This is a genomic window from Dongia sp., from assembly GCF_041918875.1.
In the GTDB taxonomy this organism is placed as follows: domain Bacteria; phylum Pseudomonadota; class Alphaproteobacteria; order Dongiales; family Dongiaceae; genus Dongia.
This window is the reverse complement of the sequence record NZ_JAYRUV010000003.1, coordinates 1-225384: the sequence shown is the minus strand read 5'-3', so window position 1 is coordinate 225384 and position 225384 is coordinate 1. Positions and strand designations below refer to the sequence as shown.

The following is a 225384-nucleotide window of genomic DNA, read 5'->3' as shown; positions in this document are numbered from 1 at the left end:
ATGGTCCCCAGCTTGGCATGATAGGTGATCGTGTCGAGCTGCGGCGTGCGCTCGGCCAAGGTCACCTTCAAATCCTGATCCCAGAAGAACTTGGCATCCGACAGGCGCGCGCGCAGGACACGCTCATTGCCATGGACGATGGCCTTGCCGCCGTCGCTGGCCTCGATATTGGCGGTGACCAGGAAACGCGGCGCCAGCTTGCCTGACTTATCCAGCAGCGCGAAATACTTCTGATTGACGCGCATCGACGTGGTCAGCACCTCATGCGGCACCGACATGAATTCGTCATCGATCTTGCCCATCAGCACGGTCGGCCATTCGACGAGGCCGGTCACTTCATCGAGCAGGCCGTCATCCGGCTTAACCGTGAGGCCTTCCTTGGCGGCAACAGCTTCCGCCTGGGTCTTGATCGAGGCACGACGCTCGGCTTGGTCGAGGATGACCTTGGCGGCGCGGAGTTTCGCTTGGTAGTCAGCGAAGGACGAGACTGTGAGGGGAGAGGGAGTTTCCACCGAGTTCGCCGCACTAGCCCCTCTCCCCTCGCGGGAGAGGGGTTGGGGTGAGGGGGTGGCAGCCGACAGAAACCGATGGCCGCGCGTCTCGGCGCCAAATGCGACCTTGTCGGGGCTAAGATCGAAGGCACCCGACAGAACCTTTCCATCTAACAACGCCACGATACTGTGCAGCGGGCGCACCCAACGCTGCGTGTTACCCGCCCAGCGCATGGATTTCGGCCAGGGCAGATCCGCTATCGCGGCAAGAATGATCTCCGGCAGGATCTCCGCCGTAGCGATACCCTTCTTCTCGACAACAGCAAAATAAAACTCGCCTTTGCCCGTATCGCGCTTCTCGCACTGATCAAGCGAGGTGAGGCCGGCTGATTTCAGGAACCCTTCCACCGCCTGTTGTGGCGAGCCGACGCGCGGGCCTTTCTTTTCTTCCTTCACATCTGGCTGTGCCAGTGGGAGTCCTTGGACGACGAGCGCCAGTCGGCGCGGCGTGACGAAGGACTTCGCGGAGCTGAAAGTGAGACCCGCCGCCTTCAGTTTGTCGCTAACAAGTCGCTGCAAATCTTCGGCTGAACGCGCCTGCATGCGGGCGGGGATTTCTTCGGAGAAGAGTTCGAGGAGGAGTTCGGCCATGACTTCAGCCCTCCCCTCTCTGCGTGGCTTCCCAGGCTTCGCAGCAGGCCTTGGCAAGGGTCCGCACACGGCCGATATAGGCCTGGCGCTCGGTCACCGAGATGACGCCGCGGGCATCAAGCAGGTTGAAGAGATGGCTGGCTTTCAAAGCCTGATCGTAAGCGGGTAGCGGCAATGCTTTGATACCGCCCAGCAAGGCCGCGCATTCCTTCTCGGCATCGACGAAATGCTGCAGCAAGGCGTCGGTATTGGCGCGCTCGAAGTTGAAGGCCGAGTATTCCTGTTCCGATTGCAGGAACACGTCGCCGTAAGTCATACCGTGCCCATTGTAATCGAGATCGTAGATGCTCTCGACGCCCTGCACATACATGGCGAGGCGTTCGAGGCCGTAGGTGAGTTCCGTCGAGACCGGATTGCATTCCAGCCCGCCCACCTGCTGGAAGTAGGTGAACTGGCTGACTTCCATGCCGTCGCACCACACTTCCCAGCCAAGACCCCAGGCACCCAGTGTCGGGCTTTCCCAATCGTCCTCGACGAAGCGGATGTCGTGTTGCAGCGGATCAATGCCGATGGCGCGCAGCGAACCCAGATAGAGATCCTGGCTGTCGTCGGGCGACGGCTTCAGGATCACTTGGAACTGATAATAGTGCTGCAAGCGGTTGGGATTCTCGCCATAGCGCCCGTCCTTGGGGCGGCGCGAGGCCTGCACATAGGCGGCGCGCCAGGGCTTGGGGCCGAGTGCCCGCAAGGTCGTTGCCCAGTGGAACGTACCGGCGCCGACTTCCATGTCGTAGGGCTGCAGGATCACGCAGCCCTGCTCAGCCCAATAGCGCTGCAGCTTCAGAATGAGCGCCTGGAAACAGGTCTCGGGGTTGGGCTTCCGGCGCGCGGCGTTCGCCTCGGCGGGCATAATCGGTGAATCCCCCTACGATGTTCATGCGAGCTTGGCCGTAACCGGCTTCTTGGTGCGCCGCAACATACTCAGCGCGGTGAGGTTAATCAAGCCAAGCCTGGGCCAACCGCACGCAAAAACGCCAGCGATTCCGCCAAATTCGTGTGACTTAATGAGCTAATTCTAAAGCGAAAGCGATTAGTTGGCTGAGTGGCCGCAGGAACAGCCGGATTTAGCCGGAAAATAGGCGCCGCAGGACTTGCACTGAACCATGTCCTCGACCGGCTTTTGTGCCGGCCCTTTGGCGGTGCCGGCGCGGTTCTGCTGGCTGTCGCCCTGATCGGTCCCCGCCACCTTGGCCCGGCGCATGAAGTACCATACCACCGCGATAATGGCGGCGATGACCAGCAATTTTGGGAAACTGGGGAGGCTGAACATCCGCGAGATTTAGGACCTTGCACCGGATCGGTCAAGCCGGAGCCCGCAGCGGCAGCGCCGCCGCATCGCGCAGGATCGCCTGGGTCGCGGCGGTGAAAGTCCCATCGGCCTCATGGAGCGGCCAGGGCGCGCATTCCTGAAATCCGGCCGGCGCCCCTTTGATCCCCTGCAGGAGGATGCGCTTTGCGGCGGCATCGGCACGCGGCAGGAGCGGGAGCAGATGGAGGCTGCCGAGGCCCAGCATCATGCAGGCTCGCAGTTCGGGCGCGCGGTCGGCCCGGTGAATGAAGGTGACGCTGCCGCCATCCTTGGCCGCGGCGATCGCGCAGGCCACCCAGTCCGTGAGCTTCGCGTCGCCTTCGACATTGGCCATTGCCTTGATCGGGTTGGGCGAAATGGATGCGGTCGCGCGCGCAAGATAGGGCGGATTGGCTAGCACATGATCGAAAGCGCGATCCTTGAAGCCCAGCAGGTCGCCGCTCTCGAAACTTGCGCGGTCGGCCAGGCCGTTCGCTGCGGCATTGCGCACCGCCAGCGCGACAAGTGCAGGCTGCAAATCGATTCCATGCACCGCGACCCCAGCTACGCGCCCGGCCAGGCACAGGGCCGCCGTGCCCACGCCGCATCCCAGGTCCAGCACGCGTTCGCCGGACTTGGCGGGCACGGCGGCCGCCAGCAGCACGGGATCGATCGCGGCACGGTATCCATCCCTCGGCTGCATCAGCTGCAGGCGGTTGCCGAGCACGCGGTCGGTGCTGGTCTCCATCACGGCAGCAGGTCCGGCGCGAGTTCCGCCGCCTCGATGAGAACGGCGCGGGCACGCGCATGATCGTCGTCGGCCACCATCAGGCGTTGCGGCAGGATGTCGAGGCTGCCCTGCATGATGCTGGCATGCGTATCGAGGATCAGGGAATCGATGCCCGCATCTGCCAGCAAGGCCGTCAGGAAGGACAGCCTAACCGGGTCACCGGACCGGATCAGTTCGCGCAAAGGTCAATTCCCTTCGGATTGCCCCGCGCCGATATGTCGCGGGCCCTGCCCCGGCTCGGCTTGACCGAATGGGGAGAGCGGCTATGCTCGCGCGAGATAAGACATTTCTCAAGAAATTACGTAGGGATTTCAGCGTGGCCGTCGTCGTCAATCTCGAAACCGGACGCAAGGATGCCAAGCCTGACGCACTGGACCGGCTGACCGATCTGGTCGGGGCCGAGCTTGCCCGCGTCAACCAGCTCATCATCCAGCATATGCAGAGCGACGTGCAGCTCATCCCGCAATTGGCCGGCCATATCATCGCCGCCGGGGGCAAGCGCCTGCGCCCGCTGCTCACCCTGGCTGCCGCGCGCATGTGCGGCTATCACGGCGAGCGCGCGGCGGGCCTCGCTGCCTGCGTCGAGTTCATCCACACGGCCACCCTGCTCCATGACGATGTGGTCGACGAAAGCGCATTGCGGCGCGGCGAGGCTTCGGCCAACGCGGTCTGGGGCAACAAGCCTTCCGTCCTGGTCGGCGATTTCCTCTTCAGCCGCGCCTTCCAGTTGATGGTGGCCGACGGCTCGCTGCGCGTGCTCGAGATTCTCTCGACCGCATCGGCAGTTATTGCCGAGGGCGAAGTGCTGCAGCTGATGACCAGCAACGACACCGCGACAACGGAACAGGCCTATCTCGAAGTCATCAAGGGCAAGACGGCGGCCCTCTTCGCTGCCGCCTGCGAAGTCGGCGCCGTGGTGGGCGGAAGGCCCAAGGTCGAAGAAGACGCGCTGCAGAGCTTCGGGCTCAATCTCGGCATCACCTTCCAGCTCATCGACGACGCGCTCGATTATTCGGCCAAGCAGGAAACGCTGGGCAAGACGGTGGGCGACGATTTCCGGGAGGGCAAGATCACCCTCCCCGTCATTCTCGCCTATCTGCGCGGCGATGCCGGGGAGCGCGCTTTCTGGCAGCGCACCCTGGAAAAGGTCGAGCAGCAGGAGGGGGATCTGCGCCACGCCATCCAGCTGATGGAACGCCACTGCGCCCTGAAGGACACAGTCGCCCGTGCCGCCCATTACGGCGCCATCGCCCGCGACGCCCTGGGCATCTTCCCCGAAGGCCCCGAAAAGCGCGCCCTCATCGATGTGATCGATTTCTGCATCGATCGGGGCTTCTGATGAAAAAAGGCGCTGTCCGCTCAATAGCTTGAGATAAGCCGATAAAGTTTGGCGCCCAGGCCAAGGCAGGCTTGCGCCGGCCCGGCGCAGCGGCTATAAGGCACCGCGTTTCGCCGCCCGGCACTTCCAGGATCCGGGCGCTTCGGGTCGGAGTGTAGCTCAGCCTGGTAGAGCACTACGTTCGGGACGTAGGGGCCGGAGGTTCGAATCCTCTCACTCCGACCAATTCATCTTAACATTCGCGCAGCCAGACCTATTGCCGCATCGCAGCAATTTCATTTGCCGCGCCCGCCGTCGCACCCCATTCTCCAATCCTGGACGATCTGGCCTGGACGATCTGGCCCGGACAATCAGGAGCATCGAATGAAAGCGGCAGCCCTGGCCAAGCGTGGCTCCCCCGGAAAAGGTGCAAGATCGCGCGCCCGCGCCTCGCGGCCCGCCCTGCCGGCCGTTCGCCCTGCGCCCGGGGCGGCAGCGATGCAAGGCCTCCCCGGCAGCGACCTTCCCGAGCACGATCTCCTCTGGGGTACGGTCAGTGGCGATACGATCGACCGGCAGGTTCACGCCGCCCTCGCCCGCCTCACTTTCGGCATCTCGCCCGCCTCGCTTCACGAAGCCTATTCCGATTGGGCCGTCCATCTCGCCATGTCACCTGGCAAGCAGGCGCATCTGGTGCAGAAGGCCCTGCGCAAGATCCTGCGCTTTGCCAATTTTGCCCAAGGCTGCGCGCGCCAGGGCCTGGCCGCCCCCAATTGCATCGAACCGCTGGCTCACGACAAGCGCTTCAGTGCGCCGGCTTGGCAGCAATTCCCTTTCAATCTGCTGCAGCAATCTTTCCTGCTGACCCAGCAATGGTGGTACAATGCAACGACCGAGGTGCCGGGCGTATCGCAGCATCATGAGGACATGGTGTCGTTCGCCGCGCGCCAGCTGCTGGACGTGCTCTCACCCGCCAATTTCGTCGCCACCAACCCGGAAGTCCTGCAGGCCACGTTGCAGGAAGGTGGTGCCAATCTGCAGCGCGGTGCCGAACAGTTGCTGGCCGATTGGGAAAGGTTGATCGCCGGCAAGCCGCCTGTCGGCGCCGAGCGTTTCGTTCCCGGCGAAAGTGTCGCCGTCACGCCGGGCGAGGTGGTCTATCGCAACGAACTCATCGAACTTATCCAGTACAGGCCGCAAACAGCGAAAGTATTCGCCGATCCGGTGCTGATCGTGCCGGCCTGGATCATGAAGTACTACATTCTCGACCTGTCGCCCGAAAACTCGCTGGTGCGCTACCTGGTCGAGCGCGGTCACACGGTCTTCATGATTTCATGGAAAAACCCGGAATCGAGCGACCGCGACCGATCCTATGACGATTACCGGCGCCTTGGCGTGATGGCGGCACTCGATTGCATCTCTGCCGCCCTGCCGAACCGGAAGATCAATGCTGCCGGCTATTGCCTTGGCGGCACCCTGCTGGCGACGGCAGCAGCAGCCATGGCGCGCGACAACGACACGCGCCTCAAATCCATCACGCTGCTGGCGGCACAGGTCGATTTCACTGAAGCCGGCGAACTCACCCTCTTCATCGACGACAGCCAGGTCTGCTTCCTAGAGGATATGATGTGGGAGCAAGGCTATCTCGACACCAAGCAGATGGCCGGCGCCTTCCAACTGCTGCGGTCGAACGACCTCATCTGGTCGCAGATACTGCGCCTCTACCTCCTGGGGCAGAAGCCGGCGATGAGCGACCTCATGGCGTGGAATGCGGATTCGACGCGCATGCCCTATCGCATGCATTCCGAATATCTGCGCGGCATGTTCCTCAACAACGATCTGGCGCGCGGCCAGCACATGGTCGAAGGCCGCCCCATCAATCTCGCCGATATCCGCGTGCCGATCTTTGCCATCGGCACCGAGCGCGATCATGTGGCGCCCTGGACCTCAGTGCACAAGATCACCTTCCATCCGGCAACCGATGTCACCTTCCTGCTGGCCAGCGGTGGCCACAACGCCGGCATCGTCAGCCCGCCCGGCAAGGATGGGCGCCATTACCGCGTCTCGACCAAGGCGGCCGGCGATCGCTATCAGGATCCGGAAAGCTGGTTCACGGCAACGCCCGAACATGAAGGCTCGTGGTGGCCGGAATGGCAGCATTGGCTGGCTGGGAAGTCGGGCACCAAAGTAACCGCACCGGGAGTGAGCGGGTCGCTGGCTGCGGCGCCCGGCCGTTACGTCCTCCAGCGTTAGGCGGGCTCACTCGAGCGGGATGCCTTCGTCCTTGGCGACAGCGCGGTAGATTTCGCAGGCCTTGTCGGGATTGCCGGCGGCAAGCGCTTCGCCGCCCTCGTTCATCCTGCCGTTGGCGGCGACGACACGCTGGCTGTCTTCTTCGGTCTTGGCCGCCGCGGCCTTTTCCCCCAGTGCGGTCGAAAGCTTGACCATAAGGTCGACGGCTTCCTGCTGGTCGCAGGCAAGTGCGGGTGTGATGGACAATGCAAGCCAGACGGCCGCGGTGACAGCGATCTTGTTCATGCGGCGAGCTGCTTCAGTTTTTTCATGAGGTATTCGAGATTGTCGTTGCCGATATCCTCGAACTGTGTGAGCACGCGTTCGATGACGCGAATGGAGAAGCGCGCGCGATCGTTGGCGCCGCCATCGTATTCCATCTCGCGCGCCACATCGAAGGCGACGCGGAAGGCCGGGAACAGATTGGCCGGCAGCGGCGTGCGCTGGTAGATCGACTGCAGCCCGAGCTTACCTTCGTCATGGATCAGCACGCGGGCGCTGACGATCGGCATATTGGCCAGTACCGCCAGGCTCGCCTCGAAGAATGTGAGGTCGCCGGTGCAAAGGGTCCGCAGGATAAGCGACGGCGTCAGCCGCCGGTTGTCGCGCAGCTGCTGGACCAGATCGACCACGTCGGCGGATTTGGAGCCCGCCGGCAACAGGCCGGCGGTGGCACGCTCGCGTGCCTGCAGCACCAGATCGGCTGCCATTTCGGCGGATATTTCCTTGTGCGACAACAGATGCTCGCGCAGGGATTCCGAGACCCGGGCGACGATCTTTTCAGAAATGCGCAACGGCAGGTTGGCGCGCGCGACCAGGGAATTGTTCACCGCCGGATGTGCGCCGAATTTGGCAAAGGCCTTTTCGAGTTCCGCGTCCTTGAGCATGGCGCCCGGATTGTTGACCAGCGTCGCCACCACTTCGCCCGTTTTGCCATGATCGATGAGAGCGTTGGCAACGTCGCCCGACACGCTGGCACGACGTGCCACGGCGGTCTGCTTCTCGGCGCCCGACATGCGGATGATCTCGATCAGGTCGGTATCCGACAGCACGGTCGAGAATTCCAGCACCGGCAGCGCCACGAGTTCGACATCGCGCGCCAAGGTGAGTGCGACGTCCTTGGGCAATTCGGGACTGGCCTTCAGATTGATCGACAGCGCCTCGCGCACGCGAACTTCGGCATCGCGCACCATGATGCGGAAAATTTCCTCGGCAAGCTGCCGCTCGGCGGCCGACAATTCGGTTTCGTAGAAAGCCTTCGCGACCTTGGTAGCCGTCTCGACCCGTGAATCGGCCGACGGGTCGGTCATCAGCTTGCGGACATCGGCTTCGGTCAGCATGGCTGCCATCGAGGCTTACTCCAATGTTGTGGGCGGCGGCTGCCCTGTCATGGTGCTACTGAAACACCTAATCCACAATTCGTTAAAGTAGTGACAACGAGATTTCACGTCGATACTTAAAATTTCGCACAATCACATACTTAGCGCTTAACCGACCGCCTGCTTGAGTGCGCGTTCCATCTTGTCGACGATCTCGTCGAGCTGCCCGTCGGCAAGGTTGAAAGGGGGCGCGAGCAGGATGTGATCGCCGCTCTTCCCATCGATGCAGCCGCCAGCCGGATAGGTAATCAATCCTTCAGCCATGCTGGCCTGCCTGTATTTCAGCCATTTTTTCTCCGCAGGATCAAAGGCTTGTTTCGTCTCGCGATCGGCGACCAATTCGAGGCCGATGAACAGGCCGCGACCGCGTATGTCGCCAATATGCGGGTGCTGGCCAAAGCTGTCGGCGAGGCGCGCCCGCAATTTGCCGCTGAGGTCGCGCACGCGCGCCAGCAGATTTTCTTCCTCGATCGCTTGCTGCACCGCAAGGGCAGCAGCGCAGGCCATGGTGTGGCCGGCATAGGTATGGCCGTGCTTGAGCTGCCCCGAACCCTTCTCCAGTGCCGCCACGATCCTGTCATGGGCGAGGAAGGCGCCGATCGGCTGGTAGCCGGCGCCGAGTCCCTTGGCCATGGTCAGGATATCCGGCGTCACGCCATCCTCGGCGCAGGCATAGAGATGTCCGGTCCGGCCCATGCCGCACATCACCTCGTCGAACACCAGCAGCACGCCATAGCGGTCGCAGATCTGCCGCAGGCGCGCCAGATAGCCCGGCACCGGTTCGGCGCAGCCCAGGGAAGAGCCGGCGATCGGTTCGGCAAAGAAGGCGGCGACCGTATCCGGCCCTTGGCGCAGGATGGCTGCTTCCAGTTCATCGGCGATGCGGATGCCATATTGCTCGGCGCTCTCGTCCGCGCGCCGCTCCCGGTATTCATAGCAGGGCGAGATATGCGTAACCGGCAGCAGCAGCGGTTCATAGGTCAGGCGCCGGTTAACGTCATGCCCCAGGGACAGCGCGCCCAATGTGTTGCCGTGATAGCTGCGCCGGCGGGCGATGAAATGGCGGCGCTTCGGCTCGCCGATTTCCAGGAAATATTGTCGCGCCAGCTTCATCGCCGCTTCGATCGCTTCTGAACCGCCGGAGACGAAGAAAGCATGGCCGAGACCTGCCGGCGCCTGCGCCACCAGCTTGTCCGCCAGCGCTTCCATCGCCGGATGGGTGAAGAAGGCGGAATAGGCAAAGGCGATTTCGCCGGCCTGGCGGCGTACCGCCTCGATCACCTTCGGATGGCTGTGGCCCAGGCAGGAAACCGCTGGTCCCCCCGAGGCATCCAGATAGCGTTTGCCGGTGCTGTCGATGACATAGGCGCCCTCGCCCTTGACGGCGGCAGGCAACGGATTGCGAAGATCGCGATGGAGAACGTGGCTCATGATATGGGAGTCTTCTTGGCTGGAGAACGATCAGGATTGCGGTGCGGCCAAGACGCCGGCGATGAGCTGATTGAAGACATCGCCCAGTGCCGTTTCGAATGCCGCGACGATGCCGGACAGGCCGCCGCCGGCAGACGGCTGGCGCGCCTCGGCGGAAATGGATTTGACGATCTTGCGCTCCGGCATCTTCACCAGCTTGGCGGTGATGCGGATGGCGGCCTCGCCGCTGTTGCCGGAATAGGCCGCCTGAAAATCGCGCAATTCCGATTGCAGGATGTAATCCGGCTTCAAGCCGGCGGAATCGCGCCCGACCGCAAGCTGCGGAACGACGTCCTCGAACGCCTCGATCAGCTTGGATTGCACCAGGGCGGGCGCCGCATCCGACCAGACGCCTTCGGCGAAATATTCGATGCGGTTGGCGGCGCGCGTCAACGCGATCCGGTTGGTGGCGAGATCGGCACCGGCCTTGGGTTCGGCCACCACCAGCTGCCAGTCGAGCGCCGGCGGATTGGCGACCGGCGCCACCTTGGGCGAGACGGAATAGAGATTGAGCGGCTTGTCGACCTCCGGGACGATGCCGCAGCCGGCCATCAGCCCGCCCGCACCGAGCAGCAGGCCGCGCCGGCTGATCGACCGGATCGATTGGCCACCGGTGTTACGAGCAGAAAAATCGATCATGGAGCAGGCACACCTTTGTTGCGGTCTGAGAGGAAGAAGCGCGCCGGATCGCGCTCCAATTCCTGCGAAATCCGGGCCATCGAGGCAGCCAGCTCACGCAGCTGCGCGATGAGGTCGGTCGCTTCGTAAAGGGCGGTGCCGGAGAATTGCTTCAGCGGTTCGCGGTTCTCGGCCACCAGCGCATTCATCTGGTCGGAGGTCTGCTCGAAGGATTTCGCCATCTTCTCGAATGAATCGACGGCCTTCTGCGCTTCCCGCGCGGCCGGCCCCAGGGTCTTCTGCAGATCGGCGGCCAGCTTGCTGAACTTGTCCCCCGCCTCGCTCACGCGGTTCACGGCAGCATCGCTGTCGGCGATGAGCGCGTCGATCTCCGGCGCCCGCTCTTTCAACCCCTGCGACAGGTCGCGCAGATTGGCGAGCGTGTCGGTCAGCGCCTGTTGGTTCTCGCGCGACAGCATCGCATTGAGATTGTTGGCGATGCGGTCGATCTTGGCGATAAGGTCGGGCGCTTGGCGCGTCAATCGCTCAAGCGTCGATGCCGCCGCCGTCACTTCGCTACCCGGCGGCAACAAAGGCTGCGAGGAGGTGCCGCGGCTCAAGGACATGCCGACACCGCCGGCGATGCTCTGCAGTTCCAGCGTCGCCTGAGAATCGACACGCAGCGGCGTTCCGGTGCGGACTTCGAAATCGACCCGCGCCAGCCCGCTATCCTCGGGGTCGATGCGCACATCCGTCACGCGCCCGACCGGAATGCCGCCGAAATTCACCGTACTGTCGACGCGCAGCTGCGAGACCGATCCGGTGAAGCGGGCGTAATAGGCGTTGTAGGCGACCTGGCCCTGGAACTTCGCGACCCACAGCACGAAGACGAAGGCTCCCGCCAGGAGCAGCAGCACGAAGCTGCCAACCGCCAGATGCCGAGCCCTTGTTTCCATGATCCTGTCTGTCCTTCGTCGAAATCAGGCGCCGATGCCGGCGGCCCTAGCGCGCGGGCCGTGGAAATATTCCCTGATCCAGGGATGCTCGTCCTTCAGATGCTCCTGAAGTGTGCCCACCCGGATCTTCCGGTCGATGAGGATACCGATTCGGTCGCAGATCGCCACCAGAGAGTCGAGGTCGTGGGTGATCATGACCACCGTAAGCCCCAGACTTTGTTGCAGATTGCGAATGAGCTGGTCGAATTCGGCCGCCCCGATCGGATCGAGGCCCGCCGTCGGTTCGTCGAGAAAGAGGATGTCCGGGTCCAGCGCCAGCGCGCGCGCGAGGCCCGCACGTTTCTTCATGCCGCCCGAAAGCTGCGAAGGATATTTGGCACCCGCCTCCGCCGGCAGGCCGGAGAGGCGGATCTTGAGGGCCGCCAGTTCGTCCATCAGCTGCGGGCTGAGATCGGTGTGCTCGCGCATCGGCGCCTGCACATTTTCAGCCACGGTCAGCGAGCTGAAGAGGGCGCCGTTCTGAAAGAGAACACCCCAGCGCGCCTCTATCCTGGTACGCGCGGCATCGCTGATCTGATCCATGCGCTGGCCCAGGACCGAAATGGTGCCCGAAGCCTGCCGATTGAGGCCGATAACGGTCCGCATCAGCACCGATTTGCCGGTGCCGGATCCCCCGACGATACCCATCACCTCGCCCCGGCGCACATCGAGATCGAGACCGTCATGCAGCACTTGGGCGCCGAACCGGTTGACGATGCCGCGCAGGGAAATGACCAGATCCTGTTTCTGCGCCATCCCTCACACCCCCAGATAGGAAAAGAGGATGGAGAACAGCGCATCGACGATGATGACCAGGAAGATGCCCTCGACCACCGACCGGGTGGTGAGGCGGCCGACGCTTTCGGCGCTGCCGGAAACGCGCAGCCCCTCGAAACACCCGATAAGGGCGATAAGGGCTGCAAAGAACGGCGCCTTGACGATGCCGACCCAAAAGTGGCTGACCGTAATCGCCTGGTTGAGCAGGCTGAGATACTGGCCGAAGCCGATATCGAGCAGCGCCACGCACATGAGGCCGCCGCCGATCAGCCCCATCATATCGGCAAAAAAAGTGAGGAGCGGCAGCGCCACCATGAGCGCCAGCACGCGCGGCACCACCAGCACATCCATCGGGTCGAGGCCGATGGTGCGCAAGGCATCCACTTCCTCATTCACCTGCATCGTGCCGATCTGCGCGGTGAAGGCCGAGCCGGAGCGGCCCGCTACCACAATCGCCGTCAGCAATACCGCCATCTCACGCAGCACCGAGATGCCCAGCATGTTGATGGTGAAGGTCTGCGCCCCGAAACGGGCCAGCTGGTCGGCGCCCTGGAAGGCCAGCACGACACCGACCAGCAGGTTGATCATGCCGACGATGGGCAGCGCATTGAGCCCGGTCTGTTCGAGATGCGAAAAGATCGCGTTCCAGCGCAGTTTCCACGGTGTCAGCGCCAGACGCGCCAAGGCGCTCATCAGCCCGCCGAAAAAGGCGACGAGGTCGCGGCTTTCGAGGAGGATGGCTTCGACCGAAGCGCCGACTTCCGCCACCTTGTCGCCCAGGTTGCGCCGCGGCGGCTCCGCCGGCAGCACGTCCTGCGTCTCGACCACGCGCTTCAGCAGGACGGCGAGGTCCGGATCGCCCTCCTTCGTCTCCACCTCGAAGCCGGCGGCCACCAGGGCCTTGCCATGGCGGCGGATGAGCCAGGCACCGGACGTGTCGAGCTGGTCGATGGCGGAAAGGTCGATGAGCGCCGCCTTTCCCTTCGCCACCGCCGGGATGGCGAGATCGCGGGACAGGCGCGTCGCGTGGTCGATGGTCCAGGCCCCGCCGCATGACCAGATGGCCACGCCGCCGCTGGTGCTGAATTTGACCCAGCCGGGGTCGCTCATGAATGCCTCGAATGCAAAACGGGCTGCAGTCTAGCAGCCCGCCTTGGCACAGCAATGAGGGAAGCAAGCGGCCTTAAATGAAATAGGCCTTCAACGGATCGAAGCCATTGAAATTGATGGCGGAATAGGTGGTGGTGTAGGCGCCGGTCGAATGCAGCCGCACGCGGTCGCCGGCCTTGAGGTCGAGCGGCAGACGATAATTGGCCTTGTCGTAGAGAATATCGGCTGAGTCGCAGGTGGGACCCGCCAGGATCACCGGACCGGTCGCGGTCGCCACCGTATCCAGCGCCTCGACCCGGTAGCGGATCGCCTCGCCCTCCGTCTCGGCGAGGCCCCCGAAGCGGCCGATATCGAGATAGACCCAGCGCCGCTCCTCCGTCGCCGATTTCCGCGAGACCAACAAAACCTCGGCCTCGATGACACCGGCATCGGCCACCATGTAGCGGCCCGGCTCGATGATGAGGCGCGGCCAGACGGCGCCGAAGTTACGGTTGAGGGCGTGGGCGATGGCGGCGCCATAGGCGTCGATACCGGCGACACCGGGAGCGTATTCGGCCGGGAAGCCACCGCCGAGATCGATCAGGCCCAGCATCACACCGGCTTCGGCGCAGCCGTCGAACACGGCCTTGGCGCTGGCGATGGCGCGGTCCCACTGGTTGGGATCGAGCTGCTGGGAGCCCACATGGAACGAGACACCGGCCGGCTTCAGCCCCAGGGCCCGTGCCTCGATCAGGAGTTCCGTCGCCATGTCCGGGACGCAGCCGAATTTGCGGTTGAGCGGCCACAGGGCGCCTTCCGCCTCGACCAGGATGCGGCAATAGACCTGCGAGCCCGGCGCATGGGCGGCGATCTTGCGCAGCTCTTCGATGGCGTCGAAGGCAAAGAGCGTCACGCCGATGCTGTGGGCCCAGGCGATATCGGCCGGCTTCTTGATGGTGTTGCCGAAGGAGATGCGGTCCGGCGTAGCACCCGTGGCGAGGGCCGCACGGATTTCACCCGCCGAAGCGGTGTCGAATCTGGAACCGGCGGCGGCCAGCCGGTCCAGAATCTGCGGCGCCGGGTTGGCCTTCACGGCGTAGAAAATCTCGGCCTGCGGCAGGGCGGTGCCGAGGGCGGCATATTTCCTCTCGACGACGTCAAGATCGACCACCAGGCAGGGGGTCGCCGGTTTTTCATCGTTCAGGAACTGCAGCGCGCGCTCGGGCCGAGGGCCGGCATCGTTGGCGATCACCGCCCGCGGCGCCAGTTGAGCCCGCAAGGATGTCGCCGCGAGATCGCGGGCACTGACTTCCTGGGTAGCCGTCTTCGACTTCGCCAGCTTCGACTTCACCCGCGCCGTCGCAATCTTGTTCATCTGCCTGTTCTTCCTTCACCCGGCTGATGGGGGCCTCTCGGTCCCGGAAAATGAAATCGCCGCGTTGGAAACCCCTATTGAAAGGGTGAATCCCACGCGGCGAGAGCCATCATGGCGAAGAAATAGATAAGAATTCTTTAGCAGGATTTGTCGTTTTTGATGGGCCGCCCGGCAGAATATCTGCGCAAGTTGGAGCCCCTCGCCCGAAGATTTTGCTGCTTTCGCCCTATTCGGGCTTCAGCGCGCCCGGATCGATCAGCTCCTTGAGCGGATAGCCGGCAAATTTCTTGGTCTCCGACATGATGACGTTGGTGGTCACGGAGGCGATGTTCGGATCCTGCTCGATGAGGGCGTTGTGGATCTCGACATATTCGCCCACCGACCGGCAGACGAAGTGGACGATATAGTCGAAATTGCCGGAGATCTGATAGCAGGCAATGGCCTGGGGCGTGTCGTTGATGAGGGTTTCGAACGCCCCCTGCTGGGCGCGGCCATGTTTGTGGAGGGTAACAAAACTCAATATCTCGACATGATCGGCGACCTTGGCGAGGTCGATATCGGCGCGGTAGCCGCGGATGATCTTCTGCTTCTCCAGCTGCCGCAGCCGCGTGTGGCAGGGGCTGGCCGAAAGACCGACCTTGGCCGCCAGTTCCAGATTGCTGACCCGCCCCGCCGCCTGGAGGGCGGTCAGAATCTTGACGTCCACCTTGTCGATCCGCTGCGACTTGCGCATGCCCGCCCGCCCTTTCCGCTTTGGTCTTTCCCCGTCTGGGTCAATGGCTTATACAGCCAGACCAGCGCTGGACGCCACCTCCCCCCAACCGTTTCAGGTCAAGATGGATCTCAAGCAGCATATCCGCCACGTCCCGGATTTTCCCAAACCGGGCATACTCTTCTATGACATCTCGACCCTTCTGGCCCATGCGGGCGCATGGCATGAGGCCCTCAATCGCCTGACCGGCATTCTGGGTGCCTATAAGCCGGACGTTCTTGTCGGGATCGAATCCCGCGGCTTCCTGGTGGCCGCCCCCTTGGCCGATCGGCTGGGAACGGGCTTCATCATGGTGAGGAAGCGCGGCAAGCTGCCCGGCGAAACCATCCGCCATGCCTATGATCTGGAATACGGCCAGGATGTCATCGAAATCCAGGCCGAGGCGATCAAGCCGGGCCAGCGCGTGATCGTGCTCGACGATCTGCTGGCGACGGGCGGCACCATGGCCGCCGCCGTGACGTTGCTGCAGAAGGTCGGCGCCGATGTCGTGGCGATCGGCTGCCTGATCGAGCTTACCTTCCTAGGCGGGCGCAAGCGCTTCGATATCCCCGTCCATTCGCTGCTTTCCTACGACAGCTAGAGGCAGACCTCCGGCGCCAGCCTCGCCGCCAGGGCCAGCAGGGCCCGGTCGCGACCGTGGCGGGCGATAAGCGACAGGCCTACCGGCGCTCCTTGCACGAGGCCTGCCGGCAGGGTCACCTGCGGCAGGCGCGCGAGGCCGGCGATGCAGGTGAGGCTCAGCGTTCGGTCGCGGAAACCTGCGGAATCGGCGGCGCTCATCGACTTCAGCGGCGCGATATCGGCTGCGGTCGGGACGATCAGGATGCCGTCCGCCGAGAGCATGTCGTCGAGGCGCCGCGTGATCGTCCGGCGGAGTTCCGCCTCGCCGCTATCCGTCCTGGCCGCAGCCTCCTTCGACATGGCGAAACGTTCCGCGATCTCGGGGCCGAAACGGGGTTTCTCGCACTCGATCCAGGCGCCGTGCTCGGCCCAGATCTCGCGCATCTGCAGGAAACGGAAAGCCGTCCGCCAAGCGGACAGGCCCCCACAATCGGCGGCGAGCGTCATGTCGATGGCCGGGCCGATGGCGGAAATGGCCTTTTCCCTTGCCGGCGCTAGCGCCGCCGCCACGGCCGGATCGGCCAGCGCCCAGGCATCGCGCGCCAGATAGACTTCGCCAAAGGGTGCATCTTCGCCGCCGTCGGGCGGCAGCAGCACGCCACCCACCCTGGCCAGCAGATCGGCGCTGCGGGCGAACCAGCCTACCGTGTCGTGGCTTCGGGCAAGTGCCATTACGCCCCGATCGTCGACCGTGCCATGGCTGGGGCGGATGCCGAAAATGCCATTCAGTGCGGCCGGAATGCGCACTGAGCCGCCAGTATCGGTGCCCAGCGCGAAATCGCAGGCACCACCCGCGACGGCCGCCGCCGAGCCCGATGACGACCCGCCCGGAATGCGGTCGGGCGCCGCCGAATTACGCGGCGTTCCATAGTGAAAATTCTGGCCGTTGAGGCTGAAGGCCAGTTCGTCCGTGACGGTCTTGCCGATGGCACGGGCGCCGGCGGCCAACAGCCGTGTCACGCTGGCCGCATGCACCTTCGCCGGCTGATGGGTGCGCAACCAGTCCGGATTACCCCCGCCCGTCACGCGCCCCGCGATATCGTAAAGGTCCTTGACCGCGAATGTGAGCCCATTGAGCGGACCGGCACCTGTCGGTTCCAAGGCAAAATCTCCGCCAGGCGCGAGCGCGCCGAGATCGCGGAGGCGCTTCCAGGGTTCAGGTATCGGTGCCGTCGCTTGGTTCATCGTCCTCTTTCCGGGGCTTCCGGGGCGGTTCATCTTCCGGATGCAGGCGGCGAATGATGATATCGCCATTGGGCCGCACCTCGGGAGCCGCATATTGCGGGATGGTCTTCATGAGCAGGTCGAGCGCCTGCAGGATCTTGGCCAGCCCCTGTTCGGCCAGCCGCTCCGCATCCTCCGTATCCTGGGCAGTGGCCGGCGCGGATAGTGAGAAAGCCAGCAAACTGACAATGGCAAACCTGCGCATGTCTCGCCCCTTCATATTCATCGATCCATATTGTCATGGCCCGCGCAGGGGGACCATCCACGAATTCGTGCATGCGGGTGAGAAGCTAAGGGTGGGAAATCACAGTAACGATCGTCAAGGACCAGGGCTACACGCTCACCGTCTCTGCAGATAGACGTTGAGAGCGCCGAGGAAGCGGTCGATCTCACCCGGCGTATTGTAATGGGTGGGGCCGACGCGCACGACGCCGCCTTTGTCGATGAGGCCGAGGCGCGTCACCGGTTCGACGCCGTAATTGTGGCCGTCCCAGACATAGATGCCCTGGCTTGCCATGAATTTGGCAATCTCGGTCGGGTCGCAGCCCTCCATCGCGAACGACACGGTCGGCACGCGCCGACTGAATGCGGCGCGATCGGCGATGCCCATGATCCGCACGTTCTTCACCTGTTTGAGGCCGACGATCAGCCGGTCCGCCAATGCATGATCGTGGCGCAGCATGGCTTCGACGCCGGCGACGATGCGCTGGCGCCGGGTCAGCGTCGGCATGATGGCGCCGCCGAAATTCCTGCCGAGCCATTCGTAATACTCGATCGCGCCCATGATGCCGGCCAGTTCCTCGCGATTGGTCGTGCCGGTAACGAATTTCGAGGGCAGTTCCTCGGTCGCGGCCCGCACTTTGTAGGCGGTAAGACGCTCCAGATGCTCTTGGCGGCCCCACAGCAGCCCGTAATGGGGGCCGTAGAATTTATAAGCCGAGCAGACCAGGAAATCGCAGCCGATATCCTGAACGTCGATGACGCCGTGCGGCGCGAACTGCACGGCATCGACATAGACCAGCGCCTTGCCATTGCTGGCAGCTTTCGCGGCGGCGGCGATCGCCTTCACATTGTTGATCGTCCCGGTGACGTTGCTGGCATAGCCCACCGCGACGAGGCGCGTGCGATCGGTAACGATATTGCCGACCTGGGCAATATCGAACTCGAAGGTCTCGGGGCTGAAGTCCAGCCATTTCAGCGTGAGGCCACGTTCTTCGGCCATGATCATCCACGGCGTCACGTTGCCGTCATGGTCCATGCGCGAAACGACGATCTCGTCGCCCGCTTTCAGTTCGCGTCCCAGAACGCGCGACATCATGAAAGTCAGGGTCGTCATGTTCTGGCCGAACACGATTTCTTCGACGCTGCGCGCGTTGATGAAATCCTTGGCAGCTTCATGGGCGTCATCGACCAGCTTGCCGGCCAGGATCGACGTTTCGAACTGGCCACCCAGATTGGCATTCACCTCGGTCATCGCCCAGACCATGCGGTCGATGGCCTGCTGCGCCATCTGCGTTCCGGCCGGATTGTCGAAGAAGACGGCGGGCTCGCCGTTCTGCATCCGCTTCAGGCCCGGGAACTGGGCGCGAATGGCGGCGACGTCGTAGATCATGATGTTCTGCTCCTGGAAGACTGGGAATCAACGGCCGCGCCGGCGGCGCGCCTCGAAGATGAAGCCGAGGAAGTTCATTAGCAACTGCGCCGCGAGAAAACCAGTGATGCCGGTGGGATCGTAAGGCGGCGCCACCTCGACCAGATCCATGCCGACCACGTCGCCCTGCCGAGTCAAGCCCTGCAGGATTTCCAGCACCTCGTAATAGAGAAAGCCACCATGGCTGGGGGTTCCGGTACCGGGTGCGATCGAAGGGTCGAAACCGTCAATGTCGATGGTCACATAGTAGCGGGCACCTTTCGGGATGAGGTCGAGCACGCCTTGCGTCCCTAGCTTGCGCACATGGCGCACGGACAGGATCTTCGAGCCGAAATTCCGCGCCGCCTCATAGTCCGACCGGTTGGAGGAAGAGACGTTGCGGATACCGAGCTGCGTCATGCCGGTGACATGGCCGGTTTCCGAGGCGCGGCGCAGCGGATTGCCGTGGCCATAGCGCACGCCATGACGCTCGTCGACGAAGTCCAGATGCGCATCGAAATGCACGATATGAACCGGCTCCTGGCCCGCGAAGGCTTCGATCACCGGCGCGTGCACGGCATGATCGCCGCCCAGCACCAGCGGCATCGCACCGCTTTGCAGAATCTTGCGCACGGCAAAGCGCGTGTTCTCGTGGCTCTTCACGGTATCGGTATGGACGATATCGGCGTCGCCCATATCGACGATGCGCACCTTGTCGGTCGGCAGGTAGACGACATCGTCCTCGAAATCGTAGGCGCCGCCATGGCCGAAGGAGAAGAGCGTCGAGGCTTCGCGGATGGCGCGCGGGCCGAAACGCGCGCCGGACCGGTATTGCGTGCCCATATCGTAGGGGACGCCGAGGACCGCCACATCGGCCTGGATATTGTCCCAATCGGTGCAGATCGGCTGCTTGGCAAAGGTGCAATGTCCGACGAAGGGCAGGTTCAAACGGCCGGTTTCATAGGCGTTCTGGCTCATGGGTGGGTTCTTCTTCTGGGGGTGGGTTCTACGTTCTGGCTCGACCGGCGTCAGGATGACATGGCTTTACATTGCGGATAAAGGGGAGATAATCGCCGATATATCGACTTTTCCGATGTAGTACATGCACCGTCTCAGCGATATCGACCTACGGCTGCTGCGCGTCTTCATCGCCATCGTCGAATCCGGCGGCCTGGCCCCCGCGCAGATAGCGCTCAATCTCAGTCAATCGACCATCTCGACGCAGCTGGCTGAGCTTGAAAAGCGGCTGGGCTTGCGCCTGTGCCAGCGCGGACGCGCCGGCTTCTCCCTGACGCGGGCGGGCGAGAAGCTTTATGCTGCCAGCGGCGACCTCTTTGCCGCGGTAGACCGCTTCCAGAAGGTGACGGCGGACGTCTCCGGCGAGATGAAGGGGGTGCTCAGGATCGGCACGGTCGACGCGATGCTGAGCAATCCGGCGTTCGACTTGCCGGCGCTCCTCGGCGCTTTCGCCGCGCGCGCCCCTTCGGTGGTCGTCGAACTGTCGACCGATTCACCTGATGCCATGGTGCGGGCCATCAGCGACGGCACCCGCGATCTGGCCATCGGCCCGTTCGTGAAGCCGGCGCGCGCCGCCACTTCCGAAATCGCCTTCATACCGCTCTTCAAGGAGCGCCAAGCCATGTTCTGCGCGGCGGGACATCCCCTGTTCGGCCGCCGCAGGCTCGGCCTTGCCGACATCCGGGCGTACTCCTTTGTCGCCCGGCGCTATCTCAACCGCTTCGACCTGGAGACCGTCGGCCATCTCAAGGCGGCGGCCGTGGTCGAGCAGATGGAGGCACAGGCGGCCCTCATTCTGTCCGGCCGCTTCATCGGCTTTCTGCCGGTGCATTATGCGATGCTGATCGGGCGTGAGACGCGCCTGCGAAAGCTGCCGCTGGGTGCCGAGGGCGAATATGAGTCACCCTTCTTCCTGCTGCACAAGAAAGGGGCTGAGGACAATGTGGTGCTGCGGAACTTCCTCAACCGGGTTAAGGAGCAGTGCAATACCGATCCCGGCCTTGCCGTTGCCGGCGGCATCCATTGCTGAAATTGCCAATCGCCGCGCGCGGGATTAGAAATCGACCATCATCAGCCGAGCAACGATCATGACCGCCGACCGCACCGCCGCCATCGCTCCGCATATCCGCGCAGCCCAGATCCTGCTGCCCTGCACCGACCTTGCCGCCGAACTCAAATTCTTCACGGGGCGATTGGGCTTCAAGGTCAATCTGATCATGCCGGCGGATTCGCCCACCCTTGCCGTCATCTCCGGACATGGCGTCACCCTGCGCCTGGAGAGTCGCGCTCGATCCGGCAATCAGACGCCGCTGCACTTGCGCCTGCTGTGCGATCTCGGCGCCCTGCCCGCCGGCACAGCGGATGAACTGACCGCGCCGGGCGGCACGCGCATCCAGCTCGTGGATGCGCAGATTCCTCTCATTGTTCCGGACGGGACCCAGGAATTCGTGCTGGCACGCGGCGGCGAGGATGCGTGGGGTGTCGGCCGTGCCGGCATGCAATATCGCGATCTCATCCCCAGCCGCCTGGGCGGGCGCTTCGTCGCTTCGCATATCCGCATCCCAACCGGCGGGCCAGTGCCGGACTATGTGCATTTCCATAAGGTCCGCTTCCAGATGATCTTCTGCAAGAGCGGCTGGGTGAAGCTGGTCTACGAAGATCAGGGCGACCCCTTCATCATGGAGGCGGGCGACTGCGTGCTGCAGCCGCCGGAGATTCGCCACCGGGTATTGGAGGCCTCGCCTGGGCTGGAGGTGATCGAGATCGGCTGCCCGGCCGTTCACGAGACCTATGCCGACCACAATATGGAGTTGCCGACGGGGCGCTTCATCCCCGGCCGCTATTACGGCGACCAGCGCTTCGTGCATCATGTGGCCGCCAAGGCGCATTGGACGGCCTGGCGCCAGCCCGGCTTCGAGGCGCGCGACATCGGCATCGGTGCCGCGACCGATGGCCTGGCCGGTGTCCGGGTCGTCCGCTCGCCGCAGGCCGCAAAAGCGGAGGTCGCGGCGCATGGCGGCGAGTTTCTGTTCTTCTTCGTGCTGCGGGGGGCGCTCGACCTCTCCGGCAAATCGATCGGCGCACATCTTCTATCTGCGGGCGACAGCGCGGCTATCCCGTCCGATGCCGCCTACGCCCTGGCGACCGCGCCCAGCGCCGAATTCCTGGAAGTGATCCTGCCCGATTTCGCCTAGCGGCTTAATGCAGTGTCTCGACGCGCGCAGCCGGCAGGATGAGCCGCGCCGTGGTGCCCAGGCCAGGCGCGCTGTCCAGTTCGACCTTGCCGCCATGCAGTTCGGCAAAGGCCGCCGCCAGCGGCAGGCCGAGGCCGGTATCCTGCTTGCAGCCATTGATGCCCTGGGTCGGCGCCTCGAACGGCCGCATCGCCTTTTCCAGCTCGTCGGCGTTCATGCCGTCGCCATGATCGGCGACATTGATGGCGAGGCTGCCGTCGGGCAGCGCATGCACATCGAGGTCGACCTGCCTGTCGGGTCCCGCGAACTTGATCGCGTTGATGGTGAGGTTGAGCATGATCTGCAGCAGGGTGCGCCGGTCGCCGCGGATCATCATGTTGACGGGGGCCGGCTTGAAGGCAAGGCGCACATTCTCGCGCGTGGCGCGTTCGCCGGCCAGGCGCTGCAGCGACTCAAGGAGGTCCCGCACGGCCACCACATCCTCCGTGATATGCCATTTGCCGGCTTCGACCTTGGACAGATCCAGGATGTTGTTGATGACCGACAGCAGATGCTGCGCGCTGTAGTGGATGTCGTCGGCATATTCCTGATATTTCGGCTGGCCCACCGGACCGAAGCTCGCCGATTTGATGACTTCCGAGAAGCCGATGATGGCATTGAGCGGCGTGCGCAGTTCATGGCTCATCTGCGAGATGAAATCCGATTTCCGCCGGCTGATTTCGTCGGCCCGGCTGCGCGCTGCGGCATCGACCCGGCTGCGCGATTCGAGGGCCGCCATGGCAACGGCCTGTGCCGTGTGGCGGCGCAGGGCGACGGTGCCGCCGATGAGAAGCGCGATGAGCGCGCCGGTCAAGGCGATGCCGACATCGCGCTTGCTTTCCCACGGCGCCAGGAACGTCCGGCGATCGAGGCCGACATCGATCTCGAGCGGCAGGCGCCGTAGCTGCGCGGAGGCGACGAATTGCCCAGTGCCTGGCATTTGCCGCGCATTCTCCTGGCGCGGGAAAACCGTGGTCCCGACGCCGTCGGCCCAGCGCAGGGCGATCCGGTCGGCGCCCAGTTCGGCGAAGAACCGATCGAAATAATGCGGATCGAGATCGCCGACGATGATGCCGGCGAAGGAACCGTCGCGACGGCTGATGCGGCGCGAGATGACCAGCCCGGCGGATCGTTCGCGCGGATCGAGAAGGATATCGTCGCCCGGATGGTCGCGGTGATAGGCGAAGATGCGGTCGCGTGCCGCATCCCGAAGTTCGGTCTCGGCCGCCGCCAGCTGATAGGCCGGCTGGCCGTCGGCGCGCCAGACCTGCAGATTGCCCAGGGCCGGCATGATCCGCATGACCCGCGCCAGCACCTGCCCCATCGTCGCGTCCGCCCCCGCGGCGCCGTCAAGGGCGGGCGGGGGCAGGTCCAGCACCTGCATGCCGACCTCGATCGCCGACAATGTCTGCTGCACATGGGCCGCGGCGATATTGGCCAGGGCGCCGGCGCGCTGATTGCCGGCGGCACTGACGGCGCGGTAATCCGCGACCAGGAGCGCCGCGGCAATTCCGGCCGCCGCGAGCGCGATGGCGGCGACGAGGCACCAGATCAGCGGCATTTGTCGAGCCGTGCGGATCGCCGGCCAGCCCGGGCGCGCGTCCTGCCTCATCTTTTCAGACTGTGCTGTCATATCGTCCAATGTCGTGTCGGAAACATGGGCCGCCGGCGCCTTTTTTCAGGCGCGCCTCGTCGGCGGACAAAGCGTCATGATCAGCCGCACCAGTTGCACCTGATGCTTGCATCGGGTCTTGAAGAGCAGGCCGTCGAGGCCCGCCAGAATGTCGGCGGGATCGCGCTTCTTCAGCGCCGCGATCTCCTCCACGGCGAGGCCGCGCACGATGAGGTCGGCGATCTCGACCTCGCTGGAATTTAGTCCGAACGCCTGGGCGAAGGCCCGCATGGCCGACCAATCGGACTGATCGCGGCTGGTGGCCAACTCCACGACGACAAGCTGCGACCCTTCGTCGCTCCTGCCGATGCTGCGGTTGAGCACGTCGCGGAAGAATCCCTGCGTGTTGCGGATCATCACGGAGAGGACGCCGTCGTCCGCCGGCTCGCGTTCGACCATGGCGGCATTCTCCAGGCCGCTCGCCAGCATCCGATCGAGGGTGACATAGAACTTGTCGGTGAGATGCGGCGAAATGAACGCCAGCCGCCCGGACGTGATCTGGATGGTGGAACGATCGGACAGCATCTGCAGGCAAGGCGTGTTGGCATAGGTCACTTGGCCGCTCCGCGCATCGATGAGCAGCGACGCCACGCGCCAGTCGGGACAGATCAAAGCCGCCACGTCCGCGCGCAATGCCGGCGTGTCGGCATCGCTCAGGCGGTCTGCGGCTTCCGTCATCGCGATCCCGATCGCAAAGTGGCGCGCGGCGCTGCTCCTTATCCGTGTCATCGGCGACTCCGTCTTTACCAATTCGTTTACTTTCGAGGACTAGTGTCGCTGCGGGGACGTGACGCGGCCGTGACTTGGGCCCGGCAGGCCCCCGCAAGGGCTTTTGCGCTTGCGAAGATTCGCAGTTCAGGACAGAATTCCAATGGGTTGGGGGATACACGCTAAGGCGTATGGGATTAGAATCCGATATTGAGATTCGCCTGCTCGGCATGCCGGAAGTGGCGCGGCCGGACGGTGGGGTCGTTTTCCCGGCCAAGGGTTTCCAACTCCTGGCGCTGCTCGCGCGCGCGCCCAGCAAGCGCCTGACGCGCAAGGAACTCGCGTCGCTGCTGTGGGACAACGACACCGATGCCGCCGCGCTGAGCAATCTGCGTCAATTGCTGGCCCGCATGCGCAAGGCCAATATCGGCCATGACGATCTTCTCGATGCCGATACCAGGAGCGTTTCCCTGGGCGGCGGCGGCGCGCTCATCGACCTCAATCTGTTCGAAATCGGCTACCGGTCGGGTTCTCCGGAACAGGCCCTGCGCGGCCTGCTGCTGTTCCGCGGCGAACTGCTCGAAGGCATCGCCGAGACGACGGACGCCTTCTCGCACTGGCTGACGCTGGAGCGCGCCGCGCTGCGCGAGCGGTTCTTCTCCGCCGCCTCCTCCGTTCTCATCGAACTCACTCGCTTCGGCCGGGCTTCGGAACAGGATCTGCGCGCCGTCGCCGACCGCATGCTGGCGCTCGATCCGGAGCGCGAGGCAAGCTATCGCAGCCTCATCGAAGCCTATGGCCGCAACGGCATGTATGAAGAGGCCGAGCGGATCTACCGCTCCCTCACCGCCATGCTCGAACGCGAACTTGGCGTCGCCCCGCAGCCCGAAACGGCCGCAGTGCTGCGTCGCATCCTGGCCGGACGCGGCTATCAGGCGCCGGATCCCTCGCCCACGAAACGCGAGACGGCCCAGCCGCGCGTCGCGTTCCTGGCGCCCACCTGGATCGTCCCGGCCGCCGACCCCTCGCAATCGGCCCTGCTGCACGCGCTGGTCGAGGATATCGCCAACGAACTGGCGCGCTATCGCAGCTTCGTGACGCTGGCGCCGCATTCCTCGTTCAAGCTGCAGCATGATTCCGGCATGCCGGCCGACAATTCGGTCCTGCGCGCGGATTACACGGTGAGCGGCTTCATCAAGCCCAGCGAGCGCGAGCAGCTGCTGGTCCTGCGCATGGCGGATTGCCACAATGGCGAGATTCTGTGGGCCGGCGAATTCTCCTTCCGGCCGGAAGATCTGGTGCGTTCCTTCCGCCTCCTCTCGCTGCAGGTCGCGTCCAGTGTCGCGGCCTCGGTCGAACGTCACCTGCTCGACGCCATGCGTCGCGACGGCAACAGCAACGCCTATCTGCACTATCTCGACGGCCAGAACCTGCTGAAGAATTGCGACCTGCCCAAGCTGCGCCGGGCGCGGCGTTCGTTCCAGCAGGCGGTCGACCTCAACAAGGGCATGGCCCTCGCCCATGCCCGCATCGCGCAGACTTTGTATCTGGAATGGATTTCGCTCGGCGGCGACGATCCGGAACTGCTGCGCCGCGCGCGGGAAATGACCGAGCAGGCCATGGGGATCGATCCGGGCACCGGATTCAGTCATTTAATGGCCGGTGTGGTCGCGCTCTATCAGCGCGACTTCGACTATTCGGCTGAGAAGTTTGCCGAAGCTGAAACGCTTAATCCAAACTCGGCGGATCTTCTAGTCCAGTACGCTGACGCTCTATCTTGCCTTGGCGAGGCGGAAGCTGGCTGGCTAAGATTTGAACGTGCGCTCGATCTAAATCCTCTGCCGCCCGACCACTACTGGTGGGCCGGCGCCAGTATCGCATTCCTCAAAGGTCGATACGAAGAGGCGATCGAACTATGTACACAAATGGGCTCTGACGAGTCAGTTGTCCGGCTGCTAACGGCGGCGCATGGGCACCTTGGCCACAAAGCTGAAGCCAGGGAATACTCTCGTAGGCTGAAAGAACTCTATCCCGATCAGGATGTTACAAAGTTCAGCAGTATAGCGCCGTTGAAATTCGACCATATGCGCAAGCGGTTCGAAGACGGGCTCCGATTGGCGGAAGCCTGATTTATCCAAGAAGGGGAAAGATATGGCAAAACTCTATGTCATCGGCGACCGCGATTCCGGTGTGTTGTTCATCAAGACTGAACCGCTGAAACTCACGCATATCAGTAGAGCGACGATGGAAGCATATGCAGCGCAAAAGAAGACCACCTACGATGAGGTGTTTTCACACGTCGCGACCGGTGCCAAAGCTATCATCAACAAGACTGAAGTGCCGCAATCGATCGCAGACCTCGATACGACTTACCAGGCAATCGGCCAATTAATCGGCAAGGGCGCAACGTTCTCCGACGCTGATTTCTGCTTCGTCGCGGACATTGACGACACCGACTGGTCAACAAATCGTTTGACCGTTCCGCCCCTCTCCAGCGCGCTGGCAGATCTAAATCCGTCGCTGCCGCCGGATGCCGAACTCAAGGAGGGTTCGCTGGTCTAAGACCAGTTCTTGTTCACCAACGCCTTCTTCGAGACAGGTATCGCCGACCCGCGTGACCTCCAGCGATTGGGGATCACGCGTGTCGGCGACATTACCGGCCTGGATACGATCGGCCTGCCGGTCTGGTTCGCCACCCGCCCTAATTCACGCGCCTTGTCCGTCTCGCAAGGCAAGGGCTTGACGGCGGCACAGGCGCGCGTCTCCGCCATCATGGAAGCTGCCGAAACAGCCATCGCCGAACGGCCGGAAGGTCTGGGTCTCGTCTTCGGCTGCTGTCATGAGATGGCGGCGCGCGGTGCCAGAACCATCCCGTTCGAGCGCATGATGCGCTGCAACGCGTCCCGCATCGGTCCCGCCCGCGAGCGTGCCTGGGTGCAAGGTCACGCGTTGCGCGCCGGCCACGATGTCTTCGCGCCCTTCGAACTCATCGGCCTCGATCTGCGCACCAGGGCTCCCTGGAATCACGATGCCTTCAAGATGTCCTCCATCGGTCTCGCCGCCGCCGGCGATGCGGCGCGCGCCGAACTTCATGCCCTGCTTGAAGCCATCGAGCATGACGCCACGGCCACACTCGATCTTCTCGGCCTTGGCGCCAATGTGGCACGGGGCGTTGCGCTTGAACCGGGCAGCCATGCGGAGCTGGACCATGCCATCGCGGCCGTCATGGCCGCTGGCTTTACCCCATGCTTTTTCGACCTTACCGGCCGCGTTGCGGTGCCGGTCGTCGCCTGCTTTCTGACGCGGCAGGTCCTCTCGAGCGAGGGAACCGGGGATAAGCTCACGGCCGGTTTCGCCTGCCGTCTCGACGCATCCCAAGCGGCCCTGGCCGCTCTGCTCGAATGCGTGCAGTCGCGCGCGACCGATATTGCCGGCGCGCGCGATGACATCGCCGATGAGGATTACCGGGCCAGTCGGGCCAAGCTGCCCGTGGCAAATGGGACGCGGCGCCTTGGCGATATACGCGGCCATTGCGCGGCATCCGCCGGCTGGCCAGCGGAAAAGTACCTCGAACGGGTGCGCGAGGCGGTCTTGGCGGAGGGGATGGACGATATTTTCACCTTCGAGCTTGCCCACGGCATACCGGGCCTTCACGTGATGCGCGTGCTGGTGCCGGATCTGGCTGCAACCGGCGGTGCCGGTGTCACCCAGGGAGGCGCATCGCTGCTCGACGCCTTGCTGCAAGGGCGCTGAACGATGAAGCGCGTTCTCTTCATCGGCCCCAGCCTCCACGGCAGCGCGGCCGCGCTGCCGCCGGAGATCGCATTGCGTCCGCCGGCAGCCAAGGGCGATATCCTGGCGGCGGCCCTCGACGGTGCCGACATCATCGGCCTTGTCGATGGCACGTTCGACCATGGCGCGGCGGTCTGGCACAAGGAAATCCTCTTTGCACTCGATCGCGGGGTGGCCGTTCTGGGTGCTGCCAGCATGGGTGCCCTGCGCGCGGCGGAGTGCGCTGCCTTCGGCATGATCGGCATCGGCGCCATCTATGACGATTATGTCGCCGGGCGGCGCGTTTCCGACGCCGATGTGGCGCTGGTGCATGGGCCGGCGGAGCTGGGCTTTCCGCCATTGACCGATGCGCTGGTCGATATCGAGGCGACGCTGGACCGGCTGTTGGCCGACGGCCATATCGGACACGGCGACAGGACTCGCCTTGGCGCGACCGCGGGCGCCCTTCACTTCAAGGAACGGCGCTGGGACCGGCTCTGCGCACCCGAAGAGCTTGCTCGCCTGCGACCCCATTTCGTCAATCGCAAGCAGCAGGACGCTCTTCTTCTCGTCAAGGCGATGATGCGGCCCCTGGACGCCCCCCGGCGGCCAATTCCGGGCGGCCTCTGCGACACCCAGTTCTTCGACATGCTGCGCCGGGAGGTGCGCAACCGCGCGCCCACGGCGCCATGAACGGGCTCGAACTCGTGCCGGATTGCGGCGGCCTGATCGACGAGATCGCCATGACCCTGCCGCCTTTCCTTTTCACCCCTGGCGAAGCCGACAAGCGCCGCGCCTTGCAGCATCTGGCGGAGGCCTTGCCGGCTGGCGTCACGCTGCTGTTGCTCGCCGAACGGAGCTGCGAGGGCGCGCTGACGGATTGGCTCTCCTCCCTGTCGCTGCGCTGCGCTGTCCGGCCGGTTCTGCAAGCTCCGCGCGGGACCATGCGGAATGCCGACATGTGGACCCAGGATCCGTTCCTGGCCGGCAGGCAAGCCGGCGCGCCGGTTCTGGTCCCGCTCCCTCTGACCGACCATGCGGGCGCGCATGCCCAATGGCTGAGTGCTGCGGGATATGGGCTGCTGCCGGCACCGGGACTGCATCTGGCTGGCGGCAATCATTTGACCGGACCGGACTTCCGCATCATCGGCACCGCCTCGCTTCAGCACGCGGCCGGTCTGGATGGCGATGCCGCGCTGGCGCGTCATGCCGCACTGGAATCGCGTCGCCTGCATGTTTTCGGTTTTCCCTTGGCGAAGCGGGGCCAGCCGGCCACGCTCGCCCAGCAGCCGCATCACATCGATCTCGTCCTGTCCGTGACCGGCCTGGCTGGCGCGGATGGCCGCCCGCTCCTGCTCCTTGCCGATCCGCGCTCAGGGACGGACCCCGATGGTCCGCGCGTGCCGGGCTGGGCCGAGCAGCTCGACGCCAGCGCGGCGCGCCTGGAAGCCGACGGCTTTGCGGTCCTGCGCAACCGGGTGCCCTATCTGGCGCATCCCCGCTTCAGCCCGAACCCCAGCTTGCGCGCCTACAACAATGTCATCTTTGAAAATGATACGCGTTACGGCGAAGGCAGGAGCCGGCCGCTCGCCTGGCTGCCGCAATTCGCCGACCTCGAACCCGACCTGGAAGCTTACGACCGGGCCAATCGGCGCGTCTGGGCCGATCTCGGCTTCGAGCCGGTCCCGGTCCATGGCTGGAGCGCGCTCGTGCGTGCCGGCGGCGCGCTGCGTTGCAGCAGCAAGGTGCTGAAGCGCGCAGAGGGCTGGCCAGCAGGTTCGTTCTCACCTAATTTTCCGGGATAGATTTTCCCCGACTCGGAACGAGGATGAGAAATGCCGCGCCAACGTAAATCCTCCGGCCGGATGGCCAGCAAGGGATTTCCCAATCCGATCGACGTGCATGTCGGCAGGAAGCTGCAGCTAAGGCGCACGCTTCTGGGCATGAGTCAGGAAAAGCTCGGCAATCTGATCGGCCTCACCTTCCAGCAGATCCAGAAATATGAATCCGGCGCCAACCGGGTCAGTTCGAGCCGCCTCTTCGACATCGCCCGCGTGCTCGATATCGGCATTCCCTATTTCTTCGAAGGGATGAGCGGCGAGGTCGAGAAGCAAAGTCCCGGCCATCTGCAGGGCGCCGTGCCCCTTGCCTCCGACGAGGAGAAGGACCCGATGGCGCGGCGCGAAACGCTGGAACTGGTGCGCGCCTATTACCAGATCAAATCGCCCAAGGTGCGCAAGCATCTGGTCGATCTCGCGCGTTCCCTGGGCAAGAAGTAGTGGGCCTCAGGCCGATTTGGCGAGCGGCGTCCAGCCGAGTTCGTGATCGATATAGTTGAGCAGGTTCAGCGTGGTCGGATAGGCCTGGCTGTCATGGGCAAGCTTTGCGGCGGTTTCGGCCAGCGAGCGCACTTCCTGCAACTGCACGCAGTCGCTGCACAGATAGGCGGCGTAATCCGGGCCGCCCTGCAGCGCCGTCCGCACCAGCTTCTGCCGCTCCGCGACCCAGCGCAAACGCCCGCCCAGGTCCGACATCCGGTCGATGTCCTTTTTCGAGCGGTCGATCTCATCGGCCAGCACCCGGGAGATGCGCCGATAGGCGGCGTTCAACGCTTCCAACGCCTTCATTTCCATATCGGCCTGATCCCGGCCGTTCCCTCCATTGGCCAGCGCGACATCGCGCGAGCGCTTGAGGTTCTGAACTTTGCTGCGCGAACGGTTTCCCTGTTTCATGGCGGCCACCAGACTCCTTGGTTGCGGACCTTGCTTGGATCGGACCCACCCCTGGGATCCCGGACCGAGAGCATTCGTCCCTGGACACAATCTGTAATCCTGGCGGCGTGACTTGGGCGTGAAACCCAAGCGGGCTCCCGGTCTCGCCCTGACGTTTTTCCTGGGATATCAATCGGCTGATTGACGGCAGCTAGCCTTCGGCCGCGAGCTGGCGCAAGGCGCGCTCGAACAGTTCGACGGGCTGCCCGCCGGAGATCAAATATTTTTCGTTGATAATGATGGCCGGCACCGCATTTATCCCTTGCTGCCGGTAATAATCTTCTTCGCTCCGAACCTCCGCCGCATAATCATCGCCGGCCAGAATGCGGCGCGCGGCATCCGCGTCGAGACCGACCGATCGGGCGACATCCACCAATGTCTCGGCATCCGACATCTTGGCGCCGTCGGTGAAGTAAGCCTTGAACAGCGCGTGTTTGAGCGCCGCCTGTTTGCCTTCGGGCCCCGCCCAATGCAGCAGCCGGTGCGCATCGAACGTGTTGTAGATGCGGCTCTGCTCATGCATGCGCATCTCGAAACCCAGTCCCTGGGCGCGCTCGCGGATCATGGCGCGGGTCTGGGCCGATTGCTCCGGGGTGGAGCCATACTTCTCGCCGATATGCTCGACGATGTTCTGTCCTTCCGGCCCCATCTGCGGATTGAGTTCGAACGGCTGGAAATGCAGCTCGACGGCGAGCTCGTCACCCAGATTGCGCACCGCCGCCTCAAGCGCCCGCAGCCCGATCACGCACCAGGGGCAGGATATGTCGGAAACGAAATCGATCTTCATGTGCCGGGTCATGTGTCACCTTTTCTGCCGCCGGGCGAGGCCGTCGCTAGGCGGCGTGCAGGATCATTTCGACGGGCGCGATCAGCCCTTGCTCCAATGCGGTCATGACGTTCCTCAGCCGCTCCTTGGCCTCGTGCCCCAGGATGACGTGGAGGCCCAGGGCCGGCGGACCCTCGCGCGCCGCCCGTTCGCGCATGGCCGTTGCCAATTGCAGCACGGCGGCGCGCCGATCCCGCTCGTCCTGCAGGCGGAAACCCGCCGTCGCCAGCAATGCGCGGTATTGCGCCGGCGTGGCGACGAAGGAGGTCCCCGGATTCTCCGCCCAGGGCATCGGATAGGGCAGCGCCGCCTCCGTCATCGCCATCACATCGTAGACGGCGAAACGGCCGCCACCTTTGAGCACGCGCCGCGCCTCGGCAAACAGCTTTGCCTTGTCGGCGATATTCATCCCGACATGGATGAGCATCGCCGCATCGAAGCTCGCCGCCGCGAACGGCATCGCGAGCGCGCTGCCCTGGTGAAAGCTGGCGCGCCCGCCAAGGCCGCAACGCTCGGTCAAGGTTCTTGCCAGGGCAACGAAGTCGGGCGTGAGATCGAGGCCCTGCACCGCGCAGCCGTGATGCGCCGCGCAGTAGCGCGCCGGGCCACCGATGCCGCAGCCGATATCGAGCAGCCTGTCGTCGGATCGCAAGCCGAGCCTGTCGGTCAAGCTTTCCGTCTGCGCACGCCAGCCGAGGTGAAACTCGTCCAGCGCAGAAAGATCGTCGATCGTTAACCGTTCGACATCCTTGCCCGCTGCCTGCAGGGCGGCAAGAACCCGCGCCTCCAGTTCCGGATGCGTGTAATGGCGCATGACCCGATCTTCGACATCCATGGGAAGACCTCCGGGCGCCAGCATATAGCGGCGGTGTCGCCGCGCATCCCGGAAATTTTTCGCGACCGATGGAACCGGCGGCGCAGCCAGCGCTTTCACAGCAGGACGTCCGGGTCGCCGACCGGCGCCAACCCGGAGAAAGCCACCATGCGCCGCGCCGTCACCTTGGCTTCGTTCCTGATGCTCGGCGTCGCGGCCGCGGCACAAGCCGATGACCAGCGCGACCGGTCTCCCCGTCCCCCGGATATTGCATCCACGGCAGGCATCCTGGCCAAGGCCGATTCCGGCGCGGCCGGCGGATTTTCCGCGGTGCAAGCCATCGCACTCATCCAGCAAGCCGGCTATGCCGACATCGGCGAGCTGGAACGGGTCAACGATTTCGTCTGGCGCGGCACGGCGTATAAAGATGGCCAAACCTACTCGGTCGCCGTCGACTATACCGGCACCGTCGTCGGCGCTGGCAACTGAGCCCCCGAAACGTCGCGAAATTGAACCGCCGGAAGCTCAATCCACCTCCCGAACGTTCATTATATTGAACGGGTGATTAAAATCTTGACCACACCCAAACCGCGCCTTATACCGGCGTGCAAAGCGCAACATCATCCATCTGGAGAGGGCGGCAATGCGGACGATCAATCATTTCATCGGTGGCAAGGAAGTGGCTGGAGCGTCCGGCCGGACGGCCGATGTGTTCAACCCGGCGACCGGCGAAGTGCAGGCCAAGGTTGCCCTGGCGACGGCGGGCGAAGTCGACGCCGCGGTGAAGAACGCACAAGCCGCATTCCCGGGCTGGGCCAATACGCCGCCCCTCACCCGCGCCCGCATCATGTTCAAGTTCAAGCAGCTGGCCGAAGAGAATGCCGACAAGATCGTCGCGATGATCACGGCCGAGCATGGCAAGGTTCTCTCCGACGCCAAGGGCGAGTTCACCCGCGGCCTTGAAGTGATCGAATTCGCCTGTGCCGCCCCGCAGCTCCTCAAGGGCGAGTTCTGCGAGAATGTCGGCACCAATGTCGATAGCTGGTCGGTGCGCCAGCCCTTGGGCGTCGTCGCCGGCATCACGCCGTTCAACTTCCCGGCCATGGTGCCGATGTGGATGTTCCCGATGGCCCTCGTCGCCGGCAACTGCTTCATCCTGAAGCCCTCCGAGCGCGACCCGTCGGTCTCCAACATGGTGGCCGAGCTCCTCAAGAAGGCGGGCCTGCCCGACGGCGTCTTCAACGTCGTCCATGGCGACAAGGTCGCGGTCGATGCGATCCTCACCCATCCCAACATCGAGGCGGTGAGCTTCGTGGGCTCAACGGCCATCGCCGAATATATCTATACCACCGGCACCGCGCACGGTAAGCGCGTGCAGGCCCTGGGCGGCGCCAAGAACCACATGATCGTCATGCCGGACGCCGATATGGACCAGGCGACGGACGCCCTCATGGGTGCTGGCTACGGCTCTGCCGGCGAGCGTTGCATGGCGATTTCGGTCGCCGTGGCTGTCGGCGACAAGGTCGGCGACACGCTCATCGAGAAGCTCAGCCCCCGCGTGCGCGGCATGAAAGTGGCCCCCGGCACCGATCCGGAGGCCGAAATGGGCCCGCTGGTGACCAAGCAGCATTACGAAAAGGTGAAGGGCTATGTCGATCAGGGCGTCGCGGAAGGCGCCAAGCTGGTGGTCGATGGCCGCACGCTGAAGCTGCAGGGCTATGAGAACGGCTATTTCCTCGGCGGCTGCCTGTTCGATCAGGTGAAGCCCGACATGAAGATCTACAAGGAAGAGATTTTCGGCCCGGTCCTCTCGGTCGTGCGCGTGCCCGATTACGCCAGCGCCGTGAAGCTGATCAACGACCACGAATATGGCAACGGCACGGCGATCTTCACCCGCGACGGCGATGCCGCGCGCGACTTCGCCTCGAAGATCAAGGTCGGCATGGTCGGCATCAATGTGCCGATCCCCGTGCCGATGGCTTTCAACAGCTTCGGTGGCTGGAAGCGCTCGCTGTTCGGCGATCATCACATGCACGGCATGGAAGGCATACGCTTCTTCACCAAGCTGAAGACCATCACCGGCCGCTGGCCGACCGGCATCCGCGCGGGCGCGGAATTCGTCATGCCGACGATGAAGTAAGCGGTTTCTAAGCGCATCTTTCTATCCGCGGCCGGATCGGTTAAACCCGATCCGGCCGTTTCTTTTTCCCGAACTCAGGTACAGCCTCCCGATGCCGATCTCGCCCTTCCTTGCCGATGCCTTCTCCCTCGCTGCCAGGCGGGGCTGGTCGCGCCGGCAGATGCTGGCGGCGCTGACCGGCGCGGGGGCAGCCACGGTGTTGCCGCGCGGCACCCGGGCCGCCGCCAGGGAACTGGTCTTTGCCAGCTGGGGTGGCGACGAGATCAAGAGCCTGACCCGGGCCTTCGGCAAGAGCTACGAGGCGGCGACCGGCACCTCCATCGTCTTCGACGGCACCGGCCCCACCGAAGGCGCCATTCGCACCATGGTGGATTCCGGCGACGTGACCTGGGACCTCTGCGATGCCGACGGCTTCACCGCCCTGCGCCTGGGGGCCACCGGCCATCTCAGCGCCATCGACTACAAGACGGTGGACGAAACCAGGATCATGGCGCCGTTCGCCTTCACCCACGGTGCCGGCGGCTACACCTATTCCTATGTGCTCGCCTTCGATACCGAACGCTTCGCCGGCCGCCCGCCGATGACCTGGAAGGATTTCTTCGACACCAGGCGCTTTCCCGGCGGCCGCGCCATCTATCGCTGGATGAACGGCGCCTTCGAGGCCGCCATGATGGCGGCCAGCGACAAGCCCACCAACCCCTATCCGATCGACATCAACACGGCCGTCAACCGCATCTACAAACTGAAACCCATCCTGCAGACCTGGGAAAACGGGGATCAGGTGCAGCAGATGTTCATCGACAAGACCATCTCCATGGCCTGCATCTGGCACACGCGCGCCGTGGCGCTGGCCAAGGAGACGGAAGGTCGGATCGCCTTCACCTGGGCCGGCGGCATTATCCAGCCGGGCGTCTGGGTCGTTCCGAAGGGCAACCCCGCCGGCATCGACGCCTTCAAGCTCATCGGCCACATGCAGGATGCGGGACGCCAGATCGAATTCACCAACCTGCAGCGCGTCGGGCCGGCCAATCCGGAAGCCACCGCCGCCATGCCCAAGGCCTTGCGCGATTACGACCCCACGCAGCCGGACAATCTGGCGCAACAGGTGATCGTCGACAGCAAATGGTGGGCGGAGAATTTCGACAAGGCCCGCGCCGAATTCGCGGACATGCTGCAGCGCTCCTAGCGGCGTTACAGCATCAGCCAGACGGCGATGGCGGCGACGCCGAGGAGAAAAGCCCCGATCCCCAGCGCGGCCGCGATCTGGCCTTCGCTTATTTTCGGCTTGGCCGGCGCCTCCCAGCTTTGCTGGGTCGGCATGCGCTTCTGCATGATGCCGAGCGCCTCGCGGATACTGGAGAGAGCGGTGTTCGGCGCCACCGACATGGTAGCATGCGCGATGCCGGCCTGCTGCGCGCTGATCCCGTGCTGTGCCGCGACAGCGGTCAAGCCCTGGGCTATGGCATTGCCGCTGCGCGACGGATCGTGCAGAAGATTGTAGAAGCCGGGCGACGGATTCGAGAGAATGCCGTCATGCGCATTGTCCGACAGCGTCTCGCCGACGCTGCGCTCGAAGGCGGCGATTTCCTCGTCGCCCAGGCCCGATAGCCGCTTGGTGTCGGCCAGGCCGCCGACCTCGATGGTGGTCAGGTCCAGCGAAGCCTGCGCCTGCGACGCGGCCAGTTCGACCAGGCGCAGGAACTGGCCTTCATCCGCCATGACAACCGGCAGGTCGAGATCGTCGAGCCCATCGGCGCCACTCGTATCCCTGCTGAACATCAGCCAGTTGTCGTTTGCCGTTCGGCCCGCCTGGGCTTCCATCGCATAGGAGCGCAGGCTGGCTGGCGTCTGCAGCGAAACGAGGGCCGCACGCTTGGCGCGTGGCCGGTTGAGCTGGCCGATAAAGCGGCGCAAATGCGACCGCTCGCCGGCGGCGACGAAGGAGAAGAACGAGCGGCCGATAACGCTCTGCAGACTAAGACCCAGATGCTCGGCACAGGCGCCGCGCCCTTCCAGTATGCGGCCATCTTTGTCGACCAGGAAGGATATCTCCCACGTGCCCCGCAAACTCATCGCCCCAACTTCCCCGACCGCCAGATACCCGGTGCTGCAGCGCAAGGCACGCACGGCATTGAATAACGAGGCTTAACCATGCAGGAATAGCGTTGATGTTTGGTTAACCGACATTCGAAGGGCGCGCGGCATGCAGGACGATCTCGCATTTATGACGGCGGTGGAACTGGTCGCTCTGTACCGGGCGCGCAAGGTGTCACCGGTCGAGGCGACGCAAGCTGCCCTGGCCGCTATCGACAAGCACAATGCAAACCTCAATTCTTTCTGCCACATCGATCGTGAGAATGCGCTGGCGCAGGCGCACCGGTCGGAAGCGCGCTGGCAGCGCAACGAGCCTTGCGGGCTCGTCGACGGTGTTCCGGTCTCGATCAAGGACCTGGTCCTCGCCAAGGGCATGCCGACCTTGCGCGGTTCGCGCCTGATCGAAGCCGGGCAAGCCTGGGACGAGGACGCACCGAGCAGCGCACGGCTGCGCGAGCATGGCGCCGTTATCCTCGGCAAGACGACAACCCCCGAATTCGGCTGGAAAGGCGTCACCGATTCGCCGCTCACGGGCATCACGCGCAATCCCTGGAACCCGGAAATGACCCCAGGCGGGTCGAGTGGCGGTGCCGCGGCCGCCGCCGCCGCCGGCATGGGGGCGCTGCATATCGGCACCGATGGCGGTGGGTCGATCCGCATCCCGGCGAGCTTTACGGGGATCGTCGGCTTCAAGGCGACCTTCGGCCGCGTGCCCGCCTTCCCGCTCTCGCCCTTCGGCAGCCTCGCCAATGTCGGGCCGATGGCGCGCTCGGTCGCCGATGCGGCGCTGATGTTCTCGGTCATCTCGCGGCCGGACCCGCGCGACTGCTACGCCCTGCCGCCGGAACCGGCCGACTTTCATGAAACGCTCAACGGCAATATCGCCGGCTGGCGGATCGCCTACACCCCGACGCTGTCGGGCGCCGATGTCGATCCGGAGGTCGCCGCCAGCGTCGCCCAGGCGGCAAAAGCGTTCGAGGGGCTGGGCGCCAAGGTCGAACTGGTCGACCATGTCCTTGATCCCAGCCTTGCCACCTTCCAGACTCACTGGTTCGGCGGCGCTGCTTTCCTGGTCGATCAGTTCCCCGCCGAGAAGCGGAAACTGCTCGATCCCGGCCTTGCCGAAGTGGTCGAGATGGGCCGGCGCATTTCGCTCATGGACCATCTTGCCGCTGTGAAGGCGCGCGAGGCCATGGGCACCCGGATGAACCGGTTCCACCAGCGCTTCGACCTGCTCCTGACGCCCACCATGCCGATCCCGGCATTCAAAGCCGGCCACGATTTCCCGCCGGAGCGGGCACACCGCCAATGGTCCGATTGGACGCCCTTCACCTATCCCTTCAATCTGACCCGCCAGCCGGCCATTTCCATCCCCTGCGGCAGGACATCGTCCGGCCTGCCCGTCGGCCTGCAGATCGTGGGACCCCTCTATGGCGACCGCGCCGTGCTCAACGCTGCCCGGGCATTCGAGCAAGGACACGCTTTTCAACGCCCAACCCTTTGAGATAGGCTCGATTTGTCTGCGGGTGACAATCAGCCGCATGGCGGCGGGGCGTGCTGCCAGTATGTTTCGCGGCTTGGTTTACCGATTTAGTAGGTTAAAGGATTTCCGGCCCATGACCTCCCTCGAAGCCTCTCCCAACTGGACCACGGCATTCTTCCGCGGCTGCCGGCGCAAATGCCCGCGCTGCGGGGAAAGCTCGATGTTCCGAGGCTATCTCTCGATCGCCGAGAAATGCGCCAGTTGCGCCTTGCCTTTCGAACCGCTGCGCGCCGACGACGCCCCGGCCTATTTCACCATTGCCATCGTCGGTCATATCGTGGTGAGTGGTCTGTTGATGCTGGAAAGCTACGCCCACCCGCCGACCTGGGTTCAGCTGGCGATCTGGCTGCCGGGCACCGCTATCATGTCGCTGGCCATGCTGCCCTTTCTCAAGGGTGCCGTGATGGCGGTGATCTACAGCTCGAACGCAGAGACCTAATAGCTATCGCCCAGTTCGAACCTGCCGGGTAGGGCGCGGTCCCTACAGCGCCTCACGGTGCCAGCCCTGCACCCAGCCTTCGATTTCCTCGCCCGGCATGGGGCGCGCGACGTGATAGCCTTGCATCTCGTCGCAGCCGAGATCGCTCAGCAGTTGCCAGTCTTCCTGCCCTTCGACACCTTCGGCAACCGTCTTCAGGCCAAGTTGCCTGGCAAGCTTCAGCGAATATTCGAGAACGCCGAAGAATTGCGGCTGGTCGAACACGCCGGTGACCAGCGCCTGATCGATCTTCACTTCGGTGAAGGGTGTGCGGGCCAATTGGTCCGGCGTTCCCATGCCGGTGCCGAAATCGTCGATCGACAGCCCGAATCCCTTGATGCGCAGCCGGGCCAGCGCTGCCAGCGAGGACGCGTTGTCCGTGATGGCGGAAGTCTCCGTCACTTCAAGGACGATGCGTTCATGCTTCACGTCGTGAAGCTGCGCCAGTTCCGCGATCCGCTCCGGCAGGCCGGGCTGATTGAGCGCATTCTCGGTCAGGTTGACCGACACGGCGATATCGATCCCGCAATCGCGCCAGATACGGGCCCAGGCGATGGACTTTTCCAGCACCACGTCCGTGATGCCGTCAATGAGGCCGGTGCGATCCGCCAAGGGGATGAAAGCGCCCGGCGGCACCAGGCCGCGATCCGGATGGCGCCAGCGGATGAGCGCCTCGGCGGCCGTCACGACGCCGTCTTCGCGGCGCACGCGCGGCTGGAAATGCGGCACGAATTGCTTGTCGCTGATGGCGTGGCGCAGATCCTCGACGGTGACATGGACCGAGCGGGGCCGCAGCAAAGGCGCCGCAGCGCGCCGCGCCACCAACCGCACGATGAGCGGACGCAGGCTTTCCGGGCTGATCGGTCGCTTCACATGGCCGGCGAATTCGATGCCGAAACCGCGCGCCATGGTCTCGACCGAACGAACGATGGCGTCGTCGAGCGCCGAGGCGATGACCAGATGCCCGACCAGTCGCCGCTCGGCGGCGCGGCGGACGAACTCCACGCCGTCCATCGCTCCGATACCCGCCGCCTTCACGTCGGTGATGACCAGATCGACGGGCCGATCCTGCGCTTCCAGTAGCGCCAGGGCGTGGAGCGCGCTTTCCGCTTCCAGCACCTCGCCGGCGCCGCTGTCGCGTACCATCTTCACCGCCATGCGGCGGGTGATATTCTGCTCGTCGATGACAAGGACGCGCAACCCGGTGCTGACTTCCGGCATGTCGGCCTCACTGCGCTGGGCGATGGGCTTGCGCCACCGTCAGGCCTTCGGCTCGAAGATGACATACCATTTCTTCACCGCCTCGATCGTTTCCCAGCTGCCGGTGAAGCCCTTTGGGATAATGAAGGCGTCGCCCTTTTGGAAGGTCTCGGCAACGCCTTCGGCATCGGTCAGCGTCGCCTTGCCGGCCAGAATGGCGCAGAATTCCTCTTCGCCGTAATTGACCTGCCACTTCCCGGGCGAGGATTCCCAGATGCCCGCAAAGAACTGGCCGGTCTTGTCGGTATAGTAATTCTGCAGCTTCGTGCTGGGATTGCCGCTGATGACATTTCCTGGCGCGCCGGCCTCGATGGCAGGCGGATTGCTGCCGAACCGGATCAATTTGACGCTCATGCGATTCCCCCGAATTGCGCTATCGATTTCTAACATCATCGCTCTCCAAGCGCCACCTTCGCGACCGCACATGGGTGTGACGCCCCCCGGGATGACACCCGCGATGTGACACCTGCCGCCTCCGGCACCGGACTCCGCTCGCCCGACAGCCCTGGCGCGAAAGCATGGCAGCCCAGCGCCGCCATGTTTTGACGGCGGCCATCTCCACCCTCTAAAGTCCCGCCCCCGATGCATGGAGCGCGCATGAGTTCGACGTCCGACGCCGCACCGCAAAGCACCTGGCGGGGCCTCTTCAGCCACGGCCTTGGCCTTTACGTGATCATGCTCAATCTCGGCATCGGCCTGCATGCGGTCGATGTCTTCGTCGTTTCGACCGTCATGCCCGATGTCGTGCGCGATTTGGGCGGTGCGCATTTCTACGCCTGGTCGACCATGCTCTATATGGTGGCCTCGATCATCGGCGCTGCCGCCACGGCACCCTTGCGGCTGCGCTTCGGCGGGCGTCGCGCCTATTGTGCCGGCGCCATCCTCTTTCTTATCGGCTCGATCGGCTGCGCTGCCGCGCCGGGCATGGAACTCTTCATCCTCGCCCGTTTCGTCCAGGGCTTCGGCGGCGGTATCGTTCTCTCGCGCTCCATGGCGATGGTGGGCGAGCTGTTCCCCGAACCGCTCAAGAAACCGCTCCTCGCCCTCATCTCCTCCACCTGGGGGGTCGCGGCGCTGATCGGCCCGGCGCTGGGCGGCAGTTTCGCGGCCGTCGATTTCTGGCGCGGCGCCTTCTGGTTCAACCTGCCCTTCGTGCTGCTCTTCCTCGGCGTCGCCTGGGCCAGGCTGCCGGCCGACAAGCCGCAGAAGGGCGAGGTGCCGCAATTCCCCTTCGGCCGCCTCGGCCTGCTCACGGCCGGCGTCATGAGCGTCGGCATCGCCAGCGAGGGGGCGACACTCAGCTCGCGGATGGGCCTCATCCTCCTTGCCCTGGCTCTCGTCTTCCTCACCTTCCTCCTCGACCGGCGCGGGCTCAACCGCATCTTTCCCAGCCACCCCCTCTCCTGGTTCACCACCACCGGCACCGGCTATTGGGTGATGTTCCTGGCCTCGGCGACGCATACGGTTATCGGCGTCTTTCTGCCTTTGGCGCTGCAGGAACTACATGGGGAATCGCCGATCGCCGCCGGCTATATGATGGCGGTGCTGGCCATCGGCTGGACCGCCGCCTCGGTCTTCACGGCGCAGTGGCGGGGCAGTGCCGTCACTGCGGCCATGATCTGCGGCTTGAGCTTCTGCGCCATCGGCCTTGCCGCGCTGGCCGCCGGTGTCACAGTGCTGCCGCCATTTGCCATCGCGGCGTTGAACGGCCTGGTCGGCATCGGCCTCGGCAGTTCCAATCTGCACGTCGTCGCCGCCGCCATGCGCCACGCGGCGGAGGGCGAGGAATCGATCACCGCTTCCTCGATCCCCACCATGCGCTCGCTGGGCATTGCCTTCGGCGCCGCCGCCGCCGGCGCCATCGCCAACGCATCCGGCCTCACCGACGCGCTGCTGCCAAATGACGTGGCGCGCGCCGTCACCTGGGTGCTGTCGGTGGGAACCCTGGCGCCGGTGTGCGGCCTCATCTTCGTCCTGCGCTTCGTAGCCCTGGTCAGGCGCAAGCAGGCCTAACCCAATCTGGGCCTGCAGCGCGCCCAGGCGGCGCGGCGCGACAGGCTGATCCACCAGCGCGACAGGCGCGTCGAAACATTGACGGAAGCCTTCCCTTCCGGCGTCGCCATCAGGTAGCCCACGATCGGCAGCAGCATGATGTCGGCCAGGCTGAGATCGCGCCCGATGAGGAATTCCGAATGCGCACCGTCATGCGACAGCAACGAGAGCTGCTCGATGGCGTAAAGCGAATCCTGCATCGCCGGCACGATGCGCGTCACCATGTGAAGATCCGGCACACCGCCCAGGAACGGCACGAACAGTCGCTGGGCGATCACCACGCCGACCGCCGAGGGCCCCAGATGGGCGCGGATCACCGCCATGGTCTGGGTCATCAGCGCGCGGTCGCGGGGGCTTTCCGGCTGCAGGATCGGCCCCGGGAAAGCCTCGTCGACATAGCGCAGGATCGCCTCGAGATCGAACAGCATCAGCCCGGCATGCGACAGGGTGGGCTGCCGGTCGCACAGATAGGTCAGCAACTCGGCCAGGCGAAAGCCGCCGGCCTTGAGCAGGTCAGGCTCCTGGACTCCGTAAATCAGACCTTTTTCTTCGCATGCCAGCCGCGCGGCCACCACATGGGTGCCGTTGAGGGGCCCGGAAAGGAGGATTTCGGTCATGAAAGGAACGTTACCGGGCCCGTGTCACAGCCGCAATCCTGCTTGGTTAACTCTGTGCGAAGACTACGGAAAGCCGTCATTTGTCAGTCCATTAGCGCGCGCTTTAATTCTCTAGCAAATTAATAGTGTTGCATGGCAGCAACACAGAATTTGCCAATTTTTTCAGCATGATGACGTTTAATTAACCACTGCCTAAAGACTTGACATTGCACTGCAGTATCGCCATCTTTGGATCTGCGACGACGCATTTCTCCCCTGACAGGCGTTGTCGCAAGGCGCCCCTCATGGGCGTTTCCTCCCAGAACTTGGGCCGTGCCGTCAGGCACGGCCTTTTTTTCTGCCGGCAAAGAAACCTGCCGCCTAACGCCCTGAAATCGTTAATTTGTCGGAGCAGTAGAAGCGCCGTCACCAAGGCCGCGCTGCATCAGAACCGTATCCACCCAACGGCCGAATTTGAGGCCGATGCCGTGGAACGTGCCGGTCATTTCGAATCCCAGCGCCTTGTGGACGCCGATCGAAGCCTGGTTGGCCGAATCGCCGATCACCGCGATCATCTGCCGCTTCCCGCTGGCGGTGGCATCCGCAATCAGGCGCGCCAGCAGCGCCCGCCCCAGCCCCTTGCCCACGAAGCGGGGGTCCAGATAGATCGAATCCTCGACCGTGAAACGATAGGCGCTCCGGGGGCGATAGGGGCCTGCATAGGCATAGCCGGCGATCTCGCCCATGGCGTCGGCCGCCACGACATAAGGCAGCCCGGCCCCGGCGATCGCCTGCCAGCGCCGGCCCATCTCGGCAAGGTCGGGTGGAATTTCCTCGAAACTGGCAAGGCCGGTAAAGACGTGGTGCGCATAGATGCGCTGGATGGCGGCCAGATCTTCCGCCACCGCCGGGCGGATCGGAAATGCGTTCATTCCTTCAACAGCTCCGCCGCCTTTTCGCTCAGCATGGTGATGAGTCCGGTCATGGTGGCCTGCACGGCGGCAAAGCCGGCGCTGCGCTCCAGCGACCGTTCATGCACATAGAGGGCCCGGTTGATCTCCAGCTGCAGGACATGGATTCCGGTGGCCGGCCGGCCGTAATGCTGAGTCACGAATCCGCCCGAATAAGGGCTGTTCCGGCGCATGTTGGCCCCGCCGGCACGCAGATAGGCATCGATCGCGGCGGTGACCGCCGACGCGCAGGAGGCGCCGAAGCAATCGCCCAGCACGAAATCGACCCGCCCGTTGCCGGCATGGCGCGAATCGTGCGGTCCGCCGACCGAGGGCATGGAATGGCAGTCGAGCACGAGGCAGACGCCAAACAGCGCCATCGCCTCGCTGCACAAGGCATTGAGCGCCGCGTGATAGGGCCGGTAATAGCGCGCCAGCCGCGCCTCTGCCTCGGCGAAGGAGAGCTTGCGGCGATAGATCTCGCGGTCGTTGGCGCCCAGGCGCGGCACCACGCCCAGGCCCGCCGCCACGCGCGGGGAGGCGGTATTGGCTCCTTCCGGCAGGCGGTCGCTGAACATCGCCGGGTCGAGCTCCAGCGGCTCGCGGTTGACGTCGCAGAAGCTCCTGGGAAAGAGGGCAGCCAGCAGCGGCACGCCAAGATCCGGGGCGGCCGCCACCAGCTCGTCGACATAACAATCTTCGGAAAGGCGCAGTTCCTGCCGGCTGAGGCCGGCGCTGGCCAGGAACTCCGGCGGGTAGGATTGACCCGAATGCGGCGAGGCGACAATCACCGGGGCCCGCCACGCCAGGGGGCGGACCAGGTTGAGGATGGCTTCGCCAGAAGCGACGGAATCGAGCTGTGTCGCAGTGCTGGCCGGCTCGCGATGAAAGTCACCGTTTGGCATCCAGCCCAGATTTAGTGATTTTTGGCGGCCCTGTCACGAGCGCCGACGCCGGCCGAGGCCGATTTTTGCGCTGGGCCTGCCAGCCTATCTCCTTCGAAACCATGCGGAAATCGTGGGCGATCGGGGGAAGGCTTGCATTCCAGGTACGAGGATGCTATTTCGCCACCCGCCGACCGAACTGGCCATCCCACACCAAGCCAGTTCGAGCGTGTGCCACCCCCGGAATCCAGGGGGCCGGCCGCAGGTCAGGCGGGCGCGTAGCTCAGCGGGAGAGCACTACCTTGACATGGTAGGGGTCACAGGTTCAATCCCTGTCGCGCCCACCATCCCCCCTTCGTCACGGCACTGCAGCAGAGTTTTGCTGCGACTTGCATAGACTTTCGTCTTAAGCACGCGCGACTCATTACCGCTCGACCCTGTCCGGCCGGCGCTCTAGTCTTTTTACACCGTTCAAGAAGACCGGCACCCAAGGACCGGCCGATCATGCGTTGAGGAGCTAGACAGCAACGAAAATCCATAACCTGGGAGGGAGATCATGAAGAAGCGGGATAAGACCACCCTGACCGATCAATCGCGCCGCAAGTTCCTCGGCGCCGCCGCAGGTGCCGGCGTCGGTGCCGCCGCTCTCGCCGCCCCCAATGTGGCGCGCGCCCAAGATCCCATCACCATGAAGTGGCAGAGCACCTGGCCCGCCAAGGATATCTTCCACGAATACGCGCTCGATTTCGCGGCCAAGGTCAATTCCATGTCGGGCGGCCGGCTGAAGATCGATGTCCTGCCGTCGGGCGCCGTGGTGAAGGCCTTCGACCTGCTGGATGCGGTGAGCAGCGGAACGCTCGATGGCGGCCATGGCGTCATCGCCTATTGGTACGGCAAGAACTCGGCGCTCGCTTTGTGGGGTTCGGGCCCGGCCTTCGGCATGGATCCCAACATGCTGCTTGCCTGGCACTATTACGGCGGCGGCCGGGATCTGCAGCAGGAGATTTATTCCAGCCTCAACATGAACGTGGTCTCGTATCTTTACGGTCCGATGCCCACGCAGCCCCTGGGCTGGTTCAAGAAGCCGGTCGCCAAGGCCGACGACCTCAAGGGCCTGAAATTCCGCACCGTCGGCCTGTCGATCGACATCTTCACGGCGCTCGGCGCCGCTGTGAATGCGCTACCGGGCGGCGAGATCGTGCCGGCGATGGATCGCGGCCTGCTCGATGCCGCGGAATTCAACAACGCCACCTCCGACAAAATCCTGGGCTTCCCCGATGTCTCGAAAATCTGCATGCTGCAGAGCTTTCACCAATGCTCGGAGCAGTTCGAGATTCTGTTCAACAAGGCGAAATACGACGCCCTGCCCGAGGATCTGCGTTCCGTCATCGATCACGCGGCGCAGGCTTCCTCGGCGGACATGTCCTGGAAGGCGATCGACCGCTATTCGAAGGATTACGAGGCGCTGAAGGCCGACGGCGTCAAATTCTACAAGACGCCGGACGCCATCCTCACCGCGCAGCTCGATGCCTGGAGCAAGATCATCGAGGCGAAATCGGCGGAAAACCCGATGTTCAAGAAGGTGCTGGACTCGCAACGTGCCTATGCCGAGCGGACGGTCCGCTGGCAGAACGACACGCTGGTGAATTTCCGCATGGCCTACAACCACTTCTTCGGCAAGGCCTGATTCTGCGGCATGGCCTGATTCTGGGACATGTCCTGAGAACCGATCGGAAATGACTGGGATCGGCGCCCGAAGACAGCAGCCGGACGCCGATCCCTTCGCTTTGTCTGAATGGAATGTTGCGCATGGGGAAAGCCCTTAACTTCATCGACGGGCTGAGCACCTGGTCCGGGCGCGCCTGCGCCTGGGCCATTGTGGCGCTCACGCTGATGATCAGCTACGAAGTCTTCTCGCGCTACGCCTTAGGCGCGCCGCACGCCTGGGTGTTCGACGTTTCGGCCATGTTCTACGGGCTTCTCTTCATGATGGCCGGTGCCTATACGCTGGCCCATGGCGGGCATGTGCGCGGCGACGTGCTCTACGGTTTCTTCCCCGCGCGCCTGCAGGCGGCGATCGACCTTGTCCTCTATATCCTGTTCTTCGTGCCGGGCATCGTCGCCATGGTCTGGGCCGGTTGGGTCTATGCCGGCGAATCCTGGATCATCGACGAACATTCCTCGATCTCGGCCGACGGTCCGCCGATCTACCCATTCAAGGCGGTTATCCCGATCGCGGGCGCTCTTTTGCTGCTGCAAGGCATCGTCGAAATCGCGCGCTGCATCCGTTGCCTCCAGGACGGCAAATGGCCGCGGCGCGCCAGCGATGTGGAGGAAGTCGATGTCGAGAAGCTGAAGGAGATGGTGCATGTCAGCGACGCGGACATCGCCGCCCTCGACAAATATGTGATCGCCGATCACGACAAGAAAGATGGACCCGGTTCATGAGAAAGGAATTGTGGTTCGGCCTCGTCCTGATGGCCATCATCCTGGTCGGCACCGCACTGATCCTGCCGGCACCCGGCGACATGACGCGCGGCCATCTCGGCCTCCTCATGCTGGCGCTGGTCGTCGTCACCATCATGCTGGGCTTCCCGACCGCCTTCACCCTGATGGGCATGGGCATGATCTTCACCTGGATCGCCTTCGATTTCGATTTGCGCCACACGCTGGACCTGATGGTACAGCGCACCTACGGCGTTATGACGAACGACGTCCTCATCTCCGTTCCCCTCTTCGTCTTCATGGGTTATCTGGTCGAACGCGCCAACCTCATCCAGCGCCTGTTCACCAGCCTGCACCTCGCCACCGCCTGGCTGCCGGGCTCGCTCGCCGTGGCGACCCTGGTCACCTGCGCCATCTTTGCGACTGCGACCGGGATCGTCGGCGCCGTCGTGACACTCATGGGGCTGCTCGCCCTCCCCGCCATGTTGAAATCGGGCTATGACATCCGCCTTTCCGCCGGCGTGATCACGGCCGGCGGCTGTCTCGGCATTCTCATTCCGCCCTCGGTGCTGCTCATCGTCTATGGCGCCACGGCCGGCGTCTCCGTCGTGCAGCTTTATGCCGGCGCCTTCTTTCCGGGCCTGATGCTGACCGCGCTCTATATCGGCGGCGTCATTCTCCTGAGCTGGCTGAAGCCCGACCTTGCTCCGCCGCTGCCCAAGTCCGAGCGCCGGGTGACGCTGTCTCCGCTATTGGCCGCTGTCGCCGCCGAGCAACGGCGGCCCTGGGCGCCGATCGCCATTCTGCGCGCCGCTTTCCTCGGCGGGAAAGGTGCTGCATCCGGGCGCGGCATCTGGCGCGAAGTGTTGCTGCTGGCGATGCCGCTACTCACCTTCATCCTGCTCATGGGCCTGATCTATCGCGGCGTCACGGCGCCGGCCGATCTGGCCGAAAGCGGGCTGGTCGAAATCGGTGCCGAGGAAGGCGGCGATTACAGCGGCGATCTGGCCGAACCGCCGATGGAAGGCGATTTGGCCGAGCCACCGGGCGAGGAAGGCGGCCTTGCCGAGCCGCCAGGTGCCGAAACCGAACCCCTCGCCACGCCCGAAGAACCCGCTGCAAGCCAAGCCGCACCGGTGCGGGATTCAGGGAACGCCGCGGCCCGACGCGCTCCGGCACCCAATGCTTACTGGTGGGTGTTCGGCTTCGGCTGCCTGTGCCTTCTCGTCTTTTATGCCTTGCTCAATTTTCAGCGCTACCAGATCTACCGCCTGCTGCTGGAATCATTCGTTCCCTTAAGCCTGCTGATCCTGGCAGTGCTGGGCACGATCGTCTTCGGCCTCGCGACGCCGACCGAGGCCGCCGCCATCGGCGCCCTGGGTGGCGTGCTGCTGGCTTTCCTCTACCGCCAGCTCTCGCGGCGGGTGATGACGGAATCGGTCTTTCTCACGGCCAAGACCTCCGCCATGGTCTGCTGGTTGTTCGTCGGTTCCTCGATCTTCTCGGCCGCGTTTGCACTTCTGGGCGGCCAGGAACTGATCGAGACATGGGTGCTGGGCATGGATCTGACGCCCATCCAATTCATGCTGCTCTCCCAGGTCATCATCTTCATCCTGGGCTGGCCGCTGGAATGGACCGAGATCATCGTCATCTTCATGCCGATCTTCATTCCACTGCTGGGTCATTTCGACATCGACCCGCTCTTCTTCGGCCTGCTGGTGGCGCTCAATCTGCAAACCGCCTTCCTCTCGCCACCCGTGGCGATGGCCGCTTTCTACCTGAAAGGCGTCGCCCCACCCCACGTGACCCTCAATCAGATCTTCGCCGGCATGATCCCCTTCATGCTGATCCAGGTCCTGGCCATGCTCCTGCTCTATCTGTTCCCAGACATCGGGCTGTGGTTGCCGCATGTGCTTTATGATTGAGGGTCAGGCCCTGCGCGATGCTGGCTTCCGCGGCGACGGGCGTGGCGGGTTGGCCTTCTGATAGGCACGCAGCAGAGACTGCGCGGCGGCACCTGCCGACCGGGCATAACTCGTATCGCGGTGGATGAGAATCTGCGTTACCGCACCGTCGAACAGGATCATGATCTGTCGCGCGAGCATTGCAGCATCCTCAACGCCCTCGGCGCGCAGCAATTCCAGAAGCCAGTCCTCGAAACGCTTCTTATGCTTTGCCGCCGCGACGCGCGCCGGATGACCAACCAAAGCCGCGAATTCACTGGCGGCTCGCACGAAGCTGCACCCCTTCCATTCCTTGTTCCGGGCATTTGCTTCCATCTGCGCAAAGATCCGCGCGATCTGCTCTGCCGCCGGCGCCGCCGGCCCGTTTGAAACATCCTGCGCAACGACACCCTGATAGCGGCCCAGCGTCGGCAGGTCGCGTGCATCGAGATAGGCGGCGATGAGATCGTCCTTGCTCTTGAAGTGATAGTAGAGCGTGCGCTTGGTGACACCGGCGGCCTGCGCCACGGCATCCACCCCCACGGCCTGGATACCCTGGCCGTAGAACAGCTTGTCTGCCGCCTCAACCAGGCGGCGTCGGGTCTCGTTGGAATTGCGCGCCATCTCCAAAGTATACTGACAAGTGAGTATATCTGGCTAGATCCATCCGGCAGGCTGGGTGACGTTGTGACACCGACCGGAGCCATCAGCCAATGACCCAGGACAGCATCAAGCGACCCGGAACCGCCGCGCTTACGAAAGTTCAGACAGGCATCGTCATCATCATACTGACGGTGTTCGCCATGTCCTTCGCCGATGCGGTGGTCAAATTTGCCAGCGCGGCCTTTCCGCTTTGGCAGATCTATGTCCTGCGCTCCCTCATGGTATTGCCGGTTCTGGTTGCCATCGCCTCGTGGCAAGGCCGGGCCGGCTCCATGGCGTTCCATTCGGCAAGATGGGCGTTCCTGCGCGGAATGCTGCTCGCTTTGATGTATATCGCCATCTACGCGGCAGCCCCCGTGCTCAGCCTGCCCGTCATCGCGGCAGCGCTCTACACGGCGCCACTGTTCATCGCGTTGTTTTCCGCTTTGTTCGTGCGCGAAAAGGTGACGCGGCGGCAATGGGCTGGGATCTGCCTTGGCTTCATCGGTGTTCTTGTCATTCTCCGCCCGGCAGCCGAAGGTTTCTCGCCTCTCGCCCCCATTCCCATCGTCGCGGCCATGCTCTATGCTCTGGCGGCCATCATGACGCGGACCAGATGCAGCACGGAAACGCCGATGGCGCTCGCTCTCGCGGTGAACCTATCGCTTCTGGCCGTCGGCCTGGCGGCTTCTGCCGTCATCTACCTTTGGCAGCCAAGCCCCGATCAGGCTGCCGTCTATCCGTTCCTGCTCGGTCATTGGGTGGCGATGGCTGCGCGCGAATGGGGCATCGTCGCTTTGCTGGCTGTCCTCATGGTCGCAATCAGCCTGGGACTCGCGAAGGCCTACCAGTCGGCCCCATCCTCGGTCATCGCCACCTTTGACTACAGCTATTTGGTGTTCGCCGCGTTCTGGAGCTTCGTCATGTTTTCGCAGACGCCGGACGGCGCCACCATCATCGGCATGGTGATGATCGCCGCCGCCGGCTTGCTCGTGATCGACCGCTCATGACTTGCCAAAAGAATGAATCAGCGAAAGAGCGCTCGCGGCGCTCCGCCTACTTCTTCCCTTCCCAATTCGCATACCAGCTCTTGAACAGCTTCAACTGGCTTTCGGCGAAATGCTTCTGGCTGGCCGAAAGCTCGTCGCTGGCATTGAAGTGCAGCGTGAATTCCGGGCTGCCTTCCAGCACCATCATGTATTTGTAGAAGAGAACGAGGTCCGGCCCTTCGTCGAAGGTCGAGAGCACCATGAGGGCGCTTTCCAGTTCCTGGGCCTGCTTGCGGGCGACGGCATCGCCGGTCGCGGCCTTCTCGCAGAGCTCAATCAGATGCAGCACATGTCTGGGCAGCACATTGCCGATGCCGGTAATGGCGCCGGCCGCACCGCAATTGACGAAGCCATGGAAAACCTGCGTATCGACCCCGACCATCAGCGTCAGTGACCTGTCGCGGCCGGTGATGTGCTGGGCGGCGTAGCTCAGCGAATCGGCGCCGCCGAATTCCTTGAAGCCGACCAGGTGCGGATACTTGGCCTGCAGATCGAAGAAGAGGTCCGCCCTGGTCTCGAAGCCGTAATAGGGGCTGTTGTAAATGACCGACGGCAGATCGACTGCCGCTTCCAGGATGCCGGCGAAATGCGCGCGCTGGGCGGCCACCACCGGCCCGCGCGACAGCACGCGCGGAATGATCATCAGTCCCTTGGCGCCCACGTGTCTGGCATGGGCCGCGAGGGAAGCGGCGCGGACCGGGTTCTGCGCGCCGGTGCCGACGATGACCGGAATGCCGGCCTTCACCAGCTTTTCCACCCCTTCCATGCGTTGCTCGTCGGTAAGCAGCGGCCAATCGCCCATCGAGCCGCAATAGACCACGGCCGACATGCCGGTCTGGATCAATTCCTGCGCCTTCTTCACCAAGGCCGCGAAATCCGGCGTGCGGTCGGGCTTGCAGGGGGTCATCAACGCCGGGATGCAGCCCCGGAACACATTGCCGCTCAAGATAAATCTCCTTCGATCCTTGCCTGGCGCTTATATGCGCGCCGGCGCACAGATAAGGCTATCGGAGCGGCAAAGGCAATGCAGTCGATACGGAATTGGGCGGGGGCTATTTGCCGGCCACTTTCCGGGCCAGCGACGCCGGCAGGGTGTCGAGAATTTCCGCCGAGAGGTCCGGCCTGGCTTCCGCCGTGGCGCGCGCCAGGATCATGCCGCCCACCAAGGCAGCGACGATGCCGATCGCCTGGGAGCGGATCTGTACCGGGTTCTTGCCCTCGCCGGTCCGGCTCAGCAGCTTTTCGATACCGGCAAGGTAGGCCGCGACGCCCTCGGCGAATTTCTCCTGCACCTCGATTTCCTGATGCGAGATTTCGCTGCCCAGCGACACCATCGGGCAGCCGCCGTCGCGGCGGTCGCGATGCGTCGTCGTGAAATAGTTCGTCACATAAGCAGCAAGGTCATGATCCTGCGCGACGCGTGCCAGCCCTTCGTCGAAGGCGGCCCGGCAGGCTTCCGCCGCCAGCGCATCCTTCGATTTGAAATGGCCGTAGAATCCGCCATGGGTCAGGCCCGCCGCCTGCATGATCTCGGCGACACCCACGCCGTCCAGCCCGCGCGCGCGGAACAGGTCGGCGGCGGCCTTCACGATGGCCGCGCGATGCGCAGCGGCTTTCTCCCGCGTCACTCTCATTCGACTTTCCTCGGGCGGAGCAGCAATCGGCACTTGAGCCTAATCATGATTGTCGTCATAATTAACCGCAAGGCAAATATGGCACAGGTCCAATCCGCGTACTTGTCGCGTTCCGCCATACCCTTTCTCTTTGGCGCATCGGTTTCACCTGCAGGATGCATGCATGATTTCGAACGCTCTCGCCGCCGCTCTGGCGCGCCGGCAGATTCATTACGGTTGGGTTGTCGCTGGGACCACATTCTTCACCATGTTCGTCACGGCCGGCGCCATCGGCGGCCCGGCCATCCTGCTCGTCTCCCTGCAGCGCGAATTCGACTGGACCAATTCGGAAATTTCCAGCGCCTTCGCCGTGCGCCTGGTGCTTTACGGATTGATGGGACCATTCGCCGCAGCCCTCATGAACAAGTTCGGCGTGCGGCGGATGATTCTCACCTCGCTGGCGTTCATCGCCATCGGCCTGCTGCTCTCGCTCGGCATGACCGAAGTCTGGCACCTGGTCCTGCTGTGGGGTCTCGTCCTGGGCCTTGGCACCGGCATGACGGCAATGGTGCTGGGCGCCACGGTGGCGGCGCGCTGGTTCACGCACAGGCGCGGCCTGGTGGTGGGCTTTCTCACCGCCAGTGCCGCGACCGGGCAGCTGGTCTTCATCCCACTCCTCCTGCATATCGCCGAGGCGGCGGGCTGGCGCTGGTCGGTGGGGCTTCTGGTGCTGCTGCTGGGTGTCACCGCGCTGGTCGTGCTGGCCTTGATGCGCGACCGGCCGGGCGATCTGGGCCTTGCCGCCTATGGCGAAACCACAGTGGCGACGGCCGGCCCGCCGCCGGGTGTCGCCGCGACGTCGATCGCCACCGCGGCGCTCCACGCATTGCGCGATGCGGCGCGCAGCTGGGTGTTCTGGGTGCTGGCCTTCACCTTCTTCATCTGCGGCACCAGCACCAACGGCCTCATTCAGCCACATCTCATCCCCTTCTGCCTCGATTTCGGCATTCCCGAGCAGACCAGCGGCTATCTCCTCGCCATGATGGGCGTCTTCGACTTCATCGGCACGGTGGCGTCCGGCTGGCTCTCGGACCGCTATGACAATCGCTGGCTGCTCTTCTGGTATTACGGCCTCCGGGGCCTGTCGCTGCTCTATCTGCCGGTGTCGGATTTCAGCTTCTTCGGCCTCTCCATCTTCGCGATGTTCTACGGCCTCGACTGGATCGCCACGGTGCCACCGACGGTGAAGCTGTGCGCGGAACGCTTTGGCCGCGAACGCGCCAATCTCATCTTCGGCTGGGTCTTCGCCGCGCATCAGCTGGGCGCCGCCGCGGCCGCCTACGGTGCCGGCTGGACGCGAACGGAGCTTGAAACCTACCTGCCGGCCTTCTTCGCCGCGGGCGCCCTGTGCCTGGTGGCCTCGGCCCTGGTGATGACGGTGCGCAAGCCAGCACCGCGGGCCGCGTAAGCTACTCGGCCTGCGGGCCGAACAGACTCTCGTAATGCTTCTTCTGGCGCGTGGCGCCGATAACGGCGTTGCGCATGAGCACGGCGACGGTCACCGGGCCGACGCCGCCGGGAACCGGGGTGATCCAGCCGGCGATCTTGGCGACGGAGTCGAAATCGATATCGCCCACCACCTTGGTCGAACCGTCGGGCAAGGTGATCTGGTTGATGCCGATATCGATGACGGCGGCACCCGGTTTCACCATCTCGGCACTGATCAGTCCCGGCTTGCCGACGGCGACGAACAGCGCATCGGCGCGGCGGCTGTGGACCGAGAGGTTGCGCGTCATGTGATGGCAGACGGTGACGGTGGCGCCCTCCGCCATCAGCAGGAAGGCGATGGGCTTGCCGACGATTTCGGAATGGCCGACGACGACGACCTCCAGCCCGGCGAGGCCGAGGCCCGTCTGGCGCAGCAATTCGACCGAGGCCATGGCCGTGCAGGGGCCAAGCTCCAATTCATTGTAGACGATATTGCCGATCGAGGCCGGATGCATGCCTTCGACATCCTTCAAGGGATGGATGGCGCCCTGCAATTGCTTGATGGAGAGATGCGATGGGACGGGGCGCTGCAGGATGATGCCGGTGACGCGCGGGTCGGCATTCATGCCATGGATCGCCGCCAGCAATTGCTCCTGCTGGATATTCGCCGGAAAGTGCATCTCGTCGAACTGGATGTCGGCCTTCTCGGCGGTGCGCTTCTGGTTGCGCACATAAAGATGCACCGCACTGACATCGCCCACTGAAATCGAGCAGAGCCTGGGTGCCCAGCCGGCGGCCTTCAGATCGGCAACCTGGGTTCGGCTCTGCGCCAGCATGGTCTCGGCGACCGCGCGCCCGTTCAGCAATGCATTCGACATCGGACTTCAACTCCACTTCACACCTGACCGCGAGGCGAGCTTTTAGCCCTCGATCCGCGTCATGTCCATGACAGGGTTGCCGCAGACACGAAGCTGAACATCCATTCAAGAATTGAACGGATATTCAGCTTCAAGGGCGATGGAGCGGCCTGTCGGCCGATTTTCGCCGTCCCGCGACGGCTATTTAAGGCTCGTTTCGGCGGCCTTCATGAAATCGGCGGCCGCGGCGTCGCTTTGGGCATCCTGGCCCAGCTGTCCGGCCAGCGCCGGGGTAAGCGTGAAGGTGTCGAACCCGCGCGCGGCGAGCGTCTCCAGCTGATCGATCGAGCGGATGCTGGCGACCAGCACGCGCAAATTCCCGAGGCGGGCGGCGATCGACTGCATGGCATCCAGCCGGCCGTCGGCATCGATGCCGGCATCGAGCATGCGGCCATAATAGGGCGCCACATATTGCGCCCCGATGCTGGCGGCGAGCATGGTCTGATGGGCGGTATAGCAGGCGGTGATCGTCACCGGCACGCCTTCGCGGCAGAGTGCCGCGGCGGCTTCGAAACCGGCGCCGGTCGCCGGCACCTTCACGGTGACGCCGTGCCACAGATTGCGCAAGGCGCGGCCGCTGGCCAATAGGTCCGCCGCACCATGGCCGGTCACCTGCAATTGCAGTTCGGCGATGCCGGCCTCGCGCACGTCGGCGGCGAGTTGCGCGGCGGTCGGCAATTCCACGCGCTTGCCCGCGCGCGAAATGATGAGCGGGTTGGTGGTGACGCCATGGAGCCAGCCGCGGCCGTGGCCGATTTTCCAGTCGCCCGCATTGGCGCTGTCGATGAAGAGGCGATAGGTCATGGCAGGTCCTTGAGGTCGGCGGCGGACGGCAGATCGGCGCCGCGCCGGCTGCAGGTGATGGCGGCAGCCCTGGCCCCGAAGGATAGCAGAGAGCGCAAGGCATCGGAATCGAGATCGGCGGCTTCGGCCGATCCAAGCGCATCATGCTTGTCGAGCCAGGCAAGCGTTGCCGCCTGGAACGTATCGCCAGCACCCACGGTATCGACGACATTGACATGGATGCCGGGCACCGAGGCGCTGCAGCCATGCCCGGTGAAGGCCAAAGCCCCCTCGCCGCCTCTGGTCACGATGACGAGGCGCACGCCGGCACGGATCCAATCCTGCGCCAGATGTTCGAGCGACTGTCCCGGAAAGAGCAACCCGGCATCCTCCGAACTCAGCTTCAGTAGATGCGCCGTGCCGGACATGGCGGCGATGCGGCCGCGCCACACATCGAGATCGGTCACGATCGATGGCCGCACATTGGGGTCATAAGAGATGAAGCGACGCTCCCTTTCGCGCTTGGCCAAGGCAACCAGAGCGGTGGCGCTGGGCTCGGTCGCGGTCGTATAGCAACCGATATGAACCGCCCGGATCTCGGCCGGCAATTGAGGCGGCAATTCATTCAGCGTCAGGGAGCGGTCGGCGGTTCCTTCCGTATAGAAGACGTAACGTGCACTGCCGGTTTGGTCGAGTTCGACCATGGCCAGCGTAGAGTTCCGTTCCGTTGGCACGATGAGGCTGGTATCGACGCCTTCCTGCTTGAGGTAGGCCAGAATGCGCTGACCAAAAATGTCCGTCGAATTCTTGGTGAAGAAGCCGACACGCCGACCCAGGCGCGCCAAGCCGACGGCGATATTGAGCGGCGATCCGCCGGCCCGGCCATCCAGGCGAATGGTAGCCGGGCTGCCGGTCGGCGACGAAAAACAATCGAACAGGGCTGAGCCGCAGGAGAGGAACATCTTACGGGGTCGCGATGACCTGTTGGCGCTGCTCGCCAAGGCCAGCAATGCCAAGCCGCATGACCTGGCCGGCCTTGAGATAGATCGGATTGGGCTTCTGCCCGAGGCCGACGCCCGGCGGCGTGCCGGTCGAGATGACATCGCCCGGCTGCAGGCTCATGAATTGCGAGATGTAATGGACGAGATGCGCCACGCCGAAGATCATCGTTTTGGTGGAGCCGTTCTGGTAGCGCTTCTCGTCGACATCGAGCCACATGGAGAGGTTCTGCGGGTCCGGCACTTCATCCCTGGTCACCAGCCAGGGGCCGGTGGGGCCGAACGTGTCGGCGGATTTGCCCTTCACCCATTGCCCGCCGCGCTCGATCTGGAAGGCGCGTTCGGAAATGTCGTTGATGACGCAATAGCCGGCGACGTAATCGAGGGCCGACTTCTCATCGACATAGCGCGCCTCGCGGCCGATGACGACGCCCAGTTCCACTTCCCAATCGGTCTTCAGCGAATTCCTGGGGATCATCACATTGTCATTGGGCCCCACCACGGCGCTGGTCGCCTTCATGAACAGGATCGGCTCCTTGGGCGGCTCGGCGCCGGTTTCCTTGGCATGGTCCGAATAATTGAGGCCGACGCAGATGAACTTGCCGATCGAACCCACGCAGGCGCCGTAGCGCACCGGCCCCTCGACCTTGGGCAGCGAATTGGGGTCGATGGCTTTGAGCCGCGCCAGGCTGTCCGGCGAGAGGACGGCACCGGCAATGTCCGGAACATGCTGCGAAAGATCGCGAATATTGCCTTGGGCATCGAGCAGGCCGGGTTTCTCGGCGCCCGAGGCGCCATAGCGTAGGAGTTTCATGCGTTCCTCAGAACTGGCGTGGAATTTGGCCGCGAATCTGGCGGACAGCGCCGCCCGGGCGTCACAAAGCCAGCTTGACCGGATTCGCCCGAATGCGCCAATTAACCTACCCGCCGCCGCCTGTTCCAATCAAGACTCCTATGCTATGCATCACAACAATCAGGACGAGCAGACCGGGGACCGGGCATTGGCTTCCAACGCCGAACATGCAGCAATCGACGCCTTCATCGCGCGTTGGCAAGGCCGCGAGGGCGGACAGGAACGGGCAAATTATGGCCTGTTCCTGACGGAATTATGCGACATCCTTGACGTGCCGCGACCGCAACCCGCTTCAGCGTCGACCGAAGAAAATGACTACGTCTTCGAACGCGCCGTTCGGGAGCCGGGTGGCGAGGGATCGTTCACCACCCGCCGCATCGATCTTTACAAAAAAGGCTGCTTCGTCCTCGAAGCCAAACAGAGCCGGCAAAAAGGCGGTGCCAAGGAGATTGCCGGGCAGGTTGACCTGTTCGCCGGACAATCGGCGGCGAAATCGGTGCCAGCTATCGGCAAGCGGGGGGCGGCGCGCGCCTGGGACGTGCTGATGATGAACGCGCGCCGCCAGGCGGAAGGCTATGCGCGCGCATTGCCGACGTCCCATGGTTGGCCGCCCTTCATTCTGGTCTGCGATGTCGGGCACTGCTTCGAGGTCTATGCGGATTTTTCCGGGCAGGGCAAGAACTACGCCCAGTTTCCGGATCGCCAGGGCTTTCGACTCTACCTCGAAGACCTGCGCGATGCGAAGATTCGGAACAGGCTGCGGCAGATTTGGACGGACCCGCAGGCGCTCGACCCAGCGCGCCATGCGGCCGATGTGACGCGGCAGATTGCCGGGCGCCTCGCGGCCGTGTCCAAATCGCTGGAGAAGGCCAAACACTCGCCAGAGAATGTGGCGATGTTCCTGATGCGCTGCCTGTTCACGATGTTCGCCGAAGATGTGGAACTGCTACCGAAGAACTCGTTCCGCGATCTCCTCGACAGGTGTCGCAAAGAGCCGGAAAAATTCCGTGAGATGGTCGGCCAGCTTTGGGAGGCGATGGATCAGGGCAAGTTTGCCTATGCGCTTGAAACGACGGTACGGAAATTCAACGGTGAATTTTTCAAGTCGCGCGGCACCCTGCCCCTCGGCCGCGAGGAAATCGGCGAATTGTATGAAGCGGCACGGGCCAACTGGCGCGATGTCGAACCGGCCATTTTCGGCACGCTGCTGGAACAGGCGCTGGATACCATTGAGCGCAAGAAGCTCGGTGCCCATTACACCCCACGCGCCTATGTCGAACGGCTGGTGGTCGCGACCGTGATCGAGCCGCTGCGGCAGGAATGGAATCAGGCACTCTCCACCGCGGAACGACAGAAGTCCGAAGGGCGCGCCAAGGATGCCATCGGGACGATCAAGGCCTATCACGACAAGCTGTGCAAGATCCGCATTCTCGACCCGGCCTGCGGCACCGGCAATTTCCTCTATGTGTCGCTGGAGCTGATGAAGCGGCTGGAAGGCGAAGTGCTGGAAGCGCTGTCCGACCTGGGCGGACAAGAAGCGCTGTTGGGACTTGAGGGTCATACGGTCGACCCGCATCAATTTCTGGGGTTGGAGGTCAACACGCGTGCGGCGGCGATTGCCGAGCTGGTATTGTGGATCGGCTATCTGCAATGGCATTTCCGCACCAAGGGAGCAGCACCTTCGGAGCCGATCCTGCGCGCGTTTCACAATATTCAGAGCATGGATGCCGTCCTTGCCGCCAACGAGACGATGGCCAAGGACGAGCAGGGGAAACCGATCCTGCGCAATGGCGAGATCGTCTATACCTACAGCCATCCGCACCGCCCGGACTGGCCCGCGGCCGAGTTCATTGTCGGCAATCCGCCTTTCATCGGCGGCAAGGATTTGCGCGCGAGGCTAGGCGATGAGAAAGCCGAGGCCTTGTGGGCGGCGCACTCGCACATGAATGAGAGTGCCGATTTCGTCATGTATTGGTGGGACCATTGCGCGAACCTGCTGACCCGCAAGGGAACGGCGCTCAAACGCTTTGGCCTGGTGACCACGAATTCCATCAGCCAGGTATTCCAGCGCCGTGTGATGGAGCGTCATCTGAAGGCCAAGAAGCCGATATCGCTCATCATGGCGATCCCGGATCATCCCTGGACCAAGGCCGGAAAAGACGCCGCCGCCGTCCGCATCGCCATGACGGTTGCAGAGCCCGGCAGCAAGGAGGGCGTTCTGCGGGAAGTCGTAAGTGAAGCGGCATTGGACACGGACACCCCCGCGATTGAACTCAGCGATCGAGTGGGCGCGATCAATTCTGATTTGACGGTCGGCGTAGACGTGACAACGGTAGCGTCCCTCAATGCTAACTTGGGTATTTGTCACGACGGTGTGAAGCTCCATGGGAGGGGCTTTATCGTCACGCCACAAGCTGCGTTGTACCTGGGCCTGGGCAAACGGCCGGGATTGGAACAACATATTCGAGAATATCGCAATGGGCGGGATCTTGCCTCCAAGTCAAGGGGCTTTATGGTTATTGATCTGTTTGGATTAAATGCTGACGACGTTCGTAGAAGATTTCCCGAAGTCTATCAGCACTTGCTCGCGACAGTGAAACCCGAGCGTGACGCCAACAATCGCGCAACTTATCGAGAGAATTGGTGGATCTTTGGAGAACCGCGAAGGGAACTGCGCCCCGCACTCGCGGGCCAGTCGCGATTCATTGCAACGGTCGATACCGCTCGACATCGCGTTTTTCAGTTTCTGCCGGCTGACATCATCTGTGATGACAAGTCGGTCGTTGTTGCAGCAAGCGACGCCTATATACTCGGCGTGCTTAGCGCGCGAATTCATATCGTTTGGTCGTTACGTGCTGGCGGTTGGCTGGGCGCGGGCAATGACTCCGTTTACACAAAAACTCGAACATTCGACCCATTCCCCTTCCCGATCGCGAACGAGACTCAGCAATCGGTGATTCGCGCCATCGCCGAGGAGATCGACGCCCATCGCAAGCGCGTTCTGGCAGCGCATCCGCAACTGACCTTGACCGGTCTCTACAACGTGCTGGAGAAGTTGCGCGCCGGCACAAGGCCGGATGCGCTGGAGAACGAGGACCGGCTGATCTTCGACACCGGCCTGGTCCTCATCCTCAAGGAACTGCACGACCGGTTGGATCTTGCCGTGGCGGACGCCTATGGCTGGCCGGCGAATTTGTCAGATGATGAACTGCTGGCGCGCCTTGTCGCGCTCAACAAGGCGCGCAGCGCCGAAGAAGCGCGGGGAGAGGTGCGTTGGCTGCGCCCCGAATACCAGATCGAGCGCTTTGGCACGCCGGCGGACAAGGCGGAGCAGTTCGAGGCGGATCTGGTGGGCGTCATCGACCGCGTGCAAAAGCCGAGCTTCCCCAGCGACGATATGGGCCAGACGGCTGTCGTCATGGCGGCACTCGCCGCATCCCCCGGTCCGGCATCGCCCGCCACCATTGCGGCCACGTTCCGTCAGGGCAAGCGGGCCGAGCCCAAAGTGCAGTCCGTGCTGACATCGCTCAGCCGCATGGGTGTCATCGCTTCAATCGACGCCGGCAAGGCTTATTTGCTGCATCGCGCGTCGTAAGTGGATGGCACCGCCTCAGATATTCGTCCAGCCGCCATCGACGGCCAGAGCGGTTCCAGTCATCAAAGCAGATTCGTCGCTGGCAAGAAAGAGAGCAGCGGCGGCGATTTCCTGCGGCGTGCCCAGCCGGCCCATGGGTTGGCGGGCGATGAAGGCCGCGCGCGCCTTTTCATAATCGCCTTGCGCGCGCATGCGGTCCTGCAGCGAGGGGGATTCCACGGTGCCCGGGCAGATGGCGTTGCAGCGGATGCCCTTGGTCACGAAATCGGCAGCCACGGATTTTGTAAGGCCGATCACCGCCGCCTTGCTGGTGCCGTAAACGAAGCGGTTGGGGACGGCGATCATCGAGGAGGCAACGGAAGCCATGTTGATGATCGAACCCTTGCCACGGTCCAGCATGCCCGGCAGTACGGTGCGGATCAGGCGGTACATCGACTTCACATTGAGATCGAAACTGAAATCCCAGTCCTTCTCGGCGCAATCGAGGATCGTGCCGTTATGGACGAAGCCAGCGCAGTTGAAGAGCACGTCGATGCGGGGTTCTTCCGCCACCAGGGCGTCGATCGCCGCCTGTTTGGTGACATCCACCAAACGCGTGCGGATGCCAGGGACGCCATTGAGCTTTTCGAGCTGCTGGGCGGAGATGTCGGTGGCGATCACTTGCGCCCCTTCGGCCGCGAAGGCACGCGCCGTCGCCTCGCCGATGCCTTGCGCGGCGGCGGTGACGAGGGCGATCTTGCCGGAGAGTCTGTCGGTCACGGTGGTTTTCCTCTTCCTTAGCCTCTCCCCTCGCGGGAGAGGCAGCGAGCGTCAGCGAGCGGCGAGGGGGCGGTAGCATCCAGTTCGCTGTGAGGCCCCCTCACCCCGACCCTCTCCCGCGAGGGGAGAGGGAGATGTGTATAACGCAGCGGTGGCGTTCAAATTCGATGCCCTACCCAATCCGATAAAACTCCTTCGCCGTGCCGCCGAAGATGGCGTCGCGGTCGGCGGGTTTGACGATTTCTTCCGCCGCTGCTGCCCAGGCATCGTAGCCGCCAGCGAGGTTGATGACGGGCCAGTCGGAGCCCCACATCACCCGATCGGCGCCGAAGCTATCGATGATGTGCTGGGCATAGGGCTGCAGCGTCGCCGCGTTCCAGCCGTCGTGGGCTTCCGTGGCCAACCCTGAGAGTTTGCAATAGGCGCCGGTCTTTTCGGCGATGGCGGACATCTTGGTGGCCCAATTGTCGAAACCGTCATCGCGGATCGCGGGCTTCATGCCGTGATCGATCACCACGCGCATTTTTGGATAGCGATCGAAGAGCCGCAGGAAATTGTCGAGATGGCGCGGCAGGCCCAGCGCATCGAAGGTGAGATCGAGCGCGCAAGTAGCGGCGTATCCCCATTGCACATCAGGGCGCAGCATCCAGTCGGTGTCCTCGATATCCTGGATCATGGGTCGCACGCCGGAGAATTTGCCGTGCCTGGCCCAGCGCTCCAGATGGCGGCGATGATCGGCCACCTCGAAATCGACCCAGCCGACGACCTTGGCGATCCAGGCGGTCGCGTCGGCAAGGCCCAGCATATATTCGGTCTCTTCGATACTGGGTCCCGCCTGCACCAGCACGGTGCGGTCGATCTTGTACTTGGCGCGGTGGTTTTCGAAATCGGCCGGAAAGAAATCGCGCCGCAGAGGAGCCAGTTTGTCGCTCAGATGCATCCAGCCGTAATCGCCGCGCGCGATCGCCCAGAAATGCTGATGCGCATCGACGCGCATCATTTGCCGCCCCGGTCGAGACCGTGCGGCACTGGAGCTTCGGCGCGGATGAAACCCTTTGCCTTCAGGTCCGCCCACAGGGCCGATGGGATGTCGGCTGCGAGTGTATGCATATTGAGCGCCACTTCCTGGGGCCGGCTGGCGCCCGGAATGACGCTGACCACGGCAGGATGCACGAGCGGGAAGCGCAAGGCGGCCTCGACCAGCTTCACGCCATGGCCGGCGACGATCTTCTCGATGCCAGCGACGCGGTCGAGGATTGCTTGCGGCGCCGGATCGTAATTGTAGAAGGCACCGGGCCTGGCGCCGCTGGCGAGGATGCCGGAATTGTAGGCGCCGCCGATGACGATGCCGATCTTCCTTTGCTCGCACAGCGGCAGGAAGGAACTGAGCGCTTCCTGTTCGAGAAGCGTGTAGCGGCCGGCCAGCAGGAAGATATCGAAATCGCCTTGCTGGGCCAGAATCTCGCATACTTCCCATTCATTGACGCCAGCGCCGAACGCCTTGATGATACCCTGGTCGCGGAGCTTCACGAGGGCGCCATAGCCACTCTTCATCAGTTCGGCGACCTTCTCGTCGCGGGCGGCGGCGCTCTTATGGTTGAAGATATCGATATCGTGGACGAAGAGGATGTCGACCCGGTCAAGCCCCAGTCGCTCCAGCGAGGCTTCGATGGAGCGCATGATGCCGTCATGGCTGTAATCGTAGACTTCGCGGCGCGAGGGCGTGTCGAAGAATTTGCCGATGCCGGTGCGGCTCTCGGGCGGGCAGGCCCGCAGCAGGCGGCCGACCTTGGTCGAGAGCACATAGGAATCGCGGGGCTTGCCGCGCAGGAAATGGTTGATGCGCGTCTCGGAGAGGCCAAGGCCGTAGAGGGGCGCCGTATCGATATAGCGGATGCCGGCATCCCAGGCGGCAGCGCAGGTCGCCTGCGCCTCCTCCTCGGTGAGCGCGCGGTAGAGATTGCCCAAGGGCGCCGTGCCGAAGCCAAGCTCGGTGAAAGGGATCTCGGCGCCGGAAGGCGCCTTGAAGATTCTGGATTTCATGTCATTCCCCTTCGCAAATTCTTCTTCTCGGTCTTCGTTGCATCCCTCGCCCCGCATTTGCGGGGAGAGGGGTGGGGTGAGGGGCTGCCGCCACTGACTGGCTTTACCGCCCCCTCACCCTACCCTCTCCCCCTGAGGGGGCGAGGGTTTTGTGAGACTGCCTTTGGAAAGCTTGCCTTGTCCGCGAAAATCTCCGGCTGTTTCTCCGCCAGGCTCAGCAATTCCTTCATCACGGCGTCGAGATGCGCGATCATCGCGGCGGCGGCGGCATCGCCGTCGCCGGCCGCGAGCGCGGTGACGATTTTTGCATGTTCGTCATAGGTGAGCTTGTGGCGGCGCTTGGTGGCGAGCAGGCGGCGAATGCGGTCGAGGCCGAGCCGGGCGCTTTCGACGGTTGCACGCACGCGCTCGAAACCGAGGGCCGCGAAAATGATCTCGTGAAATTCAAGATCGAGCTTGTGGAAGCCGGCCGGATCGCCAGCTTGTGCCGCCGATTTCTGATAGCGGATGTTTCGCTGCAGCGCCGCCAATGCATCGGGCGGCATGTCGGCAGCCAGCGAGCGGACGGCTTCCGCTTCCAGCGCGCGGCGGAGGAACAGATTCTCGCGCACGTCGCTCAGGCGGATGAGCGAGACGATGGTGCCGCTCTGCGGGCGGATTTCAACAAGGCCTTCGGCCTGGAGGCGCGAGAGCGCTTCGGAAACGGGGAAACGGGAGACGCCCAGGCGCAAGCAAAGCGCGTTCTTGTCCAACTGCGTGCCTGGTGAAAGCTCAAGTGAAACAATGGCTTCGCGCAAGGCAGCCACGACACGCGCGGTGGCGCCGCCACGCGTGGCCCCGCGCACGTCGCCCAGGAAACCGTAGGATTCCGCTTTCACATTCATACTAACATGTTAGAATGTAATCCATGAAACGCAACCTCTTTTTCACTTAAGCGGAAGCCAAATGAGCCAGCTCAGCGCCGTTGCCACCGAACCCCGCTCCATTCGCCTCTCGCCGCGAGACAATGTCGTCGTGGCGGTCGATGAGATCAGCCAAGGGGCGCTTGTTGCAGGCGGCATCGCCGCCAATGCGCGCGTGACAAGGGGGCACAAGATGGCGGTGGCGCCGATCGCCACGGGCGCGCCGGTACTGAAATTCGGCCAGATCATCGGCTTTGCCACGGAAGAGATCGCGCCCGGCGATTGGGTGCATGAACACAATACCAGCATGGGCGAATTCGAGCGCGACTATGCCTTTGCGGCCGGCGCTCGCAATGACGAGGTGCTGCCGGTTGAAGCCCGCGCCACGTTCCAGGGCTATCGCCGCGCCAATGGCAAGTCGGGCACGCGCAACTATATCGGCATTCTGACCTCGGTGAACTGCTCGGCTTCGGTCGCGCGCTTCATGGCGGAGGCGGTCACCAGATCCGGCATCCTCAAGGACTATCCCAATATCGACGGCATCATCCCCTTCGTCCACGGGACCGGCTGCGGCATGGCGGCGAAGGGCGAAGGCTTCGACATATTGAAGCGCACGCAATGGGGCTATGCCACCAACCCGAACCTTGCCGGCGTGCTGCTGGTGGGTCTGGGCTGCGAGGTGTTCCAGATCAGCCGCATGAAGGAGATTTACAACATCGTCGAGAGCGACACCTTCCGCACCATGACCATCCAGGATACGGGCGGTACCAGGAAGACGATCGAGGCGGGTGTGGCGGCGATCAGTGAAATGCTGCCCAAGGCCAATGCGGTGAAGCGCGAAACCATTTCGGCGTCCGAACTCATTCTTGCTTTGCAATGCGGCGGGTCGGACGGCTATTCGGGCATCACCGCCAATCCGGCCCTGGGTGCCGCGGTCGACATTCTGGTCCGCCATGGCGGCACGGGCATTCTTTCCGAAACGCCGGAGATCTATGGTGCCGAGCATCTGCTGACGCGCCGCGCCGTCAACCGCGAGGTGGGCGAGAAGCTGATCGCCCGCATCAAATGGTGGGAAGCCTATGCCGCGAGGAATGGCGGTGAGATGAACAACAATCCCTCGCCCGGCAACAAGGCCGGCGGCCTCACCACCATCCTCGAAAAATCGCTGGGGGCGGCGGCCAAGGGCGGCACCACCAACCTCACCGCCGTCTATGAATATGCCGAAGCCGTGACGGCGAAGGGCTTCGTCTTCATGGACACGCCGGGCTATGACCCGGTCTCGGCCACCGGGCAGGTCGCGGGTGGGGCCAACATCCTCTGCTTCACCACGGGACGCGGCTCGGCCTATGGCTGCAAGCCCACGCCGTCCATCAAGCTCGCCACCAACACGCCGATGTATCAGCGCATGGTCGAGGACATGGACATCAATTGCGGCGACATCCTGGACGGCGTCACGGTGCAGGAAAAGGGCCAGGAGATTTTCGACCTGATCCTGCGCGTGGCCTCGGGCGAAAAGTCGAAGTCGGAACAGCTTGGTTACGGCGACAATGAATTCGTGCCCTGGCAGATCGGGGCGACGATGTAGTTTCGGCTGGAAAGAGTGGATCCCCGGGTCAAGCCCGGGGATGACGGCATTTTATGCTGGCCGAAACTTTTTTTATGTTGGCCACATTTTTTTAACGCGTCATGCCCGGGCTTGACCCGGCCATCCACTCTCTCGCGTTGAGTACTGCTACACCAATCCCAGCAGTTCCGCCTTCTGCCTGACCAGCGCGTAGACCGTGTCGATCATCGGCGTCGGCACCTCCACCAGTTTCCCGAGGTCGCGCACGGCGCCGACGATGGCGTCGAGTTCGATGGGGCGGCCGCGTTCGATGTCCTGCAGCATCGAGGTCTTGTGTTCGCCGACGGCGGCGGCGCCGTTGATGCGCTTTTCGACGTCGATCGGCATCCTGACGCCGAGCGCATTCGCGATGGCTTCGGCTTCCGACATCATCGCCTTGGCAATGGCGCGCGTCTCCGCGTCGCCGCAGATGCGCGCCAAGGTGCCGCCGGTCAAGGCCGAGAGCGGATTGAAGGCGACATTGCCCCAGAGCTTGACCCAGATCTCGGTGCGGATGTCGGGTTTCACCGGCGCCTTGAAGCCGGCCGCGATGAAGGCGGCGCTCAAGGCCGCGACGCGCTCGGTCCTGATGCCGCTGGCTTCGCCCAGCGAGAAGCGGTCATTCTCGACGTGGTGGATATGGCCAGGCGCCACGACCTCCGCCGCCGGATAGACGACGCAGCCGATGACGCGCTGGGGACCGACGAGCTGCCAGAGCTTGTCCCCCGGATCGACCGAAGGCAGGCGCGCATCCTTGAGCGGCCCCTCGGCCCCATAGAAATACCACCAGGGGACGCCGTTGACGGCCATCACCACGCCGGTGTCGGCGCCGAGCAAGGGAGCGAGTTTGTCGGCGATGCCGGGGACGGCATTGGCCTTCAGCGCCACGATGACGAAATCCTGCGGGCCAGCCTCGCGCGCGTCCTCCGTGGCTTTGGGATGCACGGTGAAATCGCCGGAATGGCCGGTGAGGTGCAGGCCTTTCTCTTTCAATGCGGCGAGATGGGGGCCGCGCGCGATGAGCGTTACCTCGTGCCCCGTGCGCGCGAGATGCGCGCCGATGAGGCCGCCGATGGCGCCGGCACCGTAGATTGCAACCCTCATGCGCCAAGGCCCAGCTTCTGCGCCAGGCCAATGCGCTGCAGCTTGCCGGTGGCGCCCTTGGGGATTTCAGCGAGGAAGAGGATCTTCTTCGGCACCTTGAAATCGGCAAGCCGCGCGGCGGCGAAGTCGCGGAGGTCCTTCTCGGTGGCGCTCTGCCCTTCCTTGAGGACCACGGCGGCGCCCACTTCCTCGCCGAGCTTTTCATGCGGAATGCCGAAGGTGACGATCTGCGCCACAGCCGGATGATCCATCAGGATGTCGTCGACCTCGCGCGGGGAAATCTTCTCGCCGCCGCGATTGATGATCTCCTTGAGGCGCCCGGTGAGGCGCAGATAGCCCTCCGCATCCAGGGTGCCCTGGTCGCCGGTGCGGAACCAGCCGTCGCGGAAGCCTTCTTCATTGGCCTTCGCGTTGTTGGCATAGCCCGGCGTCACATTGGCGCCCTTGATGACGATCTCGCCCACCTCGCCCGGTGGCAGCAGCTTGCCGTCAAGGGCCATGATGGCGACCTCCGGGCCGGCGGCGATACCCACCGAGCCGGGCTTGCGGGGTTTGGGCGGCAGCGGGTTGCTGGCCATCTGATGCGCGGCCTCGGTCATGCCGTAAGCCTCGATGACCGGACAGCCGAAGGTCTCCTCCAGCTGCTTCATCACCTGCGGCGGAAGGCTTGCCGAGGAGGAGCGGATGAAGCGCAGTTTACGCCGCGCCAGCACATCGGCATTGCGGTCGGCGCGCGCCAGCACGGTCTGGTGCATGGTCGGCACGGCCGTGTACCAGGTGGCCCGGGATTCATCGAGCTGGGCGAAGAATTTCAACGCATTGAAGCCCGGCGGGACATGCACCGAGGCGCCGGCCGCGAAGGAGGAAAGCAAGGCGGCGATGAGGCCATGGATGTGGAAGAGCGGCATCACCACCAGCGAACGGTCGGCCGAGGTGAGCGACAGGGTGCGCACGATATTGCCGGCGGAGGTCGCAAGGTTGCGGTGGGTGAGCGGCACGATCTTGGGCCGCGAGGTGGTGCCCGATGTATGCAGCACCAGGGCCACGTCATCGGGCGACGGGTTGGGGGCGCCGTGATCGGCGAAGGGAACGGACAGGGTCAGCGCGCCGGCGAGGCCGCTGAGGTCGGGCGTCACGTCGACGACCGGCACGCCGCGCTTCCGCGCCACTTCGCGCGCCGGCGACTCCGGCCCGCCGAGGAGGAGCAGCGCCTTGGCGTCGAGATCGCCCAAATAGAAGTCGAATTCGTCGGCGCGGTAGGCGGCGTTGAGGGGTGCCGCGACGGCATAGCTGGCGACGGCCACGAACATCGCCGCCATTTCCGGCCCGTTCGGCATGACGATGGCGACCGCGTCGCGCGGGCCGATGCCGATGGCACGCAAGGCACCGCCGATCTTCCGCACGAGCGTGTTGAGGTCGCCGCGATTCATGCTGCGCCGTTCGGGGGCGCCGATGGCGTCGGCTGCGGGGCTGCCTTGCAGCAAGGCTGGAACGTTGGTGGCGGCGGTCATGATGGGCATCCTTAGGGTGCGATGTCGGTGAGGTCGCAGGCCACCCTGCCCGGCCCGGCGGGGGCGGCGCAAGTGGCTTCGAGATAGGCGGCGGATTGCTGGCGCGGGAGCGTGAGATCGACCTGGCCCGTGCTATCGCGCCAGTTCGCCAGGCGCCCGCAGACGATGTTCTCGATCATCAGGCGCCGCTCCATATCGTCGCGGTTGACGAAGAGCGCATGGTCCGAGACCTGCTGGCGCAAAGCGATATCGAAAGTGGTGCCGGGGACGAGCGTCCCCAAGTCGCGCTCGACCCAATGGCCGTAGACGATCCTGCAGGAGAGGGGTTCGGCACCGGTATTGGTGAGCTGCAGATTGACCGGCCGGTCGGACGGCAAGGCGGCGCAGGCGGCGAGGATCGGCAGCAGCAGAAAGGCGGGGAATTTCATCGTCACGTTCCGGTGGGGCCAAGCGGTGCCTTACCCAATAGCAGGTCCGAGGCCCGTTCGGCGATGGCGATGATGGCGGCGTTGATCGGACCGGTGGTGATGCTGGGGAGAATCGAGGCGTCGCAGACATGGAGCCCGTCGAGGCCCCGGACCTTGAGGTCGAGGCCGACCACGGCATCGGCGCCCTGCCCCATGCGGCAGGTTCCGGCCGGGTGATGATGCGTGAACGCGGCCTGCTCCAGGAAACGAACGCGGTCCTTGTGCGACGGGCCGGGCAGGATTTCGCGATCACGCCATTCGTCCAAAGCATGTGCGCTGCCGATCTCCTGCGCCATGGTGAGGGCATCGAGATAGACCGCGCGGTCGTAAGGATCGGTGAGGTAGGCGGGATCGATGAGGGGCATTGCCTTGGGGTCGCTGGAGGCGAGGCGGATGAAGCCGCGGCTCCGGGGATGGGTGAAGCCGAACATGAGCGTATAGGCCGACCCCAGGGGCGGGGCCGCGAAGCATTCGGTCACCACGGGGGCTGTGACGCAGGCCAGCACCAGTTCGGGCGCCGGCGACGCGCTGCCGGGCCGGGGCAGGTACATGAGGGCCTCCGAATTCTGGTAATGCGACGGCGGCACCGGGCGCCTGGCGGCATAGACGTTGCCGCCGGAGAGGAGATGGTCGTGGAGATTGCGCCCGACGCCTGGAAGATCGTGGCGCGGCGGCACGCCGACCGCCAGCAGTTCGTCGGCCGGGCCGATGCCGGAGCGCAGCAGCAGCAGCGGCGAGGCGATGGCGCCAGCGGCGAGGATGACGCCGCGCTCGGCCCGGATTTCGCGCGGGCCCGCCGGGCTTTCCACCAGCGCCCCGATGCAACGCTGCTGGACCAGGATCAGGGACAGGATCTGGGTGTTGGCGAGCAGCGTGAAATTGGCGCGGCCCTCGGTCAGCGGCAGATAGGCGTCGGTAATGGTCTGGCGCTTGCCATCCTTGATGGTGAGCGTATTGAGCGTTGGCCCCGCCATGCCGGAAGCATTGTGGTCGGCGATGGGGGCAAAGCCGCGTTCTTCGCCAGCCGCGAGATAAGCGCGCGTCACGGGGCTCGCGTCGAGCGGGCGGATGAGATGGAGCGGGCCCCGCTCGCTCAAGTCGAAATAAGGCAGCAGATCGGCATGGCCCCAGCCCGGGCAGTTCCAGCGGTCGAAATCGGAAGCGTGCCCGCGCACATGCGCCATGGCGTTGATGGCGGTCGATCCGCCCAGCACCTTGCCGCGCGGCCAGTCGTGAACCCGGTTGGCCGTGCCTTTTTGCGGAACGGTGCGATAGGCCCAGTCGATCTCGCTCCCCTGCAGCAGCGGCCATTTCGCCGGCGCGGCGATGAGCGGATTGCGCGCCGGCCCACCGGCCTCGACCAGCCCGACCTTCAGGGCTGGATCGGCACTGAGGCGCGCCGCGAGGACCGCCCCCGCGGTCCCCGCACCAATTACCAGATAGTCGAACCAATCTGCCGTGGAAGGGGTCATGACGTGCCGCACCAATCCATCATTGCGATGGATATTGTTTTCACTTTTCCGAACCAGAGTCTAGAATGTCCTGAACCAAAAACGCCGCACTGAACCAAAGGGGAGCATCCAACCATGGCAACCGCCGACCTCAAAGAACCAGTCGTTACACTTTCAGCCGGTCCGGTGGCTGCCTATCCGCGCGTCCTGCGCGCCATGTCGCGGCCGATTCCCTATGATTATGACCCGTATTTCCAGCATTTCTACGAGGGCGTCACCAAGAAGGCGGCAAGGGCCCTGAAGATGAAGGACCCGGCCCTCATCCTCCATGTCGAACCGGCTGCGGCCATTGAGGCGGCGGCCGCGTCGCTGATCGGGCCCAATGACACGGTACTCAATCTGGCCTCGGGCGTTTATGGCAAGGGGTTCGGATATTGGTCCGCCCGATACCATAAGGACATGGTCGAGATCGAGGTGCCGTTCAACGAGGCGATCGATCCGGCTGCCGTCGAGGCTGCCTTCAAAAAGCGTCCCGACATCAAGGTGGTGTCGCTGGTGCACCATGACACCCCCTCCGGCACCATCAACCCGGCCCGCGAGATCGGCCAGATCGTGCGCGCCCATGGCGCCCTGCTGCTGGTCGACGCCGTTTCCTCCTTCGGCGGCATGGATATCCATCCCGGCGATTGCGCGGCGGATGTCTTCATCACCGGTCCGGGTAAATGCCTTGGCGGCGCACCCGGCATCACCTTCATTGCCGTTTCGGACCGAGCCTGGGCGCATATGGAAGCAAATCCCGAGGCACCGCGCGCCTCGGTGCTCTCATATCTCGACTGGAAGGATGCGTGGCGGCATGACCAGCCCTTCCCCTTCACCCCCTCGGTCGCGGAGGTGAACGGTTTCGATGCGGTGCTCGACCAGTATCTCGATGAGGGGCCGGAGAAAGTATGGAAGCGCCACGCGCTGACCGCCGCCGCAACCCGCGCCGGCGTGCAGGCGATGGGATTGCAGCTTTGGGCCAAGACGGAAAGCATCGCCTCGCCCACCACAACGGCGGTGCGCATCCCGGAAGGCGTCACCGACAGCGCCATCATTTCAGCAGCGCGCGAGTTGTTCGGCGTCGTCTTCTCGACGGGGCGCAATGAGACGATGGGGAAATTGCTGCGCATCGGCCATATGGGGCTGGTGGCCGAACCGGTCTATGCGGTGGTCGCCATCACGGCATTGGGCGGCGCGCTGCGCAAGCTGGGCCAAAAGATCGACGTCAGTGCCGGGGTCAATGCGGCGCTGCAGGTCGTTGAGCGCGCCTGACATCTCGACAACGCGACAATAAACAACAGGGAGAGGGGACATGCAGAGGTTTCAAGGCCGCGTCGCGGTCGTTTCGGGCGCGGCGCAGGGCATGGGCAAGGCGGTGGCTCTACGCCTGGGAAGCGAAGGTGCCACCGTCATCGCCGCCGACATCAACGGCGCCGGCGCCGAGAAGACGGCCAAGGAAATCGGCGGCAAGTCGATCGGTGTGGCTTGCGATATCGGCGACGAAGCGGCCGTGGCGAAGCTCTTTGCGGAAGTTGCCAAGTTCGGCAAGCTGGACGTCCAGGTGAATGCCGCGGCGATCGTGCCCTTCACGCCCTGGGACAAGATCGACTTTGCCGAATGGCGCCGCATCATGCGCGTCAATCTCGACGGCCTCTTTCTGATGTGCAAGGCCGGCTCCGACATCATGCGAAAGGCCGATTACGGCCGCATCATCAATTTCTGCTCCAACTCGATCTTCGCCGGCACGCCCAACATGGCGCATTACGTGGCCTCGAAAGGCGGCGTCATGACCTTCAGCCGCGCGCTAGCCACCGAGCTCGGCGGCAACAAGATCACGGTCAATTGCGTGGCGCCGGGCCTAGTCAATTCCGAAAGCGTGCAGGCCAGCCAGCATAAGGAAGCGTTCGGCTTCGTCGAAATGCTGCAGGCGATCAAGGGCCACGGCCAACCGGAAGATGTCGTGCCGGCGGTGGCGTTCCTCGCCTCGGATGAAGCGCATTGGATCACGGGTCAGACGCTGGTAGTCGATGCCGGCATGGTGCGGTGGTAGGTGGTGCAGCTAACTCGGTCGCGTTCCTCTCCCTTTAGGGGGAGGTTAGGTGGGGGTCGAGGCGATGGCTCGTCGAGAATGGGACCGGCAACCACCGCCACCCCGACCCTCCCCCTGAAGGGAGAGGGAGAAGAGGTGTTACCTCAGGCGTAGAAATTCCCGCCCGTCTGGTAGTTCTTGAAGCTGTCCGGATCGTGCGAATAGAAGAGTTCGGCATCGTACTTGGCGGCAAGGTCCTTCAGGCGCTGCATCGATTTGAGGCTTGCCACGGGATCGAGGTGGAAGCTAGATATGCACATCATGTCCATGTTCTTCTGGCTGTAGCAGGCGTCGGCGCTGAAGAGCATCGGCCGCCGGCCTTCAAGTTCGACCATCAGGCTGTAATGGCCGGCGGTGTGGCCGGGCGTCTCGAACAGCCACAGGCCCTTGGCCAGCTCCTGATCGCCTTTCAGCGTTTCGAATTTCGGCGTGTACATGTCGAGGGCCGGATCGGCCGGCAGCGTCTTGCCCGCCGCCTTGGCGATTTCCGGCGCGAAGGAGAGATCGGAATAGCCGAGATGTTCGAAGGGCTGGGGATGCGAGCAGGCGTCGAGTTCGGCACCGTGACAGATGGTGCAGGCCTTGGTGAAGTATTTGTTCCCGCCGCAATGGTCGAAATGATAATGGGAGTTGATGACGTAGTTGATATCCTCCGGCTTGAAACCGATCTTGGCCAATTGCCCGGGCAGGGTCTGGTCCTTTTCCTGGATCGGCTTTTCGAAGGGCAGCACGCGCATGACATGGTCGAAATCGTAACCGGTGTCGAAGATGTAGCGCCCGTCGGGATGGTTGATCAGAACCGAATAGCAGGGGAAGCGGAGCTCGCCGCCAGGGCCGCGGTTCCAGAAGGCATGAAAGCCGTCGATGACCAGGGTACCGCCGTCCAGCAGATAGACTTTCGTATCGGACATGTTGAATCCTCCCCTTCAGACGCGAGATTATTCTATCGGTCGCCCCGCACATAAGGGAGACCCAAGGCCGGCGGCAGCACCGAATGGCGCGCGAAAATCACCAGCACCAGCATGACCATGGCAAAGGGCAACATCTGCACGACATCGGTCGGCACATTGACGCCGGCCACCTGCAGGGCCGTCGTCATGGCGAGACTGACACCGAAAAGCGACGCACCGACCAACACCCAGACAGGATTCCCCCGCGCCAGCATGGCAAGAACGATGCCGATGAAACCGGCACCATGGGTCATGAACGGCACGAAGAGGCCGGCACCCACATTGGCGAGATAGGCACCGCCGAGGCCGGCCAGGAACCCGGTCGAAAGGACAGCCGCCGAGCGCGTGGCGACGACGCCGATGCCGGCGGCATCGAGCGCCGCCGGCTTGGCGCCGGCCGCTTCGAGATTGAGGCCGACATAAGTCTTGCGGAACATCCAGGCGAAGAAGACGACCAGCGCCACCGCGACATAGACGACGATATTGTGGCTGAACAATGCCGCCCCCAGCACCGGAATGTCGGCAAGGAGCGGAATGGCGAGGACCGGCGCCTTGTCGAGGCGCGGATAGGTCTTGGCAAACTGGAAGAAGTGCAGCAGCGCGGTCAGGCCCTCGACACCGATGGTGAGCGCGATGCCGATGACGATCTGGTTGAGCCCCCGGCGGATGCAGAGGAGGACGACGAAGAAAGCCACAGCCATGCCGCCGAGCCCGCCGGCTAGGAAGCCCAGCCAGAAAGAGCCGGAATAATAGGCGGCGACGAAGCCGGTATAGGCGCCGAACAGCATCATGCCTTCGATGCCGATATTGAGCACGCCCGCTTTTTCCGAGATCTGCTCGCCAAGGCCCGCCAGAAGCAGCGGGACACCGGCGGTGACGGCGCCGAACAAGAGGGAGATGAGGAAAGGTTGGGTAAGAAGTTCGCTCATGAATCAGACCCCTGCCCGCTTGCGCCGGAGATGATCGAGATATTCGACCAGCGCCAGGAAGATCAACAGCAAGCCGACCAGCATGAGGACGAAATCCTGCGGCACGCCGATGCGGCGCGAGGCACTTTCGCCGCCAATCATGAGTACCGAGAAAAAGAGCGCAAAGCCGATGACGGCGATGCCGTTGAAGCGCGCCAGAAAGACCAGCGGCACGACGAGGAGGCCGTAGGCCGGATTCCAATCGGCCCGCACCGTGCCCCAGACGCCGAGGATTTCAACCGAGCTGGCAAGGCCGATCAGCCCGGCACTGAGCGCGAAGGTGGCGATGGTGAGCCAGCCGACCCGGAGCCCGGCATGGATCGCGGCGGCCGGATTGGCGCCGACAATCTGCAGGCGGAGGCCGAAGGCGGTCCGCGTCATCATCAGATGGACCAGGATGACCACGGCGAGTGCGATGAGAATGCCGGCATGGACATTGGTGCCGAAGATGCGGGGCAGCCGGTCGGCCACTTCCAGCGAACGGGTTTGCGGGACCGTCGTGGCGGGATCGCGGAAGAACAGTTTCACCAGCACATTGGCAAAGGAGGTGCCGAGGAAGCTCATCATCAGCGAGGTGATGATCTCGTTGATGCCGTAGCGTGCCTTGAGGATCGCGGGGATCAGCGACCACAAAGCCGCCACGACCATCGAGACCGCCATGCAGACGATAAGCGTGAGGCCGCGCGGCAGCGTTTCGATGAGAGCCGGGGCCAGTGCTGCCGTCACCACGGCCGCCAGCAGATACTGACCGTCGCCGCCCAGATTCCAGATGCCGGCACGAAAGGCCACGATGAGTCCGGAAGCAATCAGCAGCAGCGGCGCCATCCGGGTGAAGGTTTCCTGAAGCCCGCCCCAGCTCAACAAGCCGCGCTGCACGACATAGCCATAATAGGTGAAAGGGTTCTTGCCCAGAATGAGCAGGACGGCGCCACCGACGGCAAGGGCCAGCAGGATCGGCACCAGGATGCGGCCGATGGTTGCGGCATAGTCGCGCCAAAGATCGCCTGCGCGGTCCGGACCGGTGAGTTCGGCGGTACTCATGCGGCAGCCGTCCCGGTCATCAGTTTGCCGACCGCGAGTTCCGCCTGCGGGCCGTTCTCGACCACACCCGCCAGGCGGCCTTGATACATGACGGCGATGCGGTCGCTCAAGGCCAGCAATTCGTCGAGATCGGTCGAGATGACGATGGTGCCGAGACCGGCCAAGGCGCTCTCGCGGATGCGTTCATGGGCGAGGCGCGTATTCTGCAGGTCGAGACCGTAGGTCGGCTTGTTGAACACCACCACCGACGCATCCTGGCCAAGCTCGCGCGCCAGCAGCACCTTCTGGATATTGCCGCCGGAGAGCTTGCCGATCGGCGTCTTCTCGGACGGCGTGCGAATATCGTGATGGCGGATGCGGTCGCGGGCGTGATCGTGGATGCGGCCCCAATCGGTGAGGCCGCGCCGCCAGAAGGGTGCCGTACCGATTTCCTTCAGGAGCAGATTGGTGGCGACCGAGAAGGTCCCGACCGTGCCCTCGCCCAAGCGCTCATCGGTCACATAGCGGATGCCCGCCTGGCGCCGCGCCGGAACACTGGCGGCGCTGATATCCTTGCCGTCGAGCGTGATGCTGCCCGCGGTCAGCGCCCGTTGCCCCGCCAACATCTCCGCCAGATGCTTCTGCCCATTGCCGTCGATGCCGGCAATGCCGAGCACCTCGCCGGGCCACAGCTCGAAACTGACATTCAGCAGCGGACAGGCGCCGCGTTCGGCCGCTGTTGCGGCATGCGCAATTTGAAGGCGCGGCGGTCGGTCGCGATCGACCTTGTGCCTGTGGCCATGACCACGGCCGACCAGAATTTCCTTTTCCGACGCTGCAGCGCCGCCGACGGTGCCGAACATCATGGCGATGACGCGGTCGGTCATCTGCTGTTCGCTCAGCGCGCGGCGCTCTTCCGGTGGAATCGCACCGACCACGCGGCCGAGGCGCAGGACCGAGATCCGGTCGCCCAGCTCATAGGCTTCGGCAAGCTTGTGGGTGATGAGGATGAGTGCGACGCCCTTTTCGCGCAGGCGCCGCATCACGTCGCCCAGATCCTTGACGCCCTGGGGCGTCAGCATGGACGTGGGTTCGTCGAGGATGAGGATTTTTTCACCGCGCCAGAGGGCGCGCATGATTTCGACCTGCTGCTGCTCGCCCAGCGACAGCTTGCCGATGAGGGCGTCGGGGTCGAGTGTGATGCCGAGCAAGGCCGAAAGTTCGCGGAAGCGCGCAAGAGCGGCAGGCCGAGCCAGCTTCCGCCACCAGGAACCACCCAGCATCAGATTTTCGATGACGGTCAGGCTTGGCACCAGCAGGACGTGCTGGAAGACGGTGCCGATGCCGAGGTCGAGGCTTTGCCGCGGCGAGCCGATGCGGACGGCGCGGCCGTCGATGAGGATTTCGCCTTCGTCCGGTTGCTGCATGCCGGCGAGGATGCCGATCAGCGTCGATTTGCCGGCGCCGTTTTCGCCCAGCAGGACGTGAATCTCGCCCGCCTTGAAGTCGAGCGAGATATCGTCATTGGCAAGCACGCCCGGGAAGCGCTTGGTGACATGACGGACGGATGCGGCAGGAACGGTGGCGGGTTCGGCACCCACCACCGTTTTTTCCTGCGACATCAGGTCCGTGTTCGTCATCTCGCCACTTTGCAACGGGCTAGATAGCGAGTCCATCTTCATGAGCCGATCCGAACCGCCTTATTGGGCCGGCGCGTCGGTCACCGAGCTCATCAGGGCGCGGACCTTTTCCGCTTCCCAGACCGGCTCGATCTTCAGCGACCCGTCGACGATCTGCTTGCGCGTTTCGCTGACCGAGGCCCAGACATCGTCAGGAATGTGCTTGGTTTTCAGAAGCTGGACCGAATCGTCGGAAAGCTGGATCGAGTAGGGCTTGGTGCCGAACTTGTCGGCCTTCAGATCCTCGACCATCGCCGTGTAGACCGGGATCAGGTTCCAGACCACGGACGAGAGCAGATGCCCCTTGTCGATGGAGGTCTTGTCGCCGATCACGTCGATGAACCAGACGTTGCCGCCACCGGTCGATTTGGTCGTCTCGACCGCCTGCAGCATGCCGAAGGTGGCACCGTCGCCTTGGCCGAAGATGACATCGGCCCCGGCGCCGATCACGGATTCGGTGACGCGACGGCCGCCGGCGGCGTCGGAATAGGCAGCCGGGCCGATGACGGCATAGAGAATCATCACCGCCGGATCGGTTGCCTTGACGCCTTGCGCGAAGGCGGCCGATTGCGAGTTCCATGACGGCGGTTCGCCCGAGACGACGATGCCGACCGACTTCGTGGCCGAGGTCTTCGCCGCGAGCACGCCGGCGAGATAGGCGCCCTCGTGACCGCTCAACGTATAGTCGGCGACGGCACCTTCCTTGTTGGCGTCGGGCTTGTCGACGATAGCGACGGCGACACCCTTCTCGGCGCCGATTTCCGGTGCCGCGGTATTGTAGCCGCTGGCATGGGCGATCATCAGGCTGGCGCCATCATCGGCCAACTCTCGCAAGGTGGGATGCACATCGCCATAACCGAGGCCCGTGGCCGGCATGAATTCGATGCCCATCTTCTCGGCCACAGCCTTGGCGGCATCGAAGCCTTGCTGGTTCCAGCCGTAATCGGTCGGGTCTTCCGGCGTGAGAATGGCCAGCTTCTTCACGTCCTTGGCTTGCGCCGGCACCACGGCCAGCGCGGCACCGCCGACCAGCGTCAGGGCCAGCATGGAAACCTGCGCCCATTTGATCCATTTGGTTCTTGTCATGGTTCCTCTCCTGTTCTTCCGACATCCGGCCCTTCCCAGCACCAGGATGTCGATCATGTTAGAGATGCGATGCGGTTTCTTCTTGTTGTTGGAATTCGTGCTTACCCAATTTCGTCATGCCCGGACTTGATCCGGGCATCCACGCCATCAACTGCCGCAGTGGATCCCCGGGTCAAGCCCGGGGATGACGGAAGCGGCGGTCATATCAACTCTCCAGTGCCTTGCGGACGGCGACCAGCCGTTTCGCGCGCTGCTGCTGTAGTGCCGCGATCTTTTCCGGCGTGTAGCTGAAGACGCCACCGCCGGTCTTGATGCCCAATCTACCGGCAGCGGTCCGCTCGGTCACGAAGGGGCTGAGCGTGCCGCGATTGCAGAGCTCCTTGTTGAGATAGGAACCGACTGCCTGATAGATGTCGAGGCCGGCAACGTCGAGGAGCGCCATCGGGCCGATGACCGACAATTTATATCCGATGCCCCAGGAAACGCAGGTATCGAGCCCTTCGGCGTCGATGACGCCCTGGTCGACGAGATCGACACATTCGCGCAGCAGCGCATAGAGCACCCGGTTCTCGACGAAACCCGGGACATCCTTCTGCACCACGACAGGCAGGAGGCCCAAGCCCTTGATCGTCTCGACCATCCAGTCGCAGGTGGCCTTGGAGGTCTTCTCGCCGGCAATCACCTCGATCATCGGAATGACATGGGGCGGGTTGGACCAGTGCATGCCGACGACGCGTTCCGGCGCCGAGACATTGGCCTGCAGCTTGCTGATGGGAATGCCCGAGGTGTTGCTGGCGATGATGCAGCTTTTGTCGACCAGGGCGTCGATCTCCTTGAAGGCCTGCGCCTTGATCTCGAACTTCTCCGGCACGGTCTCGATCACCAAAGTGGCGCCGGCGACGCATTCCTTGAGGCTGTCGGCGATCTTCACCGTGGCGCCGCTGCTGCGATCGGGTGTGCCCAGATTGGTGAGCACGGTATTGGCCAGCGTCAAGCCGGCCGCGGCCTTCTTGCGCTGATCCTCCGATAGATCGAACGCGGTCACCTGCATGCCGGCGCGCAGCAGGGTTTGGGCGATGCCCGGCCCCATGGTGCCCAAACCGACGATAGCTGCCTTGGTCATGATCCCTCCTCGTTGAACCTTTGCCTGTCCCCGATGCGCCGGCTTATCCGCCGGCTGCATGATTTGTTCAAAGACCGACGGCTTTCTTGAATGCCGGCCGTTCGGTCAATTTCTTCCGCCACGCCTTGAGCGCCGCCAGTTCCGGCAGATCGACCGGGAAATCCAGGCAGCGATGCACGACGGGACCGAGTGCCACGTCCGCCAGGCTGAACTTGTCGCCGGCGGCCCAGCTCTTGCCCTTCAGGGCACCGTCGAGAATTTCAAGCTGCGCCTTCAGATCCTTCGAATCCGCCTCCCAACTGGCGGCGCGCTCGTTCGGCGCCTTTTTCGCTTCCTTGAAGATGCCGAGATAGGAAGGGTTGAGCGCTGCCAGCATCCAATCCATCCAGCGTTCGACCTCCGAGCGCTGCGCCGGGTCGGCGGGGTAGAGGTCGCTGTTCTTCTGCTTGTTGCAAATGTAGCGCAGAATCGTGTTCGATTCCCAAATCACGACCTTGTCATCGACCAGGGTCGGCACCTTGCCGTTGGGATTGAGGCTGAGATAGGCGGCATCGGCCGTGTTGTTGAACTGGCGGCCGTAATCCTCCCGCGCATAGGGCAGACCAAGTTCTTCCAGCAGAAAGATCACCTTCTGCACATTGCCCGACGTATTGCGTCCCAGAAGTCTCAACATGCTGCAAATCTCCCCTCTGATGACGCTTGTGCGCGCCACACTTTGTATCGATACACGCGCTCAGGCTTCAGGCTTGTAGGCGATCGCATCCATTTCAATTTTGCACTCGATGACCGCGCGCGCCTCGACCGTTGTGCGCGCCAAGACACCGGCCGGAAAATATTCGGCAAAGATCTTATTGTAGCGACCGAAATTGCGCGCATCCTCGATAAAGACCGTCATCTTCACGATGTCCGACAGCTCGGCACCTTCGAGGGCCAGAATGCGACGGACTGATTCAATCGTCCAGCGGGTTTCCTCTTCTATATTGCCTGCACACATGTTGCCGTTCTCGTCCTTGGCAACTTGTCCCGATACAAAAATGAAGTCGCCGGCGCGCACCGCCGGATGAAAGGGCAGATTGGGATTCTTCTTTCCGATCGGTTGAATCTTGTCGCTCATCCCATTCCCCCTAGAAGACGCTCGTTTCGATGATGTCGACACCGCGCTGCCGGTCGATGAGATAGATGAGGCCGCGATCGTCCATGGTGACGTCGTTCGACGACGCAAGGTCGAAGCCCTGCGGCGCATCGGTCTCGTAGAAACCCACTTCGACCGGCTTGAACGGATCGGCGAAATCGATGAGGCGCATTCCTTGCGCGAACCAGGCGAAAGGCACGATCGTGCCGCTGAAGCGCTCGGACGGTTGGTGGCAACCCATCATCGGCGGCTGCGGCGATCCGTCCTTGTCGATGCCGTCGACCTGGAAAGTTGAAATCGAAATGGGGCAATGCTCATTGGTGATGTCATAGACCCAGGTGAAGGCGGGTGCCGCCGGCCAAAGCTTGGCCACATCCTCATCCGCCACGATCATGATGTCGCGCCCTTTGAGCTTCTGCTTCATCTTGAGGCAGGTGTGCGTGGGATGCGGAAAGGCCGGCGAGGTATTGACGGCCGATATCAGCTTGGGATGCGCCATGTCCTCTATATCGAGGATGAAGAAACCGTGATGCCAGTAACTCACATAAAGCCGGTTGCCGACGCGCAACGGGTGGTGGCAGCGCGGCGGCGTCCAATTGTCCCACGGATATTCCTCTCCGCCCGCCTTCCATTGGCCCGGAATCCACCAGCGCCCGACCTCTTCCGGCCTGGCCGGGTCCTTGAGGTCGAGGATCATGGCGATGTTGCCGATGAAGCCCTCGGCCGTCGGCGAGACATAGGCATAGCGGCCGTCGAAATCGTAGCGATGCACGCCCTTCCCGTAGGTGCGCCATTTGCTGATGAGCTTCGGATTGGCCGGCTTCGAGACGTCGTAGATGCCGAGGCCGCCGCCGAACTCGGCATCGCCTTCCATGCCCTGGCGCTCGTGATTGACGATCATGATGTCATTGGCGACGCGCACCTTGTGCGAGTGCCAGCCATTGGGCATCTCGATGCGCGTCAACTGCCTCGGGTTGCGCGGGTCGGACACGTCGACGATGGTCGTGCCGGTGGGCTGGCGCATATGGCCGATATAGAGGATGCGGTTCTCGACCCAGACCTGACCGCCGCCGGGGCAGTCGATATGGCCGATCAGCTTGGTGTTCCTGCTCTTCGCCATCTAAGTGCTGGTCCCTGTTCAGGCGAGGCGGACGATTTCGCCGGTCTTGGTCTTGCCGTGTTTCTGGTAGAGCGCCAGGGCCTTCAAGGTCGGCTCGTCGCTGGCGACGAACAGAATGGCCGGGTCCTTGTCGGAAGTGTTGACATGCTCGCACCATTCGCCACCAGGTGCTGCCACGGTGTCGAACGGCGACCAGTCGATGCGCTTGCCGCCGATAATGCTGTAGCCCTTGCCCTCATAGGGCGAGATGGTGAGGCTGGCATTCTGCTTCATCGGCATGGTGCGCTCGCCTGGGCGCAGCATCTGCATGAAGAAAGTCATGGTCTTGAAAATGGCCTGGCCCGTGGTCGGATCGACATATTCGATCATCAGCGCCTCATAGGGGTCGCCGTCGAAATTGCGGGCGCGTTCGAGCGCTTCCCGCATCATGTCCCAGCGATAGACATACATCGGCGAGGCAGCCCCCGTACCGCGATGGTGCGAGACGAAGCGCGGCTTCAGCCCGCCGCTGCCATAAACGGTTTGTGAATAATTGTCCGGAAAGCGGGCCGTCTGCATGATCCGGCGGACCTTCTGTCCCTCTTCTTCCTCCGTGTAATCATGCTCGAAATAGATGGCGCAGAGCGTTTCCACCAGCGGCAGGTCGAGGACGCTGAGATTGATCGCATTCTCGTCACCCTTATTGCCATGATTATGCCAGGTATCGTGGGGAGTGAGCACCAGATCGCCGGGGCCGAAGGTGATATTCTCGCCTTCGACACCGGTGAAGTTCTGCTTGCCGGTCAATCCCAAGCGGATCGCGTTCGGGGAATGCCGGTGCGGTGGCATGATTTCGTTGGGATCGTTGAGGCGATAGGCAACGTAGAGAGTCGAAACCGCAGCGCGCTTGGGCGCCAGGCCAGGATTGACCAGGACCAGCGAGCGGCGCTCGGAGCTCTCGGTCGTGATCAGCTCCGCTGAGCGATAGAGCAGTGGCTCGATATCCTGCTTATACGTCCAGCTGAAGGGAATTGCCTTGCGGGTGTCGCGGATGCGGCTGTCTTCGTCATTCTTGACAGTGCGGTCGACCACCCAATAGGGCGCCATATTGTGGCTGGCGACATCCGCATGGAGCTGGTCCAGGGCCGCCTGCAGATTGGATCCGCCCAGTTTCGTCGCCGTGCTCATCAGCCCTCCCTCGCCGGTTTTCCGGCCTACGGTCCGAACCAATCAGTCACGAGAATGAACAAATTGGTTCAATCAGCACTCCAATATGGTCCTGAGCGTAACCAATAAAACTGAAGGCCGTCAACGGCGATCCATTTAGTGAACCAATAATACGGATACCGCCTGTTCATAGGCGCATCGACGCCCATGACGGCGAACCATTCAACAACGGTCGGGAGTTCAGTCGGTAGCCGCGGCTTTACTTTAGGCCATGCGCGGCGCATGATGCGATTCGAAGTGAGGGAGTTTCACCCTTGAACCAACGCGAACCATCGCGGTAGAGGTCCGCGAACCGGACCTTCCAGATGGATACCATGAGATGCTGCAGAACGCGGACCAGACACTCAACAGACTGCGCCGGCTGATCGCCGACGGAACCATTGGCGCGGATGGGCGGATGCCCCCGGAACGTCACCTCGCCGACGAACTTGGTGTCGGCCGCCGTTCGCTGCGCCGCGCCCTGGACATTCTGGAGCAAGAGGGGCGCATTACCCGCGAACAGGGACGCGGCACCTTCGTACATGCAAATACCAACCGCGAAATGCCGGCCACGACAGGTTCTGGCAACGGCCAAGTGCCGGCAGCCAGCGGCCATAACGGCAACGGTCGTCACGCCAACGGTCATATCGATGCCGGCATCGGCGCTGCCTTCGCCGCCATCCCCTTCGACCGCATTCTCGAATTCACCAATCCGATCGAAGTCTCCGAGGTACGCTTGGCCGTCGAGCCGGTCATCGCACGCCTCGCCGCTCTGCGTGCCTCCCAGGCCGACATAAGACGACTGGAACTGGCCCTGGCCGAGACAAAGAGTGCGACCGACCCGGAGGTCTATGAGAAGGCAGACGAGAAGTTCCATCGCATCGTCGCCGAAGCCGCGCGCAATGCCCTGTTCCTGTCGCTGTTCGATACGTTCGGTGCCAGCAGGCGCGACGCCACCTGGCGGCGCCTCAGTGAAAATGCGCATTGCTTCAAGCGCCAGGCGGTCCATGCCGCTTCGCACCAGGAAATCTACGACGCCATCGCCGCGCGCAATTCAGAGCGCGCTTATGAATGCATGTACCGGCATTTGAGCGACATCCAGCGGCACATCTACACCTATGCCTTCCCGCAGGAACCGGCCGAGCAGAGATCGTAGCCCACCTTCCGGTTCCCCTTCATCGGACCTTCGCTGACACCCCCACCCCGGCCCTCCCCCTGAAGGGAGAGGGAGTTTCGGCCGCGTTTGAACGTCTCAGCGCGCTCTTAAGCCCTCTCCCTTCAGGGGGAGGGTCGGGTGGGGGTTAGAGCAGCTGCCGCAGCAGCGGCGATTTGGCGAAGGGTCGGGCGCTTTCGATCTCGTGGGCCAGGCAGAGCAGCGCCACATCGTTGCCAAGCGACGTTGCGAGCTGGATGCCGACGGGAAGTCCTTCGTCCGATTGCAGCACCGGCACGGTGATGGCCGGTTCGCCGGTGACATTGTAGGTCGCGGTAAAGGGCGAGAAGCGCAGCATGCGGGCCACATGCAGCTCCACATCATCATGGTCGGTCGGAAAGGCGCCGAGCTTGGGCGCCGGGCCCGCCAACGCTGGAGTCAGCAGGACGTCGATATCGTCCCACAGCAACGCCATCCTGCGCGCGAAGATTTGTCCGGCACGGATGCTGGCGAGATAGTCGGCCGCCGTCATGCGCTGGCCGGCTTCAGCGGCGGCAAGGTTGATCGACTCCATCTCATCCTCGGCCGGAGCGCGCCCGATGAGGCGGCCGAGTTCCACCGCGTCGGCAGCAGCCTGGGCGCAGACCTGGGCGAGATAGACGCAGCGCGGGACGTGCAAATCACCCTCGGCAATCGGCAAGGCGATCGGTGCAACGTGATGGCCAAGATCGGCGAGCAGCTTGGCTGCGGTTTCCACCGCCAGCAAAGCCTCCGGCGACAGAGCGACGTCGTCCAGATGCTGATGGTTGATGCCGATACGAAGACGCGGCCCCGGCCGAGACAGGGCATCCAGGAAGCCAGCCGCTGGTGGCGGCGGCGCACCATAGGGTGCGCCGGCATCGGCGCCGTAGACGGCATCCAAGGCGGCGGCGCTGTCGCGCACGGAGCGGCTGACGACGCCTTCGCTGACCAAGCCCGCATAGATATCGGCATGGACCGGACCTTGCGGCAGGGCGCCGCGCGAGGGCTTTATCCCAACCAGGCCACAGGCAGCAGCCGGGATACGGATCGATCCGGCGCCATCGGTCGCATGTGCCAGCGGCACCATGCCCGCAGCGACGGCGGCGGCAGATCCGCCCGACGAGCCGCCGGTCGAACGCGCGACGTTCCACGGATTGCGGCTGGGGCCGTAGAGGTCGGGCTCGGTCGTCACGTTGAAGCCGAGTTCCGGCAGATTAGTCTTGCCGAATATGCACAGGCCGGCGCGCTTGAACCGCGCGGTCAGTTCATCATCCACTTGAACCGGCGGCTGTTGCGTCAGATAGCGACAGGCGCCGGTGGTCCGCGCGCCCCGGAGCGCAGCGCCGATATCCTTCAGCAGAAAGGGAACGCCGTAAAAGTCTGCCGATGGGTCGGCCGATAGCTCGGTCGGCGCAGGCAAGAGGTCGACAATCGCGTTTATCAGCGGATTGGTCGCTGCGATTATATCGCGCGCGGCCGCCAGTACCTCGTCCAAGGAAACGTCGCGGCGGCGGATCAGTTCGGCTAGGCCGAGACCATCCTGCGCGAGATAGTCGGCGCGGTTCATGCGGCCTCAGGTCAGCGCGTCGCCCAAGGCGGCGATGGCAATGGATTCGGCACGGATTTCGGCCAATACCTCGCGCTGCAGCCGGGTGAAGCCGGCCGAGCCCATCATTTCATAGGTGCGCGGACGCGGCAGATCGATGGGGACGATGCGCTTGATGCGCCCGGGCCGGTTCGACATCACGGCGACGCGGTCGGACATGTAGACGGCCTCCTCGACATCATGAGTGACGAAGAGGACGGTCAGGCGATGCTGTTCCCAGATGCGCGCCAGAAGCTCCTGCATGTGATGGCGGGTCAGCGCATCGAGCGCGCCAAACGGTTCGTCCATCAGCAGCATGTTGGGGCGGTAGGAGAGCGCACGGGCAATGGCCACGCGCTGCTTCATGCCGCCGGAGAGTTCGCTGGGAAAACGATCGGCAAATCCATCGAGACCGACCAAGGCGAGATGTGCGCCGGCAATCTCCCGCGCTTCTTTCCGCGACTTGCCGGCGGCGAGCAGAGCGAATTCGACATTGCCCTGCGTGGTAAGCCAGGGCAGCAGCGTGTAGCTCTGGAACACGACGCCACGGTCGAGGCCAGGACCTGTGATCGACCGGCCGGACAAGGCGACGGTGCCGCTATCATGGTTTTCAAGGCCGGCGACGATGGAAAGCAGCGTCGACTTGCCGCAACCCGATGTGCCGACCAGCGAGACGAACTCGTTCTCGCCGATGGTGAGATCGACGCCGCCGAGCGCCGCGACATCGCCGCGATCGCCGCGAAAGGTCTTGCCCAGCCCCGAAATGACCAGCTTGGGCGCACTCATCGCTGCGTCCTCAAGTAACGGAACAGCTTGCGGCTGGCCCATTTCATGGCCTGATCCGTGGCGAGGCCGAGGATGCCGAGCAACAGCAGATAGCCGAAAATAGTGTCGGTCTGGAAGAAACGCTGCGCCGTCGTGATGCGATAGCCGAGCCCTGAGGTAGCGGCGACCAGTTCCGCCACCACCAGCCAGGTCCAGGCCCACCCCAAGCTGATACGCATCGAATCCCAGATGGCAGGCAGGGCCGACGGCAGGATGATACGCGTGAGAATGCGTCGTTCCGACATCTGCAGCGTGCGGCCCAGATTGATGAAGTCGCGCGGCACGGATTTCACATTGTCCATCACCAGCAGCACCTGCTGGAAGAAGGTGCCGATGAAGATGATGAGGAATTTCTGCGCGTCGCCGGTGCCGGTCCACAGAATGGTGAGCGGCACGAAGGCCACAACGGGCATGTAGCGGATGAAATCGACCAGCGGCTCGATTGCCGCTTCCCAGGCGCGGTAGGAACCGATGAGGATGCCGATGGGCAGCGCGAAGGCGGTCGAGATGAGGAAGCCCAGCGAGATGCGATAGATGCTGATGAGCGTATCGTCGACCAGCTGGCCGCCGATGGCGAGTTCCTTCAGCCGTGCCACGACCATTTCCGGCGAGGGCAGGAACAAAGGTGTCACCAGGCCCGTCTCGGTGACGCCCCACCAGAGGAGGCCCAGCACCAGGAAAACGAGAATGGCAATGGTGATGAATTGCCGTCCCGAGACGGTTGCGGTCAAAGAGAACATGGAGATAACGGGAAAGAAAGCATAGAGACGGTTCTGCTTGCGTGAAGGCGCGGCGCCATCCCCCTCACCCCAACCCCTCTCCCGCGTGGGGAGAGGGGCCTTTGCCGCCTACTCGGTCGAAACTCCCTCTCCCCTCGCGGGAGAGGGGCGGGGTGAGGGGGTGACAGCACTTCCGTCAAACCCGGAGAACTCTTAGAGCGCTTCGACGAAGCGGGTGTCGATCAGCTTGGCGAGGTCGACATCCTTGGAAAGGAGACCGGCGGAGGTCGCCGCCTTCTTCACTTCCGGTACGACCTTGTTGACGAAGTCGCCGGTCAGCTGGGTCTTGTTCTCGGCCATCGAATAATAAGTGACGCCGTCGAAAGCGGTCGCCAGCTCCTCCGGCTTGGCACCGACCGCCTCCGAGATGATGGCGCGGCCACCATTGGTGTCGGCCTTGTAGTCGGCCAGGGAGGCATCCCAGGCCTTGAGCAGCGCCAGCACCTGGCCCGGCTTCTCGGCGAGAAAATCTTCGCGCACGACAAAGACGTCGGAGATGAGGCCCGGGTTTTCGCCGGCGGAGTACAGCATCTTCACCTTGGCGTTCTGCTGCATGGCGAGTGTCAGATAGGGTTCGTAGGTGACTGCGACCGGCACCCTGCCGGCGATGAGCGCGGAGCCGGCGTCGGAAGCCGGCATCGGCACCTTCTGCACGTCATCGAGCGTCATGCCGTTCTGTGCGAGCGCATAGTTCAGCAGGATGTGGCTGGTGGTGCCCTCCTCGAACGCGACCTGCTTGCCCTTCAGATCGGCCACCGAGGCGATCGAGCCGTCGGTGATCATGGCATCGGCCGTCATCGAGACGTCGAGCAGGGCGACGATCTTGATCGGCAGGCCAGCGGCGGCGAAGGCCATCGCCGTATGCGTGGCGATATTGCCGCACTGGACCTGGCCGGCGGCAAGGGCCGCGTTGAGATCGGCATCGGTGTTGAAGTTGATCACTTCGACGTCGGACAGGCCGGCAGTCGCGAAGAGGCCCTTCTTGGCCGCGATGTGCCATTGGCCGTAGCCCAACCACGGCTCGATCGCCATCTTGATGGCGCCTTCTTCGGGCGTGGCCGGAATGGATTGCGCAAAGGCTGCCTTGGCAAGGCCGCTCATGGCCAAGGTGGCGGCGCCGGCCTGCAGGATCTGGCGGCGGTTCGGTGTCCAGTTCATGGTGAAGCTCCCTCTCTCACACTGAAATTTCCCCAACTCGGCGGCGATAGTGATGGCCGGGCCGGAAGCTTGTCAAGCAAACGCCCCTTAACGTTTCAGCAGCCGATCGCGAATCTCGGAAACCGCGTTGGCATGGGCATCAAATCCCTCATAGGTCGCAAGGACGCGGGCGTGTTTGGCCAGCGTCGGATAGCCGACCGAGGTGACATAGCCGACCGAGATGCGCTTCATGAAATCGAAGACCGAGAGCGGCGAATGGGTCATGGCGGCGCGGCTGGTCGGCAGCACTGCGTTGGGCCCCAGCACGAAGTTGCCCAAGGTCACCGGCGTATGCTTGCCGAGCAGGACCTCGCCCGCATTCTCGATGCGGCCCAGATAGGCAAAGGGTTCATCCGACAGGATTTCCAGATGCTCCGGCGCGTAATCGTTGATGAACGCCATGGCCGCATCGACATCCGGCGCCAGCACCACGCCCCCGCGCGGTCCTGTGAGCACGGCGGTGGAGAAGGCGACACGCTGTTCGCTCATTCTTGCCCAATAGTCAGGCAGAGCCTTGATCGCCTCTTGCGCCACCTTGGCGCTGGACGTCACCAGATAGGCAGATGAATCCGGCCCATGCTCGGCTTCGACCAACAGATCGAGGGCGGCCAGGCGGCCGTCGACAGTCTCGTCGGCAAAGATGATGGATTCGCTGGGCCCGGCCGGAATGCCGGGATCGATCACGTCGGCGAGCAGACGCTTGGCCGCCACCACGAAGGGGCTGCCCGGACCGACGATCTTGGCGCATCTGGGCACCGTCTGGGTCCCGTAGGCGACGGCCGCGACACCCTGGGCGCCGCCGCATTTGAAGACCTTGTCCACGCCGGCAAGGCGCGCCGCCACCAGGGTCGCGGCATCGATCTTGCCATCGGGGCCAGGCGGGGTGACGACGCAGATATTCTTCACGCCGGCCACCACGGCCGGAATGGTGGTCATCATCACCACGCTGGGGAACGAGCCCTTGCCGCGCGGCACATAGCAGGCGACCGACGGAATGGCCAGGAACCGGTCACCGGCGAAGGCACCGGCGCGCATCTCGTGCAGCCACATCTCCTCCGGCTTCTGGTCGGAATGGAAATTGCGGATGTTCTCGACGGCGAATTCGATGGCGGCGATCACTTCCGGCTCGACCGCCTTGAAGGCGGCGTCGAAATCCGCCTGGGTCGCGGCGATCTCGGCCGGCTTTACCGGCGATTTGTCGAATTCGTTGGCAAAGCGCGCCAAAGCAACATCGCCCTCATCCTTCACGGCGGCGATGATGGGTTTAACCCGGTCGAGAAAGGCGCCAAGATCGGCCTCGCTGCGTTTCAGAAGATTAGAGCGAGCTTCGGGACTGAGACGCGCGAGCTCGTGCAGATTGACGCTGCTGGCCATGCAGCCTCTCCATTCGGTCAAATTGTGCGGAAGTCAGATTGAAGCAAGATAGCCACCGTCCACCGGCATGTAAATTCCGGTGACATAGGCGGCGGCCTCCGAACTCAGAAAAATCGCCGCACCGACCAGATCGTCGAGCTTGCCGAAGCGCTGGAGCGGGATCTTGGCCAGCATCGCCTCGGACCAGGCGGCATTTTCATAGAAGACATCCGTGAGCGCCGTGCGGAAATAGCCGGGGCCCAAGCTGTTGACGCGAATGCCGAGCGGCGCCCATTCCGCCGCCAGCGCCCGTGTCATGCCGAGAAGGCCGCTTTTCGAAGAACCATAGGGGACCGCTGTGGGCACGCCGACTTCCGAGGTGAGCGAGCACATGTTGAGGATCGACCCGCCATGGCCGCCCTGCTGCATTGCCTTGGCGGCGGCCTGGGCGCAGAAGAAGGCGCCCTTCAAATTGGTATCGAGGATGCGGTCCCACAGTTTCTCGTCAACATCGAGCGACGGGCAGACCTGTTCCATCCCTGCATTGTTGACAAGAATGTCGAGCCCGCCCAGCGCCTTGGCCGCCGCGGCCACACCGTCGCTGCAGGCCGCTGCATCGGCCACGTCCATGGCGATGGCGGCACCCCTTCCCGCGAGCCCGCCCATCGTCTCCTGCAGGCCGTCGACCGAGCGTGCGCTGACGGCCACCGCCGCGCCAGCTTGCGCCAAGCCGATGGCAATCGCCTGGCCGATGCCGCGGCTGGCGCCGGTCACCAAGGCGCGCTTGCCGCTGAGGCTGAAACGGGAAAGGTCGACTTTCATGGAAGGCTCACGCTAGAAATCAAACAGCCCGCGCAGCATAGCCGAAAAGATCATCCTGTCATGTCTCAGCCCTTCCCTTCCTCGACCGCAGAGGCCCGCGCTCGGGCGAAATCGGGCGATCTCGCGGGCGCTGCCGGGATCATTGCGGAACTGCTGAAAGCGAAGTTTGGCCTGGCTGCCACCAGTATCCGCATCAATGTCGATATCTACAGCCTCAATTCCCTCAACGGCTTCTTCGACGCGGCCGGCAAGGCCTATTTCTTCAAGTTCCATCAGGAAGAGAATGAGGAAACGATGGCCGGCGAATATTACCGCGCCGGGCTCCTGGCCGAGGCAGGCCTACCGGTCGACCGGCCGCTCTTCGTTTCGACCGAGCCCGGCGAACAGATCCTGGTTTATCGCCGGCGCGAGGATCGGCGCTTCGCCGACGTCTTGAAAGAACTGGATTTTTGCAGCGATCAAGCGGCCATCGGCCGCGCGGTTGCGGCGGAACGACATCTCAATGAAGAGCTGATGTCGGTCTATCGCCGTACCTTGCATCCGATCGATGCCGCGCAATCGGCGGCCGAACCGATCCATCGCCTATTCCATGCGCGCCTCGCGGATGCCGACCGGCCGGGAATCATCGGCAGCAGGTTCGGCAGTTTTTATCGCGGACAGGCGTTCGCCTTTCCCGGCGTAAGCCTATCCTGGGATGAATTGAAGCAGTTGCAGTTCGAGGTGAACGGCGTGCGCTATCGCGACACGCTGGGCGCGCTCTTCGCCGAAGCGTTCACGACATTGGCGCCCGCGAGCTTTGCCGGCGCCGGCGGCGTCACTGCGCATGGCGATGCACATAATGCCAATGTCTGGTACGAGAATGGCAACGGCGCAGCGCGGCTCGTCATGTTCGACCCAGCCTTTGCAGGGGTGCATGTGCCGGCCCTGCTCGCGGAAGTGAAAACAAGCTTCCACAATATCTTTGCGCATCCGCTTTGGCTCTACGATCCTGCCGCGGCGGCAGGCCGCTACCACGCAACAGCCGCGCGGCGCGGTGACGTGCTCCATATCGAGACAGATTGGTGCCCCAGCCCGGTGCGCTGGGCCTTATTGGATGCCAAGCGCCAACTATTGTGGCAGCCGCTGCTGCATGAACTGGCGGATCGCAAGCTGCTGCCCGCCAATTGGCGCCGGATCGTTCAGCTAGCGCTCTTCCTCTGTCCGACACTGGTGATGAATCTGCGGGCCGGCGCCGGTAGCCACAACCCGGTTTCGTCCGCCATCGGTCTGGCCACGGCGATTGCCATGGGCAGCGATCCTGTGGCAGGTATGGGAATGCTTTCACCGTTTCTTGGTGAACTCACACCGAGTCGTGCCTGACACATTTTCAATTGGGCGTTGTCGACGTGGCCTCGGCGTCCAGATGCTTGACATTCAGGGATTAAGTTATATTCTCTAGTTACCCTATAGAGATTTAAGAATGCTGTCGCAAAAAGCCAAATATGCCATGCGCGCCTTGCTCTATCTCGCCAAGGCCAAGTCCGACGAACCGGTCGGGATCGCAGAAATTGCCGCCAAGCAGGCCGTCCCACGCAAGTTTCTGGAGCTTATCCTCCTGGAACTGAAGCGGAATGGTTTTGTACAGAGCTTCCGCGGCAAGCATGGCGGCTATGCCCTCGCCAAAACACCCGAGGAGATTCATTTTGGCGAGGTCATACGCCTCATCGACGGCCCCCTGGCGGCTCTCCCCTGCGCCAGCCTCACCGCCTATCGCCGCTGCAGCGACTGCGAAGACGAGGCAACTTGCGTGATCCGGCGGATCTTGAAGCAGGTGCGCGACGCCTCCTCCAGCATTCTCGACCGTACCAGTCTGTCCGACGTACTCGACGGCAAGGCCGGCGAACTGGTGATGGGCGACGGGATATAAGGCCGGAACAACTATTTCACACTATTAATATACAATTACACAAACAAACAGACAAATATATAAAGTCGCCTTGATTGGCCTGGTGGCTGGATGGGCCGCGATTTCAGGATGAGCGATGTCTCAATATGCTGGCGTACTGAGGAGTTGGAAGCGACCGAGTGTCTTGCCGGGCTTCGGCCTCACGCTCGGCTATGCGCTCTTCTATCTCGGCATCATTGTCCTTCTTCCTTTGGCGGCCCTCATCGTGCGGCCGGCCGAACTGGGCATTGCGGGCTTTTTCGAGGCAGTCACCACGCCGCGCGTGCTTGCGGCCCTGCGCGTAAGCTTCGGCACCGCCGCCATCGCCGCGCTGATCAACGGCCTGTTCGGCCTTTCCATCGCCTGGGTACTGGTGCGCTATGACTTCCCGGGAAAGCGCCTGATCGATGCCTTCGTCGATCTGCCTTTCGCCCTGCCGACGGCGGTTGCCGGCATCGCCCTTACCACCCTTTACGCACCCAATGGCTGGATCGGTGCGCTGCTGGTGCCACTGGGTATCAAGGTCGCCTTCACGCCGCTCGGCATCGTCATCGCCCTCATCTTCATCGGCCTGCCTTTCGTCGTGCGCACGGTACAGCCGGTGTTGCAGGATTTTGAACCGGAGCTTGAGGAGGCCTCGGCGAGTCTCGGCGCCACCAGATTGCAGGTCTTCGCCTTCGTCATCCTGCCCTCGATCCTGCCGGCGCTTCTAACCGGCATCGCCCTCGCCTTCGCGCGTGCCGTGGGCGAATACGGCTCGGTCATCTTCATTGCCGGCAACATGCCGATGAAGTCCGAGATCGCCCCGCTGCTGATCGTCAGCAAGCTGGAGCAGTTCGACTATGCGGGCGCCGCGGCGATCGCCGTCGTCATGCTGGGGATCTCTTTCATCATGCTGCTGGTGCTGAACATGATCCAGCGTTGGGCGCGCCGCCACGAGGACAAGGCGCGATGAGCATCGATACCCAGCGCAACAAACTCACGCTGCGCGACCCGGCCCTCGTCCGCTGGGGCCTCATCGGGCTGTCGCTGGTCTTCATCGGGCTGGTCCTGTTCCTGCCGTTGGTCCTGGTTTTCCTGGAAGCGTTGCGGCACGGCATCGGCGCATATTTCACCGCTGTCACCGAGGAGGATGCGCGCGCTGCGATTCTGCTGACCTTGGAAGTCGCGGCCATTGCCGTGCCGCTCAACGTCCTTTTCGGCCTGGCCGGCGCATGGGCCATCGCCAAGTTCGAATTCCGCGGCAAGAGCCTGCTGCTGACCCTGGTCGACCTGCCCTTCTCCGTCTCGCCGGTTATTTCGGGCCTCATCTATGTCCTGCTTTATGGCGCCCATGGCTGGTTCGGGCCGACACTGGACGCCTGGGGCATCAAGGTCATCTTCAATGTAGCCGGCCTGGTGATGGCGACGGTCTTTGTCACCTTCCCTTTCGTCGCGCGCGAACTCATCCCGTTGATGCAGGAGCAGGGCACTGAGGAAGAGGAAGCCGCCATCTCGCTCGGCGCCAACGGCTGGCAGACGTTCCGCCTCGTCACACTACCCAACGTCGCCTGGGGCCTGCTCTATGGCGTACTGCTCTGCAATGCGCGCGCGATGGGCGAATTCGGGGCGGTCTCGGTCGTCTCCGGCCATATCCGCGGCCAGACCAACACGATGCCGCTCCATGTCGAAATTCTCTACAACGAATATGATTTCGTCGGCGCCTTTGCCGTCGCCTCGCTGCTGGCCTTGCTGGCCCTGGTGACGTTGGCCGCCAAATCCTTCCTCGAATGGCGCTATGGCGACCGGCTCAGTGCCGGGCGCGCGCACTGACGCCAAAGGAGATCAGCATGGGCCTGCAGGCACAGGGTATCGTCAAGACATTCGGCACCTTCAAGGCGCTGGGAGGAATCGACCTCGACATTGAACGCGGGGAGTTCGTCGCCTTGCTCGGTCCGTCGGGGTCCGGCAAGACCACGCTGCTGCGCATCCTGGCGGGCCTGGATGCGCAGGACGACGGTCAAGTTCTGTTCAACGACGAGGATATGAGCGGGCGCGAACTGCGCGAGCGCCGGGTCGGCTTCGTGTTCCAACATTACGCCCTCTTCAAGCATATGAATGTGTCGGAGAATATCGGTTTCGGACTGCGCGTCCGCCCGCGCGGCCAACGCCCGGGCAAGGCCGAGATCAAGGCGCGCGTCGACGAATTGCTGCATCTTGTGCAACTGGAACGACTGGGCGACCGCTATCCCAGCCAGCTTTCCGGCGGTCAGCGGCAGCGCGTGGCACTGGCGCGCGCGCTCGCGATCGAGCCCGCGGTCCTGCTGCTCGACGAGCCGTTCGGGGCACTCGATGCCAAAGTCCGCAAGGAACTGCGCCGCTGGCTGCGGCGCCTTCATGAAAGCATGCGCCTCACTTCCATCTTCGTGACGCATGACCAGGAAGAAGCGTTGGAGCTGGCCGACAAGGTCGTCATCATGAATAACGGCCTGATCGAGCAGGTCGGTTCACCGGAAGCGGTCTACCACAAGCCGGAGACTGCCTTCGTCTACGAATTCCTGGGTGGCGCCAACCGCATCCCCTGCGATGTCAGGAACGGTATCGCCAGCGTGGCCGGCACCCCCGTTCCGTCGCAAGGCAAGGTCCACGACGGCAGCGGTATCGCCTATGTCCGGCCCGACGAGGTGATTCTCGGCACTGGAGACACCGGCGGAGTCCCCGCCATCGTACAGCATGTGTTCCGCGCCAGCCCACTGCCGCGCGTCGAAGTGCAATTGGTTGATAGCCCCGTCGCGCTTGACGTAACCTTGCCGCCGGAAAGCGCCGGGGCGCCGATTACAAAGGGACAGCGGGTTAGTTTGAACTTCACCAAGTTCAACGTGCTCCAGGGATAATGGATCTGGCGGGCATTTTCAGCAGCGACATCTGGTTTCTTGTCGGCATTCTGGCGCTGGCGGGTTGCGGATCTGGATTTCTGGCCGGACTGCTGGGTGTCGGCGGCGGCATCGTGGTCGTCCCGGCCCTCTTCCATGTACTGGCGGCCTTTGACGTGCCACTCGACCTCAGAATGCATATCGCCGTCGGTACGTCGCTGGGGTCGATCGTGCCGACCTCGATCATTTCGTTGCGCGCCCACAACAAGCGGGGTGCCGTCGACTGGAATCTCCTGCGCCAATGGGCGCCCTGGGTCGCCCTCGGCGTCATCTTCGGTTCAATCGTCGCCAGCGACGTGCGCGGTGCGACGCTTACCCTAATCTTCGCCATCATGAGCCTGCTGGTGGCAAGCTATCTCGCGATCGGTCGCGCCGATTTTCATATCACCGACAAATTGCCGGGAACGCCCATGCGCCAGGCGGTCTGTCTCTTCATCGGCGGCGTTTCGGCCATGATGGGCATTGGCGGGGGCAGTCTATCGGTACCCGCCATGACGCTGTGCTCCTACCCGATCCGGCGAGCGGTCGGCACGGCTTCGGCGATCGGCCTCATCATCGCCGTTCCGGGAACGATCACTTTCATGGTGACCGGTTTCAACCTGGCGGGTTTGCCCGTGGCCTCGCTTGGCTATGTGAACCTGATAGCCGTGATGGCGCTGGTTCCCAGCAGCTTGATCTTCGCGCCGATCGGCGCCAAGGTGGCACATACAATTCCGCAGATTGTATTGCGGCGCTGCTTTGCCGGCTTCCTGCTGCTGACCTCCCTGCGGATGTTCTATTCGCTTCTCTGAAGGTTCTTCCATGAAAATCTACGGCTTTGGCATTGTCGGCCTCGGTGTCATGGGGCGCGAGATGGCGGAAATGCTGGCAGCGCACCCCCGTTTCAGCGTGGTCGCGGGATATGATCCGGCTGGGCCTAGCGTTCCCTTCCCGCTCCTCGGCGACGCGGCCGCTTTGGTGAACGATCCGCGCATCGAGGCTATCTATGCAGCGACCCCGCCAGCCTATCACGAGCGCGTGGTACGCTTGGCTACGAGCGCCGGCAAGCCGATCTTCTGCGAGAAACCCCTGGCGCACACGATCCCGTCGGCGCGGCTATGCTGCGAGCTGGTCGCGGCATCAGGTATTCCTGCCGCGGTCAACTTCTCCTATGCCGCCCGCGGTGTCGCCGTGCAGCTGTCGCGCGTGGTCAAGGGCGGCAATATCGGCAAAGTTCAAGGGGCGCATCTGCGTGTCCGTTTCGGACAATGGCCGCGCGGCTGGCAATCGGGCGCAGGTGCCTGGCTGGCCCAACCCGCCGAGGGCGGCTTCACCCGCGAGGTCGTCTCGCATTTCGTCTTTCTGGCCAACCGCCTGTTCGGTGCCGGCAAGCTCATCAACCGCAAGATCGAACGTGGCGCCGCCGGCACGGAGACCAGGCTCGTTGCCGCGATCCAGTATCGCTACGTCCAGTTCACGATCGATGCCGGCATCGGCGGCACGCGAGACGACGACAACAGATTCACGGTGAAAGGCAGCAGCGGCGAAATTTCCATCGTCGATTGGAGCGGGCTCGACTATGCTGGCGATGCCGGTCCGGCCCTGCCGCCCACATCGCAGCTCGATGCCTTGGCCGATATGCTCGACGGCAAGCCGCACCAACTTGCCACCTTTGCCGAGGGGTTGGCGGTTGCCGAGCTGATCGAAGAGATGTTGGCGGAATAAGGGAAGCGGCAGATGGGTTTCGATTTCAACGGCAAGTGCGTCGTCGTGACGGGCGGAAGCCGCGGCATTGGCCGTTGCATGGCGCTGGCCTTCGCCGAGGCCGGTGCCGGCGTATCGATCTGCGCGCGTGGCGCGGAAAAATTGCAGACGACGCGCATGGAGCTCAGCGGTATCGGGCCCAGAATGCATGCCGCCACCTGCGACTTGGCCGATGCGAAATCGATCGCCGCCTATATCGCCGAAGCGGCCGCGGCGCTCGGCGGCATCGACGTGCTGGTCAGCAATGCGTCGGGCATCGACAATAGTGGCGATTCATGGGCCGACTGTTTCAATGTGGACGTGATGGCGGCGGTTCGGTCCGCAGCCGCAGCCGAACCCTATCTCGGCAAATCGGACGCCGGCTGCATCATCAACATCTCTTCCATTTCCGGCATGATGCCATCGGCGGAAGGCCCTGCCTATGCCGCAGCCAAGGCGGCGCTCATCAACTTCACCGCATCCGAAGCGCTGCGTCTGGCGCCGCAGAAGATCCGCGTCAACGGTATCGCTCCCGGATCAATCGATTTCCCGGGTGGATTCTGGGACCGCTGCCGGACCGAAACGCCGACACTCTATGAAGACGTCCGCAGCAGCATTCCGTTCGGCCGATACGGCAGACCGGAAGAGATCGCCAATGCCGCGCTCTTCCTTGCCTCGCCTCTGGCCAGCTGGGTCACCGGGCAGACATTGGTTGTGGATGGCGGCCAAGTCCTGCGCGGCTAGCTCCAGTCCTGCAGGGCCGGCAGGGCCTCGACAAAGCGTTCCTTGCGCTTGGGCAGGCCACCCAGCTCCAGAATGAGTTCGATGATGCGCTCCAGCCCCAGTCCTTCGCGCATATTGGCGAAGACAAAGGGCTTCTCCTTGCGCTGTTGCCTGGCGTCCCGGGCCATGACATCGAGATCGGCATGGACGATCGGTGCCACATCCACCTTGTTGATGACCAGGATGTCGGAGCGCGTGATTCCCGGGCCGCCTTTTCGCGGGATCTTGTCACCCGCCGACACGTCGATCACGTAGATGGTGAGATCGGCCAGCTCCGGCGAGAAGGTGGCGCTGAGATTGTCGCCGCCCGACTCGACGAACAGCAATTCCAGATCCGGAAAGCGACCGACCAGTTCGTCCACCGCCGCCAGATTGATCGACGCGTCCTCACGAATGGCGGTATGCGGACAGCCACCCGTCTCGACACCGGAGATGCGCGCCGCCGGCAGCACGCCGGCACGGTCGAGGAAGGCGGCGTCTTCGCTGGTGTAAATGTCGTTGGTGATGACGGCGATGTCGTAAACATCGCCGAGGCAGCGGCAGAGCCTTTCGAGCAATGCCGTCTTGCCGGACCCGACAGGCCCGCCGATACCGATGCGGATGGGAAGGCTCATGAGCGGAACAACCTCGTATACTGGGTTTCATGTTGCATGCTGGACCAGTCGACCGCGACAGCCGCATTACCGATATCGTCCAATGATTGGGGAATGAGGTTAGCGGCGTACTTCGCTGTTCCGCCTTCAAGTGCCGCCAGAATCCGCAGGCCGTCGCTCTGGCCCAGCGGGATGAGGCGCACGCCCGCCGAGACGAGATTGGCGGCGAAGGCCGCGAGGTAGGCTTCAAGAGCCGTATCTTCGGCAATGCTGGCGACGGCGCAAAGAGCACCCACGGCGACGGAATAGGCGAGTGCGACCCCTGCCAGAACCTGTGCCGAGGGCGATGCCGCATATTCTGGCCATCCGCTGCCGACGGCTTTCAGAAAGGCTTGCCCTTGCGCGATCGATTCCTGGGCGAGCTCCGCTGTGCCGCGCAAGGCGGCGGCCTGGTCCGCGATGTCGCGCAATTGCCCGTCATTGCCACGGATCGTAGCGCGGTGCGCCGCCAGCAGCAGCAGTCCGTCGCTGCGACCCGCGCCGAAGCGCAGGATACCGTCGATCCAATTCTCAAGGCTGCCACGGTCGCGGACGAGGCCAGCCTCGACCGCATATTCCAACCCATGCGAATAGCAGAAGCCACCCACCGGGAAAGCGGGCGACAGCCAGGTCAGCAGCCGCGTAGCGGTGCCGACCGACTTAATGCGTATGGGCGTCTGATCCATGCGCGTGTCCGTGGGCGGCATCGCTGCCGGCATAAGCGCCACCTTCGGGATGGAACGGCGCCTCGATGGTCGAAAGCTCGGCACCCAGGCCTTGCAGCATCAGGCGCAGGACGGCATCGTCGATCAGGCGCAGGGTGAGACCCTCCGTCACCTGCGCAGCCGTATGACGATTGCCGACATGCCAGGCAAGGCGGGCAAGATGTTGCGGGTTCTTCGCCCGCGCCTCCAGCAATTTCTGTTGCGCCGCGACGACACGAATAAAGCCGTTGCCCATCAGCTGCAGGCCGTCGCCATCGGCCAGGCGCACCGGCTTATCGAGGTCCAGCAGAAAGGGTTGCCCGCCATCGTCGACGAGGCGGATGCGGCGCCGGCAGCGCTCGGCATAGGTCAAGGTGACACAGCCGGCAGTCTGGGCTTGCGGCCAGTATCCTGCGGGGATCACGGCGGTGGCACGCGGAAGACGCTCATTCATGGTCAGAACAGAAAGTAGCGTTGCGTCATCGGCAGCTCGGTTGCCGGTTCGCAGGTAAGCAGTTTGCCATCTGCACGGACCTCGTAGGTTTCGGAATCGACCTCGATCGCCGGCATGGCATCGTTGCGGATCATGTCCTTCTTCGTGACCGCGCGCGTACCCTTCACAGCCAGCAACTGACGCCGCAGGCCCAATGCCTGACCGATGCCCAGCGCCATCGCCGCCTGGCTGACGAACGTTACGGCGCACTGATCGAGAGCACGACCGAAGGCGCCGAACATTGGCCGGTAATGCACCGGCTCGGGCTTGGGGATGGAGGCATTTGGATCGCCCATGGGTGCCGCGACGATCATGCCGGCCTTCAGCACCAGATCGGGCTTCACGCCGAAGAAAGCCGGCTTCCACAGAACGATGTCGGCCAGCTTGCCGACCGCGATTGAGCCGATCTCATGCGCCATGCCCTGCGCCGTCGCAGGGTTGATCGTGTATTTGGCGAGGTATCTTTTGACGCGGTTGTTGTCATTCTCGGCCGGATCGCCCGCGAGGCTGCCGAACTGCGCCTTCATCTTGTGAGCCGTCTGCCAGGTGCGGATTGCGACCTCACCCACCCGCCCCATGGCCTGGCTGTCGGAGGACATCATGCTGATGGCGCCCATATCGTGCAGCAGGTCTTCGGCGGCGATGGTCTCGCGGCGGATGCGGCTTTCGGCGAAGGCAATATCCTCGGGTATGCGCGGATCCAGATGATGGCAAACCATCAGCATGTCGAGATGTTCGTCGAGCGTGTTGACTGTGAACGGACGCGTCGGGTTGGTCGATGAGGGCAGGATGTTCGGCAGGCTGCATAGCTTGATGATGTCAGGCGCATGGCCGCCACCGGCACCTTCGGTATGATAGGCGTGGATGACGCGGTCCTTGAAGGCTGCCACCGTGCGCTCGACAAAGCCGGACTCGTTCAGCGTGTCGGTGTGGATTGCAACTTGGATATCCATCTCGTCAGCCACGGAAAGGCAATTGTCGATGGCGGCGGGAGTCGTGCCCCAATCCTCATGCAGCTTGAGTCCACAGACGCCGGCCTTGATCTGCTCAATCAACGCGGCGGGTTTCGATGCGTTGCCCTTGCCGAGCAGGCCGATATTGACCGGCAGGCCCTCTAGCGCCTGCAGCATGCGGCCGATGTGCCAGGGGCCGGGCGTGCAGGTGGTGGCGGTGGTGCCTTCCGCCGGCCCCGTTCCGCCGCCGATCATGGTGGTGATGCCGGAATTGATCGCCTCTTCCGCCTGCTGCGGGCAGATCCAATGAATGTGGGAGTCGATGCCGCCAGCGGTGAGGATACGCCCTTCGCCGGCGATGATTTCCGTGCCCGGACCGATGATGATGTCGATGTCAGGCTGCGTATCGGGATTGCCGGCCTTGCCGATGGCGGCGATGCGGCCGTCTTTGAGAGCGACATCGGCCTTCACGATACCCCAATGGTCGAGGATTACGGCATTGGTGATAACGGTATCGACGCCGCCCTCCGTGCGGGAGCGTTGCGATTGCGCCATGCCGTCGCGGATGGTTTTGCCGCCGCCGAATTTCGCCTCCTCGCCGGGAACGCCGAGGTCTTGCTCGATCTCGATGACGAGATTGGTGTCGGCCAGGCGCAGACGGTCGCCCTTGGTAGGCCCATAGGTCAGCGCATAGGCGCCGCGATCCATCCGGTATGCCATGCGTCAACCCTCCAGCTTGCCATCGACGAGACCGCCGAAGCCATGAACGATGCGGTTGCCGCCGATAGCGACCAACCCCACCTCGCGGCTCTGCCCAGGCTCGAAGCGCACCGAAGCGCCGGCTGGAATGTCGAGACGGAAGCCGCGCGCGGCGGTCCGGTCGAATCTCAGTGCCGTATTCGTCTCGAAGAAATGGAAATGGCTACCCACTTGGATCGGCCGGTCGCCGGTATTGGCGACACGCAACCTGATGGCAATGCGACCCTCGTTTAGAACAATCTCGCCGGGTTGGGTGAACATCTCGCCGGGAATCATGGCTGTACCTCAGCGGATCGGGTGATGGACGGTGACGAGCTTGGTGCCGTCCGGAAAGGTGGCTTCGACCTGTACCTCGTGCAGCATTTCGGCGATACCTTCCATGACCTGGGCTCTTGTCAATACAGTAGCACCGTCGCGCATGAGATCGGCGACCGACCGGCCATCGCGGGCGCCCTCGGCGATAAAGTCGCAGATGAGCGCGATCGCTTCCGGATGGTTGAGCTTGACGCCGCGCTCAAGCCGCCGCCGCGCGACCATCGCCGCCATGGAGACGAGCAGTTTGTCCTTTTCGCGCGGTGTCAGGCGCATCGGTTTGGATCCTCAGACATGCCAGAAGGTCGGCAGATTGGCAGGCAGGCCCCGCGCCAGTGCGCGGAGTTCCATCCACAGCTGGGCGAAACCGGGCCGGATGTCGGCAGAATCGCTCCCCAGCCAGCGCACCAACAGAATGCCGTTGACGATAGTGGCGGCGGCGCGAATCTGCGCATTGAGTTGCTGCAGGCGCGCACGCACCAGCGCAAGTGCCGCGCCGAGATTCTCGCCAGCATGCATCAGCATGGCACTGGCCCGTGCGCCGGCCAAAGCAGCCGGATGATAGAGCGCCGCCACCAGATCGCTTTCGGCGGCATGAAAGGTGTCTGCCCAGGCGGGCTTTCCGTCGCGCGCAACGTGCCATTCATCGCGCACGAGGCCGTGGGTCAGCTCTTCGCCGCGTGCTTGCCGGCCGAAGGTGAGCATTTCGCCGGCCAGCATCGCGCTGCCGGCACCGAGATTGAGCCGGGTCCGCCGGCGCAATCGGGCTCCATCGAACAAGATTGTTTCCTGCGGCAGCCATTCCAGCCAGGCATTGGCGCCAAGATGGAGATCGACATCAATGCGCGTGTCGGCCCCGGTCGAGCGGTAGAGCTTTTCGGCAGCCTGGGCGACGGCCATCGCACCTGCCTCTTGGCCCATATGAACCGCGAGAGACAAATGGTCGCCGCCGGTGAGGCCGCCGCAGGTAGTGGTGATTGCCGCAACCGGCAGGCCCATATTGGAACAGTGCGGAAAGAGTGCGCGCAAGGGAGCGCGCTGGTCGAGATGGACGAGCCGCGTCCCGGCCAGCGCCGCATCGCTCAAAAAACGAATGTCGAGACTGCCTTGCATCAACGCAGCTAACGCAAGAGCGGTGCCAGCCGGAGACTGCCCTGATTCAGCATGATCTTCGCCAACATACCGGCATCTCTGCCGACATTTCGGGCAACCTGCTTATTTTCGCGCCACCGGCACGGCGGCGAATTGCCGGATATGGGGACACTGGCCTAAGATGGCACGCAACGGGGAAGACGCGCGGGAGGGGATCGCCATGGACAATGAGGCCTTGATCGTCATCGATTTGCAGAACGATTTCTGCCCCGGCGGCGCCCTGGCCGTGGGTGGCGGCGACGAGATCGTGCCGCTGGTCAATCGCCTGATCGACACCCATGCGCATGTCATCCTCACCCAGGATTGGCATCCCGCCGGCCATTCGAGCTTTGCCAGCAGCCATGCGGGCCAGGCACCCTTCGGTAGTATCGAACTCGCCTATGGACCGCAGACTCTTTGGCCGGACCATTGCGTGCAGGGCACCGAGGGGGCCGATTTCCATGCCAAGCTCGCCTGGACCAAGGCGGAGATGGTGATACGCAAGGGCTTTCGGCCGGGCATCGACAGTTATTCGGCCTTCTATGAGAACGATCGGACGACGCCGACGGGCCTTGCCGGCTACCTGCGGGAGCGCGGCCTGACCAACCTGACCCTAGTCGGGCTGGCGACGGATTTTTGCGTCGCCTATTCCGCACTCGATGCACGGCGCCTGGGATTCGACACGGGCGTGATCCTGACTGCCTGCCGGGCCATCGACCTGGGTGGATCGCTGCAGGCAGCGCTCACCCAGATGCAGGGTGCCGGCGTAAGTCTTTCCGCTTGAACCCTATTTCACGCGAATATCCCGGCTTCAAACCGACTTCTCACTGAAGCGCCACGGCGCGCACCGGCAATCTGCTGGCCGTTCAATCGGTCATTGGAGAGCTTCATGCCTGCCGATCGCATCGCCTGCCTCGATGGATTGCGCGGCCTCGCTGCCCTATGGGTGTTGCTGGGTCACGCGCTGATTCTGACCGGCTGGCGTGTGCCGATCGTTTCGCGGCCGGACCTCGCGGTCGATCTATTCATGATGTTGTCGGGCTTTCTGATGACCTTCCATTATCTGGAGCGCCGCGCCCAAGAGCCGTGGGGCGCGCCTTCCACCTGGCGTGTCTTTTGGGTCCGGCGCTTCTTCCGCATCGCGCCGCTTTACTATCTGCTGCTGGCACTGGCGCTGTTCGCCGGTCCGGGCATCGGTGCCGACCGGGACGCCATTGCCGCAGTCCTGCCGCAGACGGCAACAGCCAGCTCCCGCTATCTCGACCAGAGTTGGGGGAACGTCCTGGCGCATCTCACTTTCGCCTTCGGCTTCCATCCATATTACGGCTTTAACACACCGTTGCCAGACTGGAGCATCGGGCTGGAAATGGCGTTCTACGCCGCCTTCCCCTTTCTGATGGCCGTCGCCGCACGCACGGGATTGCTGCTGATGGCGATTCCTTCCGCCCTCTCCTGCACTTTGCTCTCTCTTCTGTTTCCGGATTTCTTCCGTGCCTTTCAGGAGCCGTCGCTGCTGGCTATCAAGCTGCCGATCTTTCTGGCCGGCATGCTGGTGGCGGCATCCTTGCAAGCGCGGGGACGAGAAAGGCTTGTTCTGTTGGCGGCCGCCCTGGCGCTGTGCCTGCTCCCCGTCCGCGGCAGTGATAATTCGGCCCTTGCCTATGCAATACGGAGCCTGTGCCTGACCGTCATGACCCTACTCATCGACGCCGGCCGCGTGCCGTTCGGGCGCTTTGGCCCGATCGTGCAATGGTTTGCCGCGCGCATGGGGGGAAGGCCGGCAACTTTCCTCGGCGACAGCTCCTATGCTGTCTATCTGTTGCACCTGCTGGCGATGGTCCCCGTCATCGCGCTGGTCCTGGCGGAATTCCCCTCAGCCTCTCCCCGTGTGCATTTCCTGCTGACGGTCGCGATCGTCATCCCGATCGTGTACTTGAGCGCCTGGCTGCTGCACATAACGGTCGAGCGTCCAGGCATTCAACTCGGTCGCCACATCATCGGGCAGATGCGGCGGCATAGGTCGCTGCGCAAGGCACCAGCAGATCTCGCCTAGAGACCGAAACGGTCTCGGATCAGCCGTGCGCAATCCAATGGCGGAAGGTCATCCGTATGGATTTCAAGATCGTAGTTCCTGCCCGCACGCACGCGCGGAAACTGCCACCGCGCCAGGCCGATGAGGCGGTCGCCACGGGCGGCTTCGCGGGCTTCCATCACAGCTAGACTGCAGTGCACACCTACCCAATGCACGGTGTAGGGCGCAAGCAGTCGGCGATATTCCCCCTGCTCGTCGCCCAGCAGGACATCGTCGACGATGAGATCGTTTCCGCAGTCGGCCACAGCCGCAATTGCGTGCCGCATCCCATCCATGAGACGTAGGCCGACAGGGCCGGTCTCGATGGCAATCGACGGCTTGCCTGCCTCGGTTCCGCCGACGAAACGGAAGCCATCCGGATGATTCCAGTATGCTGACGGCAGCATCTCGCAGAACCTGTCCATGGAGAAATGCAGGAAGGGTGTTGCCGTGATTTCCTGAAGCGCCTTGGCGATCGAGCTCTTGCCGGCACTGCCAGCGCCGTTAAGAATGACGATGCGCGCGGTCATCGCCGCACGCCGACGCCGACATAATGATGCAGCAGGGTAGGATCCGCCTTGAGATGCTCCGGCGAGACGATTTCCGCCGACCGGCCATTCTCGATGAAGGCGATGCGGTCGGCGACATGGAGGGCGGATTCGACCCGCTGCTCGACCAGAATAGTGGCGACACCGATTCCCTTGAGCTTGGCGACGATATCCAGGATCTTGGCGATCATGATCGGCATCAGTCCTTCGGTCGGCTCGTCGAGCAGCATAACCTTGGGTTCGACGCAAAGAGCACGGGCGGTCGCCAGCATCTGCTGCTCGCCGCCGCTCAGGGTGCCGGCGCGCTGCGTCAGCCTTTCCTTGAGCAGCGGAAACAGATCCAGCACACGCGCCAGCATATCGGCGCCCCGGTCGCGCGTCATCAGTCCGATCTGAAGATTCTCCGCGACCGTCAGATCGGAAAAGAGACGCCGCCCCTGGGGCGTATAGCCGATCCCGCGCTTGGGTATCTCATGTGCCGGCAATGCAGTCAGATCGACGCCGTCCAGTTCAATCCGGCCGCTCCGCGCCTTGACCAGGCCCATAATGGCCTTCAACGCCGTCGTCTTGCCCGCACCGTTGCGACCCAGCAGGCACAAGACTTCGCCCGGCGCGAGATCGAGCGAAAAATCGCGCAATACCTGCACATGACCATAGAAGCAGTTGATGCGATCCAGCTTCAGCATCACGTTCCCAAATAGGCACGCTGCACGTCGGCATTCGCCATGATCTCGTCCGGCGAGCCTTCTGCCAACAATGTGCCGTTGTTCATGACGGTGATGCGGTGCGCCAGTTCCATGACGACATCCATATTGTGTTCGATGAGCAGGACCGTGGCATCCCGCGCTATTTCCTTCACCAGGGTACAGAAATCGGCGATCTCCTGTCCCGACAATCCCTGCGTCGGCTCGTCGAGAATCAGGAGCTTTGGCTGCAGCGCCAGACCCATCGCCACTTCGAGCAGCCGCTGATGGCCGTATGAGAGTTCGCCTGCCAGTTCATCCGCCCGCGACAGCAGGCCGACGCGGCGCAAGGCGGCCCGTGTCCCGTCGGCGATGGCTGACTGGTCCGGCTGGCGCCACAGGGCACGGTCTTTGCTCAGGCGCCGTTGCACCGCCAGCGCCACATTGTCGAAACAGGTGAGGTTCCGATACACACTGGTGATCTGGAACGTATAGACGATGCCGCGCAGGACGCGCTCCCAGGATTTCAGCGCCGTAATGTCTTCACCATCGAAACTGAGCGTACCGGCACTCGGCTGCACGCGACCGGAGATCATCGAGACGAAGGTCGTCTTGCCGGCACCGTTGGGGCCGATGATGGCGCGGATTTCGCCCCGCTCCAGCGCCAGGCTCACGCCGGCCACGGCTCGGATGCCGCCGAAGCTGCGGGCGAGGCCGGATGTGGCAAGGAGACTCAAGGAAGCCATCCCGCCTTGTGCGCCCGCAAGGTTCCCGCAATCCCCTTCGGGAAGAACAAGACCAGTAGCACCAGGACAGCTCCGACAACGATCATATAGCTGCTGGTATGATCCCGTGCGATTTCGACCAGATAGAACATGAGCAGCGTCCCGATGATGGGGCCGGCCACCGTCCCTACGCCACCCAGCAGAACCCAGAGCAGAGGATAAATGGAATAGGAGATGGCCGCAAAACTGGAGCCGACATAGCCAAAGAAAAGCACATAGGCGGCACCCGCTGCCCCCGACAGAAGACCGGAAAGGCCCAGCGAAAACAGTTTGTAGCGGCGTACGTCATAGCCCAGCATCTTGGTCCGCTCTTCATTCTCGCGGATGGCGACAAGGATGCGCCCGATGGGCGAAAGAACCGTGACCAGCGTCACGAGCAGCGCACCGGCAAAAAGCATCAACGCCAGATTGTAGCGGAGATCCGGGTCGGTGAGATCGATCGTGAGGCCGAGTAGTTGAAATCCACGCGCCGCCTGGGTGAGCGTCAATCCTTCGTCGCCATGTGTGATGTCGTTGAAATAGAGCGTCGCCAGAAAGACCGCCTGTGCGAACATCATGGTGACGATCATGAAGGCGACACCGGTGGTGCGCAAAGCGATGAGGCCGACCGCCACGGCAAGTATCAAGCCGCCGGCGGAGCCCGCCAGGAAGGCCAGGACCGGATGCCATTCCAGGTAATAGACACCCATGCCGGCACCGTAGAGGCCGGCGGCAAAGAACATGGCATGACCGAGGCTGAGGAGGCCCGTATAACCCACCAGCATGTTGTAGCCCATTGCATAGACCGCCAGAACCATGATGCTGACAAAATTGGTATGGTGATAGTCGGGCAGCAGGAACTGGCAGAGAAAGAGCAGCGCCACGATACCTGCATGCAGGATGAGGACGCGCCGGCCGCGCATCGCGGCAGTCATCGCGCCTTGCTCCCGAACAAGCCCTGCGGCCGGAACACCAGGACCAGTGCCACCGCCAAGGTCGCGACGATCTTGGCAAGGGTTGGCGAAAAGAAGACCGAGATGATGCCGTCACTGAGGCCGACGACAAAAGCCGCCAGAATGGTGCCCTTGATGCTGTCGAGGCCGCCGATAATGACGACGATGAAGGAGAGCAGCAACGGATCGAGTCCCATCAGATAATGCGCCTGCTGCAGCGGCACGACCAGCACACCGGCCGCCGCCGCCAGCATCGCGCCCAAGGCGAAAACAACGGCATAGACGCGCTTCACCGGCACCCCGAATGCCTGTGCCGTCTCACCGTCGAACTGAGTGGCTCGCATGATGAGGCCGAACTTCGTGCGCGTGACGCCATACCAGGCGCCCAGCAGCAGCAAGGTTGCGGCACCCACGACAACCAGTTTGTAGCCGGAATAGCCGAACCAGGGGAAGACGACGCGGAAACTGATCGGCGCCACTACCGGGCGCGCATCGGGTCCGTAGATGCTGAGCACGGCCTGCTGCAGGATGTAGAGCAGACCGATCGTGGCGACGATGGTGGCCTCCGGCTGGTAGTTCAACCGCTGCAATACAAACTTGTCGGCAAGGATCGCGATCGCGCCGACGGCAAGTGGGGCGACGGCAAGCGCCATGATGAACCCCCAGAATGGCGCCTCCGGAACCAGCGATGTGACCCACCAGGCAAGGACCGCGCCCAGCATGAAGAATTCGCCATGCGCCACATTGACGATCCGCATGACACCGAAAACCAGCGAAAGGCCAAGGGCAGTCACGGCCAGGACGAAGGCCGAAACGCTTCCTTCCAACAATGCCAGCAACAGATGCGGCCCCAGACTCAAAGGCGGCAAGCTCCGAAAAGAAGGGCGGGAGCGGCACTTAGCCGCTCCCACGCACGGGACAGCACCCTAGAGGGATTGCTTGGTGTAGTCGGTGTCGTTCTCGTACATGCCATCCTCGATGGAGGTCTTGTGCACGACGTTGAGCCTCTGCCCTTCGACCTTCGAAATGAATTGATGGCCGTAGCATTGATGCCGCTTGCCGTCGAAGGTCTTCTCGCCCTGCGGATGCTCGTTGCCGGCGGCAAAGCCGGTCATGGATTCGGTCGCCTCGATGAGGGCCGCCTTGTCGGCCGGCGATTTGTAGCCGCTGGCTTCGATCGCCTGCTTGATGACATATAGCGTCTCCCAGCAGCCAAACATGTGGGAGAAGGTCGAAATATCCTTTGGGTCGGCCGTACTGGCACCGTTGCCGTCCACGCCGACATGCTCGCGGTAGAATTTGTCTTCCGGCGACTGGTTGGCGCCGGCATAGCGCGGGTAGGATTCCCAGAAATAAGTCCCTTCCAGGAATTCAAGGCCGGGGCTGGCAATATCCACGGCTTCCAGCGAATCGATGAAACCGAAAATCTGCGGCCGCTGCGAACCGAAATGCTCGCCCATTTCCTTGACGAAGGTCAGCACGCCGGGCCCGACCATGACGTGATAGATCACCTCCGTCTCGGCGGGGATCTGCGGAAAATACTTGGTGTAGGAAGTCTCGGTTGGCGGGATCGGCAGGAGCGCCGCGATGCTGCCGCCCTGCTTCTCGATGGCTGCGGTGAAGAAGTCGCGGTGGTCGTGGCCGAAGGCATAGTCCGGGAAGATCATGGTGACCTTCTTGCCCAGATTGCCGGCGATCCACGGCGCCATCGAGCTTACCTGCGATCGCACATCGGTGATGCCGGGCTGGAAGACATAGCGATTGAGGGCGCCGGAAGCGACATGGTAGCCCTCGCTAACCACGAAATAGGGCATTTTCAGTTCACCCGCGCGTGGGGCCGAACCGATGACGACGTGGGAGAAGAGTGTGCCGAAGACCAGGTCGACCTTGTGCTGGCTGGCGAACTTCTCGACCACTTCGGCGCCGCGCTTGGGGTCGGTGCCGTCATCCTCGGTCACGATCTCGACCTGCCGCCCGGCAATGCCGCCGGCCGCATTGATCAACTTGACCGCGGCTTGAGTCGTGCGGTCGTACCAGCGGCCATAGGCGGCGCCGATGCCGGTGCTGTGCAATTGGAAACCCAGTTTCAGCGGCTCGGACGTCTGGGCCTGGGCATAGCGCACATAACCCGGCGCGAGGCCGATAGCACTGGCGGCGCCGAGGGTCTTCAGCGCGGAACGTCTTGTAATAAAGCTCTTTTTTCCGCCGAGGCGGGGCGTCTTCTGATTCATCGCACTACTCCCTGTCGAGTGGACGCAGAATCGATCTCTTCGATCTCGTCGCTTGGCTCCGGCCTTATGTCGACCGTTTGCATACAAACGATGTCGGCAACTAGAACACGGCGCCGCGTAAAACTCAATAACCGAGCCTCAGCCGATATTGGGTGCCGCCAGCAGCCAGAGTCCGAAGAGGGTATAGAGTACCATCAGCATGGCGAGCGGCACCTGCCCCGAAGGGTCGCGCCATCCCGTCCCGCCCAATCTTCCGCTCAGCACATGTGCAGCGATGACGGCAACCAGGTGCCCGGCCACGACAGCACCGGCCTGCAGGCTCCAGATGATGCGCACAGAACGATAATCGTTGAGAAAAGAGGCCGTGACGAAATTGGGCGGCAGCGCCAGCGGATTCCAACCGCGATCGAGGGGATCGCCATAGATCTGCACCACATATTGCAGTTCCATCAACAAGATCGTCAGGTAATGCGCGAAATGATAAGCGAGTGCGATTGGAATGATACTGATAATCAGCAGACCGGCGGCGGGATTGCGCGACCAGGCTGGATTGATCCACTTCCCTAAACGAACGGCGCCGAAATAGGCGCCAGCGAGACCAAGCCATATGCCGATCAGGCCCAGGCTGTTGAATTCCAGGACCGCGCTGCGGCCCGGAAATTCCAGCGGATTGATACCCGCCAGGTCGAGCCACCGGAAGGTGCGGCTGAGCCCATCGAAAGAAACGGAACTCAAGGTCATCAGCACGAACAGCGTGCCGCTTGGCGGCAAGGCTGGCAAGCGGAAGAGACGGGCGCCCGGTGGGACCAGGTAGAGCAGGCGCAAGGCCGGTGCCCCAGCGACCGGCCGGGCCTCGAACGGAGAAAGATGCGCCAAAAAGCGCAGAAAGATGCTGAAAGGATCGGCCCGGCGGAGCCACGCATCGGCGCCGAACAGCACCATGCCAGCGAGCGTCACCGCAAGATAGAAGATGACGATCCAGGCAAGCCGCGCTGGATCATCCGGCGCGAGATCGACAAGCTCCAGCCACGAGAAGCAGCCGAAAGCGAAAACGGCCGGCCAGAAACCGAGCCATTCCGGATAAACGAGATAGGGCGCCTCGCGGCCGGCCAAGCGCCGGATCAGCCGGTAAGGCGCTATTACCGGGTTGAGGTAGTGCCACAAATCGCCGAAAACGGCCTGGACGAAGACAAAGCTACCCCACCAGACCGACCAGACCGTCACCGGCAAGGGATTGCCGCGCGGATCGCGGCTACCGAAAAGACCGCTCCAAATCAGCGCCAGGAGAAAGGCAAAGACGACAAAGCTCGCCGCCCCTCTCGGCGGCACCCGGAGGGTGCCAAGCGGAAGCGACGCCTTGCAGAGGCGCTCCAGGCTCGTGCGCGGCCAGAGGAAGATCAGGCAGAAGGACAGCGTGACCGCGAGTGTCCCGCCGAAAAGGTAGTATCCGGTCGGAAGCAGCAGCACCAGGCCGCTCTCGCCGGTATGGGCGAAAGCCGAAAATGCAGCTGACAGCAGGATGGCTGGCGCCAGAAGGGAGGCCCGGACGAAAGGAAATCGGCTCAACTTGGTCTTTCCGTCAAAAAAGCCCGCCATTCTTCGGGGAAATGCCGCGGCCGCGCAACCGATGTCTCCAACCTGCATCGCCCAGCCGATCGCTCTCGGCGAAGCTTCCCGGCGCACTGAAGCCTCTTGACGCTTGCGCCCGACGGCGGGACAATCATTTGCATACAAATGAATTCGCCAACCCGACAAGGGATCTGCCCGCGCCGGGACGAGCCATTTCAGGAGCCCTTGCGCCGCCATGTTTCTGCAGCCGGCATCGCTCTCGGCAGCCATCGACCTGCTCGCCCGGCACGGCGGCATACTGTTGGCCGGCGGCACTGACTATTTCCCCACCTTGGGCCAGTCCGTTGAGGTGCGGCCGATCATCGACATTTCCCGCTTGCCGGAGCTGACTGTCATCACGGCGGAGCCCGAGGACATCCGTATCGGCGCCGGGGTGACGTGGAGCGAGATCGCGGCAGCCCCCCTGCCCAGCGCCTTCGACGGGCTCAAGGCGGCGGCGCGGGAGATCGGCTCCATCCAGATCCAGAATCGCGGCACGATCGGTGGCAACCTCTGCAACGCCTCGCCAGCCGCGGATAGCGTGCCGCCGTTGCTGACGCTGGATGCACGCGTCGAAATCGCATCGTCCGATCGAAAGCGCGAACTGCCGTTGGATGCCTTCATCCGTGGCAACCGTCGAACGGCGCTCGAACCCGGCGAGATCGTTACCGCCGTGCTGATACCGCGTCGCCATGGCGACCTTGCCAGCCATTTCGTCAAGCTCGGTACGCGGCGCTATATGGTCATATCCATCGCCATGATTGCCGTGGCGCTGTGCCGCGCCGCCGATGGCGCCATCGCCGAAGCACGGATTGCCGCCGGCGCCTGCTCTGCCGTGGCACAGCGGCTGACCGAAATCGAAAATACGCTCGTCGGCTGCCGCTCGGTGACGGATATCGCCGCGGCAGTGACGCCGGGCCGATTGGCGCAGCTTGCGCCGATCGACGATGTGCGCGCGACCGCCGCCTATCGGCGCGACGCAGCCGCCACCCTGATTCGCCGTGCGGTGCAGGACTGCTTTGCCAAGACGGGCGGAGTCTTGATCGATGCATGATGGCAGCGCCATTCCCTTCACACTCAACGGCCGCAGGATCGCGGTTGCAGCACCAGCCGAGCGGCGCCTCAGCAATGTTCTGCGCGACGATCTGGGCCTCTATGGAACCAAGGTCGGCTGCGATGCGGGCGATTGCGGCGCCTGCACGGTATTGCTCGACGGCGAGGCGGTCTGCGCTTGCCTGGTGGCCGTGGGTCAGGTCAGCGGCTGTTCCGTCACTACCATAGAAGGCCTGCCAGGTCAGTCGCTCACGGCAGCGAGACTGCAACAATCCTTCCTGCGCCATGGCGCCGCGCAATGCGGCATCTGTACGCCGGGAATGCTGGCCGCCGCCACGGCCCTGCTCGCGGAAAATCCGGCGCCGGATGAAGCTGCGGTGAAAAACGCACTGGGCGGCGTTCTGTGCCGCTGTACCGGCTACCGCAAAATCATCGCCGCGGTGATGGATGTGGACGCGGCGGCGGTAACCTGGCCGAAAGCCGGCGAAGCCGTTGGCGCCCGTATCGGCCGCCTGGACGGCGACCGCAAGATCTCCGGTACCGATCTGTTCGGTGCCGATCGGCACGAAGCGGAGGCGCTGCTCTTGCGGGCTGTTCGTGCACCCTGTCACCACGCGCGCTTCACATTCGGTGATCTAGCTGCCTACCGGCGGGCACATCCGGGCATTCAGCGCATCTTCACCGCGGCCGACATACCGGGATCGAACTGCTACGGCGTCATCGGTCCTTTCGCCGACCAGCCAGTCTTTGCCGTTGCCAGGACACGCTTCAAAGGCGAAGCCGTTGCCGCCATCGTCGGCGATGCCAGAACGGTTGAAGCGCTCGATCTCAGCCAGTTCCCGATAACATGGGAGGAACTGCCCGCAGCTCTCACCCTCGACGCCGCATTGGCGCAAGATGCGCCGCTGCTACATGAAGCCCGCGCCGGCAACATCCTGATTCGTGGGCGCGTCAAACGTGGCGACGCCGAGGCGGGTCTGGCCGACGCGGACGCCATCGTCGAGGGTACCTTCGAGACCGGCTTCGTCGAACATGCCTATATCGAACCCGAGGCTGGCATCGCCCGGCGCGTGGGCGACCGCATCGAGGTGCAGGCCTGCACGCAGGCGCCTTATATGGACCGCGACGATGTCGCCAAGATTCTGGGGATCGCACCGGAAGCGGTACGGATCATCCCGACGGCGGTGGGCGGCGGTTTCGGCTCCAAGCTCGATCTCTCCGTGCAGCCCTTCATCGCGGTGGCGGCCTGGCATCTCAAACAGCCAGTGCGCATGGTCTATTCGCGGCCGGAATCCATCGCCACCACCACCAAGCGCCATCCGGGGCACATGCATATGCGGGTCGGTGCGAAGAAGGATGGCAGCCTTGTGGCGATCGACTTTACCGGCGATTTCAACACCGGCGCCTATGCCTCCTGGGGACCGACCGTCGCCAACCGCGTGCCCGTTCATGCCTCCGGCCCCTATTTCGTGCCGAACTATCGGGCCTTGACGCGCGCGGTGCACACGCATGCGGTGCCGGCCGGTGCTTTCCGCGGCTTCGGCGTGCCGCAAGCGACGATCGCGCAGGAACAACTCTATGACATGCTGGCCGAGAAGTTGGGCATCGACAAACTCGATTTCCGCCTCAAGAACGCGCTGAGGCCTGACCAGCCGACCGTCACCGGCCAGATACTCGGCCCCGGCACCGGCATTCGCGCCTGTTTCGAAAGCCTGCAGCCGCATTGGCAACGTGCGCGCGCCGAAGCCAAGGCCGCCAACGAAGCGTCGACGCATATCCGCCGCGGCGTCGGCGTGGCCGGTATGTGGTACGGTTGCGGCAACACCTCGCTCCCCAACCCCTCGACGATCCGCTTGGGGCTGAAGCCAGACGGCCGCCTCGCCCTGCATCAGGGCGCCGTCGATATCGGCCAAGGCTCGAACACCGTCATCACGCAGCTTTGCGCCGATGCGCTGGGCGCGCCGCTGGGGAACTTCGATCTCATTGCCGCCGACACCGACCTCACCCCCGATTGCGGCAAGACCTCGGCCTCACGCCAGACCTTTGTCACGGGGAAGGCGGCGCAGCTCGCCGGCGAAGCTCTGCGCCGGCAGATCCTGCGTCTCGCCAATGCCGGCGCCGAGGCAGCATTGCGCTTCGGCCAGGGCCGCATCGTCGTTGAGGATGGTCCCATCGCCCATCCTATCGACCTTACCGCCCTGCCCTGCGATGCACGCGGCTATGTGCTGGCGGCCGAGGAGACTTTCGACCCCCCGACCAGCCCGCTCGATGCCGACGGCCAGGGCGTGCCCTATGCCGTCTATGGCTTTGGCGCGCATCTGGTGGAGCTTGCAATCGACACCGAGCTCGGCACGGTCGAACTCCTCAAGATCACGGCGGCGCACGATGTCGGCCGCGCCGTCAACCCGACCCTGGTCGAGGGCCAGATCGAAGGTGGCATCGCACAAGGTATCGGTCTCGCTTTGATGGAAGAGTTCCATCCCGGCAAGGGCGAGAATCTGCACGACTACCTCGTCCCCACCATCGGCGATGTGCCGCCGGTGGAATCGATCCTCATCGAGGACGCGTCGCCGGTCGGCCCCTTCGGCGCCAAGGGCATCGGCGAACAGGCGCTTATCCCGACGGCGCCCGCCATCCTCAATGCCATCGCCGATGCGACCGGCGTGCGGCTCCATCGCATCCCGGCAACGCCAGACCGGATACTGGCAGCCATCAAGGAGGCGCGCCGATGAGGGACGACACAGTGACGGAAGGCTCCGCCGGCGATGTGGGCCCCAAGGTAGTTGACGGCAAGATCCGCTGCGACGCCTGCCCCGTGCTCTGCTACATCCGTGACGGCCAGACTGGCGCCTGCGACCGCTACGCCAATCGCGGTGGCGAACTCATCCGCGTCGATCCGCATATCCTGCTGAGCCAGGCGCTCTCCGAAGGCCAGGCCGTGGTGCCGTTCGGCGGGCAGATGGCCGAATGGGACGGCGATATCCTGCATGCCGGCGGGACCTTCGTCACCGCCGTCGGCGCCGGCACGACCTATCCGGACTACAAGCCGGCCCCCTTCATCGTCGCCGCCGATGTTGACGGCGTCGACATGGTCACCGTGGTGACAGAAGGCATTTTCAGTTATTGCGGCGTAAAGGTCAAAATCGACACCGACCGCTTCCTGGGTCCCGAGCAAGCCAACGTGCGTGCGCAAGGCGAGGCCGTGGGCCACGTCACCACGGGTGAATATGGCTCGCAGATGCTCTCGCTTGGCGGCGTGCATCATTTGACCGGCGGCTCGAAGAAAGAGGGCCGCGTCACGTGCGACACGCTGCTGGCTCTTTGCAACAGGGAGCCGGTCGAACTGACCATCGATGGTGGCGCCAGCGTCGTCATCGCGGCCGGAAGAGCACCGATCGTCAACGGCGTGCCCGAGGAGCGCATGCGCGTGGGCTGCGGCTCCGCCACCATCGGCATGTTCGCCAAGCAATGGCAAGGCAAGGTCGACGAGGTGGTCGTGGTCGACGATCATATCACCGGCATTCTGTCCGAGCATCAGGCCGGCAAGCTGCTGGGCATTCCCGATACCGGCATAAAGATGCGGGGGCGGAAATCGACGCCGGGCCGCTATTTCCAAGTGGCCGAGCCCGGCACCGGCTGGGGTGGCACCGATATCTCCGACCCGCTCTCTATCCTGCTGCCCTTCGATCCCAAGGTCGCGCGGCCCGGCCTTACCATGTTGATGGTGAGCACGACCGGGGAGCATGCCGCCTACTACGTTCTTGACGACGACCTCAAGCCGGTCGAACGGGACCTCCCAAAACCACTGCTGGATTCGGTAGCGCGCATCAGGGAGAATTGCGAGCCGGCCCTTTCCACCGTGCTGTTCATGGGCGGCGCCGGTGGGTCGTTGCGCGCCGGCGTCACGGAGAACCCCGTGCGCCTGACGCAGTCGGTCAAGCGTGCGCTCACCAATGTGACCTGCGGCGGCGCGCCCGCCTATATCTGGCCGGGTGGTGGCATCACGCTGATGGTTGACGTCACCCTGCTGCCGCAAAATGCTTTCGGCTATGTACCGACGCCGGCTCTGGTGGCGCCGATCGAATTCACCCTGCGCCTCGACGAATATGCGGCGCTCGGCGGTCATATGGAGCATGTGCGGCACCTCTCCGATCTCGCGGCCGATGGGCTCAAGCGGCATAGGGTGAGCCGGCACAGGGAGGCACCCTGGCCCCTCACCTTCCACAGTCGCTCGGACAAGGCATCATGAGTGCCAGGCAGCAGGCGAAGTTTCTGCCCGACGGGCGCCGCCTGCATTTGCAGGACGGCCCCATCGATCTCGTCATTCAAGCCGACGGTGCGCCGGCCGCGATCGATATTGCCTACGATGCAGCATGCGAACGTTTTGCGACCCTGCTCGATGAGCTCTGCGCGGAGCTTCCGCAGCTGCGCCAGCGCCTCACCAAGGACAGCGTTCTGCCACAAGGTCCCGTCGCGGCCCGCATGGCCGAGGCGGCGCAGCCCTATGCCGCCAAGCACTTCATTACGCCGATGGTAGCTGTGGCAGGTGCCGGGGCCGAGGCCATCCTCAACGCCATGGTGGGCGCCGCCCCATTGTCGCGCGCCTATGTCAATAATGGCGGCGATATCGCGCTGCATCTGGATGATGGCGCCACCTTCGAGATCGGCATGGTCGACCGGCCGGACCAGCCCCGCCTCTTCGGCAAGCTGGCGATCAAGAGCGGCGACAAGATTCGCGGAATCGCCACCAGCGGCCGCCATGGCCGCAGCTTTTCGTTGGGCATCGCGGACGCCGTGACGGTTCTCGCCACCAACGCCCCCGGCGCCGATGCCGCCGCCACGATGATCGCCAATGCCGTCGACCTGCCCAATCATCCAGGCATCATTCGCGTGCCGGCGGATTCCCTGCAGCCCGACAGCGATCTGGGGCGGCACCTCGTCACCCGCGCGGTCGGCACCTTGACCAGAACCGAGATCGCGCGCGCCCTTGCCCGTGGCGTGCGCTTTGCCGATAGCCTTCTGGCCGGCGGCCAAATTCATGCCGCCGCCTTGCATCTTTCCGGCCAGACCAGACTGGTTCACGCCTCACCCGGCCTGATGACGACCATCGGCCAAGCCAAGGAAGCCTTCACCCATGCCGCAAGTTGAGATCCGCAAGCGCCTGATCTCCGTCGAGGAGATCTTTCACGAAGGCGGCCCCCGCGCCACCGTCCCGCTGAAGCGCGTCTCGGCCATCGCCGTGATCCGCAATCCCTTCGCCGGTCGCTACGTCGAGGATATAGCCGGCTTCATGGACGATCTGAAGCCGCTGGGCCTCGGCCTGGCGCGCGACATGGTGACGGCTTTGGGTGGAAATCCGAAGATCGTCGAAGGTTACGGTAAGGGCGCCATCGCCGGTTCGAACGGCGAGGCGGAGCACGCTGCCCTGTGGCACGTGCCCGGCGGCTATGCCATGCGCGAAGTGCTGGGGGACACAATGGCCATCGTCGCTTCGACGAAAAAGGTAGGCGGGCCGGGCACGCGGCTCGATGTACCGGTGACGCATATCAATGCGTCCTATGTGCGCAGCCATTTCGACGCTATGGAAGTGGGCCTCAATGACGCGCCGCGCGCCGATGAATTGCTGGTGGCCCTGGTCATGACGACAGGCCCTCGCATCCATGCCCGCGTCGGCGGCCTGAAAGCCAGCGAGATCAAGGGAGAGGATGGACTGAGATGAAAGCCGAAATCCGGAAGATCGTCACCTTCGTCGAGGAAACGCACCGCGAGATGGAGAAGGGCATCAATCCACCAACGCGTCGCGCCGCCGCCGTCGCCGTCATCGCCAATCCCTTTGCCGGCAAATATGTCGAGGATCTGACGCCGCTCATGGATATCGGCGAGGAGCTTGGCGCATTGCTGGCCGAAAGGGCCGTGGCCGCCCTCGGCATCGAAGGGGCGAAAGCCGAGAGCTATGGCAAGGCCGCTGCCGTCGGCGAGAATGGCGAGCTTGAACATGCTGCCGCCATCCTGCACCCCAAGCTCGGCACGCCCGTGCGCAAGGTGCTGGGCAAAGGTGCTGCCCTCATCCCCTCCTCCAAGAAGCGCGGCGGGCCTGGCGTGGTCCTCGACATTCCACTGGGCCACAAGGACGCCGCTTATGTGCGCAGCCATTTCGACGGCATGGAAGTGCGCGTCAACGATGCGCCCCGCGCCAATGAAATCATGGTGGCCGTGGCCGTCACCGACAGCGGAAGGCCACTGCCGCGCGTCGGCGGTCTCACCAAGGATCAGATCAAGGGCGAGGACGGTTTGCGCTGATGGCAAATCAACCCCGCCCGAAATCGCCCGAGACGGATGGCAATTACGCGCTGGACGATCAGATCGGTTTTGTCCTCCGCAAGGTCAGCCAGCGTCACACCGCGATCTTCGCCACTGCCTTCGGCAATGATCTGACCGCTCCGCAATGGGCGACCTTGGCCAAGCTCTATGAGACCGGCCCGACCTCGCAGAACCAATTGGGCCGCCTGGTGGCGCTCGATGCGGCGACGATCAAAGGTGTGGTCGACCGGTTGGGCACCAGGGGCTATATCGAGACCAGCCCCGACCCCGACGACGCCCGCCGCGTCCGCGTGGCTTTGACTGAAACCGGTCGCAAGGAAGCCGAACGCGGCTTCCCCATCGCCGCCGCGATTACCGAAGAAACGATGAGTCCACTCGATGCCACACAACGCGCGCAACTGATCGCGCTATTGAAGGCGCTGAGTTAGCGGCGGCCCCCACCCCGGCCCTCCCCCTGAAGGGAGAGGGAGGTGTAACGAGATCGTTCGCTTAATCTCGACGCAAAAGCCCTCTCCCTTCAGGGGGAGGGTTGGGTGGGGGCTTTGGCGAAGAGTATCGCCACAGAGATTCACCCCAGTTTCCCCTTCACCAGATCCGGGATCCTCGTCGCCGGCGGCGTGTTGCGGCTTCTTTGGATGCGCGGGATGCCGTCGATGATGACCATGCCGACGCCGGGCAGGTCGCCGAGGCGCACGGATTCAAGCAGATCCTTGCCCGCGGAATGCTGCGCCTTGTCGAGGAAGACGAAGTCGGCGGCCATGCCCTTCTCGATCAGGCCGGTATCGAGCTTCCTCATGCGCGTGGTGTTGCCGGTGGCAAAGCAGAAGGCGATCTCGGCCGGGATGTCGCCCAGCGACGAGAGCATCGAGACCATGCGCAGAATGCCGAGCGGCTGCACGCCGGAACCGGCCGGTGCGTCGGTGCCGAGGATGACGCGTTCCAACTGGCCCATCTCCTTAGCCGTGCGCAACGTGTAGAGCGCCGCGCGTTCGTTGCCGTTATGGACGATCTCCAGCCCGCGCTTGCAGCCCTCGCAGATGCAACGAATCTGACTGTCGGGAAGTGCCGTATGCCCACCATTGATATGGCCGACCACATCGGCATCGACCTCCAGCACCACATCCTTGTCGATGAGGCCGGAACCAGGGATCGACGGTCCGCCGGTATGGATGGTCGACTGGATGCCATATTTCCGCGCCCATTCCACTATCTTGCGGCCGGTGATGCCATCCTTGACACCGCCGAGGCCGATCTCGCCCAAGAGCTTCACGCCGGCAGCGGCCAGATCCTCGAAATCCTCCTCATTCATGCCGGGCTCGATGATGGGGGCCCCACCATGGACCTTGACCCCGCCGGGTCGGAAGGTAGCGAAGGCGCGCTGGTGAAAGATCGCCATGGCCTTCAAACCGACGATGTCCTTGGGCCTGCCCGGCATATGCACTTCGCCGGCCGAGATCATGGTGGTGACGCCGCCATGGAGCGAGGAATCGATCCAGCCGATCTGGTTCTGCCGTGGCGTCCAATCGCCCGCGACCGGATGCACATGGCTGTCGATGAGGCCGGGCGCCAGGGCAGTTCCCTGCGCATCGACGATTGTGTCGGCCCCTTCCAGATGGAGGTCCTTCTCGCGGCCGATGGCGCTGATCTTGCCGTTTTCGACCAGCACCGCATCGCCGGCCAGGATCGGGTTGCCGATATCGCCGCTCAGGATCAGGCCGATATTGCGGATCGCCAGTCTGGTGGGACCTGAAGCCGCAGCCGGTGCGTCATGCGCCATCGCCAATTCCTCTCAAGCCTTTTGAAACAAATGACTTATCGGCATCGATCTTAGGGCAATGCGGCGTTCAAAGTCACGTGAAAGCCTGCCAGATCGGCTTTGACGGAAGGTGTAAATTCGATATATACCGCTGACTACAACGAAACCTCGGGGAGCCATCCATGATCGCCTTGCTCACGCGCCGCTCGCTTCTGGCGGCAGCCCTCGCCATCTCAACCTTCGGCGCCACGCCGCATTCCGCCGTGGCCGAAGACGGGAAGATCATCGTCTTCGCCGCCGCCAGCCTGAAAGGCCCGCTGGACGATGCCGCCGCTGCCTTCAAGGCGGAAAAAGGTGGCGACATCGCCATCTCCTATGCCGGCAGTTCGGCACTGGCCAAGCAGATTGAAGGTGGCGCGCCGGCCGATCTCTTCATCTCGGCCGACCTCGACTGGATGGATCATGTCGAGATGGCCAAGCTGGTGAAGGATGGCACGCGCAGCAACTGGCTCGGCAATACCCTCGTGCTGGTGGCCCCGGCTGACAGTGCCGCGACACTCAAGATAGCGGCGGATTTCAACCTCGCCGGCGCCATCGGCGATGGCAAGCTCGCCATGGCCGATGTGAAGGCCGTTCCCGCCGGCAAATATGGCAGGGCCGCGCTGGAAAAGCTCGGTGTGTGGGCCAGCGTCGAGGCCAAGGTCGCCCAGGCCGAAAATGTCCGCACCGCGCTCGCCCTGGTTGCCACTGGCGAAGCACCCTTCGGCATCGTCTACCAGACCGACGCCACCGCCGAGCCCAAGGTGAAAGTGATCGACACTTTCCCGGAGGACTCGCACAAGCCGATCGTCTATCCTATCGCCCAATTGACCGGTTCGACGGCGCCACTTTCTGCCGACTTCCTGAGCTTTCTGAAGTCGCCGGCAGCGACCGCGCTATTCGAAAAGGCGGGCTTCCAGATCCTGAAGTAGGTTTCGTGCTGTCATTCACCCCGGAAGAACTCGTTGCGATCCATCTCAGCCTGAAGATCGCCCTCTGGGCCACGGCGGCGAGCCTGCCACCTGGCCTGCTGGTGGCCTGGGCTTTGGCGCGCCGGAACTTCTGGGGGAAGACGCTGCTCAACGGCCTCGTCCATCTGCCGCTCATCCTGCCGCCGGTCGTGACCGGCTATCTGCTGCTGCTCCTCTTCGGCCGCAAAGGGCCGATCGGGGAAATTCTCGACCAATGGTTCGGCATCGTCCTCGCCTTCCGCTGGACGGGTGCGGCGCTGGCCGCCGGCATCATGGGCTTCCCGCTGCTGGTGCGCGCCATCCGCCTCTCCATCGAGCTGGTCGACCAGAGGCTTGAAGCAGCGGCGACGACGCTGGGCGCCTCGCCCATCTGGGTCTTCTGCACCATCACCCTGCCCTTGGCGCTCCCCGGTGTGATCGCTGGCGCCATCCTTTCCTTCGGCAAGGCCCTGGGCGAATTCGGTGCCACCATCACCTTCGTCTCCAATATACCGGGCGAAACGCAGACGATCCCCACCGCCATCTACACCTACACCAACGTGCCGGGCGGAGAGACCGCCGCCATGCGCTTGGTCGTGATCTCCATCGCCATTTCCATGGGCGCCCTCATCCTCTCCGAATTGCTGGCGCGCCGCATCGCCGGGAAAGTGGTGGGCGCATGAGCGTCGAAATCAGCCTCAAGCACCGCATCGGCGCCTTCGACCTTACCGCCGAATTCGTGAGCGGCGCCGGCATCACCGCGCTCTTCGGCCGCTCCGGTTCAGGCAAGACGACTTTGGTCAATCTGATGGCAGGCCTGATGCGGCCGGATTCGGGCCGCATCAAGATCGGGTCGCGGGTACTGTTCGACAGCGCGGCTGGAATCGACCTGCCCGCTCATCGGCGGCGCATCGGCTATGTCTTTCAGGAGGCGCGCCTTTTCCCGCATCTCACCGTGAAGCAGAACCTGCTTTATGGCGCCTGGTTCGCCAAGGCGCGCGGGAAGGCGGATTTCAATCATGTAGTGTCGATGCTGGGCATCGGCGCCCTGCTGGCGCGCCGGCCGCTCAATCTTTCCGGTGGCGAGAAGCAGCGCGTCGCCATCGGCCGCGCCCTCCTCTCCAATCCCGACATCCTGCTGATGGACGAGCCCCTGGCTTCGCTCGACGACGATCGCAAGGGCGAGATCCTGCCCTATCTCGAACGGCTGCGCGACGATGCCTCGATCCCGATCATCTATGTGACCCATGCCGTCTCCGAGATAGCGCGCCTAGCGGCCTCGGTCGTGCTGCTATCAGACGGGAAGTCGATTGCCAGCGGACCGGCGGCGGATATTCTGGGCCGCCTCGACCTCCTGCCCTTTACCTCGCAGGACGAAAGCGGCGCCGGATCGCTCATCGATGCGACGGTGGCACGCCATGAAATCGAGGACCAGCTCAGCGTCCTCGCCTCACCGCTCGGCGAGTTGCGCATTCCAGCGCTGGGGGCTCCCATCGGCACGGCGCTGCGCATCCAGATCAAGGCGCGCGACGTGATGCTGAGCCTCACCCGCCCCACCGATATCAGCGCCCTCAACATCGTTCCCTGCCGCATCGTCGAGCTGCGCGAGGATGAGAGCGGCATGGTGAATGTAGGTCTCGACCATGACGGCGCCCATTTCCTGGCACGCGTGACGCCCAAGTCCGTGCGGCATCTGGATCTGGTCCCGGGCAAGAATGTCTATGCGGTGATCAAATCGGTCGCCTTCGATCGCCGCCATGTGGGCGCTTGGGGTTAAGATTTGACCTCGAATTCCGGGTCGAGCGGGATCTGCATGGCCGTCACCAGATGATTGGTCTGGGCGGCCAAGCTGATGATCGCCATCAATTCGGTATGCTGCTCGTCCGTCATACCCTTGGCGCGGGCTGCGGCGGTGTGCGAATGGACGCAATATGAGCAGCTGTTGGCAGTCGAGACGGCGATGTAGATCATCTCCTTCGTCAAGGGATCGATCGAGCTCGGCGTCGCCATTACCGCCTTGATCTGCACCCAGATCCGCTTGAGGAGATCAGGGCTTCCAGCCAGGCCGCGCCAGATATTGTTGATGAAATCCGATTTCCGCGTGGCACGGATATCGTCATAGACTTCCTTCACGGCCGGGTTCTTTTCGGCCTCGGCAATGGTTGGCAGCTTTACGGTTGCCATATCAACACCTCACTTCTCAACTTTCCCAAATTACTACGTCATGCCCGGGCTTGACCCGGGCATCCAGTCTATCCACGCGGCACTGGATCCCCGGGTCTTCACCCGGGGATGACGAAACGGAAGTGCTCAGTGCACGGCCGCATACATGATCTTCTCCTCCGTCGCATCGATCGGCGAGAATTCCTCGACGATGCGGCCCTGGCGGCAGACCAGGATGCGGTCGGAAAGATTCATGATTTCCGGCAGATAGGATGAGATCACCACCACGGCGAGTCCTTGATCGGCCAGGTGGTTGATCAGTTGGTGAATCTCGGCAATGGCGCCCACATCGACGCCGCGCGTGGGTTCGTCGAAGATGATGATGCGAGGGCTTTGCACCAGCCCCTTGCCGATCACGACTTTTTGCTGGTTGCCACCGGAAAGCTCCACCACGCGGGCATTGTCGTTGATGGCCTTGATGTTGAGTGTCCCCTTCCATTCCGCCGCCAGCTCCTGCATCTCGCGCAAGCTGACATAGCGGTGCTTCTCGCGTCCGGATGCCAATAGTCCCGAGAATAGATTTTCGGCGATCGACATAGTCTCGAAGAAGCCTTCGCTCTTGCGGTCCTCCGTCACATAGACGATGCCGTCCTTGACCGCTTCGCGCGGCACGACATAGCGCACCGGCTGGCCGTCCAGCTGCACCTCGCCGCCGCGCAGGAAATTGCGCTTGTAGATGCCAGCAACGATCTTGAAGGTCTCCGTGCGGCCCGATCCGATGAGCCCGAAAACGCCCGAAATCTGCCCTTCAAAGACCGAAAAGGAGTTATTCCGGACCACGGCGCCCATGGAAATATCCTCGACCGACAGCACCTTGGCGCCTGCCTTCCGCAGCGTCGCCGCCTCGCGCTGCTTGCCATAAAGCTCGTCCGACAGCGCACGGCCGACCATGGCGCGGACGATCTTTTCGCGGTCGAAATCCTTGGCATTGCCGGTGATGACATGCTCGCCATCGCGCATGATGGTGATGCGGTCGGCATGAGCGAGGGCCTCCTCCAGCGCGTGGCTGATGAAGACGATGGAGACGCCGCGGGCTTTAAGCCGTTGCATCAGCGCGAAGAAATGGCGCTTTTCTTCTGGCGTCAATGTGGCGGTGGGCTCGTCGAAGATGATCACTTCCGCCTTGTGATGGACGGCGCGGGCGATTTCGACCATCTGCCTTTTGGCGGCGCCCAGCGTCTCCACCACCGCCATCGGATCGACCGGGAAGTTCAGCGATTGCAGGAATTGCTGGGCGGAAATGTAGATGCCGCGCAAGCGGTTGAGGAACTTCTCCTCGCCAAGATAGAGATTCTGCGCGACGGTCATCGAGGGCACCAGGCTGGTTTCCTGGAAAACCATGGCGATGCCGTCCTGCAACGCCTCGTTGGGCGAGGCGAATTTCACCTGCCGTCCATGGTAGCGCATCTCGCCGCTGGTAGCCTCGACGACACCCGCCATGACCTTGGTGAGGGTCGATTTACCCGCCCCGTTTTCACCCAAAAGGGCATGAATCTCGCCCCGAAAGAGGTCGAAATCGATCTCCTTCACGGCCGGAACGCCGCGATAGGCCTTGGTGATCTGTCGCATTTCAATGATCGGGTCCATGTCTCACCCCCTATGCGACAATGTGAGAAGCGCATTTCCGCCCTTGGCGCCGACCCAAATGTAACCGCCATATTCGGCGACACTGGTTACACCGTGACGCGTGCCATTGGCCCGGCTGTGGTAGGAAGCCACCGGCTGGAAGGTCGCATCGAGGCGCGCTACCAGGCCGTAGGATCGCGAGGGCGACCAGGGCTTGTGAATCCCCATGGTCTTGATGCCGCCGCACTGCAGCGGCTCAAGAAAGCTGGCACCCGATGTCAGGCTGGGCGCGATCCAATAGGGGCGCGGCACCTGCGCGATCATGTCACGCCGGTAGGCATCTTCCCGTAGCACGAATTCTACCAGCCGGTTACGCGGGGCAAAGAGGCTGAGCCAAGCGCCGCCATCTGTCGTAGTGGTCAGGCGTGCCGGATAGCCGGGTAGTTTCTCCAGCACCGGCGCGACGCCATCCTGGCCGATGCGGATGAGGCGATGCTTCCATCCTTCGGCGACGAGGATATTCTCTCCGCTGAGCAGGATGCCATTGGGAAAAGCGAGATTGGCTGCAAGGACGCAGGTCGCGGCAGTCGCCAGATCGAGCCGCCAGACGGAACCGCTGGACTGCCTCGTCATCAGGTCGAGCGCCCAATCGGTTGGCCGATGCGCCGCCGATCCGTTGCAGAGATAGAGGCCGGTCGCGTCGGCGAAGCTCATGGCCGTGAGGCATTTCAACGCGGCAGGCAGTGCGATTTCGCGCTGATCGACGAAGAGACGGCCGTCGTCGAGCGCCACGGCGAGATGCCCGCCCGGCGAGGATGCCAGCGCGCTGACGGGCGCGTCGAAACTGCGCAGGACATTTGCCGCCCGCTCGCCCGGCACAATTTCCAGGAGGTCGTTGCCCGATGTGAACAGGAGGCGGCCGCCATGGACGGTGAGATTGTCCGGTTCGGCCACCTGGAGATGAAGCTGGGCCTCGTCCAGCGCATTGTTGGGCCGAAAAGCGCCATCGAGGGGCGGAATGGTGACGGCCTTGCCACGGAAGAGATCGAGGACGGGATCGAAGATCATTTCACCCCTCCCCAATATGAGCGGATGCCGGTCCAGTTTGGATCGGCGTTGGGGAGCCTGTATCGGCCCACTCGATTGTTGAGGATACCCCCGACGAACAGCGAGCCCTTATGCTCGCGCATCGAGGTCACCATCGGGTGCGAGACCCCGGAAAGATCACCCAGTGCCCCCACGATCTTGCCGTTCCCGTCGAATTTGACGATGCCGCCGGTATTGATATTCGGGAACAGCCATTCATCCTGCGGCAGGCGCCGGGTCATGCGTTTGCGCATGCCGGGATGGCGCAGCGAGAGGTCGTAACTGGGCGTCCGCATGCCCAGCCAAGCCATCCAATAGGTGCCGTCCGACGCGCGGTTGATATTGTCCGGATATCCCGGCATGTCCTTGATAACGCATTCGACCTGGCCGGCTTTCGGTCCGTCGAACCAATAGCGGTGCACGCGGCAGGCCCAGGATTCGGCAAAGAACAAGGATTGGCCGTCATGGGCGATGCAGACGCCGTTGGCATAGAGATAGTTGTCGAGCAGCGTCGTTGTCTTGCCGGTCTTCGGATCGTGGCAAAGCAGGCGCCCCGTCGGCCGGCTTTCGATCGAATCCAGCGCCCAGTCATGGGCATCGTAACGCTTGGTGGAATCGGTAAAGAAGATGCGGCCGTCAGGTGCCACGTCGCAATCGTTGGGATCGCGCAGACGCGCGTCATCGACGACCGAGGTCCAGCTGCGCCGTGTCTCCGCCGTCAGCTTGGTGACGACTCGTTCGGGAGAGATCGAATAGAGGCCCATGGCGCCGACGCAGGATATTAGATTGCCTGCCTTGTCGAAGGCCAGCCCGAGCGGGAAGCCACCGGTGTGGGCGAAGACCTCCGAACGCTTATAGTCCGGCGCAAAGAATCGTACGATCTCGCCATGGCGTGTGCCGCAATAGAGGTTGTCGTCTTCATCCAGAATGACGTCCTCGGGTCCCTCCAGTTCGCCCAGGCCGATATGGTCGGTACGCGACAGATCGTTATTGAGGGAATAAGGCGATCCGGATTCGGGTTCGGCCGACTGCGTGTCGCCCATGCGGTGATAGATCGGCGCCACATAAATCTCGTTGAGAACCTTGTGCCGGTTCTTCAGCCAGCGGATGTCGAGTGTCACCGCAGCTGCCAGCATCAGGCCCAGTACCATCTGGTTCGTTCCGGTGCCGAAGCCAAGGCGGATGAGGCCATTGGTCATCACCAGCACGATGATGGCGCCCATCAGCCCCTTGACGATCGAGCCGCGCCCGCCGCCCAGGCTGTTGCCGCCGACCACGGCCGCCGTCAAAGCCATGATTTCAAGATTGAGCCCGGTTCCCGGCCCCGCCCCGCTGAGGCGGCAGGCAAAGAGAAAGCCGGCGATGCCGCAGCAGATGCCGGAAATGACATAGGTCATGAAGACGGTCTGGCGCACCCGGATACCGGCATTGTGCGCCGAACGGCGTGACCCACCGACCGCCAGGATATGCCAGCCGGGCCGGGATCGTGTCAGCGCGACATGCGCGACGATGGCAATAGCCAATGCCACGATGACGCTGATGGCGATGCCAAAGACCGTGCCGTCGCCGATGAAATCCCACAGATCCGAAGTGACGTCGGATAGCTGCACCTGGGAGGCAAAGCTCACGACCAGGATATCGTAGACCGCGCGGCCGATGATGAAAGTGACGAGCGTGGTCAGGAAGGCGCGCAGGCGCACATAGCCGATAAGGAAGCCGTTGACGGCGCCGAAGGCCATGCCGACCGAGATCGCCGCGACGAGCGCCATCCAGACCGGCAGATCGAAGATGAACAGCGATGAAACCGCGGCAAAGGCCGCGAGAGCGAAGATCGATCCCACCGAGAGGTCGATGCCGCCACCCAGCATGACGATGGTGAGACCGGTGACGACGATGGAGAATTCGCCGAGCTGGCGGGTGGAATCGCTCAGGGAAGCCGGCTTGAAGAAGCCGGAAATGGCTGTGCCGAAGGCTGCCACCGTGACGATAAGCGCCAGAAACGGAATGGCGCTGTCGGTCCAGCGTTTGGTGAGTATCTCGCCGATCAGGTGATCGGGAATGAAATTGTAACGCCAGCGCTGCAGCGTTTCGCGCACGGACATGGAAGTTCCCGGGAGAGTGAGGAAAGCAGCGCAGCCGGTCGGCTCCCGGCTGCGCTGCCGTCAGTCGGTGATTATTGCGCTTCGGCCTGAAGCGCCTTCAGATCCCAGCATGAGTTGGGCTTCAGGTCTGCCTTGGTCGTCGCCTTTTCCAATGTGTAGATGTAGGTCGAGGCATCGCCCGGCTTGACACTGCCCTGCAGCAGATACTTGATGATTGCGTTGATGTCGCGCGACTGGCCATGCAGTTCGGTCATGACGACCGCGCCGAACGTGCCATTCTCCAATGCATCGCAATCGACCTTCTCGCCGCCGCCAGTCGTGACGAGGAAGATCTTGTCCTGCTTGCCGGCTTCGCGAATGGCCGCGGCCGTGCCGGTCGCATCCCCGTCCCAGAAGTCGATGATGCCGCAGATATCCGGGAATTGCTGCAGCATGGTCGTGGTCACGTTGCGGGCGGTGGTGGCGTCCCAGTTCGAATCGGGCTTCGCCACGATCTTGAAGTCAGGGTGCTTTTCCATCACCTTCATGATGCCGGCATACTGGTAGAGGCTGGACGCATTGACCTGGTCGCCTTGGACAAGACCGATCTGCTTCGAGGAATTTTCGCCGCAGCCCTTGATCACCGCTTCGGCCTCAAGCTGGCCGAGGCGATCCCAGTCGGAGCCGACAAAGGCATCGACCGGATAGTTGACCGGATTGTCGATGGCAACGACGAAGATGCCTTCCTTTTGTGCCTTCTTGAAGAGTTTGGCGTAGGAATTGAGATCGGGCGAATGCACGACGAGCATGTTCGGCTTGGGATCCGAGGAAATGGCCTCGGTAATCGCCTGGGCGCCGGCCTCGATGCTCCAGTTCGGATCGCGGGTTTCGAAGACGCCGCCGAAGGCCTCGACTTCCTTCTTGAGATAGGCAGCCCAGCCCTGGGCGAGGTCGAAGCCCATCGCCATCGGGACCAGAATGACGCGCTTGTCCTTGAGGGCCGCGGCGTAGGCGGCAGGACCCGGGTCTTCCTGCGCCTGGGCGACCGAGCCGACGGCCATGGTGAGCAGTGCCGTTGCCGCGATGAGGGTTTTCTTCAATCCGATCATGGTGCACCTTTCCTGTCTATCGTTCAGATTTCGGTTTCTTAGATATCGCCCTGCTGGGCCGTCTGCTCGTCGCGCGGGTTCAGCACCCCGTCGATGATAATCGCCACCAGCAGAATCGTGGACTTGATAAGGTTCTGATAGAGATTGGGAATATCGAGGATCGTCATGGCATTCAGCATGATGCCGATGAGCAGGGCGCCGACGACAACGTTGCGCATGCCGCCCTTGCCGCCCGACAGGCCGATGCCGCCGATCACGGCGACCAGCACGATGTCGTAGAGCAAGGTCGAGTTGACGACGCGGGTATTGATGGAAAGCAGGCTGGAAGCCGTCAGGATGCCGGCGGTGAAGGCAATCAGGGACGACAGCACGTAGCGCAGCAGCAGCATCGGGCGCACGGGAATACCCAGATTGCGCGCGGCCAGCGGATTGTCGCCAGCGTAATAGACGTAGCGCCCCCATTTCGTGAAGCGCAGGAAGAGATAGGCCAGGAACACGATGGCCGAGAAGAGAAATACTTCGATCGGCACGCCGAGCCAGCGGGTGCGGCCCAGAAGCTCGATCCAATGCTGCGGCGGTACGGGGATCGCATCCTGGCTGATAAGCTGCGACCGGACAAAGCCGAAGACGAAGGCACCGCTGGCCAGGGTGACGAAGATCGGAGGTACGTCGGCATAGGCAACGAGAAACCCGTTGGCGAGACCGATCAGCAGGACGGCACCGAGCGCCAGGACCAGTGCCCATGTGCCTGGGGTGCCATCACCCAGCATCTGCAGATACCAGGCCACGGACATCGCCATGATGGCGACGGCGGACAGGTCGATGCCACGGCCGACAATGACAATGGCCATACCGACCGCGAGGATACCCAGCACGGAAACGCTGCGGACGATGGAAATCAGGTTGGCGGCAGTGAAAAAGCCCGGCAAAGCCAGGGCCGCGACAATGAAAACCAGAACAGCGATCGCCAGAACGATCCGTTCTTGATCCAAACGCGCGAAAAATGAGCGGACAGCCATCCCTAGACGCCACCATTCGAGGGCGTCGACCAAGCCATTCTTGCCGGCGGACCGCCCCATTCCCCCAGGAAATTTCCCTGGCTGAGGCTAATACGAGGAGGTTTCACGAGTCTACTGATCATTTGTAAGACAAACATGAAGGTCTCCGGGCGGCGGCCGGGACCCATGTTTATCGGCTGCAATCAGCAGATGGCGAGCGGGAATTTCTCCACCCGCCACGCGGAAAGCCCGCGCCCCGTCTGCGGTCAGCGTGGCGGCGGCAACGCTCCTTGCGTGTTGACATAGATCGCATAAAGCGAAGTCGTGCCGCAGATGAAGAGGCGGTTCCGCTTCGGCCCGCCGAAGCAGACATTGGCGACGACTTCGGGCACGCGCACACGGCCGATCAGGGCACCGTCCGGCGCATAGCAGTCGACGCCGGCACCCGTGCTGGTCCAAATGTTGCCGTGCACATCGACCCGGAAACCATCGAACAAGCCGATCTGGCATTCCGCGAACCTCTCGCCCCCGGACAGCGATCTGCCGTCGGCACCGACCTGGAAACGGCGGATATGGCGGGGCCCGTTCGGCACATGGGTAGCACCCGTATCCGCGACATAGAACAGTCTTTCGTCGGGCGAGAAGGCCAGGCCGTTCGGCTTCTCGAAATCGGTCGCCACGGCAACGAGTTCCTTGCTGAGAGGATCGAAGCGATAGACATGGCAAGCGCCGATCTCGGAAGGGGCAGCGTCGCCCTCATATTCGCTGTCGATGCCGTAGCTGGGATCGGTGAACCAGATCGTGCCGTCGGACTTAACAACAAGATCGTTGGGTGAATTGAGCCGCTTGCCCTGATAATGAGACACAAGGACCGTTCGCGACCCGTCATGCTCCGTGCGAGATACACAGCGCCCCCGATGTTCACAGGAAACCAGCCGCCCTTCGCGGTCGACCGTATGGCCGTTCGTATGCAGGGCCGGCGCGCGGAATATCGAGACCGATCCGTCGGTCTCGTCCCAGCGCATGATGCGGTCATTGGGGATGTCGGACCAGATAAGATAGCGTCCCGCGGCAAAATAGGCCGGGCCCTCCGCCCAACGGCAGCCGGTATAGAGCTTTTCCAGATGAACATTTCCGCCGGCATAGCGGCGGAACCGGTCATCAAAGACCTCGAAACTGTCGGTCAGCATGGCTCCCCCCTCAATTCGCCGCTCCATCGGACGGGATCATCCTAGAAGTCAGGGGGCGACTTCAATAGGCAATGAAACCGTCAAGCCAGCCCGCGACGCCAGCGCATGAACCAGGTCAGGCCTGCCAGCGCCAGGAGTATGCCCATCGCATTGGCTACCTGGTCGAGCGCCGAAGCCTCCCGCCCGCCCAGGAATCCTTGCGCAAGTTCCAGCCCAATGCCGAGCAGGAACAGGAAGCCCAGGGCCGCCAGACGCCGACGGTGGGATGCGAAGGCCGCGAAGGCGAGGCAGGAAAGGACAAAATAGGCGCCGGCATGCTCGAACTTGTCGACGATGCCGCCACCGGGCGGGCTGAGATCGGGCGCGAGCGACCCGTATATGATGGCCGCGATGGCAAGCATCCAGAGCACCAGAAAAAGCTGCCTTTGCCGAGACTTCGTCAAGCCGACGCCGCGAAGGATGACGCGTATTTGGCGTCCCATGCGACAGCACTCTTGACGATTTCGACGATATCGAGATGGCGCGGCTGCCAGCCAAGCTTGTCGCGGGCAAGATCGTTGGCGGCATAGAGCGTCATCGGGTCGCCCGCGCGCCGCGGTGCCTCGGTATGCGGCACCGGCCGGCCCATCGCCTGCTCGACCGCCGTCAGCACTTGGCGCACCGAGGCAGGCTTGCCGGTTCCCAGATTGAAGCGATGCCCGCGCTTGCTGCCCAAGATGAAGTCCAGTGCGGCAGCATGGGCATCGGCGAGGTCCGTCACGTGCACGTAATCGCGCAAGCAAGTGCCGTCTGGCGTATCGTAATCCGTGCCGAAGACCTTGAGCGGTTCGCCCTTGAGGCGGGCGGCATGGATGGCGAGCGGGATGAGATGGCTTTCATGGACATGCGCCTCGCCGATGCGCAGCTGCGCGTCGGCGCCGGCGGCATTGAAATAGCGCAGGATGACGGCGTCGATCTCGCCGGCCTGGGCCGCATCCATGATGGCATTCTCGGCGGCGAGCTTGGTACGGCCATAGGGGTTGATCGGCGCCGTGGGCATGTCCTCTCGGATCGGCAGCGCCGGCGGCACGCCATAGACGGCGCAGGTGCTGGAGAAGACAAGCTTGCGCAGATTGCACCGTTTCATCGCCGCGAGCAGCGCCAAAGTGCCGGCCACGTTATTGTCGTAATAGCGCAAGGGTTCGGCGACCGACTGCGCCACCAGCGACAAGGCCGCAAAGTGAAGAACGGCCTCAATCTTGTGCTTTTCGATGAGTTCGGCCACGAAATCGGAATCGCGGACATCACCTCGCGCAAGCGGTCCCCATTGCACCGCCCAGGCATGGCCCGTGATCAGGCTGTCGAGCGTGACGGGCTCGACGCCCTTGGCGGCAAGGGCCAGGCAGGCGTGGCTGCCGATATAGCCGGCACCGCCGGTGACAAGAACCTTCACGCGACCCCCTTCACCCGTGCCACCGGTTCGACGCTCGGCCGTCCCAGGCTGGTATACTCGAAGCCGAACGCAGCCATTTCATCCGGTCGGTAGATGTTGCGCAGATCGACCACGATGGGCGTTTTCAGCAGCTTTTTGATACGGGTGAGATCGAGGGCGCGATAGCTGTTCCATTCGGTCAGGATGACGAGGGCATCGGCCCCTTCCATCGCCGCGTAGGGATCCCCGAAATAGTCGACGTCGGGCATATGCTTGCGCGCTTCGTCGATGCCGACCGGATCGTGGGCGCGGACCTTGGCGCCGCGCTTCATGAGTTCCGGGACAATCACCAGGCTCGGCGCGTCGCGCATGTCGTCCGTATTGGGCTTGAAGGTCACGCCCAGGATGGCGACGGTCTTGCCTGCCGGCGCGCCGTTGAGAGCCGTCGAAATTCGGTCGGCCATCTGCAGCTTGCGATCGTCGTTATAGGAGACGGTCGCCTCGACCAGGGACAACGGCGAGTGCGCATCGCGGGCCGTCTTCATCAGCGCCAGCGTGTCCTTGGGAAAGCAGGAGCCGCCATAACCCGGACCTGGATGCAGGAATTTCGGCCCGATGCGGCCATCGAGGCCGATACCGCGCGATACGTCGCTCACATTGGCCCCGAGCTGGTCGCAAAGGTCCGAAATCTGGTTGATGAACGAGATCTTGAGAGCCAGGAAGGCATTGCTGGCATATTTGATGAGTTCGGCCGTTTCCAGACTGGTGAAGAGAATCGGCGTCTCAATAAGGAAGAGCGGGCGGTAGAGCTGGCGCATGACGGCACGCGCCGCTTCGGTTTCGCAGCCGATGACGACACGGTCGGGCCGCATGAAATCGCCGATGGCCGATCCTTCGCGCAGGAATTCCGGGTTGGACGCCATGTCGAACCTTGCCGACGGATTGGTCTTGCGGATGATCTCGGCGACCCTGCGACCCGTTCCCACCGGCACGGTCGATTTGGTGACGATGACTGTGTAGTCCTTGAGCTCCCTGGCGATGGTTTCAGCCGCCGCGTAGACATAGGTGAGGTCGGCATGGCCATCGCCGCGCCGGCTCGGCGTCCCCACTGCGATGAACACCGCCGAGGCACCGACCATCGCCCTGGGCAGGTCCGTCGTGAAAGAAAGCCTGCCGCGCTCGGTATTGCGCTTCACCAGGGTATCGAGTTCGGGCTCGTAGATCGGGATCTTGCCAGCCTTGAGCTGGTCGATCTTGCCTGCGTCCTGATCGACGCAAACGACGTCGAAACCGAATTCCGAGAAGCAGGCGCCGGAAACGAGACCCACGTAACCGGTGCCAATGACGGCAATCTTCATAAATCCATCCTGTCGTCAGGAGCCGGCACGCGTGACCGGCTCGTTTGCTATATCATACTTGCCCGACGCCGCCGAAGCGGCGATCGCGCCCCCTGAAGACGGCCAGGGCCGCCACGAAGTCCTCGGCCGAGAATTCCGGCCAGTGCCGGTCGACGAAGAGCATTTCCGCATAAGCAAGCTGCCACAACAGGAAATTGCTGATGCGCCGCTCGCCGCTGGTGCGGATGAGAAGATCGGGGTCCGGCAGATAGCCGCTTGGCAAGGCCTGCGCCAGCACTGCTTCGTCGATCGTGGCGGCATCGAGCCGGCCGGAAACGGCCTCCGTTGCCAGATGCCGGGCGGCCGCGGCAAGATCGGCCCGGCCGCCATAATTGAGGGCGATCGTAAGATGGAGACCGGAATTGCCGGCAGTCATCTTCTCAGCCTCGCCGATAAGGGTAACAATATCGCCCGGCAATCCGGCGCGCTCGCCGATGACGCCGAGGCGCACCTTGTTGGCGTTTAGCTCGGCCACATCCTTGCGCAGGTATCCGCGCAACAGCCCCATCAGATAATCGACTTCCGCCTTCGGCCGGCGCCAGTTCTCGGACGAGAAACCGAAGAGAGTGAGGTGCGTCACCCCAGCCTCGCCCGCCGCCCGAACGATGCGCCGCGCCGCCTCGGCGCCGTAATAATGCCCCATGCTGCGCGGCAGCCCGCGCCGTTGCGCCCAGCGCCCATTGCCGTCCATGATGATGGCGACGTGAAAGGTGCCGGCGGAACTGCCCCCGGCGGTGGTTTCCGGCAGCGCGGCCAGGGCATTGGTCAAGGTCGTCACGCGAGCTCCTCGATCTCAGTCGTTTGGGTCGGCGCAGGATTCAGGGAAAACGTGGCAGGATTGCGGGCGACCGCCGGTATATTGCAGCGATGTTGAGGCAATTTGACGACGGTAGATCAGAACGCGTTGCGCGGCCTGATCAGCTCGATCACTGTCATCAGCAGGATGCGCAGATCGAGGAAGAACGACCAATTGTCGATGTAATAGATGTCATGATGGACACGGGCCTCCAGCAGCTCCGGCACCTCCACCGCGCCACGCAGGCCATGCACCTGTGCCCAGCCGGTGATACCCGGCTTCATGCGATGGCGGACGGCATATTCACGCACGATCTCGTCGCATAACCGGTTGCCAACCTGCATGCCCAATGCATGCGGCCTCGGTCCCACCAAAGACATATCGCCTTTGAGTACATTGATGAGCTGCGGCAGCTCGTCGACGCTGGTCTTCCTGAGCAGGGCGCCCACGCGCGTGATACGCGCGTCATTGCGCTGCGTCTGCTGGCGCGCCTCCAGGTCGGCGCAATTCACATACATCGAGCGGAACTTGAACACGTGGAACTTGCGATTGTTGAAGCCCATGCGCGGCTGCAGAAAGAAGACCGGTCCCGGACTGCTGATCTTGATGGCGAGCGCTGCGGCAAGCAGTACGGGCGAGAGCGCCAGCAAGGCACCCGATGCCGCAACCATGTCGAAGCACCGTTTCACCACCCGATCAAGGCCTGATTGCGGCCGGCGACTGACGTTGAGGATCGGCGGATGGGCGTCGCGGATGACTTGCTTGTCGACGCGTACGCCAATGAATTCCGGCACCAGCGCCACATCGACCGGCAGATGCCGCAGCCGCGATAGCAGGTGCAGGATGCGGTCCTCGGCATTCATGGGAAGGGCCACCAGCACCTTATCGATGCTGGGCGTGTTCTGCACGAGATCGATCAACTGATCGATACCGCCCTGCACCGGCACGCCGTTGAGGTCGCGCGGCACCCGCCTCAGGCGGTCATCGAAAACACCGCGCACCTGGACGCAATCGGCATAATCCTCCTGGACGACGCGCATCAGCCGCTGGCCGATGGCGTCCGCGCCGAACAGCACGATATTGGTGGCAAGATGCCCGGCCGCCTGCAGCCGGCTGAGGATGCCGTATATAAGGCCGCGCTCAGCCATCACGGCGACGGTCGCGAACAGGGCGAAGAGCGCTTCCGGGGGCAGCATCCCGATGCCGGCCATTTCCGTGTGGCGGCCAAGGAGCAACTCCAGCCCATAGGCGACGGCCGCCGCGGTGCCGGTCAGAATCGCAGGTTTGAGGATGAATTCGACCCGCGAGATCTTGGAGATGCGTGACAGGCTTTCCGCTTTGTAGGATTGAGCAAATGCGTGCGCCAGGAAGAAGCTGAGGATGGCGGTGACGAAGAAATGCGGCAGATTTGTTTCCAGTAATTCCGCATGTGAATGCAGTAATACTACCGCAACAATCGCCATTGCGGCACAGAACACAGAAATATCACAGACCCCGAGCAGAATCCCGCCGAGCTTTGGATCCCGCGGGATCAGCCGGGCGGTATTGAAGCCGGCTACGCCGATATCGTTGGCGGGCGGTGAAACGATCTGGGTGGAACGCAAGTTCGGCGCAGTGCGCAGTTGGAGCATGGCGACACCTGTCATTCTCCCCTGAACAGTCGAGCCCCCTCCCATTGAGGCGTTAACCGGTGCTCTTTTTCTTGTATTCTTCATCGCAATTCGCAGTCGGTCATGAATGATTTGAACGCGGGCCGGCCAAGCATATGCGACGAGATAAGAAGGCTATCGCAGTAGTATTGCATAGCAAGGATCAAATCCCCGATCCGTTCGTATTTCTATTTCGCAGGCATCATGTTCGATAGCGATGGAAAAGGGTGTTACAAGCCTGGGAGAAAATCGCGGCTACGAAGATGATGGGCCGGATTATTTCCCGGGAACTCATGATTACTGAAATATTGCGGGACCCGAGTGACTAATTGTTGTTCAAGCCTGCCGCACCATTAGGCAACATTCCAGCACCAGCCGTAAACTCTTGCCCCCGAACTTGGTTCCCGTTGTGTGGCTTTCTGCAAACATCCCCGAAATATCCCACCCGTAACCGGCCGTGTCAGGCCAAGAATAGGGTGACCGGCGCCGCAAGGACGCCGGCCGAATCGATATTTCCCCCGGGATTGCTCTTTAACCGCTGGATTCTTTACACACACTCTACGATGACGATATCATGAAGCCGGCAGGGAGCCCCATCACCTTTGCGCCTAGCTCTGGGCGCATGCATCTCTTTGAGAGGTCGTCGATGTTGCGAAAATTCGCGCTGCCCTTGTTGACTCTTATGCTCGTCGTAGGCGCTGGCTCGCATGATGCCTCGGCGCAGGATGCTGCCTATCGGATCAATGGCGGCGATCAGTTGCATATTTCGGTCTATGGCGAACAGAACCTTAACCAGGATGTCGTCGTACAGCCGGACGGCTGGCTGTCCTTTCCCCTAGCCGGAAACATTAACGCCCTCGACCTGACATTGCAGGAACTGCAGTCGAAGATCGCCGACAACCTGCGGCAGAGCCAGTATTTCCCCAACCTGACTGACAGCGAGGTTACTGTTTCGATGCTGAAAGCGGTCGGCAATTCGATCTCGGTGATCGGTCAGGTGAAGCAGCCGGGCACCTTTGCCTTCGACACACGGCTCGACGTCATGCAGGCCCTGAGCCTGGCGGGCGGCCTGACGCCTTTTGCCGGCGAAGACGAGATCAAGATCTTGCGTCGCGATGCATCTGGGAAGCAGAGCGCCATTCCGTTCGACTATTCGGCGCTGGAGGAAGGCGAGAAACTGGAAAGCAATATTCTGCTGAGGGGCGGCGACGTAGTCGTCGTGCCGCAAGCCGGGTTCGGCTTCTAGTGGGAGCGTCATGCGGAAATCAGCGCCGTTCGAGCTTCCGACGGCCGCTCGTCCTGAGCGCGAGCATCCTGCTGTCATACTGGCTGTGCGATGACAGTGCGGCGCAGGAGTGGACGCTCGACACCGGCATATCGCAGCAATTCCTCTATACCGACAACCTGTTGCTCAGCAGGGACGACGAAATTGAGACATTCGGCTCCATCACCACCCCAGGTTTTCGCTTGGAACGCCAATCGCCGACCCTGGATGTGTGGCTCGATGGCCGGTTCGATTTCACCGAATATTTTAGTCACTCGGAGTTCGACTCCCAGGATCAGCGGCTGCGGTTAAACGTCGAAAAGGATGTCAGCGAGCGCAGCACACTGAATCTCAACAGCAGCTTCGTTCGCGATACGACGATCCGGTCTGAGCAAGACACCGACCGTTTCGTGGACCAGAAGATCGGCATCACGTATTGGGAAGTGCGCCCCAATTGGACCTATCTGCTGACACCGGTCGACCGCATGCGGCTTGGAGGCAGCTACAGCTCGGTCGCCTACGACAGCTCGGAGAAAACAGATTACGAATATTACGGCGGCACGCTCGACTATGGTCATCAGTTGAGCGAGATCGATGCGGTAACGGCCAACCTCAGCTACTTCCGATTTGTGCCCGATGAGACGGGCGACGCCAAGACCGATACCGCGGCGGCACTTCTCGGCTACACTTATACACCTTCCGACCGCCTCACCATCGGCGGTGCAGCGGGTGTCGGCTACAGCATCGAACATGGCAGCGGCGACGAAGACGATGATTCGGACGATGGCGGGGTAGGCTATCGGCTGAAATTCAATGCGAAATACCAGATCAGCGATAGCACGAGCGGGCGATTGACACTGTCGCACGATTCCGAACCGTCCAGCGACGGCGAACAGAAGACGCGGAACCGCGCCACTCTCGGGGTAAGCCACAAGATCACGCCGCTGACGACCTTTGCATTGAACATCGACTATGTCGATACGTTCGACTATGCTGGGCTCGAAGGATCCCGCACGGACGATGACGAATCGCGCTACACATCGATTCGGCCATCGTTGGCCTGGGCAATCACTGAGGATGTGAGCCTCGTGGCTGAGTATCGCTATCGCTACAAGCTTTACGACGAGAGCAACGACTCGGCGATGTCCAATTCCGTCTTCCTCACCCTGCGCTATGAATTGCCGACTTGGGGCTTCGACGGCTACTGAGCGGGCACCGTGGAAGGCGCGGCACCAGGTGCCCGCGACAATTCCGCCCTCAAAATCTCCCAATAGGCAGCCTTGGCACGCGCGACACTAAAGTCGTTTGCGCGTCGGGCCGCCTTCTCGGCATAGCTGGCCCGGAAGGCCGGATCTGCCATGGCGCGCAGCGCAGATGCCATGTCTTCGACATGATCGGGCCGCACCAACAGGCCGTGCGGTGCATGGACGACACCAGTTGCGACTTGTTCGCGCGCGATTTCGGCCAGAACCTCCGACGGACCCGACAGACAATTGGTCGAAACGACGGGGATACCCAATGTCATCGCCTCAAGCAAGCTGTTGGGGAAACCTTCAGCATTCGAGGGCAAGACAAAGAACGCGGCGTGACGCAGCACAGCATACGGATTGCCGCAGAAGCCAGGCATCAGAACGCGATTTCCCACTCCCTGCCTGGCTGCGAGTGCCGCCAGGGCGGCGCGCTCCGGCCCTTCCCCCAGGACCAGCAAATGTTCTTCGATACCGGATCTGGCATAGGCATCGATCAGCATGGAAAAATTCTTGTTCGGCACGAGACGCCCCATCGCCACGATGTAGGGCGCATCGAGCGCAATATCAGGCTGCGCCGCGCCCATCTTGCGGATGCTCTCCAGATCGATCGGATTGGCGATGACGGCGAGTTTGCGGCGCTCGATACCGAACGCGCCAGCCAGATCGTCAGCGACACCCGGTGAAACGGCAATGATCCGTCGTGCCAGTGGGTAGCAGAAACGCACCAGCCCGCGAGCGAGGCTGGCGCCCACTCCCTTGCCTAAATGACTGCTGGTATTGACGCGCTCGCTGATCACAGCGGGGACGCCCAGGCATCGGCATGCAAGCGCTGACGCGATATTCGCCCTGGTAAGAAAGCTCAGCACCACATCCGGTCTCAGCCGACGCAGTGAGCGGAACAGTTCACTCAGACTGCGCATCATCGAGTGCCGGCAATCCAGCTGTTCGACCCGGATCCAATCCGGCACTAGATAGGCGGCTGGTTCGCGGTCGAGCAGGATGAGCGTGATATCGCAGTCGCGGCGCTCATCTTCCGATGCACGCAACAAAGTGCACATAACGCGCTCCGCGCCGCCTCCAGCCAGCGAGTTGATCACGAATGCCACTTTCCGGCGTGGGATCATGTTACGATCTTACCCTCTGTCGGTGGCGCGGACTGTCCGGCCACTCAGCCACTGCCATGCATAGCCGAGCGCACCATAAGATTCCCAATAGGCACTTGCCGGTCGGCGGCGCAGGCGCAACGTGACCAGCCGTCCCCATCCTCGCAACCCGTGCCGCACGGCACCGCAACTCAGCATCAATTTGGCATGATATGCGCCACGCCCGATGTCATAGTCGCGCTGCAGCTGGGGAATTGAATCCGCTTTGCGACCGTGGTGATGTGCCACAACTATGTTCGGATCGTAGCAGCCATCCCAACCCGCCAAGCTCGCCCGCGCCGCGGCGTCGCAATCCTCTGCCGGGAAAAGCGCGCCGGCGCCGAACAGCGGATCGAACCCGCCTATATCGATCAGTACATCTCGCCGAAACGCCATGTTGGCCCCCATGAGGGCGCCTGGTGGAAGATAGCGTGCCCTGGGAAATGCCCTGGGCACACGCGATTCATTGATTGTCGCGGGATAGTCAGTCGGGTCATGGAGCGAAATCCGGCCGGTCACATAACCGATCCGCGAATTGTCGAAGGCATGCATTGTCGCCTGCAGAAAATCAGGCGCTACGTAGCAGTCGTCATCGGTGAAGGCGACGATTCTTCCCCTTGCGGCCGTCAGGCCGGCATTGCGCGCATTGCCCAATCCTTTGACCGGCTGCGGGACATAGCGAACCAGAAATGCCGCCTGCCGGGCGAATTCATCGATCACTTCGGCCGTATTGTCGGAAGAGCCATTGTCGACCACGATAAGCTCCCAGGGTCCGCTATATTGCACGGAAGCGATGTGTGCCAGGCATGGACCGAGCTGTGCCGCGCGGTTACGTGTACAGACGATCAGCGAGATATCCAAGTCACCCTCCTTTCCTCTATCTCCAACCCGATATGCCGGCCACCAGCAGCCGGCGCCCACGTTCCATGGCCGCGGCCATATTCGTCGCCCTTTCGAGACCTACACAATTCGACGTCCACGCATCGATAAAACTGCCAAGCTTCCCGTAGGAATTGTCGAGGACTACATGCGGCAAGCCCAAGAGGACTGAAATGATGTGCGCGTGCAGGCGGTCAGTTACGACAATCTTGCCCTGCGAGAGAGTGGCGACGCCGCGTCGGAATCTCCGCCATGCCAATGCGTCATGCACAGTGGGTGTGTGACCCGAAATACCTTCGCCACGCCAGACTGCACCGAACCGCGCGAACAGTCGCGTCCGGCGTAGATCTTGCCTCGACTCTTCAAGCCAATCGACAACAATGCGGCTTGACGCGTCATCCGGTATCGTCATTCCACTGACACGCTCGGCATCGGTGCGCATCAGACAAAGGAAATCGACAATCGGACGAAGCCGGGAGAACGGTCCCATGCAGAAGGCCATGTCCGGGCAAAGATGGACCGGACAATCGAAATGCTCCTGCGCAAATCCGAACGATTTGCGGTCGCGCACCAGCAGCGTGAATGCGCCATGTCGTCGGATCGCATCTGCCGTTTCCCGGATGGCTTCGTCATCGTCGAAGTGAATCGATTGCGGCAGCTGGATAATCGGACGACGAGGAAAATACCTGAGGACATCCAGGCGCAACTGGTGATGATGGCGCCAGATGGTTCCGAAATTGCCGCCCCCATGAATCAGGATCGGACCGTCCGGCGCTCGGCGCCTAAGATCGTCCGCCGAGAACGTCGCCGTCGAACAGGTATAAGCGGGCCGCGTACCCATTTCACGGGCAAGAAATGCAATTTCACCGAGCCAGATAGCCGAATCGCCAACATTGCCGTGATTCGGAAAATCGACCAGAGCCGGCCTGGCATCGGACATGAGCGGTTTGAGCACCGCCGAGATATCGGCCTGCAGCCGCGGGATGAGTTGCCGGGGCGTGAGGCTCGACATATCGGGCTGCACCTGGATCGTGGACGCCAACATCGTCATTCAGCCCGACCTATTCCCAGCCGCTTGCGGACCTGGCGCATCAGCAACTGTCGCGATTGCCCCGAGAGAACCAGCAGGGCACCGCCATATAGCGGGATGCCGACACCGACCGCGGCAGCGACAAACAGAAGCTCCGACTCCATCAGGGGCCGCGCAAACCACATGAACAGCCAGACGCCAGCGCCCATCACAAGCGAAGCGGCAAAGGGTGCCGCGGTCGCCCCAAATGTCGTTCCGAAGCCAATGCCGGCGCGCCGCTTTAGCAGCCACAATTGCAGCGGAAAAGTCAGATAGGCGCGACCGACATAGGCCCAGGCAACGGCGGCGATGCCGAAGGGTGCGGCAAGGATTGTAAGGCCTAGTGTCAGGAACAGCTGGAGTGTGGCCAGCCAACGCATATCCGATCCACGCCCTATCGCGCTGAGGACCGGCGAGACGAAATAATTGAGCGAGAACGGCACGACCATGAGCGCAAAGATCTGCGCCAGATAACCCGCCTCATGCCATTGCGGACCATAGACCACCGGCACCGCATCGCGCGCGATTATTCCAAAGCCAACGAGTGCCGGAAAGGAAATCGTCGAACTGGCAAAGACCATTCCGCGATATGCCTTTATTAAGTCCGCCCGATTGTCCTGCAGGCGCGAGAAGGTCTGCACAGCCACCTGTGTGAAGGGCTGGATCGCGCCATTCGTGATCAACTCGGTCATCCGCCAGGCCGTGCGATAGATACCGACGGCGACTGCGCCGATGGTTGCACCGACGACGAGATCCTGCACGCGGGTCAGGAACAGAAAGATGATCTGGGTGATGGCGATATTGGAACTGAAGCCCCACATTTCGCGCAAGGAGTCGAAGGCGAACTTGCGGCCCGGTCGCCAATTATAGGCCTGCCACGAGACCAGTGTATTGACGATTTCGGTCACGACGCGCTGAACCACCAGGCTCCAGATACCCCAACCCGCGAAGGCCGCGGCAATAGCAGCACCACCACCCAAGGCGCCGCTCAACATAGAACGCACCGCCATCGACTTGTGACCGAATTCGCGCAGACGCAGCGCCATATGCGATGCGCCCGCGGCGACGATCGGGAGCAGGCTCCCAACCACCATCATGGGTCCGACCGCAAGCGGCTGGCCGATTGCGTTGAGAACCGGATTGGCCAGTGCAATGACCAGCGCCGACACGAAGACGGCCAAAGCCATATTGCCCCAGAAAATCGTATCGAGCAGTTCCGGCGTCAGCTTGCGTGCCCGCACGATGTAGTTGGTCAGGCCTCCATTGGCTAGAATGCGCGCGAACTCCGAAAATAGAGTGACGATTGCGAAAATACCGATGTCGTGGGGATTGAGAAGTCGCGCCAGCACCACGAAGACGGCGAAGGCGAAAAACTGGTTCGAGGTTAAACGAATGACGGTCCAGATAATCGAATTGCGCGTCTTTTTCTTCAAGTGCCGATCATAGACGCCCTGTCCATCGTCCTCGCTCGCCACCTCCTGTCGCCTTCCCTGGATCGCGCCCGTCGCGGGACTCGTTGCTGCTATCAGTGTCATTTGTTTTTATTCGTATAGGCTAGTTTCTGGCTCTGAAGATTCAGATAGTTGACGGCAGGCGCGCAACCGAGAAGCCGCTTTACGGCATGCGACAGACGCAGCCCTCGGATCTGCCAGCGCGTTCTCTTGCGATTCAAGAAGATGCGAGCCCTTACAAAGGTCGGAACGCTGATTTTCTCATACCTGTCGACACCGATACCTGAGGGAACCGATTCTTCCATGACGGGGAAGGGAAAGACCGTCAAGTTCGGAATGCCATGTGACCATGACCGGTCCAGTTCGTTGTCGATCGGCGCTCGCACATTCTTGCAATGAGCCATCAACTTGCGCGCGGTTGCTTTGGTGACGACATAGGCCTGCGTGCCGGACGCAAACCCGAACAGTTCGACGATCGAGCGCGATTGGTCGATGAACGCGCGCATGAACGCCGCATTGTTGACTGGCAGTTGGCAGTAGAGACGAAGATAGCCGATACCCAAAGCATCAAGGTCGACTTTTGAAATCTTTCGCACGAAAGCCCAGTCGACGATAATGTCGTCCTCCATGACGATATATTGATCCGCCTCGCCTTCGATCAGGCTTTCCCACGCAGCATAGTGACTGGAATAGCAGCCGAGTTCCCCTTGGCGCAGCGGGCGGCCTTTGAAAGCGATCGCGTCCGATTCGATATAGCTGAGTGCGGGATGCAGTTGCGTGTAGGCGGGGAGATACTGCCAATCCATGCCGGCATCCAGCGCACGCGAAGAGAAACGCGCGCGGCGCTCTTTCGCCGATTCGAGGCTGATGACGACCACCTTCGTTACGATATTAGTCTCATCAGGCATGATGGCTCCATCGTCCCTTGCCGCACGTCATCTCTTACGTCGTCGCCCTCAGAAAAGTCCGGCGGAACCAGGAGGGCCGTTGCGGACGCTGCATCGACAAGGACCCGAACTCACCCTCGAAATCCCCGCCGAAATCATTGGCTGAAAATGCCGCTCGGCGCGGCATACGGCTTGGCATGGGTTCCGGTTGCTCCGTTTCCGCTGCCGGTGGCGGCAATGTGGCGCGCGCTTCTCCGGCAGCGCGAATCAAGCCCGTGATCTCCTTGATCACGGTCGGATCCTCAGGTCCGCCAAGACCCGCAAACACGGCAACGCCGTTTGCCATTCGATCGCCTACAACGCGGAACACGTGATCGAGATCAACTTCCTGCTTCTGGTCAGCATAGGCGTAGACCATTGCCATATCGCAGATAGAGTTGATGAGGCGCGGCACCCCACCCGCGAAATACTGGATGCCACCCACAGCCATATCGTTGAAGACGGGCGCGGTCGTTCCGGCAATCCGCAGCCGGTGCACGATGTAATGAAGCGTCTCAGCGCAAGAGAGGGGTGTCAGATGATAGGATACGCTTATCCGCTGCGCAAATTGGCAGAGTTCCGGACGGCGCAACTTCTCCAGCAACTGAGGCTGGCCTACAAGAATGATCTGCAGAAGCAGGTCCTTGTCGGCGTTGATATTGGAAAGCAGGCGCAGTTCTTCCAGCGCCTCAATAGTGAGATTCTGCGCCTCATCGACGATCAGAACGGAGCGCCTGCCGGCACCATATTCCTCGATGAGCAGGAGCATCAGTTCCTGGTGGATTTCGGCGCCCGACTTGCCGCTGGGATTGCCTCCGAAAGCAAGCAAGGCCCAGGCGGCAATATCGCTCAATGCATTGTGGGTGTTCGTAATGAGGCCAAGGCGGATATCCCGGTCCATGCGGCGCAGCAAAGCACGGATCAGCGTCGTCTTGCCCGAACCTATCTCGCCCGTGATCGCACAGAAACCAGCCTGGCCCGCCAAGCTATACTCCAGCATGCTAAGAGCCAATGAATGCTTGCTGCTCAGGAACAGGAAATCGGGATCCGGCAGCAACGAGAACGGCTTCTCTGTTAGACCGAAAAAGTCTTCATACATGGCAGATCATCTCGGCACCGGTTTGGCCGCTTGCTAGGCGTTTTTCGTCCCCGCGCTCAATGTGCATTCAGCAATGTCCCCACGATCGGCTTGCTGCCGAGCAGATAGGCAGATTTTTCAATCTCATTCTTGGTCGTCTTGCCGGCGCGGGCGACCAGCAGAACGGCGTCGACATTGGGCAGAAATCCCAGCGTATCGCCGGACGGAATCAAGGGCGGCATATCGTAAATAATGATGCGGTCCTGGTATCTGTTGCGAAGCTCTCGGGCGAGGGCCGCCATGCGCGGAGAACTCAGCACTTCAGCAGCTTCGCCGTTGGCTGCGCGGGCCGGCAATACGACCAGACGGGGCACACCAGGGCATACCAGACACTCCCTCAATTCCACAGTACCATGCAGATAGTCGTCAATCCCGGCCTGCGGCTTTATGTGGAATTTCCGGTGCAGATCTGGTTCGCGCAGATTGAGGTCGACCAGCAGTACCGTCTGGTTGACGTCGAGAGCGACCGCGAGCGCAAGATTGGCGGCCGTCGTGGTGACGCCGGCGCCACTTTCCGGACTGGTAACAGCTAAGACGCTCATATTGTTGGCGCGCATGCGTTGCAGCACTTGCGTCCGCAGCAGACCGTAGGTGTCGGAAACCGGATGACCCAGTGCATCGGCGATGAGCCGCTCCTCATTCATGCGGCGCAGATCCTGCGGCGCCATCGTCGTTTCCGTATAAGCGGGCGCCACGCCATTGGTTGAGCCACGGCCTCCCGGGGCGTTGGCCGGTCGCAATTGCTTCAGGTTGCCCGCGCGCGCCTCCCGCGCCCGCGCCATGGCCTTTTCAATCTGTTCCATCAAGGACTCCCTGGATGCCGACGCCGCGTGACTAAGTTCGATTGCTGCAAGTGCGAGAGCGAACTATAGCCGCGTCCATAACACCTGATAAGAGCGCATGCACCCGCCAAGCCGAGACAAATCTGAATCGGGACGCAGACTACCGCCTCCGATCGACAATTCCTCTGCAAGCCCACAGCATCGTGCGAGCACGATGCATGCCCGTGCATTTCTCGCTGTGATATTGCCGAAATAAACGCACTCAGGCTGTCGCGTAGTCCCTGTACCACCCAACGAATCGCGCGACACCCTCGACGAGCGGAATCTTTGGTGCGTAACCAAGGTCGGCGCGGCTTTCGGAAATATCAGCCCATGTCGCCGGAACATCGCCCGGCGATGGCGGTCGGTACTCGATCTCCGCCCGCCGGCCGCATGCCTTCTCGATGACTTCAATGAGACGCGAGAGTGCCTCCGGCTGATCGTTGCCGAGGTTATAGATCCTGTGCGGGACGACACCTTGCGGGGGCCGTGCCAACGCCGCCACGATGCCCCCGACGATATCGTCGATATAGGTAAAATCGCGACTCTGGCGACCATCGCCATTCACTTCGATCGGCCGGCCAGCAAGAATCGCCGAGGTGAATTTAAAATAGGCCATATCCGGTCGACCGGCGGGTCCGTAGACAGTGAAAAAACGCAGACCCGTCAGCGGAATCCGATAGAGGCTGGCATAGGCCGCACTCATCAGCTCGTCTGATCGCTTGGTCGCCGCGTAGAGCGACACCGGCTGATCGACCGGATCGTCAAGCGCGAAGGGAATCTTCCGGGATGCACCATAGACCGAACTGGAGCTGGCATAGACCATATGCTGCAGCCGGGGCAGCGAGCGCGCCAATTCAAGCATATGCAGGTGGCCGGCAAGATTCGCGCTGAGATAGTCTAGAGGCTGCTCGATGGAATGGCGGACGCCCGCCTGAGCCGCGAGATGCACAATCGCCGTCACCTCACAGCAATGCGGTGCCAGGGCGCTGAGAAATTGCGGCTGCTGCGCGACATCGGCTTTGACGAAGGCGAAACCGGGCTTTCGCAGTTTCCGCAACCTCGCTTCCTTAAGAGCAATATCATAATAGGCATTGAGATTGTCGAGGCCGACGACCTGTTCTCCACCGTCGAGAAGTGCTTGCGCGACATGCGAACCAATAAAGCCGGCAGCGCCAGTTACCAAGACAGCCATTCACCAGACCTCAGCGTCTAGATTAATCCGCACGATCAAAGCAAAACCCCCAGAAAAATCTGGGGGTCGGGACGTGTCACTCAGGGCAGCCGATAGTGATAATCGGCTCAGGAGCCAGCCGCGACCGCTTTACGCTTGCGGTAGGCGGCGACACCCATGCCACCCAGCGCTGTTCCAAAAAGCAGCAGTGCCGGCGGAATCGGTGTCTCGGTCACATTGACCTTGAATGCATAGTTGTAGGCATTGCCCGTCGGCGCGCTGTCGCCAGTAATCCGGAAGAAGTAGTCGCCCGCGGCCAAATCCGCATAGCTGAAGCTGATACCGGTTCCTGTCGGATCCGTATAGTTCCCGAGTGAGGTCGCCGTATCCGCCGTGCTGAACAGATCGAGATTGAAATTCAGGCTATCGACAACCTGTCCGAATATGCTGCCGAGATCGGTGATCTGGCCGATCAGCGATGTGCTGATGCCCGCGAGCGAAAAATAGATTGTGTCGCTGAAGGTTTGAATCCCACTGCCGAAGTTGGCCACAAAACCGGACGACGTCCCATCGGCGCTCAACGTTCCCAGGTCGAAGTTGGAAGCGGACGCCGGTGCGACAAGCCCGAGAGACAAGCCGGCGGCGAATAGCAGCGCTATTATCTTGTTCATTTTTCCCTGCCCTATTTTGCGATTGTTGCCGGTGTTTTCCGGCGGGCCACAATCCTTCCAAGAATTGCAGCCCAAACTAACATCGGCCGTTTGACACTTGCTGTGGCGACTCTGAGCAAATCCTGTGACATCGACTTTCGACCATGCGGCGCGTCGCCTTGACTCACCTCCACACCACCTGCATGGTGAATTCAAATTGAGCACGAATGCTTATTTCTTGGGCGCTACTCAGCATATGCCGGATAATTCTCCGACTTTGCCGCGAGCCATCGCCGCCGCAAAACCACACTCCGCCTGGAATCAAATGAATCGCGTCCGTCCTCTTCTCCGCTCGTTGGCACTTGCCACAGTTTTTCTGATTATTACTGCTTGCGACTCTCCCCAGGAACGTGAAGCCAAGCATCTGCAGAACGGCAAAGAACTCTATGCCAGCGGCGACCTTGTCAAGGCATTGCTCGAATTTCGGAACGCCCTGCAGATCAACCCTACCGGGGTTGACGCACGGTATCTTGTCGGCCTCATATTGGAACGCCAAGGCAATTTCCCTGCAGCCATTTCCGCGTTCCAGGAGGTCTCCATGCAGGCTCCTAACCACCAGGGCGCACAGGAAAAGCTTGGCCGATACGCCTTGCTTGGCGCCAATCCGGAGAGGGCCCTGCTCCATGCCGACAAGTTGATCGCCATCGCCCCCTCCAGCCCAACTGGGCATACAATGCGCGGTGCAGCGCTTCTGATGGAAGGAAAGCTGAACGACGCAGAGATTGAGACGAAAGCCGCACTGGCCCTCAAGCCGAACGACCCGGATGCATTGGTCGTGCTGGCCAGCCAAAGGGCGCGGCAGCAAAAATTCGACGAAGCCGTTTCGTTGATAGATGGTGGGCTCAAGGCCGACACGCGCAACAGCGAGCTATGGAGCTTCAAGCTCAAACTGCTGCGCGACCAGGGCAAGACGACAGAGGCCAATAATGTCCTGCGCGAACTGATGGTCCTTGAGCCGGACAATCCTCAACATGTGCTGAGCCTCGCCAAGTCGCTCCAAGCAGACCATCGCACAAGCGAAGCTCACGATGTGTTCCGGCGGGCAATTGCAGCCAGCGCCGCCCCGGGCGCATTGCTTGGCGCCTATGCTGACTTTCTCGATAAGACGCAGGGCCCCGACGTGGCGGTGCGCACGATCAAGCCCTTGATTGCCGCCATCCCCAAAACCGACAATTATGGTCTATTGCTGGCACGGCTGCACGTCAGGGCCGGGCATCTCGACGACGCCCAGGCCATTCTGGAAAACCTGATCGACCGATTGCCCACATTGTCAGATAAACTCGATGCGCGGGTTGAACTGGCGCATATTGCGGACCTTCGCGGCAAGAGAGACGATGCACTCTCTCAGTTAAACGCGATCCTCAAGGAGGATTCCGGAAATCACAATGCTCTGCTTATGAGAGCGAGCTTGCATTTCGTGCAAGGTCGCTACGACGATACGATAGCCGATGCCAGATCCGCCCTAAGCACCGATCCGGCCTCACATACCGCGCTTACCGTTCTTGCCCATACCTATCTGGCAACCGATGAGCGCGAACTCGCTATCGCGACGTTCCGAACCTTGGCTACCGTCGCTCCCGAAGACGTCGATGCAAGACTGAAACTCTCCGGGCTTCTCGCCGTGCGGTCGCCCGGTGAGGCCGTTCAACATCTCGATGCCGCCATAGCCCTTCAGCCCGATATACCCGACCTGCAAGTCAGCAAAGCACAAATCCTTATCTATTCTCGACAGGAGGATAAAGGTGAAATGATCGGCAGGGCGCTGCTGGAGGATCCGGCGACGGCGCCGGCCGGCCACCAAATCCTTGGCGAAGCTGCATTGGTGCGAAAAGATTACAAGACGGCCATCTCGGAGCTCACGACCGCGCTTGATCTCGGACGGGATTTTGCGATCGTCGGCCCGAAATTGACGCAGGCTCACACATTGGCGCAAGCCAATGCCGGGACGGATGAGGACGCTAGCGGCGGTGGCAATAGTGTCGATAGCGAAAAGATTCTCACGGATCGTATCGAGCGCAACCCCCGCGATGCGGATGCCCTTATCCTCCTGGCAGATCTGCGTCAGCGCAATGGCGACCTGGCGATGGCGGAAGATTTTCTGCGTCGGGCCATTCAAGCGGCGCCGCAAATGCGCGCCGCCTATCTTCATCTATCGTTGATACTCAAGCAACGCGGCGACAAATCCGGGACGGTCGCTCTGCTGGAGGGCGCTGCCCGCGTCTTTCCCGATGACAGTTTGGTAGCGGAAAGCGTCGCCATCGCTTACGAAATCGCTGGCGACTATGCCAAAGCCAAAGACGCATATGATTCCATCCTGGTAAGATGGCCGGGAAGCATCGTGGCGGCGAACAATCTGGCTCAACTCATCGCCGATTTGTGGCCGAGCGACAAAGCGCTACTCGACCGGGCCAGGGCGCTCACGGAGCGGTTCCGCAACACCAATAACGCAACGCTTCTCGATACACTGGGCTGGGTGCAATTGCGTCTAGACAATATCGACGATGCGACCGTTCAGCTCAGCAAGGCCATTGCGTTGGCTCCCAACGACCAGCAGATGCTTTACCACTATGCTATGGCGCTCTCGCGCAAAGACCTCAAAGACAAAGCGCGCCTCGTCCTTGCCGGCGCCCTGGTCGGACAGCCGGATTTCCGGGGCGTCGAAGAAGCCAGGAAATTGTCCGTCGGTCTGAAGCAGGAGTAGCGCCTTAAGGCTTCAGCATATTGGGTCGGGGCTTCGGCGCGACTTCTGTCACCAGTCCACCGGCAAAGGGCGCGTTGACAGCACCAGTCGGCATCTTCATCGGTTTACGCTCGTCCGCTGTGCGACGCAGCATGTATATTGTGTAGCCGCATAAGACGCCGTAAAGGATATCACCTTCCAGCATCCAGTGCGGCATCGTGGCCATGTTCAGCAACAGAAAGCTGAGATGGCCGGCAATCAGCTTGCCGCGAACGCCGGCTGGCGCCCAAAGAGAAGCGTAGAGCATCGTCGCCCAAAGAACGACAAACGCGGTTACGCCGAGCAAGCCATACTCATAAAGGGCAGAAATGAGCGTGTTGTGAGCATAGACCGTCATCACGCCGATCCACGAATCCGGCCCATAGCCCAATAGATGGTTGCGCAGGCTCCCGTCGATATACGCCTCGATATAGGCGCTCCAGATGAAGGGCCTGGCCGACAGGAGTTGCTTTTCGGCCATCGTATACTCGGATTGCGGCTTGATCAGCTTGTCGATCGACTCGAAGGTGGTGACAATATCCTGGAACCTTTCGCGGAACATCCAGGCGGCGGAGAGAACGCCGAGGACACTCAGTCCCAGCAATGCCACGGCGATGATGCTGCGCTGGCGCGGCGAGAACCGGCTGACAATGTCGAGATTGAACTGCGTCACGATCAGGGGCGCAAAAGCCAGAATAGCTGTCCGGTAATTGGCCAGGACGATGGCTGCCATGAACACGAACAGCAAGAGAGATCGGCGCCACAAAGCGATACCCGTGGCGAAGCAGGCGATCAACAGGCCGGTGGCCAGGATGATGGAGAAGGCGGCCTCATGATTGTAGCCGCCGATATAGCTCACGGAACCGTCGCCCTCGCTGGCCTTGACGACATGAAAGGCAATCGACAGTGCCTGGAAGCCAATAGGCGCCGCAAAAGCCCAGAGCAGCAGGTTGGTCATCCGTTTTTCGCCCAGCGCCAGCAACCCCTCATAGACGCCGATCGTCATGATGACGAGATAGCCAAACTTGACGCCAACATCGATGATCTTCGGGATCGTATGATTGGCAAGGCCGCTGAGGATAACAATCGCGATGAGAAAATAGCAGGGTATGAGCTGCTTCAACAGAAGATGGCGGCTGCGGATAAGGAGCAGGCCAAGCAGAAAAACGGCGGATGACCCCAGCGCATTCCACGACAGACCGATGGGCGACGGGCTGTAGGTGAATGTATGATGTGCGGCTGCCAGATAGCGGAAAGCAAGCGCAAAGCAGGTAAAGGCCGCGATCGCGCTCGGCACGCGCCACAGCCGCAAGGCTAGGCTCAGAACGATCAGCAATGTCGCCGGATAGAGCAGCCAGGGCGGCAACGTCGCACCGAACACTACTCCTTCGGTCATGCTGGTACGGTCCCGTACATCGAATATCCGGCCATGGTTCTTGTCACGGCTTTGCCCCAGCCATTGCGTTGACAGGGATGTCTACCCACCTCAGGTTCACCTGCGTGTCGTCAATGAAAGGATTGGAATGTCTCAGATGAACTTCCCGACCCTGACCGGCTTCGTGCGTCCGAGCCGGCGACAGCTTGGCCAGATGCTGCTGGCGGCCGGCCTTCTCAAGATCTCGGCCCGTCATGCGGCGGCCAGCGTTGCCAGTGGCTTTTCGCCCGACAGCCAGGTGCAGATCGACGCCGCAAAGTCCTTTCGATACGTCACCCGCAAGGGGGCCGGCAGCCACGACGGTCAAGACTGGCGAAACGCTATGCCGGTCAATTGGGTTTCGAAAGCCCAAGCCGCAGCGGCACCTGGCGCCGCCTTTCTCATCGGCAGTGAGCCCGTCGATCCGCATCCGATAGAACTCGGACGCAAGAAACCGCAGATCTTCCTGCGGACGTCCGGCACGAAAGAAACGCCGATCATCGTTCTGGCTGGCGACATCGCCGGTAACGACAGCCTTATGTTGCCGGCGCCTGACGATGCTGCTCCCCGCTTCCGTAACGTGGATCCATGGTCGGTCGAGACCTTCGGCAAAAGCAAGGGCGCGCCATTCTTTCTCGGCATCGAACGAGATGCATCCCACATTTTCCTGGCTGGCTTTCGCATGGCCGGCACGTCGGGTGACGGTTTCTTCAAATTCCGCCACGGCAAGGCAAAGTCGGCTAGTTTCGATGGCATCACTTTCGCTGACATTGCCGGCACCGATATCGGTCGAGTTATTGAAACAGACCAAGGCGCCAAGCTCAGCAACATCGTCATCCGCGATTGTCGAGCTTTCGGTATAGTCCGCGGCTTCGCGCGCTTCCACCATCTTGCGCAATCGGTTCTGCGCGATCTCGACCTCGACGCCAACGGACTTGATGGTGGCGCCAAGAATGTGTGCCAACTGATTGCGGTCGACAAAGGAACCGACATCCTTTTCGAAAACATCACGCTCAGGAATGCGGTCAGCACGAAGACACTGGCCGGCGGCGGTGAAGGATACACTCAAGGTGACGGTATCGTCTGCGAGTCCGGTACCAGAAACGTCACGATCCGCAATTGTCACGCCAGCAACATGGGCGACGCGGCCTTCGACCTGAAGACATCCGGCGTTAAGATCGAAAAAAGCTCGTCCGAGCATTGCAAGTTCGGCGCTCGCATATGGTCGAAGGCCGAGAACCTGATCCGCGACTGCACATTCCGCCAACCCGTCACAAGGGCCGGCACGGAAGGGTGCTGCATCCAGGTATCGGGGCTGTGCGACATCGTCAACACGACTTTGCAAGTCGGTGATGGAACTTTTGCACTCGGTTTCAACAAGCTTAAACGCGGCGATACCCCGGTGATTCGCATGCATGGCGGCGCTATCGAACTCAGTGCCGATGGTGGCCTTGCACGCGGCAACGCCACCGGCATTCTGGAACTCCATGATGTCGCCGTGAATGGCGAGACGCGGTCGGGAAGCCATCATCTCGAGAACAATATCTTGCGCTAAAGGGGTGCGACGCGGTTGACATAGTCGGCTGATCCCTGAAGCGAGAGAATCTTTGCCGGTATGCCGCCGACAACGCCGTTTTCGGGCACATCCTTGGTCACGACGGCGTTTGCTCCCACGACGGCACCGTCTCCCAGCCGTACCCGGCCAATAATCTTGGCGCCAGAAGCGAGGAACACGCGGTCGCCGACGATAGGCGAGCCCATATACTTGCCGCGATTGGCCTGGCCCAGCATGATGCCGTGCGTAAAATTGACATTGCTGCCGATCACCGCGTCGCCGTTCACGTAAATGCCGCCAAAGCGATTGATGAACAAGCCCGGCCCGATGACCGTGTATTCGGGAATGACGATGCCGTATTTATAGCGGCAACGCAGCAGGATCCATTTCGACAACGGATAGAGCAATAGAAGCCTGGCCCAGGGCTTCACGCGGAAGTAGCCACAGCTGCGCATCCACACCGTGTACTTATATCCCGGCGTGAAGAGAAAGTGCCGGAGGAACGATCTGATATCCGACCGTCCGGCATAACGGAACAGATCGGCTTTCAGCCATCGTTTCAGCTCCGCGAAACTCCTAGCGCATCCCGCCGTATGCGGCTTGGCCAGATCATCGATCGATTTCGGCCCTACCTCCGTGACTTTTCCCTCTTCCATCAGCTGGATTTCCGGTGTTGCAGTCATGCCGTTGCTCATCAGGAACCAACCTTTCCAGCCGTCATAGAGGCGGCTGATATCTGATATAGAGGAACGATGAGATACCGAGGAGGCAGAGCAATGTCAGGCTCGCCATGCCGGCAAATCTCCAGCGCCGCGCGCTCACTTCGGCCCTTGTCTTGATATAGGGAACCGAGGCCAATGGCATTTCACCAAAGATGGCCAGCAGTGAGCGCCCGTCATATATGCGGGCGTCCAGCATATCGAGAGCCAGCATGAGGCCTGTTCCCAGCATGACTGAGACCAACAAGCCGGCGGCATAGAGCAGCTTGCGGTTCGGCGAGATCGGCATGTCCGGATATTGCGGCGGCTCGATCACCGAAAAGGTTTCGCCTTTGCTCTGCTGCTCCATGGTCTGCGCGACCTGCGCGTCGGCCTCCTTGTCTTTGAAGCTCTGGAAACGGTTGAGGGCCGCCTGGTGCTGCTCGCGGAGCGCATTGTATTCGCTCTCGATTGCCGGCGTCTGCAGAATGCGCGCCTGCAACTCCTCGACATTACCCTCAAGAGTCGCGATACGGGCCTGGATGCCGCCAAGCTGTGCCGAGGCATCGGAAAGCTGGCTTTGCAGCTGGATGTAGATCGGGTTGTCCGGCGGACCCTGCGGAGCAGTCAGCTTGAATGACGGCACAGCGGCGGCATTTTTATCGAGGTCTTCCAGCTGCCGGCGTAGTTTCTGTACCTCCGGATGCTTCTCGCCATAGCGCTGCAAGGCCTCGCCCAACTGGCTTTGCAGGGTGCTGTATTTCGCCCGATCGAGTGCGGCATTATCCACCTGACCCAACTGACCCTTTAGTGATTTGATCTGGCGCTGCAGACGGACGACATCCGGGTGCTTGTCGCCATATTTTGCCGACATATCGCTATATTGCAGCTCCAAGGCCAGCAGCTGCGCTTGCGGTGTTGCCGGGCGGCCGTCGGAAGTCATCGGCGTGTAAGGACTGACCGTCGCCAGCTGATTCTGCAGGAAAGTCTTCTTGTCGGTGAGAATTTGCAGGTCGCTGCGGCTCTGCAGCAACTGCGCCTGCGCCTGATTGAGCAGCTGGGTGTTGAATGCGAACTGCTCAGGCAAGCTGCCATTGTATTTCGATTTCAGTTCCAGCAGGCGCTTTTCTATGTTCTGCACGTCGGCCGCCAGCTTGTCGGCCTGTTCAGTCAGAAAGACGGTTGTGCCGGCCGCCTTCTCCTGCCGTGTCTTGTCATTCTCGGCAAGATAGATATCCGTCAGGCGATTGGTCACCTGCTGGGCGATACTCGGGTCTTCATGATCGAAGGAGAGATTGAAGGCGATCGTGGCCTGATTCTGTGACCTGTTGCGATTCTGCTGACCGGAGAATTCAGCGCTGACCACTTCAAGCGTCACCTTTGAGCGCATGATGTTGACGATCGCCGAACGTGGAATCTTCTGCTGCAGCTCGGGATAGAGCCCGAACCGGTCGATGATCTCATTGAGGTGCTGACTGGTCATTACCCGCTGCTGAATCACCTGCAGTCGCTCGTTAGCGAAGGTAGAGACCGTCGACTTGACCAAATCGGCCGGAACATCCGGCTCCTCGATCAGGATCGTCGCCGTCGAGCGATAGGTCGCCGGCAGGTTCATGACGATCGCAATCGTCGCGGCGAGGCCAAGCGCAACCGCGGCGATGCCATACCATTTGCGACGGCGCAAAGCGCCCATCACATCGATATTGATGAGCCGATCATCCGCTTCCATGGTCATTCCACATCTTCCATCTTTTTCTTCGGCATCCCGATATGTCGAACAGCAACGCGATTAGGGCAGGAACTGGGGTATAATTGGCAGAGTTTCCGCCACAAACCCCGCAAGCTGCGCATCGGCAGCGGCAACATCGCCGCCTTCGATCGGAGCGATAAAGCGCACCAGAGCGCCGTCACGGCGATTCTGCAGGATAGAATTGGCGAGCAGGCGCGCCTTGGCACGATACTCGTTGGTCTCCACGGCGCCGCCTTCGACGAACCAGTAGTAGACGATCTGACGCATGTTGCCTTGGGCGATGATGAGGCGGTTCGCCTGAATGACTGAGGTTCCCGCACCGTCGATATACGGAAGATCGACCTGGTCTTGGGATTCGATCTGCCAGCCACCGCCCGGGATGCAGACCAGGGGGGAATGAGCGGCATTGCCGCTATATTGCGACTGATAGTAGGCAGCCCACACATTGACAAGCGCGGTTTCGCCCTGCAGGAAATTGAGGCTGAGGTGATCCGTGGCGTTGAGGGCCGCCAGCGATTTTCCGTCGACGGGCGCATCGACGGCATGCCAGGCGCCAATTTCGCGCGGGAAATGCATGAAAGCCGAGCGCGCCGGAAGATACGGTACTCGGGCGCCGATCCAGACGACGGCGCACAAAGCCGCCAGAATGAGGCCGCCCGCGATGGCGCTTGACAGCCAGTCCCAGCGTAAGAAGGCGGCCTTCTGCGTTTCCACGCTTGCCATTTCCGCGCTTGTTCGTGCCGCCGGCAGATCGAGATCGAGGCGACGCAGAAGCGATCTTTCACTTCCGCCGCTGTAGCAGAGCAACTTCATTTCCGCGAAGAGCAGCGCGAGGCAGGCGCAATAGACGATCCAACCTTCGAAATCGTGGAAGAAGCCTTCCGCGGCTGCGACGCCGAAGCGGTCGACTAATAGACCCGTGACGCCAATGCGCAGAATGTTCATCGCGATGGTAATCGGAATGCTGGACAGGAAGATGAGTGCACGCTGAAGTGGGTTGCCGACAAAGAGATAGGCACATAGGAAGGAGAAGGTCGCGAGCGGGAAGAGATAGCGCAGGCCGCTGCAGGCTTCGGCAACCTGAAGCTGGATGGCGCCGAGATCGACGATATTGCCTTCACGCAGCACCGGAATGTCGGCAGCCCGGATGAGTGCCACCGCGCCCACGGACGAGACGAGTTGCAGTGCGCCCGTCAAAATGACCTGGATACCGTTGGCCAGTGGAAGTCCGAACAGCAGGAAGACCAAAGCGGGCCAGGCATCGCGGGCCCGTCCTTCCCCCTGCCAGGCAATGAAAATGCCTATGAGGCAGAGAAACAGGCCGACCTGACCCGGAAAGCGGGTCTGGCTCAACGCCTCGACAATGCCCAGGGCCAGACCAACAGCGACCAGCCCGGCGCCCAACCAGCCGCCGCGACGCGGCGCACGGCTGCGCGCAAGATCGCGCCACAACATCAATGCAACGACCAAGGGCACGAGTACGCCGTAATTGTATTCGGGCGAATGCAGCCAGACATCGATCGTCGCCACGAGCGGGTCGTGGAACGCCGCCAAGGCAAGGGCGCTGTTGGCAAGAACCAGCAGCCGGATCGGAACTTCCTGGCGCGACAGCGCAAGCAGGTCGCTGCGCGCGGAATCCTTGCCAGCGAGGGATGGCGCCAGCATGGCTATTGTCCGCCGCAACAGACGGCGCGATCAGGCTGCAGCAAGGTGCGCATAAACTCTTTCCGTCGCCTGGGTTATGGTGGTCCAATTGAAGCGCCGTCCGATCTCCTGCGCATCGACCGCAAAATCGCGATAATCCTGTGTCAGTTTTTCGGCGAGCGCCGCAACGTCGCCTGCGGGGAAATAATTCTGCGGCCCCAGGCCGATATCGAGATTGGCTTGAATGTCGCTCAGCACAGTCGGAACGGCGAGGTTGGCAGCTTCCAGCGCGGCAATCGGCAAGCCCTCATGCGTGGAAGGCAGGACGAACAAGGCAGCCCGCCGGTACAGGCTGCGCAATGCCGCATGGTTCTGGAAGCCACAAAACACAATGTCGCCACCCGCCTCCGCCAGCAATCCGCGCGAATAGGCATCGTCGTGATCAGCCCGGCCCACGATGGCCAGCTTGCAATCGGGTCCGGCACGGCGGAAGGCTTCGATCAGGATGTGAAAGGCCTTCTCCGGAACCAGCCGACCGACCGCCAGGATATATTTCCCCGGTACAAGTCCAAGAGCCGCGAGCGTCGCCAACTCGTCTTTCACCGCGGCTTCCACCGGCAATTCGGTCGCCCCGTTTGGGATATGCTCGATACGGTTTTCAAGATTGCGATTCTGCCGGCGCAATTGTTCCGTGACGGATTTTGAGACGACAATGACCCGGTGCGCTGCTCTGACGGCACATTGTTCGCCGAGCCGTAACACTGCCTTGGCAACGCCGTTCCATTTGGCGCGTGCGAAATCCTGACCGTGATGCGTGACCACCAGCTTCATCCCAAGTGCACGCGCCAACGGCCCCAGGAGCGCCGGGCCGATACCGTGGATATGCAGCACATCCGCTTTCAGGACGAAGCGCGCATAAAGCACGCCGATAGCCGTGTTGCTGATGGCTTCGAAATATTTGCTGCGCAACGCCGGCAATGGCACGACACGCAACCCGTGGAAGTCGTAAACAGAGTGCCCGACATAGGGCCGTCGGCCAATAATCGTGATGTCGTAGGATCCGCTGAGTTGCTTGAGGCGCGGGAAGATTTGCTCGCAGTGCGATTCGATCCCCCCCATGACACCGGGCATGCCACGCAGGCCGAGCACGCATATCCTTGTTCTCACCTTGTTCTCTGCTTTCGCCTTCTCGGGTGGCGTCATCTGCCCCTCCTCATCATGATGCGCCGCAGCAAAACTGTTTGTTTCTGACCTCGGCCAGCGCCTTATTTCGGCGCTGCAATGCTAGCCATTTCGCGCCAGAAGAGCCAGCAAGGTCTTATTCTAAACACGTTAACCTTTGTGATATTCCGGTACACAAGCCGATGTCACTAGTGCGGCCGATGGGCCAAACAAATGGCACTGCATGTCCCGCGAGCGCGAGAATGGTTCGATTCGACAACTCAATGAGGCGTAACTCATTATAAAAACGTTTAATTTCTATTTCCGTCAAATGCTGACACAAATGTGTTGGGCGCTCCTACTAACGACCCGCGCGAGCAGGTGCGCCGCAACAATTCTGTGATAAGTTTATTAGGTCGGCGTAACAAGCTGGAAAAAACGGAGATTATTATCGTTTTTCAGTAACACCATGTTGACGGAACAAAGGCGCACGCGCTTAGCTTGTCTCCACAGAATTTTCCGCAGTGCAGCGACAATCGTCAGTAACTTCTCGCGGATCAACCCTCCGCGTCCAGTGCACGCAAAATAAAATGGAGCAAGCCATGAACGTTGAGACGAATCTCGGTTCCGGCACGGTCACCAGCGGCGTTCTAGACGAGGCCGATATCGTCGGCGCAGCGCTTACCCAGTCAACGGGACCGGTCGTGGAAATCCAGGTGCCGACCGGCGAGAATGTCGTGCGTGTGCTCGTCACGGCCAACGAGACGGTGCAATTGCCCTTCCCTGCTGACGATCTCGCGGCGCGCCTTAATGCCGAGAATGGCAACCTCTCGATCAAGTCCGGCGACCTTACAATCATCCTGCAGGGCTATGCAGATGCCAGCGCTGCCGGGCCGGTTGAAATCATTGGGTCGGATGGCGAACCGGTCGACGTCGCCGCCACCATTGCCACCACCGATCCTAACATCGACATTCAGACGGCTGCCGGGCCTGCCGCCGGCGACGCCGGCAATTCACCGGAAAATAACGGTGGCGTCTTTTCCCCGTTCGAGCCCGACGCCGGTATCGGCGGCCTGACTGCCGTCGGCGGATTGGAGGCTACTGCGCTCAACTACACAGTCATCCAACGCAATGTAACGTTCTACGACCCGCAGGACGACCTCACGCCGCTGGCCGCGGAAGACGGTGAAGATACCTCTCCGATCAATTACAACGACGCCAACAGCGGCACCGAAAACAGCTATCGCGACACCAACGTCATGATCGTGCTCGATATTTCTGGCTCGATGAACGAGGATGCCGACGTAGCAACGGGCGGCGTGCAGTCACGCATCAGCATCGCCAAGGCGGCGCTCAGCAACCTGCTGCACACCTATGAAACGCTGGGCGACGTCCGCGCCACCGTCGTCGTGTTCAACAAGACGGCCTCGATCCTGTTCAACTGGGGCAGCGTTTCCGAGGCGATCGCGGCAATCGAAGCAATCATCATCGATCCGAAAGCCCTCACGAACTATGACGCGGCCCTCGAAGCAGCCGAGACTGCATGGGAAAATCCGGGGAAACTCACCGGTGATGTCGACAACGTCATCTACTTCCTGTCGGACGGAAAGCCCACCTGGGGCGGCGGATGGGGCAATCATCTCAGCGACACCGATATAGCCACTTGGGACGCGTTTCTCGAGGATCCGGCCAACGGCATCAATCACGTCTACGCCGTAGGCATTGGGAATGACATTGTCCCACCCGAGCATGATCTGACCGATGTCGCGAATCCGGATGGCGATAATCTGCCGGCCGGCGATGTCCTATATGTGACCGATCCACTAGATCTCGGACCGGCGCTGGTCGGCACGGTCGAGGGCGATCCCATCTCCGGCAATGTGCTCAGCGGCGCCGATACCTCCGGCATTGGCGACAACGGATTGCCGGGCGATGCCGACACAGCCGGCGATGGCGCGACGCATATCTATACCTTCAGCTATGACAGTGCCGATGACGGTTTCGATGTCAGCTTCAGTTGGGACGGCAGCGCCGCCAGCGTGACACAGGATAATGTCGGCGGCAGCAATGTCTCCATTTCCGGCCGCGAAGTTTCGTTCGATACGGAGAGCGGTCGTATGACGTTCGACTTCGATACCGGCGATTACACCTTCACGCCGGGTGGTATTTCCGAAGATACCGACGTGACATTCCATTATGGGACGCGCGACGCAGACGGGGATGTCGATTTGCCCGGCGGCGCCGACGGCGACGCTGCACCCGGCGGCGCCGACCTCGTCATCACCATCACCAACATCGAGCCGGAGATCGAGATTGCCAGTGTAGAATCGGTCGACAGTCTTGCCGCGCCCGCATCCGTACCGGGCGATGAGGAAGCGGCTCTGCTGGCTGCGAACTGAGAACGCGCCGATGATGGCGCTGGCAGATAGGTCAGCGCCGTCCGGCTGGCGCCAATGCCAACCGAACTTTGTGATAGGTGACCCGAAGTCCGTAATGGCAGGCACGCGCCAGAAGGCGCGGCGCCGCAGAAAATGCCAGCGCCTCGCGCAAATGACCGAAGGTCGCGCGTGCATCGTAGAAAGTCATCGCATTGAGTTTCGCCAGAAGCATCTCATGTTCGGCCCTGAGCGCCTTTATCTTACTGCGATTCTCGCCCAGCATGCGATAGACCGTATCGAAGACGATGCGATGACCGGCCATGACTTTGCCGGCATTGCTCGAAATCTGGCCTGATCCGTCATAGTAATAGTGCAGCAGCGGCTCCGGCAGCATTCGAAGGGTGCCGACGGTCGACAGGCGCAGCCACAATTCCCAATCCTGGCAGCTCGGCATATCCTTGCGAAAGCCGCCGACCGCATGAAAGGCGTCTGCCAAGACGAGGCAAGACGATGTCGGTCCGATGACGTTGTGGCGCATAAGTGCATCCTGCGCGATCGTGCCCTGTCCGATGATCCTGTTACGCACGCGACCGCCTCGATGGTAGGCGACGCCACTGAAAACGGCTGCGACCCCTGGTTCGGCGGATATGACAGCCAACTGCCTTTCAAGTTTGTTCGGCGCCCAGGCATCGTCGGAATCGAGAAAGGCCAGATAGCGGCCGCGGCCCGCACGCGCGCCGATATTGCGCGCTTCCGGCGCCCCGACCGAGGCCAGGTTCTTGATGACCGACACAGGCACATCGCTCCTGCCCTCAAATCCGCAGGCAATGTCGATTGTCCGGTCGGTAGATCCATCGTCGATAACGACAATCTCACTGGGCTTGGCGGTTTGGGCCAGCACACTCTCGATGGCACGGGCCAGGACGCGTTCGCGGTTCCTCGCCGGGATGATGACCGAGACGCCGTTCGGCAATATGTCAGACACGTGCATCGCCTCGCATTGTCTTATAGGCGAGCCACCAGATTGTCGGCAGAGCTCCGGCACTTCGCATACAGTCCCAGATGATGTTGGCCTTGTCGTCCTTGTATTTGAGATTGGAGAGCTTGATACCCGCTACGCGTCGCCGGAATATTGTCTCGCCGAGAAGCGCACGGTGTTTTTTCAGTGATTTGATGAAAAGCTCCTCCTTGCCGGTCGCGACCTTTTTCAAACTCTTCGTAATGCTGTCGCTGTTGCCTGTCCGCCGCAGGAATAGCGGCTGTGGTACATAGGCCAGCGGTTGGATTTGCGAATAGCGGATATAGAGATCCCAGTCTTCGCCCCAACTCAACGCCTCGTCGAACGGCTCGGCCAGCAGCCGCGATCTGCGGCACATGAAGCCAGTCGTGCCGGCGAACTTGTTGCCGTAAAGCAGCATGCTGGTGTCGATCCGCGTCACCGGGCGGACCACCATGCGCCCCGTTTCCAGAACGGAAAAACCCGTCACCGAGGCGTCAAGGTCCTCCATCGCAGCCAGCTGCACTTCCAGCTTGCCGGGAAGCCAGATATCGTCATCGTCCAGGAAGGCGACATATTCACCGCTTGCCAGCTTGACGCCGACATTGCGCGCCGCGCTCGGGCCGGAGCGGACTTCGTTGCGGTGGTAGGTCAGTCGGCCGGCATAGGCTGCCAGAGCGCCTCGTAAATCGACAGGCGAGCAATCATCGATGACGATGATTTCGATATTCGCATGCGTCTGCCTGAACGCGCTTTCCACGGCCTCTTTCAAGGGACCTGGTCGATTATAGGCTGAGATGACGACGCTGATTTTGGTGCCTTGCGGGCTGTCTGTCGCGGGCTTCGCTGGCAGTTCGGTGGCAGGCAAGGGAACCTCACATCGTCATTTGGTACACTCGATTGATCGTCAGAATGCCGGGGCGGCAGGTTCGTGCCCGTAACAAAGCTGTACTGATCAGAGATAAATTCGCTCCAATCGACTGTGCATTGTGGTGAGGTCGAAGGCAGCGGCGGAACGTTTGGCCGCTCCCCGCATCTCAGTCAGATGCGTTCGGTCGCCGAGGGCCTTTTCCAGCAACTGCTTCAGAGCGGCGGCATCCCCCGGCGGAAACAACCAACCATTCGTACCGGGCTCAATCATCTCGGGCAGGCCGCCGACATTGGCTGCGATCACTGGCGTACCGGCGGCAAGCCCTTCGAGCGCCGCGACGCCTTGTGGCTCGGATAGAGAAGGAACGACCTGTATCGCGGAACTCGCCAGCAGTGCACGCAGCCTCGGTCGGTCCACCCAGCCAAGAAATGAGCAGGAAGCGAGGCCCGCTCCGGCCGCCCGCTTTTCCAGCATCCCGCGCTGCGGACCGTCGCCGACGATCGCGACCTTGATCTCTGGATCGAGATCCTCGAGTGCCGACAGCAGCGACGCGACACCCTTCTCCACCGATAGCCGGCCCGCATAGATCACGTCATAACGCGGTGCATAAGATGCGTCGAATTCGGCAAGGTTCAGGAGATTGGGAACAACGGACACGGCGTCTCTATCGGCACCCTCCGCAACAGCCAGCTGCGCCATGTATTTTGAAACGCAGACAATATGGGTGGCGCGTGCGAGACCGGCACGATTGGCCTGGCGATAGAGCCAGGCGCGGACCGCACCGTAGGGATTGGCGCCGCTCTCGATCCGGTCCCGGATCAGGGCATGAACCATATAAACGGTCGGGCGGCCCCGCGCATTCCAGAAGGCCGGCCAGCAAAGCGTCGAATCGTGAAAGACGATGACATCCGCCTTGCCGGTCGCCAGGTACCGCCGCAGCAGGAAATGAATGACGAGCATGGCGCCGAGTTCGCGCAGCAGACCCGGCAGGCGGCGGTGCCAGGAACGCCGCGGCGTAACAATCTTGACGCCGGTCGGCACGGGACCGGCTACACGGTCCGTCACGAAGGCGACATTGTGACCCGCCGCTAACGCGACCTCGGCATCGAGCTGCGCCCGCCGCGGCACCGAACCTCTGCCGCCGAGCGAATAGACGAGGTGCAAGACGGATTTTGCCATGGCTCCGCTCCCGCTATGCCGAAGCTCAGGCCGCCGGCAGCAACTCGAACCCGTTGGACGGTCGACCTCGTCGGCAATTCCTTAGTGCAGGCGAATTGTGCAGGCGCGAAGAGATGGCGCGCAACCCTCATTCTTATGACACGTGCATTTCCGGGTATATTTTCAACCGGACTTAATGCAATTGAGTGGCAACTCGGCGATTTCTTCTGTGCTAGCGCCGAGCTTGCGCGCCTCCCCACTATAGACATGGCCGGGCGGCGCACTGTCATGCCCAAAAGGATCAGTGCCCGCGCGCGACTGTGGGTGCGGTGCGTGTGCGGGGATGGGGAGTTATTGTTTTGGATTTGATATTGGTTGCGGGAGGGCGCAACCATCAGAACTTGCGGACGCAAAAAAGCCGCCCGGTTGGGGCGGCTGATGTGCGCGATTTGGTATCGCAATTTGAGATGGTTGCGGGGGCCTGCAATCATCTCAAATTGCTACTTGGGTCAGCCGCTTAGCTATCCGATTGGTAAAATTTTTTTAGGTGACAAAAATCCTGGCCGGTGCCGCGCAGGCTCAACCCATATCCACCGACTGCGACTGCGGTGGCTCAACGGAACCGTTTCTCATTAGCGCAGGTCTTTTCTCTCTGATCACTCACGTGATGTAGCGGCCAAGCCAGCAGACCCAAAGGTCTCAATATTCACGCTTGTCCAAATTAATACGATACGGTATGGTTTGTTAATTTGTTTTAGGAGGCGTTGGTCGTGAACGCATGGTTCCTTTCTGCTGCGGGTGCCGCAGCGCTTATTTGTGCAATCCACGTTGTCGCTGGAGGTCGTGAAGCAGTACGGCCACTTCTGGCTTCGACGGAGATTAATCGAAGCGCAAAGTACACCCACTATTACTGCTGGCATCTCGTCACCATTACCATAGCGGCGCTGGCAGCCGCTTTCGCTTATGCCTCGCGTTCTGGCGCAAGTTCGGATCTGGCGGTTCTGGCGACCAGCATGTCGTTCCTGTTCGCGCTTCTCAACGTCATTCAGATCGCGATCTTTCGCCTGCCGATGAAGGAATTCGGCCAATGGATCCTGTTTCTCGGTCTGGGGCTTCTCGGCATTGCGGGCCTTCTGACATGAGCAAGGCAGGCAGACTACGAATGTCTGTGTTGGACTGGCTCGATTTCGGCCTTGAAACCTTGGCAGAGGGCGGCCCTGATTCCCTGACAATCGACGGGCTTTGTCTGCGCGCCGGAAAGACGAAGGGCTCTTTCTATGCGCATTTCCAAAGTCACGACGAGTTCATCATCGCCTTAGCCGTGCATTGGCGCAAACGTTACACCGAAAACGTGATCGAACGCGTTGAAGCCGAAGCCGAGCCTCAGCAACGAATGGAGCACCTTAATCGCATCGTCATCCATCTCGATCCCAGGATCGGCCATGGCATGCGACGACTTGCCGAGAAGAACCAGGAAGTCGAGCAGATGGTTGCCGAGATCGACCAAATCCGAATTTCCTATCTTGCCGACCTGCATTTTGCCAGCGGCAACTTCACCCCCGAAGACGCCAGAGATCTGGCCATCATCGAAAACGCCGCCTTCATTGGCCTCACCGCGACCGGATACGGCAAAAACGCAGCGGAAATGGAGCGTCTCTACAGCACTTTCATGCGGTTGCTGGCGCCGAGATCAACGCAAGAAACAACTCCACCTGATCTGGGCAGGGAATTACAATGAACGGCAAGAGCATCCTCTTTCGAGATCATCCGCTGGATGGCGAAGTAACCATTTCAGGCGAGGCGCTTTCAACCCCCTACCACGTCATGGATGGAACAATGCTTCTGGTAGGCGGGACCGTTGAAGCGAAGGTCGCATCCGAGCTCCTGGCCCCAGCCGACCTTGTGCCGGTTGTCGATTCGCAGGGGCGCGCGCTCGCGGCGATCTGGATCTGCGATTTCTCCAAAGCCAATCTTGGACCGCATCACGAGCTCCAGATCTCGCTCTTTGCCGCACCACGTCCAATCGAGCCAGTTCCCGCCAGCCCCTACGCCGTTCTTCGCACGCTCGTCACCGCCTCGCCCGCACGTATGGTGTGCCATGGATTGTGGAACAGCACAGAGCGTGTCGTGCGCTATAACCGCGAGCATCTGTGCTTGGACGCGAAGATATCTCACAGCGATATTGCGATAGGCAAGAAGCGGATCAACTTCCAGTTTCCGTCAGAGGATGGTCACCTGATCGCAGATGGCGAGTTGAGCATTGGCCAGCGCCAGTCAATACGCACCTTCTGGCAGATTATGCGGCATATCGGTTTCAGCAACATGTTCGCCTCCATGCGCAAGCCCTATCTGACGGTTCCCGTCATCGGAACCGGCGGCCCCTCGTCGGGTCCGGTTGTCATCTGCCAAACCCACTCCTTCAGCGAGAAGCAATCCATACGGCGCTTCGGCGCGGAGGATCGTCTTACCATCCGCCATCCTGTCTACCAGCGCCTCGGCTTCCAACCGGAGTTCGTACAACATCTTCAGCGTATCGGCTTTGTCTTTGGCCGACCGGCGCCATGGAGCGATCGAAATGATCCCAAATGAGCATCAAAGGCCCGGCTCCTCGACGACATCCGGACCTGCCCGATTGAGGAGGATGTCACCGGTCGCCGCTTGCGAACTACCGACCACTGCATTGCTGGCCGCCTATCAAAGAGAGGGCGTCTACACGGACTGCTTCGCCGTAACAGTTGCCGGACATGTTGATTTTACGAATTATGTCGAAGCCTTTTACACGACGCCGCTTTTCAAGATCGAGCGCTGGCTTCTCGGTCTGTTTGGCTATGCCACAAGCGACCAGGATGCACGCCGACTGGCGCTCGGAGAGGTGTCCCGCTTTTCCGTCTGGCAGGTGGAGGCGCGCCAGCCAGATCAGATCATGTTGAACGACAAGTCGGGCAACACGAGATCCTGGTTTATGATCGAAACCAAGCGCGGGGAAACCACGCTCTATTTCGGCTCCGCCGTCGTGCCGGCGGAGGGACGCAGCAGGATCGGCATTGGCTACCGGGCTCTGACTGGGTTTCATTGTTTGTACTCTCGGGCATTGCTAGACGCTGCGGCAAATCGACTGCCTTCTGCCCGTGCAGGAGATGACTGAATGGATCGACCGAGCCTTACCGAAGCACCTTCGGCATCAGGATGGACGAGTGTCGATTTCCCTTCGCACTCTGAGATCCATGCGGATTTCGTCAGCCGTGCCAGTCTCGTAGAGTCTTACAGGTTCGAGCTGCCGGTGGCCGACATGACTGTCACCGATATCTTTCTCGGCATCTTCGGTAGGAAGCCAGGGTGGATGAAAGCCGCCATCGTTCTGAGAAACATCGTGGTTAAGCCATTCGGTATTGAAACACCGCTTGTCGCCGACGTTCTTTCGAACGCACGCCGAACAACGTACAGGGTCGGCGAGACCATCTGGGCTTGGCCCATCTTCACGTTAACAGGTGACGAGCTCGTCGCAGGGCGCGACAACAAGCACTTGGATTTTCGGGTTTCCGTGCTGAAGAGCGTTGAGAACGGCGGGCAATTCGCAACCGTCTCTACTGTCTGCGTCACCCACAATCGCGCGGGCGAAATCTACCTCAAAACCATTCTCCCGATCCATAAACATGGCATTCGCTTTCTCATTTCCCGCGCACTCTCGGGCTATGTTCACCCGACAATCCCTAGATGAGAACGATCATGCCATCTACCTGCTCTAAAACGGTAAAATTACTACGTTGGGAGATCCGGCGATGATCGCATTTGTGGGAATAGGCGTCCTAATTGTCGCCGCGTCCTTCCTGGTAAGTCACCTGCTGCATCGACGGTTTCCGCATCTGATGACAGCCGCTCTGCTGATCATCGTGCTGTGAGCCCAGTCTCTCATCCAGCTGATGCCAGAGTCCTTGGGTGATTTTGACGCTGCTGCGCCGGGTGAGCAACGGTCGATCGGCGGAGCTGGTCGAGATTGCGAAGTCGATCGTCCGTTGCGGTGAAGGTCGATGCGAATGCTCTCGGCGTCAGGTAGCCGAGCGCCGAATGCGGGCGGTGATCGTTGTAGTCGATGACCCAACGAGCGAGCGCCGACCGAGCATGGTCGAGGTCGCGGAACAGCGTCTCGTTGAGGAGTTCGTCCCGCATCCGCCCGTTGAAGGCCTCGCAGAAGCCGTTCTGCATCGGACGACCCGGGGCGATGTAGTGCCATTCGACGCTGGTCTGTTTCGCCCACAGCAGGATGGCGTTCGAGGTGAACTCCGTCCCGTTGTCGCTGACGATCAGCTTCGGCTTGCCGAACCTGGCGATGAGCGCTGTCAATTCCCGGGCGACACGCTTGCCCGAGATCGACGTGTCGGGGATCGCGGCGAGGCACTGCTTCGTTACGTCGTCGATGACGTTGAGCACCCGGAACCGCTGCCCGGACGCCATCTGGTCATGAACGAAGTCGAGGGACCAACGGGCGTTGGGGCGCGCTTCAACGATCATCGGCGCACGGGTTCCAATCGCCCGCTTGCGGCAACAGCGCCGCCGAACCGACAGCCCCTCTTCGCGATAGAGCCGTTGGGTTCGCTTGTGGTTCACGACGTGCCCCTCCTGTCGCAGGAGGATGTGGAGGCGCCGATAACCGAACCGTCGCCGCTCCGTCGCCAGTTCCCGCAGACGACCACGCAGCAGCGCGTCGTCGTTCCGCCGGGAGCGGTAACGGATGGTCGACCGGTCGGCACCAACGATGGAACACGCCCGCCGCTCGCTCACGTCGTGCTCGCGCAGGACATGGGCGACGGCTTCCCGAACGGCGGCGGGCGTCACCATTTTTTTGCCAGCAGGTCTTTCAGAACGGAGGCGTCGAGAATGGCGTCGGCCAACAGGCGCTTCAGCTTGGCGTTCTCCTCCTCGAGCGCCTTCAGCCGCTTCGCCTCGGAGACCTCCATGCCGCCGAACTTCGCCTTCCAGGCGTAGAACGTCGCAGTGCTGATGCCGTGCCGGCGACAGACGTCGGCCGTCTTGCCGCCCGCCTCCTGCTCACGCAGCACGCCGATGATCTGCTCTTCCGTGAACCTCGATCGCTTCATGGTCCGGTCCTCTCAAGGGGCCGGACTCTAGCGTCAGATGGACCGAAATGCGGGGGTCACAGCAAGCCGCTCGGCAAATGGAAATCACATTAATTTGCCAAATCCAGAGTGAGAAACTCCAAGATGGCGAGGCATCTGAATTTCCCAGAGCTGCGCCATCTAAGATATTTCTTGGAATCTGCAAAGAATGGAAGTTTTCGTAAGGCCAGCAATTCTATTGGCATTCAGGAGTCTACAATCAGTCGTTGCATACGCGACCTTGAAGATCAACTTGGTGTATCACTGTTTCAACGCACCAACGGAGGAGTCCGGCTCACTGTTGCTGGAGAGAGGTTTAGGGGGAAAGCGCAAGCCATTCTTAAACAGGTTGACGACGGCCTAAGCGATGTATCCCTAACTGGATGTGGTGTAGAGGGCCTTTTACGTATCGGGTTGGTGGCTCCAATTGCCAGCAGATTTCTGAAGGATCTTCTTGGAGAATTCAGTAAAAACCATGAAGGCGTACAGATCGAACTTGTCGAAGGCGATCCGACAACACATATCAAAGCCATCCGAGACTTTGATCTTGACATAGCCTTCATCACTGACACATTTCCTTGTTGCGAGTGCGACTCCATGCCGCTTTGGTCAGAGCGGATCTATACGATTTTGCCTCAAGATCACCCTTTATCTAATCGAGCGGAACTGTCTTGGCCGGATCTGACAAGAGAGATCTTCTTCATAGCCGAAACTGGCCTGCGCCAAGAATTACACGGTCTCCTGACGAAGCGCTTGGCCGAAGTCGGATACAGGCCAACCGTTCTGGCTCAAAATGTTGGCTGCGATAACTTATTGACCTTAGTGGCGATTGGCCGCGGTATACTCTTGGCTACCGAGTCTATGGCCGAGAGATGTAGCCTTGGGATTGTGCAGAGGCTGATTTCGGATGAAGTGATCCCGTTTGCAGCGGTTTGGTCACCCCGTAACGACAATCCTGCTTTCCGGCGCTTCTTGAGCATTGCGAAGGCGCGTCGGAGCCGCAAGACCGAGTTAAATGCCTCGCAGGATCAGTGAGCTGGATTTGATCGCCGCGCTTTCGCGAACCCTCGATCAGTCGCCATGAAGCGTTCCAGCATCGGCACGATCAGGCGGATCGGGTCGGCTGCAGACCGCCCGGTCTCGCTGGCGAGGATGCTGGCATAGGCGGCGAGATCTCGATGCAAGTTAGCGGGCAGTTCCAGCGTTACTTTCACCGGCTTTTCGTCGGCGATCGGTCCCAATTTCAGCTTGGCCATCTCAGCCTCCGTACGGTTCGAGCACGAGATCGCGCGTGACGATGACGCGGACGGGAAAGCCCGGTCGGATCGTCAGTGTCGGCGCTATGTTGAGCTGGCGGTTGACGATCTGTTGCCCTGTCTGGCTGATGCTCTCGCCCGCGCCCTGGCGCAGAGCTCGAACGATATCGCTCTCATCACCCGATGATCCCGTCTGCGCGCCGATGCTCAGCAGCGTCGATAGAGCAGCCGCCTTGAACAGCTCGCCCCAGTGATAATCGACGCCATCCTCGAGGCCGGCATACCCTTCTGCGTCCGCGCCGGGCTGGCGCTCAAGCACGATCGAGCGGCCGTTCGGGAAGATCAGCCGGTTCCAGACAAGCAGGACGCGGCGCTGCCCGAAGCCGACGCCGTTGTCGTACTGGCCGATGATGCGCGTGCCCTGCGGAACGAGCAGAATCTTGCCGGTCGGGCTGTCGTAAATGTTCTCTGTCACCTGGGCGGTGATCTGGCCGGGAAGATCAGAGCGAATACCGGTGATGAGGGCTGCCGCAATGACGGCGCCGGCCTGCAGCACATTCACCGACGCCGGCGCGGCCACACGACCGGGCGAGACCGTGCGCTTGTCCGGCGCCTGGTTGAGGAATGCGAGCTGACGGTCCTGCGCGGTTGGCGTCGCCGGCTGCGGCGCCAGGCTGAGATTTGTGAGATCGAGGGTGGGAGCAGTGGTCGGCGTTGCTGTCGCTGCCGGCTGTGTCGAGACGCTGCGCGTTTCGGTCGAAGCGAACAGCCGGGCGGTCCGCGCTGATTCCAGCTCCTGGAGTCGCCGTTGTTCCTCGGGGCTGATCCCGGGATTGGGCGTCGCGATCGCTGGCGGCGGTACGGCATTTTGTGCATTGAGTATCGGCCGACCCAAATCGCCGGGTAGCGGCGGACCGAGCACCGGCCCGGTATAGTCGCGCGGCAAGCTGTTGAGTCCGTCCGGGGTCGCGCGGTTGTCCGTCGCGTAAAGCTCCTCGTTGCCCTTGCGCCCGCCCTGGATTTGCAGGGCGTAGATCAGCGCGCCGCCGATGCCGACGCTGGCGACTAGGCCGAGACCGGCCAGCACCTTTCGCGATAGCCGCGTCACGCGCGGCGGCTCCGGACGCAGACGCATCGGCGCTGCCGGCTCGCCGGTCAGCGGCATCGCGCCGTCCTCGCTGGACGGCTCCGGCCCTTTCTCCTTTCCGGGTTCGATCTCGCTCATGACGCCGGCCTTCCGTCGGTGCGCGAGATCCGCACACGCTTCTGATTGCGGTCGGCACCGAAGCGCAGTTCGGCGGCGGCGAACAGCCGGTCCACGATCATATAGTTGCCGCGCACGCGGTAGTTCACCAGCTCGGAGGTCGCGCCCTCAGGGCCGACAACGAAGAGCGGCGGCATTTCACCCTGGCCGATGCCACGCGGAAACTCGATGAACACCTGGTGGCCATCGTCGAAGGCGCGCAGCGGCTTCCACGGGGCGCGGTCGCCCGTCACCTCGTAGCGGAAGTTGACGCGGGAGAGATCGACGCTAGTCGACACGGGCTGCGCGGCCTCCGCCTGCGCATTCTGGCGGCGCAAGGCGATGAGCTGATCCTGTGGGTATTGCCAGGAGACCGACGCCATATAGGTCGAGGACGTGGACCGCAGCTCCATATAATAGGTGCGCAAGTTGGTGTTGATGACGAGGTTCGTCATCAGATCAGGCCGCGTCGGCTTGACCAGGATGTGAACCTGTTTCGCCGCGCCGGTGCCGCTCTCGGTGTCGCCGATGATCCAGCGCACGGTGTCGCCGGCGGCGACGGGGCCGGCGCCAACGAGCTGCTCACCGGGCTGGAGCGCGATGTCCGTGATCTGCCCGATCGCCGTGTAGACCTGATAGAGCGCCCCTTGCGTGAAGGGATAGACCTGCATCGAGTTGATGAAGCCGTTGCGCACCGGCTGCACGCGCGCCTGTGCATTGGCCTGATTGACGCGAGCGGCGGGATCGGCGGCTTCGGCCGGCTGGCGCGCTCCGTCCACCGGCTTCATCTGGCCGGGAAGCGGCAAGGGCCTCGGCAGCTCGACGATGCGTACCGGCGACGGCGGGTCGACCGTCTGCATGGCGGGCGCGGCGTTATCATAGCTGATCTCGGGCGGCGGCGTGTTGGTCGCGCAGCCGGCGAGAGTCGAGGTGCAGGCCAGCAGAAGCGCAAGCGAGGATTTGCTGAGAGCCGGCTTTCCGGCTGTGCGGAAGGCAGGCGTCATTGTCCAAGCTCCTTCGACCAGTTGATGGCGTTGACGTAGATTCCGAGCGGATTGGCTCGAAGCTTTTCGGCGTCGCGCGGCGTTTGCACGACAATGGTGAGGATGGCGGACCAGCGCTCGGTCGCGGCGAGCGATCCGTCCTGATAGCGGCGCTCGATCCAGGCCACGCGGAATGAGTCAGGGGAGGCCCTGATGACGCTCGACACCTCAATGGCGACCTGTTGCTTGCCGACCTTGGTGAAGGGGTCGTTGGCGCGGGCATAGTCATTGAGGGCGAGCGCGCCGCCCTGTGTGGTGAACTCGTAGGCGCGCAGCCAATTCTGCCGCACGATGATCGCGTCGGCCGGGATCGAGCGAACCTGCTCGATGAAGCGGGCAAGATGGAACGCGATCTGCGGATCGGACGGCCGATAGTCGGCGACGGCGGGGGCGATCGCCTGCGCCTGGCCGAGCTTGTCGACCTGCACAACCCAGGGAACGATGGTGCCGCTGGCCGACTGCCAGACGAGGCCGCCCGACAGGCCGGCCGAAAGGGCCAGGCAGCCGAAGGCCATATAACGCCAGTTGCGAGCCTGCACGCGGGCGGAACCGATCCGGTCGTCCCAGACCTGTGCGGCGCGTTGATAGGGCGTTTCGGGTTGTGGTGCTTTCCCGTAGTGGGTCGATGGTCGTTTGAAGAAGTTCATAGTCAGTCGCTTTCGGAGAGGTTGACGGAAGAGCCGCCGCCATGGCTGTCGCCGGATTTGACGGCATGGGCGGCTGCCTGGACGCCGTGGGCGAGTTGCTGCGAGCGTTTCATGCGCTTGGCCCAGGCAGGCGGACCGTCGCGGGTGGCAGCCGCGGTTGCAGCGGGCGCGGCTTCCGTCGCGCCGCCGTCACTGGATGCGCCGCCGGAGATCTCGGTCGCGGCACGGGAGCCGGCGTCGAAGCTGGACCTGAGGCTGTCGGACGCACGGGACACGGCGCGCTTCAGCGGCGAGGCAGCGGCCTTCGCGCCGGTGCTCGCCACATTGCCGAGGCCGGATGCAATGCCCGACGCGCCCGACTGACCGGCTGCGCCGAGGCTGTAGGCGGTGGAAGCGCCACCAGCGACGGCAGCGCCGCCGCGCGCAGCGGCGGCCGCGCCACTGGCGAGGGCCGCGCCGCCAGAGGCGACGGTGCCGACTGACGCAGCGCCTGCCGCGACCATGCCGCCGGCTGCGACGCCAACACCAACCGCGGCGCCAGCGCCGAGCTGCGGCCCGCCCGAGACGAGGCCGTTGGCGATGCCGGGTCCGAAGATGCCGAGACCGAGAAGCGAGAGCGCGGCGAGCACGATCGCCATAGCGTCGTCGATCGTCGGGGTCTGGCCGCCGAAGCCTTGTGTGAACTGCGAGAACAAGGTGGAGCCGATGCCGATGATGACGGCGAGCACCAGCACCTTGATGCCGGAGGAGATGACGTTGCCCAGCACGCGCTCGGCCATGAAGGCAGATTTGCCGAAGAGGCCGAACGGGATCAGCACGAAGCCGGCGAGCGTCGTCAGCTTGAACTCGATCAAGGTGACGAAGAGCTGGACCGCGAGGATGAAGAAGGCGAGCAGGATCAGCGCCCAGGCGAACAGCAGGCAGGCGATCTGGATAAAGTTCTCGAAGAAGGCGACCCAGCCCATCAGGTTCGAGATGGATTCGAGCAGCGGCCGACCGGCATCGAGGCCGGTCTGCGCGACCTTGCCGGGACGCAGGAGATCGGTGACGGAGAAGCCGGTCCCCGAAGCTTTCAGGCCGAGACCGGCGAAGCTCTCGAAGACGATGCGGGCGAGATTGTTCCAGTTGGAGATCAGATAGGCGAAGACGCCGACGAACAGCGTCTTCTTCACGAGGCGGGCGACGATGTCGTCATCGGCGCCCCAGCTCCAGAACAGGGCGGCCAGCGTCACATCGATGACGATGAGCGTCGTGGCGATGAAGGCGACTTCCCCGCCGAGCAGGCCAAAGCCTGAATCGATGTAGCGGGTGAAGACGCCCAGGAAGTTGTCGATGACGCCGGTGCCGCCCATGTCAGTTCGTCCCCGGACGCGCGGGCTCCGGCTGCATGACCGGCGCGCTTTCCTTGATTGCCGAGCCCGGCGTCGGCGCTGGCGCGATCGTCGCGGTCGGGGTCGGTGCATCCGGCGAGGCTGTCTGCGGCGCTTGCCGGTTCTGGCCCAGGAAGCGGTCGCGATTGGCGGCCCAGAGCTTGAGGCAGGCCGGATCGCGGATCGCGGCCTCGCCCATATCCCGGCATCCGCGAAGCTGACGCTGGAGGGCCTCGACATCAACGCCCGGTCGGAGGGCCAGCGAGCGGATCTCCGGCTCCTCCTCTTTCCGGGTCAGCTCGATGACGGTGGCGGTGATGGCGACGCCGACGAAGACGACGGCGCCGAGCCGGGCGAACATTTTGCCGTCCATGGCGATCGCCCCCGCTCAGTTCCGGTTGTTGAACATCTGGGTGTTGCCGGGCTGGTAGCCCGTGCCCGGTGTAAGGAAGCGGCGACGCTGTTCGCGGCCCTGTTCGGCAGCGGCCGCGCGCTCGGCTTCGGTCAGCATCTGCGCGCGCCCATTCGCCGCGACGACGGCGGTGAGATCGGCGAGCTGCTGGGCCTGAAGCGCGAGGAGCTGGTTGCCGGCTTGCGTCGCCTGAAGCGCGCCCGTCGCGCCCTGGCTCTGGCCGACGAGCGCCGACATCTGCGCGCGGTTGGTATCGATGTTGCCCACAACACCGGCCTGCACGCGCATTGCGTCCTGCAAGCCGCCGACGGTGTTCTGCCAGCGCGAGCGCGCATCGGAGACGAGCTGCTGGTCGCTCGCCGACATCGAGACGTTCCCGTATTTCTGCTGGAACATCTGGTCGATCTTCTGGACGTCGTAGGCGATGTGCTGCGCCTGGCTGAGGAGCGCTTGAGTCTTCTGGACCGACTGCTGTAACTGCTGGAGCGCGGAGAACGGCAGGCTGGTCAGGTTGCGCGCCTGGTTGATCAGCATCTGCGCCTCGTTCTGAAGCGACGTGATCTGGTTGGTGATCTGCTCCAGCGCGTGGGCGGCCTGAAGGACGTTCTGCGCATAGTTGGTCGGGTCGTAGACGATGATGGCGTGCGCGGGCGTCACCATCATGGGCGCGAGCGCGATCGGGGCGGTCAGCAACGCGGCAGCAAAGCGCGCTGCGCGGGAATGGCGCAGTTTCATGTCAATTCTCCTTGGGTGTTGAGGGTGGGAACGAGATCCGCCGCCCAGCCGACGTCGCGGTGGTGCAGCCAGGCGATGAGGAAGCCGTCGCGGCCGTGCTCGGCGACGATGCGGGCGATGGCCGTCTGATCCGTCTTGGCGGACGCGGCGCAGAGCGCGAGCGCAACATCGGACAGGCCGAGTTCGAAGAGGCGATTGCCGCGCCGTGACTGGCAGTAGTAGTCGCGCTTCGGCATTGCCCGCGCGATGATCTCGATCTGGCGATCGTTGAGACCGAAACGCCGGTAGGTCGCGGTTATTTGCGGCTCTATCGCCCGCTCGTTCGGGAGCAGCAGACGGGTCTGGCAGCTTTCGATGATCGCGGGAGCGATCGCCGAGCCGTCAATGTCCGACAGTGATTGCGTGGCGAAGATGACGCTGGCGTTCTTTTTCCTGAGCGTCTTCAGCCACTCTCTGAGCTGGCCGGCGAATCCCTCGTCGTCGAGCGCAAGCCAGCCCTCGTCGATGATGATCAGCGTCGGCGAGCCATCGAGCCGATCATCGATGCGATGGAAGAGATACGCGAGGACGGCCGGCGCCGCACCGGTGCCGATCAGCCCCTCGGTCTCGAACGCCTGGACCGATGCCGTGCCGAGATATTCGTGCTCGGCATCGAGCAGACGGCCATAGGGACCGCCAACGCAATACGGCCGGAGCGCCTGCTTCAGATCGTTCGACTGGAGCAGCACGGCGAGGCCCGTCAGGGTCCGCTCTTCGACCGGCGCGCTGGCGAGAGAGGTCAGCGCCGTCCAGAGATGTTCCTTCACTTCCGGCGTGATGGTCACGCCTTCGCGAACGAGGATCGCTACCAGCCAGTCAGCGGCCCAGGCACGCTCCGGCACATCATGGATGCGCGAGAGCGGCTGAAGGCTGACGCTGTCGGAAGCGCCATCGCTGAGATCGCCGCCGAGATCGTGCCAGTCGCCGCCCATCGCGAGCGCGGCCGCACGGATGGAGCCCCCGAAGTCGAAGGCCACGACCTGCGAGCGGACATAACGGCGGAACTGGAGCGCCATCAGCGCGAGCAGCACGGATTTGCCCGCGCCAGTCGGGCCGACGATCAGCGTGTGGCCGACATCGCCGACGTGGATGGAAAGCCGGAACGGGGTCGAGCCTTCGGTCTTGCCGAAGAGCAGTGGGGGCGCTGCAAAGTGCTCGTCCCGTTCCGGTCCCGCCCATACCGCCGAAAGCGGGATCATGTGGGCGAGATTGAGCGTGGAGATCGGCGGTTGCCGAACATTGGCGTAGACATGGCCGGGCAGCGAGCCGAGCCAGGCATCGACCGCGTTGACGGTCTCCACCATGGCGGTGAAGTCGCGGCCCTGGATGACCTTCTCGACCAGTCGCAGCTTCTCGTCGGCCGCGCGTGGATCGGCGTCCCAGACCGTCACCGTCGCGGTGACATAGGCCATGCCGGCATAGTCGGCGCCGAGTTCTTGCAACGCTATATCGGCGTCGGCCGCCTTGTTGGCGGCGTCGGTGTCGACGAGGACGGACGCCTCGTTGGTCATCACCTCCTTGAGGATCGCCGCGATCGACTTGCGCTTGGCGAACCATTGCCGCCGGATCTTGGTCAGAAGCTTGGTCGCATCGGTCTTGTCGAGCAGGATCGCGCGGGTCGACCAGCGATAGGGAAAGGCGAGCCGGTTCAGCTCGTCGAGCAGGCCGGGTGTGGTCGCGGTCGGAAACCCGGTGATCGTGAGGACGCGGACATGCTGGTCACCAAGCCGGGGCTCAAGACCACCGGCGAGCGGCTGATCGGCGAGCAGTGCGTCGAGATAGATCGGCGTCTCGGGGACGCGGACGCGGTGGCGCTTGGTCGAAACGCAGCCGTGCAGATAGGTCAGGGTCTCGGCGTCATCGAGCCAGCGGCATTCCGGCATGAAGGCCTCGACCAGGCGCAGGATGCGGTCGGTGCGATCGGCAAAGCCGGTCAGGGCCTCACGCGGGTCGATGCCCGACGTCTCGCGGCCCTCGTAGAGCCAGGTTTCGGCACGCGCCGCGTCCTCGGCCGGCGGCAACCAGGCGAAGGTCAGGAAGTAGCTCGACTCGAAATGCGCGCCGGCTTCCTCGAAATCCGCCTTACGCTCGGCGTCGACCAGGGCCGAGGCCGCATCGGGAAATCTGCTGTCGGGATAGCGATTGGAGGGGTGGCGCTGCGCCTCGACGAAGATCGCCCAGCCGGAGCCAAGACGACGAAAGGCGTTGTTTAGCCGCCCGGCGACGGCGACCAGCTCAGCGGGGACCGCCGAGTCCAGATCGGGGCCGCGGAATTGGGCGGTGCGCTGGAAGCTGCCGTCCTTGTTCAGGACGACGCCAGAACCGACGAGCGCCACCCAGGGCAGGAAATCGGCGAGCCGGCTGTTGCGGTTGCGGTATTCGGCGAGGCTCATCATGGCGATGCCCTCCCTCAAACCGCGAGATGCGCGGGGATGCGCAGATGCCGGCGCACGACATCGACGAAGAGCGGGTCGCGCTTGGCGGCCCAGACGGCAGCGACGTGCCCGATCGCCCAGATCGCGATACCGACGAGCCAGAGGCGCAGGCCGAGCCCGACAGCGCCCGCGAGCGTGCCGTTCATGATGGCGATGGCGCGCGGGGCGCCGCCGAGCAGGATCGGCTCGGTCAGTGCGCGGTGGACCGTGACCGTGAAGCCCGGAACGTCCTGATCGACGACGCCCACCATCAGACCAGCGCTCCGCCGCCGAAGCTGAAGAAGCTGAGGAAGAACGAGCTGGCCGCGAACGCGATCGACAGGCCGAACACGATCTGGATGAGCCGGCGGAAGCCGCCAGACGTGTCGCCGAAGGCGAGCGTCAAGCCCGTGACGATGATGATGATGACCGCGATGATCTTCGCGACCGGACCTTCGATCGACTGGAGGATCTGCTGGAGCGGCTGTTCCCACGGCATGGACGAGCCGGAGGCGTGGGCGGCGGGCGCCATCGCGACGCTCATGACGATGGTCGATGCCGTCATCATCAGACGGCGAGGCAAGCTGCGGGCATGCGAGATCATGTGGATTTTCCTTCTTGGAGCTTCGGGGTGATGGGGCTGACGCGGTAGTCGCCGTCGGGACCGAGCCCTTCGACGCGGGCGAGTTCGGCGAGCCGGCGCTGCGAGCCGCGGCCGGACAAGACCGCGACGAGATCGATCGTCTCGGCGATCAGGGCGCGCGGGACGGTGACGACCGCTTCCTGAATGAGCTGTTCGAGCCGGCGCAGCGCGCCGATGGCGCTGCCGGCGTGGATCGTCCCGACCCCGCCGGGATGGCCGGTGCCCCAGGCCTTGAGCAGATCAAGCGCCTCCGCGCCGCGAACCTCGCCGACCGGAATGCGGTCGGGGCGAAGGCGCAGCGACGAGCGCACGAGGTCGGAGAGCGAGGCGACGCCATCCTTCGTGCGCAAGGCGACAAGGTTCGGCGCGTCGCATTGCAGCTCGCGCGTGTCCTCAATGATGACGACGCGGTCGGCGGTCTTGGCGACCTCGGCGAGCAGCGCGTTGGTGAGGGTCGTCTTGCCGGTCGACGTGCCGCCGGCGACGAGGATGTTGGCGCGCGAGGCGACTCCCTGCCGGAGTGCTTCCGCCTGATCGGCCGACATGATGCCGGCCGCGACATAGTCATCGAGGGTGAAAACGGCGACGGCAGGTTTGCGGATCGCGAAGGCCGGCGCGGCGACGACGGGGGGCAGAAGCCCCTCGAACCGCTCTCCCGTTTCCGGCAGCTCGGCCGAGACACGAGGCGCGCCGGCATGGACCTCGGCGCCGACATGGTGGGCGACCAGGCGGACGATGCGCTCGCCATCCGCTGCCGACAGCCGCTCGCCCGTGTCCGACAGGCCCTCGGAAAGACGGTCGATCCAGAGCCGCCCGTCAGGGTTCAGCATCACCTCGACGATGCTGGCGTCGTCGAGATAGCGTGCGATGGCGGGACCGAGCGCGGTGCGCAGCATCCGCGCACCGCGTGCAAAACCTTCTGAATTTTGGTGAGACGCCGCCATACAACCCCGATTCCAACGGGGCTGAGACAGACCTTCCCCGGACGGGGATGATTAAAAGGGCCTGATTTTAGGCCGATTCAACAAGGATTCATCGGCGTAGTAGTGTAGCGTGCAAATACAGGAGATAGCGTAGATCGCGACATTGCTATGAATTGAACGCGCCCGAGGAGACATACTGATTCGAGGCTACTGGAGAGCTGAATGACGTCACGATTGCAACGAACATTGAAGCGTGCCGTTCGCCTCCAAGACATGACCGTGATTTCGAGTGATGATCTGCTTCGGATCGGTGCAGATGGCTACCAAGAGATCAGGCGTGCCGCCACACGGGCTCGAAACGAAGGGCAGCCAGCCTTCGTCTGCGACCACTGCGGCTTCGCAGTTTATGCTCCGAGGGAGCCCAAGACACGTTTGCCATTTTGGCGACATCATAAGGGCGCGCCTCGCAGTTGTCCGTGGTGGACAGGCGAGCCCGACTCAACTGATGAAGTAAGTGCCTCGCAGTTCCAGGGTGCGCAAGAAAGTCCGTTGCATCTGCGCGTCAAACATCTGGTTGCTGAGCTGCTAGTTGCAGATCCGCGTACAGAACCAGAATCTGTCGTGATCGACGAATATGTTGTGTGCGGGGAAAGTCGACGCCGCCCTGATGTGCGTGCGGTCTACGATGGAAAGCAGATCGCCTTCGAAATTCAACTCGCAACAACCCAGATACCAATCATCGTCGCGCGCGAGGATTTCTATCAGCGCGAAGGGCGGCATCTCATTTGGTTGACTTGGAACTTTGTACCCGTTGAGCGGGCGCATTTGCTCACAGCATTTGAGGATATCTTCTACTCTCACAACAAGAATCTGTTCTCGCTTGACGATGCGGTGGTCTCAGAAAGTCGGGAAAAAGGAACTTTCCTCGTTCGCGCCTTTTGGGAGCACGGCTCTGGTTGGAACTCGAAGGTCACGGCACTTCCTGATCTTGAATGGCCTTCGTCTGGCTTGCCATATGCGGTCGCTCCACCTCCGCCTTGGCATCGCGACTTTCGGACACGATGGTTGGCAGCGACGAAACCGCAAGGGACACCGTGGCCAGCTCGAAGCACACTGCTTTCCGAACTGGCAGAGAAATTCGTCGACGACTCGATTGATGCTTCAACGCTGGAGGAGACCGACATCGGAGCACTTATCAATGCGATATTGTCGTTCGTTGAAGGCAAGCCGGTCGGATCGGCGCAAAAGAATCTGACCGAGGTGATCAACACCTTCCTGGCAAGTGAACGACGCTTCAGGTTTGCCCGCATCATGCGAAAAGTCATCGCAGTGACGGGAGCATCCGAAATTCTCGATAAACCGAGCGTCTTAGCGAAGTTCTCTCGGGCGACGGAAGATGACCAAGATGGGCCAGAAAGCCTCACCGGCAGAGTGGTTGTGCTGCTCTTTTCGGAATTGTTCGATAAACGACGACCAACTCGCTACCCTTCATCCCCTTGAGGGCTAACATCCTCGGAAATTTCCTGTCGGAGCTTCGGCCCCTTGGCGAGTCGCCGGCCAAGCGCCGTCACGAACTGGTCATAACGCTCTCCGGTCTTGGCGCGCGCGGCCTGCGCGGCTGGTTCGGGAAGCGCCGGCGTCGTGGATAGCCAGAAGCGGATGAACACCGCGAGCGTCTCAACCGAGATACCGACATCCCGCTCCAACCGCGTCATGCGACGATCGAGCTGGTCCAGACGTTTAGTGACGACGGCCTCCTGCCGTTCCGCTGAATCTGGTGACAGGAAGGACTCGATGGCCGCCTCGGCAATCAGGGACCGCGAATGATCGCGGCGCGCAGCATGTTCCGCCAGTCGTCCCATTACGGCAGGGTCGAGGTAGACTGAGAGGCGCTGCTTTCTCGGTGGTTTCGACATCTGCGGCTCACAGCTCCATGCCGTCGTTGGGATCGAGCGAAACCTGCCGCGCCACGCCCTGCATCATCCGCGTCATGCGCCGGTTGCGTGCGGCCGCGTCGTCGTCCTCATCATGCTCGACGTCGATCTCGAATTCGTTCTCGACAGGTGGCTTCTTCTCCGCCGGCTGCACCCGGTTTAGCTCGGGCTGATGCCGACGCTCCGACTCGGTCGGGTCTTCGTCGGATGCGTCGCCCGCAGAGTGGGAATCGAGCAGGTCCGGGCGCGTCGGACGCGGCAATGTCGTCCAATCGTCGGGCCGTCCTTTGGTCGGCACGACAAGCGACGGCGGAGACAGCAGGCGCTCCTTGAAGCGAGCATCCTCGTAGTAGCGCGCCTTTTTCGCACGGATCGGCGGGGTGCCGGCGACCATGACGATCTCGTCGACCGGTGGGAGCTGCATGATCTCGCCGGGCGTGAGCAGCGGCCGCGCGGTTTCCGAACGCGACACCATCAGATGTCCAAGCCAAGGCGACAGCCGGTGGCCGGCATAGTTCTTCATGGCCTTCATCTCGGTGGCGGTGCCGAGCGCGTCCGACACCCTCTTCGCCGTGCGCTCGTCGTTGGTGGCGAAGCTGACGCGCACATGACAATTGTCGAGGATCGAGTTGTTCGCGCCGTAGGCCTTTTCAATCTGGTTGAGCGACTGGGCGATGAGAAAGCTTTTCAGCCCATAGCCGGCCATGAACGCCAGCGCCGACTCGAAGAAGTCGAGGCGGCCAAGCGCCGGAAACTCATCAAGCATCAACAGAAGCCGGTGACGCCCGGCCTTCGCCTGCAGGTCCTCGGTCAAGCGACGGCCGACCTGATTGAGGATCAGGCGGATCAGCGGCTTGGTGCGGTTGATGTCGGAGGGCGGCACGACGAGGTATAGCGTCGTCGGCCGCCTATCGCCCACGATGTCGGTGATCCGCCAATCGCAACTCCGCGTCACCTCGGCGACGACGGGATCGCGATAGAGGCCAAGGAACGACATGGCGGTGGAGAGCACGCCCGAGCGCTCGTTGTCGGATTTGTTGAGCAGCTCGCGGGCGGCGCTGGCGATGACAGGGTGCGGGCCGGCCTCGCCGAGATGCGCGGTCTTCATCATCGCTGCCAGCGTCGACTCGATCGGGCGCTTCGGATCGGAGAGGAACGCCGCGACACCGGCGAGCGTCTTGTCATCCTCGGCATAGAGGACATGGAGGATCGCGCCGACGAGCAGCGCATGGCTGGTTTTTTCCCAGTGGTTCCGCTTCTCAAGCGAACCTTCGGGATCGACCAGGATGTCGGCGATGTTCTGGACGTCGCGGACCTCCCACTCGCCACGACGCACCTCGAGCAGCGGATTGTACGCTGCGGATTTGGTGTTGGTCGGATCGAAAAGCAGGACGCGGCCGTGTTTGGCGCGGAAGCCGGCGGTGAGCTGCCAGTTCTCGCCCTTGATGTCGTGGACGATTGCCGAGCCCGGCCAGGTCAGGAGCGAGGGCACGACCAGGCCGACACCCTTACCGGATCGGGTCGGCGCGAAGCACAGGACATGCTCCGGCCCGTCATGGCGCAGATAGGCGTGATCGTAGCGCCCCAGCACAACGCCATCAGGTCCGAGAAGGCCGGCCGCCTCCACCTCCTTCTTCTCGGCCCAGCGCGCCGAGCCATAAGTCTCGACCTTCTTGGCCTCGCGTGCGCGCCAAACCGACATGCCGATGGCGACGGCAATCGAGATAAAGCCGCCGGATGCGGCGATGAAGGCGCCCCCGACGAAGATCGACGGCGCATAGGCGTCGTAGAAATACCACCACCAGTAAAAGGCGGTCGGATAGTAGAAGGGCCAGCTCAGCACCGAGAACCAGGCCGGGCCGAGCTGCGCCTGAAACCCGAGCTTCCAGGCGACATATTCGGTGGCGCCCCAGGTGGTGGCGAGCACGATTAGGAAGACCGTGAGGATCTGGCCCCAGAGGATTTTCGTTGCGGACATAACGGCGATCCTTTCGCAGAGAAGTTAGAGGCCGAGCCCCCGCTTGCGGCCGAAGCTCCAGTCGATCCCGCCGTCGTCGCGGGCGACGCCGGAGACGTGCTTGCCGAGCTGCTTTTCGAGGGAGGGCGACCAGGGCACGAGCTGGAAGCCAAGGCCGTCGTCCAACAGGGCGAAGCGGCCGGAGGCGAGCGCGATACGCTGCCTATAGGTGCCGGCGACATTCTCGCCGCCGCCCGCCCGATTGAATGGCTGGCCGGTGTCGGCGGCGAGTTTTTCGCCGACGGCGTCCAACTCGCGACGACGCAACGTGTCGATCAGCCCGCGATTGAAGGTGACGCGCTGGCCCTGCCGCTCGCCGAGGCCCTGCGCGACCAGATGATCCGCGCGCCGATCCAGCGCCTGTCGAACCTCGGCGCCGAAGCCGCCCTCGGACAGGGCGGCCGGTTCACGGGCGATGTTCTGCCGGTCGAGCCAGGTTGCGCCGGTCGCCGTGACCTGACGATCGATGTCGATATCGGAGCGGACGGCGATGGCGACGCGACGCTGCCCCTGCGCGTCGTCGAACTTGCGCAGCTCGACGATCGAGCCTGGCGCGCTGTCGCCAGCGGCATCGAGGTCGGACAGCTTGATGTGATGGGTGCGGCCGTCGACACCATCGACCACGGCGTAGGCCGTGCCCTTGAGCTCGTCATCAAGACCGCGATCGACCAGCCGGCCGATGACGGGCGCATCAAGGCTCTCGGCGGCGAGCACATAGCCCGCCGAGCCCCCCTCGATGCCGCGATCCTTCAAAGCCCGGTGCATGCGCTTGATGATGTCGCCGCGCTCTCCGAGTTCACGCAGGGTCGCCTCGGCCTTCGGGTCGATGGCCCATTGACCTGGGCCAAGCTGTTCGGCGAGGCCGAGTGTTTCCAGCTTACGGAGCCTTCCGACCTTCAGCGCGTGAAAATCGTCGGGCCGGGCGGTCGGATCGATCGCCGTGTCGACGACGCCCGTGGCATGGCCATCGCGAATTAGCTGACGGTCAAGCTGCGTGAAGCGCTCGGCACCGACTTGGCGTTCCAGGCGGTGCTGGATGTCGAGATCGGTGCGCGGTCCCAACTCTTGCGTGATGAGGTCGCGCGCCCGATCGCGCATCCCTTCCTTGATGTAGTCGCGCGAGATGACGAGATCCTGCCCGTCGTCACGAACCCCGCGGACGATCAGATGGACATGGGGATGCTCGGTGTTCCAGTGGTCGACCGCGACCCAATCGAGGCGGGTGTCGAGATCCTTTTCCATCTGCGTGACGAGATCACGGGCGAAGGACCGGAGATCGGCCATGTCGACGGCATCGTCGGGCGAGACGATGAATCGGAAATGGTGGCGATCGTCCTGACACCGCTCCGCGAAGGCCTTCGGATCGGCGTCGTCACCGCCCGGTCCGAAGAGATGGGCTTTCTCTCCATCACGGGTCACGCCCTCGCGGCGCAGATAGTTGAGGTGGGTGGCAAGAGGCGCGGCGCGAGCCGAGTGACGCACGACGCGCGCCTTGATGACGGCGCCACGCGAGCGGGCCGTGAGCAGCCGGTTCGCCTGGATGCTTGCACGTTGTCCGCGCCCGAAGCGCGAGCGGTTTCCCGATGTGATCCGGCCAGAGCGCGAGACGCCGGCTCCGGCCTTCTTCGCCGCGACGAGAGCCTGCGCGATGAAGGGACGGGCCTGCTGCGCACGAGATGAACGGATGCGGCCAGGTCGGATGCGGAAATCGCTGTCGCCGGTCATGGCCGATGCCCCGCACATCGCGCGAAGCGCAGGAAATCGCAGGAAAATCGGCGTAGCCGCGAGGTGCGGAGAAATCCCGCACCTCGCGAAATCGCCTCATAACCTATTGAAAAACCACAACCGACCGACGCCGCACCTCGCGGCCTTTTATCCTGCCCTCCTTCGGTCGTGTTGCCCGTGCTCCCCCTCTGCGCCCTCCAGACCACGCCAGCGCCCGCTATCGTGCGATCAGTAACCCGCGCGCTCATGGCTGCCGTCCCGTGTCGGCACGCGCGACGAACAGGCCGCTCGACTGCGGCACGATGGCGGACACATCGCGCACGATCGGCGTCGATGCCGCATCACCCGGCGAACGCCCGACGGACGCAGGATCGACAGCGGGACGGCGATCGGGTTGCGCGATGAACAGCGGCGCGCGGGTCCAGGAAAGCGGGTCGACTGCCACGACGACGGTGGCGGTAGGGTCGCCCACGCCGTCGAGATTGGGGGCGACGGTGGCGACATAGGCGCGTGTCTCGGCGGGAAGCGGACGGCCCGACAGCGACGCCTCATAACGACCGGGACCGGCATTATAGGCGGCGATCCAGCCGGGCGACCCGTAACGGTCGAGCAGTTCGCGGATATAGGCCGCACCGGCGATGATGTTGTCGTGCGGATCGTAAGGATCGTTGCCGAGACGATGCCGGACGCGCAGATCGCCCCAAGTTTCCGGCATGATCTGCATCAGCCCGATCGCACCCTTGGGCGAGAGCGCTTGGCGGTCGCCGCCGCTCTCGGCGCGCAGCACCGCCCTGATCCATGCGACCGGAAGCGCGAAGCGCTGCGCCGCCTCGGCAATGATGTCGGCATAGGGATCGCGTGGCGAAGGCCGGGCGACCGGTGCCGTCTGTGCATAGGCGGCGACGGGCAGGACACCGACGAGGGACAGGCCGGAAAGGAAAAGGAGGACGGTGCTGCGCATGGCGTCAGTCCCTCCCGTCGCGACGGGGCTGGCGGCTCCAGTGCAGCGACCAGGCATTGCCGGTGTCGTCGTCGCGGAACAGGTTGGCGCGGATCGGTGCGAGGAAGACGGGGTCGTCGAGTACGAGCGCGAGGTATTCGCCAGCCCGTTCGCCGGTGCGCTTCCAACCGGCCCCGACCTCCGGCCCATCCTCGTCGCCGAGGTGAATACGGTAATCCGGCTCGTTCTCGGCATCCGACGGCTCTGCCCGAACGATGACAAACTCTGTGTCAAACGAGAGCGTGCGGATGCGGCCGGAGAAGCCGGATGGCGCGCGCGTGAAGATGCCGATCTGCGGCATGGAAACCTCCGTGAATGTGCAATGGAACGCGAAAGGATGGGCGGTCAGCGTGTGGGCGCGTGCCAGACGAAACGTCCGTCGCCCGCCTCGTCGGTGTAAATCGGCGTCGCCTTGCCGATGACGGTGCGTGCCGGGATCGGGCCGAAATAGCGACCATCCAGGCTGTCCGGCACGTCCGGGTTCATCAGGAAGATGTCGCCGTCAGCGATGCGGCGGCAGCCCTGCCAGACAGGCAGTTCGTGCCCACGCCGGTCGCGGTCGAGCGCGTCGCCGACCGGCACCGCATCGATGGTGATCGTGTTCTGAGTCCGACAGACCTCTTGCCCGGCGAGTGCCGCGACATGCTTCATCAGCGGTACGCCGCGCCCGATATAGCCGCGCTCGACCAAGAAGTCGGCGAGCGACTTGTCCGGCATGACGGCAACGAGATCGCCGACAGTCAGATGGCGCGGCGGACCGAGGTCGTAGAGACCGATCGGCACGCTGGCCGAGGCGTTCCAGACGAAGCGCAGTGGCGTCGGAACGAAGGAGGCGATGGCAACGCCCATCACAGAAAAATACGTCACCATGACGTAGCCGAAGCGGGTCATCGTTCGATCTCCCGCCGCTTGAGCCACGCTTGATGGCGCTCCCGCGTGTAGGCACGCGGTTCGTGTCCGGCGGTCATCCGGTGATGGACGTGCCGCCAATGATCTGGCGCGACTTCGCACGCATCGATGCCGACAGCCTCCACCGCGTCGATATGGCGGAGCACCTGTTCGACCTTCGGCCAGCCTTCGATCTTCAGGAGAATGTCGCCGCCGGGGCGCACGAAGGGCAGCGTCTGGTAGCTTTCGCCCGGCTCGACAGCGCACACGATGTCGATGCGCGAAATCACCGTGCCGAAGTCATTGGCGGCCCAGCGGACGAAGGCGAAGATGCTGCCGGGCCGATAGGAGAAGACACGGCGACGGCGATCGAGGATCTGTTCGTGAACCTCACGGCCGAACCTGATCCAGTTTTCGATCCGCTTTTCGATATGCGTCAGCTCGACATGGGTGAGGCTGTCGGATGAACGTGCGAACGGCACGGGGCCGCCGCGCACGCGGGGAGCCGCGTTGCCGGTCATGATCGGTCTCCTGGGGTGGTTGGGAATTCGCGCGCGAGCAGCTCGCGCAGCATGTCTGCAACGGTGATACCGCGCTGGAACGCGGCGATCTTGATCCGGCCGCGCAAGTCCGGCGTCACGTCGATGGTCAGTCGCGCGGTGAAACCGGCGGCATTATCGTCACGCGACGCGCTATCCGCCGCCTTTATCCAGTGCTCGGGATCGGCGGGACGAGATGCGAACCCGCGACGGGACGGACGTTCACTCATGGTGCCGCCCTCCCGATGCCGAGAGCGTCGATCCCCGCTGCCAGCGCCGCGATCTCGCGCGCGGCGGGCGTGTCGTGGTCCAACTCGGACACCAAGCGGCCCGATTGCGCGGCCACCGCGAAGGCGACACGCTGGCCGATTGTGGCGGAAAGCACCGGCGGATCATGGTCGGCCAGCGTCTCGGTCGTTTCTCGTGCCAGCACGGTGCGTGCGCCGCAGCGGTTGAGGACGAAGCGGGCGACAAGCTCCGGCCTGTAGATACGCGCCTCCGTCAGGAGCGCCAGCATCTCGGCCGAGGCCCAGCCATCGAGCGGTGACGGCTGCACCGGGATCAGCACCAGGTCGGCAGCGAGCAGTGCCGATCGCATCAGCGCGGCGACACGCGGTGGGCCGTCGATGACGATGTGATCAACGTCACGCGCCAGCTCGGGCGCTTCCCGGTGCAACGTGTCTCGCGCGAGACCCACGACACCGAACAACCGTGGCAGACCCTCACGGCCACGCTGCTGCGACCAGTCCAGCGCCGAGCCTTGCGGATCGGCGTCGATCAGCGTCACGCGCTTGCCCTGCCTCGCCCATTCACCTGCGAGGTTCAGCGCCAGCGTCGTCTTGCCGACACCACCTTTTTGATTGAGCAGCGCGACGATCATGGCTCACCCGCCTGATCGTCCTGAGAAAGGCGGGAAGTCTTGCCAGAACCGGCAGCCGTAAAGCCGTCTTTACGGAAAGACGTACCGGGCTTATGGTCGCGTTGTGAGCCGATGCCGCCTGTTTTCGCGGTAGAACTCAGGCTCTTCGCAGCGCCTCGGATGAGGTTTTCCACCTCGCGCGCGCGCTCTTCAAGGTTAGATTCTATGTTAGAGTCTAAGTTAAGGGCGCGCTTTTCTTCGACAGGCGAAGGGGTTACACCCGGTTTCGGTTCCCGATGGCACGGGAGGCCGGTTCCCGATAGCACGCCGATCCGGGTTCCGGATGGCACGACGGTTTCCACAGCTTGTCCACAGGCCGCGGATGGCTCGAAGGCGAGCAGCATCCGGCCGCCGACCTCGATCTCGGCAAACAACGTGTAGCCAGGCAATGGCTGGCGGCGGATGATGTCGCGCAGCTCGAAGGCAAAGCGCTTGAACGGCGACAGGCTGCCGGATTTCTGATGCAGGTGCCGGAAATCGAAACGCCAACCGCGACGCTGACGACCACCATGCTTGCGCACGATCCGATACAGCCAGCGCTCCAACCCGCCGGTGAGATCGAAATAGGCCCGGTCGATGGTCAGCACGAGCGCGTCATCGAGCACCGCTTGGTAGAACCAGTCGGGAAGGATCATATCGATGCCGTCAGGTCGCCCCTGACGGTCGATGCGCTCCTTCCACTCATTGATCCATGAGAAGCGGTGACGACGGCCTTCGGCAGGCTGGCGGATCGTGGTTGCGACCGTGGTGGACTGGAGCCGGTCGAGTGCAGCCTTCAGGCGCTGATAGTCGCGCATCGACGTGCCGCGTCCGATGAAGCGGAGGATCTCGTAAGGCGTGGCGACCAGAAGGCGTGAGGTGCGAAGCCCGGCGTCGCGCGCCTCGACGATCTGACTGGCGGCCCAGATCAGGATGTCAGCGTCCCAGATGGTCGCCATGCCGTGATCGGGCACGGCCTCGACCCGGATCGACACCGTGCCGGCGCAAAAATCGATCGGCGCGACGCGATGGGATTTGGAGAGGGAGAAAAACGGATAGGCCATGAGATCCTGCGCGTCTCGTGGCGCGAAGTCGCCGGGGAGCGCCCGGAACAGATCGAGCTGTCCGCGCTCCGAGGGGGGACGATGCCGCGCCATCATCAGGGAACCGGGCGATCAGCGTGCGTAGCGGCCGGGCTGCGGCATGGCCGGCAGCGCCTGACGCTTGGCCGGCAGCACGGACCCACGCGGATCGGAGGTGGACGTGACGGCACCGCGCGCCGCCCAGGCTTCGAGATCGTCGACCGAATAGACGACGCGACCACCGAGCTTGCGGTAGTTCGGCCCGGTCCCGTAGGTGCGGTGCTTCTCCAGCGTGCGGGCGGAGAGGCTCAGGAATTCGGCGGCTTCCTTGGTACGCAGGAAGCGCGGCGGCAAAACGGCGAGATCGGGTCGCATGGATCGGGCCTCCGTGGCGGTTGCGATGGCCGCTGCGGATCAGCGGCGGGCAACGACCACCCTGGCGAAGGGGAGGCTTCAGGTGGGATGGGGAACTTGCGGGTGGCTAAAATCCCCACCCCATGCGGTTGATCGAAACCGCTAGGATCGGCGACGATGACGAAGCAGTTTCAGATAGCCGCCCGCGATCAGGTCGAAGCCGCCCTGGACCAGCTCGATCACCGTGTCGCGCAAGGAGGAAGTCTTCCACGGCTCGGCGGACACACGCACCTCGCCGAAGATCGCAATGCCGATCTCGCGATAGCTCGCGCCGTTCATGCGCCCGTCGGCGGCGCGTATCTTGAGGCGCAGACGGCGGCGCTGGTCGAGGGTCAGGCGTGTGTCGCGCGGGACGATGCGGCCGTTCCAGGCCCGCCAGAGCCGCGTGACGGCCTCGATCCGGCTAAGCGTTTCCTCGTCGAGAGGGATCAGTGCGGCAAGCGGCGCGTCGGGATCGGCACCATCCAGCAGCACGAACGGCATCTGAGCGAGATCGTCGATCGCGTACCGTCCCTCGGGGCTATCGCGGATGGTACAGTCGCCAGGTCGCGGTCGGGACGATGGGGGCGGCAAAAGATCGGGGCGCCGCGTGAGCAACGCCACCGCCGGATTGACGAAAGGCGACCAGACTACCGGCTGGTCGGTTGCGGAGAGGGCCGGACGGGCCGGGAAATCGCAGCCCCCATCGTCGTTCGGCTTCCTGCGGCAAAGGTTCGGTTTCGGCTTTGGCCTTCACCAGACTGTGGTAAAGACGCTGGTAAGGTTCATCCCGGCGAAGACATTCCCAAGCCAGTCCTTCGATAGACAAGGCATCGAAGACGTCATAGCTGAAGCGCTCGCGCCAATTTGATGTGTCGGGCTTCATCGCTCAACTCCTCAGCGCTCACGCGCAGGTCGAGTTGAATACGATTCCGAGTTGCGGGCTTCGACGGAAGATTGGCCAGCGACATCGCGCGATGTCGGCAAAGCATCGCGGCCTCGGGGCGCGACCGCAATGCGCTTCAGACGCGCGGTTCGCGCAGCAAATGCTTGTAGCCGGTGTGAGCCATCCAGCGCGCGCGAGAGAGATGGCTGTCATGGACATGACGGGCACGCTCGGGCTCAAGAGCCGGATCGATCCCGAACAGGATTTCGACGGCCTCCCGCCAGTCGGCCCCGTCCGCCGTGGCATCCAGCAACCGCATGTAGAGTTTGATATGCGAGCGGTCATAGTCGGTCAGATGCTCGACCGATGGTGCCATATCTTCGAACGGATCAATCATCACATCGCCCCACGGCCTGCACAGATAGCGCACAAGGCCGGCATCCTATCGATAGATCATCCGAAATGGATGGGATGCGGGAAACATCGACCGATGCCGCTGGAGCATCGCAGGCTGGCAACCGATTATTTCTTTGAATTTCTGCGATCATCGACGAGCAGCACTCCGTGTCCCCGGTCGGTGGACAGAAAAACGATGCCGGCTGCTTCAAGGGCTCTGCGAACCTGATCGCGCGTCGTCTCGTACACCTCAAGCCCGCTTTCGGATTCGAGGCGCTTCAGCGCGGTCAGCGATATGCAGGCCTTGTCAGCGAGCGTCTCCTGTGTCCAACCCAGCAACGCGCGTGCGGCCCGTGATTGTCGGGCGGTGATCATGCCGATCACCAGCCATCACGGCCCGAGCGCACGCCAGAACTACGACTATTATAGTCGCTCTAGTGCGAGATTCCACCGAAAACAGGCGGGGCAGTCGTTTCAAATAGTCGCTTAAGTACGTAGGGCTGATTCGATGGTCGGTTTTGCTATCAGGCACTTGCGAGGCTGATCTGCCTGTTACTGGACTTACGATGCTCGCTGAAGGCTGCCGTGATGGCCCGTAGCGTTTCGCGCGTTTTGGCGTCGGTCAGTGATGAATGCAGTATGATCGACAGAGACGGAATGGGTGGCAGGCCGAGTGCCTGACTGACTTCGATCATGTCCGGCGTCGCCAGGCGGCAGGGAAACGCCGCGACCGCGAGACCAGCGGACAGAGCGGCTGTGACGGCCGAGGTGCCGCCGATGAAGACCTCCGTCCAAGGGATCGACGCGCCATCCAGCAACCGTGTCGCCACCTCGCGCACGGTGCAGCAGGACGGATGGCTGGCGAGCGGCAGCGGTTCGCCCGCATGATGCTCGAAATCGGCTGACGCATACCACCCGAAATGCTCGGGACCGAGCACATCGCCATCTCGCCGGTCGTCGTCGCTGCGCACGATGACGGCATCGAGCGCGCCGGCTTCATAGGCATCGAGCAGCGCGCGCGAATTGTCGCTCCTGACCTCGACCGTCAGGCAGGGATCGAGCGTCTTAAGCTTCGCCAGCAGGGTCGGCACTTCCGGCCCCATGATATGGGCGGCAATCCCGAGCCGGAAACGTCGCCGCTCAGCCGTCAGCGCGGCCAGCGCGCGCTCGTGAGCCGCCAGAAACTCTCGTGCCGGCGGTAGGAAACTTTCGCCCTGTGCCGAGAGGCGGACCTGCCGGGGCGTGCGCTCGATTAGCCGCTTTCCAAGCCGGTCTTCGAGACGCTTCAACTTCACGCTGACAGCGCCTTGCGTCGAGCCGAGAGCCTCGGCGGCGCGGGTGAAGCTCTGAAGGTCGGCGATCATCACGAACGCCCGGACGGCATCAACCTCAAGCATACCCAGTATCTATCCAAATTTGTTGTCACTGAAATACTCTGCCATGCGATTGATGGATGGTCAAGCATTCGGCAGAATGGCGCTGAACACAAACGCAATGTGCAAGGTCGTATCACTAAGTATTCGCATCTCGCTGAATGCGATCCGCCTTGCATCGTGAGAGAGCAAGGCCGCCCCATGACAACGCACCCACCATCAAGAAACAATTTGGCACTTGTCGCTGTATGTCTTTCAGCATTGATGCTGGGTCTTGAGATAACCAGTATCCCATCGATCTTGCCGACGCTCGAAAAAGTCCTTTCGGCGGACTTCCAGCAACTGCAATGGATCATGAACGCTTACACGATCGCCATGTGCTCGGTGCTGATGGCGATGGGCACGCTGGGGGATCGGTTCGGGCGCAAGCGTGTCTTCCTGATCGGCGTCACGATCTTCGCCATCGCTTCATTGATATGCGGTCTGGCGACCAGCGCACCGCTGTTGATCGCGGCACGTTTTCTACAGGGGACAAGCGCGGCGGCGATGCTCGCCTGCCAAGTCGCCGTCCTCTCTCATCAGTTCCGGGACGGGGCGGAGCGTGGCAAGGCGTTCGGCTGGTGGGGCATTGTTTTCGGGATCGGCCTCGGTTTCGGCCCGATCGTCGGCGGTGCGATCATTACGCTGGCTAGTTGGCAATGGGTTTTCCTTGTCCATGTCCTGATCGCGGCCGCGACAATTGCCTTCGCGCAAAAGGGCGTCGAGGAATCCATTGATCCACATGCGACGCGCATCGACGTTGCGGGCATGGTGACGCTGTCGCTTGCCGTGTTCGGCATCGTTTATCTCATCACGCAGGGGCGAGAACTCGGGGCAACGAGTCCGGCCGCCTTGACCATCCTTGCGCTCAGCCTCGTCAGTTTCGTCCTGTTCGTCGTCATCGAGACCCGGATCGCGCGGCCGATGTTTGACTTCCGGGCTTTCCGCGTTCGCCGCTTCTCCGGCGCGATCCTCGGATCGAGCGGCATGAACTTCAGCTTCTGGCCCTTCGTCATCTATCTGCCGATCTATCTCCAGGCCGTGCTGGGCTATGACGCGATCGCGGCCGGAATGACAGTGCTGGCCTATACGCTGCCGACCATTGTCGTTCCGCCGCTGGCCGAACGTCTGCTTCTCAGCCGGGGACCCAGGTTCGTTATTCCGCTCGGCCTGTTCACGATCGGCGCAGGTTTCATGCTGCTGATGCTGGTGACGACCAGCGGCCATGCGAGCTGGATCTCACTGCTGCCGGGTTGCGTCCTGGCAGGGATCGGCCTTGGCCTGACCAACACCCCCGTCACCAACACGGCGACGGCTGCGCTGCCGCCGGAACGCGCCGGCATGGCGTCCGGCATGGACATGAGCGCCCGAATGATCTCGCTCTCCATAAACATTGCGCTGATGGGCTTCATCCTGTCGAGCGGCGTCTCGAGCTATCTCCTGCACGCGCTGTCCGATGCGCCACCCGCAGCTGTGCTTCGGGTGCTCTCCGACATGGTCTCGGCCGGAAACCTCACCGCCAGCGAAGGGCATGGCGTCCCGATCGCGGTTGCGCGCGAGGCGCTGGCGCACGGAATCGGCAGGGTCACTCTCTACGGGGCACTTTGCGCGTGGGGTCTGGCTTTGGCCAGTTTTACCGTCTTCGGGCGTGGCCCGGTGCCTAGCTCTGCCACCACCTCACACTGACATCGACGTCGGGATCAGGCGATCCTGGAAAGGACACCCATGAAAATCGGGATCATTGGTGCGGGGCGCATGGCGCAAGCGGTCGGATTGCTAGCCGTTCGGGCCGGTCATCAGGTCATGCTCAGCAATTCCAGAGGGCCGGATACGATCAGAGCGATCGGCAGGCATCTGGGCTGCAATGTCGGAACCGTAGATGAAGCCGCCGCCTATGGCGAAATGATCGTCGCTGCGCTTCATCTACAGTTTTATCGCGCATTGCCGCCTGACGCCCTTGCGGGAAAACTCGTTCTCAACCCGCAGAATTACTTCCCGCACTTCGGCTCAGTTCCTGCAATCGACAGCGGCGAACTCACCACGGCTGAGGTGCTGGCACGGCACCTACCAAGGTCGAACGTCGTCAAAGCCCTCAACGCCATTCTGGTGGAAGAGATCATGCCCGATGCCCGGCCTGCTGGAGTGCCAGACCGGCGCGCGCTTCCAATCGCAAGCGACGATCATAATGCGAAGGCCGCCACTACCACGTTCCTTAATGAGATCGGCTACGACACCGTCGATGCCGGGCCACTCGCCGAGGGATGGCGCTTCGAGCGTCGCAGGCCCGTCTATTGTGTGCCGTTGAACATGCTGTTGCTCGAACAGCGCCTGGAGGCAACAGCGCCGGGGACATTCGTGCCGGACGGTTATTGGCTATCTGAGCGCGGCATTCGCGTCTGACTACACACGAGGATCAATCATGAGGGTAGAGAAGCTACCAATACCAAGATGGCCATTGATGCCATCGGTCTCCAATGCGCGGACTGCGATGGTTGAAGCCCCATCAGGGCCAATTTCGATATCGGAATAGCGCGGCATGGCGAAGCATTCTCTGCCCATAGAGCTTCGCCACCTGCGCTACTTCGTAGCCGCCGCTGAGCAAGGCAGCTTCCGCAAGGCCGGGGTTGCGCTTGGCGTGCAGGAATCCTCGGTCAGCCGCCGTATCCGCGATCTGGAAGATCAACTCGGCGCCTCGCTGTTCCAGCGCCACAATGGGGGCGTGCGGCTGACCTTCGCCGGGCAGCGATTCCGGCGGCAGGCCGAGGACATGCTTCGGCACATGCGGGACAGCGCACACGATGTCGCCGCCATCGGGCGAGCGAAAAACGGCCGGATCACCATCGGCATCCTGCCGTCGCTCGCAGCGGGGTTCCTGGCCGAGCTGTTCCGTGCCTACGATCAGCATCACGGAGGCGTTCATATCAACTTTATCGAGAACGAGACTGCCGAACATGAGGCTGCCGTCGCCCGGTTGGATCTCGACGTGGCCTTCGTTGCCGGCCAGCAGCCTTGGCCGGGATGCGAGGTCACGCCCCTCTGGGAGGAGCGGCTGTTCGTGGCGCTTCCGAAGGGGCATCGGCATGGTGATCGCGACGAACTCGATTGGCCGTCGCTTGCCGGGGAGTGCTTCCTTCTGCGCCATGCCGCCGCTCCGCCGGAAGCGGGCGATGCGTTTGTGCAGCGGCTGATCGGAGCCGGACAAGACATCAGGCTCCAGCCGCAATGTGTCGGCCGCGACATCGTGCTGCCGCTCGTGGCCATGGGGCGTGGGCTGGCGCTGGTCAGTGAGGCGACGGCCTCTATTTCGTTTCCAGGAATCATCTATCGCCCGATTGCTGGCGAGACGCTGATCTTCAGCGCCCTATGGTCGGCGAAGAACGACAATCCGGCGCTTCGCTGCCTGTTGAGTATCGCGCGGCGATTGGCCCGATCATCTCGAGGTCGGCCGCTGCCGCCATAGTGTCTGGCGGCGACCGCAGGGCGGCCCCGGCCTTTCGACCGGGGCCTCGGCGCCGGTGTCAGTCGCCGCGGCGGCCGTTGGGGCGGGACCAGATCAGCGAGTAGCCTTCACCGTCCTCGTCGTCGAAGAGGTTGGCGTAGATGGGGGCGTTGAAGCTCGGATCGTCGAGCTTGAGGCCCAGATAGTCGCGGCCCTCGTTGGAGCGCTTGGACCAGGCGGCGCCGATCTCGGCGCGGCCGACCAGCACGCGGTGGCTGGGGGCGTTCTCGCCGGTGGCGCGCAGGTCGGGAACGATGCGCACGCCCTTGGCCTGGACGCTGAGGGTGACGATGTCGCCGGTGAATTCGTTCGAGCCGGTCTTCTTGAAGGTGCCGATGGTCGCCATTTTAGTCTCCGTTCTTTCGTGTTCGAGCCCGCACCATTGCGGCCTCGATGGCGATCGACAGGCCAGAGGCGACCGCCGCCGCATCGCGTGCGACCGGAGCGCAGCGGAGGACGGCCAAGGAAGACTTTGTTGCTGCGCGAGGAATGACGGCACAGCCGACAGGGGAAGAAAGTCTGACGCCGCCGTTGCGGCAAGGCGGTCGAGGCGAAGCCGGCCTTCGGCCAGATCAGGCCATTGGAGAGGCCGTCAGGTGCGCTCGATCAACGGGCAGAAGACGGAGACGATGGCGACCTCCCGCAACCGGCAATGACCCACACGATTTCACCGGGGCCGCCCCCTCCCGTCCCGGCCATCTGCCTGCGCCTGACATGACCGGCCATCACCCAGAACCAACGTTCATCCGCAGCATTCTGATCGGCCCGGTATCACCCGCCGTCTGCCACCAAACGCTGCGAGGGTCGTGCTCCCGGCCTCACGCCGATCCGTGCGCCATGGCCATCCGCAAGCCCGTGACAAATGGGGATGCAGCTCACCCTGTCAGGTGCAATGCCACAGATTCTTTGCCGCTTCAGGCCCGCGCCGTGGTTTCGGTCGAAAGGTCGGTGGCCGCCATACCCACGACACGCAGAAAGGCGGTGACGCCGACCGCGATCGCGCCGATGACCGAGAAGACGATCTGCCACGTCTCGGACGGCATGGTGTGTTTCACAATGCCATGGACGGCGTGATAGCCGGCGAGGATAGCCGGCGCGACGAAGATAAGCGCGATGGCGAGTTTCATCCAGGTCGGACGGACCAGAACGAGCAGCATCTGCCCAACGCCGAGCGTGAGGCCAGCGGCGACCGTGCCGACGATGATCGCGCCGAGCCAGCCCGCGCCCGTATGCAAGGCCCAGCTTCCAGCGCTGACGCCGACGAAGAGCGGCAACGCGAAGACGGCGAGCGTGAAGATCAGCCAGCAGAAGAAGCAGATGGCTGCGATGGACAGAAGAATACCTAGAAAGATCATGGTGGTGTCTCCGTGACAAAAGGTCCGACGGTCGCGCCTCCACCACCACCCTGGCGCACCGACAGTATAGCAAAAGACCAGCGCGGGCGGGAGCAGAAACCTCCGAGGTTTCCGCTTCTCCGGTGATGACCTTCGCCCCGTCATGGGGCGAATGGATCGATTTCATTGAGGATCGCGGCGCTGTCGCCGTCATATTCGGCGGCCGGTGTCACCGAGACCGTGCCGTCGCCGGCGCGGAAGATGACGATGACGGCCATCAGGGTGGTGGCAAGGCTGAAGGCGAAGGCGTGAGCGTCGTTGAGGGACATCGATCCGGCTCCTGTTCGAAGCGGAGGACCATCCCCCGCTGACAGGCGCCCGATGTGTCCGGCCGATGGCCGCAATCACCGCAAAGGTGAAACCGCAGCGGCGGCACGCTATGCGTAGTCCGACCCTTTACGGGTTGATGGCGTCAGGCCCACGGCCGGACCAAGGAATTGCGCAATTGAAGCGGGAGTGGTGCTTTACATCCATAGGAGCCGAGGCTGTCCGTCCTCGCCAACGCTCTGCTTTTCCCCGCTCACAACCGTCTCGCGGTCGGCTATCAAAGGACGACGGGGTTTGATGCAGGATGACGAGTATGGCGGACTTTAAGGATCGTGACCTGCACCTGGTCAAAAAGGCACTGGCCATCGCGGTGCTGGCGATCGAGCGGCAACCCGGCCCGTTCCAGTCCCATTCCGATCAGGTGGATATGAAGACGTTGCTCGACCGTCTGATCGTGAGCGACACCGAACTCGCCCATTACGCCCGTTCTGCGCGGATCGCGGTGATGGGCGATCCCGACTGACGATGATGGTGCATCGAGCGACCGCCTCCAGCGTTAGCGATTGAAGCCGAATGGCGGAAACACGACGAAGGCGTGGTTCCGGCGCAGCCGAAAGCGCGGCCCGCAGGGCAACGCCCAAATACTATTCTTCTTTCTGTGGACGGTGGTAAGCTTGTGCACGTTTCAAGAAATCGAACACGAGGATATGCCGCGTGGGTGAGATCAACATCTCTCGTGATGAACAAGAGGCCATCAGCGCCATCGACGCCAGCGAACTGGACACGTTGATCGATAAAGCGATCCGACACGAACAGTCAGCGGATTTGCATCGACTGCCTCTCACCCGCTGCGGCACCTATATTGCGACAAAGCTCCATTATTTCGATCAGGCACTGACGAGGCACCGTATCGCCAAATCGGCACGCAAACGCGAAGAAACCGGAGACGCTCTGCAGCGCGCCGGCCGGGAACTATCCTTTGCCTTCAGCGCGATGAAGCAGCGGATGGAAACCGAACAGGCGGAAGCAGAACTCTTCCAAATCGACGATCAGATCATTCCGCCATACCGCTTCACGAAGACCATGAGCGTCAGGGTGAGCTACCGATGGCGGCAAACCAATGCGGAGGAGTGGCAACGGGGTAGCATCACCTTTGTCTATCAGCACGATCCGCGTCCTGACTATACGACGCCCGCACCCAAGCGGAAGCCGAGCGCGGCCAAGCAGGAAGAGCAGCTTCAGAACCAGCTCTATCAGACCTGGGAGCACCTGATGCGCGGCGCGCTCTATTCGGTGCGGGATTATTTTAGGGACGGCGGTGATGGTGCCAAGATTCCTGAGACATTCCAGGTGACGGTCGATTCCTACAGCCGTGGCCTGAACAACTACAGCACACAGTTTTGGCGCCAGCAGCCCTGATCGCCTTTGTCCGTGAGGCCGGAAATTGAGGGATGGCGGCGCTCACGCGCCGCCGTTCCCGAACCGATAGACCGGGATGCCGAGCTTGCGGGCCTTGTCGGCGAGGTTGTCCTGGATGCCGGTGCCGGGGAAGACGATGACGCCGATCGGCAGAACGCTGAGCATCTGATCGTTGCGTTTGAACGGTGCGGCCTTGGCGTGCTTCGTCCAGTCGGGCTTGAAGGCGACCTGCGGCACCTTGCGGGTGTCGGCCCAGCGGGCGGCAATCTTCTCGGCGCCCTTGGGCGAACCGCCGTGCAGCAGAACCATGTCGGGGTGCTTGTCGTGGATCTGATCGAGCTTGGCCCAGATCAGCTTATGGTCGGCGGTGTCGCCGCCGGAAAAGGCGATCTTCGGCCCGGCGGGCAGCATCACCTCGGTCTCGGCGCGGCGCTTGGCGGCGAGGAAGTCTCTGGAGTCGATCATCGCGGCGGTGAGATTGCGGTGGTTGACCATCGATCCGGTGCGCGGGCGCCAGCTTGAGCCGATCTGGCGGTGGTAATGTTCGGCGGCCTGGTCGCGCATCAGCTCGAAGGCGTCGCGGCGTTCGAGCAGCGTCTGGCCCTCGGCGGTGAGGCGCTCCAGCTCGACGGATTTCACCTCGCTGCCATCCTGTTCGCGCTGAAGGCGGCGCTGCCCTTGCTCGTTATCGTCCAGTTCGCGCTCGATCCGGCCGGTGGCGCGGTGGAAGAGATTGACGGTCGACCAAAGGAGATCGTCGAGGTCGGGTTCAAGGCGGGTGTCTGCAAGCGTCGCGATCAGGGCGTCAAAAATGTCGGCGATGGCGCCGGCGACGCGGGGGCCTTCGGGTAGCGGCCTGGGGTCCGGTTCGTCCTCGAAGGGGCGGTGGCCGTAGAGCTGAAGTTCCTGGAGGAGATGGTCGGTGGGCGAGGACTCGTGGTGGGGCTCGTAATCGTCGTGCTCGGACATGGGATGCTCCGTCGGTGTGGACCGCGACCGTCGCGGCCTTCATGGCGACGAAGCCCATGGGCGGGCCGGACCTGCACCCGCAGCGTCAGCGCAGGGCCGCAGCGTGAGCGGAGGATGGCAGAGGCCGGCGATTTTGCCTCGCGATGCAAAGCCCGAAGGGCGGCGGAAAATCGTCGGCCGCCGCCATTGCCTGCCCGGCGCGGCTATGGGCCGATCGCCCTCTCGAAGGCCGAGGCGCGGTCCCTTTCCGATGGGGGGCATCCGAGAGCATGGCGATGAACCCCGCCAGCTTCCCGTACCGGCTATGCCGCCAGCATCATGAAACGGGCGACATCCTGCGGGGCAAGCTGGACCCGGATATGTGCTCGAAGCGCCTCCACGCCGAACTGCCGGAGATCGTCGTTGAAGTCCTTGAGCACGGGAGATAGGGTAATCGCCTCGATCCCGGCCGCATCGGCCCGTTCGATCAGGCTGTCCCGCGCCGCGTCACCTGCCGGATCATTGTCACGAAGGATATAGAGCCGTCGCAGCGTGTCGGGGAACTGACAAGCCGCGAGATGTGCCGACGAGAGGGCCGCCGCCATCGCCATGGCCGGGATCGCCTGCTGCACCGACAGGGCGGTTTCGATGCCTTCGCCCGCCGCCATGACATCGCCAGCAATGCCGAAGCGTACCGCGTGACCGAGCAGGTCGCCCATCGCCTTGCGCGGCGTGTCGATCGGTGCCTTATCGGAGCCGTCGGGGGCAAGCCAGGTCCGATGCGCCCCGGTAATCGTTCCTCCGAGATTGGTGACGGCTGCAATCATTGCCGGCCATGTCTCCGTCGGGCCATCGTCTTCGGGTCGATAGTAGCAGCGCGGATGGAAATACAGGTTTCCGGTTCCGTGCAAAGCCGTAATGCCGCGTCCGTGCAGATACGTTTCCACGAGCGTGCCACTGAGCGGCTGCGATATGGCGATGAGCCGCCGTGCCGCTTCGGGCGAGCCGGATGGGGCTGGCGTGATGGTGTGCCGTCGCGGCGGTGGCCCCGGTTCGGGATTGGGCAGACTGAGGAAGTTGCGGGCCTCCTCGATCACGTCGGTGAAGTCGATGAGGCCGAGACTTTCCCGGATCACATCGAGCAGATCGCCATGTTCGCCGCTCTGCGCATCGTTCCATTTGCCAGCCGGTCCTTTCGGGCTGTCCTTCAGTCGCACATACATCGAACGACCGGGAGCGTTGCGGACATCGCCGACCTGCCAATAATGGCCCTGACGGTGGCCGTTCGAGAGATAGTGGCGGCACACCGCCTCGGCCTGCTTGCCGAGACGGTGTGCCAGATCGGATGCGTCGAGACGGGTCATCACGCCGCCTCGCGTTCGGAGAGGCGCGCGATGGCATAGGTGTCAAACAACCGCTCAAGCACAGCGACACCGTTAGCATCCACGGGCACGAAAAAGCGCAGCTTCCAAGAGATGATCTCGGTGAAGAGGCCATAGGCGCGCAGCCGCTCACGCATCGCCTCGGTAAAGCCGGTCAGCTCGATCCGGTTCGCGCCCATGACGCGGACACGGCGAAGCTGAAGCCCTTCGGCCAGATCGATGATCGTCCGTCCGTCGAGCAAGGCCCGATGTGCATCCTCAGCGGACAGCTTCGCCGTTCCCGTGGTCGATGCCGCATTCGCCGCCCAGGCCGGAGAGACACGGCGACCGATGATGCGTTCGCCGTCATCGGTCTGGAGCCGATAAACGCGGGTGGATTCGTTCGGCAGGCGCTTCCACACCGGCAGGAGCAGTCCGGCGACGATATGCAGCGTCGTGTCCTCGAACTCCGGCACCTCGGCGCATTCGCGATCCCAGACCGCGGCGAAGGTTTCGCGATCAACAGGCTCCCAATGGCTGTCGGCCATCGCTTTCAGCGAGACATGATGATGCTCCATCGGCCGGATCAACCGGACGCGGCGTTCGATCTCACCATCATCGAGCATCAGCGAGGGGGCCGACACCTGCACGGCGGCCCGGCCGGACTTGGCGTTGGCCAGCAACCTGCCATGGTCGGCATCGACATGGGCCAGTGCGTCGGCCAGCGCCATCGGCCGGTTGCGCCGCTTCTCGGCGATGGTCAGCAACCGCGTTTGCGCGCCCGTCGCCGGGTGGGTGTAGATGGTCTGGCGGTCGGTGACGATGAAGCTCTCCGCCGTCAGCGTTTCAAGACCGATGTCATAGACGCCGCTGGCGATCGCCCCCTGCACCTTGGCGTCGAGCAATTGCTCGAAGGCGGTGAACAGGATGGTCTGAAGCTCGATCGTCAACGCCAGCAGGCGGTTCAGAAAGGTGGTGATCGGCGGCAGCTCGTCTTTGATGCCATTGTCGTCCATCAGCTTCAGGCCGGTGGCAGACTGGAAGCGGTCGAGCGAGCAACCGTCGATCTTGCCGCGCACGATCAGCAGATAGAGCTGGCGCAGCGCGTCGCGGGCATACGGACTTTCCAGATTGTCTTCCGGCCGGAACAGGCCTTGGCCGCCGGTCTGGCGCTGGCCGCGCGTGATGGCGCCCAGCGTGTCGAGCCGCCGGGCGATGGTCGAGAGGAAGCGCTTTTCCGCCTTCACATCCGTGGCGATCGGTCGGAAGAGCGGCGGCTGCGCCTGGTTGGTTCGGTTGGTGCGGCCAAGGCCCTGAATGGCGGCATCGGCCTTCCAGCCCGGCTCCAGCAGATAGTGGACGCGCAGGCGCTGGTTCTTCGCCGACAGTTCGGCATGGTAGCTGCGGCCCGTGCCGCCGGCGTCGGAGAAGACGAGGATGCGCTTCAGGTCATCCATGAAGGCAGCCGTCTCGGCAAGATTGGCCGACGGCGCGCGGTTCTCGACGGCGAAACGGTCGCCCGTGGCGTCGGCACCCGACTTGCGGACGATGCGGCGGGAGCGGCCCGTCACCTCGGCCACCATGTCCGTACCGAAACGCTGGACGATCTGGTCAAGCGCGCCGGGAACCGGCGGCAGTGACGCCAGATGTTCGATCAGCTCGTCGCGCCGCGCCACAGCTTCCCGGCTCTCGACGGGCTGGCCGTCGCGCGTGACAGGGCGCGACGACAGATTGCCCTCGCTGTCGGTGAACGGCTCGTAGAGCTGCACCGGGAAACTGTGGGCGAGATAATCAAGAACATATTCCCTCGGTGTGATGTCGACCCGGATGTCGTTCCATTCCTCGGTTGGGATTTCCGCGAGACGCCGTTCCATCAGTGCCTCGCCAGTGGAGACAATCTGGATGACGGCGGCATGGCCTTCCTCCAGATCGCGTTCGATCGACCGGATCAGGGTCGGCGTCTTCATCGATGTGAGGAGATGGCCGAAGAAGCGCTGCTTGGCGCTCTCGAAGGCTGAGCGGGCGGCGGACTTGGCCTGCCGGTTCAGCGTGCCGTCCGAACCTGTGATGTTCGCCGCCTGCATCGCGGCATCCAGATGATTATGGATGATGGCGAACGCACCGGCATAGGCGTCGTAGATGCGGCGCTGCTCATCGGTAAGCGCATGCTCCACCAGCTCATATTCCACACCGTCATAGGAGAGCGACCGGGCTGTATAGAGGCCGAGTGAGCGGAGATCGCGCGCCAGCACCTCCATCGCCGCGACACCGCCAGCCTCGATCGCCTCGACGAACTCGGCGCGGGTGGCGAAAGGGAAATCCTCGCCGCCCCAGAGGCCGAGCCGCTGGGCATAGGCGAGATTATGGACGGTGGTGGCGCCGGTCGCGGAAACATAAACGACGCGGGCGTTCGGCAAGGCGTGCTGGAGCCGAAGGCCAGCGCGTCCCTGCTGCGAAGCGGCGACATCGCCGCGTTCACTTTTGCAGCCACCGGCGTTCTGCATGGCATGGCTCTCGTCGAAGATGATCACTCCATCGAAGTCGGAACCCAACCATTCGACGATCTGCCGGACGCGCGAAACCTTCCCCCCGCGGTCGTCGGAGCGCAGCGTGGCATAGGTTGCGAATAGGACGCCTTCGGAAAGCGCGATCGGCTTGCCCTGCGGGAAGCGCGACAACGGCGTGACCAGCAGGCGCTCCATGCCGAGCGCCGACCAGTCGCGCTGCGCGTCCTCGATCAGCTTGTCGGATTTGGAGATCCACACCGCCTTCCGGCGTCCCTGCATCCAGTTGCAGAGAATGATCCCGGCCGACTGGCGGCCCTTGCCCGCGCCGGTGCCGTCGCCGAGCATGAAGCCCCGGCGGAAGCGGACGGCGTTCGCAGCATCGGCGGGCGCGGCCTGGACGAGATCGAAGGTGGCATCCACCGTCCATGATCCGGCGATGAAGTCCGAATGGGCTTCGCCCGCATAGATGACGGTTTCGAGCTGGGCATCCGACAGCAACGAGTGGATATTCGCCGGTAGCATCGGGCGATAGCCGGGCTTCGGCGGCGCGACGCTCGCCATCGCCGCCGATTGCACCAGCCTGGTGGGATGTGCCGTCGAGCCGGGAATACGGATCGCCTGCAATCCGTATTCTTCATAAATCGCCTCAGTGAGGTGCGCGCCTTCCGGGGGCGTCCAGTCCACCGTGTCGTAGGCCAATTCGACGCCTTCGGGATCGGCAGATGCTATGGCCGGGCGCACGGTCGCGGCGCGAGACAGATATCCGCGCACAGACTTTTGCGCAGCAGCAAAAGACCGAACGGCAGGCAACGTGACGGGAAGCCGCGCCTGAACTTGGCGCTCGATCCAGTCGAGCAGCGTGGCCGCATCCAGTGCCATGCCCGGCGAGACCGGGAACAGGGTCGGATCGTCGGCGGGCAGCTTGTCGATGACGGTCAGTCGGGTTGCAAACGTCGTGCCGTGCTTCTGATAGACCGATCCGGCGATGGCGGCGGAGAAGACGACACGGCCACGCGCCTGCAGGGCAACGAAGGCGTCGCGCCAGTCCGGCAGCTCCGGCCCGACATTGGCACCTGTGATGGCGACCAGACGGCCGCCGGGCGCGAGCCGGTTCAGCGCCGAGGCGATGTGGCGGAAGCCGGCATCGGTGACGCGGCCTGTGACATGCGCCATGGCTGAGAAGGGCGGGTTCATCAGCACGACGGACGGGACAGCGCCGGAGTCGAGATGATCGTCGATCTGCGCCGCGTCGAAGCGGCTGACGGCAATGGCAGGAAAGAGGGAAGCGAGAAGCTCGGCGCGCGTGTCGGCCAGTTCGTTGAGGATCAGCGATGCGCCTGCCGTCTGGGCGAGGATCGCCAGCAGGCCGGTGCCCGCCGAGGGTTCCAGCACGCGGTCATCGGGCGTGATCGCAGCCGCGGTCAGTGCCGCGAGGCCAAGCGGCAAGGGTGTCGAGAATTGCTGAAGCGCCTGGCTTTCCTCGGAGCGGCGTGTGTGCGTCGGCAGCAGCGCCGCGATCTTCGCCAGCACTGAAAGTCTTGCAGCCGGAGACGCGGCTTTACGGAACAACGCCTTTCCGTATTTGCGCAGGAACAGGATGGTCGCGACTTCGCATGCCTCGTAAGCCGCCTTCCAGTCCCAGAGACCGGTCGCGTCGGACGCGCCGAAGGCATCCTCCATTGCGGATCGCAGGATGGTGGCATGGATGCGCTCGCCGCGTTCCAGATGCGGCAGCAGGAGGTTGGCGGCGGCAAGAATGCCCGACGATGGGACAAGGGGCAGCGGCGTGGCCGACGCAGCGGCCACGGGGGACAGAATGTTCATGGGGTGAGCTTTCAGAAGAGCTGTGACGGACAAGCCCGCGCGACGCTCTCTCTCGACCGCCCGGACTCATCCCGTCCCGGCACACCTCTCCCTCTCAAGGACCGAACATGAAAAAAGCGCCCGACCGTGAGGCGGGCGCTTTTTTCGTCATTCTCCGTCTCCATCGTTCCTGATGAAGCCACCCGGATCATCAGGATCGGGCGGGAGATAGGCATCGAAGGGATTGCCGTCGGCGAGATGGCCGAAGGGCGTGAAGACGTAATCGCCATTGTCTCGGCCGACAGCGCAGATGACGTAGCGCGGGGTTCCCGTCGCCGCATCGAGGCATTCCATCAGCGCCAGATTGCCGTCACCCGCAGCGCGCAACAAGGTCTGGAAATTGGTCCGGACGAAGGAGGGAATGCTCATAGCGGGCATCCTTCGGCGGAGAGCGTCTGGTCGAGCCAGCCGTCCGTGTAGATCCAGTCCACGGTTTCGCCGGTGGCGAGATCGAGCACATGCGCACCGCCGCCAAAGCCGTCCAAGCGCGGCCGTGAGCAGGTGTTGGCATATTGGAAACCCCAGCGGCCGGTCAGGTGAAACTCGCTGGCGCAACGCTTCAAGAACTGGATCAGACGTTCGGGATCGCCGGAGACATCGTCACGCATCCAGAGGTTCGTGCCGCCATGCTCGGGTTGGATGGAGAGCAGGAAACCTTCGGAGGGCGGCTCCTCCGATGCGCCGTCCTGGGACAGACGATTGTAGAGATCAAGGGCGCGTGAAGCGTTCTCGGGTGTGCCGACATCGAGCAGGCACGAGAAATGGGTGGAATAGTCGGCCATGACAGGCTCCTGAAAACGAAGAAACCCAGCGCGAGGCTGGGCCTTTGAGGGACGGGATGCGTTGGTCGAGTCAGCAGCGGGACCGGACTATGCCGGTCCCGCCGGGTGTTGCTCATTCGGCTGCGGAGAGCAGTGCTTCGTCCTCGTCGGCGTCTTCGCCCTCATCCTCGTCGGTGAGGAAGTCCGGCAGCGTGGCGTCTTCAGCGGCATCGGCCTGATCGTGCGAGCGGGACTGATCGCCGTCGATGGACGTGGCGCGCAGCGGTTCGGGCAACCAGCCGCTGTCGGCCAGCAGTCGTTCCGCCTCCTTGGCCATGTCGCCCTTCTTCATATGGTCGATGAGCTGCGCCGCGCGTTCGCCCGCACCCTCGCGCACGGCTTCGACGATCCGGGCCTTGGTGACACGACCGAAGTAGTTGCCGACCGTGGGCCGCCAGCCGGCCGCCACCATGTTGAGGCCCGTGGCACGCGCCAGCCGCTCGGCCTGGCGCATGCGGACCTCCAGCCCATGCTCGCTGACGCCCGAGCCGCTATAGGGATTGGGCCGCTCATAGAGGGCGTTGATCCCGTAGCCGACGCAATGGGCGAGCAGGTCCATGCGGCTGTCGTCATCCAGTGCGGTCAGCCAGTCCCACAGCGCTTCATCGTCAGCGGGCACATGATCGCCCCAGCGTTCATGCCGGTCGGTGACGGATTTCGCCGAGGCGCTGTCCTTCAGATCGTCAGCCTGCGCCGGGAAATGAACCTGCCGGACATTGGCCTCCAGTGCGCCCGTCGCGGGACGATGCAGGAAGGTGTCCGAGACCAGCTTGTGCAAGAGCGCCGTCATGGCGACGTGGGGACGGTTGGCGACGGCATCGCGCAACGCCAGGGTGCGATGCGCGGTCAGTTCGATGACGAGACGTTCGGGCAACGGCTTGATGCCGTCGTCTTCCTCCTCCTCGACCGGCACGGGCTGTCCGCCGAGGGTGATAGTGGCGCGCTGGATGGCGGGTATCCGGACTTCACCGGTTTCGGGATCTACGTCCTCTTCCGATGCGTCATCGTTGGCGGCCGCTTCCACCGGCGCCTCGTCCTCGGGACGGACATAACCGCGATCGATGCTGAGCGAACCGTTCGCGTCGATGGTGACGAAGACGCCGGCGATCGCGATATCGGCCGGATCGTAGCTGACCGGGCGATCGTCGAGCTTTTCCAGCGCTGCCTCGATCTCGCCGAGGCGTTCGTCCACCGCATCCGGCAGCTCGTCGGCATCCTGATATTCAGCAACCAGGCTGTCGAGTTCCGCCTGTAAGGCTTCGCGCGTCGCCTGTTCCTCCGCGGTCATGTCGAGGACGGTGCCCGCCAGCCGGCGCAGACCATGGGTGACGCCATAGGGAATGCTGACAGCGGCATCGACCCACTTCCAGCCTTCCGCCGCGATTTCATCGGCGATGACCTTCAGCTTCTCGGCCACCAGTCTGTCGAGCAGGCCGACATCCTGAAGCCAACCGCCGTCGTCGGACTCGAACAGATCGCGCAGCACGACGCCGCCGGCCGCCTCGTAAGCCTCGATGCCGACGAACGCGGCACGCTTGTCGGAGGCTCGCGCCGTGGTTTCGGTCAGCATCCGCTTGATCTGCCACGGCTCCTTCTGCCAGCTATTGCGGACCGCTTCCCAAACCTGTTCCTGGCGGGCGTGATCCGGCGAGACGGTGAAGGCCATAAGTTGCTTCAGATCCATGCCGTCCTCGGCGAAGACGTCGAGCAGCACCGGCGAGACGGAGGCCAGCCGCAGGCGCTGCTTGACGACGTTGACGGCGATCAGGAAGGCAGCGGCGATCGCCTCTTCGCTCATACCCTTGTGGCGCATGGCCTGGAACGCTCTATACTGATCGAGCGGATGCGGCGGGATGCGCTCGTCATTCTCGGCGAAGGAGATTTCCTCCATCAGAATGCCGCTCGCCGCGTCGCTGACGACGCAAGGAACCGGCGCGGTCTTGTTGAGCCGCTTCTGCTTCACCAGCAGTTCCAGCGCCCGGTAGCGGCGACCGCCGGCCGGCACCTCGAACATGCCGGTCTCCACGCCATCGGCATCGAGAACGGCACGCACATGCATCGACTGGATGAGGCCGCGCCGGGCGACGGACTCGGCCAGTTCCTCAATCGAGACGCCGGCCTTGATCCGGCGGACGTTGGACTGGCTCAGCACCAGCTTGTTGAAGGGAATGTCGCGCGACGACGACAGGGTGATCTTCTGAACGGCAGTTGCCATCGGGGTTACTCCGCGACGGGCGGCCGGGAGCCTCTCTCTCGACCTCCAACCCGTCACGAAGCGAAGCGCCGCCCTCTTCCTCTACATGGCAGCGGCGTTGGGAACCGAGGATGGATCGCGCGGCTTCGCCTCCAATCGCACTCCCAGCGAAGACAGAACCTTCATGATGGTGACGAACTCGGGATTCCCGCCAGCATCAAGCGATCGGTAGAGGCTCTCGCGTGCAAGACCGGTCTCGCGGGCGATCTGGCTCATCCCTCGGTCCCGGGCGATTGCGCCGAGAACATTCATGATCCGCGTCGCGTCGCCGGACGCCAGCGCGGCGTTGAGGGTCCGAACGGCCTCCTCGGCTGGTTGCGCGGGGCACGGGTCCGGCACGTCCGCAGCCTCCCCTGGCGTCGAGGGCGCATGATCGAGCAGGCTGGGTTGCGGATCGGCTTCAATCAACGCCCATTCCTGCGGTGTCGCCCTATCCCGAAGGTCGGTGCGGAAAGACGGATCGCACTGACGGATGAAATCGCGATAGTGCTCGACCGTCTTGACGTTGACCGCCGCCTTGTCCGGCACATTGAAGAGGACCGAGATCTTGCCGGCCTGAACCAGGCGCAGAACGTTCAGCACGGTGCCGGGGCTTTTGCCGTCCCAGATCATCAGACCGAAATCGGCCTCGCGCGCCATCTCGCGGTCCTTGGCGGCATAGAATTGAAAGCCCTTTGTCCCTTTGGGAACATCGACGCGATGCGTGGTCCATGACCCGAGATTGTTGCGCGGCGCATCGCCCGAACAGAAAACGGTGACGTTGGCATAGTTGGCGTCGAAAAAATGCTTCTGAACGGCTTTGTCAGCGCCGTTCGCGTCCCCGACGATGACCTGATGGTGGCTGGCGATGACGTTATCGAGGCGCTTCTTGACCTCGGCCGGTAAACGGGAAACGTGCCGCGAGCCACCGATGAAGATGGTGTTCATTGGTTGCTCCGTGTTTTGGTGATGGTGAGCGCCCGCACCACCTGCGCCTGGCCGGCATCCAGAAGGACATCGGTAATCGCGTTCATGGTGGTGCCGGAGCGGAAGAGGTCGTCGAACAGCAGGATTTTGCGGCCGCGCGTCTGTGCGGCATCGACGGTGTAAAGTCCCTTGACGTGCTCCTTGCGCTCATCGGGATCGGTGATGTTCTTGAGCTGGCCTGTTGGGCGCGTCGTGGTGATGCAGGAAAGGACCGGGACACCCAGAGCCTGCCCGATGCCTTCCGCCATGATGATGACCGGCTGGACGGCGCGCGGGTGCGAAGGGGGGACCGGCACGATCGCGTCGAACTTGTCCCGATGATGCCCGAGAAAATCGGCAACCGTCTCGATGATGGGAGCCGCGGCAGAACGGTCGGCCCGGTTCTTCAGGCGGAACAACAACTCGGCGACCTCAGGCCGGACCGTCTTGAACTGCATGTACCCGAAATCATTATAGCCGACCGGCGTGCTGCTGATCGTGTGAAGATCCATCGCAACGCCGGAATGCCAATGCCCGGATATCGCGATCGGATTGGTTTTGACGATGGCCATAGGTGCCCTCCTGAATACTCACTGTAACCCATGGGCTACAAATGGGCAAGGAAGGCGCGGGGAATATCGAAGAACATCGGTCCGCAAATGTACGCAAGCTCAAAGCCGGAGACACGGGAAACCGCATCTCCGGCTTTGCGGAACATCAGGCGGCGCGATCGAGCAGCTTCTTCGCCTTCGCCTCCATGTCGAGACGGGCATCCTGATGTGGCTTGTCGCGGGCGATGGCGGTGATGCCCTGGACGAAATCGAAGATCGACTCCGGCGGTCGACCTTCCTCGGCCAGCACCGCCTCGATGATCTTGCCGGTCTCGGCCTTCGAGAAGCCGCGGCGGCGCAGGAAGTCGCTGCGATCCTCGTCGGTGCGGGCCACGATGCGTTCGCGCGCCGCCTTGATGCCGTTGATGAAGGGCGTGGGCGAGGAATTGGCGAAGTTGAGCAGTGCCGGGGCCGCCTCATGGGCAAAACGCGAGGCGGCATATTTGCTGTGGCGGATGGTAATCTCCTCGAAATCCTCAACGCCCCACAAATTGCGATTCTGGCACACGGCGCGCAAATAGAAGCTCGCCATGCCGAGCGTCTTGGCGCCGACCTCGCTGTTCCAGCAATAGAATCCGCGGAAGAATAGATCGGGCGAACCATCGGGCAGCTTGCCGGCCTCGATGGGGTTGAGATCGTCGACCAGGAATAGGAACACATCGCGGTCGGACGCATAAAGCGTCGTCGTATCCCTCGTGATGTCGACGCGCGGATTGTAGATCCCTGTCGACCAGTCGAGAACGCCCGGCACCTTCCAGCGCGTATCGCCAGTGCCATTGCCGGCAATACGCTGCACGGCCTCGACCAGCTCATAGTCATAGATGCGACCGTAGTCCGGGCCGGTGACGGCGCGCAGCTCGACACGGCCATCGTCGGTTTCCAGCGTCTTGATTTGCTCGGCCCGGTTCGAAGTGAGGCCATATTGCAGGTTGATGCCCGCCAGCGCGGCCGGGAGCTGACGCAGATAGGCGGCGGGCGCGCCGACCTGAGCGGCGAGCTGTCCGAAGCTCCAGTGCGTGGGGACGACCGGCGCTTCGGCACCCGGCAGGATCAGCGACAGCCGCTCGGGATCGGAACGGTTCGCCTCGACATGAATCAGCGCGCTCTCCACCACGCGGGTCCGGCTGCACTCGGCCCGGCCGCGCACCGCGCCGGCCAGTTCGCCGAGGGACAGGAACCGCTCGTCGTGGGGACGGGAATACCATTCAGACGAAACGCGGCAGATCCGCTCGCCGCGCGTGACATCCACCTTGTAGCCGCCACCGATATCGCGGCGGGCTTCGAGCACCTGCATGTTCATGGGATCACACTCCATGACGGGCACCGAAAGCCTCTCTTTCGGCACTCAACCCGTCACGGAAATCGCCTCAGCCCTCTCACTCTCTAAACAGAACTTTAGAGGACTGACCATTCGAAATGCTTTTTTATTAAACTATTCTATGACAACGACTTCGACCACCTCCCTTGTCCCGTTGACCTAGTCAAGCACACCAGCAGCCTGCATCTTCTACCGGATGTCATTCCGCTCGCAGAAAAACCCAACCGCCGTTTATCTTCCACGACCGAGCAAGCCCGTGAGCTACGAGCCGGCCTGCTGCGCGATTAACGTCCCAGACGAGTTCATCTATTGCATCGGCAAGTTCCACTGCGTTGCGTGGCTGAACATCGTCCATCGCACCGAGAACGGCCGCCTCAATCGCTGGATTATAGGGCGGCTCGCGATTTCCATCCTCAAATCGGTCGCACCACAGAATGTGGCCACGCCAGACGATGAAGTGACTTTCGCACCCTCCTTCGCGCCACACTGAGGGAAAGAGGGTAAGTCCTTCTCCCCGTGTATCAAAGCGCCATGCCTTATCGGCGCGACTGTCCAGGTTGATTACTAAGGTCTCGCCGCACCCGTCAGGGCACGCCATGACAATCGATCTGGGTCGTGCTCGAAACACCATGGAAGCGTCGCCAGGGGCGCTGAGGGTTGCTTCAGCCTGGTCCCTGTATTCGGCATCGCCAACCAGCCGAACCATTCGTGCAGGCTCTGTCATTTGTCGCTCCTATTGTAACGTGTTGGCCGGACCGGCAGATTCCAGGTTGGCCCTTTAGCGAAGGCGCCCATTGACGAGCAGGCCACGCAATTCGGCTGCACGGCGACAGCCATCTCCTTCACTCGGCCACGAATGCCGTCATAAACCTGATAGCGTGGTTTGATCGGAACCGGCGTGACAGCCCCGAGCAGCATGGTCATCGAGATCGAACTCACGGTAGAGTTGATCGACAAAACCGCGGGCTGGGGTTCGCGCTCGCCCTGTACATAGGGGTCCGCCGCGCGCTGCTCAGGCGTCAGCATCTCCCGCCGGATCGCCTCGCCGTCGAGTGCGCCCGAGCAGTTCAGGCAAGGAAGTCCGGGGGCAAGCATCTGCACGCGTCCCGTGATATGGCTGACGGCTCCGTTCGCGACAGTGATGCTGACGCCCATATCAATTACGGGCACCAAATACTGGTAGGCAGCTTGGTTGACGACCGCCCGGCTCGCATGGGAATCCGTGCACAACAGCACGAAATCGAAGGTTGTGATGAGCTTAGCTACCTCCTCGTCGACGATGTCGGCTTGAAGCGGGACCACCTTGGCATCAGGGTTAATAGCGCGGATCATCCTGGCCGCGACCTCGACCTTCGGCCGGCCAACGTCTGAGGGGACAGAGCCGACGAGGCGATTAAGATTCGTCTCCTCGACTAGGTCATGGTCGATCACCGTGATCTGCCAGGCGCCGAGATGGGCAAGTTGCTGGCACTCGAGCGATCCCGTCCCACCCGCACCGATCACGCCGAAGTGGAGGCGGCGCAGCAGCCGTTGCCCCGGCGCTCCGAATGCCCTGACCTGCCGGTCGTCGCGTTCCTGATCGGAGACGCCGTGCATGGGCGAATGGAGCATGAGCCTCTCTCCCACTTCCCATACGTCGATCTCATCGTCCTTTCCGAGAGGGCGCGCACGGCAGCCCTGCGGCCCGATCACCAGTGCTACATGTGGCACTGGTGCCGCTCGCCGAACAAAATACGAATCCAGTTCCGTCTCGCCCGCATCGTCGATCGGCGAAAAATGCGGATGGTCGGGGCTGGCCGGATGCGTGTGGATCGCGATGACGGCCATGCCGGTGACCCTGCTGCGGTTTGCAACCTCGATGAGGAAAGACGATTTGAGGATCGCAGATACGCAGGTACGGCTCTCATACGCATCGTCCGGCACGGGTCTGGCGTCGACGACGATCCATGTGTCACTATGCGCATCGTGATGGGCATAGGCGATGGCACAGCTCTCCAGGTCATTGGCGTCGAGCAGCGTCGACGCCAGATCCGAGTAGAGAGGTGCAGGAAAGCGGACGCGGCTCATTGGACCTGCCTCATTCGATCGATCACCACATTCATCCACGTCGACAGACTGTCGCGGTTGGGGTTCCATGGTCCCGTCAAATGCCACGAGAACCAGAGTGCCGGCTCGACGGTCTCCGGGACGGGAGTTGACGCGGAGTTCTGTGGTGGACCTCCATGCGCAAGAAGGAGATCGGGATCCGCCCAGAAGCAGTCGAGCTGCGCAAATGGATATCCAGGCGGGACGATGAAGCGGATGGTGGTCGACGACTTCGACCACCCCTCCGGCAGGCGGACGCCCGGCACGGTGACGAGCGTGGTGCCGCTCGGCAACTGCCGGGTCTGAACGTCGCCGAAGCGCTCCCGCAGCTGCTCCAGCTGCATGTCGAACACGCCGGGCATCAGCCGAAATTCGCCTTGGGGACCGACGAGAAACGGCGGACACCATGCTTCGGAACGAGGCTCACAGCCTCATCATCGGCGATGATGCGGTCCGGGTCATCGCCCTCGCCCTCCAGCGACAGGTCATGCTGCGGATCCCAGTCAGATACCATCGCCTTGATCTGCGCGCCGGTCAGCTTCTTCTTATCGGTCTCATAGGCCTTACCGTTGACGAAGAACGTGTAGGTGACCTTGTTGGGCGCCGTGATGAACTTCTCGACGCCGTTGGCGGCGAGATCCGCATCGGTGCCCGGTTCGATCAGCTTGTCCTTGCCGCCACGCACCTCCAGGAAGACCGCCTCGTCACTGCCGATGCCGGCGAGCGCACGCAGCACCGCTTCAGGGATGGAAGAACGGCCCCACACGATGCGCGCCTCGTTGAGCTTGACGCGGTAGAGCGGGTCGGTGCTGAAAGTGATGAAGCGGAAGGCGGCACGATCGCGCAGATCGACCTCCTCATCCGCCCGGACATCTTCGAAGTCGCCTTCGGACGTGATCACGAACAGTGAGTGACCGTCGATGTCGTTAATGCCGGCCTTCTTCAGGATCTGGCGGCCGAGCGGAACCGGATCGTCGAGGATAAGCGGGTGGAAATCTACGCTGTCGACAGCGAGCGAGACCCGGTAGCGACCGGGGCGCAGGGGGCGATCTTCCTGCACGGCGAGTGCGACATCGTCGATGTCGGGGTTTTCGATAAGAGACATATTTTGTTTTCCTGTGGACCTCGGCCTGATTGCGTCGGTCTCACAGGGTTAATCTCGCCAGCATCGGCCGACCGGTAATTTTGGTCAGAGATTTTTTTGCAGCTTGCCGTCGGCCACTGGACCGCAGGTAAAGAAGGCGGGACAGAAGGGGCATGTGCGGTCGGATCGCTCAGGCGCGAAGTTTCCGCCCTCGATCGCCGCGAAGACTTCGGCAAGCTTTTCTGTTCTCTTGCCGAGCGCCTTATGGTCGAACTCGACCCTTGTAGTGTGATCGTCGTCGCCGAGGTGGACGATCTCGACCGTGCAGCCGGGAAGTGAGTTGGCGGCCGCCATCTGGAAGGCGGCGTCGGCGAGGCCCTGTCCGGTTTTGGAGGATCGGTGACCGGTCCGAACCATTCGCACGATATGCCGTCCATTAGGGGTCATCACGACATCGTCTGCATTTGCCGAGACGGTAGTCGTTCCGAGCCCTGTTTGGAGAGAAGGCGGTATCGAGCGGGTTGTACCCGCGCGCATCGCCACGAACCGCTGGACAAGCAGGGTCGCAACTTCACGGTGCAGCCGATACTCGTCCCCAGCCAGTGGCCCTTCAGACCATCTCTGCTCCAGCAGTCTCTCCATGTCACCAAGCGACACGACGGAGGGATCAGTGGCGGCGATTTCCGTCACGATGGCGCGGACCAGATCGTGCATTGTCGTCATGGTTGTTGGCGTGCGTCGACCGCCGACGCCAAGCACATGGGTGTACAAAAAGCGCCGTGGGCACCGATCGTACAGATCCAGTTGCGCTGTCGTGAGCTTGATTTCAGGCCCCAATACGATCGGGAGCGGTTCATCCTCGGGATCCGGTTTCCGGTCCGCGTGCGGCGTTGCCGCGCGGGTTGTCGTTACACCTAACCGTGCGATGAAATCCGAGGGATTGCGCCGATTGCCGTTCGCCATTCGGGTCGCTGAGTAAAGCAGGAGGCGGTCCCGGGCACGAGAGGCGGCGACATATAAAAGGCATTCCTGCTCGAGAGCGTGATCCGCAGCAGCCAGAGCGATCGTTCCGCCTTCTCCGCCAGCGATCATGCCATCTGGAACCGGACAGGCCGGCTTACGTGCAGTGCTGGGCATGCTCCCCTTGTTCAGACCCATGACGTGTACCACGGGGAACTCGAGACCCTTGCTACCATGGATGGTCATCAGCCGGACCGCGTTGATGCCCTGAGCGGCCAGCGGAATCTGTCGAAGATCCCGTTCATCGGCGAGCTGGACAAGTCGCCTGATCCCGTCGAGCGTGCGGTGGATCGGCAAACCCGGCCCTGGACGTTGAGCGCGCAGGAAGCCCATCAGCTGCCAGATCGCCACGCCCATGGCGCGACTCGAGATATCGTCCGTCGAAGCGATCAGCGCCGCCGTTCGTGTCCGATCGAGCATGACATGCGCCAGCGCGAACCAGGGAAGCGCATCGGTGCCAAAGCCGTCCAGCATGCCGTCCACCCGGCGCATGGCGTCAGTGTCAGCGGCGTCCAGGGTTGGTAACGAGGGCGATGAACCGGCCCAGGCGAGCGGTCCAGCTTCCGCATTCCGAAGGTGCTCGACCACCGCTGCCGCACCCGCCAGACTTAGCCCGATCGACAATCCCTGGAGCGAGGGCTTACGCACCAGTCCCATGGCACGCTTGTCGACGAGCAACGACAGAACGGACAGCAGATCCTTGACCTCGGGTCGTTCGAAAAGATTGCCGAGGTAGAGAACCGGAATTCCGCGTCGCTCCAGTTCACGACCCATGCGGTTGAGCCGGTCGTTGCCGGGGCAGAGCACAGCCTGGTCGCGGAAGGCGACGTCCTGAGAATGGCGCAGAATTTCGTCGGCGAGTGCGTCCGCCTCGTCGTCGTTGTCGCCGAAGGTCACATGCTCTGGCGGGACACCGCTGGACAGTCGATCTGCTTTGAGGGAGGCATCGCCAGTGCCAGCCTGCATGCCCCCGCCGAAATTCGAAAATGCGCCAACGATCTCGGGCGTCGAGCGATAGTTGAGACGCAGCCGATCACCAGTACCACCAGGAAAGTCCTCGGTCTTGAATCGCGACATGTTGAATGAGGATGCGCCGCGGAACCTGTAGATCGCCTGCCGCGCATCACCAACGGCCCAGAGGTTTTTGCCAACATCCGTCAGTCGCTGGAGCAGCCTCACGCTGCTGCGGTTCACGTCTTGATACTCGTCGACGAGGATATGGCTATATGTCGCGCGCAGAATCGAGACTGCCTCGGCATCGGACTCGAGCAGCTTTACGGGCAGAGACACGAGATCGCCGAAGTCCACCGCGCATGCCGCGAGCTTCAGCTCCTCGTATTTCTTATAGACAAGCGCGACTTCGGCGCACCGCTCAGCGGCATTGCGGGCCTCGGGGTCGGTGGCCCTGTCCAGCATCTCCCGCGCCAGCGCGGCGTAGCGGTCAGCGTCCGCGACCTCGTCTTTCGCCCGGGATATCGCGGTGAGCATGTCCTTGAGGGGACGATCGGGATTCATGAACTCCCGATGATGGGTGAGGTCCAGTGCGAGATATTCGCGCTCCATGATCGCTATCGCCTCGCTGCGATCCATCATGCGGGGCTCTCTCGGGAAGCCCAACTGCTTGTGGTATCTTCGCACCAGATCGAGACCGAAGGCGTGGAATGTCCCGATCCACATCGCCGACGCTGCCTCTGGCCGCAGTCCGGCGATGCGCTCGGATAGTTCTCCGGCAGCCTTGTTGGAGAAAGTCAGCACAAGAATCGATCGGGGGTCGATTCCTTCATCGACGAGGCCGGCGACCCGCCCGACGAGGGTCTGCGTCTTTCCCGTTCCCGGTCCGGCCTCGAGAAGATAGGGGACCCCACGATGCCGTGCAGCCTCGCGCTGCTCATCGTTGAGCGGCTTCGGAGGCCTTACCTCGGCCTCGTCGGGGTCCGGCTCGACCGCCGGAAGCAGCAGCGCATCGAGAAGCTGTAGCGCGACGACGTCGAAGGGGGCTCCCAGCCTCGTCGCAATCTCTGATGCCGTCATGCCGTCAAGGTGGAGTGCGCGAGCCCGTTTGCGCGGTAGCAGGAGCTCGCGACCGAACAGGTCCATCTGGACCTCGCGGCGCTGCCGCCGGCTGTAGTCGACGACCCGATCCTCGCCAACGGGGGCAGCTTCCGCTGGCCGCGTGGGATCGACGTCGTGGGCGACGTGCTCGATCCGGTCGTCGCCGAGCGTGGCGTGACCGAGTTCGTGGCCCACCAGGAAGGCCTTGAAGAAGGTTGTTCCCGAGTCCTCGTGCCTGATGGCACGATTTATTGGATCGAACTGTGCCCGGCCGCCCTCCAGGATCGCGCTGCCTGGCTCGACAAGCTCGATGTCTAATTCCAGACTGGATGCGGCGGCTTTAACGAGCGCCTCGGGATCCCAGGGGTCAGCGCCCTTGGAGACCACCTCATCGTGAAGCGCTGCGGCACGCTGCCGCGCGAGTTCGACAGCGTCCATGGGTCAATCCTGTGAGGCCAGCAACTGCTGCCGTCGCTCATCCGGTACCTTGCACTGCTTAAGCAGGTCCTCGAATGTGATTTTCTGCTGCTCGGCTGATGGAGCATCGTCGGCCTTGTAGCTGACGCCAGGCGCAAGTCGAGGTGGTGCTGCCATGAAGCGGCGCAGATCGTCCACGGTGGAGCGGAGGCCGCGCGCAAGAGCGTCGACGAACCACGCGGGCACGCTGGCGATGTCCACGAGCCGCGAGCTAAATCCCTGGATCACGCCGCTGGGCACATCGAGGGCACGGCGAAGACTTACCAGTTCCTGGGAAGAAACGTTGGCGAAGGGGTCGACCACCGCAGCGGATGCCTGAACCGGTGACGTGGCCCGGAAGGCCGCAAGGGACGCTTCTACCCACGCCTCATCGGCCGGCGTGGTGGTCTCTCCCGTCGCGCGCTGCAGCCGCAAATCAAGGGATAGGTCGATCAACTCGCGCGAAAGATGGGGGTATAGCTGAAGGTAGCGGTCAAGAGCCCCTTTGTCGTGCTCCTGCTCGACTGCGAATGCGAGCAGGATCTCTTCTGCACTGTCGTTACGGCTGTAAGTCATGGTCGCCTCCAATCGACAGAGCCTGGCGTATCAAAAGGTATGCTTCGTCGCGTCTATTCCGAACGGTTTTTTCGGATTTGACGCCGATCGCCTTTCGAATGGTCATAACGCTATCGTCCGACGAATCGATTGGCATGTCCCTCATGATCAACTCAACGACTCTGCGTAACTTGTCTGGTAGGGACCTAATCGCGTCGGCTACGCGCGACCGGTAAATCGGATCGTCGGACAGCAATTCCTCTTTGAGATCTAAACTCCCGACCGCGCGCTCTACCGCCAGCGATGGTTCGTTTGTCTCTTGGTCAGCCTCAATGGCTTCGGTGCGCCCCGCCTGTCTCCTCGCCCTGTGCATGGATGTCGTGCGCAGCGCCGCAATGGCACCGGCAAACATGACCTCGAAATAGTCGAGGGCAGACCCTGGCTCAGCTCGATCTTCGATCAACTTGCGGACGAAGGTATCCCTCACCCTATCGCGAGCATCCGCAGCATGGACGCTCTCGGACACATCGGCGCGCTCGCCGACGACGCGTGGCAGTGCAGCTGAGAGACGGCGCATGAGTTCGCGGTAAAGGTCGTTGAAATAGCTCTCGTCATTGTCATTTCGCGTGCCGCGTATCAGATAAACGATACACTCGGACTTTACGTAGAGCGGTGATGACGTGTCGCGGATCTTCAACGCACCGGTGATTTGCTCGCGCGACTTCTCAATGAGTCTCGCGAGCGATTCCTCAACATCTGGCCGACGCTTATAAAGCGCGCCGTCGGATCGAACTTTCGTCAAAGGCCTTACATGCCGCTCCTCCAAACGATCCTCCCGAACAACTCTTACAGCTTAACCCAGGCAAGCTTGCAACCTTATAGATATCACATCGACATTCAATGAAAATTTCTCAAGTCTATCGCAAGGAATGATCTCGAATTACCGACAGTGATGATTCAATCATTCATCAGGCCTCATGAAATAAAACTCTTCATCGGATTGATGAATGTGATGCCGGCGAAGTCCTTTTCATTGTCGGTCACGACCACGCAGTCATTGGCCCCGGCGACTGCCGCAACGATCATGTCGAGCCCACTGCGCGGGCGGCCTGCGACCTTGCCGTCGGCCATCAGCCGCGCCCAGATCAGCCCGGCCTTGTCGTCGAACGGCAGGACGCGCCCTGCGAACAGCGCCTGCGGCCCCTCCGTCCCGGTGAACCAGGCATCAAGCGCGTCGCGTTTCTTGCCACGCGGCTTTTCGAGAATGCCGCGGCGGATTTCCGCGACGGTAAGCGAGGCAATGAACAGATCCTCGTCGCGCTGCGCCGCCCACCAGGCGAGCAGCGATTCCGAAGGCTGTGGCTTGACGACGTTGCTGATGATGTTGGTGTCGAGAAGATAGCGGGTCACAGCTCGACCTTGCGACCTTCCTCACGCGGACGCGACAGATCGAGATCGGCGCCGATCAACGGCGAGCGGCGGAGCGCAGAAAGGATGCCGCCCGGCTTGGGCGGCTCACCGGCCACGACCGTCTTCACCGCGGCGCGCACCTGCTCCGCTTCCGGCCCCTCTTCAGCCAGACGTTTGGCGAGCGACCGGATCAGATCCCGGTCGCTCTCCAGCGCCATGATCTCGAAACGGGTGAAGCCGCGCTGCGTCAGGCGCGCGCGGTAGTTCCTCGTTGCTCTCGTCTGTGCGGCGTTGCCCATCGCGACCCTCCGTGATATGACCAGATATATAGTCCTATTCCAGTTGCCGAGCAAGACGAAGGGTGCGCGGGAGCCAGTTCAATGCAGAACGGACCTCAAAAACTGGCACATCATCCCGCAATGGGGCGGCCATTTCCGTCTGCCAATGCACGACAAGGCGCGCCGAACTGCGCGCACCCGATCCCGATAGCGCCCGTCACCGCCGAATATTCGACCGCGATTTCCATTGCCTATACTGTCGATCAAGGAAATCGTGAAGTCGATCACCTTGCAATCGGCTTCGAACGGCGCAACGATGGACCATGGCAATCGCCCAAAGCAGAGGAGTGCGCTCCGGCTCGTAGAGCCGGAACTGACGCTCGTGCGGCGCGGCGATGGCCCCGATCCGCGCATGGTCGAACTGGCACGCCTGCTCGCTCGCAGGGCGGCGCGGGAGGTTTACGAGGAACAGATGAGGGAACGCCGCCCGACGCGCTCCTGATCTTGCAGGAGACAGCATCGTGAAGGTCGCGATCTACGCCCGGTATTCATCCGACAATCAGCGCGATGCTTCGATCGCCGACCAGCTACGCATCTGCCGCCTCCATGCCGAGAAGCAGGGCTGGCAGATCGTCGAGGAATATACCGACCATGCGATCTCCGGGGCCTCGCTGCTGCGGCCCGGCATCCAGGCGGTGATCTCCGACGCCACGCGCGGTCGGTTCAGGATCGTGCTGGCCGAGGCGATGGATCGCCTGTCGCGCGATCAGGAAGACATTGCCAGCCTGTTCAAACGCATGGCTTATTCGGATGTGAAGATCGTCACCCTGTCGGAGGGCGAGGTCACGCATCTGCATGTCGGCCTCAAGGGCACGATGAATGCCCTGTTCCTAAAAGACCTCGCCGACAAGACACGTCGCGGTCAGCGCGGGCGGGTCGAGCTGGGCAAATCGGGCGGCGGCAATGCTTACGGCTATGATGTGGTCAAGAAGTTCGACGGCAATGGCGAGCCGGTGCGCGGAGACCGGACCATCAACGAGGTCCAGGCCGAGGTGATCCGCCGCATCTTCCGCGACTATGCCACCGGCAAGTCGGCCAAGCGGATCGCCTTCGAGCTGAACAAGGACGGCATTGCCGCGCCGGGCGGCGGTGACTGGGGCTTCAGTACGATCAACGGCAATCCGAAGCGCGGTAACGGCATCCTCAACAACGAGATGTATGTCGGCAAGCTGATCTGGAACCGCCAGCGCTTCCTCAAAGACCCGGACACCGGCAAGCGCCAGGCGCGAATGAACCCCGAATCGGAATGGATCACGCAGGACGTGCCCGAGCTGCGCATCCTCGATGACGACCTCTGGCAATCGGTGAAGGAACGTCAGCGGGCGGTCAAACGGAGCCACAGCGACGACTGCGAGACCGAGAACCATTTTCGGGAACGCCGTCGCCCCAAATACCTCTTCTCGGGGCTGACCAAATGCGGCTGCTGCGGTGGCGGCTACTCGATGATCTCGGCCGATCTGGTCGGCTGCTCGACGACCCGCAACAAGGGCACCTGCGACAACCGCAAGAATATCCGCCGCGACCAGCTCGAAGCGCGCGTTCTCAACGCGCTGCGCCATCACCTGATGGACCCCGCGCTGTTCGAGGAGTTCTGCGACGAGTTCACGCGCGAGATGAACCGGCTGCGCATGGAGGGGCGTTCGTCGATCGATGCGGCCGAGGCCGAGATCAAGAAAATCGACCGAGAGCTGGACACGCTGCTCAATCTCATCCTGAAGGGCGGCGCAGCCGAACGTCTCAATGAAAAGATGGTTGGGCTGGAACGGCGTCAGAAAGAGCTGAAGGCGTTCCTGCAAGAGGCCGAGGAACCGCCTCCCCTCCTGCACCCCAACATGGCGCATCACTATCACGTCCAGGTCGACGAGCTGTATACGGCGCTCCAGGAGGATTCAGAAGCCAAGCGCATGGTGGCGGCCGACGTGATCCGCTCGCTGGTGCGCGAGATCATCCTGACACCGGAGGACGGGGAGCTTCAGATCGACGTGCGCGGCGATCTGGCGGGTATCCTTGCCGTCTCGCTCAAAAGCAGAAGGCCCGCCGGAGGGGCGGGCCGATCGCAAGTCGAGATGGTTGCGGGGACCGGCGTCGGCCAGAACTTGCCCGGTTCGCAAGTTGAGGTGGGTGCGGGAGTAGGATTTGAACCTACGACCTTCAGGTTATGAGCCTGACGAGCTACCGGGCTGCTCCATCCCGCGGTGAGGCCGGTCATGTCATGAGTATCTGATGCAATTTGTTTTATCCGGGCTTTG

220 protein-coding genes and 3 tRNA genes (1 of these 223 only partly in view) are annotated in these 225384 nt (G+C 62.8%); 68 read left to right on the top strand and 155 right to left on the bottom strand.

Annotated features, from left to right (window positions below):
- From glyS to ACE3TY_RS04725, 5 genes are all read right to left on the bottom strand, one after another.
- Positions 1–1142, bottom strand: the 5' portion of a protein-coding gene (gene glyS, locus ACE3TY_RS04745) for a glycine--tRNA ligase subunit beta (protein WP_374651368.1). 1027 nt of this gene lie to the left of the window's left edge; only the first 1142 of its 2169 coding nucleotides appear in the window; it begins with the start codon at positions 1140–1142; the stop codon falls past the left edge of the window.
- Between the two features lie 4 nt (positions 1143–1146).
- The gene (locus ACE3TY_RS04740) at positions 1147–2052 is read right to left on the bottom strand and encodes a glycine--tRNA ligase subunit alpha (RefSeq protein ID WP_374651367.1); all 906 of its coding nucleotides are present in this window, start codon (positions 2050–2052) and stop codon (positions 1147–1149) included.
- Positions 2053–2232: 180 nt separating this feature from the next.
- Complete coding sequence (locus tag ACE3TY_RS04735) at positions 2233–2472, bottom strand: PP0621 family protein (RefSeq protein ID WP_374651365.1); 240 nt, start codon at positions 2470–2472, stop codon at positions 2233–2235.
- A gap of 31 nt (positions 2473–2503) precedes the next feature.
- Complete coding sequence (locus tag ACE3TY_RS04730; protein ID WP_374651598.1) at positions 2504–3238, bottom strand: tRNA1(Val) (adenine(37)-N6)-methyltransferase; 735 nt, start codon at positions 3236–3238, stop codon at positions 2504–2506.
- A complete protein-coding gene (locus ACE3TY_RS04725) occupies positions 3238–3462 on the bottom strand; it encodes a DUF2007 domain-containing protein (RefSeq protein ID WP_374651363.1) in 225 nt (74 codons plus the stop codon). The genes ACE3TY_RS04730 and ACE3TY_RS04725 overlap by 1 nt, the downstream gene beginning before the upstream one ends.
- Positions 3463–3596: 134 nt before the next feature.
- On the opposite strand from ACE3TY_RS04725, the gene ACE3TY_RS04720 reads away from it, so the two are divergent.
- The 3 genes from ACE3TY_RS04720 (at position 3597) to ACE3TY_RS04710 (ending at position 6851) form a co-directional block, all read left to right on the top strand.
- Complete coding sequence (locus tag ACE3TY_RS04720) at positions 3597–4619, top strand: polyprenyl synthetase family protein (protein ID WP_374651596.1); 1023 nt, start codon at positions 3597–3599, stop codon at positions 4617–4619.
- 148 nt (positions 4620–4767) lie between these two features.
- Positions 4768–4844: transfer RNA gene (locus ACE3TY_RS04715), tRNA-Pro, on the top strand.
- 252 nt (positions 4845–5096) lie between these two features.
- Positions 5097–6851 (top strand): PHA/PHB synthase family protein, encoded by a 1755-nt coding sequence (locus ACE3TY_RS04710; RefSeq protein WP_374651361.1) that lies wholly within the window; start codon positions 5097–5099, stop codon positions 6849–6851.
- 6 nt (positions 6852–6857) lie between these two features.
- Here the strand turns inward: ACE3TY_RS04710 and ACE3TY_RS04705 are convergent, their stop codons facing one another.
- From ACE3TY_RS04705 to ACE3TY_RS04665, 9 genes are all read right to left on the bottom strand, one after another.
- Entirely contained in the window at positions 6858–7136 is a 279-nt protein-coding gene (locus tag ACE3TY_RS04705; protein WP_374651359.1) for a hypothetical protein, read from the bottom strand.
- Positions 7133–8239, bottom strand: coding sequence for a DUF2336 domain-containing protein (locus ACE3TY_RS04700; RefSeq protein ID WP_374651357.1), 1107 nt, complete (start codon positions 8237–8239; stop codon positions 7133–7135). Before ACE3TY_RS04700 ends, ACE3TY_RS04705 begins: the two co-directional genes overlap by 4 nt.
- Positions 8240–8377: 138 nt before the next feature.
- Entirely contained in the window at positions 8378–9700 is a 1323-nt protein-coding gene (locus ACE3TY_RS04695; RefSeq protein ID WP_374651355.1) for an aspartate aminotransferase family protein, read from the bottom strand.
- Between the two features lie 30 nt (positions 9701–9730).
- Positions 9731–10378 carry an ABC-type transport auxiliary lipoprotein family protein gene (locus tag ACE3TY_RS04690; RefSeq protein ID WP_374651353.1) on the bottom strand — a complete coding sequence of 216 codons (648 nt, stop codon included), beginning with the start codon at positions 10376–10378 and terminating at the stop codon, positions 9731–9733.
- On the bottom strand, positions 10375–11313 hold the full coding sequence (locus ACE3TY_RS04685) for an MlaD family protein (protein WP_374651352.1): 939 nt from the start codon (positions 11311–11313) through the stop codon (positions 10375–10377). Before ACE3TY_RS04685 ends, ACE3TY_RS04690 begins: the two co-directional genes overlap by 4 nt.
- Positions 11314–11337: 24 nt before the next feature.
- On the bottom strand, positions 11338–12108 hold the full coding sequence (locus ACE3TY_RS04680) for an ABC transporter ATP-binding protein (RefSeq protein WP_374651350.1): 771 nt from the start codon (positions 12106–12108) through the stop codon (positions 11338–11340).
- A gap of 3 nt (positions 12109–12111) precedes the next feature.
- Positions 12112–13239: an MlaE family lipid ABC transporter permease subunit gene (locus tag ACE3TY_RS04675; RefSeq protein WP_374651349.1), complete on the bottom strand. Its 1128-nt coding sequence runs from the start codon at positions 13237–13239 to the stop codon at positions 12112–12114.
- Positions 13240–13312: 73 nt separating this feature from the next.
- Complete coding sequence (locus tag ACE3TY_RS04670; RefSeq protein WP_374651347.1) at positions 13313–14593, bottom strand: type III PLP-dependent enzyme; 1281 nt, start codon at positions 14591–14593, stop codon at positions 13313–13315.
- Between the two features lie 226 nt (positions 14594–14819).
- Positions 14820–15326 (bottom strand): Lrp/AsnC family transcriptional regulator, encoded by a 507-nt coding sequence (locus ACE3TY_RS04665; protein ID WP_374651345.1) that lies wholly within the window; start codon positions 15324–15326, stop codon positions 14820–14822.
- A gap of 103 nt (positions 15327–15429) precedes the next feature.
- On the opposite strand from ACE3TY_RS04665, the gene ACE3TY_RS04660 reads away from it, so the two are divergent.
- On the top strand, positions 15430–15945 hold the full coding sequence (locus ACE3TY_RS04660) for an adenine phosphoribosyltransferase (RefSeq protein ID WP_374651344.1): 516 nt from the start codon (positions 15430–15432) through the stop codon (positions 15943–15945).
- Here the strand turns inward: ACE3TY_RS04660 and ACE3TY_RS04655 are convergent.
- The 4 genes from ACE3TY_RS04655 to speB form a co-directional block, all read right to left on the bottom strand.
- A complete protein-coding gene (locus ACE3TY_RS04655) occupies positions 15942–17171 on the bottom strand; it encodes an amidase (protein WP_374651342.1) in 1230 nt (409 codons plus the stop codon). The genes ACE3TY_RS04660 and ACE3TY_RS04655 overlap by 4 nt on opposite strands.
- A complete protein-coding gene (locus ACE3TY_RS04650; RefSeq protein ID WP_374651341.1) occupies positions 17143–17415 on the bottom strand; it encodes a hypothetical protein in 273 nt (90 codons plus the stop codon). The genes ACE3TY_RS04655 and ACE3TY_RS04650 overlap by 29 nt, the downstream gene beginning before the upstream one ends.
- 135 nt (positions 17416–17550) lie before the next feature.
- Positions 17551–18822 (bottom strand): cysteine desulfurase-like protein, encoded by a 1272-nt coding sequence (locus ACE3TY_RS04645; protein WP_374651339.1) that lies wholly within the window; start codon positions 18820–18822, stop codon positions 17551–17553.
- Between the two features lie 27 nt (positions 18823–18849).
- Complete coding sequence (speB, locus tag ACE3TY_RS04640; RefSeq protein WP_374651337.1) at positions 18850–19818, bottom strand: agmatinase; 969 nt, start codon at positions 19816–19818, stop codon at positions 18850–18852.
- Positions 19819–19942: 124 nt separating this feature from the next.
- Between speB and ACE3TY_RS04635 the strand changes: the two genes are divergently transcribed.
- Together ACE3TY_RS04635 and ACE3TY_RS04630 are read left to right on the top strand one after the other, a co-directional pair.
- Positions 19943–20887, top strand: a complete 945-nt coding sequence (locus ACE3TY_RS04635) for a LysR family transcriptional regulator (protein WP_374651335.1) — start codon at positions 19943–19945, stop codon at positions 20885–20887.
- Positions 20888–20945: 58 nt separating this feature from the next.
- A complete protein-coding gene (locus ACE3TY_RS04630) occupies positions 20946–22052 on the top strand; it encodes a cupin domain-containing protein (protein WP_374651333.1) in 1107 nt (368 codons plus the stop codon).
- A gap of 4 nt (positions 22053–22056) precedes the next feature.
- Here ACE3TY_RS04630 and ACE3TY_RS04625 read toward each other — a convergent pair whose 3' ends face one another.
- Together ACE3TY_RS04625 and ACE3TY_RS04620 are read right to left on the bottom strand one after the other, a co-directional pair.
- On the bottom strand, positions 22057–23724 hold the full coding sequence (locus ACE3TY_RS04625; RefSeq protein WP_374651331.1) for an ATP-binding protein: 1668 nt from the start codon (positions 23722–23724) through the stop codon (positions 22057–22059).
- A 45-nt stretch (positions 23725–23769) separates the two neighbouring features.
- Complete coding sequence (locus ACE3TY_RS04620) at positions 23770–24492, bottom strand: hypothetical protein (protein WP_374651330.1); 723 nt, start codon at positions 24490–24492, stop codon at positions 23770–23772.
- 170 nt (positions 24493–24662) lie between these two features.
- Here ACE3TY_RS04620 and ACE3TY_RS04615 point away from each other — a divergent pair, with 170 nt between their 5' ends.
- The 6 genes from ACE3TY_RS04615 to ACE3TY_RS04590 are packed head-to-tail and all read left to right on the top strand — an operon-like array spanning position 24663 to position 30521.
- Positions 24663–26600, top strand: a complete 1938-nt coding sequence (locus ACE3TY_RS04615; RefSeq protein WP_374651328.1) for a BTAD domain-containing putative transcriptional regulator — start codon at positions 24663–24665, stop codon at positions 26598–26600.
- Positions 26601–26622: 22 nt separating this feature from the next.
- The gene (locus ACE3TY_RS04610; RefSeq protein WP_374651327.1) at positions 26623–27033 is read left to right on the top strand and encodes a hypothetical protein; all 411 of its coding nucleotides are present in this window, start codon (positions 26623–26625) and stop codon (positions 27031–27033) included.
- A gap of 9 nt (positions 27034–27042) precedes the next feature.
- Positions 27043–28224: a YcaO-like family protein gene (locus tag ACE3TY_RS04605; protein ID WP_374651325.1), complete on the top strand. Its 1182-nt coding sequence runs from the start codon at positions 27043–27045 to the stop codon at positions 28222–28224.
- A 3-nt stretch (positions 28225–28227) separates the two neighbouring features.
- Complete coding sequence (locus ACE3TY_RS04600) at positions 28228–28935, top strand: TfuA-like protein (RefSeq protein WP_374651324.1); 708 nt, start codon at positions 28228–28230, stop codon at positions 28933–28935.
- Positions 28932–30047, top strand: coding sequence for a hypothetical protein (locus ACE3TY_RS04595; protein ID WP_374651322.1), 1116 nt, complete (start codon positions 28932–28934; stop codon positions 30045–30047). Before ACE3TY_RS04600 ends, ACE3TY_RS04595 begins: the two co-directional genes overlap by 4 nt.
- Before the next feature lie 30 nt (positions 30048–30077).
- On the top strand, positions 30078–30521 hold the full coding sequence (locus tag ACE3TY_RS04590; RefSeq protein WP_374651320.1) for a helix-turn-helix domain-containing protein: 444 nt from the start codon (positions 30078–30080) through the stop codon (positions 30519–30521).
- Between the two features lie 6 nt (positions 30522–30527).
- On the opposite strand, the gene ACE3TY_RS04585 is transcribed toward ACE3TY_RS04590, so the two are convergent.
- The 3 genes from ACE3TY_RS04585 to ACE3TY_RS04575 form a co-directional block, all read right to left on the bottom strand.
- Positions 30528–30974 (bottom strand): hypothetical protein, encoded by a 447-nt coding sequence (locus ACE3TY_RS04585; protein ID WP_374651318.1) that lies wholly within the window; start codon positions 30972–30974, stop codon positions 30528–30530.
- A 190-nt stretch (positions 30975–31164) separates the two neighbouring features.
- Positions 31165–31812 (bottom strand): DsbA family oxidoreductase, encoded by a 648-nt coding sequence (locus ACE3TY_RS04580; protein WP_374651316.1) that lies wholly within the window; start codon positions 31810–31812, stop codon positions 31165–31167.
- A 34-nt stretch (positions 31813–31846) separates the two neighbouring features.
- The gene (locus ACE3TY_RS04575) at positions 31847–32674 is read right to left on the bottom strand and encodes a class I SAM-dependent methyltransferase (RefSeq protein ID WP_374651314.1); all 828 of its coding nucleotides are present in this window, start codon (positions 32672–32674) and stop codon (positions 31847–31849) included.
- Here ACE3TY_RS04575 and ACE3TY_RS04570 point away from each other — a divergent pair.
- From ACE3TY_RS04570 to ACE3TY_RS04560, 3 genes are all read left to right on the top strand, one after another.
- Positions 32645–33142, top strand: coding sequence for a hypothetical protein (locus ACE3TY_RS04570; RefSeq protein ID WP_374651312.1), 498 nt, complete (start codon positions 32645–32647; stop codon positions 33140–33142). The two genes, ACE3TY_RS04575 and ACE3TY_RS04570, sit on opposite strands and share 30 nt — an antisense overlap.
- Before the next feature lie 154 nt (positions 33143–33296).
- A complete protein-coding gene (locus ACE3TY_RS04565; protein ID WP_374651310.1) occupies positions 33297–34793 on the top strand; it encodes a CoA-acylating methylmalonate-semialdehyde dehydrogenase in 1497 nt (498 codons plus the stop codon).
- 91 nt (positions 34794–34884) lie between these two features.
- A complete protein-coding gene (locus ACE3TY_RS04560; protein ID WP_374651308.1) occupies positions 34885–35979 on the top strand; it encodes an extracellular solute-binding protein in 1095 nt (364 codons plus the stop codon).
- 5 nt (positions 35980–35984) lie between these two features.
- Here ACE3TY_RS04560 and ACE3TY_RS04555 read toward each other — a convergent pair whose 3' ends face one another.
- Positions 35985–36866, bottom strand: coding sequence for a PAS domain-containing protein (locus ACE3TY_RS04555; RefSeq protein WP_374651306.1), 882 nt, complete (start codon positions 36864–36866; stop codon positions 35985–35987).
- Positions 36867–36996: 130 nt separating this feature from the next.
- On the opposite strand from ACE3TY_RS04555, the gene ACE3TY_RS04550 reads away from it, so the two are divergent.
- Positions 36997–38391 (top strand): amidase, encoded by a 1395-nt coding sequence (locus tag ACE3TY_RS04550; protein WP_374651304.1) that lies wholly within the window; start codon positions 36997–36999, stop codon positions 38389–38391.
- Between the two features lie 112 nt (positions 38392–38503).
- Positions 38504–38869: a DUF983 domain-containing protein gene (locus tag ACE3TY_RS04545; RefSeq protein ID WP_374651302.1), complete on the top strand. Its 366-nt coding sequence runs from the start codon at positions 38504–38506 to the stop codon at positions 38867–38869.
- 42 nt (positions 38870–38911) lie between these two features.
- On the opposite strand, the gene ACE3TY_RS04540 is transcribed toward ACE3TY_RS04545, so the two are convergent.
- The gene (locus ACE3TY_RS04540) at positions 38912–40129 is read right to left on the bottom strand and encodes an EAL domain-containing protein (RefSeq protein ID WP_374651301.1); all 1218 of its coding nucleotides are present in this window, start codon (positions 40127–40129) and stop codon (positions 38912–38914) included.
- Between the two features lie 39 nt (positions 40130–40168).
- On the bottom strand, positions 40169–40522 hold the full coding sequence (locus ACE3TY_RS04535; RefSeq protein ID WP_374651299.1) for a cupin domain-containing protein: 354 nt from the start codon (positions 40520–40522) through the stop codon (positions 40169–40171).
- Between the two features lie 243 nt (positions 40523–40765).
- On the opposite strand from ACE3TY_RS04535, the gene ACE3TY_RS04530 reads away from it, so the two are divergent.
- On the top strand, positions 40766–42181 hold the full coding sequence (locus ACE3TY_RS04530; protein ID WP_374651297.1) for an MFS transporter: 1416 nt from the start codon (positions 40766–40768) through the stop codon (positions 42179–42181).
- On the opposite strand, the gene ACE3TY_RS04525 is transcribed toward ACE3TY_RS04530, so the two are convergent.
- From ACE3TY_RS04525 to ACE3TY_RS04515, 3 genes are all read right to left on the bottom strand, one after another.
- A complete protein-coding gene (locus ACE3TY_RS04525) occupies positions 42178–42837 on the bottom strand; it encodes a glutathione S-transferase family protein (RefSeq protein ID WP_374651295.1) in 660 nt (219 codons plus the stop codon). The two genes, ACE3TY_RS04530 and ACE3TY_RS04525, sit on opposite strands and share 4 nt — an antisense overlap.
- Before the next feature lie 377 nt (positions 42838–43214).
- Positions 43215–43748 carry an N-acetyltransferase family protein gene (locus tag ACE3TY_RS04520; protein ID WP_374651293.1) on the bottom strand — a complete coding sequence of 178 codons (534 nt, stop codon included), beginning with the start codon at positions 43746–43748 and terminating at the stop codon, positions 43215–43217.
- Entirely contained in the window at positions 43745–44671 is a 927-nt protein-coding gene (locus ACE3TY_RS04515) for an N-formylglutamate amidohydrolase (protein WP_374651291.1), read from the bottom strand. The genes ACE3TY_RS04520 and ACE3TY_RS04515 overlap by 4 nt, the downstream gene beginning before the upstream one ends.
- A 251-nt stretch (positions 44672–44922) precedes the next feature.
- Here ACE3TY_RS04515 and ACE3TY_RS04510 point away from each other — a divergent pair.
- From ACE3TY_RS04510 to ACE3TY_RS04495, 4 genes are all read left to right on the top strand, one after another.
- Positions 44923–44997, top strand: a tRNA-Val gene (locus ACE3TY_RS04510).
- A 209-nt stretch (positions 44998–45206) separates the two neighbouring features.
- Positions 45207–46337 (top strand): TRAP transporter substrate-binding protein, encoded by a 1131-nt coding sequence (locus tag ACE3TY_RS04505; protein WP_374651289.1) that lies wholly within the window; start codon positions 45207–45209, stop codon positions 46335–46337.
- A gap of 122 nt (positions 46338–46459) precedes the next feature.
- The gene (locus ACE3TY_RS04500) at positions 46460–47098 is read left to right on the top strand and encodes a TRAP transporter small permease subunit (protein WP_374651287.1); all 639 of its coding nucleotides are present in this window, start codon (positions 46460–46462) and stop codon (positions 47096–47098) included.
- The gene (locus ACE3TY_RS04495) at positions 47095–49020 is read left to right on the top strand and encodes a TRAP transporter large permease subunit (RefSeq protein WP_374651285.1); all 1926 of its coding nucleotides are present in this window, start codon (positions 47095–47097) and stop codon (positions 49018–49020) included. The genes ACE3TY_RS04500 and ACE3TY_RS04495 overlap by 4 nt, the downstream gene beginning before the upstream one ends.
- A 3-nt stretch (positions 49021–49023) precedes the next feature.
- Here ACE3TY_RS04495 and ACE3TY_RS04490 read toward each other — a convergent pair whose 3' ends face one another.
- On the bottom strand, positions 49024–49662 hold the full coding sequence (locus ACE3TY_RS04490; RefSeq protein ID WP_374651283.1) for a TetR/AcrR family transcriptional regulator: 639 nt from the start codon (positions 49660–49662) through the stop codon (positions 49024–49026).
- Between the two features lie 89 nt (positions 49663–49751).
- Here ACE3TY_RS04490 and ACE3TY_RS04485 point away from each other — a divergent pair, with 89 nt between their 5' ends.
- Positions 49752–50690, top strand: coding sequence for a DMT family transporter (locus ACE3TY_RS04485; protein ID WP_374651281.1), 939 nt, complete (start codon positions 49752–49754; stop codon positions 50688–50690).
- Between the two features lie 46 nt (positions 50691–50736).
- On the opposite strand, the gene ACE3TY_RS04480 is transcribed toward ACE3TY_RS04485, so the two are convergent.
- On the bottom strand, positions 50737–51675 hold the full coding sequence (locus ACE3TY_RS04480; protein ID WP_374651279.1) for a dihydrodipicolinate synthase family protein: 939 nt from the start codon (positions 51673–51675) through the stop codon (positions 50737–50739).
- Between the two features lie 106 nt (positions 51676–51781).
- Positions 51782–52363, bottom strand: coding sequence for a TetR/AcrR family transcriptional regulator (locus tag ACE3TY_RS04475; protein WP_374651278.1), 582 nt, complete (start codon positions 52361–52363; stop codon positions 51782–51784).
- A 163-nt stretch (positions 52364–52526) separates the two neighbouring features.
- Between ACE3TY_RS04475 and ACE3TY_RS04470 the strand changes: the two genes are divergently transcribed.
- A complete protein-coding gene (locus ACE3TY_RS04470; protein WP_374651277.1) occupies positions 52527–53810 on the top strand; it encodes an MFS transporter in 1284 nt (427 codons plus the stop codon).
- 1 nt (position 53811) lies between these two features.
- Here ACE3TY_RS04470 and ACE3TY_RS04465 read toward each other — a convergent pair whose 3' ends face one another.
- The 4 genes from ACE3TY_RS04465 to ACE3TY_RS04450 all read right to left on the bottom strand — a co-directional run bounded on the left by ACE3TY_RS04465 (position 53812) and on the right by ACE3TY_RS04450 (position 57342).
- Positions 53812–54708: a bifunctional 5,10-methylenetetrahydrofolate dehydrogenase/5,10-methenyltetrahydrofolate cyclohydrolase gene (locus tag ACE3TY_RS04465; RefSeq protein WP_374651275.1), complete on the bottom strand. Its 897-nt coding sequence runs from the start codon at positions 54706–54708 to the stop codon at positions 53812–53814.
- Positions 54709–54888: 180 nt separating this feature from the next.
- Positions 54889–55551, bottom strand: coding sequence for a transaldolase family protein (locus ACE3TY_RS04460; RefSeq protein ID WP_374651273.1), 663 nt, complete (start codon positions 55549–55551; stop codon positions 54889–54891).
- Positions 55548–56492 (bottom strand): carbohydrate kinase, encoded by a 945-nt coding sequence (locus ACE3TY_RS04455; RefSeq protein ID WP_374651272.1) that lies wholly within the window; start codon positions 56490–56492, stop codon positions 55548–55550. Before ACE3TY_RS04455 ends, ACE3TY_RS04460 begins: the two co-directional genes overlap by 4 nt.
- A 1-nt stretch (position 56493) precedes the next feature.
- The gene (locus ACE3TY_RS04450) at positions 56494–57342 is read right to left on the bottom strand and encodes a fumarylacetoacetate hydrolase family protein (protein WP_374651270.1); all 849 of its coding nucleotides are present in this window, start codon (positions 57340–57342) and stop codon (positions 56494–56496) included.
- On the opposite strand from ACE3TY_RS04450, the gene ACE3TY_RS04445 reads away from it, so the two are divergent.
- The gene (locus ACE3TY_RS04445) at positions 57341–60976 is read left to right on the top strand and encodes a class I SAM-dependent DNA methyltransferase (protein ID WP_374651268.1); all 3636 of its coding nucleotides are present in this window, start codon (positions 57341–57343) and stop codon (positions 60974–60976) included. The two genes, ACE3TY_RS04450 and ACE3TY_RS04445, sit on opposite strands and share 2 nt — an antisense overlap.
- 15 nt (positions 60977–60991) lie before the next feature.
- Here ACE3TY_RS04445 and ACE3TY_RS04440 read toward each other — a convergent pair whose 3' ends face one another.
- From ACE3TY_RS04440 to ACE3TY_RS04425, 4 genes are all read right to left on the bottom strand, one after another.
- Entirely contained in the window at positions 60992–61735 is a 744-nt protein-coding gene (locus ACE3TY_RS04440; protein ID WP_374651267.1) for an SDR family oxidoreductase, read from the bottom strand.
- A 172-nt stretch (positions 61736–61907) separates the two neighbouring features.
- Positions 61908–62735, bottom strand: a complete 828-nt coding sequence (locus ACE3TY_RS04435) for an amidohydrolase (protein WP_374651266.1) — start codon at positions 62733–62735, stop codon at positions 61908–61910.
- Positions 62732–63778, bottom strand: a complete 1047-nt coding sequence (locus ACE3TY_RS04430; RefSeq protein WP_374651264.1) for an aldo/keto reductase — start codon at positions 63776–63778, stop codon at positions 62732–62734. Before ACE3TY_RS04430 ends, ACE3TY_RS04435 begins: the two co-directional genes overlap by 4 nt.
- A 119-nt stretch (positions 63779–63897) precedes the next feature.
- Entirely contained in the window at positions 63898–64662 is a 765-nt protein-coding gene (locus ACE3TY_RS04425; protein ID WP_374651262.1) for a GntR family transcriptional regulator, read from the bottom strand.
- Between the two features lie 61 nt (positions 64663–64723).
- Here ACE3TY_RS04425 and ACE3TY_RS04420 point away from each other — a divergent pair, with 61 nt between their 5' ends.
- Positions 64724–66265, top strand: coding sequence for a UxaA family hydrolase (locus ACE3TY_RS04420; protein WP_374651260.1), 1542 nt, complete (start codon positions 64724–64726; stop codon positions 66263–66265).
- A gap of 147 nt (positions 66266–66412) precedes the next feature.
- Here the strand turns inward: ACE3TY_RS04420 and ACE3TY_RS04415 are convergent, their stop codons facing one another.
- From ACE3TY_RS04415 to ACE3TY_RS04400, 4 genes are read right to left on the bottom strand one after another with little or no spacing between them, the layout of a single operon-like run.
- Positions 66413–67387, bottom strand: a complete 975-nt coding sequence (locus ACE3TY_RS04415; RefSeq protein WP_374651258.1) for a 2-dehydropantoate 2-reductase — start codon at positions 67385–67387, stop codon at positions 66413–66415.
- A complete protein-coding gene (locus tag ACE3TY_RS04410) occupies positions 67384–68898 on the bottom strand; it encodes an acyl--CoA ligase (RefSeq protein ID WP_374651256.1) in 1515 nt (504 codons plus the stop codon). The genes ACE3TY_RS04415 and ACE3TY_RS04410 overlap by 4 nt, the downstream gene beginning before the upstream one ends.
- A gap of 11 nt (positions 68899–68909) precedes the next feature.
- The gene (locus ACE3TY_RS04405) at positions 68910–69326 is read right to left on the bottom strand and encodes a hypothetical protein (RefSeq protein WP_374651254.1); all 417 of its coding nucleotides are present in this window, start codon (positions 69324–69326) and stop codon (positions 68910–68912) included.
- A 2-nt stretch (positions 69327–69328) separates the two neighbouring features.
- The gene (locus tag ACE3TY_RS04400) at positions 69329–70837 is read right to left on the bottom strand and encodes a GMC family oxidoreductase (RefSeq protein WP_374651252.1); all 1509 of its coding nucleotides are present in this window, start codon (positions 70835–70837) and stop codon (positions 69329–69331) included.
- A 114-nt stretch (positions 70838–70951) separates the two neighbouring features.
- Here ACE3TY_RS04400 and ppaT point away from each other — a divergent pair, with 114 nt between their 5' ends.
- Positions 70952–72127, top strand: a complete 1176-nt coding sequence (gene ppaT, locus ACE3TY_RS04395; RefSeq protein WP_374651251.1) for a pyridoxamine--pyruvate transaminase — start codon at positions 70952–70954, stop codon at positions 72125–72127.
- Positions 72128–72167: 40 nt separating this feature from the next.
- Complete coding sequence (locus ACE3TY_RS04390; protein ID WP_374651249.1) at positions 72168–72905, top strand: SDR family NAD(P)-dependent oxidoreductase; 738 nt, start codon at positions 72168–72170, stop codon at positions 72903–72905.
- 143 nt (positions 72906–73048) lie between these two features.
- On the opposite strand, the gene ACE3TY_RS04385 is transcribed toward ACE3TY_RS04390, so the two are convergent.
- From ACE3TY_RS04385 to ACE3TY_RS04340, 10 genes are all read right to left on the bottom strand, one after another.
- On the bottom strand, positions 73049–73855 hold the full coding sequence (locus ACE3TY_RS04385; RefSeq protein ID WP_374651247.1) for an N-acyl homoserine lactonase family protein: 807 nt from the start codon (positions 73853–73855) through the stop codon (positions 73049–73051).
- 32 nt (positions 73856–73887) lie between these two features.
- Complete coding sequence (locus ACE3TY_RS04380) at positions 73888–74823, bottom strand: ABC transporter permease (protein WP_374651245.1); 936 nt, start codon at positions 74821–74823, stop codon at positions 73888–73890.
- A gap of 3 nt (positions 74824–74826) precedes the next feature.
- Positions 74827–75903: an ABC transporter permease gene (locus ACE3TY_RS04375; RefSeq protein WP_374651243.1), complete on the bottom strand. Its 1077-nt coding sequence runs from the start codon at positions 75901–75903 to the stop codon at positions 74827–74829.
- Positions 75900–77522 carry an ABC transporter ATP-binding protein gene (locus tag ACE3TY_RS04370; protein ID WP_374651241.1) on the bottom strand — a complete coding sequence of 541 codons (1623 nt, stop codon included), beginning with the start codon at positions 77520–77522 and terminating at the stop codon, positions 75900–75902. Before ACE3TY_RS04370 ends, ACE3TY_RS04375 begins: the two co-directional genes overlap by 4 nt.
- A 60-nt stretch (positions 77523–77582) precedes the next feature.
- Positions 77583–78647 carry a BMP family protein gene (locus tag ACE3TY_RS04365; protein ID WP_374651240.1) on the bottom strand — a complete coding sequence of 355 codons (1065 nt, stop codon included), beginning with the start codon at positions 78645–78647 and terminating at the stop codon, positions 77583–77585.
- 205 nt (positions 78648–78852) lie between these two features.
- A complete protein-coding gene (locus ACE3TY_RS04360; protein WP_374651238.1) occupies positions 78853–79770 on the bottom strand; it encodes a 3-hydroxyacyl-CoA dehydrogenase NAD-binding domain-containing protein in 918 nt (305 codons plus the stop codon).
- Positions 79771–79837: 67 nt separating this feature from the next.
- Positions 79838–80443 (bottom strand): glutathione S-transferase family protein, encoded by a 606-nt coding sequence (locus ACE3TY_RS04355; protein ID WP_374651236.1) that lies wholly within the window; start codon positions 80441–80443, stop codon positions 79838–79840.
- Between the two features lie 60 nt (positions 80444–80503).
- Positions 80504–80884, bottom strand: coding sequence for a RidA family protein (locus tag ACE3TY_RS04350; protein ID WP_374651234.1), 381 nt, complete (start codon positions 80882–80884; stop codon positions 80504–80506).
- Positions 80885–80894: 10 nt separating this feature from the next.
- Positions 80895–82022 carry an LVIVD repeat-containing protein gene (locus ACE3TY_RS04345; protein WP_374651232.1) on the bottom strand — a complete coding sequence of 376 codons (1128 nt, stop codon included), beginning with the start codon at positions 82020–82022 and terminating at the stop codon, positions 80895–80897.
- Between the two features lie 18 nt (positions 82023–82040).
- Positions 82041–83189 (bottom strand): cupin domain-containing protein, encoded by a 1149-nt coding sequence (locus ACE3TY_RS04340; RefSeq protein WP_374651230.1) that lies wholly within the window; start codon positions 83187–83189, stop codon positions 82041–82043.
- Between the two features lie 358 nt (positions 83190–83547).
- Between ACE3TY_RS04340 and ACE3TY_RS04335 the strand changes: the two genes are divergently transcribed.
- Positions 83548–84363 (top strand): FadR/GntR family transcriptional regulator, encoded by an 816-nt coding sequence (locus ACE3TY_RS04335; RefSeq protein ID WP_374651228.1) that lies wholly within the window; start codon positions 83548–83550, stop codon positions 84361–84363.
- Positions 84364–84508: 145 nt separating this feature from the next.
- Here the strand turns inward: ACE3TY_RS04335 and ACE3TY_RS04330 are convergent, their stop codons facing one another.
- The 6 genes from ACE3TY_RS04330 to ACE3TY_RS04305 all read right to left on the bottom strand — a co-directional run bounded on the left by ACE3TY_RS04330 (position 84509) and on the right by ACE3TY_RS04305 (position 90942).
- Complete coding sequence (locus ACE3TY_RS04330) at positions 84509–85948, bottom strand: amidase (protein ID WP_374651226.1); 1440 nt, start codon at positions 85946–85948, stop codon at positions 84509–84511.
- Between the two features lie 6 nt (positions 85949–85954).
- Positions 85955–86752 (bottom strand): ABC transporter ATP-binding protein, encoded by a 798-nt coding sequence (locus ACE3TY_RS04325; RefSeq protein ID WP_374651224.1) that lies wholly within the window; start codon positions 86750–86752, stop codon positions 85955–85957.
- On the bottom strand, positions 86749–87531 hold the full coding sequence (locus ACE3TY_RS04320) for an ABC transporter permease (protein WP_374651222.1): 783 nt from the start codon (positions 87529–87531) through the stop codon (positions 86749–86751). The genes ACE3TY_RS04325 and ACE3TY_RS04320 overlap by 4 nt, the downstream gene beginning before the upstream one ends.
- A 192-nt stretch (positions 87532–87723) precedes the next feature.
- Positions 87724–88728 carry an ABC transporter substrate-binding protein gene (locus ACE3TY_RS04315; protein WP_374651220.1) on the bottom strand — a complete coding sequence of 335 codons (1005 nt, stop codon included), beginning with the start codon at positions 88726–88728 and terminating at the stop codon, positions 87724–87726.
- An 87-nt stretch (positions 88729–88815) separates the two neighbouring features.
- On the bottom strand, positions 88816–90141 hold the full coding sequence (hisD, locus tag ACE3TY_RS04310) for a histidinol dehydrogenase (RefSeq protein WP_374651218.1): 1326 nt from the start codon (positions 90139–90141) through the stop codon (positions 88816–88818).
- A gap of 33 nt (positions 90142–90174) precedes the next feature.
- Positions 90175–90942 (bottom strand): SDR family NAD(P)-dependent oxidoreductase, encoded by a 768-nt coding sequence (locus ACE3TY_RS04305; protein WP_374651216.1) that lies wholly within the window; start codon positions 90940–90942, stop codon positions 90175–90177.
- 60 nt (positions 90943–91002) lie between these two features.
- Here ACE3TY_RS04305 and ACE3TY_RS04300 point away from each other — a divergent pair, with 60 nt between their 5' ends.
- The 8 genes from ACE3TY_RS04300 to ACE3TY_RS04265 all read left to right on the top strand — a co-directional run bounded on the left by ACE3TY_RS04300 (position 91003) and on the right by ACE3TY_RS04265 (position 98244).
- Positions 91003–92301: a hypothetical protein gene (locus ACE3TY_RS04300; RefSeq protein WP_374651214.1), complete on the top strand. Its 1299-nt coding sequence runs from the start codon at positions 91003–91005 to the stop codon at positions 92299–92301.
- Positions 92302–92401: 100 nt separating this feature from the next.
- Positions 92402–92848: an Rrf2 family transcriptional regulator gene (locus ACE3TY_RS04295; protein ID WP_374651212.1), complete on the top strand. Its 447-nt coding sequence runs from the start codon at positions 92402–92404 to the stop codon at positions 92846–92848.
- 115 nt (positions 92849–92963) lie between these two features.
- On the top strand, positions 92964–93821 hold the full coding sequence (gene cysT, locus ACE3TY_RS04290; RefSeq protein ID WP_374651210.1) for a sulfate ABC transporter permease subunit CysT: 858 nt from the start codon (positions 92964–92966) through the stop codon (positions 93819–93821).
- On the top strand, positions 93818–94678 hold the full coding sequence (cysW, locus tag ACE3TY_RS04285; protein WP_374651208.1) for a sulfate ABC transporter permease subunit CysW: 861 nt from the start codon (positions 93818–93820) through the stop codon (positions 94676–94678). The genes cysT and cysW overlap by 4 nt, the downstream gene beginning before the upstream one ends.
- A 17-nt stretch (positions 94679–94695) precedes the next feature.
- The gene (locus ACE3TY_RS04280; protein WP_374651207.1) at positions 94696–95739 is read left to right on the top strand and encodes a sulfate/molybdate ABC transporter ATP-binding protein; all 1044 of its coding nucleotides are present in this window, start codon (positions 94696–94698) and stop codon (positions 95737–95739) included.
- The gene (locus ACE3TY_RS04275) at positions 95739–96569 is read left to right on the top strand and encodes a sulfite exporter TauE/SafE family protein (protein WP_374651205.1); all 831 of its coding nucleotides are present in this window, start codon (positions 95739–95741) and stop codon (positions 96567–96569) included. The genes ACE3TY_RS04280 and ACE3TY_RS04275 overlap by 1 nt, the downstream gene beginning before the upstream one ends.
- 10 nt (positions 96570–96579) lie before the next feature.
- Complete coding sequence (locus ACE3TY_RS04270) at positions 96580–97482, top strand: Gfo/Idh/MocA family protein (protein WP_374651203.1); 903 nt, start codon at positions 96580–96582, stop codon at positions 97480–97482.
- A gap of 12 nt (positions 97483–97494) precedes the next feature.
- Positions 97495–98244 carry an SDR family NAD(P)-dependent oxidoreductase gene (locus tag ACE3TY_RS04265; RefSeq protein ID WP_374651201.1) on the top strand — a complete coding sequence of 250 codons (750 nt, stop codon included), beginning with the start codon at positions 97495–97497 and terminating at the stop codon, positions 98242–98244.
- Here ACE3TY_RS04265 and ureG read toward each other — a convergent pair.
- From ureG to ACE3TY_RS04230, 7 genes are read right to left on the bottom strand one after another with little or no spacing between them, the layout of a single operon-like run.
- Complete coding sequence (gene ureG / locus ACE3TY_RS04260) at positions 98241–98897, bottom strand: urease accessory protein UreG (protein WP_374651199.1); 657 nt, start codon at positions 98895–98897, stop codon at positions 98241–98243. The genes ACE3TY_RS04265 and ureG overlap by 4 nt on opposite strands.
- Positions 98894–99601 (bottom strand): urease accessory protein UreF, encoded by a 708-nt coding sequence (locus ACE3TY_RS04255; protein ID WP_374651197.1) that lies wholly within the window; start codon positions 99599–99601, stop codon positions 98894–98896. The genes ureG and ACE3TY_RS04255 overlap by 4 nt, the downstream gene beginning before the upstream one ends.
- The gene (locus ACE3TY_RS04250; protein WP_374651195.1) at positions 99576–100073 is read right to left on the bottom strand and encodes an urease accessory protein UreE; all 498 of its coding nucleotides are present in this window, start codon (positions 100071–100073) and stop codon (positions 99576–99578) included. The genes ACE3TY_RS04255 and ACE3TY_RS04250 overlap by 26 nt, the downstream gene beginning before the upstream one ends.
- Positions 100074–100075: 2 nt before the next feature.
- Positions 100076–101785 (bottom strand): urease subunit alpha, encoded by a 1710-nt coding sequence (gene ureC, locus ACE3TY_RS04245; RefSeq protein WP_374651193.1) that lies wholly within the window; start codon positions 101783–101785, stop codon positions 100076–100078.
- 3 nt (positions 101786–101788) lie between these two features.
- Positions 101789–102100 (bottom strand): urease subunit beta, encoded by a 312-nt coding sequence (locus tag ACE3TY_RS04240; RefSeq protein ID WP_374651191.1) that lies wholly within the window; start codon positions 102098–102100, stop codon positions 101789–101791.
- Positions 102101–102109: 9 nt separating this feature from the next.
- Positions 102110–102412 carry an urease subunit gamma gene (locus tag ACE3TY_RS04235; RefSeq protein WP_374651189.1) on the bottom strand — a complete coding sequence of 101 codons (303 nt, stop codon included), beginning with the start codon at positions 102410–102412 and terminating at the stop codon, positions 102110–102112.
- Between the two features lie 12 nt (positions 102413–102424).
- Positions 102425–103249, bottom strand: a complete 825-nt coding sequence (locus tag ACE3TY_RS04230) for an urease accessory protein UreD (RefSeq protein ID WP_374651187.1) — start codon at positions 103247–103249, stop codon at positions 102425–102427.
- A gap of 160 nt (positions 103250–103409) precedes the next feature.
- On the opposite strand from ACE3TY_RS04230, the gene pncA reads away from it, so the two are divergent.
- Positions 103410–104051 (top strand): bifunctional nicotinamidase/pyrazinamidase, encoded by a 642-nt coding sequence (gene pncA, locus ACE3TY_RS04225; RefSeq protein WP_374651185.1) that lies wholly within the window; start codon positions 103410–103412, stop codon positions 104049–104051.
- 105 nt (positions 104052–104156) lie between these two features.
- Entirely contained in the window at positions 104157–105320 is a 1164-nt protein-coding gene (locus tag ACE3TY_RS04220; RefSeq protein WP_374651183.1) for an acyltransferase family protein, read from the top strand.
- Here ACE3TY_RS04220 and ACE3TY_RS04215 read toward each other — a convergent pair.
- From ACE3TY_RS04215 to ACE3TY_RS04185, 7 genes are all read right to left on the bottom strand, one after another.
- Positions 105317–105868, bottom strand: a complete 552-nt coding sequence (locus ACE3TY_RS04215; RefSeq protein WP_374651181.1) for a chloramphenicol phosphotransferase CPT family protein — start codon at positions 105866–105868, stop codon at positions 105317–105319. The genes ACE3TY_RS04220 and ACE3TY_RS04215 overlap by 4 nt on opposite strands.
- Positions 105865–106572 carry an ABC transporter ATP-binding protein gene (locus tag ACE3TY_RS04210; RefSeq protein WP_374651179.1) on the bottom strand — a complete coding sequence of 236 codons (708 nt, stop codon included), beginning with the start codon at positions 106570–106572 and terminating at the stop codon, positions 105865–105867. The genes ACE3TY_RS04215 and ACE3TY_RS04210 overlap by 4 nt, the downstream gene beginning before the upstream one ends.
- Positions 106572–107306: an ABC transporter ATP-binding protein gene (locus ACE3TY_RS04205; RefSeq protein ID WP_374651177.1), complete on the bottom strand. Its 735-nt coding sequence runs from the start codon at positions 107304–107306 to the stop codon at positions 106572–106574. Before ACE3TY_RS04205 ends, ACE3TY_RS04210 begins: the two co-directional genes overlap by 1 nt.
- Complete coding sequence (locus ACE3TY_RS04200; RefSeq protein WP_374651175.1) at positions 107303–108268, bottom strand: branched-chain amino acid ABC transporter permease; 966 nt, start codon at positions 108266–108268, stop codon at positions 107303–107305. Before ACE3TY_RS04200 ends, ACE3TY_RS04205 begins: the two co-directional genes overlap by 4 nt.
- Positions 108265–109146 carry a branched-chain amino acid ABC transporter permease gene (locus ACE3TY_RS04195; RefSeq protein ID WP_374651173.1) on the bottom strand — a complete coding sequence of 294 codons (882 nt, stop codon included), beginning with the start codon at positions 109144–109146 and terminating at the stop codon, positions 108265–108267. The genes ACE3TY_RS04200 and ACE3TY_RS04195 overlap by 4 nt, the downstream gene beginning before the upstream one ends.
- A 66-nt stretch (positions 109147–109212) precedes the next feature.
- Positions 109213–110517, bottom strand: coding sequence for an ABC transporter substrate-binding protein (locus ACE3TY_RS04190; protein WP_374651171.1), 1305 nt, complete (start codon positions 110515–110517; stop codon positions 109213–109215).
- A gap of 138 nt (positions 110518–110655) precedes the next feature.
- A complete protein-coding gene (locus ACE3TY_RS04185; RefSeq protein ID WP_374651169.1) occupies positions 110656–112083 on the bottom strand; it encodes a hypothetical protein in 1428 nt (475 codons plus the stop codon).
- Between the two features lie 238 nt (positions 112084–112321).
- Here ACE3TY_RS04185 and ACE3TY_RS04180 point away from each other — a divergent pair, with 238 nt between their 5' ends.
- From ACE3TY_RS04180 to ACE3TY_RS04150, 7 genes are read left to right on the top strand one after another with little or no spacing between them, the layout of a single operon-like run.
- Complete coding sequence (locus ACE3TY_RS04180) at positions 112322–113179, top strand: xanthine dehydrogenase family protein subunit M (RefSeq protein WP_374651167.1); 858 nt, start codon at positions 112322–112324, stop codon at positions 113177–113179.
- Positions 113172–115910, top strand: a complete 2739-nt coding sequence (locus tag ACE3TY_RS04175; RefSeq protein WP_374651165.1) for a molybdopterin-dependent oxidoreductase — start codon at positions 113172–113174, stop codon at positions 115908–115910. Before ACE3TY_RS04180 ends, ACE3TY_RS04175 begins: the two co-directional genes overlap by 8 nt.
- Positions 115907–117427 (top strand): 6-hydroxynicotinate reductase, encoded by a 1521-nt coding sequence (locus ACE3TY_RS04170; protein ID WP_374651163.1) that lies wholly within the window; start codon positions 115907–115909, stop codon positions 117425–117427. Before ACE3TY_RS04175 ends, ACE3TY_RS04170 begins: the two co-directional genes overlap by 4 nt.
- Positions 117424–118326 (top strand): UPF0280 family protein, encoded by a 903-nt coding sequence (locus ACE3TY_RS04165; RefSeq protein ID WP_374651161.1) that lies wholly within the window; start codon positions 117424–117426, stop codon positions 118324–118326. The genes ACE3TY_RS04170 and ACE3TY_RS04165 overlap by 4 nt, the downstream gene beginning before the upstream one ends.
- Entirely contained in the window at positions 118313–118897 is a 585-nt protein-coding gene (locus tag ACE3TY_RS04160) for an amino acid synthesis family protein (RefSeq protein WP_374651159.1), read from the top strand. The genes ACE3TY_RS04165 and ACE3TY_RS04160 overlap by 14 nt, the downstream gene beginning before the upstream one ends.
- The gene (locus ACE3TY_RS04155; protein WP_374651158.1) at positions 118894–119478 is read left to right on the top strand and encodes an amino acid synthesis family protein; all 585 of its coding nucleotides are present in this window, start codon (positions 118894–118896) and stop codon (positions 119476–119478) included. Before ACE3TY_RS04160 ends, ACE3TY_RS04155 begins: the two co-directional genes overlap by 4 nt.
- Positions 119478–119927 (top strand): MarR family winged helix-turn-helix transcriptional regulator, encoded by a 450-nt coding sequence (locus ACE3TY_RS04150; protein WP_374651157.1) that lies wholly within the window; start codon positions 119478–119480, stop codon positions 119925–119927. Before ACE3TY_RS04155 ends, ACE3TY_RS04150 begins: the two co-directional genes overlap by 1 nt.
- Before the next feature lie 140 nt (positions 119928–120067).
- Here the strand turns inward: ACE3TY_RS04150 and ACE3TY_RS04145 are convergent, their stop codons facing one another.
- On the bottom strand, positions 120068–121276 hold the full coding sequence (locus tag ACE3TY_RS04145; RefSeq protein ID WP_374651156.1) for an Enamidase: 1209 nt from the start codon (positions 121274–121276) through the stop codon (positions 120068–120070).
- Between the two features lie 161 nt (positions 121277–121437).
- Between ACE3TY_RS04145 and modA the strand changes: the two genes are divergently transcribed.
- Genes modA through modC form a run of 3 tightly spaced genes read left to right on the top strand, consistent with a single transcriptional unit; the run spans position 121438 to position 124021 of the window.
- Positions 121438–122226, top strand: coding sequence for a molybdate ABC transporter substrate-binding protein (modA, locus tag ACE3TY_RS04140; RefSeq protein ID WP_374651154.1), 789 nt, complete (start codon positions 121438–121440; stop codon positions 122224–122226).
- A gap of 5 nt (positions 122227–122231) precedes the next feature.
- Complete coding sequence (gene modB / locus ACE3TY_RS04135; protein WP_374651152.1) at positions 122232–122927, top strand: molybdate ABC transporter permease subunit; 696 nt, start codon at positions 122232–122234, stop codon at positions 122925–122927.
- On the top strand, positions 122924–124021 hold the full coding sequence (modC, locus tag ACE3TY_RS04130) for a molybdenum ABC transporter ATP-binding protein (RefSeq protein ID WP_374651150.1): 1098 nt from the start codon (positions 122924–122926) through the stop codon (positions 124019–124021). Before modB ends, modC begins: the two co-directional genes overlap by 4 nt.
- On the opposite strand, the gene ACE3TY_RS04125 is transcribed toward modC, so the two are convergent.
- From ACE3TY_RS04125 to ACE3TY_RS04070, 12 genes are all read right to left on the bottom strand, one after another.
- A complete protein-coding gene (locus ACE3TY_RS04125; RefSeq protein ID WP_374651149.1) occupies positions 124018–124428 on the bottom strand; it encodes a carboxymuconolactone decarboxylase family protein in 411 nt (136 codons plus the stop codon). The two genes, modC and ACE3TY_RS04125, sit on opposite strands and share 4 nt — an antisense overlap.
- A 126-nt stretch (positions 124429–124554) precedes the next feature.
- Entirely contained in the window at positions 124555–126054 is a 1500-nt protein-coding gene (locus ACE3TY_RS04120; protein ID WP_374651147.1) for a sugar ABC transporter ATP-binding protein, read from the bottom strand.
- Positions 126055–126057: 3 nt separating this feature from the next.
- Positions 126058–127101 (bottom strand): hypothetical protein, encoded by a 1044-nt coding sequence (locus ACE3TY_RS04115; RefSeq protein ID WP_374651145.1) that lies wholly within the window; start codon positions 127099–127101, stop codon positions 126058–126060.
- Complete coding sequence (locus tag ACE3TY_RS04110) at positions 127098–129221, bottom strand: ABC transporter permease (RefSeq protein ID WP_374651143.1); 2124 nt, start codon at positions 129219–129221, stop codon at positions 127098–127100. Before ACE3TY_RS04110 ends, ACE3TY_RS04115 begins: the two co-directional genes overlap by 4 nt.
- A 71-nt stretch (positions 129222–129292) precedes the next feature.
- Positions 129293–130309, bottom strand: a complete 1017-nt coding sequence (locus ACE3TY_RS04105) for a sugar ABC transporter substrate-binding protein (RefSeq protein WP_374651141.1) — start codon at positions 130307–130309, stop codon at positions 129293–129295.
- Between the two features lie 38 nt (positions 130310–130347).
- The gene (locus tag ACE3TY_RS04100; protein WP_374651139.1) at positions 130348–131328 is read right to left on the bottom strand and encodes an ABC transporter permease; all 981 of its coding nucleotides are present in this window, start codon (positions 131326–131328) and stop codon (positions 130348–130350) included.
- 245 nt (positions 131329–131573) lie between these two features.
- Positions 131574–132497 (bottom strand): SMP-30/gluconolactonase/LRE family protein, encoded by a 924-nt coding sequence (locus ACE3TY_RS04095; protein ID WP_374651137.1) that lies wholly within the window; start codon positions 132495–132497, stop codon positions 131574–131576.
- Between the two features lie 80 nt (positions 132498–132577).
- On the bottom strand, positions 132578–132898 hold the full coding sequence (locus ACE3TY_RS04090; protein WP_374651135.1) for a VanZ family protein: 321 nt from the start codon (positions 132896–132898) through the stop codon (positions 132578–132580).
- Positions 132899–132936: 38 nt separating this feature from the next.
- A complete protein-coding gene (gene galE, locus ACE3TY_RS04085; RefSeq protein ID WP_374651133.1) occupies positions 132937–133929 on the bottom strand; it encodes a UDP-glucose 4-epimerase GalE in 993 nt (330 codons plus the stop codon).
- Positions 133926–135266, bottom strand: coding sequence for a UDP-glucose/GDP-mannose dehydrogenase family protein (locus tag ACE3TY_RS04080; protein WP_374651131.1), 1341 nt, complete (start codon positions 135264–135266; stop codon positions 133926–133928). The genes galE and ACE3TY_RS04080 overlap by 4 nt, the downstream gene beginning before the upstream one ends.
- A 52-nt stretch (positions 135267–135318) precedes the next feature.
- Complete coding sequence (gene uppS, locus ACE3TY_RS04075) at positions 135319–136083, bottom strand: polyprenyl diphosphate synthase (RefSeq protein ID WP_374651129.1); 765 nt, start codon at positions 136081–136083, stop codon at positions 135319–135321.
- A gap of 116 nt (positions 136084–136199) precedes the next feature.
- Positions 136200–137732 (bottom strand): undecaprenyl-phosphate glucose phosphotransferase, encoded by a 1533-nt coding sequence (locus ACE3TY_RS04070; protein ID WP_374651127.1) that lies wholly within the window; start codon positions 137730–137732, stop codon positions 136200–136202.
- Between the two features lie 664 nt (positions 137733–138396).
- On the opposite strand from ACE3TY_RS04070, the gene ACE3TY_RS04065 reads away from it, so the two are divergent.
- Positions 138397–138996: a polysaccharide biosynthesis/export family protein gene (locus tag ACE3TY_RS04065; RefSeq protein WP_374651125.1), complete on the top strand. Its 600-nt coding sequence runs from the start codon at positions 138397–138399 to the stop codon at positions 138994–138996.
- Positions 138996–140222, top strand: a complete 1227-nt coding sequence (locus ACE3TY_RS04060) for an outer membrane beta-barrel protein (RefSeq protein WP_374651123.1) — start codon at positions 138996–138998, stop codon at positions 140220–140222. Before ACE3TY_RS04065 ends, ACE3TY_RS04060 begins: the two co-directional genes overlap by 1 nt.
- Here the strand turns inward: ACE3TY_RS04060 and ACE3TY_RS04055 are convergent.
- From ACE3TY_RS04055 to ACE3TY_RS04015, 9 genes are all read right to left on the bottom strand, one after another.
- Positions 140216–141388: a glycosyltransferase gene (locus ACE3TY_RS04055; protein ID WP_374651121.1), complete on the bottom strand. Its 1173-nt coding sequence runs from the start codon at positions 141386–141388 to the stop codon at positions 140216–140218. The two genes, ACE3TY_RS04060 and ACE3TY_RS04055, sit on opposite strands and share 7 nt — an antisense overlap.
- 9 nt (positions 141389–141397) lie before the next feature.
- On the bottom strand, positions 141398–142267 hold the full coding sequence (locus tag ACE3TY_RS04050) for a glycosyltransferase family 2 protein (protein WP_374651119.1): 870 nt from the start codon (positions 142265–142267) through the stop codon (positions 141398–141400).
- Positions 142268–142283: 16 nt separating this feature from the next.
- Entirely contained in the window at positions 142284–143336 is a 1053-nt protein-coding gene (locus ACE3TY_RS04045) for a polysaccharide pyruvyl transferase family protein (RefSeq protein WP_374651117.1), read from the bottom strand.
- On the bottom strand, positions 143333–144889 hold the full coding sequence (locus ACE3TY_RS04040; protein ID WP_374651115.1) for a lipopolysaccharide biosynthesis protein: 1557 nt from the start codon (positions 144887–144889) through the stop codon (positions 143333–143335). Before ACE3TY_RS04040 ends, ACE3TY_RS04045 begins: the two co-directional genes overlap by 4 nt.
- Complete coding sequence (locus ACE3TY_RS04035) at positions 144886–145713, bottom strand: glycosyltransferase family 25 protein (RefSeq protein ID WP_374651113.1); 828 nt, start codon at positions 145711–145713, stop codon at positions 144886–144888. The genes ACE3TY_RS04040 and ACE3TY_RS04035 overlap by 4 nt, the downstream gene beginning before the upstream one ends.
- 34 nt (positions 145714–145747) lie before the next feature.
- Complete coding sequence (locus ACE3TY_RS04030; protein WP_374651111.1) at positions 145748–146830, bottom strand: ExeA family protein; 1083 nt, start codon at positions 146828–146830, stop codon at positions 145748–145750.
- Between the two features lie 56 nt (positions 146831–146886).
- Positions 146887–147672, bottom strand: coding sequence for a CpsD/CapB family tyrosine-protein kinase (locus ACE3TY_RS04025; RefSeq protein ID WP_374651109.1), 786 nt, complete (start codon positions 147670–147672; stop codon positions 146887–146889).
- A gap of 241 nt (positions 147673–147913) precedes the next feature.
- Entirely contained in the window at positions 147914–148885 is a 972-nt protein-coding gene (locus ACE3TY_RS04020; RefSeq protein WP_374651107.1) for an NAD-dependent epimerase/dehydratase family protein, read from the bottom strand.
- Positions 148886–148992: 107 nt separating this feature from the next.
- Positions 148993–149535: a hypothetical protein gene (locus ACE3TY_RS04015; protein ID WP_374651105.1), complete on the bottom strand. Its 543-nt coding sequence runs from the start codon at positions 149533–149535 to the stop codon at positions 148993–148995.
- A gap of 196 nt (positions 149536–149731) precedes the next feature.
- Here ACE3TY_RS04015 and ACE3TY_RS04010 point away from each other — a divergent pair, with 196 nt between their 5' ends.
- Complete coding sequence (locus ACE3TY_RS04010; RefSeq protein WP_374651103.1) at positions 149732–152275, top strand: tetratricopeptide repeat protein; 2544 nt, start codon at positions 149732–149734, stop codon at positions 152273–152275.
- 4 nt (positions 152276–152279) lie between these two features.
- On the opposite strand, the gene ACE3TY_RS04005 is transcribed toward ACE3TY_RS04010, so the two are convergent.
- A complete protein-coding gene (locus ACE3TY_RS04005; RefSeq protein ID WP_374651101.1) occupies positions 152280–153689 on the bottom strand; it encodes an O-antigen ligase family protein in 1410 nt (469 codons plus the stop codon).
- A 193-nt stretch (positions 153690–153882) separates the two neighbouring features.
- Here ACE3TY_RS04005 and ACE3TY_RS04000 point away from each other — a divergent pair, with 193 nt between their 5' ends.
- On the top strand, positions 153883–155262 hold the full coding sequence (locus ACE3TY_RS04000) for a right-handed parallel beta-helix repeat-containing protein (protein WP_374651099.1): 1380 nt from the start codon (positions 153883–153885) through the stop codon (positions 155260–155262).
- Here ACE3TY_RS04000 and ACE3TY_RS03995 read toward each other — a convergent pair.
- The 4 genes from ACE3TY_RS03995 to ACE3TY_RS03980 are packed head-to-tail and all read right to left on the bottom strand — an operon-like array spanning position 155259 to position 160557.
- Positions 155259–155945: a serine O-acetyltransferase gene (locus ACE3TY_RS03995; protein ID WP_374651097.1), complete on the bottom strand. Its 687-nt coding sequence runs from the start codon at positions 155943–155945 to the stop codon at positions 155259–155261. The two genes, ACE3TY_RS04000 and ACE3TY_RS03995, sit on opposite strands and share 4 nt — an antisense overlap.
- Before the next feature lie 34 nt (positions 155946–155979).
- Positions 155980–157695, bottom strand: coding sequence for a GumC family protein (locus tag ACE3TY_RS03990; RefSeq protein ID WP_374651095.1), 1716 nt, complete (start codon positions 157693–157695; stop codon positions 155980–155982).
- Positions 157696–157749: 54 nt separating this feature from the next.
- Positions 157750–159375, bottom strand: coding sequence for a VPLPA-CTERM-specific exosortase XrtD (xrtD, locus tag ACE3TY_RS03985; RefSeq protein WP_374651093.1), 1626 nt, complete (start codon positions 159373–159375; stop codon positions 157750–157752).
- 30 nt (positions 159376–159405) lie between these two features.
- Positions 159406–160557: a glycosyltransferase family 4 protein gene (locus ACE3TY_RS03980; protein WP_374651091.1), complete on the bottom strand. Its 1152-nt coding sequence runs from the start codon at positions 160555–160557 to the stop codon at positions 159406–159408.
- Positions 160558–161117: 560 nt separating this feature from the next.
- Between ACE3TY_RS03980 and ACE3TY_RS03975 the strand changes: the two genes are divergently transcribed.
- Complete coding sequence (locus ACE3TY_RS03975; protein WP_374651089.1) at positions 161118–162914, top strand: vWA domain-containing protein; 1797 nt, start codon at positions 161118–161120, stop codon at positions 162912–162914.
- A gap of 31 nt (positions 162915–162945) precedes the next feature.
- Here the strand turns inward: ACE3TY_RS03975 and ACE3TY_RS03970 are convergent, their stop codons facing one another.
- From ACE3TY_RS03970 to ACE3TY_RS03960, 3 genes are all read right to left on the bottom strand, one after another.
- Positions 162946–163878 carry a glycosyltransferase family 2 protein gene (locus ACE3TY_RS03970; protein WP_374651088.1) on the bottom strand — a complete coding sequence of 311 codons (933 nt, stop codon included), beginning with the start codon at positions 163876–163878 and terminating at the stop codon, positions 162946–162948.
- A complete protein-coding gene (locus ACE3TY_RS03965; RefSeq protein WP_374651086.1) occupies positions 163871–164758 on the bottom strand; it encodes a glycosyltransferase family 2 protein in 888 nt (295 codons plus the stop codon). Before ACE3TY_RS03965 ends, ACE3TY_RS03970 begins: the two co-directional genes overlap by 8 nt.
- A gap of 87 nt (positions 164759–164845) precedes the next feature.
- On the bottom strand, positions 164846–165940 hold the full coding sequence (locus ACE3TY_RS03960) for a glycosyltransferase family 4 protein (RefSeq protein ID WP_374651084.1): 1095 nt from the start codon (positions 165938–165940) through the stop codon (positions 164846–164848).
- A 749-nt stretch (positions 165941–166689) separates the two neighbouring features.
- Between ACE3TY_RS03960 and ACE3TY_RS03955 the strand changes: the two genes are divergently transcribed.
- From ACE3TY_RS03955 to ACE3TY_RS03935, 5 genes are read left to right on the top strand one after another with little or no spacing between them, the layout of a single operon-like run.
- Positions 166690–167061 carry a hypothetical protein gene (locus ACE3TY_RS03955; protein ID WP_374651082.1) on the top strand — a complete coding sequence of 124 codons (372 nt, stop codon included), beginning with the start codon at positions 166690–166692 and terminating at the stop codon, positions 167059–167061.
- A gap of 20 nt (positions 167062–167081) precedes the next feature.
- Positions 167082–167657 carry a TetR/AcrR family transcriptional regulator gene (locus tag ACE3TY_RS03950; protein ID WP_374651080.1) on the top strand — a complete coding sequence of 192 codons (576 nt, stop codon included), beginning with the start codon at positions 167082–167084 and terminating at the stop codon, positions 167655–167657.
- Positions 167654–168508 carry a hypothetical protein gene (locus ACE3TY_RS03945; RefSeq protein WP_374651078.1) on the top strand — a complete coding sequence of 285 codons (855 nt, stop codon included), beginning with the start codon at positions 167654–167656 and terminating at the stop codon, positions 168506–168508. The genes ACE3TY_RS03950 and ACE3TY_RS03945 overlap by 4 nt, the downstream gene beginning before the upstream one ends.
- 52 nt (positions 168509–168560) lie before the next feature.
- Complete coding sequence (locus tag ACE3TY_RS03940) at positions 168561–169064, top strand: hypothetical protein (protein WP_374651076.1); 504 nt, start codon at positions 168561–168563, stop codon at positions 169062–169064.
- Positions 169065–169637, top strand: a complete 573-nt coding sequence (locus ACE3TY_RS03935) for a DUF2867 domain-containing protein (RefSeq protein ID WP_374651074.1) — start codon at positions 169065–169067, stop codon at positions 169635–169637.
- Positions 169638–169828: 191 nt separating this feature from the next.
- Here ACE3TY_RS03935 and ACE3TY_RS03930 read toward each other — a convergent pair.
- Positions 169829–171015 (bottom strand): IS3 family transposase gene (locus ACE3TY_RS03930; RefSeq protein WP_374651072.1). Its coding sequence is split into 2 segments (ribosomal slippage): positions 169829–170766 and positions 170766–171015, totalling 1188 coding nucleotides; the frame shifts between segments, so codons are not numbered across the junction.
- A gap of 123 nt (positions 171016–171138) precedes the next feature.
- On the opposite strand from ACE3TY_RS03930, the gene ACE3TY_RS03925 reads away from it, so the two are divergent.
- Positions 171139–172068, top strand: a complete 930-nt coding sequence (locus ACE3TY_RS03925; RefSeq protein ID WP_374651070.1) for a LysR family transcriptional regulator — start codon at positions 171139–171141, stop codon at positions 172066–172068.
- Here the strand turns inward: ACE3TY_RS03925 and ACE3TY_RS03920 are convergent.
- The 11 genes from ACE3TY_RS03920 to trbB are packed head-to-tail and all read right to left on the bottom strand — an operon-like array spanning position 172062 to position 181779.
- On the bottom strand, positions 172062–172289 hold the full coding sequence (locus ACE3TY_RS03920; RefSeq protein WP_292117372.1) for a DUF2274 domain-containing protein: 228 nt from the start codon (positions 172287–172289) through the stop codon (positions 172062–172064). The two genes, ACE3TY_RS03925 and ACE3TY_RS03920, sit on opposite strands and share 7 nt — an antisense overlap.
- A gap of 1 nt (position 172290) precedes the next feature.
- Entirely contained in the window at positions 172291–173514 is a 1224-nt protein-coding gene (locus ACE3TY_RS03915; protein WP_295145736.1) for a TrbI/VirB10 family protein, read from the bottom strand.
- Positions 173511–174536, bottom strand: a complete 1026-nt coding sequence (gene trbG, locus ACE3TY_RS03910) for a P-type conjugative transfer protein TrbG (RefSeq protein ID WP_295145737.1) — start codon at positions 174534–174536, stop codon at positions 173511–173513. Before trbG ends, ACE3TY_RS03915 begins: the two co-directional genes overlap by 4 nt.
- Complete coding sequence (trbF, locus tag ACE3TY_RS03905; RefSeq protein ID WP_374651067.1) at positions 174533–175222, bottom strand: conjugal transfer protein TrbF; 690 nt, start codon at positions 175220–175222, stop codon at positions 174533–174535. The genes trbG and trbF overlap by 4 nt, the downstream gene beginning before the upstream one ends.
- Before the next feature lie 2 nt (positions 175223–175224).
- Complete coding sequence (trbL, locus tag ACE3TY_RS03900; protein WP_295145741.1) at positions 175225–176574, bottom strand: P-type conjugative transfer protein TrbL; 1350 nt, start codon at positions 176572–176574, stop codon at positions 175225–175227.
- A 1-nt stretch (position 176575) separates the two neighbouring features.
- Positions 176576–176965 (bottom strand): putative entry exclusion protein TrbK-alt, encoded by a 390-nt coding sequence (gene trbK-alt / locus ACE3TY_RS03895; RefSeq protein ID WP_295145743.1) that lies wholly within the window; start codon positions 176963–176965, stop codon positions 176576–176578.
- A 15-nt stretch (positions 176966–176980) separates the two neighbouring features.
- Positions 176981–177739 (bottom strand): P-type conjugative transfer protein TrbJ, encoded by a 759-nt coding sequence (trbJ, locus tag ACE3TY_RS03890; protein ID WP_295145745.1) that lies wholly within the window; start codon positions 177737–177739, stop codon positions 176981–176983.
- A complete protein-coding gene (gene trbE, locus ACE3TY_RS03885; protein ID WP_295145746.1) occupies positions 177736–180174 on the bottom strand; it encodes a conjugal transfer protein TrbE in 2439 nt (812 codons plus the stop codon). Before trbE ends, trbJ begins: the two co-directional genes overlap by 4 nt.
- A gap of 14 nt (positions 180175–180188) precedes the next feature.
- The gene (locus ACE3TY_RS03880) at positions 180189–180464 is read right to left on the bottom strand and encodes a VirB3 family type IV secretion system protein (protein ID WP_295145748.1); all 276 of its coding nucleotides are present in this window, start codon (positions 180462–180464) and stop codon (positions 180189–180191) included.
- Positions 180464–180796, bottom strand: a complete 333-nt coding sequence (locus tag ACE3TY_RS03875) for a TrbC/VirB2 family protein (RefSeq protein ID WP_374651063.1) — start codon at positions 180794–180796, stop codon at positions 180464–180466. Before ACE3TY_RS03875 ends, ACE3TY_RS03880 begins: the two co-directional genes overlap by 1 nt.
- Entirely contained in the window at positions 180793–181779 is a 987-nt protein-coding gene (trbB, locus tag ACE3TY_RS03870) for a P-type conjugative transfer ATPase TrbB (protein WP_295145750.1), read from the bottom strand. The genes ACE3TY_RS03875 and trbB overlap by 4 nt, the downstream gene beginning before the upstream one ends.
- Positions 181780–181980: 201 nt before the next feature.
- On the opposite strand from trbB, the gene ACE3TY_RS03865 reads away from it, so the two are divergent.
- Complete coding sequence (locus ACE3TY_RS03865; protein ID WP_295145752.1) at positions 181981–183258, top strand: DUF6035 family protein; 1278 nt, start codon at positions 181981–181983, stop codon at positions 183256–183258.
- Here the strand turns inward: ACE3TY_RS03865 and ACE3TY_RS03860 are convergent.
- From ACE3TY_RS03860 to ACE3TY_RS03785, 16 genes are all read right to left on the bottom strand, one after another.
- Entirely contained in the window at positions 183240–183674 is a 435-nt protein-coding gene (locus ACE3TY_RS03860; RefSeq protein ID WP_292117339.1) for a ribbon-helix-helix protein, CopG family, read from the bottom strand. The two genes, ACE3TY_RS03865 and ACE3TY_RS03860, sit on opposite strands and share 19 nt — an antisense overlap.
- A 7-nt stretch (positions 183675–183681) precedes the next feature.
- Positions 183682–185670, bottom strand: coding sequence for a conjugal transfer protein TraG (locus tag ACE3TY_RS03855; protein ID WP_295145754.1), 1989 nt, complete (start codon positions 185668–185670; stop codon positions 183682–183684).
- A 24-nt stretch (positions 185671–185694) separates the two neighbouring features.
- Positions 185695–187434, bottom strand: coding sequence for a relaxase/mobilization nuclease domain-containing protein (locus ACE3TY_RS03850; protein ID WP_374651060.1), 1740 nt, complete (start codon positions 187432–187434; stop codon positions 185695–185697).
- A gap of 244 nt (positions 187435–187678) precedes the next feature.
- A complete protein-coding gene (locus ACE3TY_RS03845; protein ID WP_374651058.1) occupies positions 187679–188395 on the bottom strand; it encodes a lytic transglycosylase domain-containing protein in 717 nt (238 codons plus the stop codon).
- 4 nt (positions 188396–188399) lie between these two features.
- Positions 188400–188735, bottom strand: coding sequence for a DUF736 domain-containing protein (locus ACE3TY_RS03840; protein ID WP_374651056.1), 336 nt, complete (start codon positions 188733–188735; stop codon positions 188400–188402).
- Positions 188736–188779: 44 nt separating this feature from the next.
- Entirely contained in the window at positions 188780–189325 is a 546-nt protein-coding gene (locus ACE3TY_RS03835; RefSeq protein WP_374651054.1) for a S26 family signal peptidase, read from the bottom strand.
- Positions 189322–189843 carry a DUF2840 domain-containing protein gene (locus tag ACE3TY_RS03830; RefSeq protein WP_374651052.1) on the bottom strand — a complete coding sequence of 174 codons (522 nt, stop codon included), beginning with the start codon at positions 189841–189843 and terminating at the stop codon, positions 189322–189324. The genes ACE3TY_RS03835 and ACE3TY_RS03830 overlap by 4 nt, the downstream gene beginning before the upstream one ends.
- The gene (locus ACE3TY_RS03825) at positions 189840–190091 is read right to left on the bottom strand and encodes a hypothetical protein (protein ID WP_374651050.1); all 252 of its coding nucleotides are present in this window, start codon (positions 190089–190091) and stop codon (positions 189840–189842) included. The genes ACE3TY_RS03830 and ACE3TY_RS03825 overlap by 4 nt, the downstream gene beginning before the upstream one ends.
- Positions 190088–190741, bottom strand: a complete 654-nt coding sequence (gene parA / locus ACE3TY_RS03820; RefSeq protein ID WP_374651048.1) for a ParA family partition ATPase — start codon at positions 190739–190741, stop codon at positions 190088–190090. Before parA ends, ACE3TY_RS03825 begins: the two co-directional genes overlap by 4 nt.
- Positions 190738–191919 carry a replication initiator protein A gene (locus ACE3TY_RS03815; RefSeq protein WP_374651046.1) on the bottom strand — a complete coding sequence of 394 codons (1182 nt, stop codon included), beginning with the start codon at positions 191917–191919 and terminating at the stop codon, positions 190738–190740. The genes parA and ACE3TY_RS03815 overlap by 4 nt, the downstream gene beginning before the upstream one ends.
- A gap of 15 nt (positions 191920–191934) precedes the next feature.
- Complete coding sequence (locus ACE3TY_RS03810) at positions 191935–192216, bottom strand: helix-turn-helix transcriptional regulator (protein WP_374651044.1); 282 nt, start codon at positions 192214–192216, stop codon at positions 191935–191937.
- Between the two features lie 141 nt (positions 192217–192357).
- Positions 192358–192738 (bottom strand): DUF2285 domain-containing protein, encoded by a 381-nt coding sequence (locus ACE3TY_RS03805; RefSeq protein ID WP_374651042.1) that lies wholly within the window; start codon positions 192736–192738, stop codon positions 192358–192360.
- Between the two features lie 37 nt (positions 192739–192775).
- Positions 192776–193120 carry a transcriptional regulator domain-containing protein gene (locus tag ACE3TY_RS03800; protein WP_374651040.1) on the bottom strand — a complete coding sequence of 115 codons (345 nt, stop codon included), beginning with the start codon at positions 193118–193120 and terminating at the stop codon, positions 192776–192778.
- Between the two features lie 136 nt (positions 193121–193256).
- Complete coding sequence (locus tag ACE3TY_RS03795; protein WP_374651038.1) at positions 193257–193517, bottom strand: DNA -binding domain-containing protein; 261 nt, start codon at positions 193515–193517, stop codon at positions 193257–193259.
- A gap of 125 nt (positions 193518–193642) precedes the next feature.
- On the bottom strand, positions 193643–193891 hold the full coding sequence (locus tag ACE3TY_RS03790) for a helix-turn-helix domain-containing protein (protein ID WP_374651594.1): 249 nt from the start codon (positions 193889–193891) through the stop codon (positions 193643–193645).
- 149 nt (positions 193892–194040) lie between these two features.
- Positions 194041–194913 (bottom strand): LysR family transcriptional regulator, encoded by an 873-nt coding sequence (locus ACE3TY_RS03785; RefSeq protein ID WP_374651036.1) that lies wholly within the window; start codon positions 194911–194913, stop codon positions 194041–194043.
- A 177-nt stretch (positions 194914–195090) separates the two neighbouring features.
- Here ACE3TY_RS03785 and ACE3TY_RS03780 point away from each other — a divergent pair, with 177 nt between their 5' ends.
- Entirely contained in the window at positions 195091–196614 is a 1524-nt protein-coding gene (locus ACE3TY_RS03780) for an MFS transporter (protein WP_374651034.1), read from the top strand.
- 39 nt (positions 196615–196653) lie between these two features.
- The gene (locus ACE3TY_RS03775; protein WP_374651032.1) at positions 196654–197328 is read left to right on the top strand and encodes an NADPH-dependent F420 reductase; all 675 of its coding nucleotides are present in this window, start codon (positions 196654–196656) and stop codon (positions 197326–197328) included.
- Here ACE3TY_RS03775 and ACE3TY_RS03770 read toward each other — a convergent pair whose 3' ends face one another.
- On the bottom strand, positions 197329–197466 hold the full coding sequence (locus ACE3TY_RS03770; protein WP_374651030.1) for a hypothetical protein: 138 nt from the start codon (positions 197464–197466) through the stop codon (positions 197329–197331).
- Here ACE3TY_RS03770 and ACE3TY_RS03765 point away from each other — a divergent pair.
- Positions 197465–198388, top strand: a complete 924-nt coding sequence (locus ACE3TY_RS03765) for a LysR family transcriptional regulator (RefSeq protein ID WP_374651028.1) — start codon at positions 197465–197467, stop codon at positions 198386–198388. The genes ACE3TY_RS03770 and ACE3TY_RS03765 overlap by 2 nt on opposite strands.
- A 58-nt stretch (positions 198389–198446) precedes the next feature.
- Here ACE3TY_RS03765 and ACE3TY_RS03760 read toward each other — a convergent pair whose 3' ends face one another.
- From ACE3TY_RS03760 to ACE3TY_RS03750, 3 genes are all read right to left on the bottom strand, one after another.
- On the bottom strand, positions 198447–198773 hold the full coding sequence (locus ACE3TY_RS03760) for a DUF736 domain-containing protein (protein WP_374651026.1): 327 nt from the start codon (positions 198771–198773) through the stop codon (positions 198447–198449).
- Between the two features lie 568 nt (positions 198774–199341).
- Positions 199342–199782 (bottom strand): hypothetical protein, encoded by a 441-nt coding sequence (locus ACE3TY_RS03755; RefSeq protein ID WP_374651025.1) that lies wholly within the window; start codon positions 199780–199782, stop codon positions 199342–199344.
- A gap of 140 nt (positions 199783–199922) precedes the next feature.
- A complete protein-coding gene (locus ACE3TY_RS03750) occupies positions 199923–200090 on the bottom strand; it encodes a hypothetical protein (protein WP_374651023.1) in 168 nt (55 codons plus the stop codon).
- A gap of 311 nt (positions 200091–200401) precedes the next feature.
- Here ACE3TY_RS03750 and ACE3TY_RS03745 point away from each other — a divergent pair, with 311 nt between their 5' ends.
- Together ACE3TY_RS03745 and ACE3TY_RS03740 are read left to right on the top strand one after the other, a co-directional pair.
- Positions 200402–200611 (top strand): hypothetical protein, encoded by a 210-nt coding sequence (locus ACE3TY_RS03745; protein ID WP_374651021.1) that lies wholly within the window; start codon positions 200402–200404, stop codon positions 200609–200611.
- Between the two features lie 191 nt (positions 200612–200802).
- On the top strand, positions 200803–201507 hold the full coding sequence (locus tag ACE3TY_RS03740) for a hypothetical protein (protein WP_374651019.1): 705 nt from the start codon (positions 200803–200805) through the stop codon (positions 201505–201507).
- Between the two features lie 42 nt (positions 201508–201549).
- On the opposite strand, the gene ACE3TY_RS03735 is transcribed toward ACE3TY_RS03740, so the two are convergent.
- From ACE3TY_RS03735 to ACE3TY_RS03650, 18 genes are all read right to left on the bottom strand, one after another.
- Entirely contained in the window at positions 201550–202476 is a 927-nt protein-coding gene (locus tag ACE3TY_RS03735) for a DUF2493 domain-containing protein (RefSeq protein ID WP_374651017.1), read from the bottom strand.
- A gap of 302 nt (positions 202477–202778) precedes the next feature.
- On the bottom strand, positions 202779–203819 hold the full coding sequence (locus tag ACE3TY_RS03730) for a toprim domain-containing protein (RefSeq protein ID WP_374651016.1): 1041 nt from the start codon (positions 203817–203819) through the stop codon (positions 202779–202781).
- Positions 203819–208147: a strawberry notch-like NTP hydrolase domain-containing protein gene (locus ACE3TY_RS03725; protein WP_374651014.1), complete on the bottom strand. Its 4329-nt coding sequence runs from the start codon at positions 208145–208147 to the stop codon at positions 203819–203821. Before ACE3TY_RS03725 ends, ACE3TY_RS03730 begins: the two co-directional genes overlap by 1 nt.
- Before the next feature lie 147 nt (positions 208148–208294).
- The gene (locus ACE3TY_RS03720; protein ID WP_374651012.1) at positions 208295–208555 is read right to left on the bottom strand and encodes a DUF6117 family protein; all 261 of its coding nucleotides are present in this window, start codon (positions 208553–208555) and stop codon (positions 208295–208297) included.
- Positions 208552–208968 (bottom strand): hypothetical protein, encoded by a 417-nt coding sequence (locus ACE3TY_RS03715; protein WP_374651011.1) that lies wholly within the window; start codon positions 208966–208968, stop codon positions 208552–208554. The genes ACE3TY_RS03720 and ACE3TY_RS03715 overlap by 4 nt, the downstream gene beginning before the upstream one ends.
- Before the next feature lie 112 nt (positions 208969–209080).
- A complete protein-coding gene (locus ACE3TY_RS03710) occupies positions 209081–211222 on the bottom strand; it encodes a ParB/RepB/Spo0J family partition protein (protein WP_374651009.1) in 2142 nt (713 codons plus the stop codon).
- An 81-nt stretch (positions 211223–211303) separates the two neighbouring features.
- Positions 211304–212188, bottom strand: coding sequence for an addiction module antidote protein (locus ACE3TY_RS03705; RefSeq protein ID WP_374651007.1), 885 nt, complete (start codon positions 212186–212188; stop codon positions 211304–211306).
- Positions 212185–212778 carry a ComF family protein gene (locus tag ACE3TY_RS03700; protein WP_374651005.1) on the bottom strand — a complete coding sequence of 198 codons (594 nt, stop codon included), beginning with the start codon at positions 212776–212778 and terminating at the stop codon, positions 212185–212187. Before ACE3TY_RS03700 ends, ACE3TY_RS03705 begins: the two co-directional genes overlap by 4 nt.
- 145 nt (positions 212779–212923) lie before the next feature.
- Positions 212924–214117 carry a DUF932 domain-containing protein gene (locus ACE3TY_RS03695; protein WP_374651003.1) on the bottom strand — a complete coding sequence of 398 codons (1194 nt, stop codon included), beginning with the start codon at positions 214115–214117 and terminating at the stop codon, positions 212924–212926.
- A gap of 217 nt (positions 214118–214334) precedes the next feature.
- Positions 214335–214733, bottom strand: a complete 399-nt coding sequence (locus ACE3TY_RS03690) for a DUF6527 family protein (RefSeq protein ID WP_374651592.1) — start codon at positions 214731–214733, stop codon at positions 214335–214337.
- A gap of 122 nt (positions 214734–214855) precedes the next feature.
- Positions 214856–216202 (bottom strand): ThiF family adenylyltransferase, encoded by a 1347-nt coding sequence (locus tag ACE3TY_RS03685; RefSeq protein WP_374651001.1) that lies wholly within the window; start codon positions 216200–216202, stop codon positions 214856–214858.
- Positions 216199–216582 (bottom strand): E2/UBC family protein, encoded by a 384-nt coding sequence (locus ACE3TY_RS03680; protein WP_048648534.1) that lies wholly within the window; start codon positions 216580–216582, stop codon positions 216199–216201. The genes ACE3TY_RS03685 and ACE3TY_RS03680 overlap by 4 nt, the downstream gene beginning before the upstream one ends.
- Positions 216582–217325, bottom strand: coding sequence for a multiubiquitin domain-containing protein (locus tag ACE3TY_RS03675; protein ID WP_082143910.1), 744 nt, complete (start codon positions 217323–217325; stop codon positions 216582–216584). The genes ACE3TY_RS03680 and ACE3TY_RS03675 overlap by 1 nt, the downstream gene beginning before the upstream one ends.
- 84 nt (positions 217326–217409) lie before the next feature.
- On the bottom strand, positions 217410–220814 hold the full coding sequence (locus tag ACE3TY_RS03670; protein ID WP_374650998.1) for a UvrD-helicase domain-containing protein: 3405 nt from the start codon (positions 220812–220814) through the stop codon (positions 217410–217412).
- A 3-nt stretch (positions 220815–220817) separates the two neighbouring features.
- Positions 220818–221408, bottom strand: a complete 591-nt coding sequence (locus ACE3TY_RS03665) for a hypothetical protein (protein ID WP_374650996.1) — start codon at positions 221406–221408, stop codon at positions 220818–220820.
- Entirely contained in the window at positions 221392–222189 is a 798-nt protein-coding gene (locus ACE3TY_RS03660; protein WP_374650994.1) for a DNA-binding response regulator, read from the bottom strand. The genes ACE3TY_RS03665 and ACE3TY_RS03660 overlap by 17 nt, the downstream gene beginning before the upstream one ends.
- A gap of 173 nt (positions 222190–222362) precedes the next feature.
- Positions 222363–222797 carry a PIN domain-containing protein gene (locus ACE3TY_RS03655; RefSeq protein WP_374650992.1) on the bottom strand — a complete coding sequence of 145 codons (435 nt, stop codon included), beginning with the start codon at positions 222795–222797 and terminating at the stop codon, positions 222363–222365.
- A complete protein-coding gene (locus ACE3TY_RS03650) occupies positions 222794–223096 on the bottom strand; it encodes a hypothetical protein (protein WP_058718321.1) in 303 nt (100 codons plus the stop codon). The genes ACE3TY_RS03655 and ACE3TY_RS03650 overlap by 4 nt, the downstream gene beginning before the upstream one ends.
- A gap of 226 nt (positions 223097–223322) precedes the next feature.
- Between ACE3TY_RS03650 and ACE3TY_RS03645 the strand changes: the two genes are divergently transcribed.
- Complete coding sequence (locus ACE3TY_RS03645; protein ID WP_374650989.1) at positions 223323–223577, top strand: hypothetical protein; 255 nt, start codon at positions 223323–223325, stop codon at positions 223575–223577.
- Between the two features lie 19 nt (positions 223578–223596).
- On the top strand, positions 223597–225297 hold the full coding sequence (locus ACE3TY_RS03640) for a recombinase family protein (protein WP_374651591.1): 1701 nt from the start codon (positions 223597–223599) through the stop codon (positions 225295–225297).
- On the opposite strand, the gene ACE3TY_RS03635 is transcribed toward ACE3TY_RS03640, so the two are convergent.
- A tRNA-Met gene (locus tag ACE3TY_RS03635) sits at positions 225254–225330 on the bottom strand. The two genes, ACE3TY_RS03640 and ACE3TY_RS03635, sit on opposite strands and share 44 nt — an antisense overlap.
- Between the last annotated feature and the right edge of the window lie 54 nt (positions 225331–225384).

Bases quoted from the DNA above. Each gene is read 5' to 3' on its own strand.
- ACE3TY_RS04540 (WP_374651301.1), bottom strand. From the start codon at position 40,129: ATGCCGGAAGTCAGCACCGGGTTGCGCGTCCTTGTCATCGACGAGCAG.
- ACE3TY_RS03960 (WP_374651084.1), bottom strand. From the start codon at position 165,940: ATGGCAAAATCCGTCTTGCACCTCGTCTATTCGCTCGGCGGCAGAGGT.
- ACE3TY_RS03730 (WP_374651016.1), bottom strand. From the start codon at position 203,819: ATGACCCGTCTCGACGCATCCGATCTGGCACACCGTCTCGGCAAGCAG.
- ACE3TY_RS04535 (WP_374651299.1), bottom strand. From the start codon at position 40,522: ATGAGCGTCAAATTGATCCGGTTCGGCAGCAATCCGCCTGCCATCGAG.
- ACE3TY_RS04250 (WP_374651195.1), bottom strand. From the start codon at position 100,073: ATGAATGAGCGTCTTCCGCGTGCCACCGCCGTGATCCCCGCAGGATAC.
- ACE3TY_RS03825 (WP_374651050.1), bottom strand. From the start codon at position 190,091: ATGAGTGAACGTCCGTCCCGTCGCGGGTTCGCATCTCGTCCCGCCGAT.
- ACE3TY_RS03745 (WP_374651021.1), top strand. From the start codon at position 200,402: ATGGCGGACTTTAAGGATCGTGACCTGCACCTGGTCAAAAAGGCACTG.
- ACE3TY_RS04500 (WP_374651287.1), top strand. From the start codon at position 46,460: ATGGGGAAAGCCCTTAACTTCATCGACGGGCTGAGCACCTGGTCCGGG.
- ACE3TY_RS03945 (WP_374651078.1), top strand. From the start codon at position 167,654: ATGAACGGCAAGAGCATCCTCTTTCGAGATCATCCGCTGGATGGCGAA.
- ACE3TY_RS04275 (WP_374651205.1), top strand. From the start codon at position 95,739: ATGGATCTGGCGGGCATTTTCAGCAGCGACATCTGGTTTCTTGTCGGC.
- ACE3TY_RS04705 (WP_374651359.1), bottom strand. From the start codon at position 7,136: ATGAACAAGATCGCTGTCACCGCGGCCGTCTGGCTTGCATTGTCCATC.
- ACE3TY_RS04730 (WP_374651598.1), bottom strand. From the start codon at position 3,238: ATGGAGACCAGCACCGACCGCGTGCTCGGCAACCGCCTGCAGCTGATG.
- ACE3TY_RS04655 (WP_374651342.1), bottom strand. From the start codon at position 17,171: ATGAACCAAGCGACGGCACCGATACCTGAACCCTGGAAGCGCCTCCGC.
- ACE3TY_RS04495 (WP_374651285.1), top strand. From the start codon at position 47,095: ATGAGAAAGGAATTGTGGTTCGGCCTCGTCCTGATGGCCATCATCCTG.
- ACE3TY_RS04475 (WP_374651278.1), bottom strand. From the start codon at position 52,363: ATGAGAGTGACGCGGGAGAAAGCCGCTGCGCATCGCGCGGCCATCGTG.
- ACE3TY_RS04115 (WP_374651145.1), bottom strand. From the start codon at position 127,101: ATGATCTTCGATCCCGTCCTCGATCTCTTCCGTGGCAAGGCCGTCACC.
- pncA (WP_374651185.1), top strand. From the start codon at position 103,410: ATGGCACGCAACGGGGAAGACGCGCGGGAGGGGATCGCCATGGACAAT.
- modA (WP_374651154.1), top strand. From the start codon at position 121,438: ATGATCGCCTTGCTCACGCGCCGCTCGCTTCTGGCGGCAGCCCTCGCC.
- ACE3TY_RS03735 (WP_374651017.1), bottom strand. From the start codon at position 202,476: ATGTCCGAGCACGACGATTACGAGCCCCACCACGAGTCCTCGCCCACC.
- trbF (WP_374651067.1), bottom strand. From the start codon at position 175,222: ATGAACTTCTTCAAACGACCATCGACCCACTACGGGAAAGCACCACAA.
- cysW (WP_374651208.1), top strand. From the start codon at position 93,818: ATGAGCATCGATACCCAGCGCAACAAACTCACGCTGCGCGACCCGGCC.
- ACE3TY_RS04700 (WP_374651357.1), bottom strand. From the start codon at position 8,239: ATGGCAGCCATGCTGACCGAAGCCGATGTCCGCAAGCTGATGACCGAC.
- ACE3TY_RS04005 (WP_374651101.1), bottom strand. From the start codon at position 153,689: ATGACCGAAGGAGTAGTGTTCGGTGCGACGTTGCCGCCCTGGCTGCTC.
- modC (WP_374651150.1), top strand. From the start codon at position 122,924: ATGAGCGTCGAAATCAGCCTCAAGCACCGCATCGGCGCCTTCGACCTT.
- ACE3TY_RS04405 (WP_374651254.1), bottom strand. From the start codon at position 69,326: ATGAAATTCCCCGCCTTTCTGCTGCTGCCGATCCTCGCCGCCTGCGCC.
- ACE3TY_RS04165 (WP_374651161.1), top strand. From the start codon at position 117,424: ATGAGTGCCAGGCAGCAGGCGAAGTTTCTGCCCGACGGGCGCCGCCTG.
- ACE3TY_RS04330 (WP_374651226.1), bottom strand. From the start codon at position 85,948: ATGAACCGCGCCGACTATCTCGCGCAGGATGGTCTCGGCCTAGCCGAA.
- ACE3TY_RS04685 (WP_374651352.1), bottom strand. From the start codon at position 11,313: ATGGAAACAAGGGCTCGGCATCTGGCGGTTGGCAGCTTCGTGCTGCTG.
- ACE3TY_RS03675 (WP_082143910.1), bottom strand. From the start codon at position 217,325: ATGTCTCTTATCGAAAACCCCGACATCGACGATGTCGCACTCGCCGTG.
- ACE3TY_RS04710 (WP_374651361.1), top strand. From the start codon at position 5,097: ATGCAAGGCCTCCCCGGCAGCGACCTTCCCGAGCACGATCTCCTCTGG.
- ACE3TY_RS04615 (WP_374651328.1), top strand. From the start codon at position 24,663: ATGGGATTAGAATCCGATATTGAGATTCGCCTGCTCGGCATGCCGGAA.
- ACE3TY_RS03760 (WP_374651026.1), bottom strand. From the start codon at position 198,773: ATGGCGACCATCGGCACCTTCAAGAAGACCGGCTCGAACGAATTCACC.
- ureC (WP_374651193.1), bottom strand. From the start codon at position 101,785: ATGGCATACCGGATGGATCGCGGCGCCTATGCGCTGACCTATGGGCCT.
- hisD (WP_374651218.1), bottom strand. From the start codon at position 90,141: ATGGCCAGCAGCGTCAATCTGCACGAGCTCGCGCGTCTCAGTCCCGAA.
- cysT (WP_374651210.1), top strand. From the start codon at position 92,964: ATGTCTCAATATGCTGGCGTACTGAGGAGTTGGAAGCGACCGAGTGTC.
- ACE3TY_RS04215 (WP_374651181.1), bottom strand. From the start codon at position 105,868: ATGACCGCGCGCATCGTCATTCTTAACGGCGCTGGCAGTGCCGGCAAG.
- ACE3TY_RS03680 (WP_048648534.1), bottom strand. From the start codon at position 216,582: ATGCCCGGCGTGTTCGACATGCAGCTGGAGCAGCTGCGGGAGCGCTTC.
- ACE3TY_RS04525 (WP_374651295.1), bottom strand. From the start codon at position 42,837: ATGACCGAAATCCTCCTTTCCGGGCCCCTCAACGGCACCCATGTGGTG.
- ppaT (WP_374651251.1), top strand. From the start codon at position 70,952: ATGGCAACCGCCGACCTCAAAGAACCAGTCGTTACACTTTCAGCCGGT.
- parA (WP_374651048.1), bottom strand. From the start codon at position 190,741: ATGATCGTCGCGCTGCTCAATCAAAAAGGTGGTGTCGGCAAGACGACG.
- ACE3TY_RS03755 (WP_374651025.1), bottom strand. From the start codon at position 199,782: ATGATCTTTCTAGGTATTCTTCTGTCCATCGCAGCCATCTGCTTCTTC.
- ACE3TY_RS03750 (WP_374651023.1), bottom strand. From the start codon at position 200,090: ATGTCCCTCAACGACGCTCACGCCTTCGCCTTCAGCCTTGCCACCACC.
- ACE3TY_RS04070 (WP_374651127.1), bottom strand. From the start codon at position 137,732: ATGCTCCAACTGCGCACTGCGCCGAACTTGCGTTCCACCCAGATCGTT.
- ACE3TY_RS04155 (WP_374651158.1), top strand. From the start codon at position 118,894: ATGAAAGCCGAAATCCGGAAGATCGTCACCTTCGTCGAGGAAACGCAC.
- ACE3TY_RS04125 (WP_374651149.1), bottom strand. From the start codon at position 124,428: ATGGCAACCGTAAAGCTGCCAACCATTGCCGAGGCCGAAAAGAACCCG.
- ACE3TY_RS03975 (WP_374651089.1), top strand. From the start codon at position 161,118: ATGAACGTTGAGACGAATCTCGGTTCCGGCACGGTCACCAGCGGCGTT.
- ACE3TY_RS04235 (WP_374651189.1), bottom strand. From the start codon at position 102,412: ATGCGCCTGACACCGCGCGAAAAGGACAAACTGCTCGTCTCCATGGCG.
- trbJ (WP_295145745.1), bottom strand. From the start codon at position 177,739: ATGAAACTGCGCCATTCCCGCGCAGCGCGCTTTGCTGCCGCGTTGCTG.
- ACE3TY_RS03695 (WP_374651003.1), bottom strand. From the start codon at position 214,117: ATGAACATGCAGGTGCTCGAAGCCCGCCGCGATATCGGTGGCGGCTAC.
- ACE3TY_RS04635 (WP_374651335.1), top strand. From the start codon at position 19,943: ATGCACCGTCTCAGCGATATCGACCTACGGCTGCTGCGCGTCTTCATC.
- ACE3TY_RS04650 (WP_374651341.1), bottom strand. From the start codon at position 17,415: ATGCGCAGGTTTGCCATTGTCAGTTTGCTGGCTTTCTCACTATCCGCG.
- ACE3TY_RS03875 (WP_374651063.1), bottom strand. From the start codon at position 180,796: ATGATCTCGCATGCCCGCAGCTTGCCTCGCCGTCTGATGATGACGGCA.
- ACE3TY_RS04255 (WP_374651197.1), bottom strand. From the start codon at position 99,601: ATGGATCAGACGCCCATACGCATTAAGTCGGTCGGCACCGCTACGCGG.
- ureG (WP_374651199.1), bottom strand. From the start codon at position 98,897: ATGAGCCTTCCCATCCGCATCGGTATCGGCGGGCCTGTCGGGTCCGGC.
- ACE3TY_RS03920 (WP_292117372.1), bottom strand. From the start codon at position 172,289: ATGGCCAAGCTGAAATTGGGACCGATCGCCGACGAAAAGCCGGTGAAA.
- ACE3TY_RS03830 (WP_374651052.1), bottom strand. From the start codon at position 189,843: ATGACCGGCAACGCGGCTCCCCGCGTGCGCGGCGGCCCCGTGCCGTTC.
- ACE3TY_RS04175 (WP_374651165.1), top strand. From the start codon at position 113,172: ATGCATGATGGCAGCGCCATTCCCTTCACACTCAACGGCCGCAGGATC.
- ACE3TY_RS03980 (WP_374651091.1), bottom strand. From the start codon at position 160,557: ATGACGCCACCCGAGAAGGCGAAAGCAGAGAACAAGGTGAGAACAAGG.
- ACE3TY_RS04265 (WP_374651201.1), top strand. From the start codon at position 97,495: ATGGGTTTCGATTTCAACGGCAAGTGCGTCGTCGTGACGGGCGGAAGC.
- ACE3TY_RS03715 (WP_374651011.1), bottom strand. From the start codon at position 208,968: ATGGCCGACTATTCCACCCATTTCTCGTGCCTGCTCGATGTCGGCACA.
- ACE3TY_RS04590 (WP_374651320.1), top strand. From the start codon at position 30,078: ATGCCGCGCCAACGTAAATCCTCCGGCCGGATGGCCAGCAAGGGATTT.
- ACE3TY_RS04545 (WP_374651302.1), top strand. From the start codon at position 38,504: ATGACCTCCCTCGAAGCCTCTCCCAACTGGACCACGGCATTCTTCCGC.
- ACE3TY_RS04270 (WP_374651203.1), top strand. From the start codon at position 96,580: ATGAAAATCTACGGCTTTGGCATTGTCGGCCTCGGTGTCATGGGGCGC.
- ACE3TY_RS04240 (WP_374651191.1), bottom strand. From the start codon at position 102,100: ATGATTCCCGGCGAGATGTTCACCCAACCCGGCGAGATTGTTCTAAAC.
- ACE3TY_RS03835 (WP_374651054.1), bottom strand. From the start codon at position 189,325: ATGACCCGCTTCGGCTACGTCATGGTGACGTATTTTTCTGTGATGGGC.
- ACE3TY_RS04425 (WP_374651262.1), bottom strand. From the start codon at position 64,662: ATGAATGTGAAAGCGGAATCCTACGGTTTCCTGGGCGACGTGCGCGGG.
- ACE3TY_RS04430 (WP_374651264.1), bottom strand. From the start codon at position 63,778: ATGAAATCCAGAATCTTCAAGGCGCCTTCCGGCGCCGAGATCCCTTTC.
- ACE3TY_RS04055 (WP_374651121.1), bottom strand. From the start codon at position 141,388: ATGATCCCACGCCGGAAAGTGGCATTCGTGATCAACTCGCTGGCTGGA.
- ACE3TY_RS04035 (WP_374651113.1), bottom strand. From the start codon at position 145,713: ATGCCTGATGAGACTAATATCGTAACGAAGGTGGTCGTCATCAGCCTC.
- ACE3TY_RS03705 (WP_374651007.1), bottom strand. From the start codon at position 212,188: ATGAACACCATCTTCATCGGTGGCTCGCGGCACGTTTCCCGTTTACCG.
- ACE3TY_RS04680 (WP_374651350.1), bottom strand. From the start codon at position 12,108: ATGGCGCAGAAACAGGATCTGGTCATTTCCCTGCGCGGCATCGTCAAC.
- ACE3TY_RS04180 (WP_374651167.1), top strand. From the start codon at position 112,322: ATGTTTCTGCAGCCGGCATCGCTCTCGGCAGCCATCGACCTGCTCGCC.
- ACE3TY_RS03935 (WP_374651074.1), top strand. From the start codon at position 169,065: ATGGATCGACCGAGCCTTACCGAAGCACCTTCGGCATCAGGATGGACG.
- ACE3TY_RS04190 (WP_374651171.1), bottom strand. From the start codon at position 110,517: ATGAATCAGAAGACGCCCCGCCTCGGCGGAAAAAAGAGCTTTATTACA.
- ACE3TY_RS03815 (WP_374651046.1), bottom strand. From the start codon at position 191,919: ATGATGGCGCGGCATCGTCCCCCCTCGGAGCGCGGACAGCTCGATCTG.
- ACE3TY_RS04690 (WP_374651353.1), bottom strand. From the start codon at position 10,378: ATGATCGATTTTTCTGCTCGTAACACCGGTGGCCAATCGATCCGGTCG.
- ACE3TY_RS03700 (WP_374651005.1), bottom strand. From the start codon at position 212,778: ATGGCCATCGTCAAAACCAATCCGATCGCGATATCCGGGCATTGGCAT.
- ACE3TY_RS04660 (WP_374651344.1), top strand. From the start codon at position 15,430: ATGGATCTCAAGCAGCATATCCGCCACGTCCCGGATTTTCCCAAACCG.
- ACE3TY_RS04595 (WP_374651322.1), top strand. From the start codon at position 28,932: ATGAACGGGCTCGAACTCGTGCCGGATTGCGGCGGCCTGATCGACGAG.
- ACE3TY_RS04000 (WP_374651099.1), top strand. From the start codon at position 153,883: ATGCTGCTGGCGGCCGGCCTTCTCAAGATCTCGGCCCGTCATGCGGCG.
- trbL (WP_295145741.1), bottom strand. From the start codon at position 176,574: ATGGGCGGCACCGGCGTCATCGACAACTTCCTGGGCGTCTTCACCCGC.
- ACE3TY_RS03805 (WP_374651042.1), bottom strand. From the start codon at position 192,738: ATGCCGTTCGTGCTGCTGGATGGTGCCGATCCCGACGCGCCGCTTGCC.
- ACE3TY_RS04455 (WP_374651272.1), bottom strand. From the start codon at position 56,492: ATGTTCCTCTCCTGCGGCTCAGCCCTGTTCGATTGTTTTTCGTCGCCG.
- ACE3TY_RS03950 (WP_374651080.1), top strand. From the start codon at position 167,082: ATGTCTGTGTTGGACTGGCTCGATTTCGGCCTTGAAACCTTGGCAGAG.
- ACE3TY_RS04095 (WP_374651137.1), bottom strand. From the start codon at position 132,497: ATGCTGACCGACAGTTTCGAGGTCTTTGATGACCGGTTCCGCCGCTAT.
- ACE3TY_RS04020 (WP_374651107.1), bottom strand. From the start codon at position 148,885: ATGGCTGTCTTGGTAACTGGCGCTGCCGGCTTTATTGGTTCGCATGTC.
- ACE3TY_RS04030 (WP_374651111.1), bottom strand. From the start codon at position 146,830: ATGTATGAAGACTTTTTCGGTCTAACAGAGAAGCCGTTCTCGTTGCTG.
- ACE3TY_RS03720 (WP_374651012.1), bottom strand. From the start codon at position 208,555: ATGAGCATTCCCTCCTTCGTCCGGACCAATTTCCAGACCTTGTTGCGC.
- ACE3TY_RS04620 (WP_374651330.1), bottom strand. From the start codon at position 24,492: ATGACACGGATAAGGAGCAGCGCCGCGCGCCACTTTGCGATCGGGATC.
- ACE3TY_RS04315 (WP_374651220.1), bottom strand. From the start codon at position 88,728: ATGAACTGGACACCGAACCGCCGCCAGATCCTGCAGGCCGGCGCCGCC.
- ACE3TY_RS04320 (WP_374651222.1), bottom strand. From the start codon at position 87,531: ATGTTCTCTTTGACCGCAACCGTCTCGGGACGGCAATTCATCACCATT.
- ACE3TY_RS04375 (WP_374651243.1), bottom strand. From the start codon at position 75,903: ATGAGTACCGCCGAACTCACCGGTCCGGACCGCGCAGGCGATCTTTGG.
- ACE3TY_RS04380 (WP_374651245.1), bottom strand. From the start codon at position 74,823: ATGAGCGAACTTCTTACCCAACCTTTCCTCATCTCCCTCTTGTTCGGC.
- xrtD (WP_374651093.1), bottom strand. From the start codon at position 159,375: ATGCTGGCGCCATCCCTCGCTGGCAAGGATTCCGCGCGCAGCGACCTG.
- ACE3TY_RS03865 (WP_295145752.1), top strand. From the start codon at position 181,981: ATGACGTCACGATTGCAACGAACATTGAAGCGTGCCGTTCGCCTCCAA.
- ACE3TY_RS04420 (WP_374651260.1), top strand. From the start codon at position 64,724: ATGAGCCAGCTCAGCGCCGTTGCCACCGAACCCCGCTCCATTCGCCTC.
- ACE3TY_RS04625 (WP_374651331.1), bottom strand. From the start codon at position 23,724: ATGACAGCACAGTCTGAAAAGATGAGGCAGGACGCGCGCCCGGGCTGG.
- ACE3TY_RS03785 (WP_374651036.1), bottom strand. From the start codon at position 194,913: ATGCTTGAGGTTGATGCCGTCCGGGCGTTCGTGATGATCGCCGACCTT.
- ACE3TY_RS03650 (WP_058718321.1), bottom strand. From the start codon at position 223,096: ATGGGCAACGCCGCACAGACGAGAGCAACGAGGAACTACCGCGCGCGC.
- trbK-alt (WP_295145743.1), bottom strand. From the start codon at position 176,965: ATGGACGGCAAAATGTTCGCCCGGCTCGGCGCCGTCGTCTTCGTCGGC.
- ACE3TY_RS04450 (WP_374651270.1), bottom strand. From the start codon at position 57,342: ATGAAACTCCTACGCTATGGCGCCTCGGGCGCCGAGAAACCCGGCCTG.
- ACE3TY_RS04670 (WP_374651347.1), bottom strand. From the start codon at position 14,593: ATGAACAAGATTGCGACGGCGCGGGTGAAGTCGAAGCTGGCGAAGTCG.
- ACE3TY_RS03810 (WP_374651044.1), bottom strand. From the start codon at position 192,216: ATGCGACCCGATCTCGCCGTTTTGCCGCCGCGCTTCCTGCGTACCAAG.
- ACE3TY_RS04460 (WP_374651273.1), bottom strand. From the start codon at position 55,551: ATGACCTATCGCCTCTTCATCGACAGCGCCAATGCGGGCGACTGGAAA.
- ACE3TY_RS04485 (WP_374651281.1), top strand. From the start codon at position 49,752: ATGACCCAGGACAGCATCAAGCGACCCGGAACCGCCGCGCTTACGAAA.
- ACE3TY_RS03710 (WP_374651009.1), bottom strand. From the start codon at position 211,222: ATGGCAACTGCCGTTCAGAAGATCACCCTGTCGTCGTCGCGCGACATT.
- ACE3TY_RS03725 (WP_374651014.1), bottom strand. From the start codon at position 208,147: ATGAACATTCTGTCCCCCGTGGCCGCTGCGTCGGCCACGCCGCTGCCC.
- ACE3TY_RS04465 (WP_374651275.1), bottom strand. From the start codon at position 54,708: ATGTCGAATGCATTGCTGAACGGGCGCGCGGTCGCCGAGACCATGCTG.
- ACE3TY_RS04435 (WP_374651266.1), bottom strand. From the start codon at position 62,735: ATGATGCGCGTCGATGCGCATCAGCATTTCTGGGCGATCGCGCGCGGC.
- ACE3TY_RS04415 (WP_374651258.1), bottom strand. From the start codon at position 67,387: ATGAGGGTTGCAATCTACGGTGCCGGCGCCATCGGCGGCCTCATCGGC.
- ACE3TY_RS03840 (WP_374651056.1), bottom strand. From the start codon at position 188,735: ATGCCGCAGATCGGCATCTTCACGCGCGCGCCATCCGGCTTCTCCGGC.
- ACE3TY_RS03860 (WP_292117339.1), bottom strand. From the start codon at position 183,674: ATGTCGAAACCACCGAGAAAGCAGCGCCTCTCAGTCTACCTCGACCCT.
- trbG (WP_295145737.1), bottom strand. From the start codon at position 174,536: ATGACGCCTGCCTTCCGCACAGCCGGAAAGCCGGCTCTCAGCAAATCC.
- ACE3TY_RS04645 (WP_374651339.1), bottom strand. From the start codon at position 18,822: ATGATCTACGACGTCGCCGCCATTCGCGCCCAGTTCCCGGGCCTGAAG.
- ACE3TY_RS04345 (WP_374651232.1), bottom strand. From the start codon at position 82,022: ATGGCGAAGAGCAGGAACACCAAGCTGATCGGCCATATCGACTGCCCC.
- ACE3TY_RS03995 (WP_374651097.1), bottom strand. From the start codon at position 155,945: ATGACTGCAACACCGGAAATCCAGCTGATGGAAGAGGGAAAAGTCACG.
- ACE3TY_RS04520 (WP_374651293.1), bottom strand. From the start codon at position 43,748: ATGAACGCATTTCCGATCCGCCCGGCGGTGGCGGAAGATCTGGCCGCC.
- ACE3TY_RS04740 (WP_374651367.1), bottom strand. From the start codon at position 2,052: ATGCCCGCCGAGGCGAACGCCGCGCGCCGGAAGCCCAACCCCGAGACC.
- ACE3TY_RS03855 (WP_295145754.1), bottom strand. From the start codon at position 185,670: ATGTCCGCAACGAAAATCCTCTGGGGCCAGATCCTCACGGTCTTCCTA.
- ACE3TY_RS04490 (WP_374651283.1), bottom strand. From the start codon at position 49,662: ATGGCGCGCAATTCCAACGAGACCCGACGCCGCCTGGTTGAGGCGGCA.
- ACE3TY_RS04445 (WP_374651268.1), top strand. From the start codon at position 57,341: ATGCGTTCCTCAGAACTGGCGTGGAATTTGGCCGCGAATCTGGCGGAC.
- ACE3TY_RS04230 (WP_374651187.1), bottom strand. From the start codon at position 103,249: ATGCAAGGCAGTCTCGACATTCGTTTTTTGAGCGATGCGGCGCTGGCC.
- ACE3TY_RS04385 (WP_374651247.1), bottom strand. From the start codon at position 73,855: ATGTCCGATACGAAAGTCTATCTGCTGGACGGCGGTACCCTGGTCATC.
- speB (WP_374651337.1), bottom strand. From the start codon at position 19,818: ATGAGCCAGAACGCCTATGAAACCGGCCGTTTGAACCTGCCCTTCGTC.
- ACE3TY_RS04565 (WP_374651310.1), top strand. From the start codon at position 33,297: ATGCGGACGATCAATCATTTCATCGGTGGCAAGGAAGTGGCTGGAGCG.
- ACE3TY_RS04160 (WP_374651159.1), top strand. From the start codon at position 118,313: ATGCCGCAAGTTGAGATCCGCAAGCGCCTGATCTCCGTCGAGGAGATC.
- ACE3TY_RS04630 (WP_374651333.1), top strand. From the start codon at position 20,946: ATGACCGCCGACCGCACCGCCGCCATCGCTCCGCATATCCGCGCAGCC.
- ACE3TY_RS03765 (WP_374651028.1), top strand. From the start codon at position 197,465: ATGGCGAAGCATTCTCTGCCCATAGAGCTTCGCCACCTGCGCTACTTC.
- ACE3TY_RS04575 (WP_374651314.1), bottom strand. From the start codon at position 32,674: ATGGATGTCGAAGATCGGGTCATGCGCCATTACACGCATCCGGAACTG.
- ACE3TY_RS04675 (WP_374651349.1), bottom strand. From the start codon at position 13,239: ATGAGCGACCCCGGCTGGGTCAAATTCAGCACCAGCGGCGGCGTGGCC.
- ACE3TY_RS04610 (WP_374651327.1), top strand. From the start codon at position 26,623: ATGGCAAAACTCTATGTCATCGGCGACCGCGATTCCGGTGTGTTGTTC.
- ACE3TY_RS04555 (WP_374651306.1), bottom strand. From the start codon at position 36,866: ATGAGTTTGCGGGGCACGTGGGAGATATCCTTCCTGGTCGACAAAGAT.
- ACE3TY_RS03775 (WP_374651032.1), top strand. From the start codon at position 196,654: ATGAAAATCGGGATCATTGGTGCGGGGCGCATGGCGCAAGCGGTCGGA.
- ACE3TY_RS03795 (WP_374651038.1), bottom strand. From the start codon at position 193,517: ATGATTGATCCGTTCGAAGATATGGCACCATCGGTCGAGCATCTGACC.
- ACE3TY_RS04090 (WP_374651135.1), bottom strand. From the start codon at position 132,898: ATGCTTGCCATCGCGGCCATCATATACGGGTCGCTCGCGCCCGATCTC.
- ACE3TY_RS04400 (WP_374651252.1), bottom strand. From the start codon at position 70,837: ATGACCCCTTCCACGGCAGATTGGTTCGACTATCTGGTAATTGGTGCG.
- ACE3TY_RS03990 (WP_374651095.1), bottom strand. From the start codon at position 157,695: ATGACCATGGAAGCGGATGATCGGCTCATCAATATCGATGTGATGGGC.
- ACE3TY_RS04280 (WP_374651207.1), top strand. From the start codon at position 94,696: ATGGGCCTGCAGGCACAGGGTATCGTCAAGACATTCGGCACCTTCAAG.
- ACE3TY_RS04410 (WP_374651256.1), bottom strand. From the start codon at position 68,898: ATGACCGCCGCCACCAACGTTCCAGCCTTGCTGCAAGGCAGCCCCGCA.
- ACE3TY_RS03790 (WP_374651594.1), bottom strand. From the start codon at position 193,891: ATGATCACCGCCCGACAATCACGGGCCGCACGCGCGTTGCTGGGTTGG.
- ACE3TY_RS04390 (WP_374651249.1), top strand. From the start codon at position 72,168: ATGCAGAGGTTTCAAGGCCGCGTCGCGGTCGTTTCGGGCGCGGCGCAG.
- ACE3TY_RS03925 (WP_374651070.1), top strand. From the start codon at position 171,139: ATGGCGAGGCATCTGAATTTCCCAGAGCTGCGCCATCTAAGATATTTC.
- ACE3TY_RS04600 (WP_374651324.1), top strand. From the start codon at position 28,228: ATGAAGCGCGTTCTCTTCATCGGCCCCAGCCTCCACGGCAGCGCGGCC.
- ACE3TY_RS03940 (WP_374651076.1), top strand. From the start codon at position 168,561: ATGTCACCGGTCGCCGCTTGCGAACTACCGACCACTGCATTGCTGGCC.
- ACE3TY_RS04105 (WP_374651141.1), bottom strand. From the start codon at position 130,309: ATGATCGGATTGAAGAAAACCCTCATCGCGGCAACGGCACTGCTCACC.
- ACE3TY_RS04585 (WP_374651318.1), bottom strand. From the start codon at position 30,974: ATGAAACAGGGAAACCGTTCGCGCAGCAAAGTTCAGAACCTCAAGCGC.
- ACE3TY_RS04120 (WP_374651147.1), bottom strand. From the start codon at position 126,054: ATGGACCCGATCATTGAAATGCGACAGATCACCAAGGCCTATCGCGGC.
- ACE3TY_RS04080 (WP_374651131.1), bottom strand. From the start codon at position 135,266: ATGAAGATTGCCGTCATTGGCACCGGTTACGTGGGTCTCGTTTCCGGC.
- ACE3TY_RS04505 (WP_374651289.1), top strand. From the start codon at position 45,207: ATGAAGAAGCGGGATAAGACCACCCTGACCGATCAATCGCGCCGCAAG.
- ACE3TY_RS04300 (WP_374651214.1), top strand. From the start codon at position 91,003: ATGTCTCAGCCCTTCCCTTCCTCGACCGCAGAGGCCCGCGCTCGGGCG.
- ACE3TY_RS03690 (WP_374651592.1), bottom strand. From the start codon at position 214,733: ATGGCGTGCCCTGACGGGTGCGGCGAGACCTTAGTAATCAACCTGGAC.
- ACE3TY_RS04220 (WP_374651183.1), top strand. From the start codon at position 104,157: ATGCCTGCCGATCGCATCGCCTGCCTCGATGGATTGCGCGGCCTCGCT.
- ACE3TY_RS04370 (WP_374651241.1), bottom strand. From the start codon at position 77,522: ATGACGAACACGGACCTGATGTCGCAGGAAAAAACGGTGGTGGGTGCC.
- ACE3TY_RS03800 (WP_374651040.1), bottom strand. From the start codon at position 193,120: ATGAAGCCCGACACATCAAATTGGCGCGAGCGCTTCAGCTATGACGTC.
- ACE3TY_RS04570 (WP_374651312.1), top strand. From the start codon at position 32,645: ATGGCGCATGACCCGATCTTCGACATCCATGGGAAGACCTCCGGGCGC.
- ACE3TY_RS04065 (WP_374651125.1), top strand. From the start codon at position 138,397: ATGTTGCGAAAATTCGCGCTGCCCTTGTTGACTCTTATGCTCGTCGTA.
- ACE3TY_RS03880 (WP_295145748.1), bottom strand. From the start codon at position 180,464: ATGGTGGGCGTCGTCGATCAGGACGTTCCGGGCTTCACGGTCACGGTC.
- ACE3TY_RS04145 (WP_374651156.1), bottom strand. From the start codon at position 121,276: ATGGCGCATGACGCACCGGCTGCGGCTTCAGGTCCCACCAGACTGGCG.
- ACE3TY_RS04210 (WP_374651179.1), bottom strand. From the start codon at position 106,572: ATGCTGAAGCTGGATCGCATCAACTGCTTCTATGGTCATGTGCAGGTA.
- ACE3TY_RS03915 (WP_295145736.1), bottom strand. From the start codon at position 173,514: ATGAGCGAGATCGAACCCGGAAAGGAGAAAGGGCCGGAGCCGTCCAGC.
- ACE3TY_RS04025 (WP_374651109.1), bottom strand. From the start codon at position 147,672: ATGGAACAGATTGAAAAGGCCATGGCGCGGGCGCGGGAGGCGCGCGCG.
- ACE3TY_RS04340 (WP_374651230.1), bottom strand. From the start codon at position 83,189: ATGAGCACGGCGACGAAACTGGGCGGATCCAATCTGCAGGCGGCCCTG.
- ACE3TY_RS04365 (WP_374651240.1), bottom strand. From the start codon at position 78,647: ATGACAAGAACCAAATGGATCAAATGGGCGCAGGTTTCCATGCTGGCC.
- ACE3TY_RS04550 (WP_374651304.1), top strand. From the start codon at position 36,997: ATGCAGGACGATCTCGCATTTATGACGGCGGTGGAACTGGTCGCTCTG.
- ACE3TY_RS03845 (WP_374651058.1), bottom strand. From the start codon at position 188,395: ATGCGCAGCACCGTCCTCCTTTTCCTTTCCGGCCTGTCCCTCGTCGGT.
- ACE3TY_RS03665 (WP_374650996.1), bottom strand. From the start codon at position 221,408: ATGACTTACAGCCGTAACGACAGTGCAGAAGAGATCCTGCTCGCATTC.
- ACE3TY_RS04200 (WP_374651175.1), bottom strand. From the start codon at position 108,268: ATGACTGCCGCGATGCGCGGCCGGCGCGTCCTCATCCTGCATGCAGGT.
- ACE3TY_RS04335 (WP_374651228.1), top strand. From the start codon at position 83,548: ATGCTGCAGAACGCGGACCAGACACTCAACAGACTGCGCCGGCTGATC.
- ACE3TY_RS04530 (WP_374651297.1), top strand. From the start codon at position 40,766: ATGAGTTCGACGTCCGACGCCGCACCGCAAAGCACCTGGCGGGGCCTC.
- ACE3TY_RS04045 (WP_374651117.1), bottom strand. From the start codon at position 143,336: ATGACGATGTTGGCGTCCACGATCCAGGTGCAGCCCGATATGTCGAGC.
- ACE3TY_RS04040 (WP_374651115.1), bottom strand. From the start codon at position 144,889: ATGACACTGATAGCAGCAACGAGTCCCGCGACGGGCGCGATCCAGGGA.
- ACE3TY_RS04150 (WP_374651157.1), top strand. From the start codon at position 119,478: ATGGCAAATCAACCCCGCCCGAAATCGCCCGAGACGGATGGCAATTAC.
- ACE3TY_RS03850 (WP_374651060.1), bottom strand. From the start codon at position 187,434: ATGACCGGCGACAGCGATTTCCGCATCCGACCTGGCCGCATCCGTTCA.
- ACE3TY_RS04170 (WP_374651163.1), top strand. From the start codon at position 115,907: ATGAGGGACGACACAGTGACGGAAGGCTCCGCCGGCGATGTGGGCCCC.
- ACE3TY_RS04665 (WP_374651345.1), bottom strand. From the start codon at position 15,326: ATGCGCAAGTCGCAGCGGATCGACAAGGTGGACGTCAAGATTCTGACC.
- ACE3TY_RS03670 (WP_374650998.1), bottom strand. From the start codon at position 220,814: ATGGACGCTGTCGAACTCGCGCGGCAGCGTGCCGCAGCGCTTCACGAT.
- ACE3TY_RS04735 (WP_374651365.1), bottom strand. From the start codon at position 2,472: ATGTTCAGCCTCCCCAGTTTCCCAAAATTGCTGGTCATCGCCGCCATT.
- ACE3TY_RS04015 (WP_374651105.1), bottom strand. From the start codon at position 149,535: ATGAACAAGATAATAGCGCTGCTATTCGCCGCCGGCTTGTCTCTCGGG.
- ACE3TY_RS04515 (WP_374651291.1), bottom strand. From the start codon at position 44,671: ATGCCAAACGGTGACTTTCATCGCGAGCCGGCCAGCACTGCGACACAG.
- trbE (WP_295145746.1), bottom strand. From the start codon at position 180,174: ATGATGAGCCTCGCCGAATACCGCAACCGCAACAGCCGGCTCGCCGAT.
- ACE3TY_RS04325 (WP_374651224.1), bottom strand. From the start codon at position 86,752: ATGAGTGCGCCCAAGCTGGTCATTTCGGGGCTGGGCAAGACCTTTCGC.
- ACE3TY_RS04305 (WP_374651216.1), bottom strand. From the start codon at position 90,942: ATGAAAGTCGACCTTTCCCGTTTCAGCCTCAGCGGCAAGCGCGCCTTG.
- ACE3TY_RS04110 (WP_374651143.1), bottom strand. From the start codon at position 129,221: ATGTCCGTGCGCGAAACGCTGCAGCGCTGGCGTTACAATTTCATTCCC.
- ACE3TY_RS04695 (WP_374651355.1), bottom strand. From the start codon at position 9,700: ATGAGCCACGTTCTCCATCGCGATCTTCGCAATCCGTTGCCTGCCGCC.
- ACE3TY_RS04360 (WP_374651238.1), bottom strand. From the start codon at position 79,770: ATGACCAAGGCAGCTATCGTCGGTTTGGGCACCATGGGGCCGGGCATC.
- ACE3TY_RS04355 (WP_374651236.1), bottom strand. From the start codon at position 80,443: ATGTTGAGACTTCTGGGACGCAATACGTCGGGCAATGTGCAGAAGGTG.
- ACE3TY_RS04295 (WP_374651212.1), top strand. From the start codon at position 92,402: ATGCTGTCGCAAAAAGCCAAATATGCCATGCGCGCCTTGCTCTATCTC.
- ACE3TY_RS04580 (WP_374651316.1), bottom strand. From the start codon at position 31,812: ATGACCCGGCACATGAAGATCGATTTCGTTTCCGACATATCCTGCCCC.
- ACE3TY_RS03780 (WP_374651034.1), top strand. From the start codon at position 195,091: ATGACAACGCACCCACCATCAAGAAACAATTTGGCACTTGTCGCTGTA.
- ACE3TY_RS03685 (WP_374651001.1), bottom strand. From the start codon at position 216,202: ATGAGCCGCGTCCGCTTTCCTGCACCTCTCTACTCGGATCTGGCGTCG.
- ACE3TY_RS03770 (WP_374651030.1), bottom strand. From the start codon at position 197,466: ATGCCGCGCTATTCCGATATCGAAATTGGCCCTGATGGGGCTTCAACC.
- trbB (WP_295145750.1), bottom strand. From the start codon at position 181,779: ATGGCGGCGTCTCACCAAAATTCAGAAGGTTTTGCACGCGGTGCGCGG.
- ACE3TY_RS04470 (WP_374651277.1), top strand. From the start codon at position 52,527: ATGATTTCGAACGCTCTCGCCGCCGCTCTGGCGCGCCGGCAGATTCAT.
- ACE3TY_RS04350 (WP_374651234.1), bottom strand. From the start codon at position 80,884: ATGAGCGACAAGATTCAACCGATCGGAAAGAAGAATCCCAATCTGCCC.
- ACE3TY_RS04100 (WP_374651139.1), bottom strand. From the start codon at position 131,328: ATGGCTGTCCGCTCATTTTTCGCGCGTTTGGATCAAGAACGGATCGTT.
- ACE3TY_RS04560 (WP_374651308.1), top strand. From the start codon at position 34,885: ATGCCGATCTCGCCCTTCCTTGCCGATGCCTTCTCCCTCGCTGCCAGG.